This is a genomic window from Citrobacter sp. LJND-P06 (assembly GCF_058188415.1).
Genome location: NZ_CP187317.1, coordinates 3,162,519 through 3,393,204, shown reverse-complemented (window position 1 = coordinate 3,393,204; position 230,686 = coordinate 3,162,519). Strand labels below are relative to the sequence as shown.

Below are 230,686 nucleotides of genomic sequence, written 5' to 3'. Positions count from 1 at the left end.
GCCATACCATAATTTAGGCATGGCGAAACATCGTGAGTTGGGGCAGATCCCGGTGTGCACGATTGCCGTACCGGACGACGCGACTGTGGCGAAAGCGCTGGACGTTCTGAATCAGGGGGGAGGAAAAGCGGTGCGTCGGGGGTAGAGGCAGATTCCGCAAGCAGAATTTACGCAGGATTTAAACGGCGTGATTAAAAATATTTCACGATATCCTACTGTTAACCGTTTCAGCGGAAGGCACCTTTCTTGAGACAATTGCGTGATGGTGGTATCGTTTAGCGCTTTTTAAAAATATCGACAACCTTTAAGGGGATTTTCGTAATGCGTATCATTCTGCTTGGCGCTCCGGGCGCGGGTAAAGGCACTCAGGCTCAGTTCATCATGGAGAAGTATGGTATTCCGCAAATCTCCACCGGTGATATGCTGCGTGCCGCAGTGAAGTCGGGTTCCGAGCTGGGCAAACAAGCAAAAGACATCATGGACGCCGGTAAACTGGTGACCGATGAGCTGGTTATTGCACTGGTGAAAGAACGCATCGCTCAGGAAGACTGCCGCAACGGTTTTCTGCTCGACGGTTTCCCTCGCACGATTCCGCAGGCTGACGCCATGAAAGACGCGGGTATCGTGGTCGATTATGTTCTCGAGTTTGACGTACCGGACGAGCTGATTGTCGATCGCATCGTCGGTCGTCGTGTTCACGCGGCATCTGGCCGTGTATACCACGTCAAATTCAATCCGCCGAAAGTGGAAGGTAAAGACGATGTGACCGGCGACGAGCTGACCACGCGTAAAGACGACCAGGAAGAAACCGTACGTAAGCGTCTGGTCGAATACCATCAGATGACTGCGCCGCTGATCGGTTACTACCAGAAAGAAGCCGAAGCGGGCAACACCCAATACGCGAAAGTTGACGGTACTCAGGCCGTGGCTTCAGTGCGTGCTGACCTGGAAAAAATCCTCGGTTAAGTTTTTCGCGTAGTGAACCTCTTATCAGGCCTGCTATTATCTTGTAGGCCTGATAAGCGCAGCGCCATCAGGCAATCGGTGCCGGATGGCGGCGTAAACGCCTTATCCGGCCTACCGGCATCGTTAGCGCCATCAGGCAAATTCCCGTCTTACCTCTCGCAGCAATTAGTTCTTCTTCCTCACTTTTCCGCTACAATTCTCCGCAATATGAATGGACAAGAGGCGGTAATGCGTCAGACGAAAACCGGTATTCTACTGGCTAACCTTGGCACTCCCGATGCCCCAACGCCTGCAGCGGTCAAACGCTATCTAAAGCAATTTTTAAGCGACACACGCGTGGTCGATACCCCCCGGCTGTTATGGTGGCCGCTCCTGCGCGGTGTGATTTTGCCACTGCGTGCGCCGCGCGTGGCAAAACTCTACCAGTCGGTCTGGCTGGAAGAGGGCTCTCCGCTGATGGTCTACAGCCGCAGGCAACAGCAGGCGCTGGCCGAACGGCTTCCTGACACGCCTGTCGCATTGGGGATGAGTTACGGTTCGCCCTCGCTGGAAAGCGCGGTTGACGAACTGCTGGCCAATAGTGTGGATAACATCGTGGTCTTGCCGCTTTACCCGCAATATTCCTGCTCGACGGCCGCTGCGGTGTGGGATGAACTGGCGCGCATTCTGGCGGGGAAACGGCGTATTCCGGCGATCTCTTTTATTCGCGATTATGCTGACGACCGTGCGTATATTGACGCGCTGGCACATAGCGCGCGCGCCTCCTTTGCCCAGCATGGCGAGCCGGATTTACTGCTGCTCTCTTATCACGGTATTCCCCAGCGTTACGCCGATGAAGGTGACGACTACCCCCAGCGTTGTCGTGATACCACCCGGGAACTGGTTTCTGCGCTCGGCGTCGCACCTGACAAAGTCATGATGACCTTTCAGTCGCGCTTTGGGCGTGAACCGTGGCTGACGCCGTACACCGACGAGACGCTAAAAATGCTGGCTGAAAAGGGCGTGGGGCATATTCAGGTCATGTGCCCGGGATTTTCGGCAGATTGTCTGGAGACGCTGGAAGAAATCGCGGTGCAGAATAAAGAGGTCTTCCTCGACGCAGGCGGTAAAAAATATGAATATATTCCGGCGCTTAACGATGCGCCAGAACATATCGAAATGATGGTAAAACTGACGGCGCCTTATTGCTGAGCGTCACCCAGTTGCTGTGTGAAGTACTGTGCGCCATCGCGCAGAGCATCATCGGCCGCTTTCATCATCCGTGAGTAGTGCAAAAAGGCGTGGAGCGTACCGGGGTACATTTTGTATTCGCAGGGCTGCTGATGCGCCTGTAACGTCTGGTGCAGCAGGCGGCTGTCATCAATTAAGGGATCAAACTCCGCTCCGGCAATAAAGCACGGCGGCACATTGCGCGTCAGGTCGTTGTTAAACAGACAGTAGTACGGCGATTCGCGATCGTCTGCGTCACGCAGATAGGCCTGTTCATAATTCTGGAGATCCTGACGGGTTAACCCGTCCCAGTCGCCGCCAAACAAACGGCGGCTCACCGAATCCTGCAATCCATACAGTCCGTACCAGAGCAGAACCCCGACCACCTCACCGCAGACAATGTGCTTGTCACGTAGCCAAAGTGCGCTGGCGAGCGACAGCATGGCGCCTGCGGAATCTCCGGCAAAACCGATTTTCTGCATGTTGAGCGAGAACGCGTTCGCATGTTGGTGGAAGAACTGACAGACGGCGGCGGTTTCTTCAATCGCCTGCGGATATCGGGCTTCCGGCGACAGGGTGTAATCGATGCCAATAACCGTACACTGGGTGTAATGCGCCAGGAGCCGCATAATCCGGTCGTGGGTGTCCAGATTGCCGAGAATAAATCCGCCGCCATGCAGGTAAAACAGGGTGGCTTTGCTCTCAGGCTGTGGAAAGTAAAGGCGCGTGGCGATCGCCCCAAACGGGGTTGGAACCGCGTATTCTCGGGTGTTCATTTCTGGCGCATCGGCATTCCAGAACTGCCGTTCGCGGGTGTAGTGTTGGCGCTGAGCGTTGATATCGCCATTCACGGGCCAGGGCGGCAGGTTTTCTTGCTGAAAGTTCGCCACGACGTTCATTTCAGGTGAAATGCGCGCAAGGACGGGGATTTTGTTTTCCGGTTTCATAAAACGCTCCTTGTGAAAGGTATCCATTGTAGAAACTGTCGCCCGAGAAACTGCGATCCCGTCGTCCGATATTGAAACTCTGCCTCACGTCGCGCGATAAGGAAGGAATGTGCTACCATTCTTCGCTCCGTTAGCCACCCCGTAAAAACGACCATGAAATTTCCCGGTAAACGCAAATCCAAACACTATTTCCCCGTTAATGCGCGCGATCCGCTGCTGCAGCAAATACAACCCGAAAACGAAACCAGCGCGTCATGGGTCGTGGGCATCGATCAGACCCTGGTGGACATTGAAGCCAAAGTCGATGACGACTTTGTACAACGTTATGGATTGAGCGCCGGACATTCGCTGGTCATTGAAGATGATGTTGCGGAAGCGCTGTATCAGGAACTGGTTCGCGAGGATCTGATCACCCATCAATTTGCGGGCGGCACCATCGGTAATACCATGCACAATTACTCGGTGCTGGCCGATGACCGTTCCGTTCTGCTCGGTGTGATGTGCAGCAATATCGAGATTGGCGGCTATGCCTATCGTTATTTGTGCAATACCTCCAGCCGTACCGACCTGAACTATTTGCAGGGCGTTGATGGCCCGATTGGTCGTTGCTTTACGTTGATTAGCGAGTCTGGCGAACGCACCTTTGCGATAAGCCCTGGATACATGAACCAACTGCATGCGGACAGTATTCCGGAGTCGGTGATTGCTGGCGCCTCTGCGCTGGTGCTGACCTCTTATCTGGTGCGCTGCAAACCGGGTGAGCCGATGCCGGAAGCCACCATGAAGGCGATTGAATACGCCAAAAAATACAATGTCCCGGTGGTGCTGACCCTGGGGACGAAGTTCGTCATTGCTGACAATCCGCAGTGGTGGCAGGCGTTCCTGAAAGAGAATGTCTCCATTCTGGCGATGAACGAAGAAGAAGCGCAGGCGCTGACCGGGGAAAACGATCCGCTGCTGGCCTCTGATAAAGCGTTGGATTGGGTAGATTTAGTGCTCTGCACCGCTGGCCCTGTCGGTCTGTATATGGCCGGTTTTACGGAAGATTCTGTTAAGCGCAAAACGCAGCATCCGCTGCTGCCGGGCGCGATTGCCGAGTTTAACCAGTACGAGTTCAGCCGCGCGATGCGCCATAAAGATTGCATTACCCCGCTGCGTATTTATTCGCATATTGCGCCGTACATGGGCGGGCCGGAAAAAATCATGAACACCAATGGGGCGGGCGATGGTGCGCTGGCGGCGTTGTTGCACGATATCACCGCCAACAGTTATCACCGTGCCAGCGTGCCGAATTCCAGCAAACACCAATTTAGCTGGCTGACCTATTCGTCGTTAGCACAGGTGTGTAAATATGCCAACCGCGTGAGCTATCAGGTACTGAACCAGCATTCGCCACGTTTAACGCGCGGTCTGCCGGAGCGTGAGGATAGTCTCGAAGAGGCATACTGGGAGCGTTAATGTTGTTTGCCCGGTGGCGCTATCGGGCAAGCATGTAGTCACGTAGGCCGGATAAGGCGTTTTCGCCGCCATCCGGCAATATTGCCCGGTGGCGCTATCGCTTACCGGGCCTACAAGCCGAGCCAGGCCAGGGATTATCCCGTCACCACGTTGCCTGCGGGGGGCGTTTCCAGCCACGTAGGCCGGATAAGGCGTTTTCGCCGCCATCCGGCAATATTGCCCGGTGGCGCTATCGCTTACCGGGCCTACAAACCGAGCCAGGCCAGGGATTAACCCGTCACCACGTCGCCTGCGGGTGGCGTTTCCAGCAGTTCCAGCATGGTGCGGGCGATTTCGCGCTCGCCCATGACCACCTGATTCGCACCCCGTTCGGTAATGTATTCCACTTCATCGTCATAATGCGCGCGGGCGATAATTTCGATATCCGGGCATTTTTCACGCGCGGACGCGACAATCTCACCGGCTTCATAACCGTTTGGAATGGTCAGAATCAGCCAGCGGGCGCAGTCCAGATGCGCCAGATTCATGATCTCTTCATTGGCGGCGTTGCCTAACACCGCGCGGATCCCACGTTCACGCAGCTCATCAACACGGGTACGCGAGGTTTCGATAACCACCAGCGGAATACCGGCCGCCATTAACTTCTCGCCCAGCAGGCTACCGACGCGGCCAAAACCGACCAGCAGCGCGTGGTTGCAGATATCCACCGGGATCTGCTTCTCTTCTTCGATGGCTTCTTCCAGCGTTTGCTCTTCGAGAGTTTCAGTTTTCGCGAGATATTTTTCCAGCAGTGCAAACAGTACCGGATTGAGCATAATGGAGAGGATCGCACCCGCCAGAACAAGATTCTGCCCGGCTTGCGGCAGCAGATTCAGCGCCATCCCGAGTCCTGCCAGAATAAACGCAAACTCACCGATTTGCGCCAGGCTGGTGGCGATGGTTAATGCAGTACGCTGGGAGTGGCCAAACAGACGCACGAGGAAAAAGGCGGCGACGGATTTACCGAAAATAATGATCGCCAGCGTCGCCAGTACGGCCAGCGGCTGCTGAATCAGAATCAGTGGGTCAAACAACATGCCGACGGAAACAAAGAACAATACGGCAAACGCATCACGCAGCGGCAGCGTGTCATGCGCCGCACGGTGGCTCAGTTCAGACTCATTCAGCACCATCCCGGCGAAGAAAGCCCCCAGCGCAAAGGAGACGTCAAACAGCTCGACCGCGCCAAACGCGATCCCCAGCGCCAGCGCCAGCACGGAGAGGGTAAACAGCTCTCTTGAACCGGTGGCTGCGCTACGCGCCAAAATCCACGGCACCAGACGACGCCCGACCAACATCATAATCGCGATAAACGCGACCACTTTACCGATGGTAATCCCCATGTCGATTGCCAGTGACGCAAAACCGACGTTGTCTTTTTCCATCATTCCGGCCACGGCAGGCAGCAGAACCAGCGTCAGCACCATCACCAGATCTTCAACAATCAGCCAGCCAATGGCGATTTGCCCGCGCTGGCTGTCGATAAGCTGTCGCTCTTCAAGCGCCCGCAACAGCACCACGGTACTGGCGGTGGAAAGACATAACCCAAAGACGATACCGGTCATCGGTGACCAGCCCAGCACTGCGGAAAGCGCCATACCCAGTAACGTCGCCACGGCTATCTGGGCGATCGCACCGGGAATGGCGATGGCCTTTACCGCCATCAAATCCTTCAAAGAGAAGTGCAACCCCACGCCGAACATCAGCAGGATAACGCCAAGTTCCGCCAGTTCAGGCGCAAGTTTAGTATCAGCCACAAAACCAGGAGTAAAAGGACCGGCCAGAACGCCCGCTAACAGATATCCCACCAGAGGAGAAATACGCAGTTTATTGGCAAGCATGCCGAATATAAAAGCGAGCACAAGGCCACCTACAATGGTGGTGATAAGCGGGGTGGCGTGATGCATTCCGTCTCCTTTCTGGGTTGTGTTGATCCATTTTTGGCGTGGAAACCAAAATTCCAGGTAATAGTTTATGACAATTTCAATGTTTATGTTTATGAATAATTGTTGAAATTTGATGAAAAATGGAATTTAAGCAGAAAAACGCACGGATCGGAAAACGACGGGAGTCGATGAACAGCAAAGGCTTACGGTGACTGGAAGTGAGGGCGGCCAAAGTTTGCCTTTGGCCGCAGGAAAATCAGGCTTTATGTCGGTTATCAGGTAGGAATATGGTCAGTATCCCCAGAAGTGGCAGGAAAGCACAGATTTTGTAGACCAAATCGATACTGGTATGGTCGGCAACCAGTCCTAACACGGCAGCACCAAGGCCGCCCATGCCAAAGGCAAAACCGAAAAACAGGCCAGAAACCATGCCGATACGACCCGGAAGCAGCTCCTGCGCATAGACCAGGATGGCCGAAAACGCAGAGGCGAGGATAAAACCAATGATCACGGTTAAAATGCCCGTCCAGTAGAGAGTTGCATAGGGTAAAACGAGGGTAAAAGGCGCAACACCCAGAATAGAGCCCCAAATAACATATTTTCTGCCGATCTTGTCACCCAAAGGCCCGCCAATTACCGTGCCTGCGGCAACGGCAAACAGGAAGGCGAACAGATGTATTTGCGCGTTTTGTACCGATAATCCGAATTTTTGCATCAGATAAAAGGTGTAATAGCTACTGATGCTCGCCATATAGAAGTATTTGGAGAATATCAGGATTAACAGGATACCAACGGCCAGTACCACTTTGTTGCGCGGGAGTGGATTGATAATCGCCGCTTTAGGTTTGCCTTTACTCATCCGGTGCTGTGCGGCGTACCAGCGGCTGATCTGCGCCAGTACCACAATCGCCAGCAGTGCGGCCAGCACAAACCAGGCCACATTACCTTTGCCATAGGGCGCGATGATAATCGCAGCCAGCAAGGGGCCAAGCGAGCTGCCAAAGTTGCCGCCCACCTGGAAGATAGACTGCGCAAGGCCGTGACGCCCACCAGACGCCATGCGCGCCACGCGGGAGGATTCCGGGTGAAACACCGATGAACCCGTGCCGACCAGCGCCGCTGCTAACAGTACCGCGCCAAAACTGCCGGCCATCGCCAGTAATACCAGACCGCTCAACGTGAAACACATTCCAATCGGCAGCGACCACGGCATGGGATGTTTATCCGTCCAGTAACCGACCACCGGCTGGAAGAGCGATGAGGTTAGCTGGAAGGTGAGGGTGATCATCCCTATCTGCATAAAGGTCAGCGAGAATTCGGACTGCAATAGCGGGTAAATCGCCAGGATCAGCGACTGGATCATATCGTTCAGTAAGTGGGAAAGGCTGATGGCGCCTAAAATGCCAAACGATGTGCGTGCCTGAACAACGGGCGCAGACGCGCTCGTTAACGGCTGGGTTGGTTCACTCATTGCCATAGAACGTCACTTCTGTTGTTTTGGTTGCGATGTTGGAGATAGTCTGCGTTGTAATTATTACCTGACTAACATACCTGTGGATGGTGTTTGAAGGAAGTCTCAATTCTGAAAACATTTTCGGCTATTATTTCATATCATTGTAATTTCAGCGGTTGATTTTGGGTCAGGGAGAGAAGAATGAAATTTTTGAAGCGGGGTGTGGCGCTGGCTGTGTTCGCCGCGTTCGCACTGGCGAGCCAGCCTGTGCAGGCGTATGAGAAAGATAAAACCTATAAAATAACGGTTCTGCACGCTAACGATCATCATGGTCACTTCTGGCGTAGCGAATACGGCGAGTACGGCCTTTCCGCACAAAAAACGCTGGTCGACGGTATTCGTAAAGAGGTTGCACAGGAAGGCGGCAGCGTGCTGTTGCTCTCTGGCGGCGATATTAATACCGGCGTTCCAGAGTCTGACCTGCAGGATGCGGAGCCGGATTTCCGGGGGATGAATCTGATTGGCTATGATGCGATGGCCGTCGGGAACCACGAATTTGATAATCCGCTTACCGTGCTTCGCCAGCAGGAAAAGTGGGCTAAGTTTCCTTTTCTTTCTGCCAATATCTATCAGAAAAGCACCGGTGAACGCCTGTTCAAACCCTGGGCTATTTTTAAGCGACAGGATCTGAAAATCGCCGTCATCGGTTTAACTACCGATGATACGGCAAAAATTGGCAACCCGGAGTTTTTCACCGACATCGAGTTCCGCAAACCCGCTGATGAAGCCAGGCTGGTGATTCAGGAATTACAGATCAACGAAAAGCCGGACGTCATTATCGCCACCACACACATGGGGCACTATGACAACGGGAATCACGGGTCGAACGCGCCGGGCGATGTCGAAATGGCGCGAAGCCTGCCAGCAGGGGCGCTGGCGATGATTGTGGGTGGTCACTCACAAGATCCGGTGTGTATGGCAGCGGAAAATAAAAAGCAGATTGATTATGTACCGGGTACGCCCTGCGCGCCGGACAAACAAAATGGCATCTGGATTGTGCAGGCGCATGAGTGGGGGAAATACGTCGGGCGGGCCGATTTTGAGTTCCGTAATGGCGAGATGAAAATGGTGGGCTACCAGCTCATTCCCGTGAATCTGAAGAAGAAAGTGACCTGGGATAACGGGAAGAGTGAGCGCGTACTTTACACCCCGGAAATCGCTGAGAATCAACAGATGCTCTCTTTGCTGACGCCTTTCCAGAATAAAGGCAAAGCGCAACTGGATGTGAAAATTGGCAGTGTGAACAGTCGCCTGGAAGGCGATCGCAGTAAAGTCCGTTTTGTGCAGACCAACATGGGACATCTGCTGCTCGCAGCGCAAATGGCGCGCACCAGCGCTGACTTTGGCGTGATGAGCGGTGGCGGTATTCGTGATTCCATTGAAGGCGGCAATATCACCTATAAAAGCGTGCTGAAGGTACAACCGTTCGGCAACATCGTGGTATATGCCGACATGAGCGGGAAAGAGGTGATTGATTATCTGACCGCCGTGGCGCAAATGAAGCCGGACTCCGGCGCGTATCCGCAGTTCGCCAACGTCAGTTTTGTGGCGAAGGACGGTAAGCTCAATGAGTTAAAAATCAAGGATGAACCCGTTGATCCGGCAAAAACCTACCGGATGGCGACGCTGAGTTTTAACGCCACGGGCGGTGACGGCTATCCGCGAATCGACAATAAACCCGGTTACGTGAATACCGGATTTATCGATGCGGAAGTGCTTAAACAGTACGTTGAGCAGAACTCACCACTGGATGCGAGTACTTACGAACCTAAAGGGGAAGTGAGCTGGCAATAATGGCCGTTGTGCCGGATGGCGCTGGCGCTTATCCGGCCTACGGGGCGCTGCGTGTAAGTCGCCATTCAGCAAAAAATAACCATGGAGCGGGTATGAATCCGTTGTGCCGGATGGCGCTGACGCTTATCCGGCCTACGGGGCACCGCGTGTAAGCTGTCATTCAGCAAAAAACAACCGCGGAGCGGGTATGAATCCGTTGTGCCGGATGGCGCTGGCGCTTATCCGGCCTACGGGGCGCCGCGTGTAAGTCGCCATTCAGCAAAAAATAACCGCAGGGTGGGTATGAATCCGTTGTGCCGGATGGCGCTGACGCTTATCCGGCCTACGGGGCGCTGCGTGTAAGCTGTCATTCAGCAAAAAACAACTATGTGGTGGGTATGGATCCGTTGTGCCGGATGGCGCTGACGCTTATCCGGCCTACGGGGCGCTGCGTGTAAGCTGTCATTCAGCAAAAAATAACCATGGAGCGGGTATGAATCTGTAGGCCGGATAAGACGCTTGCGTCGCCATCCGGCAAAACACTTAATCCCGGCGGGCGATATCGGCGAATTTGGCATTCAGAATAGAGGCCAGATCGCCTGCCGCGAGTTCAATGTCCAGCCCGCGTTTGCCGCCTGAAACAAAAATAGTGGCGAACGTCTGGGCGGGCGCGTCAATCAACGTCGGCAGCCGCTTTTTTTGCCCCAGCGGACTGATGCCGCCCACCAGATATCCTGTCGTACGTTGCGCCACCATCGGGTCAGCCATATCGACCTTTTTGGCGCCCAGCGCTTTGGCGACCTTTTTCAGATCCAACTGTCCGGCCACCGGCGTGACGGCGACGGCCAGTTGTTTCATGTCGCCATTCACGGCAACCAACAGCGTTTTGTAAACCTGATCGGCATTCAATCCTAATTTACGCACCACTTCGTCACCAAAATTTGTTTCATTTGGGTCGTGATCGTAGGTATGGATGTTAAACGGGATCTTGTTCTTTTCGAGCAACTTAACGGCGGGAGTCATAACGGTCCTTCTTACTACAAACGTGATATGCCTTCAGCATACGTCCGAAGACAGACGAAAAAATAGTATAATCTTGCGCAATAGGTATTGGCAGTTGCATCAACTTTGAGCGACAATCGGCAGATCCGGACATGCGTCCGGCATAATAATAAAGATGAAATTCCTCTTTGACGGGCCAATAGAAATATTGGCCATTTTTTTAGCGCATCAGTTCCGGTAAATTCCCTTCGCCATAAAGATGCAGCGCCCCTACCGCGACGACGTACTTGCCGGGAGGCATGGCGTAGAGTTGATCCCGCCAGGCGAGATTACGCTGATGCATCAGCACATCATATAACGACTGACTGAAGGTATTCGGCAGTGTGAGATCGTTATTTTGCGGCGGCGTTTTCAGCCACCAGCTCATCATCTGTTGCAGTAGCCTGGCGTTGGTGTGCCAGTGCGCCAGCGTATCGTTCAGCAACGCCAGACCGTTATCGGGCAACTGACACAGGAGCGCTATCTGACTGGACGCCCCTTCCAGCTCAATAATCGATTTTTGTGCCTGCTTCGCTGCCTGGAGCAACTGGTAGTCAATACCATATTCAGCGCGCAGCCCCAGTTGTTGCGCCTGGGTTGCCTGTAAAACCATGGCGATTTGCCACAGCGGCTGGGTTGAGAAGAGAGACGCGGAGATCCCCAGTTCATCGGTGACTTTATGCAGATGATGCAACTGCTCTTCGCTGATACGTTCTTCCAGCGCGGCAAACGTGGGGAGATTCACAAACGGGGTATCGTCGCCGGAAACATCGGCTTCAACGATTAACGCATCGGCCTGTCTGAGTTTTTTCAGTAATTTAGCAGGGAGGGGCGCCATATCGCGACTGCCCATATGGATACTGCCGACCAGATGAAAATGACGATTACCGGGTAAGACAACGTCGATGGCAGGCCAGGTATAATGGTTACCGCGCAGTGCGCGCCAGAACGATTTTACCCAGTACATCAGATCCATACGACCTCCCTTAGTAGAACTCCATGCTAGCGCGTGGTTCGGGAAGGCGCAATGCGTGAATTGCCGGATGGAGATGCTTTGGCGTCTCATCCGGCCAACCATTTTGCGCGAGCGTTGTAGGCCGGATAAGCGTTAGCGCCATCCGGCAAAGATTTACTCTTTCGGTTTAAACCGTAACAGACGGTTGGCATTGCTCACCACGGTAATCGAAGAGAGCGCCATTGCCGCGCCGGCGACGACCGGGTTAAGCAATGTACCGGTGAGCGGCCACAGAATACCGGCGGCCACCGGGATACCGATACTGTTATAGATAAACGCCCCCAGCAGGTTTTGCTTCATGTTACGCAGCGTGGCGCGTGAGATGGCAAGCGCATCCGCCACGCCCATCAGACTATGGCGCATCAACGTGATAGCGGCGGTTTCAATCGCCACATCGCTGCCGCCGCCCATCGCGATACCCACATCGGCCTGCGCCAGCGCCGGTGCGTCGTTGATACCATCGCCCACCATGGCGACCTGACGCCCCTGACTTTGCAGGCGTTTGATTGCATCGGCTTTGCCGTCCGGTAAGACGCCCGCAATCACCTCATCAATACCCGCCTCTTTGGCAATCGCGTTGGCGGTTGTCGGGTTATCACCGGTTAACATCACCAGACGGTAGCCCGCACGATGCAGACGCTGAAGCGCCGCCACGCTGTCGCTGCGCAGAGGGTCACGTACCGCCAGCAAGGCCGCCGCTTTGCCGTCAATCGCCAACAGAACCGGGGTTGAACCCTGTGACGCACGGGCTGAAATCTCCGCGTCCATTTCAGTAGTATCCACCTGCTGTTCATTTAACAGCGCCTGGTTACCCAGCAGTAGGGTATGGCCTTCCGCTTCACCACTCACGCCTAAACCGCGCAGCGTCCGAAAGCCATTCACCTGCGGCAGCGTTGCCTCTGCGGCTTTTTCCAGAATGGCGCGGGCCAGTGGGTGGCTGGAGCCCTGTTCAAGGGCCGCCGCCAGACGCAGCGCCTGGGCTTCGTCTGTTGTGCCAAAGGTTTTGATCGCCACCACCTGCGGTTTCCCTTCGGTCAGCGTGCCGGTTTTATCAAAGACCACTGTATCCAGCGTACTGGCGCGTTGTAAGGCATCGGCATCACGAACCAGCACGCCAAATTCAGCGGCGCGACCCACGCCGGAAATTATCGACATTGGCGTTGCCAGCCCCAGCGCACACGGACAGGCAATGATCAGCACCGTCGTGGCAATCACCAGCGTGTAGACAATTTGCGGTGCCGGGCCAAAGAAATACCAGATAGCGGCGCTCACTAGCGCAATCACCACTACGACGGGTACAAAGACGGCAGAAATTTTATCGGCCAACTGACCGATTTCTGGTTTGCTGCTCTGCGCCTGGCGTACCATGCGGATAATTCGTGACAGGGTAGTGTGGCTGCCGACCGCGCTGGCGCGGAACAACACGCTACCGTCCTGAACGACCGTCCCGGCATGTACGCTGTCGCCTTCGCCTTTCTGCTGCGGGATGGGTTCACCGGTGAGCATCGCTTCATCCAGCCAGGCTTCGCCCTGGGTGATTTCACCATCGACCGGCACGCGATCGCCAGTGGTCAGTCGCAGTAACATACCGGCCTGAACGTCGGCCAGCGGTACGCTTTTTTCACCCTCTTCGGTGACGACGCGTGCCGTCGGTGGCGTTAAATCGAGAAGTTTTTCCAGCGCCTTAGACGAGCGCTGACGGGCGCGCGCTTCCAGCATGTGTCCGAGGTTAATCAGACCAATTATCATGGCGCTCGCTTCATAATAGAGATGGCGTGCTTCCATCGGGAACCACTGCGGCCACAGGTTGACGCTCATTGAATAGAGCCAGGCTACCCCGGTACCGAGTGCGACAAGCGTATCCATCGTGGCGGCGCCGTTCATCAGGCTCTTCCACGCGCTGCGATAGAAATGGCCGCCCGCAAAAACCATTACCGCCAGGGTGGCGAGGCCAATTGCCAGCCACAGGCTGCGGTTATCGGCACTGACCATCATGTTGTCGCCGATCATCCCCCAGACCATCACCGGTACGCCGACCAGCAGCGCGACAATCGCCTGCCAGCGAAAGCGCTTCATGGTGGCGACGGCGGTCTCCTGCTGGCGTTCCCGGCGTTTTGCGTCATCTTCAATGGCTTCTGCGCCGTAGCCGGCTTTTTCCACCGCCTGCACTAAATCGGCGGCGGACGCGCTGCCCATCACCAGCGCAGTGCGTTCCGCCAGGTTTACCCGTGCCTGCGTGACGCCCGGAACGTTTTGCAACGCATTTTGTACCCGGGAAACACAACTGGCGCAGCTCATGCCGCTTAACAGCAGTTGTTGGCTGTCATCATCGGTCGTTGCTGCCGGAAGCTCAGGAGGGACCGCTGCCAGCGCTTCCGACGGGGTTGATGACTCCGCCAGCGGTTTAGCCTTTGGGTGGCTTAACTCAGCACCATAACCGGCTTGTTTGATGGTTTCGATCAAGGCTTCGGCGCTGGCGCTACCGGTGACGTGCGCTTCAGTGACGGTAACGTCCGCCTGTTCCACGTCCGGGCGTTGCTCAAGACTCTCTTTTACGCGTTTGACGCAGTGACCACAGGACAGGCCGTCCAGGGTCAGGTCGATGGTTTGAGACATAACAAAACTCCTTTAAAATGGTCAGATAGTGATTGACCTGAGTAATCGTATTGACTAACTGTTATAAAGGTTAAACCTTCCATCAAGGGGAAGGTCAAGGGGGAAATGTGAATATTAGCGATGTGGCGAAAAAAACCGGGCTAACCAGTAAAGCGATTCGATTTTATGAAGAGAAAGGGCTGGTGACACCGCCGCTGCGTAGCGAAAATGGATATCGCACGTACAACCAGCAACATCTGAATGAATTGACGTTATTGCGTCAGGCGCGCCAGGTGGGATTTAACCTCGAAGAGTGCGGCGAACTGGTGAATTTGTTTAACGATCCGGGGCGGCACAGCGCCGATGTGAAAAAACGTACGCTGGAGAAAGTCGCCGAAATTGAACGGCACATCAGCGAGCTACAGGCGATGCGCGGGCAACTGCTGGCGCTGGCGGACTCCTGTCCCGGCGATGACAGCGCAGCGTGTCCGATTATCGACAATCTTTCTGGCTGCTGTCATCACAAAGCGCAGGCTTAGTTGCCAGGCTGTTTGAGCATAAACACCACGGTGCCACGATACCAGGGAGAGGTTCTGAGCTGCGCGTCGTCCTGCGCGTCCCAACGTCCGTGTTGCACCAGCCCGAGCTTAAAGGGAATGCGCAGCCGTTGCAGCGCGGGTAAATAGTGCGCGTAGTTGTCGACCGTATGACGCCCCTGATAGCTTTGCACCACCAGTTCATTCACCGGTAGCGCGTTGAGCGTGTCGATATCGCCCGTTTTCGCCCAGTCCAATAATCCGGTCACGCCAAGGGCAAACTCGGGCGGTAACTGCTGGCGCAACTGACGCAAAAAAACCGCATAGTCCGCCAGTTGATGAGTGGCGGCGTCAAAATCGACCTGCAAGCCAATGACCTGGTTGCCCATTTTTTGCCAGCGCTGCATCAGGTGGACAATCCGCGCCGGGATCGCCTCCGGTACGTCAAGCGTGGTAAAACGCACGGTGAGCCAGAGCGTCGGAAACGTCAGACGACTCACCGGCAATCCCAGACGCTGAAAGACCACCTCGCCTGAGCGTGTCAGTACCTCGCCCTGATGCAGGTAGACCGTTTGCGCATTTTTCAGGTCAGCGCTGGCTTTCACGCCAGACCACAGCCAGAACGCCTGGTGTTGGCGGGCATTGACGGTGTCTGCCGCCTGCGACTGACCTGTCAGCAGTGCGATTACCAGTAGTACTTGAGCTTTTGTGCCCACGGACTACCCGGATATTCTGTTTTCAACTGCGTGAACCAGCCTTTGCGCTGTCCTTTATCGACCTCTTCGCCGCCGCACTCGTTCATCCCGGATGGCGAATAACACATGATGGCGCGGTAAAGGGCGTAGCTTTTATCCTCGGGTTCCGCTTTCGGTGAGGCGATAACCTGCTGATAGTAGCTCTGGCGATCATACTGACCATACGGGTGTTTGCGGTCGATGGCCGCCTCCAGCGCCGCGTTTCCCGCACCGTCTTTCCATAAATCGACATGGGTTTGCGTGGTGCGGAAAAATTCGCCGAGGCAGTTGAGGGCATGCGCGTCGTTGGCTTTTTTGCTCAGAACGCCTACCGTTTCACTCAGGCCGCGGCAGACATATCCGGCATCCGCTGCGCTGCCGTCCCAGTCAAAGACGCTCAGATTCACGTCGTCGAAGGCCTCACCGATGACCGGAGGTGTAATCGCCTTCACCCGTTTGATGTCGGTTAACCAGTCGCTAAAACGGTTTTCGGTGAGATCACGCACCAGCAGCGTGTGCAGGGCGATGGTGCGCTCTTCATTATTCGTTCCCTGGCTTGCCAACTGGCGCAACAGTTCAAGTGGGGCCTGTGTTTTTAGCACCCGGGAGCGGAATCGCAGGTTGGTCACCGGACTTTGCGGGGCAAAAATCGCGTTAATCTCGTTGTTATAAACCAGTGTTGCCGCCAGTTTCGCCTGGAGATACTGCTGCTGCTCGTTATCTTTGCTGAGTTTCAGCAACTGTTGCCAGAAATCGCGCGCCGCCTGCCACTGTTGTTGCCCCATCAGCGCTTCGCCGTACAGCACCTGCTCGCTGAAGGCGAGAATATCCTGGGCCGGAAGCTGTTGGGCTGGGGTGACAGCCTGAACGATAGCGGCATAGTTGTCCGTCGCCATCCACAGATTAAGCTGCAGGTTGCGCCAGAGCGGCGCTTTTCCACCTTTCTCAAATACCGGTTTGCTGTTGTCGAGAAGGGCTTGGGTCAGCGTTGGTTTCTGGTCGCTGTTCAGACGCAGCGCGCGTAACAATTCGATGTAGCTTATCTGGAGCGCATCAGGGAATGCTTCCGTGAACGGGGCGTTGTAGAAGCGCATGCCGTACACATTATCGTATTCGGTCACCAGACGACGCAGCGCGTCAGGATCTTCCGCCTGCTGGAATGTCTGCTCATACAATGTTGCCAGTTGCGGCCACGCTTGCTGATACCAGTTGATTCGGCGCAACATGCCGCGAGCTGAATCGGCATACAGGCCTTGCGGCCAGCGTTGCAGATAATGCTGTGCGGCTTCCTGCGCCTGCTTCGCAAACTGCTGGTCTATCTTGCTGATATCAAAATCGCCGTATTCGCCGGTACTGTGCTGGCTACTTTTGTTCAGCGCCGTACGCATCAGCATGTATTGCGCTGTCTCTTCCAGCCATGGATTTTTGCTGTTCGCCAGGGCGGTGAAATCCTGCTCTGCGGATTTGTAATCTTCAGTGTAGAAATAGGTGGCACCGGTCAGATACGTTTTGTACAGCAGGGCAGAGGAATTCGCCGGAAGCGTTGCAAGTGCTTCAGAAACTTGCCCCGCAGTGGCGCCGCTCCAAATCCCCATGCGCGCCTGCGCCAGCGCATGACGTTGTTCCGGCGTCAGCGTAGCGTCATTGATAAGCGCCGCGAAAAACTGACTCACGCCGTCGCTGCTGTTCGAGACGTAGCGGTTTTCCAGTCCGCTGTCGTTTTCGCTCAGACGCGCTACCTCTGCCGGATCGAGTTGCAACGCCGTCGCTTGCTGAGTCAGCGTCGGGTTCTCGCTGGATGTCGCGGTTGGCGCTGTGGGGGCGCTCACGGCGTCCCATTGCGGATGATAGGCAAAATAGTAATCGCGGGAACGGGTGATATCCGCAGGCATCGACTGCACCGGGAGTGCGAATGATTTTGCTTCGCTGAATAAGCGCAGCAGGTTGTCGCGGGTATCATTTCCGGGAGTCAGTACGGGAACGCCTTTCAGCAGGCAGTTTTTGCTGCTCCACGTACAGTCCTCGATATCGAAAGAGGCAAATGCCTGTGGCGCACCCGCCAGCAGCGCGCAGAGGGCGAGTGTTAGGGGAGTCTTCCTGGCCATAATAGTCTTTATTCCCTGATGATTATTGTTCTGATGACGCCGATTTGATTTTCAACGTAATGCCTTCTACGGCGATGACTTCGACATGCGTACCGGCAGTGAGATCCTGTTCGGCGCTGACGGGCCAGGAGCTGTCGCCGACCCGCATGTGACCACGCCCGTTGACCAGCGTAGTCTCCAGAATAAACCGGCGGCCAACCAGTTGTTGCCCGCGTTGATTGAGATGGCTGTCTGACGGTTTTTGCTCGCTGACGCGCCGCGTCAGCCACTTCCACCAGAACCACGCTGCCAGCAGGGTTAACACGGAAAACAGCGTTCCCTGCCACTCCCAACCGAGTGGCAAGAGCCAGACCGTGAATCCGGTGATCACCGCCGCCACGCCGCTCCAGAGCAGATAGCCGTTACCGCCGAGCATCTCAGCGGCCAGCAACAGACCGCCGAGACTGAGCCAAAAAAGATGCGGATGTAACAGGATCATCTCTATCATGGGTTTTTCCGTTCGCTGGCGCTGTCCTTAATCAGTTCGGTGATCCCGGCGATGGAGCCCATCAGACTGCTGGCATCGAGCGGCATCATCACCACTTTACTGTTGTTAGCCGAACCAATTTTTTGCAGCGCTTCGGTGTATTTCTGCGCCACGAAATAGTTGACCGCCTGAATGTTCCCGGAGGCAATCGCGTCGGAAACCATTTGCGTGGCGCGGGCTTCCGCTTCGGCGGAACGTTCGCGGGCTTCTGCCTGTAAAAATGCCGACTGACGATCACCTTCGGCGATCAAAATTTTGGACTGTTTCTCACCCTCGGCTTTGACGATCTCCGCCTGGCGGATCCCCTCGGCTTCGAGGATATAGGCACGTTTGGTACGTTCCGCTTTCATCTGTGCGTTCATGGCGTCGATCAACTCCGCCGGGGGACGAACATCGCGGATTTCAATGCGGGTAATTTTGATCCCCCACGGGTTGGTGGCTTCATCAACAATGTGCAACAGGCGGGTATTGATGTTGTCGCGCTGGGAAAGCATTTCATCAAGCTCCATCGAGCCCAGCACGGTACGGATGTTCGTCATGGTCAAATTGATGATAGCCAGTTCCAGATTACTGACTTCATACGCGGCTTTCGGCGCATCAATCACCTGAATAAAACAGACCGCATCAATCGAAACGTTGGCGTTATCTTTAGAGATAACCTCCTGCGATGGAATGTCGAGAACCTGTTCCATCATATTGATTTTTCGTCCAATGCGATCCATAAACGGCACCACCAGACTCAGACCCGGCTGCAACGTTTTGGTATAGCGACCAAACCGCTCTACCGTCCACTGGTATCCCTGCGGAACGATTTTGACGCCAGCACCGACAATCACCAGTGCGACGAAAATAAGAATCGGGATAAAGATAAGCATCGATAAACCTCCTGTAGTGTTGTCCATGTTAAATACGATTTTTATTGTCTCTGTTAATCAATTATACCTGATTAATCATAGTGAGTTACCTCCTGGTCATTAGAGGGATACACTACATTTTTGCCAGAAACATGAAAAACGGATGTGTAATGAAAGAAGAAAGCATTTTGCTCCAGCTAAATAGGGTGGGATACCAGGCTGGCGCTACCAACATTCTGAATAACATCAGTTTTAATCTTAGGGCGGGGGAGTTTAAGCTGATTACCGGCCCTTCAGGATGTGGTAAGAGCACGCTGCTGAAAATTGTGGCATCGCTGATAAGCCCAAGCCACGGCGAGATCGTGTTTGCCGGGGAGGAAATAACAACCCTGAATCCCGAACACTACCGTCAACAAGTCTCTTATTGCGCCCAGACGCCCGCGCTGTTTGGTGACACGGTTTACGATAATCTGATTTTCCCGTGGCAGATCCGCCATCAACAGCCGGATCCTGACGCATTTGCCGCCGATCTGGCGCGCGTTGAATTATCGCAAGCGATCCTGACCAAGAGCATTACGGAACTTTCAGGGGGTGAGAAACAGCGGGTCGCCTTAATTCGCAACTTACAGTTTCTGCCCAAAGTGCTGCTGCTGGATGAAATTACCAGCGCGTTGGATGAGCGCAATAAACGCAATGTGAACGATCTCATCCATCATTATGTCCGCGACAAAAATATCGGTGTGTTATGGGTCACTCACGATAAAGATGAAATAAACCATGCGGATAAAGTGATAACGCTCCAGCCTCATGCCGGAGAAATGCAGGAGGCAACCTATGAACGAGCATAATATTACCAATGAATCTCTGGCATTCGCGATGATGCTGGTGGTGGTGGCGATGATGATTAGCCACAAAGAAAAACTGGCGCTGGAGAAAGACATTCTCTGGAGTATCTGCCGGGCGGTGGTTCAGCTTGTCATTGTGGGCTATGTCTTAAAATACATATTCGGCGTTAATCATGCCGTTTTGACCATTTTGATGGTGTTATTCATCTGTTTTAATGCGGCGTATAACGCGCAAAAACGCAGTAAATATATCGACAAAGCCTTTATCTCATCGTTTATCGCGATTACCTCCGGGGCGGGCTTAACGCTGGCGGTATTGGTGCTTTCTGGCTCCATTGAATTTGTTCCCATGCAGGTGATCCCCATTTCCGGCATGATTGCGGGGAACGCGATGGTGGCCGTCGGTCTGTGCTACAACAATCTCGGTCAGCGATTTACGAGCGAACAACAGCAGATTCAGGAAAAGCTCAGCCTGGGCGCCACGCCAAAAATGGCGTCTGCCGGACTTATCCGCGACAGCATTCGCGCGTCGCTTATCCCGACGATAGATTCGGCAAAAACGGTGGGACTGGTGAGTTTACCGGGGATGATGTCAGGGCTTATTTTTGCCGGTATTGATCCGGTGAAAGCGATTAAATATCAGATTATGGTGACCTTTATGCTGCTCTCAACCGCCAGCCTGTCGACCATTATTGCCTGCTATTTAACCTACCGGAAGTTTTACAATGCGCGCCACCAGCTGGTGGTGGCGCAGTTGAAGAAGTCGTGATGTTCACTGTAGGCCGGATAAGCGATAGCGACATCCGGCATCAATCAATAGAGCAGGGCGTACAACTGGCGGCGATACTTTGAGGCCAGCGCGTCGCCGGTGCCCAGCGCCGCAAGAATTTCCTGGAATGTTTTACGCGCCTGACCCTCAGCGGCAGAGAGATCTTTCTTCAGATGGCTGAACAACAGCTCCAGCGCTTCTTCATTACGCCCGACCTGATGCAGTTGTAGTGCCAGTTGCGCGGCCAGTGCGGCATCCTGTGGGTGTTCTGCAACCTGCTGCTGTAATTGCTGAATTTCCGGGGTATCCGCCGCCTGTTTCAGCAGTTCAATTTGTGCGACCAGTCCCTGATAACGGGTGTCCTGATCCTGCAATGGCACGGTCTTCAATACCGCTTCGGCCTCTTCGGTGCGATTGAGGGCAATTTGCGTTTCCGCCAGCAGCAGGCCGATTTCGCTGTTCTGGCTGGAGAGCTGCCAGGCGTCTTTCAGCAGCGGCAGCGCTTCTGCGTAGTTGCCTTCCTGCATCAGTTGCATTGCCTGCTGCGCTTTCAGCTCTTCTTCACGCGGCAGCACTTTGTCGAGCAGCGCGCGGATAACGTCCTCAGGCTGCGGCCCCTGGAAACCGTCCACCGGTTGACCGTTCTGGAACAGATACACGGTTGGGATAGCACGCAGACCAAACTGGGAGGCGATCATCTGCTCCGCGTCACAGTCCAGTTTCGCCAGAATAAACTGACCATTGTATTGTGCAGCCAGGCTTTCCAGCACGGGCGTCAGTTGCAGACAGTGCTGGCTACGCTCAGACCAGAAATAGAACAGAACCGGGGTGGTCATTGACTGTTCAAGGGTCTGCTGCAAATTGGATTCGTTAATGTTAACAATATTCTGTACGGACATGGAGTCGCTCTCTTTTGTCTATATTTCCTTTTACATGGGGGCTGAGATACGTGCTTCAACTCACCCCTGTAAAATTTTGTCCATTATGCGCCCTGGCAGCAGGCGTTTAAGTAGCATGACGGCCCACGTCACCATCGTGACGGGGTAGCGTAATTTGGGTTTATCGCTTTCAAACGCGTGGCGTACTTTGGCGACAACGGCCTCCGGCCCCAGCGTAAACCGTGCGGCGATACCGGGGTTTTCTACCGGTTGGTCATTTTGCGTCTGGTTTACATTTTCTGTGAAGCGGGTGCGAATAGGGCCGGGTTCAATCAGACTGACTTTGATCCCCGTGTGGCGCAGTTCCATACGCAGCGCGTCTGACCAGGCCTCCAGCGCGTATTTGCTGGCCGCGTAAGCGCCGCGACCTGGCGTGGAAATCAGTCCCATCACCGAGGAGGTCATAACTATGCGCCCTTCGCGGTGCGGCAACATGGCGGGCAGCAGACGCATGGTGAGCTGATGTGCGCCGAAGAAATTGGCGGAAAACTGCTGTTCCATCTGCTCGCGGCTGATGGTTGAGAGCGGGCCATAAACGCCATAACCGGCATTATTAAAGATCCCATACAAACAATTATCGGTCAGGGCGAGTACTTCCTGGGCCGCGCAATCCACGCTTTCGGGTGAGTCCAGATCCAGCAGAACGCCGGTGAAGCCCATACTGTTCATACGCGCGACGTCTTCGGGTTTGCGGCAGCCCGCCAGGATTTGGAAACCCTGGCGCTTGAGTTCCAGGGCGCTTTCCAGACCGATTCCGCTGGAACATCCTGTTATTAAGACCGATTTTTGCATAACTTTACCTGTCAGGATCTCCGTTGATTTACGAGTCGTGGTTAACTAATGGCGTCAATTGTTTCGCCATCCAGTCGGCGATAAACGGTTGAGCGTCGCGATTAGGATGAATGCCGTCGTCCTGCATCCATTGGGGTTTCAGATAAACTTCTTCCATAAAAAAGGGCAGAAGCGGAATATCGAACTCTGTGGCAAGTCTCGGATAGATGGCGCTAAAGGTTTCATTATACCGACGACCGTAGTTTGCGGGCAGACGTATTTGCATCAGTAGCGGTTTGGCGTTTGCGGCTTTAACGTCCTGCAATATTTTACGCAGCGTTTGCTCCGTTTGCTGAGGCTGAAATCCGCGTAAACCGTCATTGCCGCCCAGTTCTACCAGCACCCACTGGGGTTGATGTTGTTGCAGTAACCCGGGCAGGCGCGCCAGCGCTTGTTGTGAGGTATCACCACTGATACTGGCGTTGACCACCGTTGTTTTGGTCTGCCATTTATCATGCAGGAGCGCTGGCCAGGCGGCATTGGCCGACATACGGTATCCGGCGCTCAGGCTGTCGCCCAGAATCAGTAACGTATCCGCTGCGGCGGCGCGGAAGGTTAACAGAATCAGGAACAGGAAGGGCAGATGCCAGCGGAAAACATTGTTGAAGTTCATCATCTTAAGAAGTCCGTCGGTCAGGGGGAGCATGAGCTTTCCATCCTTACCGGAGTTGAACTGGTTGTCAAACGCGGCGATACCCTTGCGCTGATTGGTGAGTCGGGATCCGGGAAATCCACCTTGCTGGCGATCCTGGCCGGTCTGGATGACGGCAGTAGCGGCGAGGTGAGTCTGGTGGGCAAACCGTTGCACGCGATGGACGAAGAGGCGCGTGCGCAGCTACGCGCGCAGCATGTCGGCTTTGTTTTTCAGTCCTTTATGCTGATCCCCACGCTGAACGCGCTGGAAAACGTCGAACTGCCTGCGTTGTTGCGCGGTGAGAACAGCGGTCAAAGCCGCGCAGGCGCGAAAGCGTTGCTCGAACAACTGGGGTTGGGAAAACGGCTGGACCATCTTCCGGCGCAGCTTTCCGGCGGTGAACAGCAGCGCGTGGCGCTGGCGCGGGCGTTCAATGGTCGCCCGGATGTGCTGTTTGCCGACGAGCCAACCGGTAATCTCGACCGACACACCGGCGATAAGATTGCCGACCTGTTGTTCTCACTCAACCGCGAACATGGCACGACGCTGATTCTGGTGACGCACGATCCGCAACTGGCGGCACGCTGCGACAGGCGTCTGCGGCTGGTCAATGGGCAGTTGCGGGAGGAGGCATGATTGCACGCTGGTTCTGGCGCGAATGGCGCTCCCCGTCATTACTGATTGTCTGGCTGGCGCTGAGTCTGGCGGTGGCGTGTGTGCTGGCGCTTGGCAAGGTCAGCGATCGTATGGAAAAGGGACTCAGCCAGCAAAGCCGCGAGTTTATGGCGGGAGACAGGGCGCTGCGCAGTTCTCGCGAGGTGCCGCAGGCGTGGATTGAGCAAGCGCGCAAACGCGGGCTGAAAGTGGGAGAGCAACTGACGTTCGCCACCATGACCTTCGCCGGCGATACGCCACAACTGGCGAATGTCAAAGCGGTAGACAGTGTCTATCCGATGTACGGCGAACTGCAAACCCAGCCGCCTGGGTTAAAACCACAACCCGGTTTTGTGCTGCTGGCTCCGCGCCTGATGGCGCTACTCAATCTGAAAACCGGCGACACCCTTGACGTTGGCGACGCAACGCTGCGTATTGCCGGGGAGGTGATTCAGGAGCCGGATTCGGGTTTTAACCCTTTCCAGATGGCGCCGCGCCTGATGATGAATATCGCCGATGTTGAAAAAACAGGGGCGGTGCAGCCGGGGAGTCGCGTCACATGGCGCTATAAATTTGGTGGAACGGCGCAACAGCTCGACGGTTATGAAAAATGGTTGCTGCCGCAGCTTAAACCAGAGCATCGCTGGTACGGACTGGAACAGGACGACGGGGCGCTGGGTAAGTCGCTGGAACGCTCGCAGCAATTTCTCCTGCTTTCGGCGCTGTTAACGCTGTTGCTGGCGGTGGCTGCCGTGGCCGTTGCGATGAGCCATTACTGCCGTAGCCGCTACGATCTGGTCGCCATCCTCAAAACGCTGGGGGCCGGTCGCGCACAATTGCGTAAGCTAATTATCGGTCAGTGGTTAATGGTACTGGCGCTTTCTGCGATAACGGGCGGCGGCGTTGGGCTGCTGTTCGAAAACGTGCTGATGATATTGCTCAGGCCCGTTTTGCCTGCTGAGTTGCCCCCGGCCAGTCCCTGGCCCTGGCTTTGGGCGCTGGGGACGATGACCGTGATCTCTCTGTTGGTCGGGCTACGTCCCTATCGACTGCTATTAGCGACACAGCCGCTGCGGGTGTTACGCCGTGATGTGGTGGCAAACGTCTGGCCGCTGAAAATCTATCTTCCGGTCGTGAGCATGGTGGTGGTTGCTCTGCTAGCCGGGTTAATGGGCGGCAGTATGCTGCTGTGGGCGGTTCTGGCGGGCGCGGTGGTGTTGGCGCTCCTGTGCGGGGTATTAGGCTGGATGCTGCTGAATGTCCTGCGTGGCCTGACATTAACTTCGCTGCCGTTACGCTTAGCGGTGAGCCGACTGCTGCGTCAGCCCTGGTCCACCCTGAGCCAGCTCTCTGCGTTTTCGCTCTCTTTTATGCTGCTGGCGCTACTGCTGGTGCTGCGCGGCGATTTACTCGATCGCTGGCAGCAACAAATGCCGCCGGAAAGCCCAAATTACTTTTTGTTGAACATTGCGACGGAACAAGTGACGCCCCTGAAGGCGTTCCTCTCGGAGCATCAGGTGATCCCCGAAGCGTTCTACCCGATCGTGCGGGCGCGGCTGACGGCCATTAACGGGAAACCCACGGAGGGAAATCAGGATGAAGCGCTTAACCGCGAACTCAATCTGACCTGGCAGGATATTCGCCCAAACCATAATCCGATCACGGCCGGAAACTGGCCGCCAAACGTCGGGGAAGTCTCAATCGAAGAGGGGCTGGCGAAACGCCTGAATATCAGCCTCGGGGATTCCGTGACCTTTATGGGCGATACCCAGGCGTTCAGCGCGAAGGTCACCAGTTTGCGCCGGGTGGACTGGGAAAGTCTGCGCCCCAATTTCTTCTTTATTTTCCCCTCTGGCGCGCTGGATGGGCAACCGCAAAGCTGGCTCACCAGTTTTCGCTGGGAGAACGGCAATGGCATGCTGACGCAGTTGAACCGCGAGTTTCCTACGGTCAGTCTGCTGGATATTGGCGCGATCCTCAAACAGGTGGCTCAGGTACTGGAGCAGGTCAGTCGGGCGCTGGAGGTGATGGTGGTTCTGGTGACCGCTTGCGGCATGTTGCTGTTGCTGGCACAGGTGCAGGTTGGTATGCGCCAGCGTCATCAGGAGCTGGTGGTCTGGCGTACGCTGGGCGCGGGTAAAAAACTGCTGCGTACCACGTTGTGGTGCGAGTTTGCCATGCTGGGGCTGGTTTCCGGGCTGGTGGCGGCCATTGGCGCTGAAACGGCGCTGGCCGTGCTGCAAACCCGCGTTTTTGACTTCCCGTGGGAGCCTGACTGGCGACTGTGGATTGTGCTGCCCTTTTGTGGCGCACTGTTACTCTCCGTTTGCGGCGGATGGCTGGGCGTTCGTCTTTTAAAAGGCAAAGCGCTGTTCCGTCAATTCAATAATTAATTTATATATATGATGATTGCGCGCCAGTTTTTATACTGGCGCGTACCCATTATATGGCACAAATTGATAACTCCTTGATATTTAGTAGCACAAATCATTAAAAACCCGCCAACACAGCAGTGCCAATAAAAGTTAATATTCACATGCTGAATAATTAGCAGGCTATCCCCGTCAGAATTCATGTCGCCTGGCGACGCGTGAATTTTTCAGGGTAAATCTATCAAGGAACAATGATGACTATAAAAACAACAGCGCTGGCGGCATCGATCGGCGCAGCAGTGGCATTGACGTCTTTCGCCTCTCAGGCGGAAATCACGGTTCTGAAACAGGATCCTCAGGCGGGCGATCCTCTGAGCCGTCTCAACTTCACCGTTGGCGGGAGTATCCGTCCGCAGTTCCAGAATATGGCTGGCGATGACGGTGCGAATGGGTATAAGCGTAATGGGTTTGACGGCGGTACACGTTTCCGTTTCGCGGCCGATTACTACCTGTTTGATGACATTAGCTGGGTCAGCTACTACGAGCTGGGCGTGAACTTCCCGGCGATGTTCAACTGGGACAACCACTACGCGGATGGTGCTCACGACACGACCCGTCGTATGCTGTACACCGGTCTGAAAAGTGATACCTGGGGTACGCTGACCTTCGGTCAACAGAACAGCATTTACTATGATGTGGTCGGGGCGAAAACCGATATCTGGGACTACGACATGATCGGTCAGGCACCGGGTAACGGGATTAACGGCGACTATGATGGTTCGTATCGTACCCGTAAATCGCTAAAATATAAGAAAACGGTAGGGGATGTTGATCTCTACGCGTCCTATCTGTTCAGCGACGACTACAACCCGAACAATGGCCTGAAATACAAACGTAAAGGCGGCGGCTCTCTGGGTGTGGATTATCACATCACAGACGATCTGACCTGGGGTACGGCGTGGAACTACACCCGTGCGGAAATGCGTGGCAACGACAGCAAAACCTACGACCAGAACATCGTCGGTACGGCATTTAGCTGGAAACCTGACAACTGGACGTTCTCCATGGGCGGCGGCTGGTATCAGAACTTCATGACCACCAAAAAAGTGTCTGTTAACGATTACTTTGCCGGTGATGCGTGGGGTCTGGAATACTTTGCGGGCTATACATTCCCGATTGGTCAGTATGCGGTTAAATCCATCCAGCCTTACTTTATGGGCGATCGTATTGAATACGTGAATGGTCGTGATTATCTGCGTACCGACAACGGCGTGGGGATTAGCTTCCAACTGGATTATGGTTTCCGTGTTGATTACGAACACGTATTTACCTCCAGCACCGACGACCTGGGTGATATGAACCTGGTGCGTCTGCGTTACGACTTCTAAGTCTGACACTGTGCCCGGTGTTACCGGGCCTACAAAATATATGCCGGATAAGGCCATTGCTGCCATCCGGCATTTTTTTAGTGGCTTAGCCACTCTCCGACGTCATCAAACGTGCCGCGAAAAACAATTTTCTCTGCTTTCTTTTCGAGCTGATAGCGATACATCGGGTCGTAATACTCTTCCAGCAGCGGTACCAGCCAACTGAAATGCGCCTCGGTGCTGCCGGTGCTCTGCTGTTCAGCCAGGGCAATATCGAGCGCAGTGGTCAATTCTTTAAATCGTTGCAGACCCAGCCGACGCTGAATGGCTGACAGCCCGTGGTGCAGATATTCGCTGTATTCCAGCCAGCCGCGCTCTTCGCCATACGCGTGAGTAAAGTCATGATGCATGCGCACGAAATACTCTTCACGCAGCCGTTCCAGACGCAACTCAAAGGGATCGTTGACCACCGCAATGACCGCCTGTGCCATACGCTCACGCAAACATTCCGGCAGATGGTTCGAACCAATCATCCGGCCTTCGTCCTCCAGCACCCAGGAACGCGGCGCCTGGCGCGCATCGACCTTGAGCAACTCACTTGCCAGCAGGTTTTCAAAACTGGCCTGACTGAGTTGCGGCTGCAAAGTGCGGCCAAATGAGGAGCCGCGATGGTGCGCCAGGCCTTCGAGATCGATACCGTTGGGCTGCTGTTGTACCAGTTGCGTCTTGCCGCTGCCGGTACAGCCGCCAATTAAGGTGATGGGCTTTTGCACCAGCTCTTCGGTGAGGCGGATAGCAGACTGGCGTAACGCTTTATAGCCGCCATGGATCAGCGGGTAGTCAATGCCTGACGCGTGCAGCCACTGCTGGACAATGTGCGAGCGTTGACCGCCGCGTGCGCAGCAAAGATAGCCGGTGGGCCGTTGTTGACATGCTTCTCGCCAGCCATCCAGCCGCTGTTGGCGACGTTCGCCGGACACCAGTTCATGACCGAGTTTGAGTGCGGCTTCTGGCCCCTGGCGCTTATAGCAGGTGCCGACGGCGGCGCGCTCTTCATCATTCATCAAGGGCAGGTTAATGGCTGCGGGCATGGCGCCCTGGGTAAATTCGCCTGGGGCGCGTACATCGATTAAAGGCGTGTCGGCGGTGAGGATCGCGCGATAATCCGTTCCATCGTTCATGGGAGATCCTGATAAAACAAAACAGCAATGGGCAGGATTTTACGCGCTGAGGGAGGGGCCGGGAAAGGAGAAGTTCTATTTCCCGGCATTTTTCTGGGTTATATCAGCTTACTTTGCGCCCAAATGATGCCGCTGGCGTAGTCTGGCGGCAGTAATGGCGCCAGTGCTTCCAGCGTGGCGTTAAGGCGTGCGGTGTCGCTGTCGGTCAGATTCAGGTGTCCCACCTTACGTCCCGGGCGAACTTCTTTGTCGTACCAGTGCAGATGCACTAACGGCAGTTTCAGCCAGTCATAATTCAGAGGCGTGCCAATCAAATTCACCATCACCGATGGGCTGTTCACCACCGGCGTCGGTAATGGTAGTCCCGTAATGGCGCGCAGGTGCAGTTCGAACTGACTGATGCTGGCGCCGTTTTGCGTCCAGTGCCCGCTGTTATGCACGCGTGGGGCCAGTTCGTTGATCAACAGCCCTTCTGAGGTGATAAAACACTCCATCGCCATCACGCCAACGTAACCCAACTCCTGCATGATGGCAGAAAGCATGGCTTCCGCCTGTTCCTGCAATCGGGTGTTAGCCTGCGGGAACGCCACGCTGGTACGCAGAATTCCGTCCTGATGCAGGTTGTGGGTCAGCGGATAAAATACGGTGCTGCCGTCGTGCCCGCGTGCGCCAACTAATGACACTTCCCCGGAGAAGTTGATCCCCTGCTCGACAATGCACTCGCCGTAGCAGTCATTCGGGAGTTGGTCGGTTTCATCATGGCGTAAGCGCCACTGTCCGCGACCGTCATAACCTCCGACGCGGCGTTTAACAATCGCCAGTTCGCCAAGCGTGTCGAAAATGTGCGGCCATTCGTCGCTGGCGGCCAGCAATTGCCACGGTGCGGTGGCAAGGGAGAGTTTGTCAAAAAGCTGCTTTTGCGTGAGGCGGTCAGCGATAATTGGGAACACATCGCGGTTGACGAAGGCCGGGTGGCGCGCCAGTTCGCGGGTCAACGCGGTTTCTGGCCAGCGCTCAATTTCTGCGGTAATCACGCTTTGCTGAAAAGGAACGGCGGCAGGTTCGGCGTCCAGTCCCACTGGCCAGACGGCTATCCCTAACGGTTCACCGGCCTGGCGCAGCATCCGCCCTAACTGACCGTTGCCGAGCACGCAGACCTGCTTCATGCCGCACCCCGCGGATCTGGATTCTCCAGCACCTCATCCGTTTGTGCTTTACGCCAGTCATTCAGGCGCTGATGCAACGCGCTGTCATGGATCGCCAGAATTTGTGCTGCCAGCAGTGCTGCGTTCGCCGCGCCCGCTTTGCCAATCGCCAGCGTGCCGACCGGAATACCGCGTGGCATCTGAACAATAGAGTAGAGGCTGTCAACGCCGCTCAGTGCCGCGCTCTGTACCGGAACGCCCAGTACGGGCACCAGCGTCTTCGCCGCAATCATGCCCGGCAAATGTGCGGCACCGCCAGCACCGGCAATAATCACCTGAAAACCGTTCTCTTCGGCGCTTTCGGCGAAGCTGAATAATTTGTCGGGGGTGCGGTGAGCGGAAACAACTTCAACGTGGTGTGGAACGTTCAGGATTTCAAAGATTTCGGCGGCAAACTGCATGGTAGCCCAGTCGCTTTTGGACCCCATCACGATGGCGACACGCGCCGGATTATTGCGGGAAGACATGCGTCTGAAAACTCCTGTGGTGCGGGACACACTGCTTTTGAGGCCACAGAGAATAGCATGATAATCCGGCAAGGAAAACGGTTGCGCGGTTAAAGTTACGGCGAATAGCTGTGAGAATTTAAAACGGGAAGGCGATCAGTTCGACGTTTTCCGGCGTGACTTTTACCATTGAGCCTTCGTGGTGCCAGGCGCCTAAAACGACACGAAACGCGGGTTTTCCGTTGACCGTGAGTTCATGCACCGCCGGGCGATGGGTATGACCGTGAATCAACCACTGAACCTGATGTTTTTCCATCTCGGCTACCACGGCCTGCTGATTAACATCCATGATTTCCAGCGATTTACTGCGGTTGGCGGATTTGCTGCCAGCCCGCATTTTGGCGGCAATACGGCTACGAATAAACAACGGCAGGGCAAGAAACAGCGTTTGCAGCCAGGGTTTATGCACTTTGGCGCGAAACGCCTGATAACCGGCATCGTCGGTACACAAGGTATCGCCATGCATGATCAACACGCGTCTGCCGTACAGGTCAGGTACTTTTTCCTGCGCCAGCAGGGTCATGCCGCTTTCACGGGCAAAACGTTTTCCGAGCAGAAAGTCGCGGTTGCCGTGAATAAAAAAACAGGGCACGCCGGAATCGACCACCGCGTTAATGGCTGCAGCTATCTCGTGGTGCAGGGGATTGGGATCGTCGTCGCCTATCCAGGCTTCGAAAAGATCGCCCAAAATGTACAGTGCGTCTGCCTGACGCGCTTCACCGGCTAAAAAACGCAGAAAACCGGCGGTGATCGCCGGTTCTTCTGTGCAGAGGTGAAGATCTGCAATAAACAGTGTCGCCACGATTACTCGCTGACGGTCACGTTTTCGACGATGACGTCTTCTTTTGGTACGTCCTGATGCATGCCGCTGCGACCGGTGGACACCGCTTTGATTTTGTCTACAACGTCCATGCCTTCAACAACTTCAGCGAATACGCAGTAGCCCCAGCCCTGCATGCTTTCAGCAGAGAAGTTCAGGAAGTCGTTGTCGACTACGTTGATAAAGAACTGGGCAGTTGCGGAGTGCGGAGCCTGAGTACGCGCCATTGCCAGCGTACCACGGGTGTTTTTCAGACCGTTGTTGGCTTCGTTTTTGATAGCGTCTTTGGTGTCTTTTTGCTTCATGCCCGGTTCAAAACCGCCGCCCTGAATCATAAAACCATTAATGACACGGTGGAAAATGGTGTTGTTGTAAAAACCTTCGCGGCAGTAGTCCAGGAAGTTTTTAACTGTTTCAGGTGCTTTGTCATCAAAGGTTTTGATTACGATATCGCCGTGATTAGTGTGGAAAGTAACCATTTTTGCATCCTGTTTCGATATAGTGGTGCTTCGACCCAACGCTGGGTCACAGATAGTGGGGTGTTATAGCATAACCGTAAGACGGGATCATCTTGCAATGTGTGCTGATTCCAGTCTGAATTATGGGTATTATACAGACTTTATTATCCACACACGTCTATACGGAATCTTCGATGTTAAAAATCTTTAATACACTGACGCGCCAGAAAGAGGAATTTAAGCCTATTCATGCCGGGGAAATCGGCATGTACGTGTGTGGTATTACCGTTTACGATCTCTGTCATATTGGTCACGGACGTACATTTGTTGCCTTCGATGTGGTGGCGCGCTACCTGCGTTACCTCGGCTACAAACTGAAATACGTGCGTAACATTACCGATATCGATGACAAAATCATTAAGCGTGCCAACGAAAACGGCGAAAACTTTGTGGCACTGGTCGATCGCATGATTGCCGAGATGCACAACGATTTTGATGCGTTAAACATTTTGCGCCCGGATCTCGAGCCGCGTGCAACGCACCATATCCACGAAATCATTGAAATTACTGAACAGTTGATTGCCAAAGGTCATGCCTATGTGGCTGACAACGGCGACGTGATGTTTGATGTTCCAACAGACCCGAACTATGGCCTGCTGTCACGTCAGGATCTCGACCAGCTCCAGGCAGGGGCGCGTGTGGATGTCGTTGACGTGAAACGCAACCCGATGGACTTCGTGTTGTGGAAGATGTCGAAAGAGGGCGAGCCGAGCTGGCCGTCGCCGTGGGGCGCAGGGCGTCCGGGCTGGCACATTGAATGTTCGGCGATGAACTGCAAACAGTTGGGCAACCATTTTGATATTCACGGCGGTGGTTCTGACCTGATGTTCCCGCATCATGAAAACGAAATCGCTCAGTCGACTTGCGCGCATGATGGCGAGTACGTGAACTACTGGATGCACTCCGGCATGGTGATGATTGACCGCGAGAAAATGTCTAAATCTCTGGGCAATTTCTTCACCGTGCGCGACGTGTTGAAATACTACGACGCCGAAACCATTCGCTACTTCCTGATGTCCGGCCACTATCGTAGCCAGTTGAACTACAGCGAAGAGAACCTGAAACAGGCACGCTCGGCGCTGGAACGTCTTTACACTGCGCTGCGCGGTACGGACAAATCCGTTGCTCCTGCGGGTGGCGACGCGTTTGAAGCGCGCTTTGTTGAGGCGATGAACGACGATTTCAACACGCCGGAAGCCTACTCGGTATTGTTTGATATGGCGCGTGAAGTGAATCGCCTGAAGGGTGAAGATATGGCGGCGGCGAACGCGATGGCCTCGCATCTGCGTAAGCTTTCTGGCGTGCTGGGTCTGCTGGAACAAGATCCCGAAGCGTTCCTGCAAAGCGGCGCGCAGGCAGACGATGGCGAAGTTGCTGAGATTGAAGCGTTGATTCAACAGCGTCTCGATGCCCGTAAAGCGAAAGACTGGGCGGCGGCAGATGCGGCGCGTGACCGTCTGAACGAGATGGGGATCGTGCTGGAAGATGGCCCGCAAGGCACCACCTGGCGTCGTAAATAATGGTCTGGTGCCGGATGCGCTGATGCGTGTCCGGCCGACAAAGTATGATCCGCTTGTAGGCCGGGTAAGACGAAGCCGTCACCCGGCTTTTTAACGTCTACGCCACCACAACATTCCCATCACCACCACACCCGGTAACCACACCCACATCAACTCAGACAACATCACCTGATGCCCGTACGGCGTGGCATAGCGTGAGAGCGCAAACGGCGCGACTTTGATCACCTGCCAGGGGGCGAAGAAGCGTTCGTCAGACCAGGGCCACAGCCAGCCAACACCTTTTCCACCGGTGGTGATTGAATCCAGCAAACTGTGCGACAGCAGTGACACCGTCAGGAACAGCCAGCAGCGAACCAGTCCCGCTCTAAACCATCGTCGCCCGATCAGAACGCATAAAAAGGGCACGACAAAGGCAAATAGCAGCGAGTGGGTAAAACCACGATGGCCAAATACGTTGCCATAGGCAATCCCAAACTTAAACGCCAGTACGTCAGCATCGGGCAGCATCGACAGCACGATCCCGGCAAACAGCAGGCGAGGGGGAATAACCTTGAGGCCGAGGCCGACTCCAAGACAAAGAGGAACGGCAGCGTGGGTAACAATGGTTGGCATGAGGTTCGCTTCGTATGAAAAACAACATGCTAACAGTTTACGGTTTACTGTGAAGGGACGATGAAGTTAATTATCTGAAATAGGGGAAACTGGCCGGATAAGGGGTTAACCGTCATCCGGCACCAGAGATTACGCGACGACGTTAATGCTGTGCCCTTCATAGCTCACGGTGTGTCCCGCGACGATTTTGCAGCGTTTACGGGTTTCTACCGCGCCATCGACCTTGACTAAACCTTCAGCAATGGCAATTTTCGCCTGGGCGCCGCTTTCACACCAGCCTTCCAGTTTGAGCAAATCGCACAGCTCTACGTGCGGGTGCTTGCCTAAAGAAAAATTCGCCATATTAATTACCTTGTGGATCGTGATATTCAACACACGCCTGCAGCGTGTTTTCGATAAGGGTTGCGACGGTCATCGGACCGACGCCGCCGGGCACTGGCGTGATGTATGACGCACGTGCCGCCGCGTCGTCAAAGACGACGTCGCCGACAACTTTACCATTTTCCAGACGGTTAATGCCGACATCAATCACGATGGCGCCTTCTTTAATCCACTCACCGGGAATAAATCCGGGTTTACCGACGGCCACAATCAGCAGATCGGCATTTTCGACGTGATGACGCAGGTTTTTGGTAAAGCGGTGAGTGACGGTGGTGGTGCAGCCTGCCAGCAGCAGTTCCATGCTCATCGGGCGACCGACGATGTTGGATGCGCCAATGACTACGGCATTTAGCCCGTAGGTATCGATATTGTAACGCTCAAGCAGGGTAACAATACCGCGCGGGGTACACGGACGCAGACGCGGTGCGCGCTGGCACAAACGACCTACGTTGTACGGATGAAAGCCATCCACGTCTTTGTCGGGCGCAATGCGCTCAAGCACTTTAACGTTGTCGATGCCCGCCGGTAACGGCAGTTGCACCAGAATACCGTCGATGGTGTTGTCTGCATTAAGCGTATCGATAAGCTCAAGCAGTTCCGCCTCGCTGGTAGTTTCAGGCAGGTCATATGAGCGGGAGACGAACCCCACCTCTTCACAGGCTTTGCGCTTGCTTGCGACATAAATTTGCGAAGCCGGGTTGCTACCTACCAGCACAACAGCCAGTCCTGGGGCGCGAAGTCCGGCCGCTAAACGTGCCTGAACTTTTTGAGCAACCTCAGAGCGCACCTGCTGCGCAATCGTTTTACCGTCAATAATCTTTGCTACCATCAGAGAGAGGATTCCATCTGTTACGTTAAGTCAAAGGGGATGTGACTATTTTGTCAGAAGCGGGGCGCGCTGTCAGTTTTCGTTTGCATCTTTAGATGCGATCGCGGCTGTTCGGCCTTCGGGTTGTGGCTCAGTTTCATGGCAAAGAGCGTCACATTTATGTACCTGGATTAATCAAAATTAACCTGGTCGAAACAATTCATCACCCTGGCATTTTGAGAATGAATTCCCCAAAAACCAGAGTGTTATCTGCATCAGAACCCTTTTCTATATAAAAATTCCCAGGAAATTTCCTATGTCTCAATAGGAAATGGCGCGGGTCAATAAAAGAGTTTGTGGGTATTTTTCATTTGTTGAAAAGTTTAATTTGGCGCTGTGACGAATTGTCATGTTTATAAAGATTAATTAGTGAATCTACTACTCAACAGAGTTAAATGCAAGATTAACTAATATCTTTATGAATATATCTTTACAGGATGTAGAGATAATTTGCCTGACATTTTATGTCGATATTGATTCAACCGGATCCAGCAGGAAGCCGGAACCGAAATGTGTAAATACAAGGGAAACTCATGAAACTTAAATTAATGACCTCTTCAGTTATTGCTGGCCTGATGCTTGTTGCGGGTTCCGCTATTGCTGCTCCGGTAAGCGTTAACGGCGGCACCGTTCACTTTGTCGGTGAGCTGACCAATGCCGGATGTGCTGTTAGCACCGATTCGTCGGATCAGACAGTGACACTGGGCCAGTACCGTACGGCTACCTTTAGCGCAGTGGGTGACACCACAGCACTGATCCCATTCACCATTGTCCTGAATGACTGTGACCCCAAAATAGCGGCGACTGCTTCTGTTGCGTTTTCCGGTCAAAGCGACCTGACTAACGATGCTCTGCTGGCGGTTGTTTCTTCCGATAACAGCACAACGGCAGGCGGTGTGGGTATCGAAATTCTGGACAACAAATCGACTCCGTTGAAGCCAGATGGCGCGACGTTCTCAACGGCTCAGGCACTGATAGACGGCACGAACACCCTCAATTTCTCCGCTCGCTATAAAGCCACCTCAGCAACCACAACGCCGGGTCAGGCTAATGCTGATGCTACCTTCATCATGAAGTACGAATAAGCATTCAGGTTTGAACAAGGATGATAAGTGCCTCAACGGATGAGGCAATATCGGGGATGATAAGGGATGTGGGTGATGATAAGGAAAGGCGTTGCGTTGGCGGGAGTGCTCTGCGCAATGTCTGTCAATGCGCACGCGGAAACACTGGATCACGGGAGTGTCCATTTGCGTGGAAAACTGGTGAACGGTGCCTGCACAGTCGCTTCGGAAAGTGAGGATTTGCGGGTGCAAATGGGGCAATACCGCACGAATATGTTTGCGGGCCCCGGCAGTTTCGCCCCCGTCAGTGTGCCTTTCTCGTTACGCTTAACGTCATGCAGTTCGGATGTTTACGACCACGTCGGCATTGCGTTTTCAGGTGTCACACCTGCAGAAGATCCACAGGTATTCCTTGCCAGCGGCGAGGCCGGTTCTGGAGAAGGTGTCGGTCTTGCATTATTTGATGAGGAACAACGGCAAATTATACCGAATACATTGCCGCTCCATTACGCCCCTATTTTAACGCAAGAGATGACTTTCCATTTCACTGCTCGTTATCGGGCAATCGCGGAAAATATAACGCCGGGAAGTATTCATTCAGATGTGTGGTTTACGCTGGTTTACCCCTGATTTGTTTCCGTGACGCTAATAAAACGCAAAAGGTAATTATTGCCATGCTTACATTTATTAAATCAGGCCTTATTCTATTTCTTGCCTTAATTTCTTCGTTTAGCTCACAGGCTGCGGGAGGCATCGCATTAGGTGCGACGCGTGTTATTTATCCGGCAGAGGCGAAACAAACCTCATTAGCAATTATCAATAGCGATAGCAAAGAACGTTATCTGGTCAATTCCTGGATTGAGAACAACGCGGGTGTCAAAGAAAACGCGTTTATCGTCACGCCGCCCCTTTTTGTCAGCGAATCTAAAAGCGAAAACACGCTGCGTATCATTTATGCCGGACAACCGCTGCCGACTGACCGCGAATCGCTGTTCTGGATGAATGTGAAAGCGATACCGTCAGTCGATAAAAACAATCTCGAAGGGAAGAACGTTCTGCAACTGGCGATTTTGTCGCGCATTAAGCTGTTTGTCCGCCCGGGCAATCTGCCACAGGTTTCAGATGAAGCGCCAGGCCTGCTGAAATTCTCCCGTGTCGGCAACAACATGAAAATCACCAACCCCTCCGCTTATTACCTCACGCTGGTCAACCTGAAAGTGGGAAGCCAAAAAGTGGATAACGTTATGGTGGCGCCGAAAAGCGACAGCCAGATCCAGTTGCCGGGCGGCGCGCAGGGAAGCCTGACCTTCCAGACGGTCAATGATTATGGCGCAGTCACCGCAGCCAAGACGGTTAGCCTGCACTAAACCGTGAGAAAATGATGAAAAAGACAACGTATTTTCCTGGCCTGATTCCGGGGTTTACGCCACATCTGACGGGGGTGGCGCTATCGACGCTGGCTGCACTCTATCCCGCTGTAAGTCAGGGGGAAAGTTACTTTAACCCGGCTTTTTTATCATCAGATGCGGCATCCGTGGCAGATTTGTCACGCTTTGAGAAAGGCAATCACCAGCCTCCTGGCGTTTACCGTGTCGATATCCGGCGCAACGATGAATTTATCGCCATCCAGGATATTCGCTTTGAAACGACCGCGGCGAAGACCGGTGAAAAGTCAGGAGGGTTAATGCCCTGCTTTAACCTGGAGTGGGTTAAGCGTCTGGGAGTTAACACCGCCGCATTTCCTGCGTTGAGTCAGGAAAAGGACAACGAGTGCATCAATTTACCGGAGGTGATACCGGGCACGGAAATCGCCTTCGATTTTGCCTCCCTGCGGCTCAACGTGAGTCTGCCGCAGGTATCACTGCTCAATAGCGCACGTGGGTACATTCCGCCGGAAGAGTGGGATGAAGGTATTCCCGCGGCGTTAATCAACTATAGCTTTACCGGCAGCCGCGGAAGCGACAGCGACAGCTATTTTTTAAGCCTGACAAGCGGCCTTAATTATGGCCCCTGGCGGTTGCGCAATAACGGCGCATGGAATTACAACAAAGGTGACGGATACCACTCACAGAGCTGGAATAACATAGGCACCTGGCTGCAACGCGCCATTATTCCCCTGAAGGGGGAACTGGTGATGGGCGACAGCAATACAGGAAACGACGTGTTCGACAGCATGGGGTTTCGTGGGGGGCGGCTCTACTCTTCCGACAATATGTATCCTGATAGCATGCAAGGTTATGCCCCGACCGTCAGAGGGATCGCCCGTACGCCCGCGAAACTGACGATTCGCCAGAATGGGTACGTTATCTATCAGAGTTACGTTTCACCCGGCGCATTTGCCATTACCGATCTTAACCCGACCTCTTCAAGCGGCGACCTTGAGGTGACGGTAGAAGAGAAAGACGGCAGCCAGCAACGCTATACCGTGCCGTATTCCACCGTGCCGCTTCTGCAGCGTGAAGGGCGAGTCAAATATGATCTGGTGGCTGGGGATTTTCGTAGCGGCAATAGCCAGCAATCTTCGCCGTTCTTTTTTCAGGGAACCGTTATTGCCGGGTTGCCACAAGGCTTCACCGCCTATGGCGGGACGCAACTGGCGTCGCGTTATACCGCGGTCGTGATGGGTACCGGACGAAACCTGGGTGACTGGGGGGCCGTCTCTCTCGACGTCACCCATGCGCACAGCCAACTGGCGGATGACAGCACGCACGAAGGGCAGTCGCTGCGTTTTCTGTACGCCAAATCGATCAATAAGTTCGGCACTAACTTCCAGCTTTTGGGGTATCGCTATTCCACGAAAGGGTTTTACACCCTTGATGATGTGGCGTACCGCAACATGGAAGGCTACGAGTACGATGATGACAGCGAAGGCAATCATCATGAAGAGCCGGAGGTGCAGAGCTATCACAATCTGAACTACAGCAAAAAAGGGCGTTTCCAGGTCAACATTTCGCAGAATCTGGGGGACTACGGCTCGCTGTATGTTTCAGGCAGCCAGCAAACCTACTGGAATACGTCAGAAGTCAACAGTTGGTATCAACTGGGTTATACCAGCGGCTGGCAGGGAATTAGCTATTCCCTCTCATGGTCGTGGAACAAATCCGTCGGTGTTTCTGGCTCTGATCGTATTCTGGCGTTCAGTATGTCTGTTCCGTTTAGCGTCCTGACCGGACGGCGTTACTCGACGGATAACGCGCTGGATCGAGCCTACGCCACCTTCAACAGTAGTCGCAACAGTGATGGGCAGAACAACTGGCAAACCGGGGTCGGCGGTACGTTGCTGGAAGGACGCAACCTGAACTACAGCGTGAACCAGGGAAACAGCAGTACCAACGGCTACAGCGGTAGCGCCAGTGCGAACTGGCAGGCTGCCTATGGCACGCTCGGGATGGGCTACAACTACGACAGAGATCAGCATGATTACAACTGGCAGCTTTCTGGCGGCGTGGTCGGCCATGCCGATGGCATCACCCTCAGTCAGCCATTGGGCGACACCAACGTACTGATTAAAGCGCCTGGGGCCGAAGGGGTACATATCGAAAACCAGACCGGGGTACAGACTGACTGGCGTGGCTACGCAGTGATGCCTTATGCCACGGTGTACCGTTATAACCGGGTAGCGCTTGACACCAACTCCATGAATAACCACACCGACGTGGAAAACAACGTCAGCAGCGTGGTACCGACGCAAGGGGCGCTGGTTCGTGCGGCATTTGAGACGCGCATCGGCGTACGCGCGATGATCACAGTGAAGCTGGGGGACAAACCCGTCCCGTTCGGCGCCGTCGTCCGTGAAACCGCCAGTGGCGTCACCAGTATGGTCGGCGACGACGGGCAAATCTACCTGAGCGGATTACCGCTGAAAGGTGACCTGCTTATTCAATGGGGCGAAGGGGCGAACTCACGCTGCGTGGCGCACTATGCCTTGCCTGATGAAAGTCTGAAACAAGCGGTCACGCTGACCAATGCGAGTTGTCAACGCCCGTCGTCGTGAGAAGGAAAAAGAAGATGAAACTAAAAACAAGATTATTGCTGGGCGGCGTTGCGTTGCTGTTGGCAAATCCGGCACTGGCGGCGATCTGTTATAACGACAACGGTACGCCAACGGATGTTTTTTACGATCTGTCGCATGTCTTTACCAGCAGTAATAACCAGGCGGGAGAAGTCGTGACGTTACCGGATAAGTCAGGCTGGATTGGCGTGAGTGCCTACTGTGTTGGGGCCTCGGAAGACTATACCTACCGCAGCTACGTGAGTACACTTCCCGTGCAAAGTACGGAGGGTGAATTCCAGTATCTGAAACTCAACGACTACTTGCTGGGAGCCCTGAGTATCACGGACGATTATGCGGGCGTATTTTATCCGCCTCGCAACTATGTTCGCATGGGGACGAATCCTAAGGTTGCACAACAGAAAGCTTTCGGTGTGATGGATTCACAGCTTGTTTTTAAACTGAAAGTGATTCGGCCCTTTATCAATATGGTGGCAATTCCCCGCCAGACTATGTTTACGGTTTATGTGACAACCAGCACCAATGATCCGCTGAGTACGCCGGTTTATACCATCAGCTACAGCGGAAAAGTAGAAGTACCGCAAAACTGTACAGTGAATGCCGGACAAGTAGTGGAGTTTGATTTTGGCGATATCGGCGCGGCGTTATTTAGCAACGCGGGCGCGGGGAATCGCCCTGAGGGAGTCACGCCGCAAACGAAAACGATCGCCATCAAATGCACCAATGTGGAGGCGCAAGCTTATTTGTCCATGCGCCTGGAAGCGGAGAAAGTGTCGGGGAAAGCGATGGTCTCTGGTAATCCTGATTTAGGATTTATCGTGTCAGATGACAGCGGCGTACCGCTGACCCCCAACGATATGACGAGCAAAATTCCGTTTCAACTTGATGATAATGCTCAGGCGAATGTCGGGATCCGCGCGTGGCCAGTGAGCGTGACCGGCAATAAACCCACGGACGGTCCCTTCAACGCGCACGGGTATCTGCGCGTAGATTATGACTAAGGAGAACGCATGATTATCCGGGGCTTTTTTGTCATGGTGTGCGGCACGCTGTTCAGTTCGTTTTGTCAGGCAGAGTCACCGCTGGGGGAGATCAACATTGAACTGCGTGGGAATGTGGTGGAAGTTTCCTGCGCAGTCATTGCCGGTGACAGCAATAAAACGGTTGAACTCGGCTCCTGGCCGATAAAACAACTACGCACCACGGGGGATTCGACAAAGCCGGCCCCCTTTAGCCTGAAACTTGAAGGGTGTCCGCCGGGTTCTGCCACGATCACATTTTCAGGAACGTCCGCGCCGGGAACAACGCTTTTGGCTCTGGAGGATGCGGTGATGGCGCAGAAGGTGGCGATTGAGATTCGCGATAGCGATAGCACCCGGTTGCCGCTTGAGCAAGCCAGTCAGCCGGTCACTATTGATGCAAACGGTAATGCGACGCTGAACTTTTTTGCCGACTACATCGCTATAGCCGACGATGCTCAGCCAGGCAGTGCGAATGCGGATGCGACATTTATGATTAACTACAACTGAGGTAACGCGTACTCAGCACTCCCGAACGACGTCTCGTCGGGAGTGTCATTACAAGAGTTCGTGTACTTTCGCGTAATCGATAAGCTCCACTATTGTGTGCAGACCGAGCTTAGAAAAAATGTTGGCTTTATGAGCGCTGATGGTTTTGTTGCTGAGTAAGAGCTGCTCTGCGATTTCTTTATTTGATAATCCGTTCGCCAGATAACGTAAAACCGTGACCTCGCGGTTTGAGAGCGGCATATCATTGAGCTCTCCTTTTCGCATATTTGTATTACTGAGGAAATTAAGCGTATCTGAAGGAAAAAATGAATATCCCGCGAGGATCATATTTACTGCATTATAAATGTCGTTCAGATCCTTCCTTTTGCTGACAAAACCATTCGCGCCAGCCCGGATTGCCCGGCCTGCATAAAATGATTCCGATTTAGACGATAAAAACAGAACCCGCGTATTTTCCTGTATCGATTTAATCCTCTTTAGCAGCGTAAAGCCGTCCGTACCCGGCAGTTCGATGTCCAGAATAACGAGATCCACGGGGTAAGTGCGCAGGTAATCGATCGCTGTGCGATTGTCATCGGTTTTCAGGACAACCTGGATATTGTTATTTTTTTCGAGAAGCACTTCTATCGACATTCTGACAATAGGGTGCTCATCCATAATAATAACGGATGCTGGTTTCATTGTTGTTGCCTCAGACTGTTCGTGCGTCTTTCATTTGTAGGTCATGGAGACGTCGTAGATAGTGTCAAATAGCCAGAAACTCTCCCCATGCAATAAGCTCACGGAAAATGCAATGACATCCCTGTTAGTCGGCTATTTTGCGTAAGAGCAATGAGTGTGTGGAATATCCATTTCCACCAACAAAAGAAATTTAATTTTAGCCAAAGAACCAGACGGATTATACCGGGTCTGTTTTTTCGTAAAAGGTTTATAGAACAACCATTGCGCCAGGCAGTTACAATGTTCTGCACGTTTTAGACAGTTTAACCGTATTTGGAGTTATTATCTCATTATTTTCATTATGGCGTGATAAAGTGCATGGGTAAACACAAAAAACAACACAAAAAACCAATTGTTTAACTGACGTCATGTGTTTCTATGCCGCCTCACCATCAAATAAGATGAAAAAGCTCAATAAATTAGGTATGTATCGAATGCGGCTGGCGTAGTGAGATTCCAGGAATAGTTGTAAATATTGATTTTTTGTAAAAAATTCACAGTAAGGCCGGGCGTAAAATAAGTAATGTCTCATAAATTCTTACGACATAGTGGCTTAGGTGGTTAAATTATGTGAAGAGAAGTAATACTAAGACGATGAATAAGATGCAGTAAACGTTGGCTGTGGGGAAGCCCAAGTCGTGCTGTCAGGCGATTAATTCGATAGATTACCCGATGATATGGCGTATTTTGTAAATGGGCGATTGTCTTTAAGGTGACGCCTTGTGATAAGGCTGAAATTATCGCCCAATCGGCGTGGCTGAAAGTGTCTGTCTGGAGCGCATCTTCGGGTGGCGATAATAATGCCCTGCGCAGCGAGGTGAGATCCTGATGGCGGGACAAGATCTGAAAATTCCCGGCCATTCGCATAAATTGAACCAGGCTGGCGTCTTTACCAGAAACCAGAAGATAGATGTGAATATCATTTCGCTCGCGCATGAAGAGGCGTAAACGTTCGAGCGCTTCGTAACGGGAAATCGCCAGTCCTTCCATATCGATAATCAGTTGGCGTAACTGTGGCCCGTCTGATCCGAGCGTGGTGGGATCAAGCGTGTTGAATACCGCACTGTGTTTACCGGAAAAGAGATAACGGCTTAGCGTATAACCCAGATAGCGATCGGTGGTCACGATAGCTTGTGAGAAGGCGCCGCCCGGCAACGCATAATTGAGTCGTTGATCCAGATATTCAATCTGGTCAACGACCTGTTGCGTTGCCCGGGAAGGATTGCGCGTGCAACTGGCGCTCCTTAAACGACGATGCCGTTCTCTGCGCATCCTGTTTTATCCGTTTTTATTGTCTATCCGGTAAAAGCGCTGGCTCTAAATATCCCTGAACCAGGACTGCGCCAGCGCGATAGGTAAATTCCTTTGCTGATGATTTCAATGCCTTCAATCAGTACAGCCGTTGCAATGTTATACTCCATGAGGACAACACTTATTCAACGCATTAGTATGGCAGCATTAAAAATGCATCTCCAGGCGAGGTTACTTAATTATTGATGGGATATTTCATAATATGCTAAGAAAAACAGTCGGGCATCTATTCCTGCAGAAAATTTAAATTGACCCTGATGTAGTGCAGAAATTGTTGGTCGTTTTTAAGAAGCAGTTTTTTCATAATACGATGGCGAATGGCTTTGGCTTGATGTTCACTCAGCGAGAGGATCTCAGCGCTTTCTGCTAAGGGATAACCTTGAGCGAGAGATTTTAATAACTGGCGTTCTAAAATAGAAAAATGGCGAGTGGTACAGTAATGACAGATTGTCGGAGGAACACGATGACGGAGCGCGCGTTTTTTCAGAATAAGAACCATTTTTTTAGTGATCTCATCCACATCATCTTCACGATAAATATGTGGGAGCATGTAGAGGCAGGGCCTGAACATCAATTTTTCTTTTTCATTTTTGTTGCAGATAATGATCCTTTGTTGATGTCGCGTATGCAGCGGAACCTGATAGCAATCGGCACTGAACCAGTCTTCATCAAGTGATACCAGGGCGATTTCCGCAGTATCCAGAAGGTCGACAGGGAGAAATTGAATGTCCTGCTGCCACTGTTCAGTCAGGCGAGTAATAATAATTTTCAGGCCATGTTTGAAGTGGCTATTCTGTTCCTTGATAGCGATACTCAGCATAGAAAAACATCCAAAACAGAAGTGAGGGTAGGCTAAATATTAATTAAATTTATCAATTTTAAAATACGTAGATCCCTAAATAGCACCCTGTGGAGGCTGGAATCTTACCAGGATATTTCCTGGAGCCCTGAAAATGACCGGAAAGAAGAGGTATTCGTACACTTCATCAGCAACCAGTACGAAAGCCATTGACTCGGCAGGTGCTGACCGTATAATTCACGCGTTTCACCCGCATGAAGACTCATCTTCACAATGCGCCCTTAGCTCAGTCGGATAGAGCAACGGCCTTCTAAGCCGTGGGTCGCAGGTTCGAATCCTGCAGGGCGCACCATTTCGACGTCAACTGACGTCTTTTTTATGCCCAAAATTCAGGATATTGCGCGCCAGGATTCTCTTTGACTCCCTATCGCCAGCAATGTCAGGGAGCGGCAAATCCCGCTCCCTTGCAGTATCAGGATTTCGGGAATATCCAGACATGTTTTTCCGGCAACGCCAGGTGGCAATGCTGCGGATCGCGAACGTCATTGCCATAAGCCCGGATGACAAAATCATCCCCGGAGGTGCGGAAAAGATATTCCCAGCGATCGCCAAGGTACATGCTGGTGAGCAGAGGCAGTTCAAGCTGATTTTCGCCAGGGCCGTCGACTAACGCGACACGCTCTACACGAATCACTGCCGTAGCAGGTTGACCCACTTGCACGCCTTCGCCCGCGTGTCCCCATAATGTCCAGCCGGATCCTTCGATACGCGCTCTGCCATCACGAAGTTCAGTGACTTTGCCGTGCAGGCGGTTATTGCTGCCCATGAATTCCGCCGTAAATAACGTTTTCGGGTTACCGTACATCTCCTGCGGCGTTCCCTGTTGTTCAATCTTGCCGTTATTAAGCAGCAGGATCCGGTCAGAAATGGACATCGCTTCGTTTTGGTCGTGCGTCACCATCAGCGCGGAGAGCCCCAGATTGATGATCAGTTCACGCAGGAATACGCGGGCTTCTTCCCGCAGTTTGGCATCCAGATTCGACAGCGGTTCATCGAGCAGAATGACAGGGGGGTTGTAGACCAGTGCCCGGCCAATGGCGACGCGCTGCTGTTGACCACCGGAAAGCTGATGCGGATGACGTTTACCCAGATGACCAAGGCCCAGTTGATCCAGGACATCCTGAACCCGCTGGGTTATCTCTTTTGCGGCAACTTTGCGAAGTTTCAACGGATACGCCACGTTCTCAAAAACGGTCTTATGAGGCCACAGCGCATAGGACTGGAATACCAGCCCAAGATTACGTTCTTCAGCAGGGATCTCACTGCGAGGCGTACCGTCGTAAACTTTATTTTTACCAATGACAATTGCGCCCTGGGTGGGTTTTTCCAGCCCGGCGACCGCCCGCAGCAACGTCGTTTTACCGCTGCCTGAAGGGCCGAGCAAAGAGACAACCTCACCGCGCTTCAGGTTCATGGACACGCCCTTTAACACCGGATTGTCGCCGTAGGTTAAGTGCAGGTTCTCGACCGATAATTCAATCATGTAATTTGACTCCAAAGCGAAGGGCAATACCCAGACCTACCACCACCAGCAGGATGTTAATAAAGGAGAGCGCCGCCACGATATCAATCGCGCCTGCCGCCCACAGGGAAACCAGCATTGAGCCAATGGTTTCCGTGCCTGGCGAAAGCAGGTATACGCCGGTTGAATATTCACGCTCGAAGATCAGGAACATCAGTAGCCATGAGCCGATAAGACCGTAGCGCGATAATGGGATCGTCACGTGGCGGGTAATTTGCCCGCGTGTGGCGCCGGTGCTGCGGGCGGCCTCTTCAAGTTCTGGCCCTACTTGCAGTAGCGTTGAGGAGATCAGACGCAGGCCGTATGCCATCCACACCACGGTATACGCCAGCCAAACGCTGAAAATGGTACTGCGCAACGATCGCAGCCAGACAATCAGGTTATCGCGCAGCCACTGCGACCACGGCATACCGGAAAGCCAGCCGGATTTCAGGGCGTTATCAAGCCACATTGGCAGGAACAGAAACACCCACAGAAACGCCAGGCCCGCGAGAAGACCGGGTACTGCGCGCGGCACCAGCACGCTGTAATCCAAAAAGCGTGTGGTGCTGTCGGGTTTACGGTGCATGGCGATGCCGACAAACAGATAACAGGCAACCGCCAGCGCGCCGCCAACCACGCCGATGGACATGGAGTTTACAATGGCGCGCAGCAGGTTCGGCTGTGACCAGATAGTACGGAAGGTGCTGAGCGAGAGTTCATCCCACAGAGATACCCCAACGCCCCAGTTGGAGATAAAGGCGCGCAGCACCACCCCCAGCAACGGAACGCCGATGGTCACGGTCAGCCAGAACGCCACGACGCCACCGGCGACCCAGCGCCATTTCCCCAGTGGTAACGCCCGCGCCTGGGAGGCTTTGCCTTTCATGGTGACAAAGCGGTTGGCGGTGCGCATCAGGCGACGCTGTAGCATGACCAGCGGAACCGTAATGCAAATCAACACCACCGCCACTGCGGCCATCAGGTGATAAGAGGGCGTGCCGAGTTTGTTGGTCAGTTGGTACAAATAGGTCGCCAGCACCATATTGCCTTCCGGATCGCCCAGCACCAGCATCAAACCAAACACTTCCAGTCCGAGGAAAAACAGCAGCACGGTCGCATACAGAATCGACGGGCGAACCATCGGCAGACTGACTGACGTCATCACCTGAAGCGGTGATGCACCCGTGATACGCGCGGCTTCCTCAACATCGGAACCCACGCTGCGCAATGCCGACGAGATATAAAGATAGGCGTGGGGAACGTGCGTCAGGCCGGCAATCACCACGATGCTCGACATGTCGTAGATATTCCACGGAACAAAGCCAATCAGCGATTGCGCCCAGAGAGAGAGAAATCCCACCGGCCCGGCCGCTACCACATAACCAAACCCCAGCACCATCGGAGAAACAAAAATCGGTACCAGAATCAGCGGTTCAATCAGCCGTCGGCCAGGTAAATCGGTACGTACCATCAGAAAGGCTAGCACGCCGCCGAGCGGAATGGCGATGGCCACCAGACCGAAAGCGAGAATAAAACCGCTTTTGAGGGCTTTATAGAAATCAGGATCGGTGAAAATGAAGCCAAAGGATTCAAGGCTCCAGGCTTTTGTCGGGGAAAAGAAGGGGGCCGACAAGAAACTCTGTATCATAATGAACGACAGTGGAATATAGATAACCAGTGCTGTTATCAGCACCACCGCGCCACGCGGCAGACTTTGCCACTTTCTGTGTATTGCATTCATAGTGTATCCCTGGTTCCGAAACCCAGAATAACGACATCAGGAAAGCGAAGCGAAGCGCGCCGGATGAGCCGCGCTTCTGTGAAGGTCGGTCTTATTTGGCAGCGGCTTCGCGCCACAATTTGATGTATTCCAGACGTTTTTTCGGTTGCAGGTATTCCAGCAGGCTTTCATCTACCGGGATCGGTTTCAGCGCCTGGCCGAGCATTTTTGTCATCCCGTTGATGTCATTATCCCCTTCGATATCGTTACGAATTGACGGGATATCAGCCTGATTTGCCAGAATACTTTGCCCTTTTTCAGACAACACATAATCCAGCCACAGTTTGGCGGCATTGCTGTTTTGCGCCTGCTGACTGATAAAAGAAACGCGTGACAGAACGAGGGTGTAATCCTTGGGATAAGAGATGCCTAACGAGGGATCGGTTTTAGCCCGCGCTTCAGAGTAAGAACCCAGGATATTGTAACCAATCAGGTTTTCGCCCGAGGAAACCCTTTCCATCATGGTGCCGGTGGACGATTGCACCGCTAAGCCACCTTTGGCAACCTCTGCCAGCGTTTTGAAGTAGTTCGGATCGGCTTTGGAATCCTGGACAGAGAGCATAAAGCCAACTCCGGATTTCTCAACATCGTAGGTGGTCACTTTGCTTTTGAATTTGTCTGTCTGGCTGGCAACAAGTTTCGCCAGCGCAGCGTGGGAGTCAGGGACGTCATTTGCCGGGATCAGGCGTTTGTTATAAATGAAGACCACCGGCTCGTAGGTGGTGCCATACGCCTTATTATTCCAGACAGACCATTTCGGTAATTGGCTTTGCTCAGGCGAGGTGTATTCCTGCGCATAATCGGCGGCGAGCTTCAATGCGGTATCCATCGATGAGCTCCAGACCACGTCGCCGCTACCGCTACCGGAGGCCTGTTCGCTGATAAAACGGTTGTACAGTTCGGTACTGTTCATATCGTTGTATTCAACTTTAATGCCGGGATAAGTGGCTTCGAACCCCTTAATCAGCGGGTCAGCGGATTTGGTATCGGTGGTGGAGTAGACCACCAATTTGCCTTCTTTGGTCGCAGCATCGACAACCTTTTGATAGTCAGTCGGGTAGCCTTGCGGTAATGCAGACATTGCGGAAGTAGAGATCAGCACAGCAGTAGCGATCAGAGAGATGCGGAATGTGTTCGACATTATTATTAACCTTTTAGTTACATTTGAGGAACTAATGGTCAACATGGCGTATGCCGTCAGTCAGACAATAGGGGGGCAAGGGTTCCGTTTCCGAAGTGTGATTATGGGCATTGTTTAGACAATTAACACCATTAAAACCGCGAAGAAGGATCGGCAAACCGACGCGTTGGTCGCCGTTTATTCTGTGCCAGGCGCTTTGCGATACAGTCGTCTCGGATGACCGATGTTGCCATACAGCATCTCGACGCTGATAAAACCCACTTCCACACAATATTCCAGATAACGACGACCGGTGGTTTTGCTGATCCCCACGTTTTCCACCACCTCTTCCACCGACCAGGTGTTTTCCGGGTTGTCGGTAAAAAAGCACTTAATGCGCTCCAGCGTATTGGATTCAATCCCTTTGGTGGAGGGTGTGGGCGGGACGTCGCCGGTGGGCAGATTGAACAACCGATCCAGGGCATGTTGATCGACCACCTTCACCTGACGCATAGCGTTGATAAGCAGCATAAAACGTTCCAGTGATGCGCGCAGACGCTGGAAGAACACCGGTTTAATGAGGTAATCAAACGCGCCGCTGCGCATCGCATGGCTACAGGTTTGCATATCGCTTGCCGCGGTAATGAAAATCACGGAACACTCGAAACTTTTCAGCAATGGGCTGTCGATGAGTTCGACGCCCTGACCATCCGGCAAATAGTTATCCAGCAGGATCAGACGCGGCCGATGCAGGCCGATTAACGTGCGGGCCTCTTCGAGCGTGGTGGCAATACCCACCACACGTAAATGAAAATGCTGTTCGATATACTCGCGATGGAGTTCGGCGAGATGGGGTTCGTCCTCAACAATGACGACATCAAGCGCCCGCGAATTTGTCATGCTTTAGCCCTGTCGAACTGGAATGTGTGTAGGGAATAAACACCGTAAAAATAGTGCCTTGCGGTATGTTGTTGGTGATTTCAATGCTGCCGCCCGCCTTATTAATATAGCCCGCCGCCAGATACAGGCCGATTCCGTGTTCTGATCCTATGATGTCATCGTCGTTTGCGGGTTTACTGCTGAACCCCTGCCTGAAGAGATGGGGTTTGGCCGCATCATCCACGCCGCAGCCTCTGTCGGCGACCTCGATCAGCAGTTCCTGATTTCTGTCCGAAATATATACCTCAACGGGCGCTGTGGGATCGGCGGCTTTGAGCGTCGCATCGACGGCATTGTCCAGCAGGTTACCAATGACAGACATCAGTTCTGTTTCGCTGAGCATGGCCGGAGGGCGGGTTAGCTGGCAGGCGGGGTCAAACTGGAGTTCGATGCCTTTTTCCCGCGCGCTGACGTATTTTCCCAACAGCAGTCCGCACAGCGCCGGAGAAGCGAAATGGGCCGAGACAAAATCCAGCACTTTCTGCGCCCCTTCTGACTGCGCCTGAATATAGCGAATGGCCTCGTCATAATGCTGCATCTGCAACAGGCCTACCAGCGTCGCCGTCCAGTTCAATTGTTCATGGCGCATGATGCGCAAGTTGTCGGCGTAGCGTTTTACCTGGCTTAGCTGACTGCTGAGGGTGTTAATGTCGTTTTTGTCGCGAAAACTGAATACCCAGCCGCTTTCAATGCTGGGTTCCAGTTCAATGGCGACGCGATTGACAATCACCTGGCGCTGATTCAGCACGGCAATATGGTCGTGGCGGTCGCTATTTTTTGAGGCCGGCGGCTGAGAAAAAAAGTCCGGAGACGTCTGTAATACCTTCTCCAGCGGTTTACCGATGAGATCTTTTTCTGACTGATGAATATCCAGTAATTCTCTGGCGGCACGGTTGATTAATATCAGTTGCCGTTCGCCGTTAACCGCAAATACACCTTCATACATTGCTTCAAGCAGCGCTTTTTGTTGGCGAACCAACAGAACGATGTCTTTGGGCTCGAGCCGGAACATCTGTTTTTTGAGATTACGGGTAAACATCCAGGAAAAGAGAAACAACAGAAGCAAAAGGGCGATGCCATATAATCCCGCCTGCCAGAGAATGCGGGCATTTATATTGGCGATATACGACGTGAGATAGCCGACCGAGACGATACCGATGACCTGATGATGGGCATCGAAGACCGGGGATTTGCTGCGCAATGAAACACCTATCCCGCCTTTGCGCACCGAAATAATGGTTTTCCCCTGTAACACTTCCGCATTATCCCCACCAATCATGGGTAAATTAAGACGCTCCGGGGACTCTGAATGGTAGAGATGCTGTTCGTTGACGTCGCCAATGACAATATAACTGGCGTCACTTTGCGCACGCAGTGGCTGAATTAAACGGGCTATTCCGGCGATATCCCTTGCGGCGATTTTTTCCGCAAGACCCGGCATTAACGCAATTTCGCTGGCCTGAACGCGCGCACGTTGCCCGAGATCGTGGTGCAGTTGCCGGTCAATAAAATGAAACAGGATAGCGCCCAGCAGAATTAATAACAGGCAGGAAAATGCCACCAGAGACAAAAAAAGCTTCACCTGAAAAGGGAGTCTGCGTTTCATACGACCTGCGGCAGGAATACAAAAAAGAGACATCCGCGGAGCCTACCACGGAGCAATGCGGGGTGTAATCAGGTAAAAGCAGAGTTGTGAGCTGCGCCACTGCACCACGTATTCTGGGGGCGCTACGACAACGGCCTGACATGCTATGATGCGGATGTTTCAGACCCACAGGAATAAAGTCGGCGACAATGAGCAAGATTACGCGTTACCGAAGTGTATGAAAGTCTTTGATTATTAGACTGTTACAAGGAATGCTATGTTAAACTGGATTTTTAATGATAATAAACGCACGCTTCGGCAAATTTGCGTAGACAGCAAACTATCGACCGCTAAAAAAATACAGAAAATCGATAAGTACCTGGCGAATGGCGGTGATATTAATTTTATTGACCCCGATATTTCTCCATGTAACGTGCTGGTTCCCTTGACGCGTAACCCAGAGTCAGATGTCTCACTGGTGCAATATCTGCTCGATAAAGGGGCGCACATCGAGTGTAATGGTTTCAGTGCTTTTCATTCGGCCATCGAGTTTAATAATACACAGTTAGTGACGCTGTATCTCAATGCTGGCGCCGATCTTTACTATCAGAATAAATTTAATAACTGTTGGCTTAACTACCTTTTTCACCCTGAACCACAGTATGTCTATCAGGACAGTCAACGTAAAAACATGATAGATCTTCTGCTAGAGTCTCACTTAGATATCAATAAAACGGTGAGCTTTTGGACTAATGGCGAGCTAAATCACCCATTAGAAATATTATATTCAGAACAAAGTAAAGCGCTGTTTTTACATATCATAAATAAAGATATCACGCTGAATATTGAAGAGACTACGCTGATCGAAGATATTATTCGGTCGAGCCATTTTTGGGGGCTTGAGGCATTTGCACCGTTGGTGAAACGCTATCCGAATTATAAAAAAGATCGCTATATTATGGCCAATGACAGCAGCTTTTGGGATGACGCCAATCTGCTGGAATTGTGTGTTTACGAAAAAGCAACGGACTATTGTGAGTATTTGCTCGACAATTATCCCGAACTGAAAGCAGACTCTCGTGCCAAAAGCCTGGTCTACGCGGCGCTGACATCAGAGTTTGATCTGCGAATTATCGAAAAACTGCTTAAGGTGACTGTCGATATCAATCGCATCTATAAGATGACGCCACCAGACGGTTATCAGGCACCGTTGATCAGCCAGTATCTGAATAATCCTCATTTTACCGACCCCGATAAGCGCGATTACATCTATCAGGCTCTTGAACTGTTACTCAACTATGGCGCTGATCCCAACAGTGAGTTCGTCAACAACGGTAAACCGTATGAGATGTTGAGCTGGTCAAATCTACGTTTGCTCATCTACCCAATGGTCGAAAAAAGAACGTTTTTACCCCAGTTTCTCGATCTCTTTTTGCGGTATGGTTTGGATATCAATAAGAAATTTGGTTCCGTAGAAGAACCGACCTTGCTGACGATTACTCAACGCGGCTCATGGAAAGAAGACCAGGAAACGATTATTCAGGTGATGGCGTATTTGCAGCCATTGGGACTTGATTTAAGCCTCACCAATATTTACAACACAAACTTTGTCTCAGCCGCGGCGATTTCTTGTCGTACTCAACTGCTGGAATGGTTGATTCAGCAGGGGGGCGATATTCATACGCATTGTGGTCACGATAATTCCCCAATCTTACATAAAGCCATTTCGACCTACTCATTAGATGAAATAACCGGCCCCATACGCCGCCAGACCGTTCAGCTTCTGTTACAACATGGTGCGAAACTCGAAGAGTTTTCAGTCGATGAACGATTTACGCCGTTGATGTGCGCCTGTTATTACGGTGCTCAATCCTGCGTCGACGCGCTGTTAGCGCAGGGGGCAAACCCTAATGCGCTTAATATCGAGGGCACCACGCCAGCGTTGTGTGCCATCATCGGCGGTGATTCAAATGAGTTTCCCCGTTTTGAATCGACGGCCGTGCGGATCCTCAAGCTTTTACAGCAATTCGGGGCTGATTTGACGGTCGAGAATTGCCGTGGCAACAGCCCGCTCGTGGCGGCAATCGAACTGGATTATAAAGAGATATTTGAGGCACTTCTTCAAATGGTGCCTTATAGCCCGCCGCAGCTTGAACACGCGCTCGCTATTCCTGAGCCAGAGAGCTATTTCCACCGCCGTCTACAGCAGCAGATCAAGGGTGAAATTGCGCCCATTCCCACCAAGGCAGAAAACATACCAGAGTTACCTGTCGGCGAAGATAATCCCGTTATTGCGGTATCGCAAAAACCGCAGCGGGTAAAAAAAGCCATTCCAGAGGCCAGCAGTGCGGCTTCGCAGAGAAGCCAGATTCCGACGATTATCGAACTGAAAGCGAAAGTGAAAAGTTTCTTTAAACCGGTAGCCAGCGATCCCGATATTACGGCTATCCAGTTAAACGGCATTGAAGAGCAGATAGACCTGCTCATTGAAAAACTGGATAACTTCAGCTTTTTTCGCCATCAGGCCACCAAAGAGGAGTTTGAAGAAAGCGTTCAGGAATATATCGATGAAGCCGTCGGGCAGATCAACACGTTCATTGAGGATGATTATCCGGCACTGACCGAAGCCCTGGTCGATGCAGTTTGGGTTATTTTGCAGTTCTACCGGGTGGATATTGAGATTGAAACCGCGCTCAGAAAACGCTTCTGGTAAGGTTTATCCTGTGGCCAGAGCCATCTGAGTGAGATGGCTCTGAACTCTCCGGCATCTTGAACAGCGATATTAACTCGCAGCATGTTTTGGCAGCGTCAGAATAAAACGGGTGGCGCGCAAATCAGAGGTGACGGCGACGGTTCCCTGATGGGCGATGACGATTGATTTCACAATGGCCAGCCCGATGCCGCTGCCTTCGCCTTTACGCTGACGAGAGGGATCGACGCGATAAAACCGGTCAAACAGGCGCGGTAAATGCTCAGGGGCAATAGGGGTTCCGGGGTTCTCAACGATAATCTGCACCTGCTCCTTCGCCTCAACGAGCCGCACGGTGACGGATTCTCCTTTCGGGGTGTAGCGCATCGCATTGGAGAGTAAATTACTTAACGCCCGGCGTAACATACTGGGGTCGCCGGATACCCAACATTCGCGGCCTTCAAAGCGTAAACTCACCTCGCGCTCTTCAGCCCAGGCTTCAAAGAAGTCGAAGACTTTGCTCACTTCATCCGCCAGGTTCAGCGCCTTTTTCTCCGGAACGAGCTGATTGTTGTCAGCCTGTGCGAGGAACAGCATATCGCTCACCATCTTCGACATCCGGCCAAACTCTTCAAGATTGGAATACAGCACATCCTCCAGCTCTTTTTGGCTGCGGGGCTGGCTGAGCGCAATCTCGGTTTGCGTCACCAGATTGGTGATCGGGGTTCGGATTTCATGGGCAATATCGGCGGAGAAGTTGGACTGGCGCGTAAAAACATCCTCAATGCGCGCGAGCATGTGATTAAACGAAATAACCAGACGTTCCAGCTCAATCGGCACGGCCTGCGGATCTAAACGGACATCAAGATCTTTTGAGGTCATATTTTGAATACGTCGGCTCACGTTGCGGATCGGTTCGTGGCCTTTATAGACGGCAAGCAGGACGATAAAAATAATCAGTATGCTGACCAACGAGGCTGTCATAATCAGCTTGTTTTTCAGGTCGTTAATATAGTGCAGATGAAAATCTATCGATAACGCCATGTACAACGTCCAGGCGGGTTTACCGTCAGGTAATTGCCCCACCGGTAGACGAATCATTCGCCAGGTAGAGTGAACGCCGTGTCCCTGATTGTGCCCCTGCATGTTCAGGGTTGGGCCGGAAAGTAAAAAGACGTCGCCGTTACCGGCATTTTTATCCGGCGTTGCGCGGCCGATAAACTCGCGCAGGTCAGGCGCGCCAGGCGAATGAAAAATGGCCTTTTTATTGGCATCTTCGAGAGAAATAATGACGTTTGAGTAGCCCGAAACCACATTTCGCAGGGTTTCCAGACGGCGGGATTCCGGCTCCTCAGGAGCGTTGAGAATTCGCTCGAGCGTCGTGCTTATCTCTTTTAAGTCATTAATATCCTGCTCGGCAAAGTGGACTTTTACCGAGTGGATCATCACCCAGGCAAAGGCGAAAAAGGCGGCGATGGTCGCCAGACTGATAAAAAATGTCAGTCGGGTCGCCAGCGAGAAAGGGCGGCGAAACCGCTTAGTGACCATCCGGCACCTCAAGCATATAGCCGACGCCGCGAACGGTCTGGATAAGTTTCGGCTCAAATTCATTGTCTATCTTGGCGCGTAGACGTTTGACCGCCACGTCGATGGCGTTGGTGTCGCTGTCGAAATTCATGTCCCATACCTGAGAAGCAATTAGCGAACGCGGTAACACTTCCCCTTGATGGCGCAGGAAAAATTCCAGCAAGGTGAATTCTTTACTGGTTAAGGTGATCCGCGTTCCGCTGCGGGTGACTTTTCTGCTGACCAAATCCACCGTTAAATCAGCCACCTGAAATTGGCTCTCCACCATCACCGTCGCGCCCCGGCGCAACAGGGTTCTGACGCGGGCCAGCAATTCGGCGAAGGCAAACGGTTTCACCAGATAATCATCCGCGCCCAGTTCCAGTCCTTTAACCCGATGTTCAATGGTGCCCAGCGCCGTGAGAAGGAGGATAGGCATCCCTTTGTTGGCGGCGCGCAGCATACGCACGATATCCCAGCCGTTAACGTCTGGCAGCATGATGTCGAGGATGAGCAGATCGTAATCGCTGGTCATCGCGAGGTGATAACCGTTCAGTCCGTTATCGGTCAGATCCACCACGAATCCGGCTTCTGTCAAACCTTTGGTCAGGTATTCGCCGGTCTTGTTTTCATCTTCGACTATCAAAATCTTCATCACATATTCCTTTACGCATTGGCTGTGCGGGCTCTCAATTCTAGAGAAGCCGGATCGGATAGCAATCGGTTATTGGGAAAATGACAGTTTTGTCATTTTGCTGTCACGGGTTAAACAGAGTCATTTCGGTAAGGTACGGGGTATTCGTTCATTTTCACATTAGGGTTACGCGTCCACGGCGGGCGAAAAGGATTATGTACACATTTAAGCGTCTTACCCTCAGTGCTTTATTTGTCCTGACAGGATGTTCACTGGCGCCGGATTATCAGCGCCCGGAATCCCCCGTGCCGCAACAGTTTTCCCTCTCGCAAAATGCGATGGTCCCCGCGACAACGGGGTATCAGGAAACTGGCTGGCGTACATTTTTCGTCGACCCGCAGGTAAAGGCGCTGATTGGCGAGGCGCTGCGCAACAACCGCGATTTGCGCATGGCAACGCTGAAGGTGCAGGAAGCGCGAGCGCAATATCAGGTGACGGATGCCGACCGATATCCGCAGCTCGACGCAGACTCGAGCGGTAGCTGGAGTCGTAAAGTCGAAGGGGACTCCCGTACCACCCGCGAATATGAAGCCGGGTTGAATTTGAGTTTCGATCTGGACTTCTTTGGCCGACTAAAGAATATGAGCGAAGCTGACCGACAGAATTTTTTCGCCAGTGAAGAAGCCCGCCGCGCGGTGCATATTTTATTAATCTCGAACGTCTCGCAAAGTTATTTCAACCAGCGTCTGGCCTACGCGCAACTGCAGGTTGCGCGGGAAACATTGCAAAACTATCAACGCTCCTACGCATTTGTCGAAAAACAACTGCTGACCGGCAGCACCAACGTGTTGGCACTGGAGCAGGCGCGGGGCGTGATTGAAAGTACGCGGGCTGACATCGCAAAACGGCAGGGAGAGCTGGCGCAGGCCACGCATGCCTTACAACTGCTGTTGGGGAGCTACACAACGTTACCGAATGAGAACGCGGGGAACGCTGGCGATATTAACGGCGTCAAATTACCGCCTTCACTCTCTTCGCAAATCTTATTACAGCGTCCGGATATTATGGAAGCTGAACACACATTAATGGCGGCCAATGCCAATATTGGTGCGGCGCGTGCGGCATTTTTCCCCTCTATTACGCTGACCGGTTCGCTTTCAGGCAGCAGCAGCGATCTTTCCAGTTTATTTAATCCCTCTAACGGGATGTGGAATTTTATCCCGAAAGTGGAGTTGCCGATTTTTAATGCCGGTCGTAACCAGGCCAATCTTGATTTAGCCGAAATTCGCCAGCAGCAGTCGGTGGTGAATTACGAGCAAAAGATCCAGAACGCCTTTAAAGAAGTGGCGGATGCGCTGGCATTACGCCAAAGCCTGGCGGATCAAATGACCGCGCAACAACGCTATCTGGACTCCCTGAACATTACGTTGCAACGTGCCAGAGCGCTCTATCAGAACGGCGCGGTGAGTTACATCAACGTGCTGGATGCAGAACGTTCGCTGTTTACCACACAACAAACCTTACTTGATCTCAATTATGCCCGGCAGGTGAATGAAATTAGGCTGTTCACTGCGCTGGGCGGCGGTTGGGCGGAATAACACCAGGATACACATTCAGGAGACAATATGATGACCACAACATTTAAAGCCGCTGTTTTTAGTCTTTTTGCACTCGTCGCATCGAACGCGCAGGCCAATGAACATCAACACGAAGGGATGATGAACGCCACCCCTGCCGCTGAGCAGACACAAGCGATCGGCGCGACAGGCATCGTAAACGCCATCGATTTGGAAAATAAAAAAATCACGATTAACCACGATCCTATTCCTTCCGTGAACTGGCCGGCAATGACGATGCGCTTTACGCTGACGCCACAAACGCAGCTCGGCGATATTAAGGTCGGTGACAAAGTGGCGTTTAATTTTGTGCAGCAGGGAAACCTGTCGCTGCTGCAGGATATTCGCGTCAGTCAGTAATGCGGATGGCTCGCCGCCTATATTCTTGCCTGCGTTCAGCAGAACGCGGGTAAGCGTAGATGAAGAAATGGAAAACACGATGGCGTCATTTAAACACAATAATCTCGCGCTTATTTTTGCCAGTATGCTTGTCGGCGGCATTATTTCTGTCGGGGGGTATGCATATTATTCTTCAACGCACGGAACTGCTGCGATGACACCCGCGCCGGAAAAAGAGGCGCGAAAAGTTCTGTTCTGGTATGACCCGATGTACCCGAATACCCGTTTTGATAAACCGGGAAAATCTCCGTTTATGGATATGGATCTCGTCGCGAAATATGCCGACGAAGAGACGGGTAATGCCGCAACCACGGGCGTGCGCATTGATCCGAACCAGACTCAGAATCTGGGACTGAAAACCGAAACCGTACGTCGTGGGGCGTTGAATTTTGCGCAGACGTTTCCGGCGAATGTCAGTTTTAACGAATACCAGTTTGTGATTGTGCAGGCGCGTTCAGCCGGATTTATTGACAAGGTCTACCCGCTGACGGTCGGCGATAAAATCAAGAAAGGCACGCCGCTGATAGAACTGACGATCCCCGACTGGGTGGAAGCGCAAAGTGAATACTTGCTCCTGCGGGAGACGGGCGGCACGGCAACCCAGGTCGAGGGGATTCTGGAGCGGTTACGGCTGGCGGGCATGCCGGAAGAGGATATCCGCCGTTTAACATCGACCCGTAAAATTCAGACGCGGTTTACGCTCAAAGCGCCGATTGATGGGGTGATTACCGCCTTTGATTTACGCACCGGCATGAACATTGCCAAAGATAACGTGGTGGCGAAAATCCAGGGGATGGACCCGGTATGGGTTGCCGCGGCCGTCCCGGAATCAGTCGCCTGGCTGATAAAAGATGCCTCACAGTTTGCGCTCACCGTCCCGGCCTGGCCGAATAAATCGTTCACCATTCGCAAGTGGAGCATCCTGCCAAGCCTCGACGCCACCACCCGAACGCTTCAGGTGCGCTTGCTGGTGGATAACCCCGATGAAGCGCTGAAACCGGGCATGAATGCGTATCTGAAATTGAATACCGAAAGCGAGCCAATGCTGCTGATCCCATCAAAAGCGCTGATTGATACCGGCAGAGAGCAGCGAGTGATCACCGTCGATAGCGACGGGCGTTTTGTGCCGAAGCGCGTATCTGTATTTCACGAATCGCAAGGGATGACGGCCATTCGTTCCGGGCTGACCGAAGGTGAAAAGGTCGTTTCCAGCGGTCTGTTCCTGATCGACTCCGAGGCGAATATTTCCGGTGCTCTGGATCGTATGCGGGCGAACACGCCAGCCGATGCCTCCGCTCCGGCGACCCATTCACACTGAGGGATGCGTAAATGATTGAATGGATTATTCGCCGGTCTGTGGCGAACCGTTTCCTGGTGATGATGGGGGCGTTGTTCCTCAGCGTCTGGGGAACCTGGACCATCATCAACACTCCGGTTGACGCACTGCCCGATCTCTCGGACGTGCAGGTCATCGTCAAAACAAGCTATCCCGGTCAGGCGCCGCAAATCGTTGAAAACCAGGTGACCTATCCGCTGACGACCACCATGTTGTCCGTGCCGGGCGCGAAAACCGTGCGCGGTTTCTCGCAGTTTGGCGACTCGTATGTGTACGTGATTTTTGAAGACGGCACCGATCCGTACTGGGCGCGTTCGCGCGTCCTGGAATACCTCAACCAGGTGCAGGGGAAATTACCCCAGGGCGTGAGTGCCGAGATGGGCCCGGATGCCACGGGCGTCGGCTGGATCTTTGAATATGCGCTGGTGGACAGGAGCGGCAAACACGATCTGGCGGAACTGCGCTCCTTGCAGGACTGGTTTTTGAAGTATGAATTGAAAACGATCCCTAACGTGGCGGAAGTCGCCTCGGTGGGGGGCGTAGTGAAAGAGTATCAGGTCGTTATCGACCCGATGAAACTGACGCAGTACGGTATCAGCGTGTCTGAGGTGAAATCGGCGCTGGACTCTTCTAACCAGGAGGCGGGAGGCTCGTCTGTTGAACTCTCTGAAGCGGAGTACATGGTTCGCGCCAGCGGCTATCTGCAAACCCTTGATGACTTCAACAACATCGTATTGAAATCCGCTGAAAACGGTGTCCCTGTCTATTTGCGGGATGTCGCCCGTGTGCAAATCGGGCCGGAAATGCGCCGGGGCATCGCCGAGTTGAATGGCGAAGGCGAAGTCGCGGGCGGGGTGGTTATCCTGCGTTCCGGCAAAAACGCGCGGGAGGTGATTTCGGCGGTAAAAGAGAAACTGGCGACGCTGAAAAGCAGTTTACCCGCAGGCGTCGAAGTGATGACAACCTACGATCGTAGTCAGTTGATTGACCGGGCGATTGACAATCTCAGCTATAAATTGCTCGAAGAGTTTATTGTCGTGGCGCTGGTCTGCGCGCTCTTTTTGTGGCACATCCGCTCTGCGCTGGTGGCGATTATTTCGTTGCCGCTGGGACTGTGTATCGCCTTCATCGTGATGCATTTTCAGGGGATTAACGCCAACATTATGTCGTTAGGGGGCATCGCCATTGCGGTCGGGGCAATGGTGGACGCCGCCATTGTGATGATCGAAAACGCCCATAAACGGCTGGAAGAGTGGGGGCATTTGCACCCTGGCGAAAAACTGGATAACGACACCCGCTGGAACGTGATTACCCATGCAGCGGTGGAAGTGGGGCCGGCGCTGTTTATCAGTCTGCTGATTATCACGCTCTCTTTTATCCCCATTTTTACCCTTGAAGGCCAGGAAGGGCGGTTGTTCGGCCCGCTGGCGTTCACCAAAACCTGGGCGATGGCAGGGGCGGCATTTTTGGCCATTGTGGTGACGCCGGTTCTGATGGGCTTCTGGATCCGCGGGAAGATCCCCGCAGAAAACAGCAACCCGCTCAACCGCTTTTTGATTCGCGTTTACCATCCGTTATTGTTGAAAGTATTACACTGGCCAAAGACCACACTTCTGATTGCTGCCTTCTCTATCCTGACCGTGCTGTGGCCACTCAAAAATATCGGCGGAGAGTTTTTGCCGCAAATTAACGAGGGCGATCTGCTGTACATGCCTTCGACATTGCCGGGGATCTCCGCGGCGCAGGCGGCAGACATGCTGCAAAAAACCGACAAACTGATCATGACCGTCCCGGAAGTGGCGCGGGTGTTTGGTAAAACAGGGAAAGCAGAAACGGCGACGGATTCTGCGCCGCTGGAGATGGTTGAAACGACCATTCAGCTCAAGCCGCAAGACCAGTGGCGTCCGGGAATGACGATGGACAAAATCATCGAGGAACTGGATAAAACGGTGCGTTTGCCGGGGCTGGCCAATTTGTGGGTGCCGCCGATCCGTAATCGCATTGATATGTTGTCTACGGGAATAAAAAGCCCTATCGGGATTAAAGTGTCCGGTACGGTGCTGGCCGATATCGATGCAACCGCAGAGCAAATTGAAGACGTGGCGCGAACCGTGCCGGGGGTTGCCTCCGCGCTGGCTGAACGTCTGGAAGGCGGGCGCTATATCAACATTGATATTCAGCGTGAAAAAGCCGCGCGTTATGGCATGACGGTCGGCGATGTCCAACTGTTCATCACCTCGGCGGTGGGCGGCGCGATGGTCGGTGAAACGGTGGAAGGGATCGCGCGATACCCGATAAACCTGCGTTATCCACAAAGTTATCGCGACAGCCCTGAAACGCTGCGCCAGTTGCCGATTCTGACACCGATGAAACAACAAATTACGCTGGCGGATGTGGCTGAAGTGAACGTGGTTGCGGGGCCGTCGATGCTGAAAACGGAAAATGCCCGCCCGGCCAGTTGGATCTACATTGATGCCCGCGATCGTGACATGGTGTCAGTGGTTAACGATCTCAAAAAAGCGATAGCAGAAAAAGTGCAGTTGAAGCCCGGCACCAGCGTGGCGTTCTCCGGTCAGTTTGAGCTCCTTGAGCGGGCGAACCACAAGCTGAAACTGATGGTGCCGACGACGCTGATGATCATTTTTGTGCTGCTATATCTGGCTTTCCGCCGGGTGGGCGAAGCGCTGTTGATCATTACCAGCGTGCCGTTCGCGTTGGTGGGGGGAATTTGGTTCCTGTACTGGATGGGATTTCATTTATCGGTGGCGACCGGAACCGGGTTTATCGCGCTGGCGGGTGTCGCGGCGGAGTTTGGGGTGGTGATGCTGATGTATCTTCGTCATGCCATTGAAGCCGAACCGACGCTGGAAAACCCGCAGACCTTCACGGCCGAGAAACTGGATGATGCGCTATACCACGGGGCGGTTCTGCGTGTCAGACCGAAGGCCATGACTGTTGCGGTCATTATCGCTGGCTTGTTGCCCATTTTATGGGGCGCAGGCGCCGGGTCAGAAGTCATGAGCCGCATTGCTGCGCCAATGATTGGGGGCATGATTACCGCGCCGCTGCTGTCGCTGTTTATTATTCCTGCGGCGTATAAATTGATGTGGCTGCGCAGGCACCGGAATCAGCAAGCATAATGTCTGAGATGATTTTTTCTCAATAATTATATAATCATCACAGGCAACTATTAAAGGCCAGCATACGTCATGCTGGTCTTTTTTCTGTGTTTCTGCATTAAACCACTCATATAGCATGGTTATTTTTTTAGGCACGGAAAATAGGTGTAATACCCCGATCAAGCGCGTACTGGTTGGAATATTCCCGCCTTAACTAAAATGTGACCCTTAATTCAGGTAGCTTGATTCGCTATTTCAGGTTGCGATTATGTTTGTTGATCTTCTTTGATTTAAACTAAATGCGACATTAAAAAAACGGTTGTGAACGAAAAAAACTGCTGGTGCTCGTTACACTGTTTATATTGCAATCTCCCCATTTTTATTTCAAAATCACGATGGAACAAGCCTTTCTATTCAATTTTGTTATAAAATTTGGGTTAAGTTTAACAGGTGTAAAGCATAAGTTACGCTAAGACCCATCGCATATGAATGTTTTTACAAATCAATAAATCAGTAAAAATAGCTAAAAACTTAATTTTGCTCAAAATAATCGACATGAGATCCATTATGGTTATCCGAAACCAGGGGTGGATGCCTGTCTCGTGTTATCTCAAACGAGAATGAGAAGATTCTCAAATACAAGAATAAGGATTTTAAGATGAGTTTTGGTATGGCGAAGGATGATAGATTTGAAATTATTGCCATCATTCGTGAAGAGCTTCTCAAGAAGACGAAACTTGAAATAGTCTATAAAAACAATAGCATAGTAACGCAACTGGAAAAGGTCGACTTCGAACACTTCGCCATCTCCCACCATGAAGATATCGTCACTGAAAAAATCCAGGGTTTTATTCTGCACAGTGAAGCCGGAATTATTAAATTCAACGCCCGATTCGACCGCGAGTCCTCAGATGATAACGCGGGTGGATTAGTTTATTTTATACCTGACATGATTTTTTTTATTCAACGCAGGCAGCATCAGCGTTTCTCGTTTCTAAAGGGATTTAGTTTTACCTGTTTTGGGCGCTACAAAAACGGCGAAAATTACGTATTTAAAATTAAAAACATTTCGCGTGGCGGTTGTGCGCTTATTGCCGAAGAGGTGAATCCGCGCTTTTTGTATAAAGATGCGGTCATCAAGGGTTCATCGCTGGAGTTCGAACAGTTCGGCAACCTGCAACTGGATATGCAAGTTATCGATGTTGTAGAGATCAATGAGTTTGATGATGATAACCACTTGTATTCCTGCCATCAAATCTCGTGCAAGTTTGATTTTAAAAATCACCGTGAGGAGTCTGAAGTTGAAAAAATCATTATCAACTTTTTGATGAGCAATAAAATTAGAAGTTTATAAGGAAGGTGAACTGGATGTTGATGTGTGGCAATGATAATTTTGTAGGGCATGGCGTCTCAGAGTTCCTGAAAAGTAAAGATGTACCGATTAAAACCTTCAGGTGCGAAGAGATGATCAGTCAGTCATCATTGTATCGGCATCATACGATGCTCTTCAATATCATTGATAACGGGCAGTCTTGTGCTGATTTTGTTGATTTTTTAAATAAAAATCGATTCAAGGTCTATGACAACAACATTGTCATCATCACCGACAGTTTGGTGGCGAAACTGTGTGTTGAGTTGCTCTATGTTGATAAAGCCATCGTATTGACTGAAAAGTCACCCTTACGCGATTTTAATCAAATCGCGTCATTGTCACAGGGGCCAGGTCATCAACGCGTGTTCCGTTCGCAAAAAAAACTGACCGACCGGGAGCAACAAATACTGAGTTTATTGGTCGGCGGCTACAATGCAAAAGAAATCTCCGAGTTAGTTAACCTGAATTATAAAACAATTCAAACTCATAAGATGAAGATCGTCCTCAAGCTCGGATTAACGAACTCTGCAGACCTGAATAAATTGATCGTCAGGTTTAACCATTCTTTGTCTTTTTTACCCTGAATCATATTTGATCAGACGATTTTGAATTATACTCTTCAGACTTCAAGTTGCATGTGCTGTGGTTACGTTCGCTCTCTCCAGTCATTTACTGTAGTAAGCTCCTGGGGCTTGCCTCCTTTCTGCAACTCGAATTATGTAGAGTATATAATACTCACAGGGACTGGGCGTGTAGTCATTTTTATTTGGCGGGAGTCGCCATTTTAGCTGTATTTTTAAGGAGGAGGAGGGTGTTTAATTCCAATGATGTACTCAGAGCGCTACAGGGAGCGTTGAATACCAGTCAACTTTATATGGTCTATCAGCCCATTCTGAATTTACATACTCAAAAGATTTGTGGGTTTGAGGCATTAATGCGCTGGAATAGTCCCGACATGGGAATGATTTCTCCTGATATTTTTATTACGCTGCTGGAAAAAAGCGGCAGTATTGCTTCAGTCGAAGAGATGGTTTCGAATCCTCCCTGGGATGTCGCGACCCGGTGGCCAGAAAATATTTCGCTCTCAATCAATTTTTCCGCGCTGGAACTCAGCGATCCCCAGTTACCTGAACGTGTTCGGCGAAATCTGACGTTCTCAGGTCTTGCCCCCAGCCGCTGCGAAATTGAAGTCACCGAAACCGCACCGATTCGTGACAGCCAGGTCGCCTCAGCGAATATGTCTGCGCTAAAAGCTATGGGGGTAAAATTGTCCCTTGACGATTTTGGTACCGGACACGCCAATCTTGATTATTTGCTGAAATATCCGTTCGATACCTTAAAAATCGACAAAGCGTTTGTCGCAGAGATTGAGCCTGATACAAAATCGGCAAAAATCGTGGAAGGTATTATCGTGTTAGCCCATGATTTTGGTATTGAAGTTCTGGCTGAGGGTGTGGAAAGTAAGGAACAGTTAGATCGGTTGATGCGTATTGGTTGCGATAAAGCGCAGGGCTATTATATTTCTCATCCTGTCCCGGCAGAAAAAATACCCGCACTGTTAACACAATTCAATTATTAGAGCCTATCCCATTAGGCTATTTCACTTGTCATTTTGGCCCTGGGCAGTGCTCAAAATCCTCACGTACTACGTGTACGCTCCGGTTTTTCCGCGCTGTCCGTGTCCAAACTGACTACGCCAATTACGCCTACTGGGATAGGCTCTTAAACGTTCACTTCTGCAACGACCGCTTCCCCCTAAATCCAGACCATAAAAAAGCCTTCTGTTAAAACAGAAGGCTTTTGATTTTCAATGTTCACCATCTCCATTTGAGGTGGTGAACATTTATTTTTAGCGTTAATTAAAACATCTTTTTAAAGCCAATTGAGGCATTAATCGGCGCTTCAACCTGCGATTTACTTCCGCCATTACTGAATTGGGTACCCAATTCACCGTAGACCTGCAGATCTCTGTCAATCGTCCAGGTCATACCGGCTGCCACTTCGGTACTGGAATACTGCTGAGAAGATTCCAGTGTGGTGGTGGTTACGGCGTTGCTGAAGTGCGTTTTGTCTTTTGAACCCAGACCCTGCCACAGGTTTACACGACCGTAAGGCTGGATTTTGCCGTGATTGGTGTCGTAATCCCCCACCAGGCGAACGCCGAGACGGGCTGTGAACGAATCCGCAGTATCCATTTTCACCTTCGTTTTGGTTGAGCCATTCAGCGTGCTGTCGTCAAAGTCACTGTACTGATAGATCAACTGAGCTTGCGGTTCCAGACTCCAGGCGCTGGCGCCTAAGCGGAACGGTTTGCCCACTTCTGTTGACGCCGTCAGCGTGTTGCCTTTCACGGTGTACGAATCGCTATTACCCGATGCTGCCAGGCGGGAATCATGGTTGCCATATTGCAGAACGTTATCAACGTACATGCCGGTTTCAGAGAACCAGGTGGCATAACCGCCAATGTAGAAACCATTGTCGTCGATATTACCGCCTTTACCGGCGCTGCCAACTTTGGTGCCATTCACGCTGCTGTCGATATCCAGGACGCTGGCGTAAACCCCGGCTTTCCAGTTCGCGCCGCCGTAGAGATCGGCACCGACCTGAATCCCGGTGGTATGGCTGCTGGTTTCAGTCCCCGTTGCATCATCCAGTTTGGTTTTTCCGGAGTAACCGATCATCCGTGCCCAGGCGCGGTTGTCTTCATCGATGCCAGGCTTGATATCATCCCCCATACGCTGGTGCATGTTACCCAGCAGGCTGAGATCGCCCTGGCGTACCACACTCGCGAGGCCGTTGATCAGCATCGTTTCTGGACGGTATTCGCTTCTGAGGTACCAGTTTTCTCCCTGACCCTGTGCGTTACCGGCGTGCAGTTGATATTCAAAGGCACCGGCCGCCATACGGTCAGAGGCCAGATGGAAGGCATCCTGCGTGCTTTGCGCGGTGGTGGTGGCGCCATTCAGCGCGGTAACAACTTCGATGCCATCGCCGACGGTCGGCGCGCCCAGTCCGGAACCGTCGACATCAAGCAGTGTACTTCCGCTCGCTTTACCGCCGTCGATGACCAAACGGTCTGCAATACCTTTACCGCTGGCGTCCTGCGACGCCGCGATGTTCAGCGTGCCGCCTTTTGCGTTGTAATCACCTTTAACGGTTAAGGTTGAGCCGACCTGTTGACCGCGGAGTGAAACATCCCCGCTGTTATCCAGTCCTGCAACCGTCTGGTTGTAACCCTGGGTGGTCAGGGTCGTACCTTCCAGAACATAGTGCTGCGATGCCGCGCTCAGGGTGTTTTCGCCACCGGCTTGCAGTTCGCCATTGGCTACCAGCGTGACGCCGCTGTAGCTGTTGGAACCTTCCAGTACCGTCGTACCGCTACCGGTTTGCAGCAACATACCTGTACCGCTGATATTGCCGCTGATGGCATAGGTATTGGCACGGTTGATATTCAACGCGCCGTTATCAACGATGTCGCCCTGGATGCCGCCGATATTGCCGCCGGTGCCCAGTTGCAATGTGCCCTGTGCGATGGTGGTGCCACCGGTGTAGCTGTTGTCCTGGGTTAACGTCAATGTCCCTTTGCCGGTTTTGGTGAGATGGCCGTTACCTTCAACGTCCGTCAGCAGTTCCACATTGTGATTGTTGGTGTCGAAGGTGCCGCCACCGGATTCCAGCGTGACCTGACGCGCCGTGTTGAAGGCTTCGCCATATTTCAGCGTACCGCCGTTAAAGGTGATGCCTGTCTCTGGCGCACCCAGATTCTTATCACCGGAAACTTGCAGCGTACCGGCCGTAATGGTGGTACCGCCGCTGTAGGTGTTGTCGCCATTGAGGATCAGCGTACCCAAATCGCCTTTATTCAGACCGCCGGTGCCGCGAATCTGGCTGTCGATGGTCGCAGTGTATTTTGCGCCATCCACGGTGCCGTCGCCGACGCGAATCAGCGTATCCGCCGTGTTGGTCGTAATCGCTTCGCCGCCGACGTGATAACCGTCAGTAGCAAACTGCGCCCCGCTGATGATGACATCCCCTTTGCTGTTATCGACGGTCACATTGCCTGCTTCACCTTCGAAGACGGCAAATGCGGCGTCGGTAAACGGCGCGTTGAGAATACCTTCCGGTGTGGATTCGTCGGTAGTCCAGTTGTCGTTGCCTTTGCTGGACTGCCAGATGCCGTCGCCGCCGTTAATTACGCCATTGTTTTTCAGCTCGCCGTTTTCACCCCCGGTACCGTCCCAGAAGCGCAGGGTGAGCCCGGCGTGATTGACCAGGTTGACCTGGTTTTTGACCGAGGTCTGCACGTACAGACTGTCTGCCGCTTCTGGCGCATCGGCAATATCCATCACATTGTTGGTCAATGTGCCGGTGTAGTTGATGACGCGGTAAACCCCAACGTCAAAACTTCCGCCCGGTGTGGTTTCAATATTCAGCTTACCGTCGAGGGTGAGATCGCCGTTCACGTTGATCAGATCGTTATAGGTGCCCCCCGGTGTGTTGGCCTGGCCGAACTGATAATCCAACTGTGAATTGTCGCTCAGGTTCAGGGAACCGGTGGTGAGTTTACCGACGCTATTCAGCGCGGCGCCCGCCGTGATGTGGCCGTTGTCTTCCACATTAACGGTACCGCCGATAATTCCGTCGCCGCCGAGCGTAGCGCCGGATTTCACCGTCACCAAGCCCGTTGCCGCAGACTGATTCCCGTTCACCAGCAGGACGCCCTGATCGACATCCGTGGTGCCGGTGTAAGTGTTATCGCCGGTTAAAGTCAGCGTACCGTCGCCGATTTTCGCCAGACTGCCGTCAGTGCCGCTGATGATGCCGCTGATGGTGTCATCAAGGCTCAGATTGCCCAGAGACAAATGCTTATCGCCCAGTTCAACGTTACCGGCACCGGAAAGTGAACCGATAGAGGTCGCGCTATTGACGCCGCGAATATCGACGTTGCCGCCCGCCTGGTTTTTCACCTGAGCCATTTCCGCCATGGCGTTATCGGCAAAGGTCATCAGCCCGTTGTTGGTCACTATCGCGGTGCCGCCGCTGGCGTCATCCTGCAGCGCCAGGGTGCTGTCGCTGGAAACCGCAATGCGTGAATTTCCTGCGGTGGTGTTGTCGGTAAACACCGCGGTTGAACCGCTGTTCAGGTTGATTTTGGCGTTATCCGCCGTCGCCTGTTGCGAGAAGATGGCTTTCGCTTTCTCGGTTAAATTCAGGGTTGAACCTGCGGCGGTGACCGTATCGGCCAGCGTTATCAGACTGTCTGCAATGTTCATGGTGAGCGATTGCAGGCTGGTGTCTGCGCCGCTGACGTTGAGCGTAGCGCCTTTGTTCACATCCACCGTGCTGCTCGCATTGCTGCCGAATGCCCCGGTTTTACTGACGTTTACCGTGACGTTGTTGGCCTTACCTGTCCCGGCAATTTCGGTTGTGCCCTGGTAGCTGTTCGCCCGGTCAAACGTCAGAGTGCTGCCCGCCGTGCTGGAGCTGCTGGTTATTTTCAGTTTACCCGCGCCCGTGATATCGCCGGTTGGGGTGAAGTGATGCGAGTTCAGATCAAAGACCTCAGCATCTTTATTCGCGCCCAGGGTGATGGTTCGATCGGTGCTCAGATCGGCGCCCAGTTGCAGCGTTGAGGCATTGTTAATGGCGAGCCCCGTTCCGGCCTGACCCAGGTTTTTGTCGCTGGAGATTTGCAGCGTGCCGCCGTCAATGCGCGTTCCGCCACGGTATTCGTTCTCGCCGGTTAAGATCAGACGACCCAAATCCGTTTTCACCAGCGTCAGTTTGTCGGCGCTGTCGCCTTCAAGAATACGCGACTCGATGGTTGCGGTAACGTCAGCCCCAGCAGCACCTTCGCCGACGCGCAGCATCAGTTCGTTGCCGCCTGCGGTGGTGGCATAACCGTTCAGCGCATCGCCTTTGACCACGTATCCGTCAGTGCCAAACTGCGCGCCGGAGAACGCAACTTTTCCTGCGGCGTCATCCACCTCAACGGTGCCTGCTTTGCCGGTAAAGATGGCGAAGGCTTTTTGTGCCCACGGCGCGTTGCCATTGCCGTCTTGCTGCGTCCAGTTGTTGTCGCCGTTATCGCCGATAGCCATCCATTTGCCGTCGCCGCCGTCGATAGCGCCATTGCCTTCAATACCGGATTTACCGTGATTGCTGCCTGACGTTTGTCCGTCCCAGAATTGCAGAGTGACACCGTTGGCGTTGACCAGGTTCACCTGATTTTTCAGGATGGTCTGGACAAAAATGTTGCTCTTATCCTGACCGCTCGGCACGCTGCCCAGATCCAGCGTTTGGTTGTCCAGGTTGCCGCCGTAGTTATAAATGCGGTAGACGCCAGGGCCGAACTGCCCGCCTGTGCTTTCGGTGACGTTCAGCGTACCGTCCAGCTTCAGGTCGCCTGCAACATCGATTAAATCGTTACGCGCGCCGCCTGGCACAAAGGCTTGACCAAGCTGGAAATCGGAGGTGGTCTGGTTGCCCAGTTTCAGATTGCCTTTAATGGTCAGCGTACCCGCGCCGCCATCGCCTGCGCTGATGGTCGTGCTGTTATTCATGGCAACGTCGCCGCCAATCACGCCAAACCCGCCCAACGTGGCACTCCCGTTGACGTCCGTCGCGCCGGTCGCTGCACTCTGATCGCCATTGATCAGCAACGTCCCGGTTTTTACCGTGGTTTGCCCTGTATAGGTATTGTCACCCGTCAGACGCGTGGTACCGTCGCCAATCTGCTGCAATGCGCCAGTCCCGGAAATAACCCCATTTAACCGTACGTCGTCAGAACGGTTGATCGCCAACAGGCCGTTATCGAGAATATTGGAAACTTCAGCAATTCCGCCACTGGTGCCGCCAACGCCTAACTGAAGCGTCCCGGTATTATCAATGGTGGTGGAGCCGGTATAGGTGTTATTGGCGGTGAAAATAGTGGTGCCGCCAGCCGCGCGTTCAAAGCGACCGTCACCGCTGATAATCCCGGAATACACTTGCTGTGCGCCGACGCCGTCGCCCTGAGTATCAAAGATCACCCGGCTGCCGGTACCGCTGGTGTTCACCGCGTAATTGTTGATCGTTGCCGCGCTGCTGCTTGCCTCACGGTGATCGCCCGTGCGCAGTGTCGCGCCATCGTTAACGGCAATGGTTTCGCTTTTCAGCTTCAGATCTTCAACGATACGCATGTCTGCCTGCGCGCCGGTGAGGGTCAACGAATCCCAGCCGTCGCCAATATTGGTGCCGGTGCTGAGGTTATCCGCCGTCAGGCTGCCAATTTTGGCCGCATCGCCGTGTGTATTGGTGAAGGTGAGGGCGTTACCGCTTCCCGCCTGGGTGGTGATATGGCGGGTTTCTTTCAGAGAGACGTCGCCGATGTTCGATTTGTTATTCCCGTTCGTGCCATCGAAATTCACTTCACCGGCAAAGGTGCCTTTATTCCAGGTAAAGCTATCGCTGCCGCGACCGGTGTTAATGATCCCGACCGTTTTGCCGCTGATATTGATGGTGTCATTTCCGAGACCTGACTGGATAGCAATCGCCCGATCGCTTGCCGCCTGAACGGTTCCGCTGTTGGTTATCGATTTACCGTTATCACCGCTGGCATCAATAACGGCTTTGCCGCTGGTGCTGTTGGAGATAATGGTTCCGCTGTTGGTCAATGCCGAGACATTTTTGGCAATGATCGCGGAATCGCCGGTCGTATCCTGAACGGTGATGTTGGCCTTAGTGGTGAGATTGCCGTTGGTTTTGGCGAGGATCCCGCTACCCGTGGCGTTGTTGGTGTCGTTATGCACCAGTACGTCGTAGCCCGTGCCGATGTTCAGATTGCCAGTGGCGTCGCTACCATCTTGTTTTTCAAAAGCAAAACCGGTGCCAGCGCCCGTTACGTTCAGTTTATTGTTGGAGCCGTCTTTCACGTTCAGCTCAACGCTGGTACGGATGCCCGGGCCGTCGTTGGCGTTGATGGTGACATTGTTAAGCGTAATGTCTGAGCGTTCCGCATTGTTCTGGATCCCCGCACCGCTGCCCAGTGCGCTGATGGTAACGCCCTGCGCGCTCAACGATCCTGCGCCGGCTTCCAGACGGATGCCGTCGGCGGTGCCGTTGGTGGTGATCTTGTCGGGTTGACCGCCTGTGCCAGAGGAGATGCTCAGGTGCGCGTCTTTGGCTAACAGAACACCGGCCGTGCCGTCATCCACCAAAATGGTGCCCAGCTTTTTAATCTGCGCATCGTCACCGGAGGCGCGAACGCCAATACCATCGGCGACATGCAGCGCAGACATGGAATTGTTGGTAAAGCGCCCGCCCTGTTGTACATCCACCCCGATGCTGTTTTTGCTGGCGAGATTGATACTGCCATTACTGCCGAGAATCAGGTCGCCCAGATTCTTCGCCACATAGGCAATGACGTTCTTACCGCCAGCGGCAGAGGTGATTTTGGCGTTGGACGTGAGCGTTGTGTCCTGAGCATTGCCGTCTTCATCTTTGCCATTCAACTTATGCGGCAGGCCGTCGACAATCCCGGCGGTGGTGTCGGTCCCGGTCAAATTGATGGTCGTTTTATCGCTGATGGTCCCGGTGGCTCCGCCTTCGATGACCAGGGCGGCGGCACCAGTGCCTTCGACGGTGAATTTGGCCTCGCCGGTATCAACCGTACTGCCCACACCGGTCGCCAGAACGCCCGTTGAATTCTCACCCTTTAAGGTCAGTTCAAGATTGGAGGGGATGTGAGTGACCGGGTTTTCAGTGTTCCCATTAAACACCGCGCCGTTGGCGATACGGAAAATGGTCGTCCGCGCCTGGCCGTTGTCATCCATCACCGCTTTGCCGATATTGGCCGTCGCGCCGTTACCATACAAATAGTAACCAATCTGGTCAGTATTATTGAAAGTAGGGCTACTGATGCTGTCGACGTTAGCCACAGCATTGTCGCGCACATGCACACCGATATTACCGGTCTCCTGCAGCGTAATGTGAGAATTCACATTGGCGGTGGCGCGATTCGCATCATTCCCTTCAACCCAAACGGCATAGTTGCGGTCAGTGGTTCCGCCGGTGCCGCCGACGGTAATAGCGCCAGCGGCGCTGGTGGTGGCTTGAGCCGCTTTGTTTGTCGCGCTGATGTGAATACCGATGTTATCGGTGCCGTTGACGTTAATTTGACCATCGTTGCGGATGACCTGGTTGTTCTCAGCACCGCTGTCACGGACAGAGATCCCGTGGTTTGGGCTGACACCGCCTGATGTGTCACCGTTCACCGTGATGGTGCCGGTGTTAATCACATTACCGGTGGCGTTGCCGATCAGAATACCCGAGGCATTACGTACGCCGGTGCCGAGCGTGATAGTACCGTTGTTGGTGACATCGCCCGCGCTTTTGGTCAGGATCCCGGCGCTTTGGCTGGAGCCGCCAGGCATTAACACATCCTGAGTCGTATCGTTGGCATTGCGTCCCAGAGAAATGGAGGCGCCTGTTTCGTTGACGAACGTGGATTTGCCATCCACTTCAACACCGTAAGCGGTACCTTCGCCAAAGGACTTACCATCTTTGCGCCCGTCCACGACATTGATTTGCCCTTTGTTAACCCCGGTCGTTTCGCCGGAAAGTTGCATCCCGATAGCCAGTGTCAGCGAGGTGTCAGGTCTGGAGTTACTCCAGGGATCGGCGGCAGAGGCAGTACCGTAGTCATCCGTGGTAATGGCCTGGTTGATGGTGCCGTTGTTGGTGACGGTACTGGAGCCTTGTCCCTGCATCCCGTACGCGCCATAGCTGTTGACGTTCTGATTGCCGTTCTTGTCGATAAACAGCCCGGAGTTGATGATGCCGTTGTTGGTGGCGGTCGAATTATCGGCCAGCATACCGACAGCCAGACTCAGTCCGCCAGAGGTACGTAACGCGTTAAGTTCACCCTCGTTATTGATGGTGCCGCCGCCCGTCGCTTTCATGACGCCATTAATACTGCCGTCAACCGCCAGAATTGAGCCTTTCTGAATTGTACCGGTGGTTCCCTGGCCGTTGGCATAGACCGCATGTAACTCGCCGCTACCCGCAGTCGCATTGTTGTCATGTGCAAGCCCGTCAGTCCAGACGTCATAATCCCAGTTGACGCTGTCGGCGGCCTTGTCGGACTTCAGCAGGTCGTCGATAAGCGAGGCATATCTTGCCTGTGCGTCAGAGACTTTTGTGACCACGCCCGCGTCCAGCCACAGCTGGATTTGGCTGACTTTTTTGCCATCAGGAGAGGTGGCGGCATCGCTGCTGTTGCCCAGCAACCAGTCATTGAACTGGGCTAACCCTGCGACATCGGTAATCGAAAAGGTCTTTTCGCCGGTATCGACAACATTTCCGTCTTTGTCATAGCCGTAGCTCGTGATGGTGACGTCGTGGCCGAAGGTATCGGTTGTCGTGCCGCTCTGAAATTCTTTACCTGGAACGACCGGCGCGGCGCCAAATTTGACGTAGTTATCCGATTGCCAGTTGACCTGACTACCCGCGTTTTGCGCTTCCAGCAGCGAGGAGTCTTTGGCCATTAACGCAATGGTATTGTCATCCGCGCCGGCATTCTGCGTATCATCGCCGATGTTCAGGTTGGCCGTCGCCCCCTTCTCGGCAAGGGCAAAGCCAAACTGCTTATAAATTTTTGTCTGATTGGCGTCGTAGGTATTTAAAACGAAGGAGCCCAGATCCATCACGCTAAGAAAATTTTCTAGATCTTTGGTGTCGAACACTTTGATCGACGCTGTCTTATCCGGGTCTGCAGGATCGGAAATGCCAAAATCAACGTTTTGCGAAGGCGTGGAGGATTGATAATGGAACAGATAGCCCGCCAGTTGGTCGACGCTGGTGATCTTCGAGGTGGTCTGACCATCGGCGCTGGTGGCCGTCAGGGTGATTTTACCGGCTTCCAGCAGTTCCTTGATGGTGGTGGAATTAACGACGCCGCTCTGACCGTACTCAATGGTTGGGAGTTTACCTGTGATGTTCAGCTCTTTTTGGGAGGCGTTCTGGTCTTCATATAAGAAACCGTAGTCAAAAGTCCCGTTGTGTACGCCTGCGGAGATCGGTTTGCTGAAGTCATTGGAAATAACATGATCGCCGTAGGTGTTCATTGGCGTTGCGGTGGCGACCATGGATACGCCGGTTAATGCGGTCGCTGCGATGATGCTCACAGATTTACGCGTGCTGCTTTTTTTCTTCCCGCGGGATAATTCGGAAACGACGACCCAGAGACCGAGCGCCGCGTTCCAAATAATGCTGTAAACCTTATTCATATATAACCCTCATCTGCATTTCTGTTTTGCATGTGTTAATACGTTGAGTTGTTGGCTGTGTTTGGCTCGCGGAGTGCTGCCTGAGTGTCGATTTTTGAAAAATAGAAAGCCCTTCCGAACGAAGCAGAATTAAAGTGGTGAAGATAAGACGCGTTATTAAAATATCTGGTGGTTAATTCCTTAAGCCAGTGAGCTACAGTTGGCTATACTGAGAAATCATATATTTCAGCCGGGTATTATTGTGTCCCAGTTTTTTGGCAATATTGCTTTTATAGGCGCTGATGGTCTTCTCGCTTTTGTGCGATGCCCCGGCGATTTGGGACAGCGACCAGCCGCGGGCAAACAGCATCATTACGTTGAACTCATTGACCGTCATTGGGTTCGTTAATGGTTTCGGCGCGCAGGGCTTTTTACCCTTGATAATGCTGGTTATTTTTTGCAGGATTGCGTCGAGAGAACCGCGAGCATCCAGAAATTCCAGGCGCATCCCGCAAACGGTCTGGAAGAGTGAGAACGTGTCTTCATCGGCTAAAACGATGATCGTCGCAGAAGGGCGCAATGACATCGTACGGATTATTCCCGCGTATTTTAATGCCTCACTTTCACTCGGGTTAATGATGAGGTAATCAGCATTATGGGATATTTCTTTTCCCGTCGACAGTGTCCGGGAAGAGTGAAATTCCATATCGACAAATAACGTTGTACCGCGCAAGATATCTCGCATGCCTAGCCAGGTGTAAAATGACTCACCTAAAAAAATAGCTTTTGACATAACGATCTCCTTGAATTTGGGTACAGCATACCGCCCCTTTTTTCAACCATTAAAAAAGGGTCTGTCTCACTTTATAAATACGGTTAGATACAGGCGTATATTCGTGCGCGTACTGAACGCTGTTCAGGCATTCTGATTTAGTCGATATTCGCTGTCTTTATTTGAATTTGTAACTATTCTTACGGTGAATATTACTCTTAGCCAAAATGTATGATAAATCGTTTATTTCAGTACACAGGGTATGATTGATAGATTTCACTTATGGATGGTCGGTAACGTCTGGTGACTCATCGGAAAAAGACAGTGAAATCCTAAGTTGTAATGATGAAAATCATTAAGAACCCTTACATTTCAGTGTGATGTCTGTCACGTTTCCTGAAGGGGTGAAGTGGTTAAGAAAATTCCTGGCATGCTGAGGGGGGAAGGACTAAAAAAAGAGGAAAATGGAGGGTGAAAAGCGGGTTTTGGTTTTTAAATCCTAAGATTTAATTTTTAATGGTGTTTTGTTCTTTGTGTTGTCAGATATTTGGTGTTTTGCTTTGAATTTAGCATTTGGTGCTAAATAACAAAATGTAACTTGCTAAGAAACGTTTTGACAGGTAGCGAATTTTCACGATTCAGCCTGCCTGGGTCTCCTGCTCAGCCTGTTTCATTTGAGCTTCCAGCGTGTCGCGGATGCCCGTCAGGGTGCGTTCTTGCTCGGATAACCAGACTTCTTTATCCTGGACGGAGGTCGCAAGACGCCAGGCGTTTTCAGACTCCAGTTCAGTAATCTCTTTTTGCAGGGCGTTAATCTGTGTTCTGAGCTGTTCTATTCTGGCACGCAGGTGTTCGGAATTGTTCAGCCTGTCGCTTGCCATCATGGGTTCCAGACCACGATGAAGCTGGGTGAGTAGCGCGCGAATAGTCGCCAGATCCGCATTCTGGCGGGCCTGGTTAAGCTGAACCATCATCTGATGGGCTTTTTCCTTCAACGCATCGGCGACGACATCCGGGTGACAGAGTCGGCTTGCCTGACGCCACAGGCGCTTAAGCTCATTGCGCTCATCCGCAGAGAGCTGTTGGCCCCGGTCATGACGATGCAGCGCATCCTGCTGCTGTTCGCGGTATTGTTCATATTCGTTATCGGCGTTTTCGCGCGCCTGGCGCGTGGCGCTCTCCTCCTGACGGGTAAAATCATTTTCCAGTTCGCGAATCTCAGCCAGCAGGGCCGTGATAAGTTCAGTCTGTTGCTGCACACGCTTTCGAACCTCCGCCGCTTCCCGGGACGTTGAGCTGAGACTTACCCAGTGCCGTTTGAGCGTCGCCAGTTGATCAATCGCCTGTGAAATGTACTGCTGGCAGGATTGGTAGTCCTTTTCTCTGCGCCTGAGCTCGGCTTCTTGTTTGCGTTGCGCACTGGCGGCCAGTTGCTGGCGTAATTCTAAAATGCGGCTCATTAATGGGCCAAGGCGGAGGTGGTACAGATCATTAAAGTCATCGAGGATCTGAATGCGGGTATTCCGCTTGTCGATCAGCGCGTGTAACTGAGACTCGAGCGCTTTCAGTTCCAGTTTGGCGGCCGCGATAGCCGGATCCTGCCATGTCGACACCGCGCGCTGAGCATCCAGCCAGGCGGTAATCTCAGCCAGGGCGTCGCTGAAACGTCTCTCTTCCAGGGCGCGGGCCATCGACCCAATGGCGGCATCCAGCGCGTCGTCTTTCAGCCAGACGAGCTGCTGCCAGATTATCTCTTCATCTTCGAGTTCGATGGCGCTTTTGACGATCTCTAGCCGTTTAATGATCTTATTCATGAAAACTGTTGCCTGGCATGGCTTAAAAATGAGTGACAGAGAATAGTTCTGAGACACCCGTTTGAAAATACAGAAAAAATATTAAAACGCATTCTGTGGTCTGCGACGCCTTTTCGTCCACCGGAATTCATGAAAATTATCTGTTTCCCGCAATATTAGGGCTTCTGTGGCGCGTTAACCGCCGGTTTTCGCGTTCTCAGCTCCGTCGGATTGTGCCTTGCGACAACGAAGTCGAAATGTTAAAAGGAGCCCCTCAATAAAAACGACACAGGGGTAGGGCGTGAAAAACGCGTCAACTGCATCTGACACCAGTGTGTCAGACGCCGCGTCGAACAGTGAACCGACGCTTCATCGAGGGTTACAAAACCGTCATATTCAATTGATTGCCCTCGGGGGCGCTATTGGCACGGGGCTGTTTCTGGGAATTGGCCCCGCCATTCAGATGGCCGGGCCGGCCGTTTTGCTGGGCTATGGTGTTGCCGGAATCATTGCCTTTTTAATCATGCGCCAGTTGGGCGAAATGGTTGTAGAAGAACCGGTTTCTGGCTCTTTTGCCCACTTTGCTTACAAGTATTGGGGACCGTTCGCGGGCTTCCTTTCCGGCTGGAACTACTGGGTGATGTTTGTGCTGGTGGGCATGGCAGAGCTGACAGCCGCCGGTATTTACATGCAATACTGGTTGCCCGATGTCCCGACCTGGATCTGGGCCGCCGTCTTTTTCATTATTATTAATGCGGTAAACCTGGTGAACGTGCGTCTGTATGGCGAGACGGAGTTTTGGTTTGCGTTAATTAAAGTGCTGGCGATTATCGGCATGATCGGTTTCGGGCTGTGGATGCTCTTTTCCGGCAGCGGTGGCGAGCACGCAAGCATTGAGAACCTGTGGCGTTATAACGGCTTTTTTGCCACCGGCTGGAACGGTTTAATTCTCTCGCTGGCGGTGATCATGTTCTCCTTCGGCGGGCTGGAATTGATTGGTATTACCGCGGCAGAAGCGTGCGATCCGCAAAAAAGCATCCCGAAAGCGGTGAACCAGGTGGTTTACCGTATTTTGCTGTTTTATATCGGTTCTCTGGTGGTGCTGTTAGCGCTTTATCCGTGGGTTGAAGTGAAATCTAACAGCAGCCCGTTTGTGATGATTTTCCACCATCTGGACAGCAATGTGGTGGCCTCTGCGCTGAATTTTGTCATTCTGGTGGCCTCGCTGTCGGTCTATAACAGCGGCGTTTATTCCAATAGCCGGATGCTGTTTGGGCTGTCCGTTCAGGGCAATGCGCCGAAATTCTTAACCCGTGTCAGCCGTCGTGGCGTGCCGGTGAACTCGTTGCTGCTTTCCGGGGCGGTCACTTCGCTGGTGGTCTTGATCAACTACCTGCTGCCGCAAAAGGCGTTCAGCCTGTTAATGGCGTTGGTGGTGGCAACCCTGCTGCTGAACTGGGTCATGATATGTCTTGCGCACCTGCGTTTTCGTGCGGCAATGCGTCGTAAGGGACGAGACACGCAGTTCAAGGCGCTGCTTTATCCTGCCGGGAACTACCTCTGCATCGCGTTTCTGGCGATGATTCTGGTTCTGATGTGTACGATCGACGATATGCGTCTGTCGGCAATGTTACTGCCCGTGTGGGTTCTGTTCCTGTTTGTCACCTTCAAACTGCTGCGCCGTAAAGCCCGCTAACGAATCGCCGATCTCATCCTGTTGATGAGATCGGCATCTTTCCTGGACGTCTAATTAGCGTTGAATCGCGCCTGATAACGACCGAATATCATTGCCGGTTGGCGACTGGTGGATGCGCAAGCCAAACTCTTCGATAACGGCAAAAATATGATCGAAAATATCGGCCTGAATGCTCTCGTATTCCAGCCAGACGACGGTATTGGTGAACGCATAAATTTCGATCGGTAAGCCGTGATCGTCCGGCGCCAGTTGGCGCACCATCATGGTCATATCTTTGCGAATCTTCGGGTGATGACGTAGATATTCATTCAGATAGGCGCGGAAAGTGCCAATGTTGGTCATCTGACGGTGATTGAGTATCGACTCCGGAGCCGATAATTGTTGATTCCATTCATGAATTTCTTGATGGCGCGAGGTTAAATAAGGCGCTAACAGGTGCGCTTTATTCAGCTTTTGCAGCTCCTCTTCACTGAGGAAATGAATGCTGGTTGCGTCAATATTGATACTGCGTTTGATTCGACGTCCACCGGACGCGGACATGCCACTCCAGTTTTTAAACGAGTCGGACACCAGCGACCAGGTCGGGATGGTGGTGATGGTATTATCCCAGTTACTCACTTTCACCGTGGTTAAGCCGATGTCGATCACCGCGCCGTCTGCGCCATATTTCGGCATCTCCAGCCAGTCGCCCAGCTTGAGCATATCGTTGGCAGAGAGTTGGATCCCGGCGACCAGTCCGAGAATGGGGTCTTTGAACACCAACATCAACACGGCAGCCATGGCGCCGAGACCGCTGATGAGAATCGCGGGCGATTGACCAATTAACAGTGAAATCATCAGAATACCGACCAGAATAGCGCCGATAAGCTTAATGCCCTGGAAGATCCCCTTCAGCGGAAGCTGAGACGCAGTGGGGAATTTTTGCGCCAGGTTTAGGATAACGTCCAGCAGGGAGAACATCGACAGCAGGGAATACATCATGATCCACAGCTGCGCACAGGTGGTCAGAATGCCTGCCGCTTCGCTGCCTTTGTGTAACCAAAGCACGGCCTGTATATTGACGATAATACCTTGCAAGGTAAACGCCAGTCGGTGGAAAAGCTTGTTCTGCGTAATAATTTGCAGCCACAGAAGGGAACTGGCCTTCGCACGCCGCTCAAAGGTACGCAGCACAACCCAGTGCAAAATAATATGCACAATAATGGCTGTCAGAAAAATAATGCCAAAAATCATCACCAGCGAGGTGGTGTGATTCATTTCAATGCCTAACTCCTCTACCTGAGATATCAATTCCTGCATAATGTCTCCTTAATAAACAGAGACCTATGATGACGGTTGTAGAGAAAATATGCAAATGCGGGCAGGGGAGGCAACGCACAGATCGTTAACCGGCCGGATCGGAGGCTACGCCTTGATCCGGCACGGAGAGTGCGTTTTAGACTTCCGTCAGGGTGGTTTCCTGAGGCAGACGCGATTTCGGTAGGGCAGCGTTAAAATCTTCGATACTGTGATGCCCGACAGGAACGACGACCAGACTGGTGTAGCCTTTTTCCGTTAAACCAAACTCGGCGTCGAGAATATCGGCAGCAAAACCTTCGATGGGAACCGCGTCAAGCCCCATTGCCGCCACGCCCAACAGGAAGTTACCCACGTTGAGGTAAACCTGTTTTGCCATCCAGTGGTTGTCGTCTTTCAGTTCTTTACGGTGCATATCGGCGAAGAACGTACGGCCTTTGTGGTTAGCGGCTTTGGCTTCCGGCGTGGCGAAACGGCCATCGATCTCTTCCTGATCCACAACGCGCGTAAGCCAGGCGTCATCCATGGCCGTTTTGGCACAGAAGACCACCACGTGGGACGCGTCGAGCATTTTGCGTTCGTTAAACACGAAATTACCGGCGGCAGATTTTGCGACGCGCGCTTTACCTTCATCAGTGCTGGCAACGATGAAATGCCACGGCTGTGAGTTGGTGCTGGATGGGCTGAATTGCAGCAGCGTTTTCAGCTTTTCAGCTTCCTCTGCGGTCAGTTTTTTGCTGGGGTCGAACGCCTTAGTGGAGTAGCGTTTTAAGGCGACAGAAACGATATCCATAAATACTCCTGAGTGTTTGGCACCCTTTGCGGGTGCGTTATCTGCCAGCAGGGTACAGGGTTGGCGCAGAAATGATAAGAGCGAAAAATGCAAAAACACTTATCCGCGCCAACGATAAATCAGGTGGGACGCAGCCGTTTCTGATCTTTTTTCGCCAGGCCATCGACCACCCGGTTCCAGGAATCGTTCACCAGATCGTGAAGCAGCGACTCGCTGATATCGTCGCCCGGATACACCGAGATCCAGTGTTTTTTATTCATGTGATAGCCAGGCTTTATGCTGGGATAAATTTGCTGATTAAGCAGTGATTTTTGTGGATCGGACTTCAGATTAATTAACGGGCGGCTTTGATGCGCTAAGGCAATCATGAAAATTTTGCCTCCCACTTTAAAGACATCGTATTCCGGGCCGAATGGCCAGCAGAGCTCGGTAAACGGCAGTTCAAGCGCGATGCGCTTCGCGCATTCATGCAGAGTTTGCCCGTCCATCATTTTTCCTCACGGGTCAGGGCGCGCCACATCGCTTCAAAACCCAGCGAGATAAATTCGCTGGCGCGGGCGGGATCGCGGGCGGCGAACTCGATGGTCGTTTCCGCCAGTGAAAGAAACAGCGCATCGCCAAACGCGCGGTATTCCTCAGACATGAAAACCGGCAGCACGGAGCGATGGCAGAGATCGCGCAGTTCGGGGAACATGTCATCAGCCTGTTGCTCTGTCTCTTTGGTGATTTTTTCACTGACCGCGAGCTGGCGAATGGTGCGATGCCCGGTGGTGTTATTCAGACCCCAGTTGATATAGCTCTTCCAGATAAAGTGGGTCAGGGTCTTGTCATCGGTAATCGAACGGTCCAGTTCCGCCATCATGGACTGGCAGAGATTCTGTTTCAGATGGAGATAAAGCGCGTTGATTAAGTCATCTTTTGTCGCGAAATAGCGAAACAACGTTCCCTCTGCAACCCCTGCGCCCCGGGCGATGACCGCCGTCGATGCCGCGATGCCGGATTGCGCAATCGCCGTGGTTGCGGCTTCCAGTAATGCCTGTTTTTTGTCTTCACTCTTCGGACGAGCCACTACACTTTACCCTTAAGTCTGTAAGAAAATACGATTGAATCACGGCATGTGCAGCGCCGCAACGGCGAATGTCAAAGATTGAAAATCATCTTGACGGGAAACGTTCGCTTTCTATAATGAGTGCTTACTCACTCATAATCAAGAGTCAGCCGCGCAAACCATCGGAAAGGCGCGCGTTTTCGGGTCAGGATATGAAGCGTCTCACAGTTTATGTGGTTTTTATTATGCTTATTGCCTCAGCAGCCAGTTTGCCGTTTGTCCTTAATCCTGGGTTTGGTCAGGCGCCGCAAGGCAGCCAATTAACCCAGATTGAACAGTCGCCGCACTATCGCGATGGCGCGTTTCGCAACACGCTGCCTACGCCGGGTTATACCGGCGATAAAGGGATGATTGCCGCGTGGTGGGAGTTTCTGGTGGCGAAGCGGGAAAATGCGCGACCGTCTCAGCCCTTGCCGCTGGTGCCTACCGATATTGCCAGTTTGCCGCAGGAGCAGGAGACGCTTATCTGGCTGGGGCACTCTTCCTGGTACCTGCAACTGTCTGGCAAACGCATTCTGATTGACCCCGTATTCAGCAACTATGCCGCGCCGTTTTCATTTTTGAACAAAGCGTTTGCCGGGAATTATCCCTGGACGGCACACACCATGCCGGACATCGATGTGCTGATTATTTCGCACGATCACTATGACCATCTGGATTACGCCACCATCACGGCGTTAATGCCGAAGATTAAACGCGCGGTCGTGCCGTTGGGTGTCGGTTCGCATCTGCGCTACTGGGGAATGAACAGCGACATCATTGAAGAGCGCGACTGGAACCAGACCGTCAGAGTCGACGACGCACTGATGGTGCATGTCCTGCCCGCCCGCCATTTTTCTGGCCGGGGCATTAAACGCAACCAGACCTTGTGGGCGAGTTTCATGTTTGAGACGCCAGAACAGAAAATTTACTACAGCGGCGACTCGGGTTACGGGCCGCATTTTAAAGCGATAGGGGAACAGTTTGGCTCCGTGGATCTGGCAATCATGGAAAACGGTCAGTACGACCAGGACTGGAAGTACATCCATATGATGCCGGAAGAAACGGCGAGGGCCGCGCAGGATCTGCATGCAAAGGCGATTTTACCCGGCCATGCAGGGCGCTTTGTGCTGGCGAAACATACCTGGGACGATCCGTATAAACGTCTGGCGTTTGCGAGTCGCAATAAAGACTACCGGTTGCTGACGCCAAAGTTAGGCGAACAGGTAAATCTGGCTGACCCCACGCAGTCGTTTACGGCCTGGTGGGAATAAGGATTCTTTTTAGAGGGGAGAGCACCATGACGATTTCCGCTCGGGTGATCGACACGATTGTTACGTGGATAGATGACAATTTAAATCAGCCGTTACGCATTGATGATATCGCGCGTCATGCAGGCTATTCAAAGTGGCATCTGCAACGGTTGTTTTTGCAGTACAAGGGAGAGAGTCTGGGACGCTACATTCGACAGCGTAAACTGCGACTGGCCGCGCGTGATTTGCGTGATACAGACCAGAAAGTGTATGACATCTGTCTGAAGTACGGCTTTGATTCGCAGCAGACGTTTACGCGGGTGTTTACCCGCACGTTTAACCAGCCGCCGGGTGCGTACCGCAAAGAAAATCATAGCCGTGCGCACTAAAAAGCCGCGGGAGGCGCAATGACACGGCCTTCGTGACTTACTCTGCCAGTGAGAACCAGCGTCGCCAGATAAAACGAATCACAAGATATTCGATGGCGCCAATCGCCAGGAACCACAGGCAAAACAACAGGGTGTAAAGCTGGTTGAGATCCATTAAATGAAAGGTCGCAACCAGCTTTTGCGCCAGCACCAGACCGAGCGACGGCGCGGGCAGCAGCAAACAAGAGAGAAACGCCATCAGCAGAATACCGGCAGCGGTCATCAACGATTCAAGGGGGTGTTTCATGGCATTGTTAAACTTGAGTTAAAAAGCCATTGTCCGGGATATCGTCAGGTAACGCAAACCCCTCCGTTAAACGCCAATCCATTCACCAAATTGATGATTTCCTGAACGGCGTCTTTTCTTGCCACAAGCAAACTGATATAAAAATTTAACGACCAATCTGCTGGGGTGAACTGTGCCGGAAATTAATCTGTATGGACAAACGGTGGGCGACGCGCTGCCGGACTGGACGGGGGCGTCACTGCTTTCCCGTGTTGCGCTTAACGGGCGTTATTGTCGACTGGAACCCCTCGAACCAGAGCGTCATGCCGCTGACCTTTTCGATGCTTATGCGCAGGCCGCCGATGAGCGTGACTGGACCTGGCTTGCCAGCGAACGCCCGGAAAGTGTGTCGGCGACAATCCGCTGGCTCGACGGCAAAGCCCGTGACGAGACGCTGGTTCCGTTTGCCGTTATTGATACTCGCTCAGCACGCGCGGTTGGGCTGGTCTGTTATATGGCGATTGAGCGGGAGCATGGGTCAGTCGAGATTGGGCATGTGACCTGGTCGCCGCGAATGAAGCAGACGGTGTTGGGTACAGAAGCCATCTGGCTACTGCTGGGCTATGCGTTTGCGCAAGGATACCGTCGCATTGAATGGAAATGCGATTCGCTGAATACGGCGTCGCGTCAGGCGGCAGAGCGTTTAGGCTTTGTCTTTGAAGGTCGGTTTAGGCAAAAAATTGTGCGCAAAGGGCGCAATCGCGACAGCGACTGGCTGTCGATGATTGACGGCGAATGGTCGCAATGCGATCGCGCGCTGCAATGCTGGCTGGCGCCGGAGAATTTTGATGAACACGGCCAGCAGCGAAAAACGCTGGTGGCGTGTCGCGAAGTATAACTGTGTCTCCGCTCTGCACCCGGAGCGGAGTCTGTGTTAGCGTTGCGGCGCAGTTCGTACTGGCGTATCGCCTGCGACATAATAATCGGCGCTACTTTTGGCCAGCGGTGTACGACCGCGAATGGCGTCGGCAATTTTCTCACCGATCATGATGGTGGTGGCGTTCAGATTGCCGGTGATGATTTGCGGCATAATCGAGGCATCCACCACGCGCAGATTCTCCACGCCATGGACTCTTCCTTCGCCATCTACTACCGCCATCTCGTCATACCCCATTTTACAGGTGCCGCAGGGATGGAACGCCGTCTCGGCGTGATCGCGCACAAAGGCGTCCAGTTGTTCATCGGTCTGGCAGTCAATCCCAGGGCTGATTTCCCGGCCACGGTATTTATCCAGCGCGGGCTGGTTGATGATTTCCCGAGTGATGCGAATCGCGTCGCGAAATTCCTGCCAGTCCTGCTCCGCCGACATGTAATTGAACAGTATGGCCGGGTGTTCACGCGGGTCACGTGATGTCAGATGCACATGGCCCCGACTGGGGGAGCGCATCGATCCGACGTGGCACTGAAAACCGTGCTCTTTGACGGCGTTAGAACCGTTGTAATTAATGGCGACCGGCAGGAAGTGGTACTGAAGGTTCGGCCAGGCAACCCCGTCATGGCTACGGATAAACCCTCCCGCTTCAAAATGGTTGCTGGCGCCCGTGCCGGTGCCGGCGAACAACCACTGGGCGCCAATCTTCGGCTGGTTCCACCATTGTAGGGCCGGGTAGAGCGACACCGGTTCTTTGCATTCATATTGCAGGTACATCTCCAGATGATCCTGCAAGTTTTCGCCGACGCCGGGCAAAGGGTGTACCAGCGGAATAGCAAAGGCGGCGAGCAGCGCCGGATCGCCCACGCCGGAACGTTGCAGGATCTGCGGCGAGGCAATCGCTCCGCCGCAGAGCAGCACTTCTTTGCGTGCAATCGCTTTATTCGCAATCGTGCTGTCGCCTTCCAGCCACTCCACGCCCACCGCTTTTTTGCCGTCAAAGAGAATACGGTCGGTCAGGGCATGGGTGATGATGGTCAGATTCGGGCGCTGCCGGGCCTTATCAAGATAGCCCCGCGCGGTGCTGGCGCGACGACCTTGTGGCGTGACGGTTCTGTCCATCGGACCAAATCCTTCCTGCCGGTAGCCGTTGAGATCGTCGGTACGCGGATATCCCGCCTGGACGCCAGCGTCTACCATCGCATGGAACAGCGGATTGTTATTGTGCTTTGGGGTGGTGACGCTCACCGGGCCTTCACCGCCGTGATAGTCGTTGGCACCGGAATCACGGCATTCCGCTTTACGGTAGTAGGGCAGGCAATCGAGGTAGCTCCAGTGTTCGAGGCCCGACTCCTGCGCCCAGTTGTCAAGATCCAGGGCATTGCCGCGGATATAACACATGCCGTTAATCAGAGACGATCCGCCCAACCCCTTTCCTCGCCCGCACTCCATGCGGCGATAGTTCATGTACGGTTCCGGTTCGGTTTCATAGGCCCAGTTATAGCGCCTGCCCTGCAAGGGGAAAGCAAGGGCGGCGGGCATCTGGGTGCGAAAGTCGGCGCGATAGTCCGGGCCGCCTGCTTCCAGCAGCAGTACGGTGGTATCGTGGTCTTCTGTTAAGCGTGTCGCCAGCACGTTGCCAGCAGAGCCGGCACCAATAATGATGTAGTCAAAATGCAAATAAACCTCCTGGTTAGAATTGGGATTGAAACTGACCCATCTCAACCTGGATGGATTTCACCTGGGTGTAGCTTTGCAGCGTCATCACGCCATTTTCGCGACCGATGCCTGAGTGTTTGTAACCGCCGACCGGCATTTCGGCGGGGGATTCACCCCAGGTATTGATCCAGCAGATCCCCGCTTCCAGTTGGTGGATCACGCGGTGCGCGCGGTTAAGATCGTGGGTCACGACGCCTGCCGCCAGTCCGTAGTCCGTATCGTTAGCACGGCGGATGACTTCATCTTCGTCTTCGTAGGTCAGGATTGACATCACCGGGCCGAAAATTTCTTCCCGCACAATGGTCATGTCATCACGACAGTCGGTGAAGACCGTCGGGGCAACCCACGCGCCGTGGTCAAAGCCGTTGCCTGTCAGCGCCTCGCCGCCGCAGAGCAGCGTTGCGCCTTCTGCTTTACCGCTGTCGATATAGCGCAGAACGTTTTCGCGGTGCGAAAAGCTGACCAGCGGGCCAAAGTTGGTGGCCGGGTCGAACAGGTCGCCTGCGCGAATGCGTGCCACGCGGGCGAGGATAGTTTGTTCAAAGGCGCTTTTCATCCGTGTCGGAACAAACACCCGAGTGCCATTGGTGCAAACCTGGCCGCTGCTATAGAAATTCGCCATCATGGCGATGTCTGCGGCAAGATTGAGGCTGGCGTCTTCAAAAATAATCAGCGGTGACTTCCCGCCCAGTTCCATCGTCACCTCTTTGAGCGAAGATGCTGCTGAGTTCGCCATCACTTTTTTGCCGCTGGCAACGCCGCCGGTGAAGGAAACCTTCGCGATGCCCGGATGTTCGGTCAGCCATTGCCCGGTTTCGGCGCCGGTTCCCGGCAGCACGTTAAAGACGCCGTCTGGCAGACCCGCTTCAGTGTAGATTTCCGCCAGCTTTAGGGCGGTAAGTGGGGTGACTTCACTGGGTTTGAAGATCATCGCGTTACCTGCGGCAAGCGCCGGAGCGGATTTCCACAGGGCAATTTGAATCGGATAGTTCCATGCGCCAATGCCCGCGACGACGCCCAGCGGTTCGCGGCGCGTGTAAATAAAAGAAGTTTCACGCAGCGGGATTTGCGTGCCTTCCAGCGCCGGGATCAGCCCGGCGTAATACTCAAGCACATCGGCGCCGGTCACGATATCGACGCTGGCGGTTTCGCTGAACGGTTTCCCGGTGTCGAGTGTTTCCAGTGTTGCCAGTTCGTCATTACGTTCGCGCAGAATATCCACCGCCCGGCGTAAAATCCGCGAGCGTTCCATGGCGGTCATTGCTGCCCAGATTTTCTGCCCGCGTTGGGCACTTCTCACGGCGCGATCGACATCTTCACGGCCCGCTTCCTGCACGGTGGCCAGGATTTCGCCGTTGGCGGGATTGGTAGTCTCGAAGGTGCGACCGCTGACGGCGGCAGTGTATCTGCCGTCAATGTAAAGCTGTTGTTCTGCCATTCGGGACATACGCTCTCCTCGGTTAGTCAGTGGTTTTCGGCAAATGTTGACTGATGAAATGGGTGGTCAGCGCCTGAGCGCGACTCAGATTGAACGGTTCGTTGCTGAGTGCGGCACGTAGCCACAGTCCGTCAATCAGCGCCGCCAGACCGTAGCCCGCCTGTTGCGCCTGTTGATGCGAAAGCTCACGCCTGAACTCGTAAACAATATTGGAGAGCAGACGTTTACCGGCGATCTGCTGCAGCCGAAACAGCATCGGTTGATGCATACTGCTCGCCCAGAAGGCCAGCCAGGCCTTCATTGCCGCCTGACTAATCTGACTGTCATCGAAATTCCCCGCCACAATGGCGCGCAATCGCAACTCGGCGCGGGCGTCTTTCAGCGCATGCAGACGATGTAAAACAGCGTGGCGAAGCTGGCTGGTGATGTCGCGCATCGTCGCCTCCAGCAGCCCATTTTTATCCTTGAAGTAGTGGCTAATGATGCCGGTCGAAACACCGGCGCGACGGGCTATTTGCGCGATGGTGGCATCGTGCATGCCAACTTCATTGATGGCGTCCAGCGTGGCGTCGATCAACTGCCTGCGGCGAAGGGTTTGCATCCCCACTTTGGGCATTTTTTACTGCTCCAATCATCAGTTGTGTTTATGTATTTAACCGTTTTTTGATTGGACGTTCAATATAAAATGTGTATTAATTGTTATATTGATTGGCTGATTTCGTTAAGGAGATATTCAGGGGTGTTTAATTTTTTCATTTAAAAACAAATAATTATTCTTATTTCATTTCTGTGTATAAGGTTATTTTTGGTAAGCGTACAATGACCTTACAGAGTCTCCAGGAGTTTGCTGCTCAACAGAGTAGTCAGCGTTACTTAATCTGAGGTAATCGATGACGAACCTTGTTACCGACGGAGAAAAGGACAAAATCAATCCCGTTGTTTTTTACACGTCAGCCGGACTGATTTTGTTGTTTTCCCTGACCACCATTTTCTTTAGTGATTTTTCCGCCATCTGGATTGGCCGAACCCTCAACTGGGTTTCCAAAACGTTCGGTTGGTATTACCTGCTCGCCGCCACGCTCTATATTGTTTTTGTTATCTTTATTGCCTGTTCACGCTTCGGTTCAGTCAAGCTGGGCCCGGAGCAATCGAAACCAGAATTCAGCCTGCTAAGCTGGGCTGCGATGCTGTTCGCGGCGGGGATTGGTATTGACCTGATGTTCTTCTCGGTGGCTGAGCCTGTTTCTCAATATATGCAGCCGCCGGAAGGGGCGGGGCAGACCATGGAAGCGGCGCGCCAGTCGATGGTGTGGACGCTCTTCCACTATGGGCTGACCGGCTGGTCGATGTATGCGCTGATGGGGATGGCGCTCGGCTACTTTAGCTACCGCTATAATCTGCCGCTGACGATCCGCTCGGCGCTGTATCCGATTTTCGGTAAGCGCATCAACGGGCCTATTGGTCACAGCGTCGATATCGCGGCGGTGATCGGCACCATTTTCGGTATCGCCACTACGCTTGGGATTGGCGTGGTACAGCTCAACTACGGGCTGAGCGTGCTGTTTGATATTCCGGATTCCATGGCGGCGAAAGCGGCGCTGATTGTGCTCTCGGTGGCGATCGCCACCATCTCGGTGACGTCGGGGGTAGATAAAGGGATCCGCGTGCTGTCGGAACTCAACGTGCTGCTGGCGCTGGGGCTGATCCTCTTTGTGCTGTTTATGGGCGAAACGTCGTTCCTGCTCAACGCGCTGGTGTTGAACGTGGGCGACTATGTGAACCGCTTTATGGGTATGACGCTCAACAGCTTTGCCTTTGACCGTCCGGTTGAGTGGATGAATAGTTGGACGCTGTTTTTCTGGGCGTGGTGGGTGGCGTGGTCGCCGTTTGTTGGCCTGTTTTTGGCGCGCATTTCCCGTGGGCGTACGATTCGCCAGTTTGTTTTCGGCACCCTGATTATTCCGTTTACCTTCACCCTGCTGTGGCTGTCGGTGTTTGGTAACAGCGCGCTGTACGAGATAATTCACGGCGATGCGGGTTTTGCCGAAGAGGCGATGACCCATCCTGAACGTGGCTTCTACAGCCTGCTGGCGCAGTATCCGGCGTTTACCTTTAGCGCATCCGTCGCCACGATAACCGGCTTGCTGTTCTATGTGACCTCGGCGGATTCCGGCGCGCTGGTATTAGGGAATTTCACCTCGAAACTGAAGGATATCAATAGCGATGCGCCCGCCTGGCTGCGCGTGTTCTGGTCGGTGGCGATTGGTCTGTTGACGCTGGGAATGCTGATGACCAATGGGATTTCCGCGTTACAGAACACGACGGTGATCATGGGACTGCCCTTCAGCTTTGTGATCTTCTTTATTATGGCGGGGTTGTATAAATCGCTGAAGGTTGAAGATTACCGCCGGGAAAGCGCCAACCGGAACACCGCCCCGCGCCCGATGGGCGTTCAGGATAGATTGAGCTGGAAAAAACGGTTGTCGCGGCTGATGAACTATCCGGGAACCCGTTACACCCGTGAGATGATGGAGACGGTCTGTTTTCCGGCCATGGAAGAGGTGGCGCATGAACTGAAACTGCGCGGCGCGAACGTAGTGTTATCCAGCCTGCCGCCGGAAGAGGGGGACGCGCTCGGTCATCTGGATCTGCGGGTGAATTTGGGCGATGAACGTAACTTCGTTTATCAAATCTGGCCGCAAAAATATGCGATCCCCGGTTTTACTTATCGGGCGCGTAGTGGGAAATCGACCTACTACCGGCTGGAAACCTTTCTGCTTGAGGGCAGTCAGGGGAACGATCTGATGGACTACAGCAAAGAGCAGGTGATCACCGATATTCTCGATCAGTACGAGCGGCATCTGAACTTTATCCATTTGGATCGCGAAGCGCCGGGGAACGGCGTGCTGTTTCCTGGAATGTAGGACGCGTCAGGCATAACGTGATGACGCAGTCACCATAAGTTTGCCATTCGACGTTAACAACACTACCGGCGAGGTGAGGTGAAAAGAGTGCGGTTAAGCGCAGGCTCATGCGGCTTGCGTTTATCGCGCTGATTTTCGCGCTGCCGAATCCCGGCCACGCATTGACCCTTCCACAATACGCTTTATACAGACTCTCTTTGGCGGAAAAAGCCAGCGTTAAGGCGAGCGTAAAAGGCAGCGCGCTGGAGCGTAAAATCTCTCGCTCCTCGATATCAACGATGCTGTCTTTTAGTTCTTCTGCCATCTGCGGTGTAAAAATCACCTCGATATCCACACCCACAGGCTGCCGCGACACAACGGCCAGTGCGGTCGTTGCACAATGACTGATACTGCCCGATAAACCCGCAGGCCATAACGGTTGGCGCTGTTCACCGATGGCGGGAACCGCTTTACTGCCGTACTCGCGCAGCGCGTGGACGGCGGCAATGCGCCCGGCTAAATGCTCGGCTTTACGTTTTCGCCCGGCTGCGTGTAACTGTGCGTGATGCGGGAGCCAGAAGAGATCGTGCTCATGGAAGCTGTCAGGGTCGAACGCAACACAGTGCAGCGTGTGCTCGGCAAAAGAGAAGGTTGAGTGATGAGTTAGCATGGCTTTTCAGAAAATCCCCCTCCCCAAAAGGCGAGGGGGAATCAGCATCAGAAGTGAGTATTTACGCTCATATACCACGTACGACCCGGTTCGTTATAGGTGTACGCGCCAGCGCCAGCCATAAAATCACCGGTTTTCGTGTCGCTGACGGTCTGCGCATTACCTTCACGCCACAGACGTTTGTCAAAGACGTTATCCACGCCGCCGGTCAGACTGACGTTTTTCGTCACATCCCAGGTCGCGCTCAGGCCGACAATGCTGTACGGACTGACGGATTGTTTATCCGTACCCGTGACCGGTTTGCCCTGATAATCGTATTTCTTCGGCTCTTGTTTGCCGTACCAGGTGAGCGTCGATTGCAGAGAAACATCCTGACGTACCTGCCAGCTTAAGGTTGAGTTCAGCGTGTATTCCGGAATAATCGACAGGCGTTCGCCGGTTTCTTTATTCTTACTTTGCAGCATGTAAGTGATGTTGTTGGTCCAGTTTACGGTTTCGCTAACCGGCACGTTCAGCGTCCCTTCCAGCCCTTCGACCACCGCTTTCGGTACGTTTTCCCACTGGTAGATATCGGTGTAGGTCGTTTTCCCTTTGTTGGAGATGGACGTTCTGCTGAGCGGCGTCGTACCGGCTTCAATCTTGTTGCGATAATCGTTACGGAACCAGGTCACGCCCGCCAGCCAACCGTCACGCTTGAATTCCAGACCAATCTCTTTGTTGATGCTGGTTTCGGCTTTCAGGTCATCGTTACCCATCATGTAGCAACCGATGCCGCTGGCCGCCCCCGTGGCATAACAGCCCTGGCCTTTACTGTACAGAATATAGTTCGGGTTAGTCTGGTACAGGCTTGGCGCTTTGTAGGCGCGCGCGATACCCATCTTCAGGGTGAAGTCATCGCCCAGACCTTGCGACAGGTTCAGGGACGGGCTCCAGTTGTCGCCGACAATGCTGTGATGATCGAAACGCAGGCCCGGCGTTAGCATGGTGCTGTCGGTCAGCTCCATGTTGTTTTCGGCAAACAGCGAGAAAATCTCTGCTTTGGAGTACGGACTGCGGTCGGTACTGGATGACCCTGGAATATCGCCGCCCATAAAGGTTTGCGAGTTGGAGAGCATGTCCTTCATGCGCTGTTGGGTCCATTCGGTACCCAGCGTCAGGTTCTGATTCACGAAGAGATCGAACGGAATGCTCACTTCGCTGTGCAGCATGACGTCATTCAGATCGGCATCAACGTATTTTTGCGAGGCTTTTGGATCGAAGATGCCTTCGGTGCCCCCCGCTAGGCCTTCTGGCGTTCGCGAGTTACGGGTATGTTCGTACTGTACCCAGTTGCTGGTGGTGACACCGTTATCCCAGCCGCCATTCCAGGTGAGGGCGTAGTTCTGGCGATACATACGGTTGGTTTCTTCCCCGTAGCTATCTTTCACCAACTGGTTGGTGTTGGTGTTCTGCGTATCACCGGCGTAGAGGTTGCCCTGGCGGTTGTAACCGGCTTCGAATTCCAGAGACTGGAGCGGGGCGAAATCCCAGCGTACAACGCCATTGATATCTTTATTGATAACCCCTTCACGACCCGCAGGCAACGTGTCGGCATAGCTGCCCGTTCGTTCCGATTGATGGCCCTGGTTGATGTCACGCGCATCGGCCTGCGTTTTGTCGAGATTACCAAACAGACGGAAACTGAAATCCCCGCCCAGCGGGCCGTTCAGGCTAAAGTTGGTGCGTTTGGTTGAACCTTCTTCTTTATGTTCTGGCGCGTTGAAATAGGTGTTCCACGAACCGTGCCATTCGCTGCTGCCCTTTTTGGTGATGATGTTCACCACGCCACCGGCGGCGCCATTGCCGTAACGGGCTGCGGCAGGGCCGCGCAGCACTTCGATACGTTCAATCATCTCCGGCGGCACCCATGAAGTATCACCACGGGTATCACGTTCACCGCGCCAGCCAAGGCGCACTGAGTTACGGCTGGTGACCGGTTTGCCGTCAATCAGGATCAGGGTATTTTCCGGGCCCATCCCGCGAATATCAATTTGACGATTGTTCCCGCGCTGACCACTGGTGGAGTTACCCGTCAGGTTGACGCCAGGCATGGTGCGGATGATTTCCGACACATCGCGGGCGGGGGGATTTTTGCGGATTTCATCCGCGGTGATGGTGGAAACGCCCGGCGCCTGTAAGTTCTGCTGGGCGGCGGTCACCACGATAGTGTCTTCATTGGCGACGGCAGGGGTGTCTGCTGTCTCTTCTGCCAGAGCGGGTAGCGCTACCCCATAAATCCCTAAATTGACCAGTAAGGCCAGGGAATGAATCTTCTTGTTCATTGTATGTCCTGCTTTTTTTAGCCACGTGTGCCAACGTCGCCCGGTAAAGGGGCGTTAGCCTGATGTCGCCCGCTTCTGCGCAGACCCTTCATTCCAGAAGAGCACGCAGTGCCAGAGCGTTTATAAGTGGTGGAATACGGTTCGCGCTTCCCACAGCGCGACAATACGCTATTGCAAATGCAAATAGTTATCAATAATATTATCAATATATTTCAGCAATGAATGAAAAATTGCGCAATAAACATGGGGTTATGTTGGTGGCAGCGTTTTCGGTGGGAAGTGAAAGCTGGTGGCAGTCAAAAAATGGACCTGAATGGGTACGTACGGAAAACGGTGATTGCCGGGTCACTTTCTGGTGGCGAGATCCGCAGGGAACAGAAAACCACTCCCCGATACGCCGTGTATGGGTCTACATCACGGGTGTCACCGACCATCATCAAAATGCCATTCCGCAGTCAATGCAGCGCATTGCCGGGACGGATGTCTGGCAGTGGAGCACGGAACTTAGCGCCCACTGGCGGGGCAGTTACTGTTTTATCCCGTCCGCGCGCAACGATATTTTTACCTCATTTGTTGCCGGTGAAACGCCTGAACGCACGACCCTTCGTGAAGGGTGGCGACAACTTTTACCGCAGGCGATTGCCGATCCTCTCAACCCGGTCAGTTGGACGGGAGGAAGAGGGCACGGCGTTTCGGCGCTGGAAATGCCCGATGCTCCGGTGCAGCCTGGATGGAATCACCCTGAAAAGCCGGAGACTCCCCCGCGTTGTTTGCAATGGCGCAGTGAACGTCTGGGCAACACCCGACGCGTGTGGGTGTTTACCACCGGGAAAAATTCTGCGGAGAAACGACCGCTGGCGATTCTGCTGGACGGGCAGTTTTGGGCACAGAGTATGCCGGTCTGGCCCGCTCTTACTTCGCTCACCTCCCGAAAGCAGCTTCCGGCTGCGGTTTATCTGCTTATCGATGCCATCGACACTCCTCACCGTAGCCGGGAATTACCGTGCAACGCCGACTTCTGGCTGGCGGTTCAGCAGGAGTTATTGCCGCAAGTGCAGGCCGTTGCGCCCTTTAGCGATAGCCCTGAGCAGACGATCGTTGCCGGACAAAGTTTTGGTGGACTTTCGTCGCTGTACGCCGCGCTGCACTGGCCCGGGCGATTTGGCTGCGTACTGAGTCAATCGGGGTCTTACTGGTGGCCGCATCGCGGCGCACAGCAGGAAGGGATCATTACCGGGCAACTGAAAGCGGGTGCTGTTTCCGCACAGGGATTGCGCATTGTGCTGGAGGCGGGCATCAGAGAACCGATCATTTTTGAGGCGAATCAGGCGCTTTACCGCCAGTTGCATAACGTGCAGCCGTCGGTGTGCTGGCGTCAGGTTGACGGCGGACATGATGCGCTTTGCTGGCGCGGTGGACTCATGCAGGGGTTGATGACGCTATGGCAACCGCTGACTGACTCCTGCGAGCACCAGAACAATCAGGCCTGAGCCGGGCGAGTTTCCACGACAGGAGTTGAGTATGGAATTCAGTAATCCCTTCGATAATCCGCAGGGACAGTTTTACATTCTGCAAAATGCGCAGCGCCAGTTTAGTCTCTGGCCTCAGCAGTGTTCACTGCCTGCGGGCTGGCAAGTGGTGTGCGAGCCGCAACCACAAGAAACCTGTCAACTCTGGTTGGCGACCCACTGGACGACATTGGCGCCCGCCCATTATGCCGATGTGCAGGAGGCACAATGACCCAACGTTTACCTCTGGTCGCCGCGCAGCCGGGGATCTGGATGGCAGAAACGCTTTCTTCTTTGCCTTCTGCCTGGAGTGTGGCGCATTACGTGGAATTATGCGGCGAACTGGATGCGCCTTTACTGGCGAAAGCGGCCGTGGCGGGAATGAAACACGCTGACACGTTGCGTTTGCGGTTTACGCAAGACAACGGAGAGGTCTGGCAATGGGTTGATCCACAGTTGCCGATTGCCGAGCCGGAGATTATCGACCTGCGCGGTGAATCTGCACCCCACGATGCTGCGCTGGCGGTGATGCATGCCGATCTTGGGCAAAATCTGCGGGCCGATGGTGGAAAACCGCTTACCCTGCACCTGTTGATTCAGGTGGATGACACTCGCTGGTACTGGTATCAACGTTATCATCATTTGCTGGTGGATGGCTTTAGTTTCCCCGCTATTACGCGACAGATCGCCGCCATTTACCGCGCATGGCAACACGGGGAACCGACGCCTGATTCCCCGTTTACCCCCTTTGCCGAAGTCGTGGACGAGTATCAGCGCTACCGTGGCAGCGAAGCGTATCAGCGTGATGGGGCATTTTGGGCGCAACAGCGCACCCAGTTACCGCCTCTTGCGTCGCTGTCTTCTGCCCCTCTGTCTGGCAATGCTGCCAGCGCTGATGTTCTGCGCATGAAATTGAACGCGCCGCAAGGCTTGTTCCGCCAACTGGCCGCCCGTATGCCCGATGTGCAGCGCGCCGATCTCGCACTGGCGTTGGTGACGCTTTGGCTGGGGCGTTTATGTGGACGTCCTGATTACACCGCCGGTTTTATCTTTATGCGGCGGATGGGATCGGCGGCGTTGACCGCGACAGGCCCGGTGCTGAATGTGCTGCCGTTGGGGGTCAACATCAGGGCGGCAGAAAGTCTTGGGGAACTGGCGACGCGTCTTGCCGGACAACTGAAAAAAATGCGCCGCCATCAACGTTATGACGCCGAACAGATTGTCCGTGACAGCGGGCGCACGGCGGGTGGCGAACCGTTATTCGGCCCTGTTCTGAACGTGAAGGTGTTTGACTATCAACTGGATATCCCTGGCGTTCAGGCTATCACCCACACGCTGGCGACGGGGCCGGTTAACGATCTGGAACTGGCGCTCTTCCCGGATGAAGAGGGCGGTCTGAGTATTGAAATCCTCGCCAATAAACAGCGCTATGAAGAAGCAACCTTAACTCAACATGCTTCGCGTCTGATGGCGCTGATTAACCAGTTTGCGGCAAATCCTTCCCTGCGCTGTGGCGATGCCGACATGCTGTTGCCTGCCGAATATGAGCTGCTGGCGAAGGTGAATGCGACGGCGGTGGATATCCCGTCGACCACGCTCAGCGCGCTGGTGGCCCAGCAGGCGAGTAAAACGCCGGATGCCCCTGCGCTGGCGGATGCGCGCTATCAGTTCAGCTATCGCGAAATGCGCGAGCAGGTGGTAGCGCTCGCCAATTTACTGCGTGAACGTGGGGTGAAGCCCGGGGATAGCGTAGCGGTGGCGTTGCCGCGCTCGGTATTCCTGACGTTAGCGTTGCATGGCATTGTCGAAGCCGGTGCCGCCTGGCTACCGCTGGATACGGGATATCCGGACGAACGTCTGCGAATGATGCTGGAAGATGCGCAGCCGAAACTGTTGATTACCACCGATGAACAACGAGCCCGGTTTAGCGACATTCCAGGTCTGGAAAGTCTGTGCTACAGCGAGCCGCTGGCGGCTGGCGACACCGCGCCGTTAGCGCTGTCTCAGCCACACCATACGGCGTATATCATTTTCACCTCAGGTTCGACGGGAAGACCGAAAGGGGTGATGGTGGGGCAAACGGCGATCGTCAACCGTTTGCTGTGGATGCAGGATCACTATTCGCTGACGGCAGACGATGTGGTGGCGCAAAAAACGCCGTGTAGTTTCGACGTTTCGGTGTGGGAGTTTTTCTGGCCGTTTATTGCCGGTGCCAGGCTGGTGATGGCAGAGCCGGAGGCGCATCGCGATCCGCTGGCGATGCAGCATTTCTTTGCACGCTACGGTGTGACCACCACCCATTTTGTACCGTCAATGCTGGCGGCGTTTGTCGCTTCGCTGACGCCAGAAACCGCCCACAAATGTTGCGCCTCATTAAAGCATGTTTTTTGCAGTGGAGAGGCGTTGCCCGGCGACCTGTGCCGGGAGTGGCAACAACTGACCGGCGCACCGTTGCATAATTTGTATGGGCCAACGGAAGCGGCAGTGGATGTCAGTTGGTATCCGGCCTGTGGCGACGAACTTGCCGCGGTGACCGGAAGTAGCGTGCCAATCGGTTATCCGGTCTGGAATACCGGTCTGCGGATCCTCGATGCCATGATGCGCCCGGTGCCTCCGGGAACGGCGGGCGATTTGTATTTGACCGGCATCCAGTTGGCGCAAGGCTATCTGGGAAGAGCGGATTTAACGGCAAGTCGTTTTATCGCCGATCCGTTTGCGCCGGGTGAACGGATGTATCGTACCGGCGACGTGGCGCGCTGGCTCACCTCTGGCGCTGTAGAGTATCTGGGGCGCAGTGACGATCAGCTTAAGATCCGGGGTCAGCGTATTGAACTGGGGGAAATCGACCGCGTGATGCAAATGCTGCCGGATGTTGAGCATGCCGTTGCCCATGCCTGTGTGTTTAATCAGGCGGCGGCGACGGGCGGTGATGCCCGACAACTGGTGGGATATCTGGTGTCACGTTCCGGTTTGCCACTGGACGTCACCGTGTTGCAGGCGCAGTTACGAGAAAAACTCCCGCCGCATATGGTTCCGGTCGTGCTGCTTCAACTGGCGGAACTGCCGCTCAGCGCCAACGGAAAACTGGACCGCAAAGCATTGCCGATGCCGCAGGTGACACAACGTACGCAAGGGCGTGCGCCGCTTCCCGGCACGGAAACGACAATCGCTAACGCCTTTGCTCACATGCTGGGATGCGAGGTCAACGATGTGGAGGCTGATTTCTTTGCGCTGGGGGGACACTCATTGTTGGCAATGAAACTGGCCGCGCAGTTGAGTCAGACATTCGCACGTCAGGTCACACCGGGTCAGATTATGGTGGCGTCCACCGTCGCACAACTGAGTGCGCTGCTGGATACCGTTGAAGACGAGCACTCCCGGCAACTGGGATTCGAAACGCTGTTGCCCCTGCGCGAAAGCGATGGGCCGACGCTGTTTTGTTTCCATCCGGCTTCCGGTTTTGCCTGGCAGTTTAGCGTCCTGGCGCGCTACCTCGCACCACACTGGTCAATTATGGGGATTCAGTCGCCACGACCTCATGGCCCAATGCAGACGGCGGCGAACCTGGATGCGGTTTGTGAGCATCATCTGGCGACGCTGCTAAAACAGCAGCCGCATGGCCCGTACTATTTACTGGGATATTCTCTGGGGGGGACGCTGGCGCAGGGAATCGCTGCGCGCTTACGCGCCCGGGGGGAAAATGTCGCGTTCCTCGGGCTGCTGGATACCTGGCCGCCAGAAACGCAAAACTGGCAGGAGAAAGAGGCCAACGGATTGGACCCGGAGGTGTTGGCCGAGATCGACCGCGAGCGTGAAGCGTTTCTGTCCGCTCAGCGTGGGCATGCCAGCGAGGCGTTGTTCACCGCCATAGAGGGAAATTATGCGGATGCGGTACGCTTGCTCACCACGGCGCGCAGTGTACCGTTTGATGGCCGGGCCACACTCTTTGTGGCCCAACGAACGCTACCGGAAGGGGTTAGTCCTGAGCAGAGTTGGGCTCCGTGGATAGCCGGGTTGGATATCTACCGTCAGGACTGCGCGCATGTCGATATTATTTCGCCGTCCGCGTTTGAGAATATTGGGCCAATAATTTGTGAACTACTTAGCAAATAACGGGCGTTTTCTGGACGTTTTCAGATAATATCTTTATACAAACCCATAATAAGAGCTAATTATTATGGGTTTTTATTTGTATTGAATGTTTTGTAACAAAAAAGAAACATAACCAAAGGGTAAGCAAAATTCCTAATATTGCGTTTGCTTAGGATTATTATACAAAGATCGTTTCGGATAATTCTGAGTTGCTGTTAGAATCTTGTCAAAGAAGGATTCTTTCATCGCGTTTTGTACTCAGGTTATACGGCATGTCATCACTTAATGTTAAACAAGAAAAAGATTCGGAATTTACTGCCTGGCAGCCCGCATCGGCACCCCGTAATAGCAATGAGATTGATTTATTAAACCTCATTGATATTTTATTGCGCGCGAAAAATCGAATTATTACTGTCGTTTTTGCTTTTGCATGTCTCGGGTTACTGATCTCATTTCTGCTACCGCAAAAGTGGACCAGCGAGGCGATTGTCACACCGCCTGAACCTATCCAGTGGCAGGGGCTTGAGAAAACCCTGACGAAACTGCGGGTGCTGGATATGGATGTGAGCGTCGATCGTGACGGCGTATTCAACCTTTTTATCAAGAAGTTTCAATCCCCTTCATTACTGGAAGAGTACCTCCGCTCATCACCTTACGTTATGGATCAGCTGAAAGATGCCGAGATCGATGAGATGGATTTGCACCGGGCAATCGTGGCGCTGAGTGAAAAAATGAAAGCTGTCGACAGTAATGCGGGTAAGAAAAATGATACGTCGTTATATACGTCGTGGACTTTGAGTTTTACCGCTCCGACGCAAGAAGAGGCACAGAAGGTGCTTGCAGGATATATCCAGTATATTTCCAATCTCGTCGTGAAGGAGTCGATTGAGAATATTCGCAATAAGCTGGAAATAAAAACCAGTTTTGAGAAAGCGCGACTGGAGATGGATCGGGCAAGGCTCAAAAACCAGCTTGAGGCCAATATTCAGCGACTCAATTACTCACTGGATATCGCCAATGCAGCCGGGATTAAAAAGCCGGTCTACAGTAACGGTCAGGCAGTAAAAGATGATCCTGACTTTTCTATTTCACTGGGTGCTGACGGGATTGCTCGTAAGCTGAAAATTGAAAAATCTGTGACGGATGTGGCAGAACTAAATGCGGATTTACGAAATCGCCAGTACTACGTTGAGCAGTTGGGCACGATGAATGTCAAGGACGTCAACTTTGTTCCCTTTAAATACCAACTGGCGCCTTCACTGCCTGTGAAGAAAGACGGCCCACGCAAGTCTGTCATCGTGATTCTGGCGGCGTTCCTGGGCGGTATGGTGGCGTGCGGTGGGGTATTACTGCGCCATGCATTGTTTTCCCGCAAGAGGGAAGAATCTCTTTCAATGGAAGAGCAACTGACCTGATGGTTTGCCGGAGAGGAAAACCCTCCGGCTGGCATGAAAGTGGCGTCCGGAACTAGTTTCCGGAACGCCCAAGCGGGACGACTAACGGCGTTCCCGCGATCGGGTCTTCGATTATCATGCAACGCAGCCCATAGATTTCTTCAATCAGTTCCGACGTCACAATCTCCTTCGGCGCGCCCTGTGCCACTATTTTGCCTTCACGTAACGCAATCAGATGCGTGGCATACCGACAGGCCTGATTCAAATCATGCAGGACAGCGGCGAGGGTATATCCTTTCTCACGATTCAGTTCACTCAGCAGCTCCAGCAGATCAATCTGGTGGCTGATATCCAGCCATGTCGTGGGTTCATCCAGTAGCATGATGGATGTCTCTTGCGCCAGCACCATGGCTATCCAGGCACGCTGGCGCTGCCCGCCGGAAAGCGTGTCTACGCTTTGTGTCGCCAGGTTTGTTACCCCCGTGGCGCGCATGGCGCGTATAACCGCCTCTTCATCTTCTTTGCGCCAGCGGGTAAACAAGGGCTGATGCGGATAGCGACCCCGCGCGACCAACTCCTGTACGGTGATGTCGCCGGGTGTGGTGGCATTTTGCGCTAACAGACCGATACGACGAGCCACTTCTTTACTGGCATAGTGCTGAATATGCTCTCCATCCAACCAGACGTGTCCTTTGGCGGGAGTCATCAGGCGACTCAATGTACGCAGCAGCGTCGATTTTCCGCACCCATTCGGTCCGATAATGGCGGTGAAATGGCCGTCGGGAATTGAGACATTCAGATTTTCGGCCACGGTAAATTTACCGTAACCCAGCGTCAACTGGTCGCCACGCAAACGGGCTACTGATTCGGTCATTTTTTGCGGGACTCCTGAATTAACAAGACGATAAGATAAATGCCGCCAAGGCTTACGGTAACAACGCCCACCGGGAGCTGATAAGGCATAAACAGTTGTTGAGCAACCCGATCGGCGAGCAGCAGTAATAGTGCGCCGCACAGCGCTGACAGGGTTAATCCCCAGCGAGCGGTGCCGCTGAGGCGACGTGCAATATGCGGCGCGACAAGCGCGATAAAGGAGATAGGGCCAGCGAGCGCCGTCGCGGCGGCGGTCAGAACCACCGCCACCAGCATCATCAACAAACGGGAGCGCTCCACGCTAACGCCGAGCGCGCAGGCGCTATCATCCCCCATCTCGAGCAGGCGCATACGCCGTACCAGAAGCGCCGCGCAAACCAGCATGGCGATGATCAACGGGGCAGAGGGCCAGGTTTTCACCCATGTCAGGCCGTTGAGTGAACCCGCATTCCATAAACCGGCGGTAAGCGCCGTCTCTAAGGACGCCTCGAGGAGCAACCAGGTATTAAATGCCACCAGCATCGCGCGTACGCCGATGCCAATAATAATCAGCCTGAAGGTTTCAATACCGTTACGCCAGGCAAGCGCCCAGACCACCAGTGACGTGAGTATCCCTCCCAGCATCGCGGCCAGCGCAATCGCCGTCAGATGTTGACCGAACAACACCATGGCAATCAGCACGCCGCTCCAGGCACCGGTGTTGAACCCCATCACATCCGGGCTTCCCAACGGGTTACGCATTAACGACTGGAAAATTGCGCCGCTGACGCCAAGGGCTGCGCCAATAAGCAGCGCCATCAGTACGCGCGGTAAACGCCATTCGGTGACGACCAGCGTGATACTGCGCGGAGCGTCACCCAGTAACGCAGAAATAACCTGCGACGTATCCAGCGTGACGGCGCCACTGCGAAGACTCCATATACTGACGCATACCGCGGCGAATACCAGCCACAGACAGCAGAGGATCAGACGGCGGGAAACGTGTTTCATACGGCGCCCCCGCGTTGTCTGCGTCGGACAAGAAAAATGAGTACCGGTGCACCAATAAACGCACTGACAACTGAAACGCGTAATTCGCCAGGAACGATGACCCGGCCAATGATATCGGCAAACAGCAGCAGGGCAGGGGTAGCCAGAAGTGTGACAGGCAATGACCAGCGGTGATCGGCCCCCACCAGCCAGCGTGCCATGTGCGGCATCATTAAACCAATGAACGCGATAGGGCCGACAATTGCCGTTGCGCTCCCGCATAACACGGTAATCACCAGCAAACCGAGAATCTGGGTACGCGCCACCCTGTTGCCGAGCGCGGTGGCGGTATCGCTGCCCAGACTCAGACTATTGAGCGCCCGACTCAGGCATAACGCGACGACGCCTGCCATCAGTACTGGTGCCAGCACCACCTTCAGCGTGTGCAAACTGCGGATATCCAACGAGCCCGCTTGCCAGAAGCGCAGTTGGTCGTACACATCCGGGTTAAGGAGGGCAATTCCACTGGAAAGCCCTTCCAGCACTGCGCTAAGCGCGACACCGGCCAGCGTCAGCCGTACAGGACTTAACTGACCGCCCCCCTGACTGCCGGTAAACGCCACAATCAGTGACGCCGCAAGGGCACCGGCAAATGCCATCAAGAGTTGTTCCTCTGCGGAGGAATAGCCGAAAAATGCGGCGCCCAGAACAATGGCAAAGCTGGCTCCTGCATTAACACCAAGAATGCCCGGATCGGCAAGCGGGTTGCGGGAGAGCGTTTGCATTAAGGCACCGGCAAGACCCAGCGCGCCCCCGGCCAGTAATCCGGCCAGCGTACGCGGCAGTCGCGCATCCAGCACGATGATGCAGTCAGGGCTTTGACAGTGACCGGTCAGTGCGTCCAGAACGACAGAGGCTGGCAGTGATTTTGCGCCGATAGCCAGACTTAATGCGGTGGCGAGAACAAGTAATAACAACAATCCGGGGACGGCGATAGCGCGCGTCACGGAAACAGAACATGACATATCAAACTTCCCTGATAATGATAGTAATTATCGTTATCGATCTTATTTGGTTATGTTAGCATGTGCAGCCTCTGAATGGATATTTAAAAAAGCTCGTATTAAGGCGTTGTAATGAATCGACAATCCTGGCTATTGAATCTCAGCCTGTTGAAGACGCACCCGGCATTCCGTGCGGTTTTCCTTGCCCGTTTTATCTCCATCGTTTCACTGGGTTTGCTCGGTGTGGCGGTTCCGGTACAGATCCAAATGATGACCCACTCAACGTGGCAGGTCGGTTTGTCGGTGACGCTGACCGGTAGCGCAATGTTTGTGGGTCTGATGGTGGGCGGCGTATTAGCCGATCGCTATGAGCGTAAAAAAGTGATCCTGCTGGCGCGGGGTACCTGTGGTATTGGCTTCATCGGCCTGTGTCTGAACGCGCTGCTGCCGGAACCTTCGCTGCTGGCGATTTATCTGCTTGGCCTGTGGGATGGTTTCTTTGCTTCGCTGGGGGTCACCGCGCTGTTGGCGGCGACGCCAGCGCTGGTTGGCCGCGAAAATCTGATGCAGGCGGGGGCGATTACGATGCTGACGGTTCGCCTGGGATCGGTTATCTCTCCCATGCTGGGTGGACTGCTGTTAGCCACGGGCGGCGTGGCCTGGAACTATGGTCTGGCTGCCGCGGGCACCTTTATCACATTGCTGCCGTTATTGCGGCTTCCGCTATTACCTCCACCGCCTCAGCCCCGTGAGCATCCGCTTAAATCGCTGCTGGCGGCGTTTCGCTTTTTGTTTGCCAGCCCGCTGATTGGCGGTATTGCGCTGCTCGGCGGTTTGCTGACTATGGCGAGCGCGGTGCGGGTGCTCTATCCGGCGCTGGCGCTAAACTGGCACATGTCTGCGGCACAAATTGGTTTTCTCTATGCCGCCATTCCCCTCGGCGCAGCGGTCGGCGCGCTGACCAGCGGACAACTGGCTCACAGCGTACGTCCCGGTCTGATTATGCTGGCTTCCACGGTCGGTTCTTTCCTGGCGATAGGTTTGTTTGGCCTGATGCCCGTCTGGGCGCTGGGCGTTATTTGCCTCGCCCTGTTTGGCTGGCTCAGTGCCATCAGTTCGTTACTGCAATACACGATGCTACAAACGCAAACGCCGGAATCGATGCTCGGCAGGATAAACGGCCTGTGGACGGCGCAGAACGTCACCGGGGATGCTATCGGCGCGGCGCTGTTAGGCGGTCTGGGCGCGATGATGACACCGGTCGCCTCGGCAAGCGTCAGTGGATTTGGACTGGTAATTGTGGGGCTATTACTGCTGCTGTTGCTGAGTGAGTTACGGCGTTTTCGCCAGACGCCTGCAAGTGCCTGATGGCGCTTTGCGTATCAGGCCTACGAGAGATGTAGGCCTGATAAGGCATTCGCCGCCATCCGGCAAAGTAACTTAAAACAGAGCGGCAAGACGGTTCAACAGTAGCGTTGCACTGTAGTAGTCCAGGCGGAACGTTTCGGTACCCAGCGCGTAAACACGTTTATTTTGCACCGCTGGCAGGTGCGCCAGCAATGGGTTGGCATAAATGGCATTGGCGTCGTTGCTGTCACCAGCAAACAAGAATAGTGCCTCACCGTTCAGACCCGCCGCCAGATTTTCACCGCCAAGCTGGACGATGTCGTGGCGTTTCCCCTGACTGGTACTGGTATGCATGTTGGCTGGCAACGCCGCCAGCGTGAAGCCGAGTTGCTCCATCATCTTGCCCTGCGCAGACTCCGGCGTCCATAAGTTGGCGGTGTGCGCGGCGGCAGTGTATACCAGCGCGCTGACCGGTTGCGGCGGCAGTTTAATCTGCTGTTTTACCGCCGCCATTTGTGTATCAAATTCAGCGATGCGTTCCGCCGCCTGTTTTTCCTGTCCGGTTATCCCGCCGAGCTGTGTCAGCAACGACTGCCAGCTTTTATCGTCATAGTTGATGATAAGCGTCGGGGCGATAGAAGAGAGCTGATCGTAAAGCGCCAGCGCAGAGTCGCCGCCGGTGGCGCTTACCAGAATGAGATCGGGCATCTGTGCGGCTACCGCTTCAGCACTGGGTTCGCCGATGTACAGACGGTTCAGTTTGCGCGCTTTCGCCACCTCGCTCCATTGGCGTAAAAAACCGTGATCGTCACCGACGCGGTTGTTCGGCGTGGTGGCCCCGCTGGCAATAACTGGGGCGTCAATGGCCAGCAGCGAACCGGTCAGTGTGACGCTGGTCGAGACAATACGCTCAGGTTTGTGCTCCAGCGTGTGTGTTCCACGGCTGTCGGTTATCTGACGTGGCCAGTCAGCGGCGTGGGCTGAGGAGAATCCGAAAACGAAGAGCCCAATCAGCAGGCCAGGCAGAAAAGATAATCTCACAACGCAGTTCCTGTTATCAGTGAAGTTAATGCTTCTCATTTTCATTGTTAGCGAGAAGGGATGCAAGTCAAAGTCGCACAATGTGTTAGCGCAAGAGTTGACATGCCGTCTGTTTGCTTTTAGGTTAGCGACCGAAAATATAAATGATAATCATTATTAAAACCTTTATCATTTTTGGAGGATGATATGGATACGTCACTGGCCGAGGATGTACAGCAGAAAATGGCAACGCTTGCCCCCGAACATTTTTTCTTTATGTCGCCGTATCGCAGTTTTACGACGTCCGGATGCTTCGCCCGCTTTGATGAACCTGCTGTGGATGGGGATTCCCCTGATAGCCCGTTTCAACAAAAATTACATGCGCTGTTTGCCAGGGCCAAATCGCAGGGGATTAAAAACCCGGTCATGGTCGGCGCGATCCCCTTTGATACACGCCAGCCTTCGTCGCTGTTTATACCGGAGTCCTGGCAGACGTTTTCTCGCCCGGCAAAGCAACAGTCATCGCGCTATTTCACTGAATATCCGTCCCTGAACGTCGTTGCGCGTAACGCCATTCCTGAGCAGGATAATTTTGAGGCGATGGTGGCGAAAGCGGCGGCGCTGACGGCAACGCCGGAAGTCGACAAAGTGGTGTTGTCGCGTCTGATTGATATCACCACCGACGACAATATCGACAGCGGAGCCTTGCTGGAACGCCTGGTGGCGCAAAACCCCGTTAGTTACAACTTCCATGTCCCGCTGGAAGACGGTGGGGTATTGCTCGGCGCCAGCCCGGAATTGCTGCTGCGTAAAGAGGGCGATCATTTCAGTTCTCTGCCGTTGGCCGGGTCGGCTCGCCGTCAGCCTGATGATGTGCTGGACAGAGAGGCGGGTAATCGTCTGCTGGCGTCGGAAAAAGACCGTCATGAACACGACCTGGTCACTCAGGCGATGAAAAAGGTGCTGCGCAATCGCAGCCGTGAATTACAGCTTCCGTCCTCCCCGCAACTGGTCGCCACCCCCACGCTTTGGCATCTTGGCACACCGTTTGAAGGCAAAGCGAACGCACAAGAGAACGCCCTGACGCTGGCGTGTCTGCTGCACCCGACTCCGGCATTGAGCGGTTTCCCGCATCAGGTCGCGAAAAAGTGGATCGCGGAACTTGAACCGTTTGACCGTGAATTGTTTGGCGGCATCGTCGGCTGGTGTGACGCCGAAGGCAACGGTGAATGGGTTGTGACGATCCGCTGCGCGACGTTACGCCAGAATCAGGTGCGCTTTTTTGCCGGTGCGGGAATTGTGCCTGCCTCCTCCCCGATTGCGGAGTGGCGTGAAACGGGCGCGAAACTTTCCACCATGTTGAATGTGTTCGGACTGCATTAAGGAGCAATGATGAGCATTCCTTTCACCCGGTGGCCTGATGAATTTGCCCGTCGCTACCGTGAAAAAGGGTACTGGCAGGATCTGCCCTTAACGGACATTCTGACCCGCCATGCGCTGAGCGATAAAACGGCGGTGATTGAGGGCGAGCGTCACCTGAGCTATCGCCAACTCAATCAAGCCTCGGAGAATCTGGCCTGTAGTTTGCGTCGTAAGGGGATTAACGCGGGCGACACTGCGCTGGTACAACTGGGCAATGTGGCCGAGTTATACATCACCTTTTTCGCCTTGTTGAACATTGGCGTGGCGCCGGTTCTGGCGCTGTTCAGCCATCAGAGAACCGAACTGAATGCGTACGCCAGGCAAATCGAACCAACGCTGCTGATTGCCGATCGCCAACATGCATTGTTCGCCGGGGATGATTTCCTGAATGCGTTTATGGCTGAGCACGCGTCTGTTCGCGTCGTGCAATTGCTTAATGACGAGGGCGAACACAATCTGCGTGCGGCGATGAATCAGCCCGTCGCAGATTTTACTGCGACGCCGTCGCCTGCCGATGAAGTGGCGTATTTTCAGCTTTCCGGTGGCACAACCGGCACGCCGAAACTGATCCCGCGTACCCATAATGACTATTACTACAGCGTGCGTCGTAGTAATGAAATCTGCCATTTCAGCGAAGAGACACGCTATTTGTGCGCTATTCCGGCGGCACATAACTATGCCATGAGTTCTCCGGGAGCGCTGGGCGTGTTCCTCGCGGGGGGAACTGTGGTGCTGGCCGCCGATCCGAGCGCCACGCTGTGCTTCCCGCTCATAGAAAAACATCAGATCAATTCAACGGCGCTGGTGCCTCCGGCAGTTAGCCTGTGGCTTCAGGCCATTGGCGAGTGGGGAAGCAACGCGCAACTGGCGTCTCTGAAACTGTTGCAAGTGGGGGGCGCGCGGCTTTCCGCCACGCTGGCTGCACGTATTCCTGCCGAAATTGGCTGCCAGTTGCAGCAGGTGTTTGGGATGGCCGAAGGGCTGGTGAACTACACCCGTCTGGATGACAGCCCGGAGCGCATTATCCATACCCAGGGGCGCCCGATGTGTCCTGACGATGAGGTCTGGGTGGCGGATGCCGAGGGCAACCCGCTGCCGCAAGGGGAAACGGGGCGTCTGATGACGCGTGGGCCGTACACCTTTCGCGGTTATTTCAAAAGCCCTGAACATAACGCCAATGCATTCGATGCCGACGGTTTTTACTGCTCCGGCGATCTGATCTCGATAGACGAAGCCGGGTACATCACGGTACAGGGGCGAGAAAAAGATCAGATCAACCGTGGCGGAGAAAAGATCGCTGCCGAAGAGGTAGAAAACCTGTTATTGCGCCATCCGTCGGTGATCCACGCGGCGCTGGTCAGCATGGAAGATGAGCTGATGGGGGAGAAAAGCTGCGCGTATCTGGTGGTGACATCACCGCTGCGTGCGGTACAGGTACGACGTTTCCTGCGTGAACAGGGCGTTGCGGAATTCAAATTACCCGACCGTGTGGAATGCGTTGAGGCTCTGCCTCTGACCCCGGTCGGTAAAGTCGATAAAAAACAATTACGTCAGTGGCTGGCGTCACGGGCACCTGCCTGAAGGAGAAAATAACATGGCTATTCCTAAACTGCAGGCTTACGCGCTGCCCACTGCACTTGATATTCCCTCCAGCAAAGTGAACTGGGACGTTGAACCGCAGCGTGCTGCGCTGCTTATCCATGATATGCAGGACTATTTCGTTAGCTTCTGGGGCGATAATTGCCCGATGATGGCGCAGGTGATCGCCAATATCGCCGCGCTGCGTCAGTACTGTAAAGAGAACCATATTCCGGTCTATTACACCGCTCAGCCTAAAGAGCAAAGTGATGAAGACAGGGCGTTGCTCAACGATATGTGGGGGCCGGGGCTAACGCGTTCACCTGAGCAACAAAAAATTGTCGGGCCGCTGGCACCGGATGAGGCCGATAACGTGCTGGTGAAATGGCGTTACAGCGCATTCCACCGTTCTCCACTGGAGCATATGCTGAAAGAAACCGGCCGTAATCAGCTAATCATTACCGGGGTGTATGCGCACATTGGTTGTATGACCACCGCAACGGATGCCTTTATGCGTGATATTAAGCCGTTTATGGTGGCGGATGCGCTGGCTGACTTTAGTCGTGACGAACATCTGATGTCGCTGAATTATGTGGCGGGACGTACCGGTCGCGTAGTCATGACGCAAGAACTGTTGCCCGCGCCGGTTCCTGCCAGCAAAGAGGCGCTGCGTGCGGCTATCCTGCCGTTGCTGGATGAGTCCGATGAGCCGATGGACGATGAAAATCTGATCGACTACGGTCTGGATTCGGTGCGCATGATGGCGCTGGCGGCACGCTGGCGTAAGGTACACAACGACATCGATTTTGTCATGTTAGCGAAGAACCCGACGATTGACGCCTGGTGGACGCTGCTTTCCCGCGAGGTGAAATAATGGCTGGCGTTGATTTTCAGGGCAAAACGGTCTGGGTCACTGGCGCCGGAAAAGGCATTGGCTATGCGACGGCACGGGCGTTTGTCGACGCTGGCGCGTGCGTTACCGGGTTCGATCGTGAATTTACGCGCGACGACTATCCGTTTGCAACTCAGGTGCTGGATATTGCGCAGCGTGAGCAGGTGGCGCAGGTGTGCCAGCGCCTGCTGCAAAAAACCGAACGTCTGGACGTGCTGGTGAATGCCGCGGGAATTTTGCACATGGGCGCGACGGATGAACTCAGCGCCGATGAATGGCAGCAGACCTTTGCCGTCAACGTGGGCGGCGCGTTTAATCTCTTCCAGCAGACGATGGCGCAGTTTCGTCGCCAGCAGGGGGGCGCTATCGTCACCGTGGCTTCCGATGCCGCACATACGCCGCGGATTGGCATGAGTGCTTATGGCGCATCGAAAGCGGCGCTGAAAAGTCTGGCGCTGACCGTCGGGCTGGAACTGGCCGCCAGCGGCGTGCGGTGTAATCTCGTTTCACCGGGTTCAACGGACACCGATATGCAGCGCACGTTGTGGGTCAGTGATGACGCCGAACAGCAGCGAATTCGCGGTTTTGGCGAGCAGTTTAAACTCGGCATTCCGTTGGGGAAAATCGCGCGTCCTCAGGAAATCGCCAATACCATTCTGTTTCTGGCCTCCGATCTGGCAAGCCACATTACGTTGCAGGATATTGTGGTTGATGGCGGCTCAACGCTGGGAGCATAACGATGATCTGGAAACGCCATTTGACGCTTGAAGAACTGAATGCCACCAGCCAGAACACGATGGTGGCGCATCTGGGGATTGTCTACACCCGACTCGCTGACGACGTGCTGGAAGCGGAAATGCCCGTTGATGCCCGGACGCATCAGCCGTTTGGTTTACTGCATGGCGGGGCGTCAGCGGCGCTGGCGGAGACGCTGGGTTCAATGGCGGGTTATCTGATGACCCGCGACGGGCAGTGCGTTGTCGGCACCGAACTGAACGCCACTCACCACCGGGCGGTATCCCAGGGAAAAGTGCGCGGTGTGTGCCAGCCACTGCATCTCGGACGGCAAAATCAGAGTTGGGAAATTGCTGTTTTTGATGAACAAGGACGGCGTTGTTGCACCTGCCGTTTAGGGACTGCCGTTCTGGGGTAATGTCGGCAAAATAAAATGATATTGCAGGGTTAGCAGGTGAATGGAGTGATCCAGTTAACAATGCGATGTAAATGATCAGTGATATATCTGGTTTATGAAGTTGTCATGTTGTTAAAACCAGCAAAGGTGTTATAGAAACAAAATGTAACATCTCTCTGGAACACGCAAACGGACAACAACCATGAATAAATCAGGGAAATACCTCATCTGGACAGTGCTCTCTGTTATGGGAGCATTTGCCCTGGGATATATTGCGTTAAACCGTGGTGAACAGATCAACGCGTTGTGGATTGTGGTGGCGTCGGTCTGTGTCTATCTCATTGCCTACCGTTTTTATGGTCTGTATATCGCCAAAAAAGTGCTGGCGGTTGACCCGACGCGTATGACGCCTGCCGTGCGTCATAACGACGGTCTGGATTACGTCCCTACCGACAAAAAAGTGTTATTCGGTCACCATTTTGCCGCCATTGCGGGCGCAGGCCCGCTGGTGGGGCCGGTGCTGGCGGCGCAGATGGGCTACCTGCCAGGTATGATCTGGCTGCTGGCTGGCGTGGTGCTAGCCGGTGCGGTACAGGATTTCATGGTGCTCTTTGTCTCGACTCGCCGCGACGGTCGCTCGTTGGGAGAGTTGGTCAAAGAGGAAATGGGCCCTACAGCAGGCGTCATTGCGCTGGTGGCCTGTTTTATGATCATGGTGATTATTCTGGCGGTGCTGGCGATGATTGTCGTCAAAGCCCTGACCCACAGCCCGTGGGGAACCTACACCGTGGCGTTTACCATTCCGCTGGCGATCTTCATGGGGGTTTACCTGCGTTATCTGCGCCCCGGACGAATTGGCGAAGTGTCGGTCATCGGTCTGGTATTCCTGGTCTTTGCCATTATTTCCGGTGGTTGGGTGGCCCAAAGTCCCACCTGGGCTCCGTACTTTGATTTCACTGGCGTACAACTGACCTGGATGCTGGTGGGGTACGGTTTTGTGGCGGCAGTACTGCCCGTATGGCTGCTGTTGGCGCCGCGTGACTACCTCTCCACGTTCCTGAAAATTGGCACCATCGTGGGCCTGGCGGTCGGCATTCTGATTATGCGACCCACGCTGACCATGCCCGCGCTGACCAAATTTGTTGACGGTACAGGGCCGGTGTGGACGGGCAACCTGTTCCCGTTCCTGTTTATTACCATTGCCTGTGGGGCGGTGTCCGGATTCCACGCGCTGATCGCGTCCGGCACCACGCCGAAGATGTTGGCGAACGAAGGCCAGGCCTGTTTTATTGGTTACGGCGGTATGCTGATGGAATCCTTCGTTGCCATTATGGCGCTGGTTTCCGCCTGTATTATCGATCCGGGCGTGTACTTTGCCATGAACAGCCCAATGGCCGTGCTGGCGCCAGCCGGAACCACTGATGTGGTGGCTTCTGCGGCGCAGGTGGTGAGCAGTTGGGGCTTTGCGATCACGCCGGACACGCTGCATCAAATCGCCAATGAAGTGGGTGAACAATCCATTATCTCGCGTGCAGGTGGCGCACCGACGCTGGCGGTGGGGATGGCTTACATTCTGCACGGCGCGCTCGGCGGTATGATGGACGTCGCGTTCTGGTATCACTTTGCGATTCTGTTTGAAGCGCTGTTTATTCTGACGGCGGTGGACGCAGGAACCCGCGCAGCGCGCTTTATGCTGCAGGACTTGCTGGGCGTGGTTTCTCCTGGGCTGAAACGCACCGATTCACTGCCTGCCAACCTGCTGGCGACCGCGCTCTGCGTGATGGCCTGGGGTTACTTCCTGCATCAGGGCGTCGTTGACCCACTGGGCGGAATTAACACCCTGTGGCCGCTGTTTGGTATTGCCAACCAGATGCTGGCGGGTATGGCGCTGATGCTTTGCGCTGTGGTTCTGTTCAAGATGAAACGTCAGCGCTACGCATGGGTCGCCCTCGTCCCCACGTCCTGGCTGCTGATTTGTACCCTGACAGCAGGCTGGCAGAAAGCGTTTAGCCCGGACAACAAAGTGGGCTTCCTGGCTATCGCCAATAAATTCCAGGCGATGATCGACAGCGGCAAGATCCCGGCGCAGTACACCGAATCGCAGTTGTCGCAACTGGTGTTTAACAACCGTCTGGATGCCGGTCTGACCGTCTTCTTCATGGTGGTGGTCGTGGTGCTGGCGTTGTTCTCCATCAAGACCGCGCTGGCTGCCCTGAAGGTCGACAAACCGACGGCAAAAGAGACGCCGTATGAGTCGATGCCGGAAAATGTAGAAGAGATTGTGGCGCAGGCGAAAGGCGCGCACTAATCTTCAACTATTAAGCCCTCTCCGGTTGGAGAGGGCGTTTGCATAACAGGTAACCGCTATGTTTGATACGCTCTCAAAAGCCGGGAAATACTTAGGTCAGGCGGCAAGGTTGATGATCGGCGTGCCAGACTACGACAACTATGTTGAGCACATGCGCATTACGCATCCGGATCAAACGCCGATGACCTATGAAGAATTTTTCCGTGAGCGACAAGACGCGCGCTATGGGGGAAAAGGCGGCGCGCGTTGTTGCTAACGGAGGCTCCTCATTTTTTAACGCCGTGAACGGCTGAACGCATAACGCCATTGTCGTTATTTGACCGTCCAGGCTTTCGAAAATTGGCGGCCTGCAAACAATTCCTGCAGGCCGTTGATTTGTTTCAGGCGCAACACTTCATCATCATCCATCCCTAACTCTTTGCCGATTTCTTTCTCGTCCCAGCCGAGTTGTGAGAGTTCACGAACGATCTCCGACATGGCGTGGATCTGGTGTCGACCCCGCGCGCGGTTGTGGCGAATTGTGGACGCAATACGTTCATGGCGGGTGCGCTCCAGACATGCGACGGGCAGATAGCCTTTCAGACGCGCTCTTAGCGCCGCTTTTTTTTTCCCTAATTCATGTCGATGGAAACCATCTATTATCTCGTACTCTTCTGAACCGGATTGTGCGACGACGATCGGTTGTGTGAAACCGTCTGCTTCAATCGATTTTAGCAGCAGCTTTTTCTCCGGCGGCGCGACATTATTTGGGTTGTAATCGTTTGGCGCAATGTGTTCATTTTTAATCCATAATACGCAGTCGACAGGTTCATGACGAAAAGGGCTGACGCTGTGGATGGCCATTCTGAACTCATTAATAGCGCGGATCCGATCTTCTTCCGGCAGTGCCGAGAGAAAGTGGGTTAATTCCTGAGTTAATCGTTGTTGCATAGTATTCCCCATTCCTGACGTTTCGCTTTCATACGTTCGTTATAACGCTGGTAACTTTTCGGTTTTGTTGGGCTAAAAGAGAGCGCCCGGCACCAGTAATCATTATTCAGCAGCACCTTGCAGATACGTCGCCATGATGGGATATCTTTTGTGCCAATATCGCTGTCTTGCGTTTGGGGAATATCGTTCAGACCTTGCTTTTTATACCACTGTAAATAGACGGCGATTTTATTGCAGTAATGTTCGGAGGTTTGTTCCGGCATACTGTTGAGCAACAGCAGGGCGTACTCTTTCCAGCTTAGGTGATCGGGCTTTAAGAGTTTTCGATGACCATAAAAATGGTTGTCGTGACCGGCATAGATACCGCCGCTTTTTACGCCACTCACGCGCGCACACATCGCTGCCCAGCGTTCGGGTTCGAGGACATGGTACAGCCACAGTCCCTGACGCTGCTCCGGGCCGAAAGGTTCGCAAATTCGCATGTAGCGGGTGGGGACGCCAGCCTGGTACATCAGGTTATACAAGGGATTACAGCGTTTTTTTGTTTTTGCGAACCAGGTCCAGATGTCTGCGGTTTTCCAGTCATATATCGGGTAAATGTACCAGGTGTGCCCACCCGGTGCGGAGGTTGTCCAGGGTTTGTCATCCGCAAAACGCTGCTTCTGTGAGGAGGCTATCGCGACAAATCGATTATAAGACTCGTCGGCCCGGATACCGATCAACATGGCGGCAGGCCGGTTATTAGAAAACCAGTCAGCAAAATAACGAACAAATTGCTCAAAGGTCATATCTGGCTGATAAAAAGGAAAATAGCCGGGGTCGGTAATGGCATCCGGCGGTGGTTGGCGCACCCAGTCTGTATTCGGGGCCCAGCATTGCCATTCGGGTTGGTATTGGGATAATGCGTTTTGTGTCGTCAACGGCAAGGCAACCCAATAAAAATCGTCGATGACATCGGCGTAATCATTTCGCAGTGCCTGGACATACTCAATGGTGCATGAGAATTGCGCTTCCCAGTCAATGAATAATATACATATTTTTTTCCGCAGTTGACGGGCAAGGGTCGCGGTCAGGTGCAGCATGAGCCCCGAATCTTTACCGCCCGAAAATGAAACACAGACCCGAGGGAGCGTTTCAAGCGCCCACGTAATGCGCTCTTGCGCGGCCTCCAGGACATTTTGGTCAAGTGGAAATTTGTAGATGGACATTTTGACGCTGGCTCTCAATATTAAATTGATTTTATTCGAGATATTTTATTATAAGATATTCAAATTCTTTAAAAATGCAATGAATTAAAATATTGCGTTCATGAATGTCATTTTGTGATTTATAATAAATGTGAATTAGTTTTCATAAATCCGAGGGCGGTAACGCGTGCAGGTTACTGCTATTGGTTAATTTGTAATATATATAATGAATAATTGGTCGTTGCTTAATTACACGTGGTTATACATATTAAAGCAGTGAGTAAAAATAATGACGATTCTTTTTTGAGCGCGGGCGGATGCATTATGCGGTAAGGGAAGTGAGTGATTTAAGCGGGTGACTGGAATGAGAGCAATCACCCTTGATGGTTGCGTTAACGACTATTCATCATCGCATCCAGTTGTGCTTTTTCTGGCAATCCTACAACCTGCTGTAACGTGTTTTCTTTGTTCATATAGTAGATGGCGGGTGTGACGTTAGCCCCCAAATCGTCCATGATTTTTTGATTGCTGTTAAGCATACGCATCGCCTCAGGAGAAACGGTTGTCGGGATTTCCAGTTTGAGTTTGCCCTTCGAGGCCTCATAGTCGTGCCAGGTTTTTGCCGGGTCTTTCGCGGTCAAAATCGCCGCCGCAGTTGCCGGGCTTTCTGGCTTGATCACGCCAACCAGCAGGGTGCGCAATTGTACTTTGCCGGATTCTACCCAGGGGCGGGCCTGTTGCCAGAATTGCTTGCAGTAAGGGCAGAAAGGATCGGCGAACACATAAAGTACGACGGGCGCATCCTTTTTACCGTCTAACAGCCAGGATGATTTTTCCATGCGCTGCCACAGCTCTCGCCCGGCGGGTGCATAGATCTCTTTTTCTATCAATGCATTGCTGAGGTTTTCACCTTTTTCATCATACATGTACCCGGAGATCGCCTGTTTGCCGTCCGGGGTGAGATAAATGGTGACGCCCATGTCCTGATATTTTCCCAGGTAACCTTTCATCCCGCCCGGCGCATCGAAGGATTTCAGGATTGTAATTCCTTGTTTTTCGATGGCTTTGACCGGCGCTGGCAGTTCTTCCGCCTGAGCGATGAGAGGGAGGAGAGTCAGCAATAGCGTTCGTTTTAGCATTATTTTTCCTTAAAAATCAGTGCGAAAGAAAGGTCGATGATCAAACCTATCGCAGCCATAGAGAAGACCTTAGGCCGGATGATTGCCCTTTCTTCAGTGGGGTGTTGTAATCCCCGTCGCTGTTACAGCCTTTGTTAAGGTAATGTAGAGCGCAACACATAGCCAGTTTCGCTGGCACTGAAGTTACCTACGGGTAGTTCAGGTAATGGGGCCGCCTGAAAAGGGGGCCTTTTTACTTTCTGTCGCCGGTTGGCGGCGTAGGGTTCACAAAGTTGTCTTGCGTCGGTTGTTAGATAACGCTTATTGATTTGATAATGGAAACGCATTAGCCGAATCGGAAAAATTTCGTTAACTTACAACTCAACGAAAACACGGAGGAAGTACAGATGTCCTTGATTAACACTAAAATTAAACCTTTCAAAAACCAGGCGTTCAAAAACGGTGAATTCGTCGAAGTTACCGAAAAAGATACCGAAGGCCGCTGGAGCGTTTTCTTCTTCTACCCGGCTGACTTCACTTTCGTATGCCCGACTGAACTGGGCGACGTTGCTGACCATTACGATGAACTGCAGAAACTGGGCGTAGACGTTTACTCTGTGTCTACCGACACCCACTTCACTCACAAAGCATGGCACAGCAGCTCTGAAACCATCGCGAAAATCAAATATGCGATGATCGGCGACCCGACTGGCGCCCTGACCCGTAACTTCGACAACATGCGTGAAGACGAAGGTCTGGCTGACCGTGCAACCTTCGTTGTTGACCCGCAGGGTATCATCCAGGCAATCGAAGTTACCGCTGAAGGCATTGGCCGCGATGCGTCTGACCTGCTGCGTAAAATCAAAGCAGCTCAGTATGTTGCTTCTCACCCAGGTGAAGTTTGCCCGGCGAAATGGAAAGAAGGCGAAGCGACGCTGGCTCCATCTCTGGATTTAGTAGGCAAGATCTAAGCCTTTAAGGCGCTTCGAAGCCGGATGGCGCTGCGCTTATCCGCCTACACATCGGGCCTACAACATCGTAGGTCGGGTAAACGAAGTGCCACCCGGCAATCAATGGGCGCATCAGCGCCCATTTCATTCCAACACTATGATGCAAGCTGCATTCAGGCTGCTCGAAAGGCCGCTTGCATGATGATGTTTTTAAAGCAGGAGATTAACGATGCTCGACGCTAACATGAAAACCCAGCTCAAGGCGTACCTTGAGAAACTGACGAAACCTGTTGAGCTGATTGCCACGCTGGATGACAGCGCCAAATCGGTGGAAATCAAGGAACTGCTGACTGAAATTGCCGAACTGTCAGAGAAAGTGACCTTTAAAGAAGATAACAGCTTAGCCGTGCGCAAGCCGTCATTCCTGATAACCAACCCGGGTTCAACCCAGGGCCCGCGTTTTGCCGGCTCCCCGTTGGGGCATGAATTTACCTCTCTGGTTCTGGCGCTGTTGTGGACCGGTGGCCATCCGTCGAAAGAAGCGCAGACGCTGCTTGAGCAGATCCGTGAAATCGACGGTGATTTTGAGTTTGAAACCTATTACTCGCTTTCTTGCCACAACTGCCCGGACGTGGTGCAGGCGCTGAACCTGATGGCGGTGCTGAACCCACGTATTAAGCATACGGCCATTGACGGCGGGACATTCCAGAACGAAATCACCGAGCGTAACGTGATGGGCGTTCCGGCGGTTTACGTTAACGGAAAAGAGTTTGGCCAGGGGCGTATGACCCTGACGGAAATCGTCGCGAAAGTCGATACTGGCGCAGAAAAACGCGCAGCGGAAGAGTTGAACAAACGTGATGCGTATGATGTGCTGATTGTCGGTTCTGGCCCGGCGGGCGCGGCTGCGGCCGTTTACTCTGCGCGTAAAGGCATTCGCACGGGGTTGATGGGCGAGCGTTTTGGCGGTCAGGTACTCGACACCGTGGATATCGAAAACTACATCTCAGTGCCGAAAACCGAAGGTCAGAAGCTGGCGGGGGCATTAAAAGCGCACGTCGATGATTACGATGTGGATGTGATTGATAGTCAGAGCGCCAGCAAACTGGTTCCCGCTACGCAAGAAGGCGGCCTGCACCAGATTCAAACGGCATCCGGCGCGGTGCTGAAAGCCCGAAGCATTATCATTGCGACGGGGGCCAAATGGCGCAATATGAACGTGCCGGGTGAAGATCAATATCGTACTAAAGGCGTGACGTACTGCCCGCACTGCGACGGCCCGCTGTTTAAAGGCAAACGCGTGGCGGTGATTGGCGGCGGTAACTCCGGTGTGGAAGCGGCTATCGATCTGGCCGGCATTGTGGAGCACGTGACGTTGCTGGAATTTGCGCCAGAGATGAAGGCCGATCAGGTACTGCAGGATAAAGTACGCAGCCTGAAAAACGTCGATATCATCCTGAACGCGCAGACCACTGAAGTCAAAGGCGATGGCAGCAAAGTTACCGGGCTTGAGTACCGCGACCGTGTCAGCGGCGATGTTCACAACGTGGCACTGTCAGGTATTTTTGTTCAGATTGGCCTGTTACCGAACACCACCTGGCTGGAGGGCGCGGTTGAACGTAACCGTATGGGTGAAATCATCATTGATGCGAAATGTGAAACCAGCGTGAAAGGCGTATTCGCCGCCGGTGACTGCACCACCGTACCGTATAAGCAAATCATCATTGCAACGGGCGAGGGCGCCAAAGCTTCCCTGAGTTCGTTTGATTATCTGATTCGCACCAAAACCGCATAAAAAAAGACAGTAAGACTGTCACCTGCAAGCTCAAACCGCCTGTGAAATTCCGGGCGGTTTTTTTATTGTCTTCAGTAGCAACAAAAAGCCCTGCCGGACTCTCTCCTGGCAGGGCTTTTCAGTATCAGACTCGGGCGAATTAACGCACGACTAACACGGGCAGGTTGGCGTGGCGGACAACGCTTGACGCATTCGAACCGAGAAGATGTGTGCTGATAGATGGGTTTCGCGACCCAATAACCACCACATCGGCCTTCAGCTCTTCCGCTAATTCGTTGACCACGTCGCGCACGTTGCCAAAACGAACATGCGGCTTAATCCGCGAAGGATCAAGACTGAAATGACCGACCATCGTTTGCAGGCGGGTTTCCGCTTCGTGCTGCAGATGCTCCTCAAAACGGCGAACATCGGCGGCAAACCGATGCAAACTCAAACTGGCGGAACCCGGCAGAACATGCAGCAGATGAATGACGCCATCCTGTTGCGCCAGAAATTCAGCGTGGCGTACGGCCTTGTCACTCAGTTCCATTTCGAAAACATCAACCGGCATAATGATTGTTTTGTACATAAGCAGTCTCTCCTTGTTATCGCATGAACATATAACATCATACTAATAAATATGATTCTGTCAGTCACGGCACAGATTTAGGTTTTTAAAGGATCAAAGAGGAGACAATACTGAGAATAAGGGATTACCAGTGCTGTTCGAGAAATAGCACAGCGGCAACGAGAATCGCTGCTATCAGGATATACACTACCGTGATACCGAGAGCCTCAGCCATATGCTTTTCCACCGACAGATACCCCAATCAGGTTAGTTGGTCGTAAAAAAAGCAGGAATGATAAATTTGGTTGATATTTGACCGGAAAGAGGATGCGAATGCATCCTCTGCAAAATAACGCGTTTGGCTTTGATAAGACAGCGTTAGCGCAGGTAATCGCCCGCCGCTTCAGGCTGGTATTCAAGCTCCAGCACTTCAAGGTGCGTAGAGGTGCCACCCGGCAGTTCCCAGTGAATGGTGTCGCCAACGCGCAGACCTAACAGGGCAGCGCCAACCGGAGCCATCACCGACAATTGGGTGCTGCTGTCCGTCATGTTCGCCGGATAGACCAGAGTGCGAACGCGCGTCTCGCCGTCGGCAAGGTTACGGAATTTCACCCGACTGTTCATGGTCACGACGTTATGCGGCATCTCTTCTGGTGAACACATTTGGGCGCGATCCAGCTCTGCGTTTAACGCTTCAGCAATCGGTAAACCGGCAAACGCAGGTTGCTCCAACAGGCGGTCGATGCGTTCGGCGTCGAGGTCGTTGATGATAATAGTTGGTCTGGACATTTATTACTCCATGTCGTCGATACTGCGAGTAGCGCAGGTAAATAATCCCAAAAGAAAACCCTCACCGTCTGGCGGCGAGGGTTTAGCTTTCCTGATGATACTGAGACTTACCCCTTCTTTGAAGTGATTTAGTTCACATTCGGGCAAATCCTTAACATTGATGACGTTTATAGCATTGAGTGAATTTTAGTCGAAAAACGGGATCGTTCTCAAATTTGCATTATGCTTTTTAAGCGCTCGCCGCGGGCGGGTCCACATACTCAGCGTTTCCTTGAAGGAGAGCTCATGAGCCAGTACGACAAACTCACGTTAAAAGATGGCAGTTATCTGTACTTTAAAGATTGGGGCAGCGGGCAGCCTATCGTCTTTAGCCACGGCTGGCCGTTGACGGCAGATGCGTTCGAAGATCAGATGCTTTTTCTGGGATCGAAAGGGTTTCGCGTGATTGCTCACGATCGTCGGGGACATGGCCGTTCGGCACAGCCCTGGGACGGTCATCATATGGATCAGTATGCCGATGATCTGGCCGAGTTGACGTCACACCTGAATTTAAAAGATGCGGTGCATGTCGGACATTCGACAGGCGGCGGTGAGGTTGCACGCTACATTGGTCGTCATGGGACACAGCGGGTCGCGAAAGCCGTACTGATTAGCGCAGTGACGCCCATTATGGTCAAGACCGATTTTAACCCCAACGGCGTACCGAAAGAGGTGTTCGATGGCATCCGGCAAGGTGTCGTCAACGATCGCGCCGCATTTTTCTATGAGCTTACTGCGGCGTTTTATGGCTACAACCGGGCTGGAGAAAAAGAGTCAAAAGCAGTGCGTGAGAGCTTTGTCGAGCAAGGTTTACAAGGGTCAATAAAAGCGCTGTACGACTGTATTAAGGCGTTTTCAGAAACTGATCTGCGGGATGATCTCAAAAGAATGACGATTCCGACGCTGGTTATTCATGGCGATGATGATCAAATCGTCCCGTTTGAAACGTGCGGTAAAGTGGCGGCGGCGATGTTGCCTGACGCGCAGTTGAAAATTTATGAAGGGGGATCGCACGGTATTTGTACCACCCATAAGCACCAGATTAATCAGGATCTGCTGACGTTTATCCAGTCATAGCGGCTGACGGATTGTTCTGCGCTGATCCTCTTTAATCCACAGGGAGATGAGCGAAGCGCAATTGGCGTTAAACCGGCGCGGTTTATGCACCGGTTTCAGAGGCTCAATATCCGACGGCATCCAGAATCATCTGTTTGCCGCAGTTGCCGGGATGCGGTTGCGGTGCAAAAGAGGCGGCAGCCAGCGGCGTGTTGATGGCGTTTGCCTGTAACGAAAACTGCATTTCCGTCAGGTAGGCGGGATTCCCCTGGCAGCTCAACTTCACCGCTTTGACGCTTTCTTTACCCCAGCTTGCCGCCACAGCGGCATCAAAGTCAGCGCGGCTGACGGTTTTGCCGTAATGGTTTCTCAGAAAATCGCCCAGCGCGCTGCGCTTAACCTCGTTGTTCAGGCGCACCATGGTGTTGAAATAGACATTCGGATCAAAGCCAAAACAGGCGCCGTGTTTGGCGTATTCGTAGCGTTCAAGGCACGTGTGTCCTCCGGCACCGGGCATCACCGCGCTCAACTTCGCGGCGCTTTCCAGCGACAGGCCTGTTTGAGGTGCGGCGCATTTACGGCTGGCGCGGGCTTCCGGCAAGTTCGGGATCGGGCGGGTCGCACAGCCGTAGCGCATCCATCGACGTTCATCCACGCCTCTGACGGCAATGGATTTCGGCAGACCTGGCCACAGTCCGTGTACGGTCAGAAAATCGGCTTTGTCCTGGGTTTCTTTTTGCAGGCGGCATTCGTCAGGTTCCTGACGCTGGCGTTCATGCTGGCTTTGGCAAAAACCTGTTTGCCAGGAGAGCGCCAACACATAACGGTCGAAATCACCGTACTGTTTCGCCTGAAGTTCGTCGGCTTTCACCGTGGAGACTGGCAGCAGAAATGCGGCCAGTAAGGGACTGTAATGCCATATTGGTTTCATGATTCATTCTGATATATAGAAATACTGTATATCATCTATTTAACCATAAAAAATGCCAGTCAGGTTTATCTGACTGGCATCATTTTCATACGGCTTTCGGGAAGGGGATTAGTTCCACAGCGCCAGAATCGGCCACCCTACCAGCAGCAGCAACGAGATATAGATGACGCCAAAGATCGCGCCCAGGCGCCAGTAGTCTTTGGATTTCACATAGCCGCAGCCGTAAATGATAACGCCAGGGCCTGTCGCGTAAGGTGTCAGACAGCCCATGATACCGATGGACAGCACCAACAGAGTACACAGGTGTTCCATCGGCACGCCCGGGATACCTTTACCGACCGCCAGAATAACCGGCAGCATGGTTGCGGTATGTGCAGAGAGGCTGGCAAACAGGTAGTGCGCAAAATAGAACACCAGCACCAGCACAATCACCGTTGCGTTAGGCGAGAAGCCTTCCAGGTGAGTACTCATGGTGGAAGCGAACCAGTCGATAAAGCCGGAGCGGGTCAGGCCATTCGCCATCACCACCAGCGTAGCGAGGTTGACCAGGGTGTTCCACGCGCTGTTATAACGGGTAATGTCTTTCCACGGCACAACATGCAGCGCCAGCATCAGAGAGACGGCCAGCAGACCAACGGCGGTGGCGTCGATTATTTCACCGCCAAAGACCCACAGACCTAAGCTGAGCAGTACCAGGCCTATCAGTGTTAACTCTTTACGGGTCAGACTACCCATCGTTTTAAGTTCTTCACCGGCCCATGAGGCGACTTCTGCGCTGTGGGTGATTTCCGGTTTGTAGAGCACGTACGAGAGCCACGGCGCAACGATAAGCAAAATGATACCGACCGGCAGGAAGCCCAGGAACCATTGCAGCCAGCTAATTTGAATACCCGCAATTTTGTTGACGAATTCCAGACCCAGTACGTTCGGCGCAGCGCCGGTGACAAACATGGAAGAACTGATGCTGGTACCGATGACCATCATCCACATCAGATACCCACCGATACGACGAGCGGAAGGATCGTTAGGGAATGATTTAAACAGCGGCGGCAGGTTTTTGATTACCGGGAATACAGTCCCCCCGGTTCGCGCCGTGTTAGAGGGGGTAAACGGTGCCAGCAGGATGTCAATGATGACAATCGCATAGCCCAGCGTCAGGGTACGCTTACCCATGAATTTCACCAGGAACAGCGCGATTCGACGTCCCAGGCCAGTGACTTCGTAACCCAGAGCGAAGATAAAGGCGCCAAATACCAGCCATACCGTGGTACTGGAGAAACCGGCCAGCCCCCATTTCAACGCCTGTTTCCCGGCATCAAAGCTGGGATCCGCCAGCTCTTTGGCATCAAACAGCAGGTAGTCGCTGCCAATCACGCAAATGGTAACGGCAATAAAACTGATGGCTGTCGCCGGAATCGGCTCCAGAATCATCCCGACAATCATCGCCACAAAAACGGCGAAATAGTGCCAGGCCTGAGGGGGCATTCCATCAGGGACAGGGATAAGAAACATGACGCCCATAACCAGCAATGGGGCCAACAACTTCCATATACTATCTTTAGATAAAGACATGAGTGATTCTCCGGAAAGGATCTTTTATGTAATTGTGTTAATGGTTAACTTGCGAAATTTGGGCTAAAAACCAGGTGATAATCAGTAGATCGGCGCAGCCCCCGGGACTGAGGTTGCGTTCAATGCACTGCTGGTCAAACTGGCGTAGAGAATGAAGATCGGCGGGGGTGCGTATTCCCCCATTTTGCAGCAAACTATTTGCCTGCTGCTGTAACCAGTGCAGTCCCTGTTCCCCACCGCGAGACGCGACGTTGGTATCCCCGTTCATCGCCATCAGCAGCAGTAAGGTATCGAGTAACGCCAGTTCAGGATCTCGCCCCTGAGCCAGCAGAACACGGTAGTGCGGCAGCGCATGATGAATCACCAGCGGATAGCCAGCTTCCGCTTCACCTCGCGCACCGGTTAACCCCAATTGTTGATACAGACGCTGACCTGCTGTGAGTTGTTGATTGTTCTGGCGCAGTTCACGTTGTGTCATGCCCGCGCAAAAGGCGGCGGCGGTACGACAGAGCGTCTCGGGCGTGATCGGGGCGTGTTGTTGATGGAGGCGACCCACGGCGGCAAACAGCAATCCCAGCGAAAAAATACTGCCTTTGTGGGTATTGACTCCGGCGGTCGCGCGGAACATGTCTGCTTCGCAAGCCATTCCAATCGGACGCAAACCTTTCAGTACGTCTTCTGGCGACATTGACGCGCTGTAAGCGCCATATTCGATAAAGCGTGGCAGCCAGGCCTGGATTGCCTCAGCGCTACGGTGGAAATCGTCCAGCGCCATATCTTTGTGCGCACCACAGTTGATGCGATCCACCAGACCGGGTTTGGGCGATAAATTCACCTCGGTCATCATGGCGCGCCATCCCAGCGTTGCCCAGTCTTCGAGCAAAGAGGGGGAGAGGACGGTATTTGTGGTCGACGTTGCGTTATTGGGCATCATGCAGCAACGCCTCCATCTGAATGAGAAGATCGGAAAGCGCGTGGGTTTTACCCCGCGCGCATTCAACGGCGCTTTGCTCGCACAGCAGGCAGCGGCGAGGCGCAAGCGCAAAATCGCGGCGGGACATAATGACCCCCTCTGGGGTCAACACATCGATATCCCACAAACGTCCCAGCGGGGACTGATGTTCCAGTTCGATCGTGGCAAGCTTGATGTCGCGGGCCGCACCTTCAAGCGCAAACAGCGCTTCCGGCCCGCTGGCGGAAACCACGATGGACTGCTCCCTGATAAGCCAGCCAGACTTCTGCATCATTGTGCGCAAAGCCTCCACGCCGAGATTAAAGATGCCGCGAGTGACTTCGCTGTCTTTAATCGGCCCCGGCGCGACCACGGTAAAGGAGATCAGTGGTGTCGCGTGGCGCACGAGCCAGGCGTGTTGCTTTGCTTGTCTCTCATCACGGCTGGCGAGCAGCTCGGGAATCGAAACCGGATGATGGGTGGCGTTAACCGGGAGCAGGTGCATGGTTTATTCCTTCACCTGATGAACGACATCAATGACCGAACCATCGCGGTAACGCACCACGGCAATCACACGGTCGGTGTATTCAATCGGGCGAGGCTGACCGGTGAGCAGTTGCGCACGCTCGCGCAGCCATTCGATCGACACCACTTTCATTCCCGCTTCTTTCAGACGTTCGGCCAGTTCCGGGCGCGCCGGGTTGACGGCGATACCGTGGTCTGTCACCAGAATGTCAACGCTGGAGCCTGGGGTCACGCAGGTGGTCACATTATCGACCAGCGTCGGGATACGACCGCGTACCAGCGGAGCGACGATAATAGACAGGGCAGCGGCAACAGCGGTATCGCAGTGACCGCCGGATGCGCCACGCAGTACGCCGTCAGAACCGGTCAGCACATTGACATTGAAGTGAGTGTCCACTTCCAGCGCGCTCAGTACCACGACATCCAGACGGTCAACCGATGCCCCTTTAGAACCCCAGTTGGCGTACTGGTTGGCGCTGATTTCGATGTGATTCGGGTTGCGGGCCAGTGACTCGGCGGCATTACGGTCAAAGCTTTGCACATCCAGCAGCTTGCGGATCAGCCCTTTCTCATGCAGGTCAACGATGGTGGCGGTGATCCCCCCCAGCGCGAAATCGGCACGAATATCGCGGCTGCGCATTTTGTCTTCCAGGAAACGGGTGACGGCAAGAGACGCGCCGCCGGTTCCGGTTTGCAGGGAGAATCCCTCTTTGAAGTAGCCGGAGTTGGCGATCACGTCTGCCGCGCTGCGGGCAATCAGCAGTTCGCGCGGGTTGGTGGTCATACGGGTCGCGTCCGCACCGATTTTATCGGCATCGCCCACCTGGTCTATCTGCACGATGAGATCCACCTGGTCCTGAGCAATGCTGGCCGGGTTATGCGGATAGGGCAGTAACGCTTCGGTCAGCAGCACGACCTGTTTTGCGTTTTCGGCATCGACTTTCGCATAGCCCAGAGAACCGCAACAGGCTTTACCGGTATAGCCATTGGCGTTACCGAAAGGATCGCAGGAAGGAACCCCGAGGAATGCCACGTCAATACTCAATTCACCGCTTTGTACGAGGTGTACACGACCGCCGTGTGAGTGAATTTGCACGGGTTCTTCCAGCAATCCGCGGGAAATCTCTTCCGCCAACGGTCCGCGCAGACCGGAGGTATAGATACGGCTCACCACACCCTTGCGGATATGACCGACCAGCGGCGCGTGGCAGTCGCTGAGCGAACTGGAGGCCAGCGTCAGATTTTTAAAGCCCATTCTGGCGATGGTGTCCATCACCAGGTTGATCGTCAGATCGCCGCCACGGAAAGCGTGGTGGAAAGAAATCGTCATACCGTCCTGCAAACCGGAACGGCGAATGGCCTCTTCGAGATCGGCACACAGTTTTTTGTTGCGTGGTTTTTGCGCCTGCAGGTTCTGTTTTGAGCTGCTCTGGTAGCCGGAAAGTTCACTTTCAGCGCGGCGGCTCCAGGCTGTTACCCGTTCTTTTCGTTGAAGTTGTTCGATTTTCTGCGTCATTTTTTTTGCCTTATTCTTCGCGGATGCCGGAAAGTTCTGCGCGGGAAAGCACCAGACGAGCACGTTCAATGACCGGGCTGTCTACCATCTTGCCGTTCAGCGAAACGACGCCACGACCTTCACGGGCAGCGGCTTCAGCGGCCTCCACCACCAGGCGGGCATGGGTCACTTCTTTCTGCGTCGGGGCATACAGGTTGTGCAGCAGTTCAATCTGACGTGGGTTAATGAGCGACTTGCCATCAAAACCCAACTGCTTGATATGCGAAGCTTCATTAAGGAAACCCGCTTCGTTGTTGGCATCGGAATAGACAGTGTCAAACGCCTGAATACCGGCGGAACGCGCCGCCTGCAAAATGGAGCAGCGGGCAAACAGAAGCTCGGTACCTTCTGGTGAACGCTCGGTACGCAGGTTACGTACGTAGTCTTCTGCACCCAGCGCAATACCGATCAGACGCTCAGACGCATGCGCAATTTCGACCGCGCGAGTGATGCCCAGCGGCGATTCCACGGCGGCTAACAAGCCGGTGCTGCCTGCTTCGCGACCGCAGGTTTTCTCAATGCGCAGGATCTCTTTTTCAATATCGATAACGTCCTGCGCAGTGTCGGTTTTCGGTAAACGCACAATATCGGCGCCACCGCGGACAACGGCTTCCAGGTCGTTGATACCCCATTCAGAATCGAGGGCATTAACGCGCACAATGGTTTCAATATCGTGATAGAGCGGATGTTGCAGGGCGTGGTACACCAGACGACGAGCGGCATCTTTTTCACGCAGGGCGACAGAGTCTTCAAGATCGAACATCAGCGCATCTGCCGGATAGATGAACGAATTGCTGATCATGGCGGCATTGGCGCCAGGCACGAACAACATACTGCGACGGGTGCGGGATTTGCGTTGTTGTAAGGAAGCGGAAATCATTGGCGATCCTCCCAGGGCAGTACCGGGATGCCGCTGGCGCGCGCCAGCAGGGTTTCCAGTCGGGCGCGTAAAATGCAGTCCAGCGCACCTTTATCATCGACATTTAGCTGTACGCCGCGCACATCGTAGCGTGAGAGCACGTCCAGAATGGTCGTGTGGATAGCATCGCCAAACTGTTTTTCAACACTGCTGTTGATTTGCAGGTCGATTTCCTGCGTGTCGAGTGGAGCGATGCGTATCATCACATCTCCAGACTCAAGGGTGCCGGCGACGGCTGCCTGGTTTATTTTCATTTTTCACCTGTTTCTAATGCGGGGGTCTTTTGGCGGACTGTCGCGCTGGATGGGTTGCGCTCAAGCATGTTCTGCAGATAGTGCAGAGTGGCTTCAGGCACCAGTGACGCGATAGCCGTGAGATCTTTTTTAACCAGCAGCTTGCGTACCCAGGAGGCGGAAATCGGCATCTCCTGAAAACACAGCCGCTCAATTTCCACCAGCTCAATGGGTGGGGCGGGAAGCGCGGGCGTCTCCAGCCAGTAACGCATATCGTGGTTGTACTGCGAGGTGACGGTACAAAACGGTTCAGTACCCACGAAACGGTGTGTGACGCCCAGTGCGGGGGCCAGGTACTGGCGGAAAATCTTCAGGTCGATTTCGGTGTAGCAGTGGTTGATAACACTCTGCTCTTTGATGAAATAGCACGGGAAGGTGGCGCGCGAGATGATGTATTCGGAGCCGCGATGGACGGTTAATCGCGGGATATCTGCCGTCCCTTTGAGCACTAAATCAAATCGGTCTTCGTACGGGAAACGGGATGTATCCTCTTTGACTAAGAATACGTGTAGCCAGTCGCATTGTGCGGCCGCTTGTTGGATCAGGTACCGATGACCGTTTGTGAACGGGTTGGCATTCATCACGATACAGCCAATTTTTTTGCCGTCCCGCCGCTGTTTTGCCAGCGATTCCGCGTAGCGTTTTAGTCGTGTGGTGCTGTTTTCCATCAGCACCATCACGCCGGGTACGCTGGTCAGCGTAGCGAAACCACACTGCTTAAACAGCGCTTCGTACTCGGTTTTTGTATAGATGAAGAGGTGCGTGCAGTTTCTTTCATAGGCGAGATTGATAAGCTCAGTCGCCAGCGTTAATGCTAAGCCTTCGCCCCGAACGGATTCGCTGATGGCGACGCATTTTATGATATTTCCAGCAATACCGCCGCAGGCGATCAGGCGATCGTCACGCATAACGGTAATGAATATTTCAACGGTGGTATCCACGCTCAGATCATTCTCTTTCAGGAATCGCGTGATCGCCGCCATTTTTATATTTTCAGAGCGTTTTACTTGTGTGAACACATTATTTTCAAACATAGTGAAAAGGATCCTGAAGATATATATTGTTGCTGGGTTTTTGTGTTTGTTGTGTAATTTTGCTAATTGATAACGTTTTGTTTACGTCAGGGTGTTTTGCTTTTTTTATTCACCATTAGTCCTCTTTCTCCCTGACACATACATCGTAAGGAGTATTAAAGAGGTAAATTTTGATTTATTTCACAAAGAGTTAGATGGTTTTTATGTGTTTTATGGTTTTAAGTTTTTTAATTAACTTAACGATCATTTAAGGCGTGGTTTTAATTTGTTTAATTGATTTAAGGTGGGGAATCTGTGACGATCTTAGATTATTATTATCTTCCGCAAGAAAACATTTTTATTACATCTCTGCGTTAAGTGTACCGGTTGACACACGTAAGGAACAATAATGGCCGTTCATAAAAATAAAAAACAGTTTCTTTTTTTTCGGCGCCTTGCGTTCCCGTTACGCATTTTTCTCCTTATTTTAGTGGTTTCTGTTTTTATCATCGCGGCCCTGGCCCGGTATTTTTCTGCGAGTTTCGAGGACTACCTGGTGACTCATGTCAGGGATATGGCGATGAACCAGGCGAAGATCATTGCCTCGAATGACAGCATTATCTCTGCCGTCGAGCATCGTGATTACCCACGTTTAGCCAGCATTGCAGACAAACTGCAAACCGATACCGATTTTGACTATGTCGTGATCGGCGACCGCAATTCGATTCGCCTCTACCACCCGAACCCGAAAAAAATTGGTCAGCCCATGCAGTTCACTAAACCCGGTGCGCTTGAAAAGGGTGAAAGCTATTTCATTATGGGGGAGGGGTCTATCGGCATGGCGATGCGCGCCAAGACGCCGATATTCAATGAACACGGTGAGGTGATCGGTGTTGTGTCAATTGGCTATCTGGTCAGCAAAATCGACAGTTGGCGGCTGGATTTTGTGTTACCGATGGCAGGCGTATTTGTCCTGTTATTGCTGGTATTAATGCTACTTTCGTGGCTTTTTGCGTCCCATATTCGCCGCCAGATGTTGGGGATGGAGCCAAAGCAAATCGCGCGCGTGGTACGCCAGCAGGAGGCGTTGTTTAGTTCCGTCTATGAAGGGTTAATTGCCGTTGATCCTGACGGGTTTATTACCGCCATTAACCGTAGCGCCAGGAAAATGCTGGGGTTGTCTTCTCCCGGGAGGCAGTGGCTGGGAAAACCGATTGAAGAGGTGGTGACACCCGCAGATTTCTTCACTCAGGAGATAGCAGAGCAACGCCAGAATGTGATGGCTAATTTTAATGGGCTCAGCGTTATTGCCAACCGCGAGGCGATCCGCTCTGGCGACGAGTTACTTGGGGCGATCATCAGCTTTCGAAGTAAGGATGAGATTTATACCCTCAATGCGCAACTGACCCAAATTAAACAATATGTCGAGAGCCTCAGAACTCTGCGCCATGAACATCTAAACTGGATGTCCACGCTCAATGGTTTGCTGCAAATGAAAGAGTATGATCGCGTCCGGGAGATGGTGCAGGGGGAATCACAGGCACAGCAGCAGCTTATCGATAGCTTACGCAGTGCGTTTGCCGATCGTCAGGTCGCTGGTTTACTGTTTGGCAAAGTGCAGCGTGCGCGGGAGTTGGGACTCCAGATGACGATTGTGCCGGGTAGCCAGCTACACCAGCTTCCTGAAGGGCTTGATAGCACAGAATTTGCGGCGATTGTCGGGAATTTGCTCGATAATGCCTTTGAAGCCAGTTTGCGGACCCCGCAAGGAAATAATGTTGTTGAACTCTTTTTGAGTGATGAAGGGGATGAAGTCATCATCGAAGTTGCCGATCAGGGTTGCGGCGTTCCTGAGGCATTGCGCGAAAAAATATTCGAACAGGGGGTCAGTACGCGAACTGACGAGCCTGGAGAACATGGTATTGGGCTGTATTTGATTGCAAGTTATGTGGGGCGCTGTGGGGGGATCATTACGCTGGAAGACAATGATCCTTGCGGCACCTTGTTTTCTCTATTTCTTCCGAAAGTGAAAAAAAACAATGACGGAACCATTAAGCATACTGATCGTTGAGGATGAAACGCTGCTGGCGGAAATGCACGCGGAATATATTCGCCATATTCCGGGTTTTAAACAGATCTGGCTTGCCGGAAATCTGGCGCAGGCCCGGATGATGATTGAGCGTTTTAAACCAGGACTCATTTTACTGGATAACTATCTGCCAGACGGAAAGGGCATCACGTTACTCCATGAATTGACGCAGTCACGCTACCCGGGGGGCGTGGTCTTTACCACGGCGGCCAGCGATATGGATACGGTGTCTGAGGCCGTGCGCAGCGGGGCGTTTGATTATCTGGTCAAACCGATTGCCTATGAACGACTCGGTCAAACGCTCACGCGGTATCAGCAGCGCAGGCGTATGCTGGCGGGTAACGACAGTGCCAGTCAGAGGCAAATTGACGAAATGTTTAATGCATATGCCCGGGGTGAAACTAAAGGCGATCTGCCTACCGGGATCGATGCATTAACGCTTAATGCGGTACTCAAGCTGTTTAGCGATCCGACGGTTCAGCATACCGCAGAAACGGTGGCGCAGGCGCTGACCATTAGCCGGACGACCTCCCGGCGCTATCTGGAATATTGTGCGGGTCGCCATCTGATCATTGCAGAGATTGTTCACGGTAAGATTGGCAGGCCGCAACGAATCTACCATGGGGGATGATTCGGCCATGCCGGATAGCGGTGCAATGAGCGTCGCTACCCGGCATTTAGACGTTAGCCGCCAATGAGCGATGACGCCGGCACCATGACTTCAGTGGCGATGATAACGATCAGCAGTCCCACCATCACCGGGACAGATGTCCGCTTCACCACTTCAAAAGGAGAGATTTTCGCCATACCCGCAACGGCAACGACGACGCCGGATACCGGGGAAATAGTACGGCCCAGATTTGACGCCTGCAGCATGGGAATAGACAGATAAGCCGGGTTAATGCCGGAAGAGTGCGCCAGTTTCGGGATCATCTCCACAAAGGCGTAGAAAGGCGCATTACCGGAGCCTGTTGTCATGGCCGCGAGCATGGTCAAAATCACAAGAACCAGCATCAGAATGATGCTTGCTGAGCCAAAAGAGGTGGCGATAGAGATCAGGCTCTGAATAAAACCGATGGTGCTCAGACCCTGAGCGAACACACCCGCCGCCACTAACAGCATCACCACGCCAGCAAAAGCGTCCGCCATTCCCCGATACGCCACTTCCAGCCCGGAAAAGACTTTTTGCGTATTGAAACCACGAACAAATTCCAGCAAGGCCGCTAATAACATACAGCTCACCAGAATCGTAATAATGTGCAGTTGCGGGCCCCATTTGCCATCAAACACCAGAACACCAATGATCGGGGTAAACGGCAGTATCGCGTAAAAAGAGGGGGCGCTGGTGGTGATTTCATTCACATCGAGCATTTCATGTGAAATGTTTTCTTTTTTATCCAGATAACGCTGCCAGAAAAAGTGGGCGATCGCCATGCCGATAATGGCGGCGATTGAGATCGGCAGCGTCGTTTTAAAGGCAAAATCGATCAACGGCATTTCCGCTGCTTTTGCGGCCAATACGACATCGCCAGAGGTTGGCGAGAGAATAATCGCCGCCGGGGACGCACAAATTGCAGCGGCCGCACCACGACTGATACCGACGTTGACCATCACAGGGAAGAGGGTCGCCATCAGCAGTACGCCAAGCCCCGTTGCGGAGGAGACGGCCAGCGACATCAGGCAGGCAACAAAATACGCGGCGATCATCAGTAAATAGGGCGAGTTGATATACTTCAGGGGCTTAGAGGCTAATTTGACCACCATGTCGTTGGCGCCAATATGCGTCATATAGGCAGCGAAACCACACAGCATCATGATCATCATGCCGAGATCGCCGCCGCGACTCATTAGCAAAATTTTAATATATTCAACGATATCTGTGGCTGTATAGCCTGTGCTGGTTTCACTGGCGGGTAAAACCTGGTGTCCCATGAGCGCACTGATAATTAGCAGTACCAATCCACCCACAAATAATACGCCGGTGGCTGAGTAGCCTTTAATGATGTAGCGCGCTACACCCACAATAACCACAACTCCTATAAGGAGTTCAATAAATGTCAACATTATTTCCCCTGTCGCATGGACACCCAGAAAGTGAAAACGAAGTAAATGACTGCAAAATAGTTTAAAAATGTGCCGAATAAACCGTATTCCCTTGCTGATTGAAATCAATAAAAAGACGGATTCAACGGCGGGCTGACTTTTTTTTAGCCAAAATCTTATTTGTTTTTGATTTGATGTGAGTTTGATGCAAAATTGTTAATTTTCGGGTGGTGACTGAATTTAAATAAGGTTAAGTCTATTTCCATACAATAAAAAAGGGAATTTGTGAGCGTTATTCCCGCGAGGAAATACAGTCGTCGACAATAGAAAACCCGCACTTTGCGATTTTTCTCAGTTCCCTTTTTGTTAAGGTTTTATTTGAGTTGGCTTTGTTACGATCGCCGTCGAACCCCAGAATGGTAATTATGTTGTGATTGTCGCTAAAAAGTATTTTCTTATTTATTCATTGCTGTTTGCTCAGTTGATACTCCTGCCTCAGGTCTTTGCAGAGGACAAAGGGTGGCTTGATACGCTCAAAGATAATGTTGCGCAAACCTGGCAACAGCCTGAACATTATGATCTTTATGTCCCCGCGATTACCTGGCATGCGCGATTTGCCTACGATAAAGAGAAAACGGATCGTTACAATGAACGTCCGTGGGGCGCGGGGTTTGGTCAATCACGCTGGGATGATAAAGGTAACTGGCACGGTCTTTATATTATGGCCTTTAAGGATTCTTACAATAAGTGGGAGCCGATTGGTGGTTATGGTTGGGAGAAAACCTGGCGACCGCTGGCGGATGATAATTTTCATATGGGGTTAGGTTTTACGGCGGGTGCTACCGCGCGTGATAACTGGAATTATATCCCTGTTCCCGTTTTATTACCGTTGGCTTCCATTGGCTATGGACCCGCGACGTTCCAGATGACCTACATCCCTGGAACCTATAACAACGGGAATGTTTACTTTGCCTGGATGCGCTTTCAGTTCTGACGCCTGAGTTCCGGACTTTTCTTAAGTAAAAAACATTAATAAAAACAAAGCGTAATAACGACGAGTTAAAAAATAACGCGACATTTATCACTTTTTGGCAAAGTTCGACTGGACAAAATGCACCACAATTGATGTACTGATACCCGACACAGCATTTGTGTCTATTTTTCATGTAAAGGTAATTTTGATGTCTAAGATTAAAGGTAACGTTAAGTGGTTTAATGAGTCCAAAGGATTCGGTTTCATTACTCCGGAAGATGGCAGCAAAGACGTGTTCGTACACTTCTCTGCAATCCAGACCAATGGTTTTAAAACTCTGGCTGAAGGTCAGCGCGTAGAGTTCGAAATCACTAACGGTGCCAAAGGCCCTTCTGCTGCAAACGTAACCGCTCTGTAAGCATACGACAGCAAGAATTCAAAACCCGCTTAATTGCGGGTTTTTTTTCGCGCCTAGCGCGCAGTCGACGCTGAAAAAAGCCAGAAGGCCATTGCCGTCATCGCAAAAGACCCTAACAGGTTGACCAGCACATTGAGCATCGCCCAGCCAAAACGTCCTTCCTGAAGCAGAAAAACGACCTCGGCTGAGAAGGTAGAGAATGTCGTTAAGCCGCCGCAAAAGCCCGTGGTGATGAGCACCTTCCACATCGGGTCGATATTCGTCATGCGATTGAACCACGCAAGCCCCATCCCAATGATAAAAGCACCCAACAAGTTTGCCACGAGTGTGCCAACAGGGAGCGCCTGATGCAGCGGGTTAAATCGCATACTCAACAGCCAACGTGCAACGCTACCTGTACCGCCACCAATAAAAACTGCTAAAAGAAGTTGTAACACAACACAATCCTGCTATTTGATTGGTATAGGGGTGAGTGTAACGCTGAATAATCCTCTTTGGCGAGTTCAACAAACGTAAGTGGAGGGAATATGTTCGTTGCAGCAGGGCAGTTTGCGGTGAGTCCCTTGTGGGAGAAGAATGCACAAACATGCGTCTCCTTGATGTCTCAGGCGGCAGAAAATGGGGCAGCGTTGCTGGTGTTGCCAGAGGCGTTACTGGCGCGTGACGATCTTGATCCCGACTTGTCGGTAAAATCAGCACAGCTTCTGGAAGGGGAGTTTTTGACCCGCTTGTTACGTGAGAGCGCCGGCAATGCCATGACGACCATTCTGACTCTTCATGTTCCCTCCACGCCGGGACGGGCATTTAACATGCTGGTTGCCCTACGAGCAGGCAGGATTGTGGCGCATTACGCGAAACTTCACCTTTACGATGCCTTCTCGATACAAGAGTCCCGCAATGTGGACGCAGGCGATGCCATTGCGCCACTGCTGGACGTTGATGATATGAAGGTGGGCCTGATGACCTGTTACGATTTGCGCTTCCCTGAGCTGGCATTAGCGCAGGCGCTACAGGGCGCGGAATTGCTGGTGCTTCCTGCGGCGTGGGTCAGAGGGACGCTTAAGGAGCATCATTGGTCAACGTTATTGGCTGCCAGGGCGCTGGACACAACGTGCTATATGATTGCAGCAGGGGAGTGCGGCAACAAAAATATTGGTCAAAGCCGTATTATCGATCCGTTTGGCGTCACGATAGCCGCTGCCGCCGAGACGCCGACATTGATTATGGCGGAGGTTTCCGCGCAGCGGGTTCGCCAGGTCCGGGCGCAACTTCCCGTGTTACATAACCGACGATTTGCGCCACCGCAATTATTATGACGTATTTTTAAACAATGCTTGATTCACCTTGTTACAGATTGCTATTGTGTGCGCGCGCCAAAAGACCGTTACAATTTTCAGGTTAATACGGCGCGTAACGCAGCCTGTTTTAAGTTAAGAAGGTATCTATGGGTGAGATTAGTATTACCAAACTGCTGGTGGTTGCCGCACTGGTTGTTCTGCTGTTTGGTACCAAGAAGTTACGTACGCTGGGTGGAGACCTGGGATCGGCAATTAAAGGCTTCAAGAAAGCGATGAACGATGAAGATGCCGGAGCGAAGAAAGACGCAAGCGGTGACGTTCAGGCTGAGAAACTCTCTCACAAAGAGTAATACCCGGAGCAGGATGTCCGCACGTTATACTCTACAGAGAAAAAAACCGGCGATTTGCCGGTTTTTTTTGTCTGAAATGTAAGTGAGTGTTACGCGATCACTTAACTTCCAGTCCTTTTGCCTGCAAATCTGCATGGTAAGAGGAACGAACAAACGGCCCACATGCGGCATGGGTAAAGCCCATCGCCATTGCTTCCGCTTTCATTTCCTCAAACTCATCAGGGCTGACATAGCGCTGTACCGGCAGGTGGTGACGACTTGGCTGCAGATACTGACCCAGGGTCAGCATGGTCACGCCATGGCGACGTAAATCGCGCATAACCTCAATGATTTCAGCGTTGGTTTCACCCAGACCGACCATCAGACCCGATTTGGTTGGGATCTCCGGATGCGCTTCTTTAAAGCGTTCCAGTAACTTCAGAGACCAATTGTAGTCAGCCCCCGGGCGAACCTGGCGATAGATACGCGGAACGTTCTCCAGGTTATGGTTAAAGACATCCGGTGGTGTTTCTGTGAGGATTTCCAGTGCGCGATCCATACGGCCACGGAAGTCCGGTACCAGCGTCTCAATTTTGATCGTCGGGCTTTTCTCGCGAATGGCCGTAATGCAATCAGCAAAGTGCTGAGCGCCGCCATCACGCAGATCGTCGCGATCGACGGAGGTGATGACAACATAGCGTAACGCCATATCAGCAATCGTCTGCGCCAGTTTTGACGGCTCGTTGGCATCCGGGGCAACCGGACGTCCATGCGCAACGTCACAGAACGGACAGCGGCGGGTACAAATCGCGCCGAGGATCATGAACGTCGCGGTACCGTGATTGAAACATTCAGCCAGGTTAGGGCAGGAGGCTTCCTCGCAGACAGAATGCAGGCCATTCTTACGCATTGCTGCTTTGATGCCCTGAATACGAGTGGAGTCCGCTGGAAGCTTTATTTTCATCCATTCCGGTTTACGCAGCAGGGCTTCACGCTCTGTTGCCACATTTTTTACCGGGATAAGGGCCATCTTATCGGCATCGCGGTATTTAACACCGCGTTCCATCACAATGGGTTTACTCATAGCGTGCGTGTTCCAGTTGCGAATAACGAAGGTAAGCGTTTCAATTCAAGGAAATGTTGTATTTATCAACTATTTTTGAATTAACTATACGCAGTATACCATTGAAACGGGCCATAAAGCAGCCTGAGTGGCCGGCAAAATGTAAAATAGTTGTTGTTTTGTGCTCTTCATCTCCCCCTCCCGGGCGGCTAAGCTGCAACATCTTCACATCGGAAAGCACTGCGTATGATGTCGATAACGTTCTCAAGGATAGGATCGCGCAGACTCACTTTGTTGTAATGCAGTGAAAATGCGATTTTTTCCTCGTTGAGAGCCGCGTAAGGGATATTTTTAAGCGACCAGCAATGGCTAAACAACGTGTAAAAACGTGCAGGCATCATGCCGATCACGTCGCTGTTCGCAATCATCGATGCGATAGTAAAGATGTTGTAGCTACTAAAGCTGACCTGCCGTTCCGGGAACATCTCCTGCACGCGTTGACGTAACGGGTGCAGATTCTGACCTTCCAGCATCAGCAGGGTATGTTCTGCGTTCTTCAGATTGTCTTCGGTGAGTGCTCCCGAAAGCAACGGGTGATCCTGACGACAGACAAGCTCCAGGGTGTCTGTAAACAAGACGTGGCGGTGTATCGCCTGATTGTTATAGGTGTGGTTGTCGATGATCAGGTCTGTCTGAAACTGGGTCAACTGGTTTTCCGCGTTGCTGACGGGAGTGTTGCGCAGCAGAAGTTGCGGGTAACGCTGTCTGATGGCGTTGTAGATTTCTGGCATGACCAGCGCGCCGACGGAAGAGGTTGTGCCGATGGTAATCGTGCGTTGCTTATCGTAACTACCTGTCAGATCCAGTGCCCCAAGAATCGATTCGAAGCCCTGACTAATATACTCGTGCAGGTGTGTGGCATAACGGGTTGGCGTAACGCCCTGACCCTTTCTAATAAATAAGGGATCAGGAAATATCGTCCGTAGTTTTTGAATAGACTGGCTAATAGCCGACGGCGTCAGATTGAGAATTTTGGCGGCATTAACAACACCTTTATGGACATAGACCGCTTCAAAAATAGTCAAAAGGTTGAGGTCGATATTTCTTAGGGTCTTGAATATTTGAGGCTGTTCTTCTCGCTGATGTTCAGGAGGACGTTTTTCAGACACATTACCGTCATTCACTTTTTTGCTCCGAAATCATTCGTGTTTTGAATGATTTAATAAATACAATACCCTGAATTTATATTTAAGATTGAAAATTAACCAACGCAATTATCTGCATTTATTTCAATAAGAGAGTCGAAAAATAGTCTTTATTTTTCATGTGGTTCGTCATTTTATCATGCAGTTGAATTAGGCAAAGCCATAACGACGTTATAGTAGATTGATTGAAAATATAGAAAGCGGGAGGGGAAGTAAAGCATTCAAAGTGTATATAACTAATGACCCAAAAATATATGGGTCATTATATTTCACGGATTACGACTTGATATATTCATGCTCTGGATTGTTAAGCAAAACTAACATGTTCGCCAGTAATCGGGGGCGTACATTATCGGTTGTCGCTTCGCTATCCCATTGAGATATTTTGGCCATCTCCATCCCTGCGTAACCACAAGGATTGATACGTAAGAACGGTGAAAGATCCATATTTACGTTGAGTGCCAGACCATGAAATGAACAGCCACGACGGATGCGTAAGCCCAAAGAACAAATTTTCTTTTCGCCAACATACACACCCGGCGCATCGGCACGCGGATGCGCGTCGATATTCAGCTCGGCAAGGGTATTGACGACAGTTTGTTCCAGCAACGTGACCAGCTCACGGACGCCCAGCTTACGGCGCTTAAGATCCAGCAGCACATACATTACCTGCTGACCCGGGCCGTGATAAGTGACTTGCCCGCCGCGATCGCTCTGGATGACGGGAATATCTCCCGGCATTAATACGTGTTCCGCTTTACCGGCCTGACCTTGCGTGAAGACAGGATGATGCTCAACCAGCCAAATTTCATCATTGCTGTTTTCATCGCGGGTATCGGTGAATTCGTGCATAGCCTGGGAAACGGGCTCGTAAGGCTGAAGACCGAGCTGGCGGACAAGAATTTTATCCTGATACAAAACGGCATCTCCGTAGAGAATGAATAAAAGAGGGGAAAGTATATCACAGAGGGAAACGCTGTTACCCGGACGACGCCGGGTAACCACGGTAATACGACTTACAGCACCATACGAACGATGTCGATGTTGCCTAATTCTTCATACAGGGTTTCTACCTGCTCAATATGAGTCGCAGTGATGGTGATAGAGACCGAGTGGTAATTGCCTTTGCTGCTGGGTTTTACCGTCGGGGAGTAATCACCTGGCGCATGGCGCTGTACCACTTCAACCACCTGATCAACCAGCTCAGGCAACGCCTGCCCCATTACTTTGTAAGTAAATGGTGTAGGGAATTCAAGCAGTTCGTTAAGTTTGGTTTTCATGTCAGCTCCGGCGTAACGTAAATAAATAATAACTCCCGCCAATGAGCGGGAGTTTTACTGATGCTTAGTATATGGGGATGGAAATCACACTTTCAAGTGTTCAATTTTTAACCAAACCAGTGGTGGAACATTAACTTAATGTAATCAACGATTTTACCGAAGAAGTTCCCTTCAGGAATTTCCTGCAACACCACCAGTGGGCGCTGCTCAATGGTTTTACCATCAAGCTGGAAGTTGATTGTGCCGACCACCTGGTTTTTTTGCAGCGGGGCATGCAATTCAGTGGTGTTCAGAACATAGCTGGCTTTCAGGTCTTTCATTCGACCGCGTGGGATCGTCAGGTAGACGTCTTTATCAACGCCTAACGAGGCGCGATCGGTATCACCAAACCAGGCGGGTTCAGATGCAAATTCTTTGCCGACCTTCAGTGGGTTTACGGTTTCAAAGAAACGGAAACCCCAGGTCAGCAGTTTCTTGCTTTCTGTTTCACGCCCTTTGTAAGTACGACCGCCCATCACCGCAGAAATCAAACGCATCTGACCTTCGGTTGCAGAGGCGACAAGGTTATACCCTGCTTTGTCAGTGTGACCCGTTTTGATACCGTCGACCTTCAGGCTGTTATCCCACAGCAGACCGTTACGGTTTAACTGACGAATACCGTTAAAGGTAAATTCTTTTTCGCGGTAGATGGAGTATTCGTTAGGCACGTCGCGGATTAAGGCCTGACCGATCAGCGCCATGTCGCGCGCAGAGCTGTATTGACCGTCAGCATCAAGGCCATGCACCGTCTGGAAATGCGTGTTTTGCAAGCCCAGCGCGCTAACGTAGCTGTTCATCAGGCCGACAAAGGCGTCCTGGCTACCCGCGGCGAAATCCGCCATCGCGACACAGGCGTCGTTGCCGGATTGCAGGTTAATACCACGGATCAACTGTGAAACGGGAACCTGCATACCGGGTTTCAGGAACATCAGGGATGAACCTTTAAATACCGGGTTGCCTGTCGCCCAGGCGTCGTTGCCAACAGTAACCAGATCCGTTTCTTTAAATTTACCGGCTTTCATTGCCTGACCGATGACATAGCTGGTCATCATCTTCGTCAGACTTGCCGGGTCGCGACGCATGTCAGCGTTCTGCTCTGCCAGGACTTTTCCGGAATTGTAATCGATCAGGATGTATGACTCCGCATCGATCTGCGGAACACCCGGGATCATGGTTTTAATATTCAGGTCATCGGCATGCACAGCGGATATGGAGGCTGCGCAAAGCGCCGTGGTGAGCGCCATGCGCTGCAGGAAACGAGCGGAAAAAGTGGTCTTCATGGTCTGAACTACGACATCCGTGATGAAATTAAAAAAGTGCCCTACTATAGCAAATGCTATACCCGCAGGCATCTGACTTTCGGCATGACTTTGTTAGCGTCATTGACAAAACTGACAGTTCAGATGCCTGCTTTACACCGCTACGCGCCGGTAATAAAGGACTGTAATTGAGCTTCGGATTGCAACCGTTGTTGCAAGGTACTGGCTTCGTTTTTACTGGCGAACGGCCCGAGCTGAATACGCCAGACGGCACCGTTTTGCACTACGCGACCCGGTACACCAAACTGCTGGCCTAAGCGCTGTTGATACTGTTTCGCGCGAGCCTGATCGCTCACGGCACCGACCTGAACCACAAAGTGACCGCTGATAGACGTCGATGAGGCTGGCGTTACTGCCGCACTTGATGTGGGGGCGGTGACGGGTGACGTCGTTGCGGCGGGCGCAGGCGTGGGTTCGCTACCTTCCAGTACGCCTGGTGCTAATGTGGTTGGCGCACCCAGGAAACCACTGCTGCTGACTGGCGCACCGGCAGAATCTTCGCTTGTTAGCGTCGAGTTGCTGATCGGGCGAACATCACCTTGTGGCGGTGTTGAGTCTGGTGCAGAAGAGGGACCCCCCGTACCGCCGCTGAGATCAGGGCGAGAAGGCAGGGCGTAGGTTTGTTTCGCAACGGTCGTACACGCCATACCGGGGCCGGAGAGCGAACCATCCTGTGCGACGATAATAGGATCAATCCGCACTTTGGTATTGTTCGACGTGTTCAGTCGGTCGGCAGCGGCACGGGAGAGTGAAATCACCCGATCATTGCCGTAAGGACCGCGATCGTTGATACGAACGACAATCATGCGACCGTTAGCCAGGTTAGTGACTCGCACATAGCTGGGGATCGGCAGCGTCGGGTGCGCGGCGGTAAGCTGCATCGGATCGAACGTTTCGCCTGACGCGGTCAGGTTGCTGCCCGGCTCGGCATCATAAATAGCGGCGAGCCCAGCCTGGCTAAAGCGAGAAGGATCCTGCACGATTTTGTAGCTTTTACCGTCGCGCTGATAATCCTGATTTGCCGTTGGGTTGAGCGGTTCAAAACGCGGATCGGCTCCGCTGATTTCAACAATCGGCCCATTACATACCGCTGGCTGCGGTGCGACGGTCGTTTGTTGCTGACCATCATCACTCGTACATGCCGCGAGCATTCCTGCTGCGATGCAGATTCCAAACCACTGCTTACGCATTGCGTACCCCTTACACGCTTTTCGACAACATTTTTCTGTGGGTGTGGATCGACATAACAATCCCGAACCCGGCCATCAGCACGATCAGTGCGGAGCCACCATAACTGACCAGCGGGAGTGGAACCCCGACAACGGGCAGAATACCGCTCACCATACCAATATTTACGAAAACATAAACGAATAATATCAACATCAAACCACCAGCCATGACCCGGCCGAAGGTCGTTTGTGCCCTGGCGGCAATCCACAGCCCGCGCATGATCAGCAAAATGTAAAGTGCGAGTAGAATTAATATGCCGACCAGACCGAGTTCTTCTGCCAGCACCGCAAAGATAAAGTCAGTATGGCGTTCAGGTAAGAATTCCAGCTGCGACTGCGTGCCGTGTAACCATCCCTTGCCGCGCAGCCCACCCGAGCCAATGGCAATTTTCGACTGGATAATGTGATAACCCGCACCCAGAGGGTCGGTTTCCGGATCAAGAAGCATCATCACGCGTTGGCGCTGATAGTCATGCATCAGGAAGAACCACAAGATGGGGATAAACGCGGCAACCAGCACCACGGCTACGCCAATCAGTCGCCAGCTCAGGCCGGAAAGGAACAGCACGAACAGACCGGAAAGCGCAACCAGAATTGAAGTGCCAAGGTCAGGCTGCGCTGCCACCAGCAGCGTAGGCATGAAGATCAAAACCAGCGCGATCGCCGTGTTCTTTAATGAAGGCGGGCAGACATCACGGTTGATAAAGCGCGCGACCATCAGGGGAACCGCTATTTTTGCAATCTCAGAGGGTTGAAAACGCACGATGCCAAGATCAAGCCAGCGTTGCGCCCCTTTGGATATTGCGCCGAAGGCATCGACCGCCACCAGCAAAATAATACAGAAAATATACAGATAGGGGGCCCAGCCTTCGTAGACACGAGGGGGGATTTGCGCCATCACCACCATGACCACCAGGCCCATGGCGATTTGCCCTACTTTTCGCTCCATCATGCCAATGTCCTGGCCGCTGGCGCTCCAGATAACCAGTGAGCTGTATACCAGCAGCGCAAGCAGAATAAGCATCATGGTGGGATCGATATGAATCTTGTCCCAGAACGTTCGTTTGTTCGGATTATCCGTCATGATTATTGGTCCTCCGCCGCTGTAACCGCTGGGTTTTCCGCAGGCAAATTGGTGTTGTTATCACCCAACATTATGTGGTCGAGGATTTGACGCATGATCGTCCCCACCGCCGGGCCTGCGCCACCGTTTTCAAGGATGATTGCCACGGCAACCCGCGGATCGTTGTACGGCGCGAATGCCGTCATCAGTTTATGGTCACGTAAACGCTCGGCAATTTTGTGCGCATTGTAGGTTTCATTGGCTTTCAGACCAAACACCTGCGCGGTACCGGATTTTGCGGCAATTTTGTAAGGCGCGCTGGCGAAGTATTTATGCGCAGTACCGTTCCCACGGTTTGCCACGCCATACATCCCATCTTTTGCCAGCTCCCAGTAACCCGAATGGATATCACCGACCGGTTTTTCGGGCGGTTGCTCCCAGGGAACCTGTTTACCGTTTTCTGTCGTACTCATCAGGAGATGAGGAACCTTCACCACACCGTCGTTGATCAGGATCATCAGCGCTTTACTCATCTGGATAGGTGTCGCGGTCCAGTATCCCTGGCCGATACCTACCGGAATGGTATCACCCTGATACCACGGTTTCTTAAAGCGCTTTTGTTTCCACTCACGGGTCGGCATGTTGCCGGAACGCTCTTCGGAGAGGTCGATCCCGGTATAATGACCGTAGCCAAACTTACTCATCCACTCGGAGAGGCGGTCTATCCCCATGTCATAGGCGATCTGATAGAAAAACGTATCCGCAGACTCTTCCAGTGATTTCGTGATGTTAAGGTGGCCATGACCCCATTTTTTCCAGTCGCGGTAGCGCTTCTCGGAACCCGGCAACTGCCACCAGCCTGGGTCAAACAGACCGGTATTGCGGTTGATCACCCCGGCACTGAGCGCAGATACCACCACATACGGTTTCACCGTTGAGGCAGGAGGATAAACACCCTGGGTGGCGCGGTTCACCAGCGGCGTATTCGGATCGTTGAGCAAACCTGAATAATCTTTGCTGGAGATGCCATCGACAAAGAGGTTAGGATCGTAACTTGGCATGGAGACCATCGCCAGTACGCCGCCCGTTCGGGGATCGGTCACCACGACAGCGGCACGGCTGCCTGCCAGCAGCGTTTCGATATATTGCTGAAGTTTAAGATCCAACGTCAGGTAGATGTCGCGCCCGGCCTGCGGCGGCACTTCTTTGAGCTGGCGAATAACGCGCCCACGGTTGTTGACTTCAACTTCTTCGTAACCGGTCTGACCGTGCAGAACTTCTTCGTAATAACGCTCAATACCGAGCTTACCGATATCATGCGTTGCAGCATAGTTGGCCAGTTTGCCGTCTTTATCAAGGCGCTCGACATCTTTGTCGTTAATCTTTGAAACGTAGCCAATGACGTGGGTCAGCGCAGAACCATACGGGTAGTAGCGACGTTTATAGCCTTTCACTTCCACGCCGGGAAAACGGTACTGATTGACGGCAAAACGCGCCACCTGAACTTCTGTCAGGTTCGTTTTAACGGGAATAGAGGTAAAGCGGTGGGAGCGCGAGCGCTCTTTTTTGAAGGCCGCGATATCGTCATCGTTTAAATCGACGACACTGCGTAGCGCATCCAGCGTTTCCTGAACGTTATCCACCTTTTCAGGCATCATTTCTATCTGATAAATGGTGCGGTTAAGGGCTAAGGGGATACCGTTACGGTCGTATATGATCCCGCGACTGGGGGCGATAGGCACCAGTTTGATACGGTTTTCATTTGAACGGGTCTGATAATCGGTAAAACGCACGATTTGCAGATTATAAAGGTTGGCGATGAGCACGCCGGTCAGCAGCAATATACCCAAAAAGGCAACCAGCGCCCGGCGCACAAACAGCGCGGACTCAGCCGTATAGTCGCGAAAAGAATTCTGTAGTTTCATCCGCTGCTTAATCTACTCAAGGCTTAAACGATCACTCACGGTGATAAGGGTGATTGGTGGTAATGCTCCACGCCCGGTACAGACTCTCTGCGACCAGCACCCGTACAAGCGGGTGGGGAAGCGTTAGCGCAGAGAGGGACCAGCTTTGTTCTGCCGCTGCTTTACAGGCCGGAGATAATCCCTCCGGGCCGCCAATCAGCAGGCTGACGTCGCGGCCATCCAGCTTCCAGCGTTCCAGTTCTGTCGCCAGTTGCGGCGTATCCCAGGGTTTGCCCGGGATATCCAGGGTGACGATGCGGTTTTTGCCTGCGGCGGCCAGCATCTGTTCACCCTCTTTGTCGAGTATGCGTTTAATATCCGCGTTCTTGCCGCGCTTTCCCGCTGGAATTTCTATCAGCTCAAAAGGCATGTCTTTTGGAAAACGCCGAAGGTACTCCGTAAATCCCGTTTGTACCCAGTCAGGCATTTTCGTGCCAACAGCGACAAGTTGAAGCTTCACGCATTAACTCCAGAGTTTTTCCAGTTCGTACAGACGACGGCTCTCTTCCTGCATGACATGAACGATGACATCGCCCAGGTCAACGACAATCCAGTCTGCCACGTTTTCACCTTCAACGCCGAGCGGCAGCATACCGGCAGCGCGAGATTCCTGTACCACGTGGTCGGCGATGGACATAACATGACGGCTGGATGTACCGGTGCAGATAATCATGCAGTCGGTGATACTGGATTTACCCTGAACGTCTAAGGTGATGATGTCCTGACCTTTCAGGTCATCAATTTTGTCAATAACAAAATCCTGGAGTGCTTTACCCTGCAAGTTTTCCCCCTGGGGTATGAATAGAGATAAAAAGGCCCGTTAGTATACCTGAACCAGAGGCGATGTCGGGACAAAAGTCACCGAACAGGCTTTAGAAAGTGGGCTATCATCCCACCCCACGCAACAGAATGCATCGCCATTTTTGTAAAACAATTTCTGCGAAGCTCTGAACGACGAAAAAAGTCTGGCTGCGGAGGATATCAGCCTGTCAGGGGGTGTCAATGATCGCGACGCCGCTGAAGTGAAAAAAGAGAGTTTTACTCACCCGGCGTCCAGATTGCCCGACTGTTCAACACCTTTAACGTGGCAAAATCTTCACAGAAATCAATGGCGCTCCAGCAGCCCTGATCGACCCGGAAATGCCATATCGAGGTTGCGGGCATCGATAACAGCCGTGCAATCAGCAGGCTCAATACGCCCTGATGGCTGACCACCAGTAAGTTATTATATTCTTTGTAATCAGATAATTGTGCGATGAACCGTTCGATGCGCTGCGAAAAAGCCTGAAAACCTTCGCCATTGGTGGGAATGGCGTTTTGCCAGTCTGCGCACCAGGCGGCGTAGCTTTCGGCGTCTTCACGTGCCAGATCGCGGTGGTGTCGCATTTCCCAGTCGCCAAAAAACATCTCATTAAGCTCCGGTAAAATACGCACCGGAACGTCACGTTCGTGCAGAACCAACCGCGCGGTGTGGCGAGCGCGCTCCAGTTCACTGCAAAACACCTTCTCGAAAGGCACATCACGCAGCAATGTATGCAACGTGCTGGCCTGTGCTATTCCTTTGTCTGTCAGCGGTGTGGGCGCATGGCCACTGTATAGCCCGGCTACGTTAGCTTCGGTTTCCCCATGACGTACTAACCAGAGTCGCATTTTTTCCCTCTTGATACCTATTCACGCAAAACATGATATTCGCCCTGATTGCGCAAGGTTTTTTCAATAAACTAGACGCTTTTAGCCGGAGCGGCACGATGTCTCTACTGAAGAGTGAACATGGCGGTAACACCCGGGAAGCCGCCGCATTGTTGGGCATCTTGCCTGAACAGTTGCTGGATTTTAGCGCAAATATCAATCCCCTGGGTATGCCTGAAAGCCTAAAACGCGCGATCGTCGACAATCTTGCCAGTGCAGAGAAATATCCTGACGTGGAATATTTCAGTTTGCATCAGGCGCTGGCGCGACATCATGGCATTCCTGCTGCGTGGATTCTGGCGGGCAATGGCGAAACGGAGTCTATCTTTACGCTGGTGAAAGGCCTCAAGCCGCGCCATGCGATGATTGTGACCCCAGGATTTGCCGAATACCGGCGGGCGCTACAGTGGGGGGAGTGTCAGATCCGCGAGTTTGCGCTTCGTGAAGCCGATGGCTGGCAGTTGACTGACGCGATCCTCGGTGCGTTGACGCCTGAACTGGATTGCCTCTTTCTTTGTACGCCCAACAACCCGACCGGGCTGCTGCCTGATCCCCATTTGATCCTGACGATCGCCGAACGCTGTAAAGCGCTGGGAATCGCCTTGATCCTCGACGAAGCATTCATTGATTTTATTCCTGATCAGCAGGGATTTATTCCGCTGCTGGAACAACATCCGCACATCTGGGTACTACGCTCGCTCACCAAATTTTACGCCATACCGGGCCTGCGCCTGGGGTATCTGGTCAACAGTGACGAGCGTGCCGTGGCGAAGATGCGTAATCAGCAAATGCCGTGGTCTATCAATGCGTTTGCCGCACTTGCCGGTGAAATTATATTGCAGGATACCGCGTATCAGCAGGCGACGTGGCAGTGGCTGGCACACGAGGGCCAGCGATTTTATGCGCGTTTGCGTGCATTACCGGGGCTGACGGTGTATCCCGGCCAGGCGAATTATCTTCTGTTACGGTGTGACAGGAAGGGCGTTGATTTACAACAGGCTTTGCTGGAACAGCATATTTTGATTCGCAGTTGCGCCAACTACCCAGGCCTTGATACTCGTTTTTACCGGGTAGCAATTCGTAGCCGCGAGGAGAATAACCCGCTGCTCACTGCGCTGAGCGCAGTGTTTACTGATACAGTCCCTGCTGATTGATGTAGTTCAGCACCGACTCAGGCAGCAAATCATCGCAGGGCTCGCCTTTTTCCAGACGCTCGCGAATTAACGTTGCGGAGATATTGAACCATGGGGTTTCTGCCAGATAGATTTTGCCTGCAGGTGACAGGTGTAAATCATCTGGCACCGAGGTCAGATGGCGTTCCAGCCATTGCTGATGTTGCTCATTCGCCATTTGCAGCGGGTATCCCGGACGCCGACAGACGATCAAATGGGTATTGTCCAGAATGGTTTCATAGTCATACCATGAGGGGAAGGTGAGCAGTGAGTCCTGGCCGATGATAAAGGCCAGAGGGCATTCAGGGCCCTGCTCAATCCGCCATTCGTGCAGCGTTTGCGCAGTGTAAGAGGCGGTGGGGCGTTTCAGCTCACGCTCATCCAGAACAAATAACGGTTTGTCGGCGATGGCCAGTTCAAGCATGTGTTTGCGCTGGATTCCCGAGGCTTCTGGTTGCGGGCGATGCGGCGGCACGTTGTTGGGCATGACAATAACCCGGGACAAGCCAATCAAATTGGCCAGCGTTTCTACGGGTTTGAGATGACCATAATGCACCGGATCAAAGGTGCCGCCAAACAGAGCCTGCAATGATTTCATATCAGCCATCAATAAAAACATCGGCCAGTGCTTTATGACAGAGCAGGAGAGAGAGTCCCTCCAGCTCAGCCCACACCGACTGACCGTAATCTTGTTTAAGCGTAATTTCTGTGCGTGTCAGTAACTGTACCGCCTGGCGGAGTTGAGTCTGGCTCAGGCGATTCAGCGCATCGCCAACCATACCCCGGCGATTTTGCCATACCCGATGCTTATCAAATAATGCGCGCAGCGGCGTATGCGCCGATTGTCGTTTCAGGTTAACCAGTAACAGTAACTCACGCTGTATTGTGCGCAGCAGAATCACGGGTTCGCTGCCTTCGAGCCGCAGCTGCTGCAAGATATGCAGCGCGCGTTTGCTTTTGCCCATCAGCAACGCATCCACCCAATGGAAAGGGGTAAAATGGGCGGCATCGTTAACGGCTTGCTCCACGCGTGGCAGCGTGAGTTTCCCGTCGGGCCACAGCAATGACAGCCGTTCCAGCGCCTGCGCCAGCGCCAACAGGTTACCTTCGTAGCAGTAACACAGCAGCTGATTTGCCGCGTCATCGAGATGCAGACCATTTTGCTTTGCCCGGGCGGCAACCCAGCGTGGAAGCTGGGCTTGCTCCGGTGTCTGGCAACTGACCTGCACGCCTGTCGCAGTCAGCGCGGTATACCACGGCGCATTTTCCTGGGCTTTGGTGAGCTTATTGCCCCGAACGATCAGCAGGAGATCGTCATGCAGCAAGGTCGTTAGTGTCGCGAGTTGCTCATTGATGGCGGCGTTGGGGCCATTCTCGGGAAGCAGTAAAAGGAGCGTTTGCCGACTGGCAAACAGACTCATGGCCTGGCATAACGAGAATAGAGAATCCCAGTCGGTACTGGTATCGATCGTGAAGGTGTGGTGTTCTTCAAATCCCTTTTCGGCAGCGACCTGACGGACAGCATCCTGGCTTTCCTGCAACAGAAGCGGGTCATTGCCGAGTAATAAATACGCCGCGCGCAGCCCTTCATTGAGCTGTGCGCGGAGTTGTTCAGGGTACAACTTAAGCATCAGTTACCCAGCGTGGTAGTGACGCGTGACGATGACGTTGCCGGAGCGACGGTTGAGCTCTCAACCGTCGCGTCGTCTTCTTTGGATGACTGAACATCAGCAATATGAACGCTCGTGAGTTTACGAATCAATTGTTCAGCTGCTTTTTCATACATCTCTTTAATGATCATGTCTTGTTCATTGTCTTTTGCCAGCGCCATCTGCGGGTTGTCAAAGAATGAACGATACACTTTTGCACTGATAGGGTAGATGCCATGCCCTGGCATCAGTACGCTGGCGTTAACGGTCATTACCATTTGATACTCCGCCGTTTGACCGTCCCGGAAAACAGAGGCCGTATCTGAGGAAATATTCACCAGGCCCAGGCGCAACGACGGAACATCCTGACGCATCGAATCTTTATCAAGCAATTCGATATCATTCAGACGTAACTGATTACGCACCGCACGGCTTAACGGGCCGTTCGGATCGCCTGAGTCCAGAATCATGGTTTTCATTGTGTCAGGAACCTGCGTGGTATTACGCAGGTGCCAGCCACATCCGGCGGTGGTCAGCACCGCCAGAGATAACACCAATGTTGTCAGAAATCGCACGCTTCCTCCCGCGCTTAGCCAACGACCAGATTGAGAAGTTTACCCGGAACGTAAATCACTTTACGCACGGTCACTCCATCAAGATATTTTGCTACCAGATGTTCCTGGCCAGCACGTTCGCGAACCTGCTCTTCAGTTGCATTCACCGGAACGGTGATTTTGCCACGGACTTTGCCGTTGACCTGAACCACAACCAGCGTGGAGTCTTCAACCATCGCGCTTTCGTCAGCGACAGGCCACGGTGCGTTATCGATATCACCTTCGCCTTTCAGCGCCTGCCACAAGGTAAAGCTTGCATGCGGTGTGAACGGGTTGAGCATACGGACAACCGCCAGCAGCGCTTCCTGCATCAGGGCGCGATCCTGCTCGCTTTCCGTCGGAGCTTTCGCCAGCTTGTTCATCAGCTCCATAATCGCGGCGATCGCGGTGTTGAAGGTCTGACGACGACCAATATCATCGGTCACTTTCGCAATCGTTTTATGGACGTCGCGGCGCAGCGCTTTTTGATCTTCGCTCAGGCTTGCGACATCCAGCGCGACAACATCGCCCTGAGACGTATGTTCGTAAACCAGTTTCCAGACACGTTTCAGGAAGCGGTTTGCCCCTTCAACACCGGATTCCTGCCACTCCAGCGTCATATCAGCCGGGGACGCAAACATCATAAACAGACGCACGGTGTCCGCGCCGTAACGTTCAACCATCACCTGCGGGTCGATACCGTTATTTTTGGACTTGGACATTTTGCTCATGCCGGTATACACCAGCTCATGGCCCGCGGCATCTTTGGCTTTAACAATACGGCCTTTTTCGTCGCGCTCAACGATAGCATCAACCGGAGAAACCCAGTTACGCTCGCCGTTCTCGCCAACGTAGTAGAAGGCGTCTGCCAGCACCATACCCTGACACAGCAACTGCTTAGCCGGTTCGTCAGAGTTGACCATGCCTGCGTCGCGCATCAGCTTGTGGAAGAAGCGGAAATAGAGCAGGTGCATGATGGCGTGTTCAATACCACCGATGTAAATGTCGACCGGCAGCCAGTAGTTTGCCGCTTCCGAATCCAGCATACCGTCATTGTACTGCGGGCAGGTGTAACGCGCGTAATACCAGGAGGACTCCATAAAGGTGTCGAAAGTGTCCGTTTCGCGCAGCGCTGGCTGGCCGTTAACGGTGGTTTTCGCCCACTCTGGATCGGCTTTGATCGGGCTGGAGATACCGTCCATGACCACATCTTCTGGCAGGATCACCGGCAGTTGATCTTCCGGGGTCGGCAGTACCGTACCGTCTTCCAGTGTCACCATCGGGATTGGTGCGCCCCAGTAACGCTGACGGGAAACGCCCCAGTCGCGCAGACGGTAGTTCACTTTACGCTCACCGACGCCCAGCGCTGTTAATTTGTCGGCGATAGCGTTGAAACCTTCTTCAAAGCTCAGACCGCTGAATTCACCAGAGTTAAACAGAACGCCTTTTTCGGTCAGCGCTTGCGCGGACAGATCCGGTTCGGAGCCATCAGCCGCCAGGATAACCGGTTTGATGTTCAGACCGTATTTTGATGCAAACTCGTAATCGCGCTGGTCGTGGCCTGGTACCGCCATTACGGCGCCAGTACCGTATTCCATCAGGACAAAGTTTGCCGCCCACACCGGAATCTCTTCACCCGTTAACGGATGAACCGCTTTAAAGCCAGTATCAACGCCTTTCTTCTCCATGGTCGCCATCTCTGCTTCGGCAACTTTGGTATTACGGCACTCGTCGATAAAGGACGCCAGCTGTGGGTTATTTTCGGCGGCTTTCTGTGCCAGTGGGTGACCCGCAGCAACCGCCAGATACGTCGTGCCCATAAAGGTGTCAGGACGGGTGGTATAGACGGTCAGCGTGTTGTCATAACCGGTCACGTTGAAGGTGATTTCTACGCCTTCAGAGCGGCCAATCCAGTTACGCTGCATAGTCTTAACGGTGTCAGGCCAGTGATCCAGGTTGTCCAGATCGCGCAGCAGTTCGTCAGCGTAAGCGGTGATTTTAATAAACCACTGCGGGATCTCTTTACGCTCAACTTTGGTGTCACAGCGCCAGCAGCAGCCGTCGATCACCTGCTCGTTCGCCAGCACGGTCTGGTCGTTAGGGCACCAGTTCACCGCCGACGTTTTCTTATACACCAACCCTTTTTTATACAGTTCGGTGAAGAATTTTTGTTCCCAACGGTAGTATTCCGGGGTACAGGTCGCCAGCTCGCGGCTCCAGTCATAACCGAAGCCCAGCATTTTGAGCTGGTTTTTCATGTAGGCGATGTTGTCATACGTCCACGGTGCCGGGGCGGTGTTATTTTTTACCGCTGCGCCTTCTGCAGGCAGACCGAATGCATCCCAGCCGATAGGCTGCAGGACGTTTTTGCCCAGCATACGCTGGTAACGAGCGATCACGTCACCAATGGTGTAGTTACGTACGTGGCCCATGTGTAGTCGACCAGAAGGATAGGGAAGCATAGACAGGCAGTAATACTTCTCTTTGCTCTCGTCTTCGGTAACTTCAAATGTGCGCTTCTCATCCCAGTGAAGCTGTACTTTGGATTCTATCTCTTCCGGGCGGTATTGCTCTTGCATGGCAGCCAGTGGTCCTGTTTTCAATACAGCTACAAACGTAGCCTTAGAGGTGGTGTTTCAGATCCGCATAGCATAGCCCAAACGCCCGCGTCAAAACAGCCTTTCGCGCATTCTGCTCTGAATTCCCGTAAGGATAATTCTTGCACGAATTTACATACTCTGTGGGCACTCTTGCAGAGTGGAACGCAAATAACGTCTATTATTATAGACAGTTAACGACCCAGGAGGCGAAGTGATGAACAAGGTTGCTCAATATTACCGTGAACTGGTGGCGTCATTAAGCGAACGCTTGCGAAATGGCGAACGAGATATTGACGCGTTGGTAGCACAGGCGCGTCAACGTGTTTTGCAGGCAGGGGAGTTAACACGAACGGAGGTGGACGAACTGACACGCGCCGTCAGACGTGACCTGGAAGAGTTCGCCATGAGCTACGAGGAGAGCCAGAGCGAGGAAACCGACAGCGTTTTTATGCGGGTGATCAAAGAGAGCATCTGGCAGGAACTGGCCGACATCACCGACAAAACGCAGTTGGAGTGGCGCGAAGTTTTTCAGGATTTGAGCCATCACGGCGTTTATCACAGCGGAGAGGTCGTAGGGCTTGGCAATCTGGTCTGTGAAAAATGCCATTTCCATTTAGCGGTCTACACCCCGGATGTGCTGCCGCTGTGTCCGAAATGTGGTCACGACCAGTTCCAGCGCAGGCCGTTTGAGCCGTGATGCATTGAGCCGTAATGCATTGTGCCGGATAGCGACGCTAGCGCGTCTTATCCGGCCTACAAATGCACTGTTGCCCAGGCCGGATAAGCGTTAGCGCCATCCGGCATCGTTCAGGCGTAAAAAGCGAACCTCTTCGCCTGCAAGATTAATGCAGAATTTTAGCGAGGAAATCTTTGGCGCGTTCTGATTTCGGGTTAGCAAAGAAGGCCTCTTTTTCCGAGTCCTCGACGATTTTTCCTTCATCCATAAAAATGACCCGATTGGCCACTTTTCGGGCAAAGCCCATCTCGTGAGTTACCACCATCATGGTCATGCCTTCGTGCGCCAGTTCCACCATGACATCCAGAACTTCATTGATCATTTCCGGATCGAGCGCGGAAGTCGGTTCATCAAACAACATTGCGATGGGATCCATACACAAGGCGCGGGCGATCGCCACACGCTGCTGCTGGCCCCCGGAAAGCTGCGCCGGAAACTTGTCGGCATGCGCAGAAAGACCCACACGCTCAAGCAGTTTCAGCGCCTTTTTGCGAGCAGGTTCTTTCTCACGCTTGAGGACTTTGACTTGCGCCAGCGTCAGGTTTTCAATGATAGACAGGTGCGGGAACAGTTCAAAGTGTTGGAAAACCATCCCGACACGAGAGCGTAGTTTCGCCAGATCCGTTTTTTTATCGTTAACGACGGTGCCGTCGACGGTAATTTCTCCCTGTTGAACGGGCTCCAGCCCGTTTACCGTTTTGATTAGCGTCGATTTACCGGAGCCCGAAGGGCCGCACACGACCACCACTTCCCCTTTTTGCACTTCTGTGGAGCAGTCGGTCAGCACCTGAAAGTGACCATACCATTTAGAAACATTTTTCAGGGTAATCATTAAACTGTCCTTTTCTTCAGATAGGTGACCAACAACGACGCGCTCAGGCTAATAACAAAATAGACGGCACCCGCGAACAGAATCATTTCGACCTGTGTACCGTCGCGTTCGCCAATGGTGGAGGCGGTACGGAAGAAGTCTGCCAGACTTAATACGTAGACCAGGGAGGTATCCTGGAACAGCACAATGCCCTGGGTGAGCAGCAACGGCACCATCGCGCGAAACGCCTGCGGCAGTATGATCAGTTTCATTGACTGCCAGTGTGTCATTCCTAATGCCAGCGCCGCGCTGGACTGACCGCGTGAAATACTCTGGATACCGGCACGGATAATCTCTGAGTAATATGCCGCTTCAAACATGGAAAACGCGACCATCGCTGAAATCAACCGAATATCGGCTTTCGGTGAGAGTCCAAGTACATCCTGTAAGAGCCCCGGCACAATCAGGTAAAACCACAGCAGCACCATCACCAGCGGGATGGAGCGGAACACGTTGACGTAGGCTTTGGCAAACCAGGCAACAGGTGCAAAGCTGGAAAGTCGCATCACCGCGAGAACGGTTCCCCAGACAATCCCGATGATAACCGCAGTGACGGTAATTTTCAGGGTAATGACCAGTCCCGCCAGCAGATAAGGCAGGGAGGGAACAATAGAACTCCAGTCAAACTCGTACATTATTTGCCTCCCAAATTGCCAGGCAGGCGGATTTTGCGTTCCACCAGACTCATCACCAGCATGATGAAGGCGTTAATCAACACATAGGCCAGCGTAATAGCGGTAAACGATTCCCAGGCGTGAGCGGAGTAATCCAGCAATTTTCCCGCCTGTGCGGCCATGTCCACCAGACCAATCGTGGACGCGATGGCCGAGTTTTTCACCAGGTTCATCATCTCTGAGGTCATTGGCGGCACAATCACGCGATACGCATTCGGCAGCAAAACATAGCGATACGCCTGCGGCAGCGTCAGGCCCATGGCCAGTGCGGCATTTTTTTGTCCACGCGGCAATGACTGGATAGCGGCACGAACCTGTTCGCAAACACGCGCAGCAGTAAACAGCCCCAGACAAAACAGGGAAGAGAGAAAGAATTGAATGTTGGGGTCAAGCTCAGACTTGAACCACATGCCGATATTTTCGGGCAGCAGTTCAGGGATAACCAGATACCAGGTGAAAAATTGAACAATCAGCGGGACGTTACGAAACAGTTCTACATACAGCGTGCCGAGGCTGGAGAGGAAGCGGTTAGGAACGGTGCGCAGGATGCCGAATAAAGAGCCGACCAGGAAAGCAATAATCCAGGCGCTAATAGATAACGCGACGGTGACCTGAAAGCCGCTCCAGAGCCAGCCGAGATAGGTGGTGTTGCCGAACGGGGCTTGTTGTAAAAAAATCCCCCAGTTCCAGTCTATTGACATAAATCTACTCCAGAAAAAAAAGGGTAGCAGGGCTACCCTCGAAGATTGTTGCACAGCGATTTGCGGTTTTCAGGCCAGGTGGGGAACGACCACCTGGCATATAGTCTGTCCGTGCTGAGCAGCAATCGAGAGGGAGGGAAAACCTCCCATTATTTTAGTTAGTTAAGCGCTTTATCATTCGGTTCTTTGAACAGCGTTTTCATCTGCTCAGACAGTTCAAAATTCATATTCAGGTTCTTCGGTGGGATCGGGTTTTTAAACCATTTAGCGAACCATTTCTCCGCTTCACCTGAGGTCTGTGCTGTGGCGATGGTGTCATCCATCAGCTTTTTAAACTCGGGATCGTCTTTACGCAGCATACAGCCGTAGGCTTCCTGAGATTGCGGCTTGCCGACGATTTCCCAGTTGTCCGGTTTCTTCGCTTTCGCACGTTCGCCGGCCAGCAGCGCGTCATCCATCATAAAGGCCACCGCACGACCGCTTTCCAGGGTACGGAAGGAGTCGCCATGGTCTTTCGCGCTGATGATGCGCATGTCCATTTTTTGTTCTTCATTCAGTTTATGCAGCAGCACTTCAGAGGTCGTGCCGGAGGTGACGACGACTGCTTTCCCTTTCAGGTCAGGGAAGTCTTTAATATCACCGCCTTTTTTCGCCAGCAGACGCGTTCCGACGACGAAAATAGTGTCGGAGAAGGCCGCTTGTTTCTGACGCTCAAGGTTGTTGGTGGTGGAGCCGCATTCAAAGTCGAATGTGCCGTTTTGCAGTAGCGGGATACGGTTCTGAGAGGTGATTGGGATAAGCTTCACCTGCAGGTCAGGTTTGTTGAGTTTTTTCTTCACGGCTTCAACGATGGCGTTAGAGTAATCCTGTGAATAACCCACCACTTTCTGCTGGTTGTCGTAATAAGAGAATGGCACTGAGGATTCGCGATGGCCGACAACGATGACGTCGTTTTTCGCGATCTTTTCCAGCGTGCTACCGGCGGCGGGTGCTGCATCTTCTGCATGCGCCAGACCGGCAGACATTCCTATCACCAGCATTGCTGTGGCCAGCTTACGTAATTGCATATCCAACTCCTTTATCGTCTGCGTCAAAAACGCATTGATACCCATTGTGAGTGTCTGTGTTGTTATCACCTGCAACTTTAATGTGCAGTGTTATGACTGTTTGTTAACATTTAGTCTGGCTTAATGTAAAGATATTGCTGCGTTATTGTTTATTTTTGCGAGGTGCGCCGCACCGTTTAGAGGCAAAAATTTGTCATTGCACTATTTTGGCGCTACCCGCGAACGAAACGGGTGCGACCGGGTTGCACAATCGGCAAAAACGCATTTGCTTTGTATAACAAAGCAATAGGCGTGCCAGAGTGAAGTACGGGAGGGAAATTGTTTGCCCGGTAGCGAAGCGCCACCGGGCAAAAGGGGAAGGAGATTACTTACGACGCTGGCGCAGACTCATAATCACGGCACCAAAACCCAACAATGCGGTGATAATCCACAGCGGCCAGTTGCCGGTACGGGCGTATGGCGTCAGGCCCGTCGTTGGCGTGACGCGAGTGGTCAATACCTGACGGGTAAACTGTGGGATCATCGCCTGGATGTCACCCTGCGGCCCAATGACTGCCGTAATACCGTTATTGGTACTGCGCAGCAGCGGACGCGCCAGCTCCAGTGAACGCATCCGCGCCATCTGGAAGTGCTGCCATGGACCAATCGATTTACCAAACCAGGCATCGTTCGAGATGGTCAGCAGGTAATCGGTATCGGGGCGGAAATTGTCGCGTACCTGTTCTCCGAGAATGATCTCGTAGCAAATGGCGGCGGTCAGTTTGAAGCCGTGCGCAAGCAGTTGCGGCTGCACATACGGCCCACGACTGAATGACGACATCGGCAGGTCGAAGAACGGTGCAAGCGGGCGCAGAATAGACTCCAGCGGGACAAACTCGCCAAACGGAACAAGGTGGTTTTTGTTATAGCGATTGGTGGAGTCGTAGCTGTACGGACTGTCTTTACCCAGCGTGATGATGGTGTTGTACGTGTCGTAACGGTTTTTCTTGTTCAGACGCGCATCAACAATGCCGGTAATCAGCGTACTGTTTTTCGATTTCAGCAGGCCATCCATCATGCCAAGAAAACGCTGCTGATTAATTTCCAGATCCGGAATGGCGGACTCCGGCCAGATAATCAACTGTGATTTCCCGAGCTCAGGCTGTGAGGCGTCGAGATAGATTTTCAGCGTGTTGATCAGCTGATTCTCATCCCACTTCAGCGATTGAGGGATATCGCCCTGTACCATGGAAACCTGGATGGTCTTTTCCGGCTCAGGGGTATACCACTGGATATAACGCAGTGGGAAGGGAAGGGCGAAAAGCACCACCGCCACGACAAAGGGACGCCATTGGCGAGTAGCGATGGCGAGGACCAACAGACCGCTGACCATCATCAACAGGAAGTTTATGGCTTCCACACCCATTACCGGCGCCAGCCCTTTCAGTGGGCCGTCAATCTGGCTGTAACCGAACTGCAGCCACGGGAAGCCGGTTAATACCCAGCCGCGCAGGAATTCCGTTATCTGCCAGACAACAGGGGCGGCAATCGCCACGCGAAGCCAGGTAGTCTTTGGCCACAAGCGTGATAATACGCCAGCAAAAAGCCCTGTATAAAGCGAGAGATAGGCGGCCAGCAACACCACCAGAAAGACGTTAACCGGGCCGGGCATGCCGCCAAACTGCGCAATGCTAACGTAAACCCAGTTAATGCCGGAGCCGAAGAGTCCCAGCCCCCAGAAATACCCCACGGCGGCAGACTGAAGCGGACGGCGATTTAAGGTGAGGGCCTGCAAACCCATGAGCGACACAATCGCGGCAGGCCAGAAGTCATACGGAGAAAAGGCCAGCGTCCCGCAGGCGCCGAATAATAACGCCAGCAGCAGGCGAATGCGCTGGCGTTCAATCAATGAGGCAAATGCCATTTTAAGTCCAATCCTGGTTTTATTCGTCCAGTTTCGGCTGAGGTGAGTCATCCGGAATTCTGACATGAACCTGAATAATACGACGGCTATCGGCCATCGCCACTTTGAACTGATAACCATCAATGTCGATGGTTTCACCCCGCGCGGGCAGATGACCAAACGCCTGCATCACCAGTCCACCAATGGTGTCGACCTCTTCATCGCTAAAGTGGGTGCCGAAGGCTTCGTTGAAGTCTTCAATGGGCGCCAGTGCGCGAATAGTCCAGGTGTGGCGACTGAGTTGACGGAAGTCGATATCGTCTTCTTCGTCGTACTCGTCTTCAATTTCACCGACAATCAGTTCAAGAATATCTTCAATGGTCACCAGACCCGAAACACCGCCGAATTCGTCAATGACGATCGCCATATGGTAACGCTGAGAGCGAAACTCCTTCAGCATGCGGTCAACACGCTTACTCTCAGGTACGACAACTGCCTGGCGTAACACTTTTTCCATGCTGAAAGCATCGGCATCGCTGCGCATAAACGGCAGCAAATCCTTCGCCATCAGAATCCCTTCAATGTGATCTTTGTCTTCGCTGATCACCGGAAAACGCGAATGAGCAGACTCGATGATGACATCAAGGCACTCGTCCAGGGTTTGGTTGCGTTTCAGGGTTATCATCTGGGAACGGGGGATCATGATGTCACGAACGCGTTGGTCCGCAATGTCCATCACCCCTTCGAGCATGTCGCGCGTATCTTCATCGATAAGCTCGTTCTGCCCGGAATCACGGATCAGCGCCAGCAGTTCGTCACGGTTTTTCGGTTCACCGTGGAACAGTTGGCTCAGTAACAGGGAGAAAAATCCCTTTTTGCTGTTTAATGTGTCACTACTGTGTGAATTGTCGTCGCTCATGGCGTCGTATGGGTTCTCATGTGAGTTAATGGGTCGCTCGTCACGCGTGTATTCAGCGCACGGCATGGTATCCAGCAGCCGGGCATCAGCCCGGTCGCTTATTCCTTCTCGGCAATGTACGGATCCTCATAGCCCAGAGCAAGCATAATCTCTGTTTCAAGGGATTCCATCTCTTCCGCTTCGTCATCTTCGATATGATCGTAGCCCAATAAATGCAGACTACCGTGCACCACCATATGCGCCCAGTGAGCATCCAGCGGTTTACCCTGTTCTTTCGCTTCTTGCTCAACCACCTGACGGCAGATGACCAAATCGCCCAACAGCGGCATCTCAATGCCCGGTGGCGCTTCAAACGGGAAAGAGAGTACGTTAGTCGACTTATCTTTGCCACGGTACGTCAGGTTAAGCTCGTGACTTTCCGCTTCATCCACCAGACGAATGGTGACTTCTGACTCTTCCTGAAACTGTGGGATCACCGCATTCAGCCATGTCTGAAACTGACTTTCTTCCGGTAAGCCCGTGTTGTTTTCACATGCGAGCTGTAAATCGAGAATAACCTGACTCATTTTTGTCCTTGCTCCTGGGCTTCATGCTTACGAACGGCAGCCAGTTCTGCTTTCCGTTTTTGTTCTGCTTCTTCCCAGGCTTCATAGGCGGTAACGATCCGCGCGACCACCGGGTGGCGTACAACGTCTTCACTGTGGAAGAAATTAAAACTGATCTCATCGACTTCAGAGAGGACTTCAATGGCGTGGCGCAGGCCTGATTTGGTGCTGCGCGGCAGGTCAATCTGCGTGATGTCGCCGGTGATCACCGCTTTAGAATTAAAACCGATACGCGTCAGAAACATTTTCATCTGTTCGATGGTGGTGTTCTGGCTTTCATCGAGAATGATAAAGGCGTCGTTCAGGGTACGACCACGCATATAGGCCAGCGGTGCGACTTCAATCACGTTGCGTTCAATCAGTTTTTCGACCTTTTCAAAACCTAACATTTCGAACAGGGCGTCATACAAGGGACGCAAATACGGATCAACTTTTTGGCTCAGATCGCCTGGCAGGAATCCCAGTTTTTCTCCGGCTTCTACCGCCGGACGGGTCAGCAGAATACGACGAATTTCCTGACGCTCAAGGGCATCGACGGCAGCGGCGACGGCAAGGTACGTTTTGCCTGTACCGGCGGGGCCAACCCCGAAGGTGATATCGTGATCAAGAATATTGGCGATGTATTGCGCCTGGTTCGGCGTACGTGGCTTAATCACGCCGCGTTTGGTTTTGATGTTCACCGCTTTGCCGTATTCCGGCACGCTATCTGCGCTCTGTTCCAGCACCCGCGCTTCTTTGATGGCGAGGTGGATCTGTTCCGGCTCAATATCCTGCGTTTGACCACGCACCGGCGCGGTATCGACATACAGACTGCGCAAAATATCTGCCGCAGCCGTTACGCAAATCGGGCGACCGGTCAGTTTAAAGTGGTTGTCACGGCGGTTAATCTCGATGCCGAGACGGCGCTCCAGCTGTTTAATGTTGTCATCAAACGGGCCGCAAAGGCTCAGCAGGCGGGCATTGTCTGCTGGCTCAAGGGTGATTTCGCGAGTGTCTATGTTCAAACTGTTCCTCTTATGCATAGGATGCCGGAAGATGAATATTCCCGGCCTGTAAGGAAATTATTCACGCCACAGGATAAAGGCGCAAGCATTGCAATGAAGATGGGGACAAAGAGGGGAATTACAAGGCCTGCCCGGTGGCAGGCCTTGAGGATTAAGGCTGGTAGAATCCAACGCCAGAGTCGTTCTCTTTACGGGTACGGGCAATGACCGATTCCGGGGTTTCTGCAATACGCAGGCCCATTTCGTCTTCTGTGCGGATAACTTTACCGCGCAGGGAGTTTGTCCAGACGTCAGTGATTTCCACATCGACAAACTTACCGATCATGTCCGGGGTTCCTTCAAAGTTCACAACCCGGTTGTTTTCGGTACGACCCGACAGCTCCATGATGCTCTTGCGCGATGTCCCTTCCACCAGAATACGCTGAGTGGTGCCGAGCATACGGCGGCTCCAGGCCGTCGCCTGCTGGTTGATACGTTCTTGCAGGATATACAGACGCTGTTTTTTATCTGCTTCCGGAACGTCGTCAACCATATCGGCGGCAGGCGTACCCGGGCGGGCAGAGAAGATAAAGCTGTAGCTCATGTCGAAATTCACGTCGGCAATCAGCTTCATGGTCTGCTCGAAATCTTGCGTCGTTTCGCCAGGGAAGCCGACGATGAAATCGGAGCTTATCTGAATGTCCGGACGCGCTGCGCGCAGTTTACGGATGATCGCTTTGTATTCCAGCGCAGTGTGAGTACGCCCCATCAGATTCAGCACGCGATCTGACCCGCTTTGTACTGGCAGATGCAGGAAACTCACCAGTTCCGGGGTATCACGGTAGACTTCAACGATATCATCGGTGAACTCGATCGGATGGCTGGTGGTGAAACGGATGCGGTCAATACCATCAATTGCAGCGACCAGACGCAGCAAATCGGCGAATGAACCGGTGGTGCCGTCGTAGTTCTCGCCACGCCACGCGTTAACGTTCTGGCCGAGCAGATTCACTTCACGGACGCCCTGAGCAGCAAGCTGGGCGATTTCAAACAGAATGTCATCCGACGGACGGCTGACTTCCTCACCACGGGTGTAGGGCACCACGCAGTAAGTACAATATTTGTTGCAGCCTTCCATGATGGAGACAAATGCCGTTGGGCCGTCGGCACGCGGTTCCGGCAGACGGTCAAACTTCTCGATTTCCGGGAAGCTGATATCGACGACCGGACTCCGGTTGCCGCGCACGGAGTTGATCATTTCAGGCAGGCGATGCAGTGTTTGCGGCCCAAAAATGATGTCGACATAGTGCGCACGCTGACGAATATGGTCACCTTCCTGGGACGCCACACAGCCGCCGACGCCAATAATCAGGTTCGGGTTTTTCTCTTTTAAGAGCTTCCAGCGACCCAATTGATGGAAGACTTTTTCCTGAGCCTTCTCGCGGATTGAGCAGGTATTCAGCAGCAGCACATCCGCTTCTTCCGCCACGTCGGTCAGTTGATACCCGTGGGTGGCGTCCAGCAGATCGGCCATCTTCGATGAATCGTACTCGTTCATCTGACAGCCCCAGGTTTTAATATGGAGTTTTTTGGTCATCGACTTGCTCTTGCGAAATAGTAGCCAGGAATGCAGGGCGCATAGTGTAATGCTTTGACGCGGTTGTGACCAGTATGACCGTTATCAGCCTCAAGGGGTAAAAAATCCTGTAAACTTAAAGCATATTGCTAACAGGATGATTGACCATGACAAATCAACCAACGGAAGTAGCCATTGTCGGCGCTGGGATGGTCGGCGGCGCGCTGGCGCTGGGGCTGGCGCAACAGGGATTTTCGGTGACGGTGATAGAACATGCCGCCCCTGCGCCATTTGTTACCGACAGCCAGCCCGATGTGCGTATCTCGGCGATAAGCGCGGCGTCAGTGTCGTTACTCAAAGGGTTGGGCGTCTGGGATACGGTACAAGGGATGCGCAGCCATCCTTACCGTCGCCTGGAAACCTGGGAGTGGGAAAACGCCCATGTGATGTTCGATGCCGCCGAGCTTAAATTACCGCTGCTGGGATATATGGTGGAGAACAACGTCCTGCAACGTGCACTCTGGCAGGCGCTGGAGGCGCATCCGAAAGTCACGCTGCGTGTTCCCGCTTCCCTCATTGCCTTGCATCGTAATAATGACCGTCACGAACTGGAACTGGCCGATGGCGAGATTATCACGGCAAGGCTGGTGGTGGGCGCCGATGGCGCGAACTCGCGGATTCGGCAAATGGCGGGCATTGGTATCCATGCCTGGCAGTACGATCAATCCTGCATGCTGATAAGCGTGCAATGTGACCGCGATCCCGGCGACAGCACCTGGCAACAATTTACGCCAGACGGCCCGCGCGCATTTCTGCCCTTATTCGACAATTGGGCGTCGCTGGTGTGGTATGACACGCCAGCCCGAATTCGCCAGTTGCAGAGCCTGAGTATGCCGCAGTTGCAGGTCGAGATTGAAAAACATTTTCCTTCGCGTTTGGGGCGCGTCACCGCCATAGCGGCAGGGGCGTTTCCACTCACCCGCCGACATGCATTGCAGTACGTTCAGCCAGGACTGGCGCTGGTCGGGGATGCGGCGCACACCATTCATCCGCTTGCAGGGCAGGGGGTGAATTTAGGCTATCGGGACGTTGATGCGTTGATCGACGTCCTGGCGAATGCGCGCAGCTACGGTGAATCCTGGTCCAGCCATCAGGTACTGAAACGTTATCAGACGCGCCGCATGACCGATAACTTCATCATGCAGAGCGGGATGGATCTCTTCTACGCCGGGTTCAGCAATAATCTGCAACCGCTGAGGATCATGCGCAATATTGGGCTGATGGCGGCAGAGCGCGCCGGGGTACTTAAGCGCCAGGCGCTGAAATATGCGTTAGGGCTGTAATTTTAATCCAGGCCTACGATCGTAGGCCTGATAAGCGTAGCGCCATCAGGCAATAAACGCAGAAAAGCAAAAAGCTCGCCGAAGCGAGCTTTTCTTATGTGGCTGGGGTACGAGGATTCGAACCTCGGAATGCTGGTATCAGAAACCAGAGCCTTACCGCTTGGCGATACCCCAACAGGTGCGTCTACAGTGTAAACGTCTTTTGAAATTGGCTGGGGTACGAGGATTCGAACCTCGGAATGCTGGTATCAGAAACCAGAGCCTTACCGCTTGGCGATACCCCAACAATTTTTTTGGATTTATCGAACTGAATCGATACGTCCTTAATATGGTGGCTACGACGGGATTCGAACCTGTGACCCCATCATTATGAGTGATGTGCTCTAACCAACTGAGCTACGTAGCCAGATTTCTTTCTTCGATGGCTGGGGTACCTGGATTCGAACCAGGGAATGCCGGTATCAAAAACCGGTGCCTTACCGCTTGGCGATACCCCAATGACCGTTGCGGTGAACCGCTATATCGAAGAAAAAATGGCTGGGGTACCTGGATTCGAACCAGGGAATGCCGGTATCAAAAACCGGTGCCTTACCGCTTGGCGATACCCCATCCGTGCAACGCTTACTGGTGAATGGTGCGGGAGGCGAGACTTGAACTCGCACACCTTGCGGCGCCAGAACCTAAATCTGGTGCGTCTACCAATTTCGCCACTCCCGCAAAAAAGATGGTGGCTACGACGGGATTCGAACCTGTGACCCCATCATTATGAGTGATGTGCTCTAACCAACTGAGCTACGTAGCCATCTTTTTTTCGCGTTACCTTATCGGCGTTGCGGGGCGCATTATGCGTATTGAGCCTTGAAGCGTCAACCCCTTTTTCATTGAAAATGGCCGGAATGTGACTGTTTGGTTAGGTTGCGAACAGCGTGGCGCAATATTCGGCAATTATTGGTTATTAATCGTTTTTGTAAGGTTTATTACAATATAAAAAAGAGCCCCTGAGGGCTCTTTTTACACTTTTCGCTTACTTATAGGCAGACTGGTGCACGCCCACCGCACGACCGGAGGGATCGTTCATGGTTTTGAACGCTTCATCCCACTCAATCGCTTTCGCAGAGGAACAGGCGACGGACGGGCCGCCAGGCACACATTCTGCGGCGCTTGGCAGTGGGAACAGCTCTTCAAAAATCTCGCGGTACAAGTACGCTTCTTTAGAGGACGGCGTGTTGTACGGGAAGCGGAAGCTGGCGGTTTCCAGTTGTTGGTCAGACACCTGTTCTGCGGCCACTTCCTTCAGCGTGTCGATCCAGCTATAACCCACGCCATCCGAGAATTGCTCTTTCTGACGCCACGCGACGCTTGCCGGCAGGTAAGACTCAAAACATTCGCGCAGGACATGTTTTTCCATTTTACCGTTGCCGCACATTTTGTCCTGTGGGTTGATGCGCATTGCCACATCAAGGAATTTTTTATCCAGGAACGGGACGCGTGCTTCTACGCCCCAGGCTGACATCGCTTTGTTGGCGCGCGCGCAGTCAAACATATGCAATGCTTGCAGTTTACGTACCGTCTCTTCATGCAATTCTTTGGCATTCGGCGCTTTGTGGAAATAGAGATAGCCGCCGAATACTTCGTCAGAACCTTCACCGGACAGTACCATTTTAATGCCCATCGCTTTGATTTTACGCGACATTAAATACATCGGCGTTGAGGCGCGAATGGTGGTGACATCGTAAGTTTCGATGTGATAAATCACATCACGGATCGCATCCAGACCTTCCTGTACCGTGAAATGGATTTCGTGGTGAACCGTGCCCAGATGGTTTGCCACGTCCTGCGCGGCTTTCAGATCCGGCGCACCTTCGAGTCCGACGGCAAAGGAGTGCAACTGTGGCCACCAGGCTTCAGAACGTTCGTCATCTTCCACACGGCGCGCGGCATATTTCTTGGTGATAGCGGAAATGACCGATGAATCCAGACCACCGGAGAGCAGTACGCCATAAGGTACGTCTGACATCAGGTGGCTTTTGACCGCGTCTTCCAGGGCCTGGCGCAGTTCATTCTTGTCGGTAACGTTCTCTTTTACCGCATCAAAATCGAACCAGTCGCGCTGATAGTACTGGCAGATTTCCCCGTCTTTGCTCCACAGATAACTGCCCGCCGGGAACTCTTTGATGGTGCGGCATACCGGAACCAGTGCTTTCATTTCGGAGGCGACGTACAGGTTGCCGTGTTCGTCGTGTCCCATATAAAGAGGGATGATGCCAAGATGGTCACGACCAATCAGGTAAGCATCTTTCTCGCTGTCGTACAGCGCAAAGGCAAACATGCCTTGCAGATCGTCAAGGAATTGCGCCCCTTTCTCCTGATACAGCGCAAGGATCACTTCACAGTCGGAACCGGTCTGGAAGGTATAGCGATCGCCATATTCTGCACGCAGCGCCTGATGGTTATAAATTTCACCGTTTACGGCCAGAATGTGCGTTTTCTTCTCGTTATACAGTGGCTGGGCACCGGCGTTCACGTCAACAATTGACAGACGTTCATGCGCCAGGATCGCGTTGTCGCAGGCATAAATGCCAGACCAGTCCGGCCCGCGATGACGCATCAGACGTGACAGTTCGAGGGCTTTTTTACGCAGTTCAACTGCGTCTGTTTTGATATCGAATACGCCGAAAATAGAACACATAACCTTCTCCGTTACTCTGTTGCGTGGTGCTTTTTGTGTTTGCTTGATAAAGAAAATGCCGCAAAGCAGGGGAGGGTGCAAGTGAATTGCCGGTCAGATAAGAAAAAATGCAATAGGCATTGTGGATTAGTGAAAAAAGATTACGTGATGAGCGTGTTTATTGATGAATCGGCAATTTTATGGCGATTTTATTAAACGGAGCTTTGCCGGATAGCGGCGTAAATGCCTTATCCGGCGAACAGCGAAGTGCGAATCGTTGGCCTGATAAGCAACGTGTTATCAGGCATGGCGTCGTTTTCAGATAACGTCGATCTCGGCCACGGACGGGTAGATCCAGCTTGGTCTGAACGGCATGCTGTCGATATCGTCAAGCGTGGAGACGCCAGACAACACCAGAATTGTTTCGAGCCCCGCCTGGAAACCAGCAAGGATGTCGGTACGCAGATTATCGCCAACAATCACCGTTTCTTCGGAATGTGCCTGCATCTTGTTTAACGCGGCACGGATGATCCACGGACTCGGTTTGCCCACATAAAACGGCTTGCGACCGGAGATTTTCTCAATACCTGCGCACAGTGCGCCACAGGCCGGATAAAAACCGCGACCGTGGGTGTCCGGGTTGGTGGCGATAAAGCGGGCGCCATTGGCAACAAAGAAGGCCGCTTTATGCATCATTTCCCAGTTATAGGAACGGGTTTCACCGACGATCACGAAGTCCGGGTTAACGTCGGTAATGGTAAAGCCTGCTTTATACAATTCGTGAATCAGCGCGCCTTCACCCACAACGTAGGCTTTCTTGCCTTCCTGACGACGCAGGAAATCGGCCGTCGCCATTGCGGAAGTATAAAAGACGCTGTCAGGCACATTCACACCTGCGGTGGCAAAGCGATTCGCCAGGTCTTGTCCGGTTTGGGAGGGGTAATTGGTCAGCAGCACTAACGGCAGGCCTTTTTCCAGAATACCCGTCAAAAATTCTGCCGCACCGGGTACGGCAATGTTGTCGTGCATTAGCACGCCGTCGATATCACAAATGACATTTTTGATGGTCATGAACTACCCAGGGAAATTGTTATGAATCCGATACTATAAAAGCGCATTAATTTTCCAGCAAATGTTGAAGCAAAATGCCGTTAAGCATGGCGCGTTTTACCAGCGCAAATGCGCCAATGGCGGAGCGGTGATCCAGCGTCGAACGCACAACGGGCAGATTTTTACGAAATGCTTTCAATGCCTGAGTGTTAATGCAGCTTTCAATCGCCGGCAGCAGGACTTTGTCGGCTTCTGTTATCTCACCAGCAATGACAATTTTTTGCGGATTAAACAAGTTTATCGCAATAGCGATAGTTTTTCCCAGATGGCGGCCAACGTGCTCAATAACCTCGGCGGCCAGGCTATCGCCTTTATTGGCCGCCTTGCAGATGGTTTTGATGGTGCAGTCGTCCAGCGGAACGCGGCTCTGATAGCCTTGCTTCAACAAATTATGTACGCGATGTTCAATGGCGGCGTTGGCGGCGATGGTTTCCAGACAGCCAAAGTTACCGCAGTGGCAGCGTTCACCGAGCGGTTCAACCTGGATGTGGCCGATTTCGCCGACATTACCATTACGACCAATAAAAATTCGGCCATTGGAGATGATCCCCGCCCCGGTGCCGCGGTGTACGCGCACCAGAATAGAGTCTTCACAATCCTGGCTTGCGCCAAAATAGTGCTCAGCCAGCGCCAGGCTACGGATATCATGGCCGACGAAGCAGGTAACATGAAAACGTTTTTCCAGCGCTTCAACCAGTCCCCAGTTTTCGACCTGAATATGGGGCATATAGCGGATGACACCGCTTTCGGGGTCGACAAGCCCCGGCAGGATCACCGAAATGGCGATCAGTTCGCGGATTTTACGCTGGCAGCTTTCAATAAAAGTCTCAATGGTATTGAGCAGGGCAAATTCCAGCGTTTCCTGCGTACGTTCTGGGAGCGGGTAATGCTCTTCTGCCAGGACTTTACTGCTCAGGTCGTAGAGGGTCAGCGTGGTGTCGTGACGACCCAGACGCACGCCAATCGCATGGAAGTTACGGGTTTCTGTGATGATAGAGATGGCGCGGCGGCCCCCGGTAGAGGCCTGCTGATCAACTTCTTTGATCAGCCCGCGTTCAATAAGTTGCCGCGTAATTTTCGTTACGCTGGCGGGGGCAAGCTGGCTTTGCTCGGCAATCTGAATTCGCGAGATGGGCCCATGCTGATCAATCAGGCGGTAAACGGCCGCGCTGTTAAGCTGTTTTACGAGATCAACATTACCTATTTGAGCTTGTCCGCCAGGTGTCATACGTTTTCTTACTCAGTAACGACCTCGTTGCCATTAACGATGGTCTTGATGATTTTAAAGTCGTGTGTGAATGCGGTCAGGTTGGCCACTTTACCCGGTGCAATGCTGCCGAGCTGTTGGTCTACACCAATCGCACGGGCAGGGTAGAGGGTCGCCATGCGCAGAACTTCATCGAGTGCGATACCACAATGTTCGACCAGATTACGGACACCTTCAATCATGGTTAAAGATGAACCGCTCAGCGTTCCGTTCTCATCCACACAGAGTCCATTGCGGTAGTATATTGTTTTACCAGCAAAAATGAACTGTTCAATGTTTGCGCCTGCCGGTGCTGTTGCATCTGTCACCAGACACAGTTTGTCGCCTTTCAGGCGTTTGGCGTTACGGATGTTGGCATAATCGACATGCAAGCCATCGGCGATCACGCCACAATAAATGTCAGCTTCATCCAGGATTGCACCCGCCAGACCTGGCTCACGACCCGTAATGTACGGCATGGCGTTATACAGATGAGTGGCGAAGGTAATCCCCGCGCGGAAACCGGCTTTCGCTTCTTTCAACGTTGCGTTGGAATGTCCGGCAGAAACCACAATCCCTGCGTCTGCCAGTTTTGTGATCACGTCAGCGGGAACCATTTCTGGCGCCAGGGTGACTTTGGTGATGACGTCGGCATTATCGCACAGGAAATCAACCAGCGCAGCGTCAGGCTTGCGGACAAAACCCGGGTTATGCGTCCCTTTTTTGACCAGATTCAACCATGGGCCTTCAAGATGCAGACCTAAGGCCTGATGCGGATATTTCGCCAGGTATTCACGCATGACGCGAACGCCCTGTTTCATCAGGTCATCACTGGTGGTGATAAGCGTTGGCAGATAGCTGGTGCAGCCAGAACGTTCATTGGCTTTTTGCATAATTTCCAGCGTTTCAACGCTCACCGCTTCTGCGGTATCGTTAAACTGCACGCCGCCACAACCATTTAACTGTACGTCGATAAAACCGGGGGAGAGGATGGCCCCATTCAGCGAGCGTTGCTCGATTTCCGGCGGCAGTTCAGCCACTGGACAGACTCTTTCAATCAGGCCATTGGCGACAACAATCGCATGGTCATCAAGAATTTCGTGACCGGTAAAAATCCGGCCCTGGGTTAAAGCATACATTCCGACCCCCGATTTCAAAAAATACCGCCCTGCAACACGCTCATCAGGGCGGGGATACAATTACAGACCTTTAATATTTTCGGCTTCTAACTCGTTGAAGTATTTCAGCGTCTTAACTTTCAGCTCCATGGTGGAAGGCTCATCGCACACCACAACAGCTTTCGGGTGCAGTTGCAGACAGCTAATGGTCCACATGTGGTTGACGTTGCCTTCTACCGCCGCCTGGAGCGCCTGCGCTTTCTGATGGCCCAGCACCAGAATCATCACTTCTTCTGCGTCGAGCAGCGTACCCACACCCACCGTCAGCGCATATTTAGGCACCTGGCTGACATCGCCATCAAAGAAGCGCGAGTTTGCCACGCGAGTGTCATGGGTCAATGTTTTGATACGCGTGCGGGAAGCCAGAGAAGAGGCCGGTTCGTTAAACGCGATATGACCGTCGTTGCCTACGCCGCCCATAAACAGGTGGATTTTACCGTAAGCGCGGATTTTTTCTTCATACTGACGACATTCAGCATCAATATCCGCCGCGTTACCATTGAGAAGGTTGATGTTTTCTGCTGGAATATCAACGTGATCAAAGAAGTTACGGTGCATGAAGCTATGATAGCTTTCCGGGTGCTCTTTCGGAAGGCCAACATATTCGTCCATATTGAACGTCACAACATGCTTGAAGCTGACCTGGCCCGCTTTGTGCATTTCAACTAATGCTTTATAGGCGGTCAATGGCGTGCCACCGGTAGGCAGACCCAAAACAAACGGACGATCCGCCGTCGGCTTGAATGCATTAATACGGTTAACGATATGGCGAGCAGCCCATTTGCCGACTTGTTCAGCGGTATTCAGGGGGATCAGTCTCATTCTTCACCTCAAATGTATATGTAGACGTTGGCGGATTGAGTATGGGTACATAGTCAAGCGTAACCTGGTTTTGTATCAGCAAGAGTCAATCCGTCTTGATTTTTTGAATGATAAAATAAGTTTTCGCAGTTAGCCAGTATAAGGGAGTGGTTTTAACGATATTTGGTGACTGGACTCACAAAAAACATGCTTTTAATTTGCGATACGAATTAAATTTTCACACACTCAGAATGCCAGTGAACCACTAAGATAGTGACACAATAAAAACACAGCTGAGAACGCGCCTTAAACGGGGTCTCATAGGGGGAATAAAGTGAGTATTCTAGGTTATTTACAAAAGGTTGGCCGCGCGCTTATGGTGCCGGTGGCCACGCTGCCTGCGGCAGCAATATTGATGGGTGTAGGGTACTGGATTGATCCCGTGGGTTGGGGTGGAGACAACGCGGTAGCGGCGTTCTTCATTAAATCAGGTTCCGCAATCATCGATAACATGTCCGTACTGTTTGCGATTGGTGTCGCTTACGGTATGTCCAAAGATAAAGACGGTGCTGCGGCGCTGACCGGTTTTGTGGGTTTCCTTGTGTTGACCACGCTGTGTTCTCCGGCGGCGGTTGCGATGATTCAGAAGATCCCGGCGGACCAGGTTCCAGCCGCGTTCGGTAAAATCAGCAACCAGTTCGTGGGGATTCTGGTGGGTATCATCTCTGCTGAGCTGTACAACCGCTTCAGCGGCGTTGAGTTACCGAAAGCGCTCTCCTTCTTCAGCGGCCGTCGTCTGGTGCCGATTCTGACCTCCTTTGTGATGATCATTGTTGCCTTCATCATGATGTTTATCTGGCCGATTATCTTCGACGGTCTGGTGAACTTCGGTGAACACATCCAGAAACTGGGTTCCGTTGGCGCGGGCGTCTACGCCTTCTTCAACCGCTTGCTGATTCCGGTGGGTCTGCACCACGCGCTGAACTCCGTATTCTGGTTCGACGTGGCGGGCATTAACGACATTCCTAACTTCCTCGGCGGCGCGCAGTCTATTGACGCGGGCAAAGCGGTTGTGGGTATTACCGGTCGTTACCAGGCGGGCTTCTTCCCAATCATGATGTTCGGCCTGCCGGGTGCAGCGCTGGCTATCTACCACTGCGCGCGTCCTGAGAACAAGGCGAAAGTGCTGGGTATCATGATGGCGGGCGCATTCGCTGCGTTTTTCACCGGGATCACCGAGCCGCTGGAATTCTCCTTCATGTTCGTTGCGCCGGTTCTGTATGTTATTCACGCCGCTCTGACCGGGATTTCTGTCTTCATCGCGGCCTCTATGCACTGGATTGCCGGTTTCGGTTTCAGTGCGGGTCTGGTGGATATGGTGCTTTCTTCCCGTAACCCGCTGGCGACGCACTGGTGGATGCTGATCCCGCAGGGTCTGGTGTTCTTCGCAATCTACTATGTGGTGTTCCGCTTCACTATCACCAAATTCAACCTGATGACTCCGGGTCGTGAGCTGGCGGTTGCCGGTAGCGAAGCCGATGGTCAGGACGTGAATGTCAGCGCCGACAAAGACCAGGATGTTGCCGGTCTGGCGCGTCAGTATATCGCTGCGGTGGGTGGCTCTGACAACCTGACTGGTATCGATGCGTGTATCACTCGTCTGCGTCTGAATGTGAAAGACTCTTCGCTGGTGAACGAAGCGATGGCAAAACGCCTGGGGGCTTCTGGTGTGATTCGCCTGAACAAAACCAGCGTACAGATTATCGTGGGCTTTGTGGCTGAGAAAATCGCTAACGCCATGAAAACTACGGGGCCGGTCGCAGCAGCCTCTGTTGACGCAGCGCCAGCCGCAGCGGCTCCGGTCGCGAAACCGCAGGCCGTTTTGAATACCGTGACTATCGCTGAGCTGGTGTCTCCGGTTACCGGTGATGTTGTGGCACTGGATCAGGTTCCTGATGAAGCGTTCGCCAGTAAAGCCGTCGGCGATGGCGTCGCGGTAAAACCAACGGATAAAACCGTGGTTTCCCCGGCTGCGGGCACCATCGTGAAAATCTTCAACACCAACCACGCATTCTGCCTGGAAACAGAAAAAGGTGCGGAAATCGTTGTCCATATGGGTATCGATACTGTTGCGTTGGGTGGCCAGGGCTTCAAGCGTCTGGTGGAAGAGGGTGCTGAAGTCGTTGCCGGACAGCCGATTCTGGAAATGGATCTGGCGTACCTGAATGCGAATGCGCGCTCAATGATAAGCCCCGTCGTTTGCAGCAACATCGATGATTTTGGTGGGCTGGTTGTGAAAGCGGAAGGACACGTCGTTGCAGGTCAAACGGCGCTGTATGAGATTAAAGGCAAGTAATCGCTCGTAAGGCCGGATAAGGCGCAAGCGTCGGCGTCCGGCAAAATACAACGAAGCAAACAGCCTGAGCGGCGGGGGGAAACCTCCGCCGCTTTTTTTTGCAGCAATTGATCCCATAATGTCAGTCTGTTACGTATTTTAAGTAACTAAAGGTTGTCAGTCTGTCCGGCTTATAAGATCATATGCCGTTATACGTTGTTTACGCTTTGAGGAATCCACGATGAGTGAGGCTGAAGCCCGCCCGACTAACTTTATTCGTCAGATCATCGATGAAGATCTGGCCAGTGGTAAGCACACCACAGTTCATACCCGTTTTCCGCCGGAACCCAATGGTTACCTGCACATTGGTCACGCTAAGTCTATCTGCCTGAACTTTGGTATCGCGCAAGATTACCAGGGTCAATGCAACCTGCGTTTCGATGATACCAACCCGGTAAAAGAAGATATCGAATACGTAGAGTCTATTAAGAACGATGTGCAATGGTTGGGCTTCAACTGGTCTGGCGACATCTGCTACTCCTCAGATTACTTTGATCAGCTGTATGCGTATGCCATTGAGCTTATCAACAAAGGCCTGGCCTATGTTGACGAATTGTCGGCTGATGAGATCCGCGAATACCGCGGCACGCTGACAGCGCCTGGCAAAAACAGCCCGTTCCGCGATCGCAGCGTAGAAGAGAACCTCGCGCTGTTTGAGAAAATGCGGGCTGGCGGTTTTGAAGAAGGTAAAGCGTGTCTGCGCGCCAAAATTGATATGGCTTCACCGTTTATCGTCATGCGCGATCCGGTGTTGTATCGCATTAAATTTGCCGATCATCATCAGACGGGCAGCAAGTGGTGCATCTACCCGATGTACGACTTCACCCACTGCATCAGCGATGCGCTGGAAGGCATTACGCACTCCTTGTGTACGCTGGAATTCCAGGACAACCGTCGCCTGTACGACTGGGTACTGGACAACATCACGATCCCGGTTCACCCGCGCCAGTACGAATTCTCGCGCCTGAACCTGGAATACACCGTGATGTCCAAACGTAAGCTGAATCAGCTGGTGATGGAAAAGCACGTAGAAAGCTGGGATGACCCGCGCATGCCGACGATTTCTGGTCTGCGTCGCCGTGGTTACACTGCTGCCGCTATTCGTGAGTTTTGCAAACGTATCGGCATCACCAAGCAGGACAACACCATTGAGATAGCATCGCTGGAATCCTGCATTCGTGAAGATCTCAACGAAAACGCCCCGCGCGCAATGGCGGTTATCGACCCGGTAAAACTGGTTATCGAAAACTACCAGGGCGAAAGCGAAATGGTCACCATGCCTAACCATCCGAACAAACCGGAAATGGGCAGCCGTGAAGTTCCGTTCAGCGGCGAGATCTGGATCGATCGTGCTGACTTCCGCGAAGAAGCCAACAAGCAGTACAAACGTCTGGTGATGGGAAAAGAAGTCCGTTTGCGTAACGCTTACGTGATCAAAGCAGAGCGTGTAGAGAAAGATGCACAAGGTAATATCACCACCATCTTCTGTACCTACGATGCAGACACCCTGAGCAAAGATCCGGCTGACGGTCGTAAAGTAAAAGGCGTTATTCACTGGGTGAGTGCCGCGCACGCATTGCCGGTTGAAATTCGTCTGTACGATCGCCTTTTCAGCGTACCGAACCCGGGCGCGGTAGAAGATTTCCTGTCGGCGATGAACCCTGATTCGCTGGTTATTAAACAGGGCTTTGCAGAACCGTCGCTGAAGGCTGCGGTTGCGGGTAAAGCCTTCCAGTTCGAGCGTGAAGGATACTTCTGCCTCGACAGCCGCCATGCAACGGCTGACAAACTGGTATTTAACCGTACTGTCGGTTTACGTGATACATGGGCTAAAGTCGGCGAATAAGCCACTCGACACCATCCCACCCGACTAACGCCGCGCTTCGCGGCGTTTTTTTTCGCCTAATTTCCGTTAGATCCTCTGTTTGCGGAGCGAATTAATTACGTTTAAAAAATAATTAATCTAATAAACGATTTTTTGATGAAAGTGCTAAGAAATTTTGGCGTGGCTAAATTGAAGGCGGTAAACGTTTTCATCTTCATGGAAAACAATGGTATTTTTCATTTTGATGATAATTTTTCGCATTTGGTGAATATGTAACAAAAAGCAATGAAATATGTGCGGTCGCTCATATTATTACATACTGGTTACAGAAAGAGATTGATAATTCGCGTCGCGAAAAATAGTCTGTTCACTGTAGTCAATGAGGTTTTCTCAGCGCTATTTTTAATTTTTGTTTTTAGCTGTTCGCCTTTGGCGGCAGCATTTTATACGTCAAAGAGGATTAACATATGCGTACGTTTAGTGGCAAACGTAGTACGCTGGCGCTGGCTATCGCCGGTATCACAGCAATGTCGGGTTGGATGGTTGCGCCGCAGGCAAGCGCCGCGGGCTTTATCGACGATTCGACCTTAACTGGCGGTATCTATTACTGGCAGCGTGAGCGTGACCGTAAAGACGTCACGGATGAAGACAAATACAAAACCAACCTTTCACACGCGACCTGGAACGCCAACCTGGATTTCCAGTCGGGTTATGCAGCGGATATGTTCGGTCTGGATATTGCGGCGTTTACCGCAATTGAAATGGCAGAAAGCGACGACAGCGGGCACCCTAACGAAATTGCATTCTCGAAAAAAAATAAAGGCTATGACGAAGATTACTCTGGCGATAAGAGTGGGGTCAGCCTGTATAAAGCCGCTGCAAAATTTAAATATGGCCCGACCTGGGCACGTGCCGGTTATATTCAGCCAACCGGACAGACGCTGTTAGCGCCGCACTGGAGCTTTATGCCGGGCACCTATCAAGGGGCAGAAGCCGGAGCCAACTTTGACTATGGCGATGCGGGCGCGTTGAGCTTCTCCTACATGTGGGCCAACGAATATAAAGCGCCGTGGCACATTGAAGTCGATAAATTCTATCAGGCGGATAAAAAGACCAAAGTCGATTATCTCCACTCCGTTGGCGCAAAATACGATTTCAAAAATGACCTTATTCTTGAGGCTGCCTTTGGCCAGTCTGAGGGCTATGTCGATCAGTACTTTGCCAAAGCCAGTTACAAATTCGATCTGGGCGGGAATCCATTTACCACCAGTTACCAGTTCTACGGCGCACGCGATAAAGTTGATGACCGCAGTGTGAACGACATCTATGACGGCACCGCATGGTTGCAGGCACTGACTTTCGGTTACAAAGTGGCGGAAGTGGTCGATCTGCGTCTGGAAGGAACCTGGGTTAAAGCGGACGGGCAGCAGGGTTACTTCTTACAGCGTATGACGCCGACCTACGCTTCCTCTAACGGTCGTCTGGATGTCTGGTGGGATAACCGTTCCGACTTTAACGCCAACGGCGAAAAAGCGGTCTTCTTCGGCGCGATGTATGACCTGAAGAACTGGAATCTGCCAGGCATGGCACTGGGTGCGTCGTACGTCTACGCCTGGGATGCAAAACCGGCTACCTGGCAGAGCAACCCGGATGCGTTCTACGACAAAAACCAAACCATCGAAGAATCTTCCTACAGTCTTGATGCGGTTTATACCATGCAGGAAGGACGTGCCAAAGGCACCATGTTTAAACTGCACTTCACCGAGTATGACAACCACTCCAATATCCCAAGCTGGAGCGGCGGTTATGGCAACATCTTCCAGGATGAGCGTGACGTGAAGTTCATGGTTATCGCCCCATTCACTATTTTCTGATGCCAGTCGCGGCAGGGTATATCTCTGCCGCGTCGTTGAGGACTGTTGTATGAAAAAAATGTTACTCATCGCCATTATGACGTCAGGGCTGGTGGCCTGCGCGCAATCTCCTGCACCCAAGGAAGACAGCCGCCTTAAAGAGGCATACAGCGCATGTATTAACACCGCGCAAGGTTCACCGGAAAAAATCGAAGCCTGCCAAAGCGTATTAAATGTGCTGAAAAAAGAAGACCAGCATAAGCAGTTTGCTAACGAAGAGAGCGTGCGGGTACTGGATTACCAGCAATGCATTCAGGCAACACGTACAGGCAATGGTCAGGCGGTACAAGCCGATTGCGATAAAATCTGGAAAGAAATTCGCAGTAAGAACACAGTACAGTAAATGGACTTAGCGGAAGCGAAAAGACCTGCTTTGATAGCAGGTCTTTTTTATGGGCATAAAAAAGCCAACCGGGTGGTTGGCTCTTTAGGCGGGAGCATTACTTTGCGTCGTGCGCATGCTCGTCTTCGCGGCAATCGCCTTCAGCGCAGTGACCGTAAAGATAGAGGCTATGGTTAGTTAAACGAATACCGTGTTTAGTCGCAATCTCACGCTGACGCGCTTCGATAGAATCATCGCTGAACTCGATCACTTTGCCACAATCGAGGCAAATAAGATGATCATGATGATGCTGTTGGGTCAGCTCAAAAACGGATTTGCCGCCTTCAAAATTGTGGCGAGTCACGATACCGGCGTCATCGAACTGGTTCAGCACGCGATACACGGTCGCCAGACCAATTTCTTCACCCATGTCGATCAGACGCTTATACAAATCTTCCGCACTGACGTGATGGTTTTCCGGTTCCTGAAGAACTTCCAGAATTTTTAAACGAGGAAGCGTTACTTTCAGGCCAGCCTTCTTTAATGCGGTATTGTTGTCAGTCATGCGGAATCTGTCCTGTTGCTAAACGATTCACTTCATTAAAGAAGTGACAGAAATTGCACTTGAGAGAATGCGTATCATTATAGAACTGCCATGTCTAAATGAAAACTGCAAGCCTCGGGCAAATAATATTAATCAAAACGTGGTACTGCCGACAATCACACTGTGCAATACCAGAATAACACCCGAACATTGTACAGGGATGGGCAGGAAAGTTACAAATTTGTAGCAATTATTTTGATTGGTTTTATCTATTGATGCGGCGCAGATGATTTCTGCGCCGCACGAAATCAGGCGTTGATGATTTCGTCGAGATGCAGTTCGGCGGAAATCTGTTTAACCCATTTTTCAACGCGCTCAGCGGTCAATTCCGGCTGACGGTCTTCGTCGATAGCCAGACCGACAAAATGATCGTCATCAGCAAGACCTTTGGAGGCTTCGAAGTGATAGCCTGCTGTCGGCCAGTGGCCTACGATGGTTGCGCCGCGTGGTTCGATAATGTCGCGGATGGTGCCCAGCGCATCGCAGAAGTACTCTGCGTAGTCTTCCTGATCGCCACAACCAAACAGAGCCACCAGTTTACCATTGAAATCAATGTCTTCGAGGGTAGGGAAGAAGTCATCCCAGTCGCACTGTGCTTCACCGTAGTACCAGGTCGGAATACCTAACAGCAGAATGTCATACCCTTCCAGGTCTTCTTTACTGCTTTTCGCAATGTCATGAACATCGGCAACGTCTTTACCAAGCTGTTTTTGAATCATTTTTGCGATATTTTCGGTATTACCGGTGTCGCTGCCGAAAAAGATGCCAGTGATTGCCATGAGTAAAATAACCTCTTGAAACTTATTGAAATGGTGGTGGCGTATTGCCCACGGATAAGGGCAATGATAGCAGATCAGTCAGGCATGCGGAAACAGCAAACACGCAGGACTGCACTCTGTGCTACACGATTTATGATTTAGAGCAGAAATTCAGACAGACCCCTGGCCACGCAGCGAGATAAGCTGGTTTGTCAGCATCTCTTCAATGAGCTCACTGCGGCTCATATTGCGTGCTTCCGCCAGTTCATTCAGCGCATCCACGGCATCAGCATTAAGCTTCAGTTCGACACGCTTAAGCCCACGAACCTTGTCGCGTTTAAGCTGATTACGCTTATTAATGCGTAGCTGTTCATCACGCGAAAGCGGATTGGTTTTGGGTCGTCCCGGGCGACGCTCGTGCGCGAACAGATCTAATGTCGTACGGTCCGTTTGTTCTTTGGCCATGATTTTGGTGACTTCGGGGAAACAATCAGCCAGGCGTCTGCCCGGATGGATAGCGCGCCATCATACATCAGCGAGTGAGGCACGCCAACGTCCACGCACGTAATCGCGCGCGGACGCTGAGTTTTTAATCAGTTAGCCTTTTCCGCCAGATACCGGCGTATCGCGCGGAGCACGGCATCTGGTTTTTCTGCATGCACCCAATGGCCGGCACCCGCAATCACATGCGCCCGGGCCTGAGGAAATTGCGTCAGTAAATCGTGACGATAGGCTTCGGTGACGTAAGGCGAATTCCCGCCAGGAATAAACAGCGCCGGATGATTCCAAGCGGGAATGGTTTCCCATCCCACGATATGCGGGTACTGCTCCCACAATACGGGCACGTTAAAGCGCCACTCGCCATCGACATACGACTTTAACAAAAACTGGATAACGCCTTCTTCCTGGAGGTGCTGGCGCATGACGGCCGCCGCCTGCTGGCGCGTTTGCGCGTCCGATTCGGTCACGGCGTTGATCGCAGCAAAGATCTCATCGTGACGGCGCACCTGATAATCAACCGGCGCAATATCAATCGCCACCAGTTGGTGGATACGATCCGGCGCCAGTGCGGTCAGCGCCATCACGGCTTTCCCGCCCATTGAGTGACCAATAAAGGTGGCCTTTTCGATACCCGCGGCGTCCAGAGTATCCAGCAGATCCTGCGCCATCGCCGGGTAATTCATCTCTGCTGAACGGGGAGAAAGACCGTGGTTTCGCATATCAACCTGGATGATGTCGTGATCCTGTACCAGATCGCGCGCCAGGATGCCGAGGTTATCAAGGCTACCAAACAAGCCGTGAACAAGGACGATGGGAGAATTATTGTGCAGCTTTTGTGCAGATTGCGCTCGGATGTTCAATTTCATGGCAAAGTTCTTTTTTTCGCTCTGTCGGGTTAGGGTATTATGTTGACCATTCTGCCACGGGGCTGCAACAACTACGGTAACTCCGAGTTTTTCAGACAGCCTGGCTTGACGCTATCCGCTGTTGGGATTTGCCCCTATAATCCCAACGACTTGTATTCAGATAAGACACCGCACTGGATTAAGATGAAAACGATTGAAGTTGATGATGAACTCTATAGCTATATTGCCAGCCACACCAAGCATATCGGCGAGAGCGCATCCGACATTTTACGGCGTATGTTGAAATTTTCCGCCGCATCACAGCCTGTCACTCCGGCGGCGAAAGAGGTGCGCATCGCGCAACCCGCTATCGTTGAAGCGAAGCCGGTCAACCCCGTAAAAGATAAAGTGCGCGCCATGCGTGAACTTCTGCTTTCCGATGAATATGCGGAGCAGAAGAAAGCGGTAAATCGCTTTATGCTGGTACTGTCTACACTTTACTCACTGGATCACAACGCGTTTGCTGAGGCGACGGAATCGTTGCACGGTCGTACGCGCGTATACTTTGCGCCCGACGAGCAGACCCTGCTGAAAAATGGTAATCAAACCAAGCCGAAACACGTGCCAGGCACGCCGTATTGGGTGATCACCAACACCAACACCGGCCGTAAATGCAGCATGATTGAACACATCATGCAATCAATGCAATTCCCTGCGGAATTGATTGAAAAGGTTTGCGGAACAATCTAATCGTTGCATTAAAAGGACCAGGCTAATGGCAATCCACAAGCGTGCAGGTCAGCCTGCGCAACAGAGTGATTTAATTAATGTCGCCCAACTGACGGCGCAATACTATGTATTGAAACCGGAAGCAGGGAATGCGGAGCACGCGGTGAAGTTCGGAACGTCCGGGCATCGCGGCAGCGCCGGTCGTCATAGTTTTAATGAACTGCACATTCTGGCCATTGCCCAGGCGATTGCGGAAGAGCGTGCGAAAAACGGCATTACTGGCCCTTGCTATGTGGGTAAAGATACTCACGCGCTGTCTGAACCTGCCTTTATTTCCGTTCTGGAAGTGCTGGCGGCAAACGGCGTCGATGTCATTGTTCAGGAAAACAACGGCTTTACGCCGACGCCTGCGGTTTCGAATGCTATCCTGGTCCACAACAAAAAAGGCGGCCCGCTGGCTGACGGCATCGTGATTACGCCGTCCCACAACCCACCGGAAGATGGCGGCATTAAATACAATCCGCCCAATGGCGGCCCGGCAGATACCAACGTCACCAAAGTGGTGGAAGACCGGGCTAACGCGCTGCTCGCGGATGGCCTGAAAGGCGTGAAGCGCATTTCACTGGATGCAGCAATGCGCTCCGGTCATGTAACAGAGCAGGATCTGGTGCAGCCGTTCGTTGAAGGGCTGGCGGATATCGTCGATATGGCGGCGATTCAAAAAGCGGGCCTGACGCTGGGCGTCGATCCGCTGGGCGGTTCTGGTATCGAATACTGGAAACGTATTGCCGCGCATTACAAACTCAACCTGACCATCGTCAACGATCAGGTTGATCAGACTTTCCGCTTTATGCACCTGGATAAAGACGGCGCGATCCGTATGGACTGCTCCTCCGAGTGTGCGATGGCGGGTCTGCTGGCGCTGCGTGATAAGTTCGATTTGGCGTTTGCCAACGATCCGGACTATGACCGTCACGGTATCGTCACGCCAGCAGGGCTGATGAACCCGAACCATTACCTGGCGGTTGCCATCAACTACCTGTTCCAGCATCGTCCGCAGTGGGGCAACGATGTCGCCGTCGGTAAAACGCTGGTGTCTTCTGCGATGATTGACCGTGTGGTGAATGATTTGGGCCGTAAACTGGTGGAAGTGCCGGTCGGTTTCAAATGGTTTGTTGACGGTCTGTTTGACGGCAGCTTCGGTTTTGGTGGCGAAGAGAGCGCGGGCGCTTCTTTCCTGCGCTTTGACGGTACGCCGTGGTCTACTGACAAAGACGGCATCATCATGTGTCTGCTGGCGGCAGAAATCACCGCGGTCACGGGTAAAAATCCGCAGGAGCACTACAACGAACTGGCGGCTCGCTTTGGCGCGCCGAGCTATAACCGTTTGCAGGCAGGTGCAACGTCCGCTCAGAAAGCGGCATTGTCCAAACTGTCCCCGGAAATGGTCAGCGCCAGTATGCTGGCGGGCGATCCGATCACCGCACGTCTGACGGCGGCACCGGGTAATGGCGCCTCCATTGGCGGTCTGAAAGTGATGACCGACAACGGCTGGTTTGCCGCGCGTCCGTCCGGTACGGAAGACGCTTACAAGATCTACTGTGAAAGTTTCCTCGGTGAAGAACATCGCAAACAGATCGAGAAAGAAGCCGTTGAAATCGTCAGTGAAGTGCTGAAAAACGCGTAACGCATTGACGTGTTTTTTTGTAAGCCCGGTAAGCGCTCGCGCTACCGGGCTTTTTTATGCCTTTCTTAACTGTGATTGTTTTTCAGCTCAAAGCGTGGGGACACCAGGCCATATAGCGTCCAGCCAAGGAACGTCACAATGGAACCGTACAGCATGGCTTCCTCTCCTGAAGAATAGAGCGCATAGAAACTGTATAGCGCGCCAATGAATGCCACGACATTTGCCGCTTTTGCTTTGGCGGGGTTCACATTGGCCATTCGCTGAATGATAACCAGCGCGGCCATCGACAGAATGTACGGAATAATGTTAGTCACCACCGCCAGGTTAACCAGAACGTTGAACTGACCGTTGAGCGACGGACTGATGGTCATCAGCGACAAACCACTCTGAATGATAACAATCGTCAGCATCCCTTGCACCGGCGCGTCCACTTTGGTCACGCGGGAGAAGATTTTCGGAAAGTAACCTTCGTCAGCAGAGGATTTAAAGACCTGAGCGATGGTAAATTGCCAGCCCAACAGTGAACCGCAGCAGGACATCACCATCAGCGCCATGATCACTTTACCCACCGCTGGAGTGAACATCTGCGCAAACGCCAGACCGAACGGGGCGGTCGAGTTCGCCAACGCCATATTCGGCACAATCCCGGCAATCACATTGGTGGAGACAATGTAAATCACGGCGGCGCCCAGCGTACCGCCCAGAACCGCGATGGGGACGTTGCGCTCCGGGTTTTCCACCACGTCTGCGTTGGCGCAGGCGGATTCCAGACCCAAAAATGCCCACAATGTCATAGCGATGGAAGACCCCACCGCGGTGAAAAAGGGCACATGATGCGGGTTCCAGGAGTTTGCGTACAGCGTTGGGCTAAACCAGAACCAGCCAATGATACACAGACCGACCACCGGGATAATCACCCCCCAGACCGTGACGCTACTGATTTGCCCGGTAATGCGAGCGCCGCCAAAGTTAGCGAGGGTACAGAGCCATAACACACCGACAGTGGCAAGACCGATTTGCACAGGGGAAAGGGTCGCGCCGAGTAACTCGGTGCCGTAGCCGACAGCAGAAATGGCGATGGCTACGTTGGCTATCAGCAATGAGACGCCATAGGTGTAGTTCGCCATAAAGTTGCCCGATTTGCCGAACGCATACTCCGCATAACCGCCCATGCCTCCGGATTTGCGGCTGAACATGCCGCATTTCGCGAACGCCCACGCCAGCGCCATCGAACCGACTGCGGTGACTAACCAGGAAATAATGGAGAGGGTGCCGACTTCCGCCAGTTTAGTGGGCAGCATGATAATCCCTGAGCCCATCATATTGACCATGGTCAGGATAGTGAGCTGGACAACGCCCATTTTGTTGGATTTAGACTGACCCATTATTTATCCCCCTTTCGCAAGGCACGTTGAGTTTCGCGCGGCGTAATGACGTAGCACCACACGTGCTTACGGCCATCAATTTCTTCGATGTACACGCCCTGCAGTTCCGGCGCGAAGCCCGGCAGCAGGTTGATCCCTTCTTCCAGTGCGGTGAAATAGCGCAATACCGCGCCTCCCCAGACTTCTCCTGGGACTACGCACAGCACGCCCGGCGGGTAGGGGAGCGCGCCTTCGGCCGCAATACGACCTTCAGCCTCGGACAAGCGCACGAACTCAACTTCGCCACGCAGCCAGGCGTAGTTGGCGTCCTGCGGATTCATACTTACGCGTGGGAAATGCGATTTACGGAACATCTCTTTTTGAAGCTGCTTAACGTTGTGGCGCGCGTAGAGATCGTGCATTTCCTGGCACAACTGACGCAGGGTGTAACCCGCATAGCGTTCCTGATGTTGCTTACAGATTGACGGTAGAACTTCGGCGAGGGGCGCATCGGACGCCAGCAGTTTTTCGAAACGAACCAGCAGAGCGACAAGCTGCTGCAACTTCGCCATATCTTCTGCGGGGGTTAACAGGAACAGGATCGAGTTGAGATCGCATTTTTCAGGAACAACGCCATTTTCGCGCAGGAAGTTAGCGAGAATGGTGGCCGGAACGCCAAAAGCGTCGTATTCGCCGTTCTCTGCATTGATGCCAGGGGTGGTGAGCAGAAGTTTGCACGGGTCAACAAAATACTGATGCCTGGCGTAACCTTCAAACGCGTGCCAGCGTTCCCCCGGCACAAAGTGGAAGAAACGTAGGTCATTGGCTATCTGCTCTGTGGTATAAGACTGCCACGGTTTTCCATCGACCAGTCCCGGTATAAACGGACGAATATGGTCACAGTTATCCAGAATCAATTTGCGGGCATCGATGCCGTTCGCCACACAATTCATCCACATATTGCGACCGCTGACGCCTTCATGCATTTTCGCATTGACGTCCAGGGCGGCGAACAGCGGGTAGAACGGGCTGGTGGAGGCATGCATCATAAAGGCATTGTTCATACGCTTATGCGGTACATAACGAGGCTGCCCTTTGATATGACTGTCTTTTTTGTGGATCTGCGACGTCTGGGAGAAACCGGCCTGCTGTTTGTGTACAGACTGAGTGACCAGAATACCCGGAGAGTTTTCGTTCAGATCCAGCAATAACGGAGAGCAGTCGGCCATCATCGGAATGAACTGCTCATAACCGACCCATGCCGAGTCAAACAGGATGTAGTCGCACAGGTGACCTATCTTATCCACCACCTGACGGGCGTTATAAATGGTTCCGTCGTATGTCCCTAACTGAATCACCGCAAGGCGGAACGGGCGCGCCTCCTTTGCGCGTTGTGGCGCCACTTCGTTGATCCGCTCGCGCAGATAGCGTTCTTCAAAACAGTGCGCGTCAATCCCGCCGATAAGGCCATACGGATTACGTGCGGTTTCCAGATAGACCGGTGTTGCGCCAGCCTGCAATAACGCGCCGTGATGGTTAGATTTGTGGTTGTTACGGTCAAAAAGAACCAAATCGCCAGGCGTCAAAAGGGCATTCAGCACGACCTTATTGGAGGAAGATGTCCCGTTCAGAACAAAGTAGGTTTTATCAGCGTTAAACACGTTTGCCGCATGTTGCTGGGCGATGCAGGGCGCGCCTTCGTGGATCAGCAGGTCGCCCATTGCGACGTCGGCATTGCACAGGTCAGCGCGGAAAAGCGTTTCGCCAAAGTACTCAACGAACTGATTCCCTGCCGGATGGCGGCGAAAGAACTCTCCTCCCTGATGGCCTGGACAGTCAAATGCGCTGTTGCCTTGATTTACGTAGTCGACCAGTGCGCGAAAGAACGGCGGGCGTAGTTGAGTTTCATAATGGCTGGCAGCGGCTTCTAACTGACAGCCATAGAAGGCGGTACGGGCTTCATTATGTTCGAATACGCCCGAGATCCGCGGCAAATATTCTGCCGGGACACGCGCTTCATTTTCGGTCGCGATAAAAACAGGAATGCCATAGCCAGTAGCGTCAATTTCATCGAGTTTTCCTCGTTTAATATCTTCGATGGATAACACGACGGCGGCTATATCAATAAACTCACTCTCATTGATATTAATGATGCTGCGCTGTGTGGCGAAATAGTCAGTACAGGAACAACTTACAGCAATCTTTAATTCAGACATGGTTATCTCTTTATTTTAGGTAATAGTAGGCCCTCAATTTCTCGAATGAGAAACTGATATCTCCGGAAAAAAGCAATAGTGACCCGCTGATAAATAAATCAGTGAATTGCTTTTCTTATGATGCAATAAACCCTAACCCGTCCGGTCGCAGGATAAACAGGGTTTAGCAGAGAGAGCACAGGGGTATACCGGCGTAAGCCCGTATAGCAGGGGTCAGGAAGACCTGTATGCGGATGTGCCCGACGTTGAAAAACTACCTATCGGGCGTTAAAGAAATGAAAGTCGAAGCTGTTACGGTGGGCGAACTTCATAATATGAGTTGTTCGCCTTATATGGGGCATTATCCGATTATTATTTTCCATTTTACTTACCATCCATTTGAAATTTTAAAGCCTGGGTATTTTATCCAATAAATTCCTGCGATCCGTGAAGGGGATCAATAAAAAACGATCAATTCGAAAATGTTAAGGCGCCTGGCGTGATTATTTTGGGGTTGGCGGTTATTTCATTTTTGGAAGTGTTTGTTTTTTGTTTTTGTTATTATTAAAACAAATGGATGGGGTTCGTAAATAATCTTTTTTGCGAAAATACTTTCTGAAATTAAATAATGAGTTCATTAAAAAAAATGAAGAACTAATTATGGCATAAACCGATAGCCGATTCCCGTCTCGGTAATAAAGTGGCGAGGGCGGGCGGGATCCTGCTCCAGCTTCTGACGTAAATGCCCCATATAAATACGCAGATAGTGGCTATGTTCGACGGCATTCGGCCCCCAAACCTGATTCAATAACTGGCGTTGAGTTAATACTTTGCCCGCGTTATTTAACATCACCGCCAGCAGGCGAAATTCAATGGGGGTCAGGTGGATCTCTTCTTCACCGCGATGCACAAGTCTTGCGGTCAGATCCACCTTCACGTCAGAAAAACAGACCACCGGATCGGGAGACGGGCTGGCGGAATGACGACGTAAAGCGACACGTAAACGCGCCTGCAGCTCGCCAATACCAAAGGGTTTACTCAGATAATCATCGGCGCCGGCATCCAGCGCGGCGATTTTGTCGCTCTCTTCACTGCGGGCAGAAAGCACGATGACGGGAATAACGCTCCATTGGCGCAGATCGCGAATAAAATCAATGCCGTCGCCATCCGGTAAACCCAGATCGAGAATGATAAGGTCGGGTTTTCGCGTGGCGGCTTCCAGTAAACCACGCTGCAGCGTATCGGCTTCATAGACACGCAGTCCGTCGCCTTCCAGCGCGGTACGCAGAAAACGACGAATGGCCTGCTCATCTTCAACAATCAGAACGTTTGTCACATATCCTCATGAAAATCTTCAAGTTCAGGGGGCGATTCTTGTGGCAGTGTAACACGGAAACAGGCGCCGCCCTGCGGTCGATTATGCGCAGCGATAGTGCCGCCGTGTACCTCGACAATCGCCTGGCAAATCGCCAGACCCAGCCCAACGCCCGGGACTGAAGACTCTTTGTTTCCGCGGGCGAACTTATCAAAAATACGGTGCTCTTGCCCTTGCGGGATGCCAGCGCCATTGTCCCACACATCCAGAGTCAGGTGATCCTCCTCAATATGGGCATCAATGCCGATGGTTGCCTGTGCGCCCGCGTATTTAACCGCATTTTCCAGTAAATTGATCAGCACGCGTTCAAACAGCGGGCCGTCTACGTGAATAAGCGTTAGCGGTTCCGGTAGCGAAAGATTGATCGGATGCGCTAACCCCGGCTCCAGCATTTGCAGGGCGCTGCCCACCACCTCTTCCAGTGTCAGCCACTCCTTCTTAAGATTAAACCCACCAGACTGAATGCGCGCCATATCCAGCAGATTATTGACCAGCCGCGTGGTGTTGAGCACATGCTGGCGGATCTCATTGGCCTGGCGGGCATGGGATGATCCTTCGCTCGCCAGATCGAGCGTCAGGATTTCCGCCTGACCAAACAGCACGGTCAGCGGCGTGCGTAAATCGTGAGAAAGCGCGGCGAGCAGAGCATTACGCAGGCTTTCGCGTTCGCTGGCGAGCCGGGCCAGTTCTTCACTGGTCGTGAGCATCAGACGTTCAAGGGCGCTGGCGACCAGCAGAGTAAATGTTTCCAACAGACGCTGCTGCTCGGGGATCATCAACTGACGAAGGTTGTCCGGCTCGACAACCACCAGACCGTGCGTTTTATCCGCACTTTTTAAGGGCAGGATCTGATACGGAACGCCGGGCAGGGTGTCAGTTCCCGCACCGGCACGTTGACCCTTATCAAAGCTCCACTGGGCGATCGCGTCATCCCAGGGCGTGAGGCCCTGCTGCTGCGTCAGGGGCCTCAGCTTGCCGTTTTCATCGGGCAGTAAAAGCTGGCTGCGCGCCTGAAATGTGGAGGCGATAAACTGCTCGCTGGTGGTCGCGATATCCAGCCTGCTACGCCCGACCGCCAGCGCTTTCGACATTTCGTAAAGATGGCGGGTGCGTTGTTCCCGGTAGCGGGCGACGCGCGCCTGATAACGCACCCCGGCCGTCAGATTCCCAATCACCAAACCGACCGTTAACATCACGGCAAAGGTCAGCAGATACTGTACGTCCGAAACGGCGAGGGTGCCGCGGGGCGCAATAAAAAAGAGGTCGAAACTGACCACGTTAATCACGGTCGCCACTACCGACGGCCAGCGACCGTAAAAGAGGGCGATCACGACCACACCCAGCAGATACAGCATCACCAGATTCGCGGCGTCGAAGGCCACCAGCCACTGCATGGCAATAAGGGTGGTGAAGGCACAGAGTGCGGCGGCAACGATGCAACCCTGAATTTGTACCCGCCACTTGTCTTTAAAGGCGCGGGTGTCGGGGGCGTGCGTCAGCGTGCGGGCGGGCGGTTCATCCAGCGCAACAATGACCTGATCAAGATCCGGTGCGCGTTTTGCCAGCCGCTCGGCAAAGGAATCGCTGCGCCACCAGCGGCGTGTGGTGGGGCGTCCCATGACGATTTTGCCGAGATTATGTTCTCTGGCATAACGCACGACGGCTTTCTCTTCAGCAGGGTCGGAAAGGGTGGCGGTTTCAGCGCCCAGCTCCTGGGCCAGTCGCAGCGCGCTGAGGATCGCCCGGCGTTGTTTTTCCGGTAACTGGTGCAGCGCGGGCGTTTCCACATACACCGCGTGCCAGATGCTGCCAAGTCGCGAGGCCAGTCGGGCCGCCGCGCGTACCAGTTTTTCGCTGCCGGTATTATGTCCGATGCACAGCAGTATGGCGTCGCGGGTATGCCAGACTTTTTCTTCCCCCTGACGGTCGCGCCATGCTCGCATCTGGTCGTCTACCCGATCGGCGGTACGGCGCAGCGCCAGTTCACGCAGGGCAATCAGATTCCCTTTGCGAAAGAAATGCTCGATAGCCCGTTCTGCCTGACCGGCGATATAGACTTTCCCTTCGTTGAGGCGCTGGCGAAGATCGTCAGGAGGGAGGTCGACCAGCACCACTTCGTCGGCCGCATCAAAGAATGGATCGGGGACGGTTTCACGCACGTGAATCCCCGTCACGCCGCTGACGACGTCGTTCAGGCTTTCCAGATGCTGCACGTTCACGGTGGTAAAAACGTCGATCCCCGCTTCGAGCAGCTCTTCAATATCCTGCCAGCGACGGGGATGACGTGAGCCTGGCGCGTTGCTGTGGGCCAGTTCATCCATCAGGATCAGCGCCGGACGGCGGGCAAGGGCGGCATCGAGATCAAATTCGTTGATATGCCGTCCACGATGCGCATGGCGTTTGAGCGGGAGGATGGCGAGCCCCTCCAGCAGCGCGGCGGTTTCTTTGCGTCCGTGGGTTTCCACCACGCCGATTAAAATATCCAGCCCTTGCGCCCGTAGCCGCTGCGCTTCTGCCAGCATCGCCCATGTTTTGCCGACGCCCGCACAGGCACCGAAAAATATTTTCAGCTTTCCCCGATGGGGGGCGCTGGTCTGCTCCAGCAGGCGATCCGGGTCAGGACGCAAGGGTTCGTCGTTCATGTCGCTTAGTGCCCCTGTGACGCATCCAGCGCCAGGTTGAGTTCAACAATGTTTACCACCGGTTGCCCAATAAAGCTGACCCGCGGTTTTTGCGTATATTTTGCAACCTGTTGCGCCACCTCTTCAACGGAGAGCTGACGCGCTTTCGCGACGCGCGGGATCTGCCAGGCCACCGCGGCGGGCGTCAGATTGTTGTCGAGGCCGCTGGCGGAGGCGGTCACCAGTTCCACCGGCACCGTTGGGCTGGCCTCTGGATTGGCGGCGCGCAACGCGGCAATACGGCTCTGCAGTTGTTTATCCAGCTCAGGATTACTGACAGCCAGATTGCTGCCACCCGAAGCCATTGGATTATAGGGCATTTCAGCCGTGGCGGACGGACGACCCTGAAAATAACCGTCGCGGGTAAATGCCTGGCCTATCAGCGCGGAACCGCGCACGCTGTTACCTTCGCGAATGAGCGAACCGTTGGCCTGGTCAGGGAACCACCACTGGCTCAGGGTGGTCGTCAGCAACGGATAAACGCCGCCGGTGATAACCGTCAGAAACAGAAACGTAGATAATGCAGGACGAAAACCAGTCATCAGAAACCTCACACCAGACCCAGCAGGGTCAGCAGTAAATCAATCACCTTGATGCCGATAAACGGCACAACAAGACCGCCCAGACCATAAATCCACAAGTTGCGGCGCAGCATGGCTGACGCGGATAACGGTTTGTAGCTCACGCCTTTCAGCGCCAGCGGGATCAGAAACACAATGACCAGCGCGTTAAAAATGACCGCACTGAGGATCGCGGAATCCGGCGAATGCAGGTGCATCACGTTCAGGGCATTCAACTGCGGATAGGTCGTTGCAAAGGCCGCCGGAATAATCGCGAAATACTTCGCCACGTCATTGGCGATACTGAACGTGGTCAGCGAACCGCGCGTCATCAGCATCTGTTTACCGATGTGAACCACTTCAATCAGCTTGGTGGGGTTCGAGTCCAGATCCACCATGTTGCCCGCTTCTTTCGCTGCCTGGGTGCCCGAGTTCATCGCCACCGCCACGTCGGCCTGGGCCAGCGCGGGGGCATCGTTGGTGCCATCTCCGGTCATCGCCACCAGACGCCCTTCCGCCTGGTACTGGCGGATCAGCGCCAGTTTCGCTTCCGGCGTGGCTTCCGCGAGAAAGTCATCAACACCGGCTTCTGCCGCAATCGCCGCCGCCGTCAGCCGGTTGTCACCGGTGATCATCACCGTTTTGATACCCATTTTACGCAACTGGGCGAAGCGTTCTTTGATTCCCCCTTTGACGATATCTTTCAGCGCAATCACGCCGAGCACGCGGGCGCCTTCGACGACCACCAGCGGCGTGGCGCCCTGGCGGGCGACGTTATCCACTTTTTGTTCGACATCAGCAGGGAACTGACCGCCGTTGGCTTCAACGTGGCGACGAATCGCATCCACCGAGCCTTTACGAATCATCCGGTTATCAATATTGATCCCGCTCATGCGGCTTTGGGCGGTAAACGGCACAAAGGTGGCATGCAATGACTGAACGTCACGCACGCGCAGATTAAAACGCTGTTTGGCGAGGATGACGATACTGCGACCTTCCGGGGTTTCGTCTGCCAGCGAAGAAAGCTGTGCGGCGTCGGCCAGCGTTTTTTCGTCGACCCCCTGGGCGGGCAGAAAATCGGAGGCCTGACGGTTGCCGAGGGTAATGGTGCCGGTTTTATCCAACAGCAAGACATCCACGTCACCGGCGGCTTCCACCGCACGACCGCTGGTGGCTATCACATTCGCCCCCAGCATTCGGCTCATCCCCGCCACCCCGATTGCCGAAAGGAGCCCACCGATGGTGGTGGGGATCAGGCACACCAGCAGGGCGACCAGTACCGTCACGCTGACCGCGTTTCCGCCCCAGACGGTAAAGGGCCACAGGGTCGCCGTCGCCAGTAAAAAGACGATGGTCAGCGCAATCAGCAGGATGGTGAGCGCAATTTCGTTGGGCGTTTTGCGCCGCTGTGCGCCTTCAACCATCGCGATCATCCGGTCAAGGAACGTCTCGCCGGGGTTGACGCTGCATTCAATAACCAGCCAGTCGGAAAGAATACGCGTCCCGCCGGTCACCGAGGCGAAATCGCCGCCAGACTCACGGATAACCGGCGCGGACTCCCCGGTGATGGCGCTTTCGTCCACCGACGCGCCGCCTTCGATAACCTCACCGTCGCAGGGGATAATGTCGCCTGCTTCTACCAGCACAATGTCGCCTTTACGCAGTTCATCCGCCGGGACGTGATCCATTTTTGCGCCATATTTCGGTTCGCGCAGTTTGCGGGCAAACGCCGTTTTTTTAACGCCTTTCAGGCTATTGGCCTGGGCTTTGCTGCGTCCTTCTGCCAGCGCTTCGGCGAAATTGGCGAACAGCACCGTCACCCACAGCCACAGGCTGATAGCGCCCGTAAACAGCGGATTGCCCGGCATATGTCCGGTGGCGATGGCCACCGTAATCAGAGTGGTCAACAGACTGCCAATCCAGACGATGAACATCACCGGGTTGCGCCATTGTGCGTGAGGATTTAACTTTTTCACGGCATCGAGAAGCGCCTGAGCGACCAGGGAGGGTTCGAACAGCGCCAGTTGTTTGCGACTCATAACAATGTGCTCCACATCGCTCAACGTAAAGAGAGGTGTTCTGCCACCGGGCCAAGCGCCAGGGCAGGAATAAAGGTCAACGCGCCGACCAGCAGCACCGTACCTATCAGCAACCCGACAAATAACGCGCCGTGCGTGGGTAATGTGCCGGGGCTGGCGGGCTGGATTTTTTTACTCACCAGCGACCCGGCAATCGCCATCACCGGAATAATGACGCCGAACCGACCAACAAACATGCAGAACGCCAGCAGGCAGTTCCAGAAAGGGGAGTTGGCGCTCAGGCCAGCGAAAGCGCTACCGTTATTGTTTGCGGCGGACGAGACGGCATACAGCACTTCGCTGAAACCGTGCGGGCCCGGGTTTAGCATGGCGCTGCGTCCGGCGTCCGTCATCATGGCGAGTGCAGTGCCGAGCAGAACCAGCGTGGGCGTGACCAGAATCGCCAGTGCGGTCATTTTCATTTCGCGCACGTCGATTTTCTTACCCAAATACTCCGGCGTACGGCCAATCATCAGCCCGGCGATAAACACCGCCAGCAGAACAAACAGCAACATGCCGTAGAGACCCGAGCCAACACCGCCGAAGACCACTTCGCCAATCTGCATCAGCCACATCGGCACCATACCGCCCAGTGCGGTGAAGGAGTCGTGCATGGCAACGACCGCGCCGCAGGATGCCGCTGTCGTCACCACCGCATACAGGCTGCTGACCAGGATCCCAAAGCGACTCTCTTTGCCTTCCATGTTGATGCTGCTGTCCGCGCCCAGCGCCAACAAATGGGGATTGCCCTGGACTTCTGCCCACATCACTACCGCGACGCAGACCACAAAAATCAGCGACATCGCCCACAGCAGAGTGCGCCCCTGTCGGCGATCGCCCACGGCATCACCAAACGCAAAACACAACGCGGTGGGGATCAAAAAGATCGCCAGCATCTGTACCATATTGGTCAGCGCCGTGGGGTTCTCAAACGGGTGTGATGAGTTGGCATTGAAGAACCCGCCTCCGTTAGTGCCGAGCACTTTTATCGCCTCCTGCGAGGCCACCGGGCCCATCGGCAGGATCTGTTGTACCCCTTCGAGGGTGACGAACGGCTGATAAGCGGAGAGGGTTTGCAGTGTGCCTTGCTGAACAAAAAACAGCGCAATGAGCAGCGAAACAGGCAGCAGTATCCACAACGTAATGCGAACCAGATCCATCCAGGCATTGCCCAGCGTACTGATGTTCTGGCGCATAAAGGCGCGGATCAGCGCGAAGACAACCGCAATACCGGTCGCCGCGGAGAGGAAGTTCTGTACCGTAAGCCCGACCATCTGACTGAAGTAGCTCAGGGTCGTCTCCCCACTGTAAGACTGCCAGTTGGTATTGGTGACAAAACTGACCGCCGTATTAAGCGCCAGATGCCAGGAGAGGCCCGGCAGTTGCTGTGGGTTAAACGGCAGCAGGTTTTGCCCAAGCAGCATCAAAAACAACACTGCCAGACCCAGTAAATTCAGCATGAGGAGAGCCAGCAAATAGCGCTGCCAGTTCATCTCTTCGGTCTGGATTCCCAGGCCACGCCAGAGCAGGCGTTCGACGCCGCCCACACCCGGTAGCGGCGTATTATTGATAAGCCTGGCCAGTCCAGACCCTAAAGGCCTGGCGACCACAAACAGCACCAGTAAAAAGCTGGCAATGAGTAAAAATCCTGAAGCGGCCATCAGAATGCCTCCGCATTAATCAAGGCATACACCAGATAAACCAATAACAAGAAAACCAGCCCGATGCCGATTATCACGCCTGTACTCACAGAGCACCTCCCGTGGCATTTTGTTTTGATATCCAGAGGGTAGGTTTTTGGTTGCAAAGATTTCGCAAAAATCCGGGGGGCGGGTATAAAAAAAGTATAAAAATGAAAAAGACCATTATTTAACTAATGGTTAGTTTTAATTTAACTTTCTTGTAACTTAATTACGGTAGTGAAGGTAAATAAAGCGCAAATAGCTAAAAATAAGTGGTCGGATGAGTAGTAAAATTACACGAAAGGCGATACTATTTTCATCAGTTAACCAAGTTCATTTTTCCGGTGCGTTTCACCGGCCAGATAAAGGGGAGAAAAGTATGGAACTCTATAAAGAATATCCTGCACACATTGTCTTGTTACGCCGTACTTTTGCCGTTGTGGCTGGTGTACTGGCGCTGCCGGTGATGTTGTTCTGGAAAGACCGTGCCCGTTTTTATAGCTATCTGCATCGCGTCTGGTCGAAAACCAGCGATAAGCCGGTGTGGATGGATCAGGCTGAAAAAGCCACCTGCGATTTCTATTAATTGATCGTCGCTCGATAATAGCCATCACATGCTCTGGTAATGCCAATCGAAACTGATTGGCATTTACCCTGAAAAAGCAACATGCTGATTTTGAGAAGTGTTCCGTTCACTTCATGTTCTTCGCTTCTCTGGCATTTCATGTCCCGTGAACGGGTAAAGGGTGCTATCGCCGCACCCTTTACAATCCCGGCTCCCGGCAGGAAAATTGCCGCTTCGCGGTGTACCTCCGTTTATTCCTCCAGGCTACCGGGTCGGGCGCGAGGTAACGTCCCTGTAAAACGCGCCCTGAACCCGCATCCCTGCGGGTTCCCCCGGCCTTACGGAAACACGTCGGCAATTTTCGGCCGGACTCTCCCCATACCTGACCACCTGCGTTGTTGTTTAAACAGCCAAACGGAAATTACTGAAAGTCGGAAGGCTGAAGCGACACCACGGTCCGGCTCGAAAATCGATGAGACGTTGACGGCTGACCGGGGCCGCCCGCAGGGACGCGGGCGGAGGGGACGGCCTGCAGGGACGCAGGCTCGACCCCGACCCGACAGGCAGACGGAATAAGGCGAATATATCGCGAAGCGACGATTTTCCCGCCGGGAGCCAGGGTTGCAAGGGAGGCGGCGGCGAGCCTCCCTTGCACGTTCACAGGGAGTGTGGCTTCAGAGAAGCAGTGGTCATAAGGTGAACGTCACCCTTCACCAGAGTGACAAGTGCTCCCTCATTCCTTAGTTAACCCGCGTTACCCCCGCAATGTGGCGGCGCTTATGTCTACACTTATTACAGGCACGAAAAAGGAGCTGTGATGAGTGAGAAAATCCCTGTCGGCATCAGCGCCTGTTTATTAGGCGACGCGGTTCGCTTTGATGGCGGGCATAAACGACTGGCATTTGCCGTTGAAACGTTATCCCCCTGGGTTCATTTTGAAGCGGTTTGCCCGGAAATGGCTGTCGGCCTGCCTGTACCCAGACCCGCATTGCGACTGGTAAAAAATGAAGGCGGTGCCTTCGCGCTACGCTTTAGCGATAAGCGGGAAGGGGATCTGACCGATGCCATGACCACGTTCAGCCATGCGCGTATTGCCGGATTCGAACATTTGTGCGGATATATCGTTTGCGCCAAATCGCCCAGTTGCGGGATGGAGCGCGTACGTGTCTACGATGCTGACGGCAAAAACAACCGTAAAGCCGGGCGCGGGATCTACACCTCGATTTTAATGGAAACCTTTCCGTGGCTGCCGGTGGAAGAAGACGGGCGGCTGCACGATCCGCAACTTCGTGAAAACTTTGTCGAGCGCATTTATGCGCTGCATGAACTGAATGACATTCGCCAGCAAGGACTGACCCGCGCGGCGCTGTTGGGCTATCACAGCCGCTACAAACTGCTGCTGCTGGCGCATTCACAGCCGGAGTATCGGGAGTTGGGGCGTTTTGTGGCGGCCATCCATGCGTGGCCGGATCTGGACGTGTATTTTGCTGAGTATCGCCTGCGGCTGATGACGCTACTCTCGCACCCCGCCACCCGGCGTAATCACACCAATGTCCTGATGCATGTTCAGGGATATTTCCGTAAGCAATTGAACCCCCGTCAACGTCAGGAACTGACTGCGCTTATCGAGGGGTATCGCCGCGCGACGCAACCGCTGCTTGCACCGATCACGTTACTCAAACACTATATGGCGGAGTATCCGGATGCCTACCTCTCCGGACAACGTTACTTTGATCCCTGGCCAGAGGCCCTGCGTTTGCGCTACGGAAGCTAAACGTATTACTGATTCAGGAGTGTTATGACCACCCATCTGGTCTGGTTTCGTCGCGATTTACGTCTGCATGATAATCTTGCTTTAGCTGCCGCCTGCCGGGATCGTTCGGCGCAGGTGCTGGCACTGTTCATCTCTACCCCGACCCAGTGGGCGGCGCACGACATGTCCCCGCGTCAGGCGGCGTTGGTAAATGCCCAACTCAACGCGTTGCAAATCGCGCTGGCGGAGAAAGGCATCCCGCTGCTGTTTCGTGAAGTGGATGATTTCGCGGCCAGCGTCGGCGTGGTTTCTGAGGTATGCCAGCAACATGGCGTCAGCCATCTGTTTTACAACTATCAATATGAAGTGAATGAACGCCAGCGTGATGCTGCGCTAGAGCGCGCGCTAAGCCAGGTGGTTTGTGAAGGATTTGATGACAGCGTGATATTGCCGCCCGGCGCGGTGATGACCGGCAATCACGAGATGTACAAAGTGTTTACCCCCTTTAAAAACGCCTGGCTAAAGCGACTCAAAGAGGAGATGCCCGCGTGTGTTGCGGCACCTGAGCGCCGTAACGGCGGGGCGATGTCGTGCGACGTCACGCCGTTGACATTGACCATGCCACAGCGGGATTTTGACCCGACGTGGTTCCCTGCCGGGGAAAAGGCGGCGATTGTGCAGTTGCGTCAGTTTTGCCAGCAAACGGCGGAACGCTATGAGCAGTTACGGGACTTTCCCGCCCTTGACGGAACCAGCCGTTTATCCGCGAGCCTGGCGACCGGTGGGCTCTCGCCGCGTCAGTGTCTGCATCGCTTACTGGCGGAACAACCGCAGGCCATTGACGGCGGCGCGGGAAGCGTCTGGCTGAATGAGCTTATCTGGCGGGAATTTTATCGGCATTTGATCACCTTTTATCCGCGGCTGTGCCAACACCGCCCGTTTATTCACTGGACCGATCGCGTGCAGTGGAAACGTAACGCCGCGCATTTTCAGGCGTGGCAGGACGGGAAAACGGGTTATCCCATCGTGGATGCCGCGATGCGCCAGCTCAATGCCACAGGATGGATGCACAATCGGTTACGGATGATTACCGCCAGCTTTTTAGTAAAAGACCTGCTGATTGACTGGCGGGAAGGGGAGCGCTATTTCATGTCACAGCTTATCGATGGCGATCTTGCCGCCAACAATGGCGGCTGGCAGTGGGCCGCCTCGACCGGCACCGATGCCGCGCCGTACTTTCGCATTTTTAACCCCACCACGCAGGGCGAAAAGTTTGACCGTGACGGTGACTTTATTCGCCGCTGGCTGCCGGAATTGCGCAACGTGCCCGGAAAAGCCATCCACACGCCCTGGACGTGGGCGCAGAAAGACGGTGTTACGCTGGATTACCCGCACCCGATTGTGGATCACAAACAGGCGCGATTAGAAACGCTGGCGGCGTATGACGCGGCGCGAAAAGGCGGCGCGTAGCAGAGTGCGATGCCCGACAGGCGTAACCCATCGGGCATCCTGTTCTCAGGATTCCAGCGCCACAGGGCGATTTTTGAATTTAAGCGCCTGATACAGCCAAATCAGCATCACCAGGCCGACACAGGCGAATGCGCCCCAGGTTATCTCACTGAAAACATCAATATAGGTATTGATGGAATAGTTGATAGCCCCCGTTGCGTCGAACGCACCTTGTGAAGTCTGGTCGGCAATCACGCCGGCCAGATAGTTGGCGATGGCCCCGGAAAGCAGCATATAAATGCCGGTCAATACGCCGGTCACGCCAGGGATTTCAATCCGCGTAATCTGCGACATCGCCACCGGGTCAATAAACAGTTCAGCAAACCCCATCACCGCCAGACCGAAGACCATCAGCGGCATAGAAGAGTAACCGTAAGTGGCAGACCAGCGCGCGCTGAGCGTCAGAATGCAGAAACCGGCGCTCATCAAACCCAGACCCAGCGCGAACTTACCCCAGATTCGTACCGTACGGTTGCCGGTGATACTCTCTTTGACCAGCCAGGCCAGCACCACGCCGCACAGCATGACGGCGAACGCGTTCACCGACTGGAACATGGCCGTCGGTACCGAATAACCGAAAATATCCCGATTCACAAAGCGGTCGATGTACAGACTGATAGAACTGCCGCCCTGCTGAGCAAATGCCCAGAACAGGAGACTGAAAAAGGTCAGGGTTACAATCAGCTTCAGCTCTTTGCGCTGTTTCTGATTTTGCGCCTGGCGGTAAATTCTCGCCAGAACACTCAGACCTATCACGGTTGCCACAATCAGCGCGTAAACGGCCCATTCCTTCCAGAATAATACGGCGATCAGCAGCGGCGTTGTCACCAGTAATACCAGCAGCCAGGCCCAGTTTGGCAGCCCGGCGTTTTTGGCGCACAGAACCGCTTTATTCACCCCGGTGGTCTGCGAGAAATGACGATTGCCGCACATGAAAATAACCAGCCCCGCCAGCATACCGATAGCCGCCAGCGCAAAACCCATGGCCCAACTGTACTCTTGCTGCACATAGCCACAGGCGATGGGCGCGACGATCGAACCGACATTGCCAGCGGCGTAGAGTAAAGAAAAACCGCCGTCACGGCGCGGATCGTCTGACGTGTATAACTCGCCCAACAGACAACTGATATTGGATTTAAACAGGCCATAACCGCAGACGATAATCGCCAGCGACAGATAGAGGAACGTCGGGGCCATTTCGCTGGCGCCGAGAACCAGATGTCCAATGGCCATTAATAGTGCGCCCAGCATCACCGCCATCCGGTTGCCGAGGACGTTATCTGCCAGATATCCCCCCAGAATAGGGGTGACATACACCAGAGAGCAGTAGGCGCTGAACAACGCGTAGGCGTGATTATCGTCGTACTTAAGCTGATTGGTGAGATACAGGATCAGCAGGGCACGCATACCGTAAAAACTGAAGTATTCCCAAATTTGCAGCGCGACAACGTAGTAAATGGCGCGTGGTTGATATGATTTTTTATTCATTATATTTCCGGCGTGGATGCCACATCGCATGATACATGCGCGACGTGATTGGGTTTCCTTAACATCATAAAGTCGATACAGATCTGATTATTTTTGCAATATGCTGTCTGATTGCATAAATATACATGAAGTGGAGCGGGTGGGGGTAAGCAAATTTTGTCTTAAAATGGCGCGGTTGTTTATCAATATGTCAAAGAAATGGCTATCGACGAACAGGCGGGAGAACGCTATTTTAACGTAATGAATACATTAAGAAGGGAACAATGATGAAAAACACTGAACTGGAACATCTGATCAACGAAAAACTAAACAGTGCGGCCATCAGTGATTACGCGCCGAATGGATTGCAGGTTGAAGGAAAAGCAACGGTACAAAAAATCGTGACCGGTGTAACGGCAAGCCAGGCGTTGCTTGACGAAGCCGTCCGCCTGCAGGCTGATGCGGTTATCGTTCATCATGGTTACTTCTGGAAAGGGGAATCGCCGGTTATTCGTGGAATGAAGCGTAACCGACTGAAAACCCTGCTGACCCATGATATCAACCTCTATGGCTGGCACCTGCCGCTGGATGCCCATCCTGAACTGGGCAACAACGCACAACTCGCGGCGTTGCTCGGGATCACCGTGATGGGTGAGATTGAGCCGTTAGTCCCGTGGGGCGAACTGACGATGCCGGTTCCGGGCCTGGAGCTGGCGTCATGGATTGAAGCGCGTCTGGGGCGTAAACCGTTATGGTGCGGGGATACCGGGCCGGATACGGTTCAGCGTGTGGCGTGGTGTACCGGTGGCGGTCAAAGCTTTATCGACAGCGCCGCCCGTTTTGGCGTCGATGCATTTATTACTGGCGAAGTGTCTGAACAGACGATTCATTCAGCGCGTGAACAAGGACTGCATTTTTATGCCGCCGGACATCATGCGACCGAGCGTGGCGGTATTCGTGCGTTAAGCGAATGGTTGACTGAAAACACCGAGCTGGACGTCACCTTTATTGATATTCCCAATCCGGCCTAAACAACTCTAAGAGGGACGAAAGTGCAACGAGCGCGTTGTTATCTGTTGGGTGAAACGGCGGTGGTACTCGAACTTGAGCCGCCGGTCACCCTCGCCACGCAAAAACGCATCTGGCGGCTGACACAGCGTCTGGCCGAGATGCCGAATGTGGCGGAAGCCATTCCGGGAATGAACAATATCACGGTTATCCTGCGTGAGCCGCAAACCCTGGCGCTGGATGCCATAGAGCGGCTGCAGCGCTGGTGGGAAGAGAGTGTGGCGCTGGAGCCTGACTCACGTTTTATTGAGATTCCGGTCACTTACGGCGGAGCAGGGGGGCCGGATCTGAGCGAGGTGGCCCGACACAGTGGCCTGAGTGAAAAACAGGTGGTTGAACTGCACTCTTCCGTCGAGTACGTGGTCTGGTTTTTAGGTTTTCAGCCTGGGTTTCCCTATCTTGGGAATTTACCGGAACAATTACATACCCCGCGACGTGCGGAACCACGCCTGCTTGTTCCGGCAGGTTCCGTGGGTATCGGCGGCGCGCAAACGGGAATTTACCCCTTGTCGACACCGGGCGGTTGGCAGTTGATCGGTCATACCTCGCTAAAACTGTTCGACCCTATGCGGGATGAACCGATTCTGCTGCGTCCCGGAGACAGTGTGCGATTTGTGCCGCAGAAGGAGGGCGTATGCTGAATATTATTCGTGCGGGTCTGTACACCTCCGTACAGGATGGCGGACGGCAGGGTTTTCGCCAGTCCGGGATTAGCCATTGTGGTGCGCTGGATAAACCGGCGTTGCACATCGCCAATCTGCTGGTGGGCAATGATGCCAATGCCGCGGCGCTGGAAGTGACGCTGGGTCAACTGGTGGTGGAGTTTATGGCCGACGGCTGGTTTGCCCTGACCGGCGCAAGCTGTGAGGCGCGACTGGACGACAAACCCGTCTGGACAGGCTGGCGGTTGCCGATGAAGGCAGGACAGCGGCTGACGTTAAAACGACCGCAACACGGGATGCGCAGCTATTTGGCTATCGCGGGCGGGATTGATGTTCCACCGGTGATGGGGTCATACAGTACCGACCTGAAAGTGGGGATCGGCGGCCTGGAGGGGCGTCTGTTAAAAGACGGCGACCGCCTGGCAACCGGGAAACCTGCACGGCAATTCAGCGGCCCGCAGGGGGTTAAGCAACTGCTGTGGGGGAACTGGATCCGCGCGCTGCCTGGCCCGGAATATCATGAATTTGATACGGCCTCGCAGGAGGCATTCTGGCGCTCACCCTGGCAACTCAGTCCGCAAAGTAACCGGATGGGCTATCGTTTGCAGGGGCAGCCGTTAACACGCACCACGGATCGCGAAATGATGTCCCACGGTTTACTGCCAGGCGTCGTGCAGGTGCCGCACAATGGTCAGCCGATAGTCCTGATGAATGATGCCCAGACAACGGGCGGCTATCCGCGGATTGCCTGCATTATCGAAGCCGATATGTACCATCTGGCGCAAATTCCCCTCGGACAGCCGATTCATTTCGTTCAGTGTTCGCTGGAAGAGGCGCTAAAAGCGCGCCGGGATCAGCAACGTTACCTGCAACAGCTCACATGGCGGCTCAGTGATGAAAATTGACCTCAATGCAGACTTAGGTGAAGGCTGCGCCAGCGACAGCGAACTGCTCACGCTGGTCTCCTCTGCCAATATCGCCTGCGGATTTCACGCGGGTGATGCGCAAACCATGCTGTTAAGCGTGCGCGAAGCACTAAAAAATGGCGTAGCGATTGGCGCACACCCCAGTTTTCCGGATCGGGAAAACTTTGGTCGCACCGCCATGACGCTACCGCCGGAAACGGTGTATGCCCAAACGCTGTATCAAATTGGCGCGCTGGCGGCAATTGCGAAGGCGGAAGGCGGCGTGATGCGCCACGTTAAACCGCACGGCATGTTGTATAACCAGGCGGCCAAAGACGCGCAACTGGCAGATGCTATCGCCAGGGCAGTGCATGCCTGCGATCCGGCATTGATTCTGGTGGGACTGGCCGGCAGTGAACTGATCCGCGCAGGCGCTCACTATGGCCTGACGACGCGCCAGGAAGTGTTTGCCGATCGGGGATATCTGGCGGATGGCAGTCTGGTGCCGCGCACCCAGCCAGGCGCGCTTATCGAAGACGAAGAACAGTCTCTGGCGCAAACGCTGGAGATGGTGCAGTCCGGGCGAGTCAAAAGCATTACCGGCGAGTGGGCGAACGTGGTGGCGCAAACGGTGTGTCTTCACGGGGATGGCGAGCACGCACTCGCTTTTGCCCGTCGCTTGCGCGCCGCGTTCAACGCATACGATATTCAGATTGGCGCATAACGCATTAATATTTATATAAAACAATAAAATAACACGCAACATAACTTACAGGAATGGATTATGGAAGATGCAGTCGCACTCTGGCCACTGATGGGGATCGCCGTCATTGTGGTTGGCTTTCTCTTACGCTTTAACCCGGTATTGGTGGTCATCGTTGCCGGGATCGTCACCGGACTGGCGGCGCATATGCCGATCGCCAGGATCCTTGAAAAATTGGGGGAAGGTTTCCTCAACACCCGTAATCTGCCGTTTACCCTGCTGATCCCGCTGGCCGTTATCGGTCTGCTGGAGCGCCACGGGTTGAAAGAGCGCGCCCAGGCGTGGATTGCCAAAATCCACAGCGCCACGGCGGGACGCCTGCTGATTGTGTATCTGTTTGTGCGTGAAGCCACCGCTGCGCTGGGATTAACCAGCCTCGGCGGCCATCCGCAAATGGTGCGCCCGTTGCTGGCACCCATGGCGGAAGGGGCGGCAGAAAAAAATCACGGCGCGCTTCCCGGCGCGGTGCGTTACCGCCTGCGGGCGATGTCGGCGGCGACCGACAACGTTGGGCTGTTCTTTGGCGAAGACATTTTCGTGGCCTTTGGTGCCATTATTTTCATGCACAATTTTATGCTGGAGTCGGGAGGGATCCAGACTGAGCCGTTGCACATTGCCCTGTGGGGGATCCCGACGGCGATCTGCGCCTTCCTGATCCACGCAACAAGGCTATGGCGTCTGGATAACTATCTGCAGCGAGAAATGGCGAAAGTGAATACCGTTGCGGCCAGCAAAGGAGAAGCGAAATGAATTTTCAACAAAGCTATCTCTACTGGCTGGCCGGTGTGGTGTTATTGCTGGTCGCCGTGATGTCCTGGCGGGATAAAGCCAATCCGCGCCGTTTAACGACCGGATTGTTCTGGGGCGTTTATGGCCTGCTGTTTTTAGTGGGCGACTGGACATATTCTCTGGTTGGCGACAAACGTACGGTGCAAATTGCGGTCGGCGTGGCGGTGGTGCTGATGGCGTTGATTGCCGGTTTCGGCGGCGTGAAGCTGGGCAGCTATCACCAGCGTACCCGCGAGCAGCGTCAGGAGAGCGCCACCCGGCTGGGCAACCGTCTGTTTTACCCGGCGCTGGCGATCCCAGTGGTGACGGTGATCGGCGTACTGATGTTCAACCACATCCCCGGATTACAGAATACGCTGTTTGGCCCTGGCAACCATTCCACGCTGGTCACGCTGTTTTCGATGACCGCAGGGACGGTGATCGGTCTGGGGATGGCGATAAAAATGACCCGCGAGAGCGTCCATCAGCCGATTCAGGAGGCGCGACGTCTTCTGGATTCTATTGGCTGGGCCTTCATCCTGCCGCAAATTCTTGCCACGCTGGGATTACTGTTTACAGCGGCGGGCGTTGGCAGCGGGATTTCGTATCTCACCCAGCACTACCTTGCCGTTGACAGCCGCTTTGTGGCCGTTGCGGTTTACACCCTTGGTATGGCGCTGCTGACCATGGTGATGGGCAATGCGTTTGCCGCTTTCCCAATTGTGACGGCGGGAATTGGTATTCCGATTCTGGTGTTGCAGCACGGAGGTAATCCGGCGGTGATGGCGGCCATCGGCATGTTCTCTGGCTATTGTGGAACGCTGATGACGCCGATGGCGGCCAACTTCAACATCGTACCGGCAGCGCTGCTGGAACTGCCGGATAAAAACGCGGTCATTAAAGCGCAGGTGCCGACCGGCGCGCTGCTGCTGTTGGTCAACGTGTTCCTGATGTATTTTCTGATGTTCCCGTAAGGAGGGCGCAATCCATGAAAACCGTCTTAATCACCGGATTTGAGCCCTTTGGCGGCGAGCAGGTTAACCCTTCCTGGGAAGTCGTCTCCCGACTCGACAATGCGATTATCGCAGGATGTCGCGTGGTGGCGCGCCAACTGCCGTGCGTGTTTGGCGAATCGCTCACGGTACTGAGCGACGCCATTGATGCGTTGTCGCCTTCGCTGGTGCTGGCCGTCGGTCAGGCGGGAGGGCGTGCGGATATTACGCTGGAGCGGGTGGCTATCAACGTTGATGATGCCCGTATCCCGGATAACCGTGGCAAGCAGCCGGTTGATGAGCCGATAGTGGCGCAGGGGCCGGCGGCCTGGTTTAGTACGCTGCCGATCAAAGCGATGGTGGCGGCAATGCGTGAAGCGGGCGTTCCGGCCTCGGTGTCGCAAACCGCAGGGACGTTTGTCTGTAACCACGTGATGTACGGACTGCTACATAAACTCAACGCCAGGCCGGAGGTGAAGGGGGGATTCATCCATATCCCTTATTTGCCAGAACAGGCGGCGGCGCACCCTGGCGCGCCAAGCATGGCGGCGACAACGGTGCGTCAGGCGCTGGAAATCGCCATTACCACGGCGCTACAGGTAGAAAATGATATCGCCGTAACGGGCGGTGCAACCCATTAAGTAAGGACAGAACATGCCAGAAGGCCCGGAGATTCGCCGCGCGGCGGATAACCTGGAGGCGGCTATCAAAGGCAAACCGCTGACGGATGTCTGGTTTGCCTTTGATAGGTTAAAACCGTATCAATCATCGCTGATTGGGCAAACCGTCACTCAGATGGAGACGCGGGGGAAAGCGTTGCTGACCCACTTCTCCTCAGGACTCACGCTTTACAGCCACAATCAGCTTTATGGCGTGTGGAGGGTGGTCGATAGCGGTGAAACGCCGGAAACCACACGCGTTTTGCGCGTCCGGTTGCAAACCGCCGATAAAACCATCCTGCTTTATAGCGCGTCCGATATCGACATGCTGACGCCAGAACAACTGACCACGCATCCGTTTTTGCAACGGGTTGGGCCGGATGTTCTGGACTCCAATTTAACGCCACAGGCCGTTGAAGCCCGACTGCTTTCACCGCGTTTTCGTAATCGCCAGTTTTCCGGGCTTCTGCTGGATCAGGCGTTTCTCGCCGGACTGGGAAACTATCTGCGGGTGGAGATCCTCTGGCAGGTGGGATTGTCCGGGCAGCACAAGGCGAAAGATCTCAGCGATTCGCAGCGCGTGGCGTTATCGCACGCGTTGCTCGATATCCCTCGTCTGTCTTATACCACCCGGGGTCAGGTGGATGACAATAAACATCACGGTGCGCTGTTTCGCTTTAAGGTCTTTCATCGCGACGGTGAAGCCTGCGAGCGCTGCGGCGGTATTATCGAAAAAACGATGCTTTCATCACGACCGTATTACTGGTGTCCGCATTGTCAACGGTAGGGCGACACGTTACCCTTGCAGTCCGCATGTCAGGTATTGAACAGGAGAGAAAATGGATTTTCGGCGTTTTTATGGTGTTGCATTACTTTTCATCTTGACCGGCAGTTCCGCCGTTTTTGCCAGCGACAGCCCGTTACCCATCAACTCATCGGTTGAGGAACTGACCCAAAGACTTGATGGCACGCAGTGGCACTATGCGTCGGTCAGTCGGGAATCGCTGATGGGGGATAAAAACCACCCTGACGCTTTTTACCAACAGACATTCACCGACAAGCCAATCGCCTTCAAAGGCCATGAGATGATGTTCGGTACGGCGTGTCGCTTGTCCTGGAACGCCTACGCTCAGACGCCTGTGAAGTATTATCACAGCAATAGCACCGTTGAAATCTATACCTCCCTGTTTGCCAGTGTCGGTCTGAAACTGCCTGAAAAACTCACCATTCTGGAGACAACATCGCCGGTGGGAGAGTGCCCGTTTGCGGGCGTTGAGTTACTCGATTTTGGCAGCAAACTGGCTTTTTTATATGAAGATAAAATCGTCACTTACACTCGCGGCGGCAATAAACAGGCCACAAAACCGGATACCCGCAAGTGTGAATCGGGGCCACGGGATATGGAATATGTGTATGAAAATGGGGCAATGACGCGCTGTTTTTATCCCAATATGTCGATGAACGACGCCTACGAGGCGCACCGGAAAGCGCGGTCAGATAGCAAAAATCTGCTGCCGACATTGACGCCGGGTAAAAACCTCACCATTGAAAAACTGGGCGATACCGAACGTGTGGAATATCAATGGCAAGGGGATAACGTTTTGCATATTACGCAGAGTTTTCCGGGAGGGACGACGGAATTTTTACTGGAGTCGGCAACGGCGGGAACCACCGTTACAGAAACCGAATTTCCGGATTAATACGTCTCGTCATGACAGAGGCTGTTTCGGCGCATGGGCTGAAATAAACCGGGCCACGGCGGGGCCGGTTAGCAAAATGCTAAACAGCCTCAGGGTCTGCATTGCCATGATCAGCGCCATGTTGGCATTGCTGCCAGCGGCGATCACCGCCACCGTATCCAGCCCTCCGGGGCTGGTGGCAAGGTAAGCGGTCATAAAATCAATCTGCATGTAGTGGGCGAGTCCCCATGCCATTGCTGCGCAAATTGCCAACAGGGCAAAGATCGAAGCCAGAATTTGCGGCAGCGGGCGCAGCGCCAGAAAGAACACCTGTTTGTCGAAACCCAGGCCAATACGCCAGCCGATCGCCATATAAGCCGCCGCCAGCAGCCATTCCGGCAATTCAATTTCAACGATTCCACCTGAATGCAGCACCGCGCCCGCCAGCATCGGCAACAGCATGGTGCCGGAAGGAATGCGTAATACGCGCCCGGCAATTCCCGCGACCGCAGCAAGCAGCAGGGTGGTTAACAGGTTCAGACTGAGCGGCGGGAACCATTCAATCTGCTGGCTGACCGCTTCGGCACCGTTGCCCAGTGCAATACGCGTGACTAACACCGCGGCGCCGGCAACGAACAGTACCCGCAGGTATTGCATGAACGCCACCAGTCGAATATCTGCGCCGTAGTCCTGCGCCATGGAGACCATTGCCGCTGCCCCGCCGGGAGACGAGCCCCACGCGCCGGTGTTGCCGGGTAATCCGCTGTAACGCACCAACAGCCAGCCCACCGCCGCGCTGGAAAGCAGCGTGACGAACAGGATAGCCAGCACAACCGGCCAGTTTACCGCCAGGGTGGTCAATATCGAACTGGTCATGTTTTGCGCAATCATGCAGCCAAGAATCGCCTGTGCGGCAAGAAAAGCGGAACGGGGAAGGCGCAGAGTGACGCCTTTCATACTGAATACAATGCCTGCGATCATCGGGCCGAGCAGCAGTGCCGCCGGGAGATGCAAGAAGAGAAAAATCAGCGAGAGCAGGAGAGAGAGCAGAAACAACAAGCTCCACTGCAAAACGGGCATTTCATGCTCCCTGGTATTTTTGTGAGATGTATCGATACAGCATAGAGAAAGCGGGCGGAGAAAAAAATACCAGTAATCAATAAAAAGGCGGGGGAAGGGCGGTGAAGGCATAAAAAAACGCGCCCGCAGGCGCGTTTTGCTGAGCGCGAAAATTAACGCTTGATCGCGGATTTAAAATCGCGCTGCTCGTAGCCGGTGTAGAGCTGACGAGGACGTGCGATTTTCATGCCGTCGGTGTGCATTTCGTTCCAGTGTGCAATCCAGCCCACGGTACGCGCCATCGCGAAGATAACGGTAAACATGGAGGACGGAATGCCCATCGCTTTCAGAATGATACCGGAGTAGAAGTCTACGTTCGGGTAGAGTTTCTTCTCGATGAAGTACGGGTCGTTCAGCGCGATGTGTTCCAGCTCCATCGCCACTTCCAGCAGGTCATCTTTGGTGCCCAGCTCTTTCAGTACTTCGTGGCAGGTTTCGCGCATCACGGTCGCACGCGGATCGTAGTTTTTGTAAACACGGTGACCGAAGCCCATCAGGCGGAAAGAGTCGTTCTTGTCTTTCGCGCGGCGAACAAATTCCGGTATGTGCTGAACAGAGCTGATTTCTTCCAGCATTTTCAGCGCGGCTTCGTTCGCGCCGCCGTGCGCCGGTCCCCACAGGGAGGCGATACCGGCTGCGATGCAGGCAAATGGGTTAGCGCCAGAAGAACCGGCGGTACGCACGGTAGAGGTTGACGCGTTCTGTTCGTGATCGGCGTGCAGGATCAGGATACGGTCCATCGCACGTTCCAGCACCGGGTTCACTTCATAGTTTTCACACGGTGTAGAGAACATCATGTTCAGGAAATTACCGGCATAGGAGAGGTCGTTGCGCGGGTAAACGAACGGCTGGCCGATAGAATACTTGTAACACATTGCCGCCATGGTGGGCATTTTGGACAGCAGACGGAAGGCAGCAATTTCACGGTGGCGCGGGTTATTCACGTCCAGGGAGTCGTGATAAAACGCCGCCAGCGCACCGGTGATCCCACACATAACGGCCATCGGATGAGAATCGCGACGGAAGGCGTGGAACAGGCGAGTAATTTGCTCGTGGATCATCGTATGGCGGGTAACAGTAGTTCTGAACTCGTCGTACTCTTCCTGGCTCGGCTTCTCGCCGTACAGCAGGATATAACACACTTCCAGATAGTTGGACTCGGTCGCCAACTGATCGATCGGGAAGCCGCGATGCAGCAAAATACCTTCATCGCCGTCGATGAACGTAATTTTGGATTCGCAGGATGCGGTAGAGGTAAAACCTGGGTCAAAAGTGAACATACCTTTTGAACCAAGGCTACGAATATCAATAACGTCTTGACCTAGCGTGCCCTTCAGCACATCCAGTTCAATAGCTGCATCACCATTTAGGGTGAGCTTTGCTTTTGTATCAGCCATTTACGGTCTCCTTAGCGCCTTATTGCTTAAGACTGCCGGAACTCACATTTGCCTTCGTACATCAATGAACCGTTACCAGTTTGTTATTTGGCTCGCCGCTCTGGAAAGAGGGGGGAAGACCTGGGTACAGAGCTATGGGCGCTTGCAGGTAAAACGGTTAATTCATGGCGAATAAGCAGCAAATCAAGTACTTAGCAATCCGAATTATTAAACCTGTTTATCACTAATAACTGTCCTGAAGGAATCGGTCAATACCTATACACTGTTACATAACTTAATGTCAGGTGAAAGAGTGACCCCATAACTTTTACGCATTATATGCTTTTTCTGGTGTCGTTTGTAACAACTTTGTTTAATGGTTGTCAAATCAGATGATTAAAAATTAAATAAATGTTGTTATCGTGACCTATGTCACTGTTCGGGATAAAACCCGACAAACTATATGTAGGTTAATTGTAATGATTTTGTGAACGTCCTATACTGCCGCCAGGTCTCCGGAATACCCTGCAATCCCGAGCCACCCAGCGTTGTAACGTGTCGATTTAGCATCTGGAAGCAGTGTTTTACATGACGCACAGTTATAGATAAGGACGCTGTCTGACCCGCACGCAGACCGGAGTAAGGAAATCCCGCCGTCTTCCAGGCTACAGGATCCTCTCTGTACCCGAAGTCCAAAGGGAATAATAAGAACAGCATGTGGGCGTTATTCATGATAAGAAATGTGAAAAAACAAAGACCTGTCAATTTGGATCTGCAAACGATCCGCTTCCCAATCACGGCGATAGCGTCCATTCTCCATCGCGTTTCTGGAGTGATCACCTTTGTGGCGGTCGGGATCCTGTTGTGGTTATTGGGTACCAGCCTCTCTTCCCCTGAAGGATTCCAGCAGGCGTCCGCCATCATGGGAAGCTTCTTCGTTAAATTAATTATGTGGGGCATTCTCACGGCGCTGGCGTATCACGTCGTGGTCGGTGTTCGTCACATGATGATGGATTTTGGCTATCTGGAAGAAACATTCGAAGCGGGTAAACGCTCGGCCAAAATCTCTTTTGTTATCACTGTCGTGCTTTCACTTCTCGCAGGAGTCCTCGTATGGTAAGCAACGCCTCCGCATTGGGACGCAACGGCGTACATGACTTCATTCTGGTCCGTGCTACCGCTATCGTTCTGACGTTATACATCATCTACATGGTGGGTTTCTTCGCCACAAGCGGCGAGTTGACCTGGGAAGCCTGGACGGGTTTCTTCTCATCGGCATTCACCAAAGTCTTCACCCTGCTGGCTCTGTTTTCCATCTTAATCCATGCCTGGATCGGCATGTGGCAGGTGTTGACCGACTACGTTAAACCGCTGGCTGTGCGCCTTGGGCTGCAACTGGTTATTGTTGTTGCGCTGGTGGTTTACGTCATTTATGGATTTGTTGTGGTGTGGGGTGTGTAATGAAACTGCCAGTAAGAGAATTTGATGCTGTAGTGATTGGCGCAGGCGGCGCAGGTATGCGTGCGGCGCTGCAAATTTCCCAAAGCGGCCAAACCTGTGCGCTGCTGTCTAAAGTCTTCCCAACCCGTTCCCATACCGTGTCTGCGCAGGGTGGCATTACCGTTGCGCTCGGGAATACCCATGAAGATAACTGGGAATGGCACATGTACGACACCGTAAAAGGGTCGGACTATATTGGTGACCAGGACGCGATTGAATACATGTGTAAGACCGGCCCGGAAGCGATTCTGGAGCTGGACCACATGGGGCTTCCGTTCTCTCGCCTCGATAATGGCACTATTTATCAACGTCCGTTTGGCGGCCAGTCGAAAAACTTCGGCGGCGAGCAGGCGGCACGTACCGCAGCCGCGGCAGACCGTACCGGTCACGCACTGCTGCACACGCTGTATCAACAGAACCTGAAGAACCACACCACTATTTTCTCTGAGTGGTATGCGCTGGATCTGGTGAAAAACGCCGATGGCGCAGTGGTTGGTTGTACCGCGCTGTGTATCGAAACCGGTGAAGTGGTTTACTTCAAAGCTAACGCCACCGTGCTGGCGACCGGCGGTGCAGGCCGTATCTATCAGTCCACCACTAACGCGCATATCAACACCGGTGACGGCGTCGGTATGGCTATCCGTGCCGGTGTCCCGGTGCAGGATATGGAAATGTGGCAGTTCCACCCAACCGGTATCGCCGGTGCGGGCGTTCTGGTGACAGAAGGCTGCCGTGGTGAAGGTGGCTATCTGCTGAACAAACACGGCGAGCGCTTCATGGAGCGTTATGCCCCGAATGCGAAAGACCTGGCGGGTCGTGACGTGGTGGCGCGTTCCATCATGATCGAAATCCGTGAAGGGCGCGGCTGCGACGGCCCGTGGGGCCCGCATGCTAAATTGAAACTCGACCATCTGGGTAAAGATGTTCTCGAATCCCGTCTGCCGGGCATTCTTGAGCTGTCCCGTACCTTCGCACACGTTGACCCGGTGAAAGAGCCGATTCCGGTCATTCCAACCTGCCACTACATGATGGGCGGTATTCCGACCAAAGTGACCGGCCAGGCGCTGACCGTGAACGCGCAGGGCGAAGACGTGGTGATTCCTGGGCTGTTTGCGGTGGGCGAAATCGCCTGCGTATCGGTTCACGGCGCCAACCGTCTGGGCGGCAACTCGCTGCTCGACCTGGTGGTGTTTGGCCGTGCGGTGGGCCTGCATCTGCAAGAATCCATCGCCGAGCAGGGCGCCCTGCTGGATGCGACCGATGAGGAAATCGATGCCTCTCTGGAACGTCTGAACCGCTGGAACGGCAACCGTGACGGCGAAGATCCGGTGGTTATCCGTAAAGCCTTGCAGGAATGTATGCAGCATAACTTCTCGGTATTCCGCGAAGGTGATGCGATGGCGAAAGGGCTTGAGCAGTTGAAAGCGATCCGCGAGCGTCTGAAAAATGCGCGCCTGGATGACACCTCCAGCGAGTTCAATACCCAGCGTGTTGAATGCCTGGAGCTGGATAACCTGATGGAAACCGCTTACGCAACCGCAGTATCCGCCAACTTCCGTACTGAAAGCCGTGGCGCGCATAGCCGCTTCGACTTCCCGGAACGTGATGATGAAAACTGGCTGTGCCACTCCCTGTATCTGCCAGAGACGGAATCCATGACGCGACGTCAGGTCAACATGGAACCGAAACTGCGCCCGGCATTCCCGCCGAAGATTCGTACTTATTAATGCGGAGACAGGACAATGAAACTCGAGTTTTCGATTTATCGCTATAACCCGGATGTTGATGACGCTCCGCGCATGCAGGATTACAGCCTGGAAGGCGAAGAAGGGCGTGACATGATGCTGCTGGATGCCTTAATCCAGTTGAAAGAAAAAGACCCAAGTTTGTCGTTCCGTCGTTCCTGCCGTGAAGGGGTGTGTGGCTCCGATGGTTTGAACATGAACGGTAAAAATGGTCTGGCCTGTATCACCCCGATTTCGGCGTTACACCAGCCGGGTAAGAAAATTGTGATCCGTCCCCTGCCTGGCTTACCGGTTGTTCGCGATTTGGTGGTAGACATGGGGCAATTCTATGCCCAATATGAGAAGATTAAACCTTACCTATTGAATAATGGGCAAAATCCACCCGCTCGCGAGCATTTACAAATGCCTGAGCAGCGTGAAAAACTGGATGGATTGTACGAGTGCATTCTGTGTGCCTGCTGCTCAACATCCTGCCCGTCATTCTGGTGGAATCCGGACAAATTTATCGGCCCGGCGGGTCTGCTTGCCGCGTATCGCTTCCTGATTGACAGCCGCGATACTGAAACCGATAGCCGTCTGGAAGGGTTGAGTGATGCTTTCAGCGTATTCCGCTGTCACAGCATTATGAACTGCGTCAGTGTTTGTCCTAAGGGGCTGAACCCGACGCGCGCGATTGGTCATATTAAGTCGATGTTGCTGAATCGCAGTGCGTAAGTAGACATTGCCCGCGGTGGCAATCCTGTAGGCCGGATAAGACGTTTACGTCGCCATCCGGCACATTTTGCCTGATGGCGCTTCGCTTATCAGGCCTACGGGGTCGCCATCCGGCAAATTAGTGCAGGAAACCTCTAAAAACTGCCCATTCAGTCAGACAGTTTTTAAAGGTTCCTTAGCGGACGCAGATCACACGACAGTCCGCAACAAGTGAACCCCGGCACGCACACCGGTTGTGCGTGGTTAGTATCCACGGCGAAATAAGCATACAGAATGCTTAAGGGATCACGATGCAGAACGGCGCAATGAAAGCCTGGTTGGACTCTTCTTACCTCTCTGGCGCAAACCAGAGCTGGATAGAACAGCTCTATGAAGACTTCTTAACCGATCCTGACTCAGTAGACGCCAACTGGCGTTCTATGTTCCAGCAGTTACCTGGCACCGGAGTCAAACCGGATCAATTCCATTCAACAACGCGTGATTATTTCCGTCGTCTGGCGAAGGATGCCTCACGTTACTCTTCTACGATTTCCGACCCTGACACCAATGCTAAGCAGGTTAAAGTCCTGCAGCTTATCAACGCTTATCGTTTCCGCGGTCACCAGCATGCCAACCTCGACCCGCTGGGACTGTGGAAGCAAGAAAACGTGGCAGATCTGGATCCTTCTTTCCACGATCTGACTGAGGCCGATTTCCAGGAAAGCTTTAACGTAGGTTCTTTTGCTGGCGGCAAAGAGACAATGAAGCTGGGCGAGCTGCTTTCCGCGCTCAAACAGACCTATTGCGGCCCGATTGGCGCCGAGTACATGCACATCACCAGCACCGAAGAGAAGCGCTGGTTACAACAGCGTATCGAATCGGGTCGTGCGGCATTTAGCACTGAAGAGAAGAAACGCTTCCTGAGCGAACTGACCGCAGCGGAAGGTCTTGAGCGTTATCTGGGCGCGAAATTCCCGGGCGCAAAACGTTTCTCTCTGGAAGGCGGCGATGCGTTAATTCCGATGCTCAAAGAGATGATCCGCCATGCGGGCAACAGCGGTACCCGTGAAGTGGTGCTGGGTATGGCGCACCGCGGTCGTCTGAACGTGCTGGTTAACGTTCTGGGTAAAAAACCGCAGGATCTGTTCGACGAATTTGCGGGCAAACATAAAGAACATCTCGGCACCGGTGACGTGAAGTACCACATGGGCTTCTCGTCTGACATCGAAACCGAAGGCGGTCTGGTTCACCTGGCGCTGGCGTTTAACCCGTCGCACCTGGAAATCGTCAGCCCGGTGGTTATCGGTTCCGTGCGTGCGCGTCTGGACAGACTCGACGAGCCGAGCAGCAATAAAGTCCTGCCAATCACCATTCACGGTGACGCGGCAGTGACAGGGCAGGGCGTGGTTCAGGAAACGCTGAACATGTCGAAAGCGCGGGGTTACGAAGTGGGCGGTACCGTTCGCATCGTTATCAACAACCAGGTGGGCTTCACCACCTCTAACCCGCTGGATGCGCGTTCTACCCCGTACTGCACCGACATCGGTAAAATGGTACAGGCGCCGATCTTCCACGTTAACGCGGATGACCCGGAAGCGGTCGCGTTTGTGACCCGTCTGGCGCTGGACTTCCGTAACACCTTTAAACGCGATGTCTTCATCGACCTGTTCTGCTACCGTCGTCACGGCCATAACGAAGCCGATGAGCCGAGCGCAACTCAGCCGTTGATGTATCAGAAAATCAAAAAACATCCGACGCCGCGTAAAATCTACGCCGACAAACTCGAGCAGGATAAAGTCGCTTCGCTGGAAGACTCCACCGAAATGGTCAATCTGTACCGTGACGCGCTGGATGCGGGCGAGTGTGTGGTGAAAGAGTGGCGTCCGATGAATATGCACTCCTTTACCTGGTCGCCGTACCTCAACCATGAATGGGATGAAAAATACCCGGATACGGTTGAAATGAAGCGCCTGCAGGAACTGGCCAAACGTATCAGCACCGTGCCGGAAGCGGTCGAGATGCAGTCTCGCGTAGCCAAAATTTACGGTGACCGTCAGGCGATGGCGTCAGGCGAGAAACTGTTCGACTGGGGCGGCGCAGAAACACTGGCGTACGCTACGTTGGTCGATGAAGGGATCCCGGTGCGTCTGTCAGGTGAAGATGCGGGCCGTGGTACGTTCTTCCACCGTCACGCGGTGATTCATAACCAGTCCAATGGTTCCACCTATACCCCGTTGCAGCACGTACATAACGGCCAGGGCACCTTCCGTGTCTGGGACTCCGTGCTCTCTGAAGAAGCGGTACTGGCATTCGAATACGGTTATGCCACGGCGGAACCCCGCACGCTGACTATCTGGGAAGCGCAATTCGGCGACTTCGCCAACGGCGCGCAGGTGGTTATCGACCAGTTCATCTCCTCCGGTGAGCAGAAGTGGGGACGTATGTGTGGTCTGGTTATGTTACTGCCGCACGGTTACGAAGGTCAGGGCCCGGAGCACTCCTCTGCGCGTCTGGAACGTTATCTGCAACTCTGCGCTGAGCAGAACATGCAAGTTTGCGTCCCGTCGACCCCGGCTCAGGTGTACCACATGTTGCGTCGTCAGGCGCTGCGCGGTATGCGCCGTCCACTGGTGGTCATGTCGCCGAAGTCGCTGCTGCGTCACCCGCTGGCCGTCTCTTCTCTTGACGAACTGGCAAATGGCACCTTCCTGCCGGCCATTGGCGAGATTGATGAACTCGATCCGCAAGCCGTGAAGCGTGTGGTGATGTGTTCTGGTAAGGTTTACTACGACCTGCTGGAACAGCGCCGTAAGAACAATCAAAAAGATGTGGCCATTGTGCGCATCGAACAGCTCTATCCGTTCCCGCACAAAGCGGTTCAGGAAGCGCTGAAACCGTACGCTCACGTACATGATTTTGTCTGGTGCCAGGAAGAGCCGCTCAACCAGGGCGCATGGTATTGCAGCCAGCATCATTTCCGTGAAGTGATTCCATTTGGGTCTGCTCTGCGTTATGCAGGTCGCCCGGCCTCCGCCTCTCCGGCGGTAGGGTATATGTCCGTTCACCAGAAGCAGCAACAAGATCTGGTCAATGACGCGCTGAACGTCGATTAATTAAAGGATACAAAATGAGTAGCGTAGATATTCTTGTTCCCGACCTGCCTGAGTCTGTAGCAGACGCGACCGTTGCAACCTGGCATAAAAAACCAGGCGACGCGGTTGTTCGCGACGAAGTGCTGGTAGAAATCGAAACTGACAAAGTGGTACTGGAAGTACCGGCATCGGCGGACGGCATTCTGGATGCAGTGCTGGAAGATGAAGGCACCACCGTGACTTCTCGCCAGATCCTGGGTCGCCTGCGTGAAGGCAACAGCGCTGGCAAAGAAACCAACGCCAAGTCTGATGAGCAAGCGTCTACCCCGGCGCAGCGTCAGCAGGCTTCTCTGTCTGAGCAAAACAATGATGCCCTGAGCCCGGCGATCCGTCGCCTGCTTGGTGAGCACAACCTCGAAGCCAGCGCTATTAAAGGCACCGGCGTCGGCGGTCGTATCACCCGTGAAGATGTTGAAAAGCATCTGGCGAAAGCGCCGGCAAAAGCCGAGGCTAAAGCGCCTGTTGCGGAGCCTGTCGCACAGCCAGCTCTCGGCGCGCGCAGCGAAAAACGTGTTCCGATGACCCGTCTGCGTAAGCGCGTGGCCGAGCGTCTGCTGGAAGCGAAAAACTCGACCGCCATGCTGACGACCTTCAACGAAGTCAACATGAAGCCGATTATGGATCTGCGTAAGCAGTACGGCGACGCGTTCGAAAAACGTCACGGTATCCGTCTGGGCTTTATGTCTTTCTACGTGAAAGCGGTGGTTGAAGCGCTGAAACGTTATCCGGAAGTCAACGCCTCTATTGATGGCGATGACGTGGTGTACCACAACTACTTTGATGTCAGCATGGCGGTTTCTACCCCGCGCGGTCTGGTAACACCGGTGCTGCGTGATGTCGATGCCCTCGGTATGGCTGACGTTGAGAAGAAAATTAAAGAACTGGCAGTGAAAGGTCGCGACGGCAAACTGACCGTTGAAGATCTGACCGGTGGTAACTTCACCATCACCAACGGTGGTGTGTTCGGTTCCCTGATGTCTACGCCGATCATCAACCCGCCCCAGAGCGCAATCCTGGGCATGCACGCTATCAAAGACAGACCGATGGCTGTCGATGGTAAGGTTGAGATCCTGCCGATGATGTACCTTGCGCTGTCTTACGACCACCGTCTGATTGATGGTCGCGAGTCAGTAGGCTTCCTGGTGGCCATTAAAGAGCTGCTGGAAGATCCGACACGTCTGCTGCTGGACGTGTAGTAAACAAGAGTATCACCTGCCCCGTAGGCCGGATAAGCGTAGCGCCATCCGGCAAAGATACCGCTCTGGTCTACGGGTTTAAAGATAACGATTACTGAAGGATGGACAGAACACATGAACTTACATGAATATCAGGCAAAACAACTTTTTGCCCGCTATGGCTTACCGGCGCCGGTGGGTTATGCCTGTACTACTCCGCGTGAAGCAGAAGAAGCCGCGTCTAAAATTGGTGCGGGTCCGTGGGTAGTCAAATGTCAGGTTCACGCTGGCGGCCGCGGTAAAGCGGGCGGTGTGAAAGTGGTTAAGAGCAAAGAAGAAATTCGCGCTTTTGCTGAGCACTGGTTGGGTAAACGTCTGGTGACCTACCAAACGGATGCGCACGGTCAGCCGGTTAACCAGATTCTGGTTGAAGCGGCCACGGATATTGATAAAGAACTCTATCTGGGCGCGGTTGTTGACCGTAGCTCCCGTCGCGTGGTCTTCATGGCCTCTACCGAAGGCGGCGTGGAAATCGAAAAAGTGGCGGAAGAAACCCCGCACCTGATCCACAAAGTCGCACTGGATCCGCTGGCCGGCCCAATGCCGTACCAGGGTCGTGAACTGGCGTTCAAACTGGGTCTGGAAGGTAAACAGGTTCAGCAGTTCACCAAGATTTTCATGGGTCTGGCGACCATCTTCCTGGAGCGCGATCTGGCGCTGATCGAAATCAACCCATTGGTTATCACTAAGCAGGGCGATCTTATCTGCCTCGATGGCAAACTGGGCGCTGACGGTAACGCACTGTTCCGCCAGGCTGACCTGCGCGAAATGCGCGACCAGTCTCAGGAAGATCCGCGTGAAGCGCAGGCGGCACAGTGGGAACTGAACTACGTCGCTCTGGATGGCAACATCGGTTGTATGGTGAACGGTGCGGGCCTGGCAATGGGCACCATGGACATCGTTAAACTGCACGGCGGCGAACCGGCTAACTTCCTGGATGTTGGCGGCGGCGCAACCAAAGAGCGCGTGACCGAAGCGTTCAAAATCATCCTTTCCGACGACAATGTAAAAGCCGTTCTGGTTAACATCTTCGGCGGTATCGTGCGCTGCGACCTGATCGCTGACGGTATCATCGGCGCAGTGGCGGAAGTGGGTGTCAACGTTCCGGTGGTGGTACGTCTGGAAGGTAACAACGCCGAACTCGGCGCGAAGAAACTGGCTGACAGCGGCCTGAATATTATTGCAGCGAAAAGTCTGACGGATGCAGCTCAGCAAGTTGTTGCCGCAGTGGAGGGGAAATAATGTCTGTTTTAATCGATAAAAACACCAAGGTTATCTGTCAGGGCTTTACCGGTAGCCAGGGGACTTTCCACTCTGAGCAGGCAATTGCTTACGGTACGCAGATGGTTGGCGGTGTTACGCCAGGTAAAGGCGGTACTGAACATCTGGGTCTGCCGGTGTTTAACACCGTGCGTGAAGCCGTAGAAGCGACTGGTGCGACCGCATCGGTTATCTACGTTCCGGCACCGTTCTGCAAAGACTCCATTCTGGAAGCGATCGACGCGGGTATCAAACTTATCATCACCATCACTGAAGGCATCCCGACGCTGGATATGCTGACGGTGAAAGTGGCGCTTGATGAAGCTGGCGTGCGTATGATTGGCCCGAACTGCCCGGGCGTTATCACGCCGGGCGAATGCAAAATCGGCATCATGCCGGGTCACATTCACAAGCCGGGCAAAGTGGGTATCGTTTCCCGTTCTGGTACGCTGACCTATGAAGCCGTTAAGCAGACCACTGACTACGGTTTCGGTCAGTCCACCTGTGTGGGCATTGGCGGCGACCCGATCCCAGGCTCTAACTTTATCGACATCCTGAAACTGTTCCAGGAAGATCCGCAGACAGAAGCGATCGTGATGATCGGTGAAATCGGCGGTAGCGCGGAAGAAGAAGCCGCAGCGTACATTAAAGAACATGTGACCAAACCGGTTGTCGGCTACATTGCCGGTGTGACCGCGCCGAAAGGCAAACGTATGGGTCACGCAGGCGCGATCATCGCGGGCGGCAAAGGAACGGCGGACGAGAAGTTCGCGGCTCTGGAAGCAGCAGGCGTGAAAACCGTTCGTAGCCTGGCCGATATCGGCGAAGCACTGAAAAGCGTTATTAAGTAAAGTATTAAAAGAGTAAAACAACCCAAGCCATTCATTTCCCGTAGGTGGATGGCGAAGGGTTGGTTCGTTTCGACATGGTTGGCCATCTGATGATGGCCTTTTTTGTTCTTTTTCTTTATTTAACTTCTTGCGTTTTAATCATAATTTCCTGAGTAAACGAGATAATTTTTTGCGGTTAGCATCATTTTTTCATTACGCCAAATTCTGCATATTACCCACTAACAGAGAATAACCATCGGGGAAATGCATGACTGCGCATAATCAGGATGAATACTTAGATCGTTTTTACTCACTCGCTGATGTCTTCTCCAGTGCGACTGGGCTGGCTGCCGTGGTCGTTGATATACACGGCAATGCGCTTTCAAGTTGTCATCATTTTAATTCCTTTTGTTCGTTGATGCGCGGCCATGAGCAATACCGCTCAGGCTGCCAGCAGTGCGAAAAATATTGCGCCTATGAAGGGCTTAAGGAATCAAAGCCAAAAATACTCAGTTGCCATGCGGGATTGAGCTTATTTTCAATGCCAATCATTCGTGAAGGAAGCCTGCTCGGATTTATCATTTGTGGACAGGTACGGGCGAAATATCAGGAATATAAAACAATTGTCATTCAGGATGAAAGACTGTGGGCTCAAAATGCTGAAATAAGTGAGGCCTGGCGGCAGGTTGCTATTATGGATAATAATCACCTGGTTGCATCAGCAAATTTACTTAATTTCATCGTTAATAATATCACATTAACAGAAAGTAAATATTCATCGACTCTTGATGCGCTCTGTAGCGAATCTCCTTTTTCTTACTCTGAGCTTTCTCGTCATGAAAGGAAACTGGCGGCGGCGTTGCGTTATATTGAGGAAAATCTCTATGGCGAGCTAACGTTAGAGTCTGTGGCTTCTCAGGTCTGCTTAAGCGCAAATTATTTTAGTCGCTTTTTTAAAAAGCAGCAGGGGGTTAATTTCAAAACCTGGGTTAATCAGAAGAAAATGCAGCGTGCCGGTGAACTGCTTCGCGACCCTGGTCATTCAATTGAGAGCATTGCCCGGAAACTTCAATACGCGCAAACCAGTTACTTTTGTCGTGTTTTCCGGGCGGTACATCAACGTTCTCCGCAATCTTTTCGTTACGAGCAGCTTTCTCAGTAAAGGTTTTTCGGCAGTTTAATGTTGTCAGGAATGAACGATAATCGGTCGCTTAGCGTGACGACATCGCCAATCACGATCAGCGCAGGGGGAACAATGTTGGCCTCCTGCGCTTTGTTAAGCAACGTACCCAGCGTGCAGGTTAACCGACGCTGATTCTCTCTTGTTGCCGACATGACAATGGCGGCTGGCGTCTCCGGGGATTTGCCACCCATAAGTAATTCTTCACAAATAAACGGCAAATTGGCAATGCCCATCACGATGACTAATGTCCCGTGGAGTTTGGCAAGTTGCCGCCAGTCTTGCTGTTGATTACCTTCACGGGTGTGACCGGTCACAACATGAAAACCGGAAGCCATGTCACGATGTGTGACGGGAATACCTGCACAGGCAAGGCCTCCAATCGCCGAGCTGATACCGGGAACGACTTCAAAAGGAATGCCAGCATCGACCAGACATTCAACCTCTTCGGCGCCGCGACCAAAGACATAAGGATCGCCACCTTTCAGGCGGACAATGTTTTCATGTGTTTCAGCGTGCTGGACAAGCAGCGCATTGATTTCATGCTGTGGAACGCAATGAAAGCCTGGATTTTTGCCAACATTGATGAGCAGGCAGTCAGGAGAGACCCATTCCAGGATTTTGGGGTTAACCAGTCGATCGTAGATAACCACATCGGCGTGTTGAATGCACTGCATCGCTTTGATGGTCAGCAACGATATATCACCAGGGCCTGCCCCAACGAGCCAAACTTTTCCGGAAATTTTCACACTGTGTCCTTTATCACGTCAAACGTAGAAAATGGCGGAGACTACAATGGCAGAATGATAAAAACGTCGCCGTTTGCCTGTAAGTCATAGCGCTCAATTCTGCTGAAATAATGCGGAGATAATATTGATTGAACTCGCAAACTTTTTTCTTCAATAAACAAGTGTTCATGAAAAATTATTAAGAAGTTATTGACGCTATTTGCCTGAAATTAACCGTATTTAAATTGTGTTTATGACTGTGCTTGAGTATTATTGGTGAATATTTATTCGCTATTTGTGTGAGTAAATCATGGAATGGATCAAAGACAACAATGATGGAAATAAAATATAACTCTCGGGATTATTCTGGAGCATTTACATTGTTTTAATAATTTAAACTTTTTTTGCACGCTGCATATGGAAGACGTTATGAGAGGCAAAATACCGAAAACTGAGCTACTGGTGACTTTCGAAGTGGTGGCACGTCATGAAAGTTATACCCGGGCAGCAGAAGAGTTGGCATTAACCCAGAGCGCCGTGTTTCGACAAGTGAACGCACTGGAGGATTTTCTCAACACCTCACTTTTTAATCATGCTAAAAAGCGTATTTTTTTAAATGCAGCGGGTAAACACTATTTAAGTATCGTTAAAGAAACGCTGAACAAACTGGAACGCGATACAACAACAATAATGACCTGGCAGCCGACCGTACAAGTTATCGAGTTAGCGGTAAACCCGACCTTTAGCACGCATTGGCTGATCCCGAATCTGCGTGAGTTCAATAAACTTAATCCTGATATCATCGTAAATATCCACTCTTTGGCGAATATTGGTGATTTTCTCAACCGCGAGTATGACGCCGCTATCATGCGGGAAGACTTTTGCTCGCCGTGGTCTTCGGTGGAGTATCTTTTTGAAGAGGAAATTTTGCCGGTGTGTAGCCGACATTTGCTCATGGAGCCAGGCCAAAAAGTGTCGGTGGATGACCTGCTCAATGCGTTTCCCTTATTGCACCAAAGTACGCGCATCAAAGGCTGGCAGGAGTGGTTTGCACTGTCTGATGTCAGCAACGCGCAGGTGAACAAAGGGCCACGTTTTGATTTATTGTCGATGCTGATCGCCGCAGTGCGCTCTAATCTTGGTGTTGCGCTACTTCCGCGATTTGCCATTCAGCGCGACCTCGATAATGGCGAGATGGTTATTCCTTGTGATGTGCCGATGCGCACGGGGAACCGTTTCATCATGACCTGGCGAGAAGAAAAAGCGGAATCCCGGCATTTGCAGGTCTTTCGCAACTGGTTGTTAGAAAAATCGGTGGTTTCGCGGGGAATTTGACGTCGTTGTAGCGATACGGGAAGGGCGGCGCACTGGCACCGCCCCTGTATTTACCAGTCGATTCCGGCTTGCGCCTGAATGCCGCTGTCGAAGGCATGTTTTACCGGGCGAACTTCACTGACCGTATCGGCAAGCTCCAGTAACTGGCTATGACAGCCGCGTCCGGTAACAATGACGGTCTGGTGAACAGGACGATTCACAATCGCGGCGATCACTTCCTGCGTGTCCAGGTAATGATAAGCCAGCATATACGTCAACTCATCCAGCACCACCAGATCGTAATGCGCATCGGCCAACATGCGTTTACTCTCCTGCCAGACACCCTGCGCCGCCTGAATATCAGATTCCCGGTTTTGTGTTTCCCAGGTGAATCCGGTACCCATAATATGGAATTCAACGCCGAGAGGTTGCAGGGTGTTGTATTCGCCATTATCCCACTGGCCCTTAATAAATTGCGCGATGCCAACCGTTTTTCCATGGCCGACAGCGCGTGTTGCCGTCCCAAAAGCCGCCGTCGATTTGCCTTTGCCGTTGCCGGTGAAGACAATCAGGATGCCTTTCTTTTCGGTTGCAGCCGCCACGCGGGTATCAACGTGTTCTTTCAGTTTCTGCTGCCGCTGACAGTGCCTTTCGGTATTGGATCGCGCTTCCATTATTGCTCCTTAATGTCCTGCAGGGCAGGTTGTGCAGCGATGCTGCTGCTCAAACTGGCTGAAGAAGTTATTGCCTTTGTCGTCTACCAGGACAAACGCAGGCAGATTTTCGACTTCCATCATCCAGACGGCTTCCATTCCCAGTTCAGGATACTCGAGGCAACGTAAGCTCTTCACATATTGCTGCGCCAGCAGGGCTGCCGCGCCGCCGATGCTGCCGAGGTTAAATCCGCCATGCTTATGACAGGCATCAGTCACCTGTTTGCTGCGGTTGCCTTTGGACAACATAATCAAACTGCCGCCCGCGGCCTGGAACGCGTCCACGTAGCCATCCATACGACCGCCGGTCGTCGGGCCGAGTGAGCCACAAGCCTTGTTCTCGGGGGTTTTCGCCGGGCCTGCATAGTAGACGATATGGTGTTTCATGTACTCCGGCATGGGTTCGCCGTTGTCCAGACGTTCTTTAATTTTGGCGTGTGCGATATCGCGGGCCACAACGATTGGGCCATTCAGGGTGACTCGCGTACCAATCGGCAACGCAGAGAGGTCATGCAGGATCTCACGCAGCGGGCGATTAAGATCAAGGCGAACGGTCTGAGCGCTATTTTCTACACGCTGAGAGTCAGGAATGTATTTGCCCGGATTGTGCTCGAGTTTTTCCAGCCAGATGCCGTGTTTGTTAATTTTCGCTTTAATGTTGCGATCGGCCGAGCAGGAGAGCGCCATTGCGATAGGGCAGGAGCCGCCGTGACGTGGAAGACGAATGACGCGGATGTCATGCGCGAAATATTTGCCGCCAAACTGTGCGCCGATGCCAAATTCGCGGCTGGCGTTGAGCAGTGTGGTTTCCAGCGCGGTGTCGCGGAATGCCTGACCCAGCTCGTTTCCGCTGGTGGGCAGGTTATCGTAGTATTTCGTCGAGGCCAGTTTCGCGACCTTCAGCGCTTGGTCGGCAGATAATCCACCCACCACAAACGCGATGTGGTACGGCGGGCAAGCAGCCGTTCCCAGCGACTTCATTTTTTCGATCAGGAAGTCCTTCAGTTTTTCAGGCTGCAGAATAGATTTGGTTTCCTGGTACAGCGCCGCTTTGTTGGCTGAGCCACCGCCTTTGTTGACGAAAAGGAAACGGTATTCGCTGCCCGGCGTCGCGCTAATATCGATTTGTGCTGGCAGGTTGGTCTGGGTATTTACCTCGGTGTACATGTCCAGTGGGGCATTTTGCGAGTAGCGCAAATTATTCTCTGTGAACGTGGTATAGACCCCTTTGCTCAACTCTTCGGCGTCATTGCAGCCCGTCCAGACATTTTGTCCTTTGCTCGCCACAACGGTGGCCGTGCCGGTGTCCTGACAGTTCGGCAGTACGCCTTTGGCAGAAACCTCAGCATTACGCAGCAGTTGCAGAGCCACGTATTTATCATTACTGCTGGCCTGTGGGTCATGCAGAATACTGGCGATTTGTTTCAGATGTCCGGCGCGCAGGAAAAAAGAGGCTTCATAAAACGCCTGCTGAGCCAGCAGAGTTAGTGCCTCTGGTGCGACTTTGATGACCTCTTCACCGTCTAACTCCGTCACTGAAACGTATTTATTACTCAGCAATTCGTATTCTGTATTATCTTTTTGTTGAAGAAACGGTTCTTGCCAGACAAATGGTTTAGACATGTTAACTTCTCACCTTGTGGTTATTTTGCCGGATGGCGGTGCATGCACCTTATCCGGCCTACGTGTTCACTATCCGTTGTAGGCCGGATAAGACGCCTAAGCGTCGCCATCCGGCATTTTCTTACTGGCCTAAAAAGACGTTAGCTTTCGTCGCGTGAGCGACATCTTCGATTGTTTTCTGTGCGCGAACGCTGTTACCGGCTTGATCCAGCGGCGGAGAGTAAACGGCAATCGCGTACTCACCAGGGACAACGGCGACCATACCGCCGCCGACGCCGCTTTTCGCCGGAATACCGACGGTGTACAGCCACTTGCCGCTGCCATCATAGAGACCGGCAATGGCCATTTCTGCCAGCACCTGCGGAACATACTTCTCGTTCAGCAACTGTTTGCCGTTGAACGGTGATTTACCGTTGTTGGCCAGTACGGCACCCATTTTGGCGAGCTGCTCAACGTTGAGATCGACTGAACACTGACGGGTATAAATCTCAACCGCTTCATCGGTGTTACCGTAGAAGCTGTTGTACGATTCCATCAATTTTGCCAGCGCCTGGTTATGCTGGTTGGTGTCCATTTCCGATTTGAATACCGGTTGGTTGACGACCAGCTTCGCATCTGCCCAGTCATTCATGTAATTGAGAATTTTGTTCCAGCGTTCCGTTTTGTCTTTCGCTTCAATCAGACTCACGGTACTCATGGCACCCGCGTTCACCAGTGGGTTTTCCGGCGCGCCCTGCGTCAGTTCGACCGCCAGACCGGAGTTGAACGGTAAACCAGTGGCATTGGCGCCGAGTTTATCCAGTACCACCTGCGTTCCATGCTGTTCCATCGCCAGCGCCATTGTGAAAACCTTACTCAGCGACTCCATTGGAAACGCTTTGCTGGAATCACCGACTTTGTAGATTTTTCCATCAACGGTCGCGATCGCGATACCGTAGAATTTCGGACTGTAGGTGGCCAGCGCCGGGATGTAGTCGGCGACTTTTCCGTCGTTATTGTTTTTATATTTTTGATGCGCTTGCTCTATGATTTGGGCGTAATCCGGAGCGGGTTGAGCCCAAACGGCAGCACTGCAGAGTAAGCTTGCCGAAAACACACTGACGCTAAGAAGTTTTAGATTCATATAGGATCCTGGTGAAGTTAGTGTTGGTGTTGTTGTTGGAAAAAAGGCCGACCGGAGTCGGCCCAGTGCATCGGGTTTTTATATAATCAGGAAAGAGCAGGTTCAGTAACCGGACGCTGTTCAGGGGCTTTGCCACGGCAACCTTCACCGAAGTGTTCACCTTCCCAGCGGCTGATGATTGCAGCACCCATGGCGTTACTCATGACGTTGGTCGCAGAACGGCCCATGTCGAGGAACGGATCGACACCCATCAGCAAGATCAAACCTGCTTCAGGAATGTTGAACTGGTTGAGGGTTGCGGCAATAACTACCATTGACGCACGCGGTACGCCGGCCATGCCTTTTGATGTCAGCATCAGGATTAACAGCATGGTGATCTGCTCACCCATGCTCAGATCGATGTTACAGGCCTGCGCGATAAATACGGTTGCAAACGAGCAGTAGGCCATGGAGCCGACCAGGTTAAAGGAGTAACCGATAGGCAGAACGAAACTGGCAATCTTGGAAGAGACGCCGAATCTTTCCAGTTTATCCAGCGTGCCTGGGAAGGCCGCTTCAGAGCTGGAAGTGGTGAAGGCCAGCAGGGCAGGTTCGATAATTGATTTGGTCAGACGGCCAATGCACGGACCCACAATCAGCGTCGACGCGCCAATCAGAATCGCCCACAGCATACTCAACGTCAGGTAGAACTCACCCATAAAGATACCGGCGCTGACCATCACGCCCAGACCGCGCTCAGCGATCAGTCCGGAGATGGCGGCAAACACAGTCAGTGGCGCAAACAGCATCACGTAACCGGTCAGTTTCAGCATCACGTGTACCAGAGAATCGAGCACTTTGACGATCGGCTCACCTTTTTCTCCGATCGCTGCCAGGCTGCAACCGAGGAAGATAGAGAACACGACAATCTGCAGGATTTCGTTACGCGCCATCGCATCCACAATACTGGTAGGTACTGCGTGTGAGATGAAGACTTTCAGCGTGAACGGCTCAGACTTAACGGCAGACACTGCGCCGACGTCATGAGGAACAAAGTTAATGCCAGCACCCGGTTGGAAGATGTTAACAATGACCAGACCCAGGGCAATAGAGATCAGGGACGCGAGAATGAAGAGGAAAAACGTTTTTGAGAATATACGTCCCAGGGTTTTCGCATCGCCCATTTTGGCAATACCTACCACGAGGGTAGAAATAACCAGAGGAGCGATAATCATTTTCACCATTCGTAAAAAAATAGTAGTGAAAATGGAAATGTGTTGTGAATATGACTTTGCTGTGTCAACAGATGCCATATTATTTATAGCCACCCCGGCAATCATCCCGAGTATCAGGCCTAATATGATCATCTTTGTTAAACTAATTTTCTTCATGTTTACTCCATCGGAAAATGGCTGGTAATTAATGTGTAGGGTTAGCAAACACCCGAGCGTAGAAAAACGCTCAGGTGCTCGCCTGTTATGACCAACCGCATGAATTATGCGAAGTACCGTGATACAGCAGAATCCAGTACTTCAATGGTTGTTGTTGTGTTAGTTATTAAAAATCAAAATGGATACTGAGTAATGGCGCATGCTGCTGGGCACCATAAACATCATTGTCCCCCACATTCCCGGAGATAATATCGCGCGGCATGACGATTTTTACCGCGTTAGCTGGATCAAACCAGACAATGCGATGAATAAAGTCAGGCTCAACGTGATATAACTCAGCGATAAGCTGTGGTGTTAATTGCCCCGATTCTTTTACGCGCTGATAATCTTCA

The 230,686-nt window shown here is 53.2% G+C and carries 199 protein-coding genes, 8 tRNA genes and 1 pseudogene (2 of these 208 only partly in view); 84 read left to right on the top strand and 124 right to left on the bottom strand.

Annotated elements, in window-relative coordinates; all coding sequences use genetic code 11:
• The 3 genes from ACO7SM_RS16160 to hemH form a co-directional block, all read left to right on the top strand.
• Positions 1-145, top strand: the final stretch of a protein-coding gene (locus ACO7SM_RS16160; protein ID WP_490468374.1) for a glycyl-radical enzyme activating protein. Its footprint begins 761 nt before the window's first position; 145 of the gene's 906 nt are visible here — the last part of the coding sequence; its start codon lies off the left edge, out of view; its stop codon occupies positions 143-145.
• A 176-nt stretch (positions 146-321) separates the two neighbouring features.
• A complete protein-coding gene (adk, locus tag ACO7SM_RS16155) occupies positions 322-966 on the top strand; it encodes an adenylate kinase (RefSeq protein ID WP_192611422.1) in 645 nt (214 codons plus the stop codon).
• 228 nt (positions 967-1,194) lie between these two features.
• A complete protein-coding gene (hemH, locus tag ACO7SM_RS16150) occupies positions 1,195-2,157 on the top strand; it encodes a ferrochelatase (RefSeq protein ID WP_490468373.1) in 963 nt (320 codons plus the stop codon).
• Here hemH and aes read toward each other — a convergent pair.
• Positions 2,148-3,122 (bottom strand): acetyl esterase, encoded by a 975-nt coding sequence (gene aes, locus ACO7SM_RS16145; protein ID WP_490468372.1) that lies wholly within the window; start codon positions 3,120-3,122, stop codon positions 2,148-2,150. The genes hemH and aes overlap by 10 nt on opposite strands.
• 153 nt (positions 3,123-3,275) lie before the next feature.
• On the opposite strand from aes, the gene ACO7SM_RS16140 reads away from it, so the two are divergent.
• Positions 3,276-4,580: an inosine/guanosine kinase gene (locus ACO7SM_RS16140; RefSeq protein ID WP_490468371.1), complete on the top strand. Its 1,305-nt coding sequence runs from the start codon at positions 3,276-3,278 to the stop codon at positions 4,578-4,580.
• 269 nt (positions 4,581-4,849) lie between these two features.
• Here the strand turns inward: ACO7SM_RS16140 and ybaL are convergent, their stop codons facing one another.
• Positions 4,850-6,526: a YbaL family putative K(+) efflux transporter gene (gene ybaL / locus ACO7SM_RS16135; RefSeq protein ID WP_490468370.1), complete on the bottom strand. Its 1,677-nt coding sequence runs from the start codon at positions 6,524-6,526 to the stop codon at positions 4,850-4,852.
• A gap of 235 nt (positions 6,527-6,761) precedes the next feature.
• On the bottom strand, positions 6,762-7,982 hold the full coding sequence (locus tag ACO7SM_RS16130) for an MFS transporter (RefSeq protein WP_490468369.1): 1,221 nt from the start codon (positions 7,980-7,982) through the stop codon (positions 6,762-6,764).
• Positions 7,983-8,159: 177 nt separating this feature from the next.
• On the opposite strand from ACO7SM_RS16130, the gene ushA reads away from it, so the two are divergent.
• Positions 8,160-9,812, top strand: coding sequence for a bifunctional UDP-sugar hydrolase/5'-nucleotidase UshA (ushA, locus tag ACO7SM_RS16125; protein ID WP_490468368.1), 1,653 nt, complete (start codon positions 8,160-8,162; stop codon positions 9,810-9,812).
• Between the two features lie 522 nt (positions 9,813-10,334).
• Here the strand turns inward: ushA and ybaK are convergent.
• The 3 genes from ybaK to copA form a co-directional block, all read right to left on the bottom strand.
• Positions 10,335-10,814 (bottom strand): Cys-tRNA(Pro)/Cys-tRNA(Cys) deacylase YbaK, encoded by a 480-nt coding sequence (gene ybaK, locus ACO7SM_RS16120; RefSeq protein ID WP_490468367.1) that lies wholly within the window; start codon positions 10,812-10,814, stop codon positions 10,335-10,337.
• A 199-nt stretch (positions 10,815-11,013) separates the two neighbouring features.
• Positions 11,014-11,808, bottom strand: a complete 795-nt coding sequence (locus tag ACO7SM_RS16115; RefSeq protein ID WP_490468366.1) for a TraB/GumN family protein — start codon at positions 11,806-11,808, stop codon at positions 11,014-11,016.
• 153 nt (positions 11,809-11,961) lie between these two features.
• Entirely contained in the window at positions 11,962-14,463 is a 2,502-nt protein-coding gene (gene copA, locus ACO7SM_RS16110; RefSeq protein WP_490468365.1) for a copper-exporting P-type ATPase CopA, read from the bottom strand.
• 107 nt (positions 14,464-14,570) lie between these two features.
• Between copA and cueR the strand changes: the two genes are divergently transcribed.
• Positions 14,571-14,981, top strand: a complete 411-nt coding sequence (gene cueR, locus ACO7SM_RS16105; RefSeq protein WP_490468364.1) for a Cu(I)-responsive transcriptional regulator — start codon at positions 14,571-14,573, stop codon at positions 14,979-14,981.
• Here cueR and ACO7SM_RS16100 read toward each other — a convergent pair.
• The 4 genes from ACO7SM_RS16100 to ACO7SM_RS16085 are packed head-to-tail and all read right to left on the bottom strand — an operon-like array spanning position 14,978 to position 19,218.
• Positions 14,978-15,694 carry a DUF3142 domain-containing protein gene (locus ACO7SM_RS16100; protein WP_490468363.1) on the bottom strand — a complete coding sequence of 239 codons (717 nt, stop codon included), beginning with the start codon at positions 15,692-15,694 and terminating at the stop codon, positions 14,978-14,980. The genes cueR and ACO7SM_RS16100 overlap by 4 nt on opposite strands.
• Entirely contained in the window at positions 15,664-17,817 is a 2,154-nt protein-coding gene (locus tag ACO7SM_RS16095) for a PA5441 family protein (RefSeq protein ID WP_490468362.1), read from the bottom strand. Before ACO7SM_RS16095 ends, ACO7SM_RS16100 begins: the two co-directional genes overlap by 31 nt.
• A gap of 22 nt (positions 17,818-17,839) precedes the next feature.
• A complete protein-coding gene (locus tag ACO7SM_RS16090) occupies positions 17,840-18,304 on the bottom strand; it encodes an NfeD family protein (RefSeq protein WP_490468361.1) in 465 nt (154 codons plus the stop codon).
• The gene (locus ACO7SM_RS16085) at positions 18,301-19,218 is read right to left on the bottom strand and encodes an SPFH domain-containing protein (protein ID WP_192611436.1); all 918 of its coding nucleotides are present in this window, start codon (positions 19,216-19,218) and stop codon (positions 18,301-18,303) included. The genes ACO7SM_RS16090 and ACO7SM_RS16085 overlap by 4 nt, the downstream gene beginning before the upstream one ends.
• Before the next feature lie 149 nt (positions 19,219-19,367).
• On the opposite strand from ACO7SM_RS16085, the gene fetA reads away from it, so the two are divergent.
• Positions 19,368-20,045 (top strand): iron efflux ABC transporter ATP-binding subunit FetA, encoded by a 678-nt coding sequence (fetA, locus tag ACO7SM_RS16080; RefSeq protein WP_490468360.1) that lies wholly within the window; start codon positions 19,368-19,370, stop codon positions 20,043-20,045.
• The gene (gene fetB, locus ACO7SM_RS16075; protein ID WP_490468359.1) at positions 20,032-20,811 is read left to right on the top strand and encodes an iron efflux ABC transporter permease subunit FetB; all 780 of its coding nucleotides are present in this window, start codon (positions 20,032-20,034) and stop codon (positions 20,809-20,811) included. Before fetA ends, fetB begins: the two co-directional genes overlap by 14 nt.
• Positions 20,812-20,855: 44 nt before the next feature.
• On the opposite strand, the gene ACO7SM_RS16070 is transcribed toward fetB, so the two are convergent.
• The 3 genes from ACO7SM_RS16070 to tesA are packed head-to-tail and all read right to left on the bottom strand — an operon-like array spanning position 20,856 to position 23,196.
• A complete protein-coding gene (locus ACO7SM_RS16070) occupies positions 20,856-21,710 on the bottom strand; it encodes a co-chaperone YbbN (protein WP_490468358.1) in 855 nt (284 codons plus the stop codon).
• A 60-nt stretch (positions 21,711-21,770) separates the two neighbouring features.
• Positions 21,771-22,541 carry an SDR family oxidoreductase gene (locus ACO7SM_RS16065; protein WP_192611440.1) on the bottom strand — a complete coding sequence of 257 codons (771 nt, stop codon included), beginning with the start codon at positions 22,539-22,541 and terminating at the stop codon, positions 21,771-21,773.
• 28 nt (positions 22,542-22,569) lie between these two features.
• Entirely contained in the window at positions 22,570-23,196 is a 627-nt protein-coding gene (gene tesA / locus ACO7SM_RS16060; RefSeq protein WP_490468357.1) for a multifunctional acyl-CoA thioesterase I/protease I/lysophospholipase L1, read from the bottom strand.
• Between tesA and ybbA the strand changes: the two genes are divergently transcribed.
• The 3 genes from ybbA to ACO7SM_RS16045 all read left to right on the top strand — a co-directional run bounded on the left by ybbA (position 23,164) and on the right by ACO7SM_RS16045 (position 27,628).
• Positions 23,164-23,850: a putative ABC transporter ATP-binding protein YbbA gene (ybbA, locus tag ACO7SM_RS16055; RefSeq protein WP_490468356.1), complete on the top strand. Its 687-nt coding sequence runs from the start codon at positions 23,164-23,166 to the stop codon at positions 23,848-23,850. The genes tesA and ybbA overlap by 33 nt on opposite strands.
• Positions 23,847-26,261 (top strand): putative ABC transporter permease subunit YbbP, encoded by a 2,415-nt coding sequence (ybbP, locus tag ACO7SM_RS16050; protein ID WP_490468355.1) that lies wholly within the window; start codon positions 23,847-23,849, stop codon positions 26,259-26,261. Before ybbA ends, ybbP begins: the two co-directional genes overlap by 4 nt.
• Positions 26,262-26,494: 233 nt before the next feature.
• Positions 26,495-27,628, top strand: coding sequence for a porin (locus ACO7SM_RS16045; protein ID WP_490470968.1), 1,134 nt, complete (start codon positions 26,495-26,497; stop codon positions 27,626-27,628).
• Between the two features lie 77 nt (positions 27,629-27,705).
• On the opposite strand, the gene mnmH is transcribed toward ACO7SM_RS16045, so the two are convergent.
• The 5 genes from mnmH to ppiB form a co-directional block, all read right to left on the bottom strand.
• Positions 27,706-28,788, bottom strand: coding sequence for a tRNA 2-selenouridine(34) synthase MnmH (gene mnmH, locus ACO7SM_RS16040; protein WP_490468354.1), 1,083 nt, complete (start codon positions 28,786-28,788; stop codon positions 27,706-27,708).
• 98 nt (positions 28,789-28,886) lie between these two features.
• Positions 28,887-29,954, bottom strand: coding sequence for a 5-(carboxyamino)imidazole ribonucleotide synthase (purK, locus tag ACO7SM_RS16035; protein WP_490468353.1), 1,068 nt, complete (start codon positions 29,952-29,954; stop codon positions 28,887-28,889).
• Complete coding sequence (gene purE, locus ACO7SM_RS16030; RefSeq protein WP_490468352.1) at positions 29,951-30,460, bottom strand: 5-(carboxyamino)imidazole ribonucleotide mutase; 510 nt, start codon at positions 30,458-30,460, stop codon at positions 29,951-29,953. The genes purK and purE overlap by 4 nt, the downstream gene beginning before the upstream one ends.
• Before the next feature lie 118 nt (positions 30,461-30,578).
• Entirely contained in the window at positions 30,579-31,301 is a 723-nt protein-coding gene (gene lpxH, locus ACO7SM_RS16025) for a UDP-2,3-diacylglucosamine diphosphatase (protein ID WP_490468351.1), read from the bottom strand.
• Positions 31,302-31,303: 2 nt separating this feature from the next.
• On the bottom strand, positions 31,304-31,798 hold the full coding sequence (gene ppiB / locus ACO7SM_RS16020) for a peptidylprolyl isomerase B (protein WP_490468350.1): 495 nt from the start codon (positions 31,796-31,798) through the stop codon (positions 31,304-31,306).
• 173 nt (positions 31,799-31,971) lie between these two features.
• Between ppiB and cysS the strand changes: the two genes are divergently transcribed.
• Entirely contained in the window at positions 31,972-33,357 is a 1,386-nt protein-coding gene (gene cysS / locus ACO7SM_RS16015; protein ID WP_490468349.1) for a cysteine--tRNA ligase, read from the top strand.
• Between the two features lie 90 nt (positions 33,358-33,447).
• Here cysS and ACO7SM_RS16010 read toward each other — a convergent pair whose 3' ends face one another.
• From ACO7SM_RS16010 to folD, 3 genes are all read right to left on the bottom strand, one after another.
• On the bottom strand, positions 33,448-33,969 hold the full coding sequence (locus ACO7SM_RS16010; RefSeq protein ID WP_490468348.1) for a metal-dependent hydrolase: 522 nt from the start codon (positions 33,967-33,969) through the stop codon (positions 33,448-33,450).
• A gap of 129 nt (positions 33,970-34,098) precedes the next feature.
• The gene (gene ybcJ, locus ACO7SM_RS16005) at positions 34,099-34,311 is read right to left on the bottom strand and encodes a ribosome-associated protein YbcJ (RefSeq protein WP_192611451.1); all 213 of its coding nucleotides are present in this window, start codon (positions 34,309-34,311) and stop codon (positions 34,099-34,101) included.
• 1 nt (position 34,312) lies between these two features.
• Complete coding sequence (gene folD / locus ACO7SM_RS16000; protein WP_490468347.1) at positions 34,313-35,179, bottom strand: bifunctional methylenetetrahydrofolate dehydrogenase/methenyltetrahydrofolate cyclohydrolase FolD; 867 nt, start codon at positions 35,177-35,179, stop codon at positions 34,313-34,315.
• A gap of 572 nt (positions 35,180-35,751) precedes the next feature.
• On the opposite strand from folD, the gene fimA reads away from it, so the two are divergent.
• From fimA to sfmF, 6 genes are all read left to right on the top strand, one after another.
• Positions 35,752-36,303, top strand: coding sequence for a type 1 fimbrial major subunit FimA (gene fimA / locus ACO7SM_RS15995; RefSeq protein WP_490468346.1), 552 nt, complete (start codon positions 35,752-35,754; stop codon positions 36,301-36,303).
• Positions 36,304-36,378: 75 nt separating this feature from the next.
• Positions 36,379-36,912: a type 1 fimbrial protein subunit FimI gene (fimI, locus tag ACO7SM_RS15990; protein ID WP_490470967.1), complete on the top strand. Its 534-nt coding sequence runs from the start codon at positions 36,379-36,381 to the stop codon at positions 36,910-36,912.
• A gap of 44 nt (positions 36,913-36,956) precedes the next feature.
• Positions 36,957-37,649: a type 1 fimbria chaperone FimC gene (gene fimC, locus ACO7SM_RS15985; RefSeq protein ID WP_490468345.1), complete on the top strand. Its 693-nt coding sequence runs from the start codon at positions 36,957-36,959 to the stop codon at positions 37,647-37,649.
• 14 nt (positions 37,650-37,663) lie between these two features.
• Positions 37,664-40,276 (top strand): fimbrial biogenesis usher protein, encoded by a 2,613-nt coding sequence (locus ACO7SM_RS15980; protein WP_490468344.1) that lies wholly within the window; start codon positions 37,664-37,666, stop codon positions 40,274-40,276.
• A gap of 14 nt (positions 40,277-40,290) precedes the next feature.
• Positions 40,291-41,295, top strand: coding sequence for a type 1 fimbria D-mannose specific adhesin FimH (fimH, locus tag ACO7SM_RS15975; RefSeq protein WP_490468343.1), 1,005 nt, complete (start codon positions 40,291-40,293; stop codon positions 41,293-41,295).
• A 9-nt stretch (positions 41,296-41,304) separates the two neighbouring features.
• Positions 41,305-41,823, top strand: coding sequence for a fimbria assembly protein (sfmF, locus tag ACO7SM_RS15970; RefSeq protein ID WP_490468342.1), 519 nt, complete (start codon positions 41,305-41,307; stop codon positions 41,821-41,823).
• A 48-nt stretch (positions 41,824-41,871) separates the two neighbouring features.
• On the opposite strand, the gene fimZ is transcribed toward sfmF, so the two are convergent.
• The 3 genes from fimZ to fimW form a co-directional block, all read right to left on the bottom strand.
• Positions 41,872-42,504, bottom strand: coding sequence for a fimbria biosynthesis transcriptional regulator FimZ (fimZ, locus tag ACO7SM_RS15965; protein WP_490468341.1), 633 nt, complete (start codon positions 42,502-42,504; stop codon positions 41,872-41,874).
• A 600-nt stretch (positions 42,505-43,104) separates the two neighbouring features.
• On the bottom strand, positions 43,105-43,815 hold the full coding sequence (fimY, locus tag ACO7SM_RS15960) for a fimbria biosynthesis regulator FimY (protein WP_490468340.1): 711 nt from the start codon (positions 43,813-43,815) through the stop codon (positions 43,105-43,107).
• Positions 43,816-44,080: 265 nt separating this feature from the next.
• Positions 44,081-44,674 carry a fimbria biosynthesis transcriptional regulator FimW gene (fimW, locus tag ACO7SM_RS15955; RefSeq protein WP_490468339.1) on the bottom strand — a complete coding sequence of 198 codons (594 nt, stop codon included), beginning with the start codon at positions 44,672-44,674 and terminating at the stop codon, positions 44,081-44,083.
• A gap of 254 nt (positions 44,675-44,928) precedes the next feature.
• Here fimW and ACO7SM_RS15950 point away from each other — a divergent pair.
• Positions 44,929-45,005 (top strand) — tRNA-Arg (locus ACO7SM_RS15950).
• Positions 45,006-45,125: 120 nt separating this feature from the next.
• Here ACO7SM_RS15950 and ACO7SM_RS15945 read toward each other — a convergent pair.
• The 5 genes from ACO7SM_RS15945 to ACO7SM_RS15925 form a co-directional block, all read right to left on the bottom strand.
• Positions 45,126-46,196, bottom strand: a complete 1,071-nt coding sequence (locus ACO7SM_RS15945; protein ID WP_490468338.1) for an ABC transporter ATP-binding protein — start codon at positions 46,194-46,196, stop codon at positions 45,126-45,128.
• Positions 46,189-47,958 (bottom strand): ABC transporter permease, encoded by a 1,770-nt coding sequence (locus ACO7SM_RS15940; protein WP_192611463.1) that lies wholly within the window; start codon positions 47,956-47,958, stop codon positions 46,189-46,191. The genes ACO7SM_RS15945 and ACO7SM_RS15940 overlap by 8 nt, the downstream gene beginning before the upstream one ends.
• 91 nt (positions 47,959-48,049) lie before the next feature.
• Positions 48,050-49,138, bottom strand: coding sequence for an ABC transporter substrate-binding protein (locus tag ACO7SM_RS15935; protein WP_490468337.1), 1,089 nt, complete (start codon positions 49,136-49,138; stop codon positions 48,050-48,052).
• 177 nt (positions 49,139-49,315) lie between these two features.
• Positions 49,316-50,017, bottom strand: a complete 702-nt coding sequence (locus ACO7SM_RS15930; RefSeq protein WP_490468336.1) for a response regulator — start codon at positions 50,015-50,017, stop codon at positions 49,316-49,318.
• Positions 49,995-51,662 carry an ATP-binding protein gene (locus ACO7SM_RS15925; RefSeq protein ID WP_490468335.1) on the bottom strand — a complete coding sequence of 556 codons (1,668 nt, stop codon included), beginning with the start codon at positions 51,660-51,662 and terminating at the stop codon, positions 49,995-49,997. Before ACO7SM_RS15925 ends, ACO7SM_RS15930 begins: the two co-directional genes overlap by 23 nt.
• Positions 51,663-51,918: 256 nt before the next feature.
• On the opposite strand from ACO7SM_RS15925, the gene ACO7SM_RS15920 reads away from it, so the two are divergent.
• Positions 51,919-54,354, top strand: coding sequence for an ankyrin repeat domain-containing protein (locus ACO7SM_RS15920; protein ID WP_490468334.1), 2,436 nt, complete (start codon positions 51,919-51,921; stop codon positions 54,352-54,354).
• A gap of 69 nt (positions 54,355-54,423) precedes the next feature.
• On the opposite strand, the gene ACO7SM_RS15915 is transcribed toward ACO7SM_RS15920, so the two are convergent.
• Positions 54,424-55,878, bottom strand: coding sequence for a Cu(+)/Ag(+) sensor histidine kinase (locus ACO7SM_RS15915; protein ID WP_490468333.1), 1,455 nt, complete (start codon positions 55,876-55,878; stop codon positions 54,424-54,426).
• On the bottom strand, positions 55,868-56,551 hold the full coding sequence (gene cusR, locus ACO7SM_RS15910) for a copper response regulator transcription factor CusR (RefSeq protein WP_490468332.1): 684 nt from the start codon (positions 56,549-56,551) through the stop codon (positions 55,868-55,870). Before cusR ends, ACO7SM_RS15915 begins: the two co-directional genes overlap by 11 nt.
• Before the next feature lie 194 nt (positions 56,552-56,745).
• Between cusR and ACO7SM_RS15905 the strand changes: the two genes are divergently transcribed.
• From ACO7SM_RS15905 to ACO7SM_RS15875, 7 genes are all read left to right on the top strand, one after another.
• Positions 56,746-58,128, top strand: coding sequence for an efflux transporter outer membrane subunit (locus ACO7SM_RS15905; RefSeq protein ID WP_490468331.1), 1,383 nt, complete (start codon positions 56,746-56,748; stop codon positions 58,126-58,128).
• 30 nt (positions 58,129-58,158) lie between these two features.
• Positions 58,159-58,506, top strand: coding sequence for a cation efflux system protein CusF (gene cusF / locus ACO7SM_RS15900; RefSeq protein WP_490470966.1), 348 nt, complete (start codon positions 58,159-58,161; stop codon positions 58,504-58,506).
• Positions 58,507-58,585: 79 nt separating this feature from the next.
• Positions 58,586-59,863 (top strand): efflux RND transporter periplasmic adaptor subunit, encoded by a 1,278-nt coding sequence (locus ACO7SM_RS15895; RefSeq protein ID WP_490468330.1) that lies wholly within the window; start codon positions 58,586-58,588, stop codon positions 59,861-59,863.
• Positions 59,864-59,874: 11 nt separating this feature from the next.
• Positions 59,875-63,021 carry a CusA/CzcA family heavy metal efflux RND transporter gene (locus tag ACO7SM_RS15890; protein ID WP_490468329.1) on the top strand — a complete coding sequence of 1,049 codons (3,147 nt, stop codon included), beginning with the start codon at positions 59,875-59,877 and terminating at the stop codon, positions 63,019-63,021.
• Between the two features lie 637 nt (positions 63,022-63,658).
• Positions 63,659-64,354 carry a flagellar brake protein gene (locus tag ACO7SM_RS15885; RefSeq protein WP_490468328.1) on the top strand — a complete coding sequence of 232 codons (696 nt, stop codon included), beginning with the start codon at positions 63,659-63,661 and terminating at the stop codon, positions 64,352-64,354.
• 14 nt (positions 64,355-64,368) lie between these two features.
• Positions 64,369-64,956, top strand: a complete 588-nt coding sequence (locus ACO7SM_RS15880) for a helix-turn-helix transcriptional regulator (RefSeq protein ID WP_490470965.1) — start codon at positions 64,369-64,371, stop codon at positions 64,954-64,956.
• Between the two features lie 227 nt (positions 64,957-65,183).
• Positions 65,184-65,951, top strand: coding sequence for a putative bifunctional diguanylate cyclase/phosphodiesterase (locus tag ACO7SM_RS15875; protein ID WP_490468327.1), 768 nt, complete (start codon positions 65,184-65,186; stop codon positions 65,949-65,951).
• Positions 65,952-66,231: 280 nt separating this feature from the next.
• Here ACO7SM_RS15875 and ACO7SM_RS15870 read toward each other — a convergent pair whose 3' ends face one another.
• The 3 genes from ACO7SM_RS15870 to ACO7SM_RS15860 all read right to left on the bottom strand — a co-directional run bounded on the left by ACO7SM_RS15870 (position 66,232) and on the right by ACO7SM_RS15860 (position 78,204).
• Positions 66,232-75,639, bottom strand: a complete 9,408-nt coding sequence (locus tag ACO7SM_RS15870; RefSeq protein WP_490468326.1) for an autotransporter outer membrane beta-barrel domain-containing protein — start codon at positions 75,637-75,639, stop codon at positions 66,232-66,234.
• Positions 75,640-75,832: 193 nt separating this feature from the next.
• Positions 75,833-76,411: a helix-turn-helix transcriptional regulator gene (locus ACO7SM_RS15865; protein WP_490468325.1), complete on the bottom strand. Its 579-nt coding sequence runs from the start codon at positions 76,409-76,411 to the stop codon at positions 75,833-75,835.
• A gap of 617 nt (positions 76,412-77,028) precedes the next feature.
• Positions 77,029-78,204: a DNA repair protein gene (locus tag ACO7SM_RS15860; protein WP_490468324.1), complete on the bottom strand. Its 1,176-nt coding sequence runs from the start codon at positions 78,202-78,204 to the stop codon at positions 77,029-77,031.
• A 280-nt stretch (positions 78,205-78,484) separates the two neighbouring features.
• On the opposite strand from ACO7SM_RS15860, the gene pheP reads away from it, so the two are divergent.
• The gene (gene pheP, locus ACO7SM_RS15855; RefSeq protein WP_490468323.1) at positions 78,485-79,879 is read left to right on the top strand and encodes a phenylalanine transporter; all 1,395 of its coding nucleotides are present in this window, start codon (positions 78,485-78,487) and stop codon (positions 79,877-79,879) included.
• Positions 79,880-79,933: 54 nt separating this feature from the next.
• Here pheP and ACO7SM_RS15850 read toward each other — a convergent pair whose 3' ends face one another.
• The 4 genes from ACO7SM_RS15850 to ACO7SM_RS15835 all read right to left on the bottom strand — a co-directional run bounded on the left by ACO7SM_RS15850 (position 79,934) and on the right by ACO7SM_RS15835 (position 83,037).
• Positions 79,934-81,178 carry a mechanosensitive ion channel family protein gene (locus ACO7SM_RS15850; protein WP_490468322.1) on the bottom strand — a complete coding sequence of 415 codons (1,245 nt, stop codon included), beginning with the start codon at positions 81,176-81,178 and terminating at the stop codon, positions 79,934-79,936.
• 136 nt (positions 81,179-81,314) lie between these two features.
• Complete coding sequence (gene nfsB, locus ACO7SM_RS15845; RefSeq protein ID WP_490468321.1) at positions 81,315-81,968, bottom strand: oxygen-insensitive NAD(P)H nitroreductase; 654 nt, start codon at positions 81,966-81,968, stop codon at positions 81,315-81,317.
• Positions 81,969-82,087: 119 nt separating this feature from the next.
• On the bottom strand, positions 82,088-82,456 hold the full coding sequence (locus tag ACO7SM_RS15840; protein ID WP_490470964.1) for an MmcQ/YjbR family DNA-binding protein: 369 nt from the start codon (positions 82,454-82,456) through the stop codon (positions 82,088-82,090).
• Complete coding sequence (locus ACO7SM_RS15835) at positions 82,456-83,037, bottom strand: TetR/AcrR family transcriptional regulator (protein ID WP_490468320.1); 582 nt, start codon at positions 83,035-83,037, stop codon at positions 82,456-82,458. The genes ACO7SM_RS15840 and ACO7SM_RS15835 overlap by 1 nt, the downstream gene beginning before the upstream one ends.
• 191 nt (positions 83,038-83,228) lie before the next feature.
• On the opposite strand from ACO7SM_RS15835, the gene ACO7SM_RS15830 reads away from it, so the two are divergent.
• Positions 83,229-84,329, top strand: a complete 1,101-nt coding sequence (locus ACO7SM_RS15830) for an MBL fold metallo-hydrolase (RefSeq protein WP_490468319.1) — start codon at positions 83,229-83,231, stop codon at positions 84,327-84,329.
• Positions 84,330-84,355: 26 nt separating this feature from the next.
• Positions 84,356-84,697 (top strand): RamA family antibiotic efflux transcriptional regulator, encoded by a 342-nt coding sequence (locus tag ACO7SM_RS15825; RefSeq protein WP_192611489.1) that lies wholly within the window; start codon positions 84,356-84,358, stop codon positions 84,695-84,697.
• Between the two features lie 37 nt (positions 84,698-84,734).
• Here the strand turns inward: ACO7SM_RS15825 and ACO7SM_RS15820 are convergent, their stop codons facing one another.
• On the bottom strand, positions 84,735-84,983 hold the full coding sequence (locus ACO7SM_RS15820) for a DUF1158 domain-containing protein (protein ID WP_490468318.1): 249 nt from the start codon (positions 84,981-84,983) through the stop codon (positions 84,735-84,737).
• Between the two features lie 172 nt (positions 84,984-85,155).
• Here ACO7SM_RS15820 and ACO7SM_RS15815 point away from each other — a divergent pair, with 172 nt between their 5' ends.
• Complete coding sequence (locus tag ACO7SM_RS15815; RefSeq protein WP_490468317.1) at positions 85,156-85,860, top strand: GNAT family N-acetyltransferase; 705 nt, start codon at positions 85,156-85,158, stop codon at positions 85,858-85,860.
• Between the two features lie 36 nt (positions 85,861-85,896).
• Here ACO7SM_RS15815 and betA read toward each other — a convergent pair whose 3' ends face one another.
• The 3 genes from betA to betI are packed head-to-tail and all read right to left on the bottom strand — an operon-like array spanning position 85,897 to position 89,666.
• Positions 85,897-87,573, bottom strand: a complete 1,677-nt coding sequence (betA, locus tag ACO7SM_RS15810) for a choline dehydrogenase (protein ID WP_490468316.1) — start codon at positions 87,571-87,573, stop codon at positions 85,897-85,899.
• Between the two features lie 13 nt (positions 87,574-87,586).
• The gene (betB, locus tag ACO7SM_RS15805) at positions 87,587-89,059 is read right to left on the bottom strand and encodes a betaine-aldehyde dehydrogenase (protein WP_490468315.1); all 1,473 of its coding nucleotides are present in this window, start codon (positions 89,057-89,059) and stop codon (positions 87,587-87,589) included.
• Between the two features lie 13 nt (positions 89,060-89,072).
• Entirely contained in the window at positions 89,073-89,666 is a 594-nt protein-coding gene (betI, locus tag ACO7SM_RS15800) for a transcriptional regulator BetI (protein WP_490468314.1), read from the bottom strand.
• Between the two features lie 274 nt (positions 89,667-89,940).
• Here betI and ACO7SM_RS15795 point away from each other — a divergent pair, with 274 nt between their 5' ends.
• Entirely contained in the window at positions 89,941-91,974 is a 2,034-nt protein-coding gene (locus ACO7SM_RS15795) for a choline transporter (RefSeq protein ID WP_490468313.1), read from the top strand.
• On the opposite strand, the gene entD is transcribed toward ACO7SM_RS15795, so the two are convergent.
• Entirely contained in the window at positions 91,919-92,623 is a 705-nt protein-coding gene (gene entD / locus ACO7SM_RS15790) for an enterobactin synthase subunit EntD (protein ID WP_490468312.1), read from the bottom strand. The genes ACO7SM_RS15795 and entD overlap by 56 nt on opposite strands.
• 47 nt (positions 92,624-92,670) lie before the next feature.
• A complete protein-coding gene (locus tag ACO7SM_RS15785; RefSeq protein ID WP_490468311.1) occupies positions 92,671-94,944 on the bottom strand; it encodes a TonB-dependent siderophore receptor in 2,274 nt (757 codons plus the stop codon).
• A 257-nt stretch (positions 94,945-95,201) separates the two neighbouring features.
• On the opposite strand from ACO7SM_RS15785, the gene fes reads away from it, so the two are divergent.
• The 4 genes from fes (at position 95,202) to wzz(fepE) (ending at position 101,959) form a co-directional block, all read left to right on the top strand.
• The gene (gene fes / locus ACO7SM_RS15780; RefSeq protein ID WP_490468310.1) at positions 95,202-96,434 is read left to right on the top strand and encodes an enterochelin esterase; all 1,233 of its coding nucleotides are present in this window, start codon (positions 95,202-95,204) and stop codon (positions 96,432-96,434) included.
• Positions 96,435-96,465: 31 nt separating this feature from the next.
• Positions 96,466-96,684: an MbtH family protein gene (locus ACO7SM_RS15775; protein WP_490468309.1), complete on the top strand. Its 219-nt coding sequence runs from the start codon at positions 96,466-96,468 to the stop codon at positions 96,682-96,684.
• The gene (entF, locus tag ACO7SM_RS15770; protein WP_490468308.1) at positions 96,681-100,565 is read left to right on the top strand and encodes an enterobactin non-ribosomal peptide synthetase EntF; all 3,885 of its coding nucleotides are present in this window, start codon (positions 96,681-96,683) and stop codon (positions 100,563-100,565) included. Before ACO7SM_RS15775 ends, entF begins: the two co-directional genes overlap by 4 nt.
• A 251-nt stretch (positions 100,566-100,816) precedes the next feature.
• Positions 100,817-101,959: an LPS O-antigen length regulator Wzz(fepE) gene (gene wzz(fepE), locus ACO7SM_RS15765; protein WP_490470963.1), complete on the top strand. Its 1,143-nt coding sequence runs from the start codon at positions 100,817-100,819 to the stop codon at positions 101,957-101,959.
• A gap of 52 nt (positions 101,960-102,011) precedes the next feature.
• Here the strand turns inward: wzz(fepE) and fepC are convergent, their stop codons facing one another.
• From fepC to fepD, 3 genes are read right to left on the bottom strand one after another with little or no spacing between them, the layout of a single operon-like run.
• Positions 102,012-102,812 carry an iron-enterobactin ABC transporter ATP-binding protein gene (gene fepC, locus ACO7SM_RS15760; RefSeq protein WP_490468307.1) on the bottom strand — a complete coding sequence of 267 codons (801 nt, stop codon included), beginning with the start codon at positions 102,810-102,812 and terminating at the stop codon, positions 102,012-102,014.
• Complete coding sequence (gene fepG, locus ACO7SM_RS15755; RefSeq protein ID WP_490468306.1) at positions 102,809-103,801, bottom strand: iron-enterobactin ABC transporter permease; 993 nt, start codon at positions 103,799-103,801, stop codon at positions 102,809-102,811. Before fepG ends, fepC begins: the two co-directional genes overlap by 4 nt.
• Positions 103,798-104,805 carry a Fe(3+)-siderophore ABC transporter permease gene (fepD, locus tag ACO7SM_RS15750; protein WP_490468305.1) on the bottom strand — a complete coding sequence of 336 codons (1,008 nt, stop codon included), beginning with the start codon at positions 104,803-104,805 and terminating at the stop codon, positions 103,798-103,800. Before fepD ends, fepG begins: the two co-directional genes overlap by 4 nt.
• A gap of 111 nt (positions 104,806-104,916) precedes the next feature.
• Here fepD and entS point away from each other — a divergent pair, with 111 nt between their 5' ends.
• Positions 104,917-106,152 (top strand): enterobactin transporter EntS, encoded by a 1,236-nt coding sequence (gene entS, locus ACO7SM_RS15745; protein ID WP_192611503.1) that lies wholly within the window; start codon positions 104,917-104,919, stop codon positions 106,150-106,152.
• 72 nt (positions 106,153-106,224) lie between these two features.
• Here the strand turns inward: entS and fepB are convergent, their stop codons facing one another.
• The gene (fepB, locus tag ACO7SM_RS15740; protein WP_490468304.1) at positions 106,225-107,172 is read right to left on the bottom strand and encodes a Fe2+-enterobactin ABC transporter substrate-binding protein; all 948 of its coding nucleotides are present in this window, start codon (positions 107,170-107,172) and stop codon (positions 106,225-106,227) included.
• A gap of 186 nt (positions 107,173-107,358) precedes the next feature.
• On the opposite strand from fepB, the gene entC reads away from it, so the two are divergent.
• From entC to ACO7SM_RS15705, 7 genes are all read left to right on the top strand, one after another.
• Entirely contained in the window at positions 107,359-108,534 is a 1,176-nt protein-coding gene (gene entC, locus ACO7SM_RS15735; protein ID WP_490468303.1) for an isochorismate synthase EntC, read from the top strand.
• Between the two features lie 9 nt (positions 108,535-108,543).
• Positions 108,544-110,154, top strand: coding sequence for a (2,3-dihydroxybenzoyl)adenylate synthase EntE (gene entE / locus ACO7SM_RS15730; RefSeq protein ID WP_490470962.1), 1,611 nt, complete (start codon positions 108,544-108,546; stop codon positions 110,152-110,154).
• Between the two features lie 13 nt (positions 110,155-110,167).
• Positions 110,168-111,025 carry an isochorismatase gene (locus ACO7SM_RS15725; RefSeq protein ID WP_490468302.1) on the top strand — a complete coding sequence of 286 codons (858 nt, stop codon included), beginning with the start codon at positions 110,168-110,170 and terminating at the stop codon, positions 111,023-111,025.
• Positions 111,025-111,780: a 2,3-dihydro-2,3-dihydroxybenzoate dehydrogenase EntA gene (entA, locus tag ACO7SM_RS15720; RefSeq protein WP_490468301.1), complete on the top strand. Its 756-nt coding sequence runs from the start codon at positions 111,025-111,027 to the stop codon at positions 111,778-111,780. Before ACO7SM_RS15725 ends, entA begins: the two co-directional genes overlap by 1 nt.
• Before the next feature lie 2 nt (positions 111,781-111,782).
• The gene (gene entH, locus ACO7SM_RS15715; protein ID WP_490468300.1) at positions 111,783-112,196 is read left to right on the top strand and encodes a proofreading thioesterase EntH; all 414 of its coding nucleotides are present in this window, start codon (positions 111,783-111,785) and stop codon (positions 112,194-112,196) included.
• 181 nt (positions 112,197-112,377) lie between these two features.
• The gene (gene cstA, locus ACO7SM_RS15710; RefSeq protein WP_490468299.1) at positions 112,378-114,483 is read left to right on the top strand and encodes a pyruvate/proton symporter CstA; all 2,106 of its coding nucleotides are present in this window, start codon (positions 112,378-112,380) and stop codon (positions 114,481-114,483) included.
• A 58-nt stretch (positions 114,484-114,541) separates the two neighbouring features.
• Positions 114,542-114,739, top strand: a complete 198-nt coding sequence (locus tag ACO7SM_RS15705; protein WP_271443690.1) for a YbdD/YjiX family protein — start codon at positions 114,542-114,544, stop codon at positions 114,737-114,739.
• A 56-nt stretch (positions 114,740-114,795) separates the two neighbouring features.
• Here the strand turns inward: ACO7SM_RS15705 and ACO7SM_RS15700 are convergent, their stop codons facing one another.
• The 3 genes from ACO7SM_RS15700 to dsbG all read right to left on the bottom strand — a co-directional run bounded on the left by ACO7SM_RS15700 (position 114,796) and on the right by dsbG (position 117,739).
• Positions 114,796-115,413 carry an IbrB-like domain-containing protein gene (locus ACO7SM_RS15700; RefSeq protein ID WP_490468298.1) on the bottom strand — a complete coding sequence of 206 codons (618 nt, stop codon included), beginning with the start codon at positions 115,411-115,413 and terminating at the stop codon, positions 114,796-114,798.
• Entirely contained in the window at positions 115,398-116,621 is a 1,224-nt protein-coding gene (locus tag ACO7SM_RS15695) for a phosphoadenosine phosphosulfate reductase (protein WP_490468297.1), read from the bottom strand. The genes ACO7SM_RS15700 and ACO7SM_RS15695 overlap by 16 nt, the downstream gene beginning before the upstream one ends.
• A 371-nt stretch (positions 116,622-116,992) precedes the next feature.
• On the bottom strand, positions 116,993-117,739 hold the full coding sequence (dsbG, locus tag ACO7SM_RS15690; RefSeq protein ID WP_490468296.1) for a thiol:disulfide interchange protein DsbG: 747 nt from the start codon (positions 117,737-117,739) through the stop codon (positions 116,993-116,995).
• Positions 117,740-118,125: 386 nt separating this feature from the next.
• On the opposite strand from dsbG, the gene ahpC reads away from it, so the two are divergent.
• Positions 118,126-118,689 carry an alkyl hydroperoxide reductase subunit C gene (gene ahpC / locus ACO7SM_RS15685; protein WP_181622636.1) on the top strand — a complete coding sequence of 188 codons (564 nt, stop codon included), beginning with the start codon at positions 118,126-118,128 and terminating at the stop codon, positions 118,687-118,689.
• A 208-nt stretch (positions 118,690-118,897) separates the two neighbouring features.
• Positions 118,898-120,463: an alkyl hydroperoxide reductase subunit F gene (gene ahpF, locus ACO7SM_RS15680; protein WP_490468295.1), complete on the top strand. Its 1,566-nt coding sequence runs from the start codon at positions 118,898-118,900 to the stop codon at positions 120,461-120,463.
• A 139-nt stretch (positions 120,464-120,602) separates the two neighbouring features.
• Here ahpF and uspG read toward each other — a convergent pair whose 3' ends face one another.
• From uspG to rnk, 3 genes are all read right to left on the bottom strand, one after another.
• Positions 120,603-121,031: a universal stress protein UspG gene (gene uspG / locus ACO7SM_RS15675; protein ID WP_192611515.1), complete on the bottom strand. Its 429-nt coding sequence runs from the start codon at positions 121,029-121,031 to the stop codon at positions 120,603-120,605.
• Between the two features lie 124 nt (positions 121,032-121,155).
• Complete coding sequence (gene yldA, locus ACO7SM_RS15670) at positions 121,156-121,245, bottom strand: small membrane protein YldA (RefSeq protein WP_304521075.1); 90 nt, start codon at positions 121,243-121,245, stop codon at positions 121,156-121,158.
• A gap of 143 nt (positions 121,246-121,388) precedes the next feature.
• Positions 121,389-121,799 carry a nucleoside diphosphate kinase regulator gene (gene rnk / locus ACO7SM_RS15665; RefSeq protein ID WP_490468294.1) on the bottom strand — a complete coding sequence of 137 codons (411 nt, stop codon included), beginning with the start codon at positions 121,797-121,799 and terminating at the stop codon, positions 121,389-121,391.
• A gap of 285 nt (positions 121,800-122,084) precedes the next feature.
• Between rnk and ACO7SM_RS15660 the strand changes: the two genes are divergently transcribed.
• The gene (locus ACO7SM_RS15660; protein WP_490468293.1) at positions 122,085-122,915 is read left to right on the top strand and encodes an alpha/beta fold hydrolase; all 831 of its coding nucleotides are present in this window, start codon (positions 122,085-122,087) and stop codon (positions 122,913-122,915) included.
• Between the two features lie 103 nt (positions 122,916-123,018).
• Here the strand turns inward: ACO7SM_RS15660 and rna are convergent, their stop codons facing one another.
• From rna to citC, 8 genes are all read right to left on the bottom strand, one after another.
• On the bottom strand, positions 123,019-123,825 hold the full coding sequence (gene rna, locus ACO7SM_RS15655) for a ribonuclease I (RefSeq protein ID WP_490468292.1): 807 nt from the start codon (positions 123,823-123,825) through the stop codon (positions 123,019-123,021).
• 108 nt (positions 123,826-123,933) lie between these two features.
• Positions 123,934-125,397: a citrate/succinate antiporter CitT gene (gene citT, locus ACO7SM_RS15650; RefSeq protein ID WP_490468291.1), complete on the bottom strand. Its 1,464-nt coding sequence runs from the start codon at positions 125,395-125,397 to the stop codon at positions 123,934-123,936.
• Between the two features lie 37 nt (positions 125,398-125,434).
• Positions 125,435-126,328: a triphosphoribosyl-dephospho-CoA synthase CitG gene (gene citG, locus ACO7SM_RS15645; protein WP_490470961.1), complete on the bottom strand. Its 894-nt coding sequence runs from the start codon at positions 126,326-126,328 to the stop codon at positions 125,435-125,437.
• Positions 126,318-126,854, bottom strand: coding sequence for a citrate lyase holo-[acyl-carrier protein] synthase (gene citX / locus ACO7SM_RS15640; protein WP_490468290.1), 537 nt, complete (start codon positions 126,852-126,854; stop codon positions 126,318-126,320). The genes citG and citX overlap by 11 nt, the downstream gene beginning before the upstream one ends.
• Positions 126,855-126,857: 3 nt before the next feature.
• Positions 126,858-128,390: a citrate lyase subunit alpha gene (gene citF / locus ACO7SM_RS15635; RefSeq protein ID WP_490468289.1), complete on the bottom strand. Its 1,533-nt coding sequence runs from the start codon at positions 128,388-128,390 to the stop codon at positions 126,858-126,860.
• 10 nt (positions 128,391-128,400) lie between these two features.
• A complete protein-coding gene (citE, locus tag ACO7SM_RS15630) occupies positions 128,401-129,309 on the bottom strand; it encodes a citrate (pro-3S)-lyase subunit beta (RefSeq protein ID WP_490468288.1) in 909 nt (302 codons plus the stop codon).
• Positions 129,306-129,602: a citrate lyase acyl carrier protein gene (gene citD, locus ACO7SM_RS15625; protein ID WP_490468287.1), complete on the bottom strand. Its 297-nt coding sequence runs from the start codon at positions 129,600-129,602 to the stop codon at positions 129,306-129,308. Before citD ends, citE begins: the two co-directional genes overlap by 4 nt.
• Positions 129,599-130,675, bottom strand: a complete 1,077-nt coding sequence (citC, locus tag ACO7SM_RS15620; protein ID WP_490468286.1) for a [citrate (pro-3S)-lyase] ligase — start codon at positions 130,673-130,675, stop codon at positions 129,599-129,601. The genes citD and citC overlap by 4 nt, the downstream gene beginning before the upstream one ends.
• 388 nt (positions 130,676-131,063) lie before the next feature.
• Between citC and dpiB the strand changes: the two genes are divergently transcribed.
• Both dpiB and dpiA read left to right on the top strand, forming a co-directional pair.
• Complete coding sequence (dpiB, locus tag ACO7SM_RS15615) at positions 131,064-132,725, top strand: sensor histidine kinase DpiB (protein ID WP_490468285.1); 1,662 nt, start codon at positions 131,064-131,066, stop codon at positions 132,723-132,725.
• The gene (dpiA, locus tag ACO7SM_RS15610; protein ID WP_490468284.1) at positions 132,694-133,374 is read left to right on the top strand and encodes a two-component response regulator DpiA; all 681 of its coding nucleotides are present in this window, start codon (positions 132,694-132,696) and stop codon (positions 133,372-133,374) included. The genes dpiB and dpiA overlap by 32 nt, the downstream gene beginning before the upstream one ends.
• A 53-nt stretch (positions 133,375-133,427) precedes the next feature.
• Here the strand turns inward: dpiA and dcuC are convergent, their stop codons facing one another.
• The gene (gene dcuC / locus ACO7SM_RS15605; protein ID WP_490468283.1) at positions 133,428-134,807 is read right to left on the bottom strand and encodes an anaerobic C4-dicarboxylate transporter DcuC; all 1,380 of its coding nucleotides are present in this window, start codon (positions 134,805-134,807) and stop codon (positions 133,428-133,430) included.
• 409 nt (positions 134,808-135,216) lie between these two features.
• On the opposite strand from dcuC, the gene pagP reads away from it, so the two are divergent.
• Positions 135,217-135,780 (top strand): lipid IV(A) palmitoyltransferase PagP, encoded by a 564-nt coding sequence (pagP, locus tag ACO7SM_RS15600; RefSeq protein WP_490468282.1) that lies wholly within the window; start codon positions 135,217-135,219, stop codon positions 135,778-135,780.
• A gap of 187 nt (positions 135,781-135,967) precedes the next feature.
• Positions 135,968-136,177 carry a transcription antiterminator/RNA stability regulator CspE gene (cspE, locus tag ACO7SM_RS15595; RefSeq protein WP_000034826.1) on the top strand — a complete coding sequence of 70 codons (210 nt, stop codon included), beginning with the start codon at positions 135,968-135,970 and terminating at the stop codon, positions 136,175-136,177.
• A 53-nt stretch (positions 136,178-136,230) separates the two neighbouring features.
• Here the strand turns inward: cspE and crcB are convergent, their stop codons facing one another.
• On the bottom strand, positions 136,231-136,614 hold the full coding sequence (gene crcB, locus ACO7SM_RS15590) for a fluoride efflux transporter CrcB (RefSeq protein WP_490468281.1): 384 nt from the start codon (positions 136,612-136,614) through the stop codon (positions 136,231-136,233).
• A gap of 90 nt (positions 136,615-136,704) precedes the next feature.
• Between crcB and ACO7SM_RS15585 the strand changes: the two genes are divergently transcribed.
• Both ACO7SM_RS15585 and tatE read left to right on the top strand, forming a co-directional pair.
• Positions 136,705-137,493 carry a deaminated glutathione amidase gene (locus tag ACO7SM_RS15585; RefSeq protein WP_490468280.1) on the top strand — a complete coding sequence of 263 codons (789 nt, stop codon included), beginning with the start codon at positions 136,705-136,707 and terminating at the stop codon, positions 137,491-137,493.
• Positions 137,494-137,621: 128 nt separating this feature from the next.
• Positions 137,622-137,825: a twin-arginine translocase subunit TatE gene (gene tatE, locus ACO7SM_RS15580; RefSeq protein ID WP_192611531.1), complete on the top strand. Its 204-nt coding sequence runs from the start codon at positions 137,622-137,624 to the stop codon at positions 137,823-137,825.
• Positions 137,826-137,922: 97 nt separating this feature from the next.
• Here tatE and lipA read toward each other — a convergent pair whose 3' ends face one another.
• The 11 genes from lipA to ACO7SM_RS15525 all read right to left on the bottom strand — a co-directional run bounded on the left by lipA (position 137,923) and on the right by ACO7SM_RS15525 (position 148,616).
• Positions 137,923-138,888: a lipoyl synthase gene (gene lipA, locus ACO7SM_RS15575; RefSeq protein WP_490468279.1), complete on the bottom strand. Its 966-nt coding sequence runs from the start codon at positions 138,886-138,888 to the stop codon at positions 137,923-137,925.
• Positions 138,889-139,076: 188 nt separating this feature from the next.
• Positions 139,077-140,051 (bottom strand): YbeF family transcriptional regulator, encoded by a 975-nt coding sequence (locus ACO7SM_RS15570; RefSeq protein ID WP_490468278.1) that lies wholly within the window; start codon positions 140,049-140,051, stop codon positions 139,077-139,079.
• Between the two features lie 297 nt (positions 140,052-140,348).
• The gene (gene lipB / locus ACO7SM_RS15565; RefSeq protein WP_490468277.1) at positions 140,349-140,990 is read right to left on the bottom strand and encodes a lipoyl(octanoyl) transferase LipB; all 642 of its coding nucleotides are present in this window, start codon (positions 140,988-140,990) and stop codon (positions 140,349-140,351) included.
• 98 nt (positions 140,991-141,088) lie between these two features.
• Positions 141,089-141,352 (bottom strand): DUF493 family protein YbeD, encoded by a 264-nt coding sequence (ybeD, locus tag ACO7SM_RS15560; RefSeq protein ID WP_003022706.1) that lies wholly within the window; start codon positions 141,350-141,352, stop codon positions 141,089-141,091.
• Between the two features lie 107 nt (positions 141,353-141,459).
• The gene (dacA, locus tag ACO7SM_RS15555; protein ID WP_192611535.1) at positions 141,460-142,671 is read right to left on the bottom strand and encodes a D-alanyl-D-alanine carboxypeptidase DacA; all 1,212 of its coding nucleotides are present in this window, start codon (positions 142,669-142,671) and stop codon (positions 141,460-141,462) included.
• Positions 142,672-142,811: 140 nt separating this feature from the next.
• Positions 142,812-143,900, bottom strand: coding sequence for an endolytic peptidoglycan transglycosylase RlpA (rlpA, locus tag ACO7SM_RS15550; protein WP_490468276.1), 1,089 nt, complete (start codon positions 143,898-143,900; stop codon positions 142,812-142,814).
• A gap of 10 nt (positions 143,901-143,910) precedes the next feature.
• The gene (gene mrdB / locus ACO7SM_RS15545; RefSeq protein ID WP_192611537.1) at positions 143,911-145,023 is read right to left on the bottom strand and encodes a peptidoglycan glycosyltransferase MrdB; all 1,113 of its coding nucleotides are present in this window, start codon (positions 145,021-145,023) and stop codon (positions 143,911-143,913) included.
• Between the two features lie 2 nt (positions 145,024-145,025).
• Positions 145,026-146,927, bottom strand: a complete 1,902-nt coding sequence (gene mrdA, locus ACO7SM_RS15540) for a peptidoglycan DD-transpeptidase MrdA (RefSeq protein WP_490468275.1) — start codon at positions 146,925-146,927, stop codon at positions 145,026-145,028.
• A 31-nt stretch (positions 146,928-146,958) separates the two neighbouring features.
• Positions 146,959-147,426, bottom strand: a complete 468-nt coding sequence (gene rlmH, locus ACO7SM_RS15535) for a 23S rRNA (pseudouridine(1915)-N(3))-methyltransferase RlmH (protein WP_003022725.1) — start codon at positions 147,424-147,426, stop codon at positions 146,959-146,961.
• Between the two features lie 3 nt (positions 147,427-147,429).
• Entirely contained in the window at positions 147,430-147,747 is a 318-nt protein-coding gene (gene rsfS / locus ACO7SM_RS15530; protein ID WP_490468274.1) for a ribosome silencing factor, read from the bottom strand.
• Between the two features lie 257 nt (positions 147,748-148,004).
• Entirely contained in the window at positions 148,005-148,616 is a 612-nt protein-coding gene (locus tag ACO7SM_RS15525; RefSeq protein ID WP_490468273.1) for an adenosylcobalamin/alpha-ribazole phosphatase, read from the bottom strand.
• 98 nt (positions 148,617-148,714) lie between these two features.
• Here ACO7SM_RS15525 and cobD point away from each other — a divergent pair, with 98 nt between their 5' ends.
• Positions 148,715-149,809 (top strand): threonine-phosphate decarboxylase CobD, encoded by a 1,095-nt coding sequence (gene cobD, locus ACO7SM_RS15520; protein WP_490468272.1) that lies wholly within the window; start codon positions 148,715-148,717, stop codon positions 149,807-149,809.
• Here the strand turns inward: cobD and nadD are convergent.
• The 4 genes from nadD to leuS are packed head-to-tail and all read right to left on the bottom strand — an operon-like array spanning position 149,784 to position 154,648.
• The gene (gene nadD, locus ACO7SM_RS15515) at positions 149,784-150,425 is read right to left on the bottom strand and encodes a nicotinate-nucleotide adenylyltransferase (RefSeq protein WP_490470960.1); all 642 of its coding nucleotides are present in this window, start codon (positions 150,423-150,425) and stop codon (positions 149,784-149,786) included. The genes cobD and nadD overlap by 26 nt on opposite strands.
• Position 150,426: 1 nt before the next feature.
• Positions 150,427-151,458 (bottom strand): DNA polymerase III subunit delta, encoded by a 1,032-nt coding sequence (holA, locus tag ACO7SM_RS15510; protein WP_490468271.1) that lies wholly within the window; start codon positions 151,456-151,458, stop codon positions 150,427-150,429.
• The gene (gene lptE / locus ACO7SM_RS15505; protein ID WP_490468270.1) at positions 151,458-152,051 is read right to left on the bottom strand and encodes an LPS assembly lipoprotein LptE; all 594 of its coding nucleotides are present in this window, start codon (positions 152,049-152,051) and stop codon (positions 151,458-151,460) included. Before lptE ends, holA begins: the two co-directional genes overlap by 1 nt.
• 14 nt (positions 152,052-152,065) lie before the next feature.
• The gene (gene leuS / locus ACO7SM_RS15500; protein WP_490468269.1) at positions 152,066-154,648 is read right to left on the bottom strand and encodes a leucine--tRNA ligase; all 2,583 of its coding nucleotides are present in this window, start codon (positions 154,646-154,648) and stop codon (positions 152,066-152,068) included.
• 235 nt (positions 154,649-154,883) lie between these two features.
• Here leuS and ACO7SM_RS15495 point away from each other — a divergent pair, with 235 nt between their 5' ends.
• Positions 154,884-155,366 (top strand): zinc ribbon-containing protein, encoded by a 483-nt coding sequence (locus ACO7SM_RS15495; protein WP_162382569.1) that lies wholly within the window; start codon positions 154,884-154,886, stop codon positions 155,364-155,366.
• Positions 155,367-155,511: 145 nt separating this feature from the next.
• On the opposite strand, the gene gltL is transcribed toward ACO7SM_RS15495, so the two are convergent.
• From gltL to miaB, 9 genes are all read right to left on the bottom strand, one after another.
• Positions 155,512-156,237, bottom strand: coding sequence for a glutamate/aspartate ABC transporter ATP-binding protein GltL (gltL, locus tag ACO7SM_RS15490; protein ID WP_162382568.1), 726 nt, complete (start codon positions 156,235-156,237; stop codon positions 155,512-155,514).
• Complete coding sequence (gene gltK / locus ACO7SM_RS15485) at positions 156,237-156,911, bottom strand: glutamate/aspartate ABC transporter permease GltK (protein WP_490468268.1); 675 nt, start codon at positions 156,909-156,911, stop codon at positions 156,237-156,239. The genes gltL and gltK overlap by 1 nt, the downstream gene beginning before the upstream one ends.
• Positions 156,911-157,651: a glutamate/aspartate ABC transporter permease GltJ gene (gltJ, locus tag ACO7SM_RS15480; protein WP_192611547.1), complete on the bottom strand. Its 741-nt coding sequence runs from the start codon at positions 157,649-157,651 to the stop codon at positions 156,911-156,913. Before gltJ ends, gltK begins: the two co-directional genes overlap by 1 nt.
• A gap of 158 nt (positions 157,652-157,809) precedes the next feature.
• Positions 157,810-158,718 (bottom strand): amino acid ABC transporter substrate-binding protein, encoded by a 909-nt coding sequence (locus ACO7SM_RS15475; RefSeq protein ID WP_490468267.1) that lies wholly within the window; start codon positions 158,716-158,718, stop codon positions 157,810-157,812.
• 364 nt (positions 158,719-159,082) lie between these two features.
• Positions 159,083-160,621, bottom strand: coding sequence for an apolipoprotein N-acyltransferase (lnt, locus tag ACO7SM_RS15470; RefSeq protein WP_490468266.1), 1,539 nt, complete (start codon positions 160,619-160,621; stop codon positions 159,083-159,085).
• Between the two features lie 19 nt (positions 160,622-160,640).
• Positions 160,641-161,519, bottom strand: coding sequence for a CNNM family magnesium/cobalt transport protein CorC (gene corC, locus ACO7SM_RS15465; RefSeq protein ID WP_162382563.1), 879 nt, complete (start codon positions 161,517-161,519; stop codon positions 160,641-160,643).
• Positions 161,520-161,617: 98 nt separating this feature from the next.
• The gene (gene ybeY / locus ACO7SM_RS15460) at positions 161,618-162,085 is read right to left on the bottom strand and encodes an rRNA maturation RNase YbeY (protein WP_490468265.1); all 468 of its coding nucleotides are present in this window, start codon (positions 162,083-162,085) and stop codon (positions 161,618-161,620) included.
• Positions 162,082-163,128: a PhoH family protein gene (locus ACO7SM_RS15455; RefSeq protein ID WP_490468264.1), complete on the bottom strand. Its 1,047-nt coding sequence runs from the start codon at positions 163,126-163,128 to the stop codon at positions 162,082-162,084. The genes ybeY and ACO7SM_RS15455 overlap by 4 nt, the downstream gene beginning before the upstream one ends.
• A gap of 151 nt (positions 163,129-163,279) precedes the next feature.
• The gene (gene miaB / locus ACO7SM_RS15450) at positions 163,280-164,704 is read right to left on the bottom strand and encodes a tRNA (N6-isopentenyl adenosine(37)-C2)-methylthiotransferase MiaB (protein WP_192611552.1); all 1,425 of its coding nucleotides are present in this window, start codon (positions 164,702-164,704) and stop codon (positions 163,280-163,282) included.
• Positions 164,705-164,850: 146 nt separating this feature from the next.
• Between miaB and ubiF the strand changes: the two genes are divergently transcribed.
• On the top strand, positions 164,851-166,026 hold the full coding sequence (gene ubiF / locus ACO7SM_RS15445; RefSeq protein WP_490468263.1) for a 3-demethoxyubiquinol 3-hydroxylase: 1,176 nt from the start codon (positions 164,851-164,853) through the stop codon (positions 166,024-166,026).
• Positions 166,027-166,125: 99 nt separating this feature from the next.
• On the opposite strand, the gene ACO7SM_RS15440 is transcribed toward ubiF, so the two are convergent.
• The 12 genes from ACO7SM_RS15440 to nagB all read right to left on the bottom strand — a co-directional run bounded on the left by ACO7SM_RS15440 (position 166,126) and on the right by nagB (position 173,050).
• A tRNA-Gln gene (locus ACO7SM_RS15440) sits at positions 166,126-166,200 on the bottom strand.
• 35 nt (positions 166,201-166,235) lie between these two features.
• A tRNA-Gln gene (locus ACO7SM_RS15435) sits at positions 166,236-166,310 on the bottom strand.
• Between the two features lie 45 nt (positions 166,311-166,355).
• Positions 166,356-166,432: transfer RNA gene (locus ACO7SM_RS15430), tRNA-Met, on the bottom strand.
• A 16-nt stretch (positions 166,433-166,448) separates the two neighbouring features.
• Positions 166,449-166,523: transfer RNA gene (locus tag ACO7SM_RS15425), tRNA-Gln, on the bottom strand.
• Positions 166,524-166,560: 37 nt separating this feature from the next.
• Positions 166,561-166,635, bottom strand: a tRNA-Gln gene (locus ACO7SM_RS15420).
• A 23-nt stretch (positions 166,636-166,658) separates the two neighbouring features.
• A tRNA-Leu gene (locus ACO7SM_RS15415) sits at positions 166,659-166,743 on the bottom strand.
• An 8-nt stretch (positions 166,744-166,751) separates the two neighbouring features.
• A tRNA-Met gene (locus tag ACO7SM_RS15410) sits at positions 166,752-166,828 on the bottom strand.
• Between the two features lie 222 nt (positions 166,829-167,050).
• A complete protein-coding gene (asnB, locus tag ACO7SM_RS15405) occupies positions 167,051-168,715 on the bottom strand; it encodes an asparagine synthase B (RefSeq protein WP_490468262.1) in 1,665 nt (554 codons plus the stop codon).
• 297 nt (positions 168,716-169,012) lie between these two features.
• Complete coding sequence (gene nagD / locus ACO7SM_RS15400) at positions 169,013-169,765, bottom strand: ribonucleotide monophosphatase NagD (RefSeq protein WP_192611555.1); 753 nt, start codon at positions 169,763-169,765, stop codon at positions 169,013-169,015.
• 46 nt (positions 169,766-169,811) lie between these two features.
• The gene (gene nagC, locus ACO7SM_RS15395; RefSeq protein WP_490468261.1) at positions 169,812-171,032 is read right to left on the bottom strand and encodes a DNA-binding transcriptional regulator NagC; all 1,221 of its coding nucleotides are present in this window, start codon (positions 171,030-171,032) and stop codon (positions 169,812-169,814) included.
• Positions 171,033-171,040: 8 nt separating this feature from the next.
• On the bottom strand, positions 171,041-172,189 hold the full coding sequence (gene nagA, locus ACO7SM_RS15390; RefSeq protein ID WP_490468260.1) for an N-acetylglucosamine-6-phosphate deacetylase: 1,149 nt from the start codon (positions 172,187-172,189) through the stop codon (positions 171,041-171,043).
• Positions 172,190-172,249: 60 nt separating this feature from the next.
• On the bottom strand, positions 172,250-173,050 hold the full coding sequence (gene nagB, locus ACO7SM_RS15385; RefSeq protein WP_192611558.1) for a glucosamine-6-phosphate deaminase: 801 nt from the start codon (positions 173,048-173,050) through the stop codon (positions 172,250-172,252).
• A gap of 313 nt (positions 173,051-173,363) precedes the next feature.
• Between nagB and nagE the strand changes: the two genes are divergently transcribed.
• The 4 genes from nagE (at position 173,364) to ACO7SM_RS15365 (ending at position 179,505) form a co-directional block, all read left to right on the top strand.
• On the top strand, positions 173,364-175,385 hold the full coding sequence (gene nagE, locus ACO7SM_RS15380; protein WP_490468259.1) for an N-acetylglucosamine-specific PTS transporter subunit IIBC: 2,022 nt from the start codon (positions 173,364-173,366) through the stop codon (positions 175,383-175,385).
• A 220-nt stretch (positions 175,386-175,605) separates the two neighbouring features.
• A complete protein-coding gene (glnS, locus tag ACO7SM_RS15375) occupies positions 175,606-177,270 on the top strand; it encodes a glutamine--tRNA ligase (RefSeq protein WP_490468258.1) in 1,665 nt (554 codons plus the stop codon).
• 446 nt (positions 177,271-177,716) lie between these two features.
• On the top strand, positions 177,717-179,123 hold the full coding sequence (chiP, locus tag ACO7SM_RS15370; protein WP_490468257.1) for a chitoporin ChiP: 1,407 nt from the start codon (positions 177,717-177,719) through the stop codon (positions 179,121-179,123).
• Positions 179,124-179,172: 49 nt separating this feature from the next.
• A complete protein-coding gene (locus tag ACO7SM_RS15365) occupies positions 179,173-179,505 on the top strand; it encodes a ChiQ/YbfN family lipoprotein (protein ID WP_490468256.1) in 333 nt (110 codons plus the stop codon).
• Positions 179,506-179,602: 97 nt separating this feature from the next.
• Here ACO7SM_RS15365 and fur read toward each other — a convergent pair whose 3' ends face one another.
• The 5 genes and pseudogenes from fur to ybfF all read right to left on the bottom strand — a co-directional run bounded on the left by fur (position 179,603) and on the right by ybfF (position 182,213).
• On the bottom strand, positions 179,603-180,049 hold the full coding sequence (gene fur, locus ACO7SM_RS15360) for a ferric iron uptake transcriptional regulator (protein WP_490468255.1): 447 nt from the start codon (positions 180,047-180,049) through the stop codon (positions 179,603-179,605).
• Positions 180,042-180,127: pseudogene (locus ACO7SM_RS15355) on the bottom strand (fur leader peptide). The gene fur and the pseudogene ACO7SM_RS15355 overlap by 8 nt, the downstream one beginning before the upstream one ends.
• 209 nt (positions 180,128-180,336) lie before the next feature.
• Complete coding sequence (fldA, locus tag ACO7SM_RS15350) at positions 180,337-180,867, bottom strand: flavodoxin FldA (protein WP_167456047.1); 531 nt, start codon at positions 180,865-180,867, stop codon at positions 180,337-180,339.
• Between the two features lie 150 nt (positions 180,868-181,017).
• Entirely contained in the window at positions 181,018-181,311 is a 294-nt protein-coding gene (ybfE, locus tag ACO7SM_RS15345; RefSeq protein WP_203358484.1) for a LexA regulated protein, read from the bottom strand.
• 128 nt (positions 181,312-181,439) lie between these two features.
• Entirely contained in the window at positions 181,440-182,213 is a 774-nt protein-coding gene (gene ybfF / locus ACO7SM_RS15340; protein WP_490468254.1) for an esterase, read from the bottom strand.
• A 183-nt stretch (positions 182,214-182,396) separates the two neighbouring features.
• On the opposite strand from ybfF, the gene seqA reads away from it, so the two are divergent.
• Both seqA and pgm read left to right on the top strand, forming a co-directional pair.
• A complete protein-coding gene (gene seqA / locus ACO7SM_RS15335; RefSeq protein WP_490468253.1) occupies positions 182,397-182,942 on the top strand; it encodes a replication initiation negative regulator SeqA in 546 nt (181 codons plus the stop codon).
• Positions 182,943-182,967: 25 nt separating this feature from the next.
• Entirely contained in the window at positions 182,968-184,608 is a 1,641-nt protein-coding gene (gene pgm / locus ACO7SM_RS15330) for a phosphoglucomutase (alpha-D-glucose-1,6-bisphosphate-dependent) (protein ID WP_490468252.1), read from the top strand.
• A gap of 65 nt (positions 184,609-184,673) precedes the next feature.
• Here pgm and potE read toward each other — a convergent pair whose 3' ends face one another.
• The 9 genes from potE to kdpF all read right to left on the bottom strand — a co-directional run bounded on the left by potE (position 184,674) and on the right by kdpF (position 196,611).
• Positions 184,674-185,993 (bottom strand): putrescine-ornithine antiporter, encoded by a 1,320-nt coding sequence (gene potE / locus ACO7SM_RS15325; protein ID WP_490468251.1) that lies wholly within the window; start codon positions 185,991-185,993, stop codon positions 184,674-184,676.
• Positions 185,993-188,188, bottom strand: a complete 2,196-nt coding sequence (speF, locus tag ACO7SM_RS15320; RefSeq protein ID WP_490468250.1) for an ornithine decarboxylase SpeF — start codon at positions 188,186-188,188, stop codon at positions 185,993-185,995. The genes potE and speF overlap by 1 nt, the downstream gene beginning before the upstream one ends.
• A 257-nt stretch (positions 188,189-188,445) precedes the next feature.
• The gene (gene speFL, locus ACO7SM_RS15315) at positions 188,446-188,550 is read right to left on the bottom strand and encodes a leader peptide SpeFL (protein ID WP_490468249.1); all 105 of its coding nucleotides are present in this window, start codon (positions 188,548-188,550) and stop codon (positions 188,446-188,448) included.
• A gap of 275 nt (positions 188,551-188,825) precedes the next feature.
• Entirely contained in the window at positions 188,826-189,503 is a 678-nt protein-coding gene (gene kdpE, locus ACO7SM_RS15310; RefSeq protein WP_490468248.1) for a two-component system response regulator KdpE, read from the bottom strand.
• The gene (gene kdpD, locus ACO7SM_RS15305; RefSeq protein WP_490468247.1) at positions 189,500-192,184 is read right to left on the bottom strand and encodes a two-component system sensor histidine kinase KdpD; all 2,685 of its coding nucleotides are present in this window, start codon (positions 192,182-192,184) and stop codon (positions 189,500-189,502) included. The genes kdpE and kdpD overlap by 4 nt, the downstream gene beginning before the upstream one ends.
• A 5-nt stretch (positions 192,185-192,189) precedes the next feature.
• A complete protein-coding gene (gene kdpC, locus ACO7SM_RS15300; RefSeq protein ID WP_490468246.1) occupies positions 192,190-192,765 on the bottom strand; it encodes a potassium-transporting ATPase subunit KdpC in 576 nt (191 codons plus the stop codon).
• An 8-nt stretch (positions 192,766-192,773) separates the two neighbouring features.
• A complete protein-coding gene (gene kdpB, locus ACO7SM_RS15295) occupies positions 192,774-194,822 on the bottom strand; it encodes a potassium-transporting ATPase subunit KdpB (protein WP_490468245.1) in 2,049 nt (682 codons plus the stop codon).
• Positions 194,823-194,842: 20 nt separating this feature from the next.
• Positions 194,843-196,522 carry a potassium-transporting ATPase subunit KdpA gene (gene kdpA, locus ACO7SM_RS15290; protein WP_490468244.1) on the bottom strand — a complete coding sequence of 560 codons (1,680 nt, stop codon included), beginning with the start codon at positions 196,520-196,522 and terminating at the stop codon, positions 194,843-194,845.
• On the bottom strand, positions 196,522-196,611 hold the full coding sequence (gene kdpF / locus ACO7SM_RS15285; RefSeq protein WP_162382540.1) for a K(+)-transporting ATPase subunit F: 90 nt from the start codon (positions 196,609-196,611) through the stop codon (positions 196,522-196,524). Before kdpF ends, kdpA begins: the two co-directional genes overlap by 1 nt.
• Positions 196,612-196,922: 311 nt before the next feature.
• Between kdpF and ACO7SM_RS15280 the strand changes: the two genes are divergently transcribed.
• The 3 genes from ACO7SM_RS15280 to phrB all read left to right on the top strand — a co-directional run bounded on the left by ACO7SM_RS15280 (position 196,923) and on the right by phrB (position 200,331).
• Positions 196,923-197,129, top strand: a complete 207-nt coding sequence (locus ACO7SM_RS15280) for a YbfA family protein (RefSeq protein ID WP_162382539.1) — start codon at positions 196,923-196,925, stop codon at positions 197,127-197,129.
• A gap of 796 nt (positions 197,130-197,925) precedes the next feature.
• Positions 197,926-198,882 (top strand): YbgA family protein, encoded by a 957-nt coding sequence (locus ACO7SM_RS15275; protein WP_490468243.1) that lies wholly within the window; start codon positions 197,926-197,928, stop codon positions 198,880-198,882.
• Between the two features lie 24 nt (positions 198,883-198,906).
• A complete protein-coding gene (gene phrB / locus ACO7SM_RS15270) occupies positions 198,907-200,331 on the top strand; it encodes a deoxyribodipyrimidine photo-lyase (RefSeq protein WP_490468242.1) in 1,425 nt (474 codons plus the stop codon).
• A 45-nt stretch (positions 200,332-200,376) separates the two neighbouring features.
• Here the strand turns inward: phrB and dtpD are convergent, their stop codons facing one another.
• Complete coding sequence (gene dtpD, locus ACO7SM_RS15265) at positions 200,377-201,858, bottom strand: dipeptide permease DtpD (protein ID WP_490468241.1); 1,482 nt, start codon at positions 201,856-201,858, stop codon at positions 200,377-200,379.
• 266 nt (positions 201,859-202,124) lie between these two features.
• Here dtpD and ybgI point away from each other — a divergent pair, with 266 nt between their 5' ends.
• Genes ybgI through ACO7SM_RS15220 form a run of 9 tightly spaced genes read left to right on the top strand, consistent with a single transcriptional unit; the run spans position 202,125 to position 209,354 of the window.
• A complete protein-coding gene (gene ybgI / locus ACO7SM_RS15260) occupies positions 202,125-202,868 on the top strand; it encodes a radiation resistance protein YbgI (RefSeq protein WP_490470959.1) in 744 nt (247 codons plus the stop codon).
• Positions 202,869-202,889: 21 nt separating this feature from the next.
• The gene (gene pxpB / locus ACO7SM_RS15255) at positions 202,890-203,546 is read left to right on the top strand and encodes a 5-oxoprolinase subunit PxpB (protein ID WP_490468240.1); all 657 of its coding nucleotides are present in this window, start codon (positions 202,890-202,892) and stop codon (positions 203,544-203,546) included.
• On the top strand, positions 203,540-204,472 hold the full coding sequence (gene pxpC / locus ACO7SM_RS15250; protein ID WP_490468239.1) for a 5-oxoprolinase subunit PxpC: 933 nt from the start codon (positions 203,540-203,542) through the stop codon (positions 204,470-204,472). The genes pxpB and pxpC overlap by 7 nt, the downstream gene beginning before the upstream one ends.
• Positions 204,462-205,196, top strand: a complete 735-nt coding sequence (gene pxpA, locus ACO7SM_RS15245) for a 5-oxoprolinase subunit PxpA (protein WP_490470958.1) — start codon at positions 204,462-204,464, stop codon at positions 205,194-205,196. Before pxpC ends, pxpA begins: the two co-directional genes overlap by 11 nt.
• A 60-nt stretch (positions 205,197-205,256) precedes the next feature.
• Positions 205,257-205,985: a DUF969 domain-containing protein gene (locus tag ACO7SM_RS15240; RefSeq protein WP_490468238.1), complete on the top strand. Its 729-nt coding sequence runs from the start codon at positions 205,257-205,259 to the stop codon at positions 205,983-205,985.
• Positions 205,982-206,977, top strand: coding sequence for a DUF979 domain-containing protein (locus ACO7SM_RS15235; RefSeq protein WP_490468237.1), 996 nt, complete (start codon positions 205,982-205,984; stop codon positions 206,975-206,977). Before ACO7SM_RS15240 ends, ACO7SM_RS15235 begins: the two co-directional genes overlap by 4 nt.
• A gap of 14 nt (positions 206,978-206,991) precedes the next feature.
• On the top strand, positions 206,992-207,636 hold the full coding sequence (pcp, locus tag ACO7SM_RS15230) for a pyroglutamyl-peptidase I (protein ID WP_490468236.1): 645 nt from the start codon (positions 206,992-206,994) through the stop codon (positions 207,634-207,636).
• Between the two features lie 13 nt (positions 207,637-207,649).
• A complete protein-coding gene (gene nei / locus ACO7SM_RS15225) occupies positions 207,650-208,441 on the top strand; it encodes an endonuclease VIII (protein WP_490468235.1) in 792 nt (263 codons plus the stop codon).
• Positions 208,442-208,493: 52 nt separating this feature from the next.
• On the top strand, positions 208,494-209,354 hold the full coding sequence (locus ACO7SM_RS15220) for a hypothetical protein (protein ID WP_490468234.1): 861 nt from the start codon (positions 208,494-208,496) through the stop codon (positions 209,352-209,354).
• 9 nt (positions 209,355-209,363) lie between these two features.
• Here the strand turns inward: ACO7SM_RS15220 and ACO7SM_RS15215 are convergent, their stop codons facing one another.
• The 3 genes from ACO7SM_RS15215 to ACO7SM_RS15205 all read right to left on the bottom strand — a co-directional run bounded on the left by ACO7SM_RS15215 (position 209,364) and on the right by ACO7SM_RS15205 (position 212,164).
• Entirely contained in the window at positions 209,364-210,413 is a 1,050-nt protein-coding gene (locus ACO7SM_RS15215; protein WP_490468233.1) for an AbrB family transcriptional regulator, read from the bottom strand.
• Between the two features lie 152 nt (positions 210,414-210,565).
• The gene (locus tag ACO7SM_RS15210; protein WP_203358465.1) at positions 210,566-211,849 is read right to left on the bottom strand and encodes a citrate synthase; all 1,284 of its coding nucleotides are present in this window, start codon (positions 211,847-211,849) and stop codon (positions 210,566-210,568) included.
• Positions 211,850-212,104: 255 nt separating this feature from the next.
• Positions 212,105-212,164, bottom strand: coding sequence for a hypothetical protein (locus ACO7SM_RS15205; RefSeq protein ID WP_442870729.1), 60 nt, complete (start codon positions 212,162-212,164; stop codon positions 212,105-212,107).
• A 379-nt stretch (positions 212,165-212,543) separates the two neighbouring features.
• Here ACO7SM_RS15205 and sdhC point away from each other — a divergent pair, with 379 nt between their 5' ends.
• The 9 genes from sdhC (at position 212,544) to ACO7SM_RS15160 (ending at position 223,405) form a co-directional block, all read left to right on the top strand.
• On the top strand, positions 212,544-212,948 hold the full coding sequence (gene sdhC, locus ACO7SM_RS15200; RefSeq protein ID WP_162382505.1) for a succinate dehydrogenase cytochrome b556 subunit: 405 nt from the start codon (positions 212,544-212,546) through the stop codon (positions 212,946-212,948).
• Positions 212,942-213,289 (top strand): succinate dehydrogenase membrane anchor subunit, encoded by a 348-nt coding sequence (gene sdhD / locus ACO7SM_RS15195; protein WP_490468232.1) that lies wholly within the window; start codon positions 212,942-212,944, stop codon positions 213,287-213,289. Before sdhC ends, sdhD begins: the two co-directional genes overlap by 7 nt.
• A complete protein-coding gene (sdhA, locus tag ACO7SM_RS15190; RefSeq protein ID WP_490468231.1) occupies positions 213,289-215,055 on the top strand; it encodes a succinate dehydrogenase flavoprotein subunit in 1,767 nt (588 codons plus the stop codon). Before sdhD ends, sdhA begins: the two co-directional genes overlap by 1 nt.
• A 15-nt stretch (positions 215,056-215,070) precedes the next feature.
• A complete protein-coding gene (gene sdhB, locus ACO7SM_RS15185) occupies positions 215,071-215,787 on the top strand; it encodes a succinate dehydrogenase iron-sulfur subunit SdhB (protein WP_192611586.1) in 717 nt (238 codons plus the stop codon).
• A gap of 290 nt (positions 215,788-216,077) precedes the next feature.
• Positions 216,078-218,879 carry a 2-oxoglutarate dehydrogenase E1 component gene (gene sucA / locus ACO7SM_RS15180; protein ID WP_490468230.1) on the top strand — a complete coding sequence of 934 codons (2,802 nt, stop codon included), beginning with the start codon at positions 216,078-216,080 and terminating at the stop codon, positions 218,877-218,879.
• 14 nt (positions 218,880-218,893) lie between these two features.
• Complete coding sequence (gene odhB / locus ACO7SM_RS15175; RefSeq protein WP_490468229.1) at positions 218,894-220,114, top strand: 2-oxoglutarate dehydrogenase complex dihydrolipoyllysine-residue succinyltransferase; 1,221 nt, start codon at positions 218,894-218,896, stop codon at positions 220,112-220,114.
• Positions 220,115-220,228: 114 nt separating this feature from the next.
• Positions 220,229-221,395 carry an ADP-forming succinate--CoA ligase subunit beta gene (gene sucC, locus ACO7SM_RS15170; protein WP_162382511.1) on the top strand — a complete coding sequence of 389 codons (1,167 nt, stop codon included), beginning with the start codon at positions 220,229-220,231 and terminating at the stop codon, positions 221,393-221,395.
• Positions 221,395-222,264, top strand: a complete 870-nt coding sequence (sucD, locus tag ACO7SM_RS15165) for a succinate--CoA ligase subunit alpha (protein WP_490468228.1) — start codon at positions 221,395-221,397, stop codon at positions 222,262-222,264. Before sucC ends, sucD begins: the two co-directional genes overlap by 1 nt.
• 247 nt (positions 222,265-222,511) lie before the next feature.
• Complete coding sequence (locus ACO7SM_RS15160) at positions 222,512-223,405, top strand: PocR ligand-binding domain-containing protein (RefSeq protein ID WP_490468227.1); 894 nt, start codon at positions 222,512-222,514, stop codon at positions 223,403-223,405.
• On the opposite strand, the gene cobA is transcribed toward ACO7SM_RS15160, so the two are convergent.
• Positions 223,399-224,172: a uroporphyrinogen-III C-methyltransferase gene (gene cobA, locus ACO7SM_RS15155; RefSeq protein ID WP_490468226.1), complete on the bottom strand. Its 774-nt coding sequence runs from the start codon at positions 224,170-224,172 to the stop codon at positions 223,399-223,401. The two genes, ACO7SM_RS15160 and cobA, sit on opposite strands and share 7 nt — an antisense overlap.
• 408 nt (positions 224,173-224,580) lie before the next feature.
• Here cobA and ACO7SM_RS15150 point away from each other — a divergent pair, with 408 nt between their 5' ends.
• Positions 224,581-225,486, top strand: a complete 906-nt coding sequence (locus ACO7SM_RS15150) for a LysR substrate-binding domain-containing protein (protein ID WP_490468225.1) — start codon at positions 224,581-224,583, stop codon at positions 225,484-225,486.
• 50 nt (positions 225,487-225,536) lie between these two features.
• On the opposite strand, the gene cobO is transcribed toward ACO7SM_RS15150, so the two are convergent.
• The 5 genes from cobO to ACO7SM_RS15125 form a co-directional block, all read right to left on the bottom strand.
• Positions 225,537-226,139, bottom strand: coding sequence for a cob(I)yrinic acid a,c-diamide adenosyltransferase (cobO, locus tag ACO7SM_RS15145; protein ID WP_490468224.1), 603 nt, complete (start codon positions 226,137-226,139; stop codon positions 225,537-225,539).
• Between the two features lie 9 nt (positions 226,140-226,148).
• Positions 226,149-227,801, bottom strand: coding sequence for a class I fumarate hydratase (locus ACO7SM_RS15140; protein WP_490468223.1), 1,653 nt, complete (start codon positions 227,799-227,801; stop codon positions 226,149-226,151).
• Between the two features lie 121 nt (positions 227,802-227,922).
• Positions 227,923-228,924 carry a glutaminase A gene (gene glsA, locus ACO7SM_RS15135; protein WP_490468222.1) on the bottom strand — a complete coding sequence of 334 codons (1,002 nt, stop codon included), beginning with the start codon at positions 228,922-228,924 and terminating at the stop codon, positions 227,923-227,925.
• Positions 228,925-229,010: 86 nt separating this feature from the next.
• Positions 229,011-230,294, bottom strand: coding sequence for a dicarboxylate/amino acid:cation symporter (locus ACO7SM_RS15130; protein WP_490468221.1), 1,284 nt, complete (start codon positions 230,292-230,294; stop codon positions 229,011-229,013).
• A 166-nt stretch (positions 230,295-230,460) separates the two neighbouring features.
• Positions 230,461-230,686: the 3' portion of a DUF4387 domain-containing protein gene (locus ACO7SM_RS15125; RefSeq protein ID WP_162382520.1), read on the bottom strand. The gene runs 92 nt beyond the window's last position; the window shows 226 of its 318 coding nt (coding positions 93-318); its start codon lies off the right edge, out of view — the gene reads right to left on this strand; it ends in the stop codon at positions 230,461-230,463.

Excerpts from the sequence above, each read along its gene's own strand:
- adk (WP_192611422.1), top strand. The coding sequence starts at position 322 with ATGCGTATCATTCTGCTTGGCGCTCCGGGCGCGGGTAAAGGCACTCAG.
- hemH (WP_490468373.1), top strand. The coding sequence starts at position 1,195 with ATGCGTCAGACGAAAACCGGTATTCTACTGGCTAACCTTGGCACTCCC.
- aes (WP_490468372.1), bottom strand. The coding sequence starts at position 3,122 with ATGAAACCGGAAAACAAAATCCCCGTCCTTGCGCGCATTTCACCTGAA.
- ACO7SM_RS16140 (WP_490468371.1), top strand. The coding sequence starts at position 3,276 with ATGAAATTTCCCGGTAAACGCAAATCCAAACACTATTTCCCCGTTAAT.
- ybaL (WP_490468370.1), bottom strand. The coding sequence starts at position 6,526 with ATGCATCACGCCACCCCGCTTATCACCACCATTGTAGGTGGCCTTGTG.
- ACO7SM_RS16130 (WP_490468369.1), bottom strand. The coding sequence starts at position 7,982 with ATGGCAATGAGTGAACCAACCCAGCCGTTAACGAGCGCGTCTGCGCCC.
- ushA (WP_490468368.1), top strand. The coding sequence starts at position 8,160 with ATGAAATTTTTGAAGCGGGGTGTGGCGCTGGCTGTGTTCGCCGCGTTC.
- ybaK (WP_490468367.1), bottom strand. The coding sequence starts at position 10,814 with ATGACTCCCGCCGTTAAGTTGCTCGAAAAGAACAAGATCCCGTTTAAC.
- ACO7SM_RS16115 (WP_490468366.1), bottom strand. The coding sequence starts at position 11,808 with ATGGATCTGATGTACTGGGTAAAATCGTTCTGGCGCGCACTGCGCGGT.
- copA (WP_490468365.1), bottom strand. The coding sequence starts at position 14,463 with ATGTCTCAAACCATCGACCTGACCCTGGACGGCCTGTCCTGTGGTCAC.
- ACO7SM_RS16095 (WP_490468362.1), bottom strand. The coding sequence starts at position 17,817 with ATGGCCAGGAAGACTCCCCTAACACTCGCCCTCTGCGCGCTGCTGGCG.
- ACO7SM_RS16090 (WP_490468361.1), bottom strand. The coding sequence starts at position 18,304 with ATGATAGAGATGATCCTGTTACATCCGCATCTTTTTTGGCTCAGTCTC.
- ACO7SM_RS16085 (WP_192611436.1), bottom strand. The coding sequence starts at position 19,218 with ATGCTTATCTTTATCCCGATTCTTATTTTCGTCGCACTGGTGATTGTC.
- fetA (WP_490468360.1), top strand. The coding sequence starts at position 19,368 with ATGAAAGAAGAAAGCATTTTGCTCCAGCTAAATAGGGTGGGATACCAG.
- fetB (WP_490468359.1), top strand. The coding sequence starts at position 20,032 with ATGAACGAGCATAATATTACCAATGAATCTCTGGCATTCGCGATGATG.
- ACO7SM_RS16070 (WP_490468358.1), bottom strand. The coding sequence starts at position 21,710 with ATGTCCGTACAGAATATTGTTAACATTAACGAATCCAATTTGCAGCAG.
- ACO7SM_RS16065 (WP_192611440.1), bottom strand. The coding sequence starts at position 22,541 with ATGCAAAAATCGGTCTTAATAACAGGATGTTCCAGCGGAATCGGTCTG.
- ybbA (WP_490468356.1), top strand. The coding sequence starts at position 23,164 with ATGCCAGCGGAAAACATTGTTGAAGTTCATCATCTTAAGAAGTCCGTC.
- tesA (WP_490468357.1), bottom strand. The coding sequence starts at position 23,196 with ATGATGAACTTCAACAATGTTTTCCGCTGGCATCTGCCCTTCCTGTTC.
- ybbP (WP_490468355.1), top strand. The coding sequence starts at position 23,847 with ATGATTGCACGCTGGTTCTGGCGCGAATGGCGCTCCCCGTCATTACTG.
- ACO7SM_RS16045 (WP_490470968.1), top strand. The coding sequence starts at position 26,495 with ATGACTATAAAAACAACAGCGCTGGCGGCATCGATCGGCGCAGCAGTG.
- mnmH (WP_490468354.1), bottom strand. The coding sequence starts at position 28,788 with ATGAACGATGGAACGGATTATCGCGCGATCCTCACCGCCGACACGCCT.
- purK (WP_490468353.1), bottom strand. The coding sequence starts at position 29,954 with ATGAAGCAGGTCTGCGTGCTCGGCAACGGTCAGTTAGGGCGGATGCTG.
- purE (WP_490468352.1), bottom strand. The coding sequence starts at position 30,460 with ATGTCTTCCCGCAATAATCCGGCGCGTGTCGCCATCGTGATGGGGTCC.
- ppiB (WP_490468350.1), bottom strand. The coding sequence starts at position 31,798 with ATGGTTACTTTCCACACTAATCACGGCGATATCGTAATCAAAACCTTT.
- cysS (WP_490468349.1), top strand. The coding sequence starts at position 31,972 with ATGTTAAAAATCTTTAATACACTGACGCGCCAGAAAGAGGAATTTAAG.
- ACO7SM_RS16010 (WP_490468348.1), bottom strand. The coding sequence starts at position 33,969 with ATGCCAACCATTGTTACCCACGCTGCCGTTCCTCTTTGTCTTGGAGTC.
- ybcJ (WP_192611451.1), bottom strand. The coding sequence starts at position 34,311 with ATGGCGAATTTTTCTTTAGGCAAGCACCCGCACGTAGAGCTGTGCGAT.
- folD (WP_490468347.1), bottom strand. The coding sequence starts at position 35,179 with ATGGTAGCAAAGATTATTGACGGTAAAACGATTGCGCAGCAGGTGCGC.
- fimA (WP_490468346.1), top strand. The coding sequence starts at position 35,752 with ATGAAACTTAAATTAATGACCTCTTCAGTTATTGCTGGCCTGATGCTT.
- fimI (WP_490470967.1), top strand. The coding sequence starts at position 36,379 with ATGATAAGGAAAGGCGTTGCGTTGGCGGGAGTGCTCTGCGCAATGTCT.
- fimC (WP_490468345.1), top strand. The coding sequence starts at position 36,957 with ATGCTTACATTTATTAAATCAGGCCTTATTCTATTTCTTGCCTTAATT.
- ACO7SM_RS15980 (WP_490468344.1), top strand. The coding sequence starts at position 37,664 with ATGAAAAAGACAACGTATTTTCCTGGCCTGATTCCGGGGTTTACGCCA.
- fimH (WP_490468343.1), top strand. The coding sequence starts at position 40,291 with ATGAAACTAAAAACAAGATTATTGCTGGGCGGCGTTGCGTTGCTGTTG.
- sfmF (WP_490468342.1), top strand. The coding sequence starts at position 41,305 with ATGATTATCCGGGGCTTTTTTGTCATGGTGTGCGGCACGCTGTTCAGT.
- fimZ (WP_490468341.1), bottom strand. The coding sequence starts at position 42,504 with ATGAAACCAGCATCCGTTATTATTATGGATGAGCACCCTATTGTCAGA.
- fimY (WP_490468340.1), bottom strand. The coding sequence starts at position 43,815 with ATGCGCAGAGAACGGCATCGTCGTTTAAGGAGCGCCAGTTGCACGCGC.
- fimW (WP_490468339.1), bottom strand. The coding sequence starts at position 44,674 with ATGCTGAGTATCGCTATCAAGGAACAGAATAGCCACTTCAAACATGGC.
- ACO7SM_RS15945 (WP_490468338.1), bottom strand. The coding sequence starts at position 46,196 with ATGATTGAATTATCGGTCGAGAACCTGCACTTAACCTACGGCGACAAT.
- ACO7SM_RS15940 (WP_192611463.1), bottom strand. The coding sequence starts at position 47,958 with ATGAATGCAATACACAGAAAGTGGCAAAGTCTGCCGCGTGGCGCGGTG.
- ACO7SM_RS15935 (WP_490468337.1), bottom strand. The coding sequence starts at position 49,138 with ATGTCGAACACATTCCGCATCTCTCTGATCGCTACTGCTGTGCTGATC.
- ACO7SM_RS15930 (WP_490468336.1), bottom strand. The coding sequence starts at position 50,017 with ATGACAAATTCGCGGGCGCTTGATGTCGTCATTGTTGAGGACGAACCC.
- ACO7SM_RS15925 (WP_490468335.1), bottom strand. The coding sequence starts at position 51,662 with ATGAAACGCAGACTCCCTTTTCAGGTGAAGCTTTTTTTGTCTCTGGTG.
- ACO7SM_RS15920 (WP_490468334.1), top strand. The coding sequence starts at position 51,919 with ATGTTAAACTGGATTTTTAATGATAATAAACGCACGCTTCGGCAAATT.
- ACO7SM_RS15915 (WP_490468333.1), bottom strand. The coding sequence starts at position 55,878 with ATGGTCACTAAGCGGTTTCGCCGCCCTTTCTCGCTGGCGACCCGACTG.
- cusR (WP_490468332.1), bottom strand. The coding sequence starts at position 56,551 with ATGAAGATTTTGATAGTCGAAGATGAAAACAAGACCGGCGAATACCTG.
- ACO7SM_RS15905 (WP_490468331.1), top strand. The coding sequence starts at position 56,746 with ATGTACACATTTAAGCGTCTTACCCTCAGTGCTTTATTTGTCCTGACA.
- cusF (WP_490470966.1), top strand. The coding sequence starts at position 58,159 with ATGACCACAACATTTAAAGCCGCTGTTTTTAGTCTTTTTGCACTCGTC.
- ACO7SM_RS15895 (WP_490468330.1), top strand. The coding sequence starts at position 58,586 with ATGGCGTCATTTAAACACAATAATCTCGCGCTTATTTTTGCCAGTATG.
- ACO7SM_RS15890 (WP_490468329.1), top strand. The coding sequence starts at position 59,875 with ATGATTGAATGGATTATTCGCCGGTCTGTGGCGAACCGTTTCCTGGTG.
- ACO7SM_RS15885 (WP_490468328.1), top strand. The coding sequence starts at position 63,659 with ATGAGTTTTGGTATGGCGAAGGATGATAGATTTGAAATTATTGCCATC.
- ACO7SM_RS15880 (WP_490470965.1), top strand. The coding sequence starts at position 64,369 with ATGTTGATGTGTGGCAATGATAATTTTGTAGGGCATGGCGTCTCAGAG.
- ACO7SM_RS15870 (WP_490468326.1), bottom strand. The coding sequence starts at position 75,639 with ATGAATAAGGTTTACAGCATTATTTGGAACGCGGCGCTCGGTCTCTGG.
- ACO7SM_RS15865 (WP_490468325.1), bottom strand. The coding sequence starts at position 76,411 with ATGTCAAAAGCTATTTTTTTAGGTGAGTCATTTTACACCTGGCTAGGC.
- ACO7SM_RS15860 (WP_490468324.1), bottom strand. The coding sequence starts at position 78,204 with ATGAATAAGATCATTAAACGGCTAGAGATCGTCAAAAGCGCCATCGAA.
- ACO7SM_RS15850 (WP_490468322.1), bottom strand. The coding sequence starts at position 81,178 with ATGCAGGAATTGATATCTCAGGTAGAGGAGTTAGGCATTGAAATGAAT.
- nfsB (WP_490468321.1), bottom strand. The coding sequence starts at position 81,968 with ATGGATATCGTTTCTGTCGCCTTAAAACGCTACTCCACTAAGGCGTTC.
- ACO7SM_RS15840 (WP_490470964.1), bottom strand. The coding sequence starts at position 82,456 with ATGGACGGGCAAACTCTGCATGAATGCGCGAAGCGCATCGCGCTTGAA.
- ACO7SM_RS15830 (WP_490468319.1), top strand. The coding sequence starts at position 83,229 with ATGAAGCGTCTCACAGTTTATGTGGTTTTTATTATGCTTATTGCCTCA.
- ACO7SM_RS15825 (WP_192611489.1), top strand. The coding sequence starts at position 84,356 with ATGACGATTTCCGCTCGGGTGATCGACACGATTGTTACGTGGATAGAT.
- ACO7SM_RS15820 (WP_490468318.1), bottom strand. The coding sequence starts at position 84,983 with ATGAAACACCCCCTTGAATCGTTGATGACCGCTGCCGGTATTCTGCTG.
- betB (WP_490468315.1), bottom strand. The coding sequence starts at position 89,059 with ATGTCCCGAATGGCAGAACAACAGCTTTACATTGACGGCAGATACACT.
- betI (WP_490468314.1), bottom strand. The coding sequence starts at position 89,666 with ATGCCCAAAGTGGGGATGCAAACCCTTCGCCGCAGGCAGTTGATCGAC.
- ACO7SM_RS15795 (WP_490468313.1), top strand. The coding sequence starts at position 89,941 with ATGACGAACCTTGTTACCGACGGAGAAAAGGACAAAATCAATCCCGTT.
- entD (WP_490468312.1), bottom strand. The coding sequence starts at position 92,623 with ATGCTAACTCATCACTCAACCTTCTCTTTTGCCGAGCACACGCTGCAC.
- ACO7SM_RS15785 (WP_490468311.1), bottom strand. The coding sequence starts at position 94,944 with ATGAACAAGAAGATTCATTCCCTGGCCTTACTGGTCAATTTAGGGATT.
- ACO7SM_RS15775 (WP_490468309.1), top strand. The coding sequence starts at position 96,466 with ATGGAATTCAGTAATCCCTTCGATAATCCGCAGGGACAGTTTTACATT.
- entF (WP_490468308.1), top strand. The coding sequence starts at position 96,681 with ATGACCCAACGTTTACCTCTGGTCGCCGCGCAGCCGGGGATCTGGATG.
- fepC (WP_490468307.1), bottom strand. The coding sequence starts at position 102,812 with ATGACCGAATCAGTAGCCCGTTTGCGTGGCGACCAGTTGACGCTGGGT.
- fepG (WP_490468306.1), bottom strand. The coding sequence starts at position 103,801 with ATGAAACACGTTTCCCGCCGTCTGATCCTCTGCTGTCTGTGGCTGGTA.
- fepD (WP_490468305.1), bottom strand. The coding sequence starts at position 104,805 with ATGTCATGTTCTGTTTCCGTGACGCGCGCTATCGCCGTCCCCGGATTG.
- entS (WP_192611503.1), top strand. The coding sequence starts at position 104,917 with ATGAATCGACAATCCTGGCTATTGAATCTCAGCCTGTTGAAGACGCAC.
- entC (WP_490468303.1), top strand. The coding sequence starts at position 107,359 with ATGGATACGTCACTGGCCGAGGATGTACAGCAGAAAATGGCAACGCTT.
- entE (WP_490470962.1), top strand. The coding sequence starts at position 108,544 with ATGAGCATTCCTTTCACCCGGTGGCCTGATGAATTTGCCCGTCGCTAC.
- ACO7SM_RS15725 (WP_490468302.1), top strand. The coding sequence starts at position 110,168 with ATGGCTATTCCTAAACTGCAGGCTTACGCGCTGCCCACTGCACTTGAT.
- entA (WP_490468301.1), top strand. The coding sequence starts at position 111,025 with ATGGCTGGCGTTGATTTTCAGGGCAAAACGGTCTGGGTCACTGGCGCC.
- entH (WP_490468300.1), top strand. The coding sequence starts at position 111,783 with ATGATCTGGAAACGCCATTTGACGCTTGAAGAACTGAATGCCACCAGC.
- cstA (WP_490468299.1), top strand. The coding sequence starts at position 112,378 with ATGAATAAATCAGGGAAATACCTCATCTGGACAGTGCTCTCTGTTATG.
- ACO7SM_RS15705 (WP_271443690.1), top strand. The coding sequence starts at position 114,542 with ATGTTTGATACGCTCTCAAAAGCCGGGAAATACTTAGGTCAGGCGGCA.
- ACO7SM_RS15700 (WP_490468298.1), bottom strand. The coding sequence starts at position 115,413 with ATGCAACAACGATTAACTCAGGAATTAACCCACTTTCTCTCGGCACTG.
- ACO7SM_RS15695 (WP_490468297.1), bottom strand. The coding sequence starts at position 116,621 with ATGTCCATCTACAAATTTCCACTTGACCAAAATGTCCTGGAGGCCGCG.
- dsbG (WP_490468296.1), bottom strand. The coding sequence starts at position 117,739 with ATGCTAAAACGAACGCTATTGCTGACTCTCCTCCCTCTCATCGCTCAG.
- ahpC (WP_181622636.1), top strand. The coding sequence starts at position 118,126 with ATGTCCTTGATTAACACTAAAATTAAACCTTTCAAAAACCAGGCGTTC.
- ahpF (WP_490468295.1), top strand. The coding sequence starts at position 118,898 with ATGCTCGACGCTAACATGAAAACCCAGCTCAAGGCGTACCTTGAGAAA.
- uspG (WP_192611515.1), bottom strand. The coding sequence starts at position 121,031 with ATGTACAAAACAATCATTATGCCGGTTGATGTTTTCGAAATGGAACTG.
- yldA (WP_304521075.1), bottom strand. The coding sequence starts at position 121,245 with ATGGCTGAGGCTCTCGGTATCACGGTAGTGTATATCCTGATAGCAGCG.
- rnk (WP_490468294.1), bottom strand. The coding sequence starts at position 121,799 with ATGTCCAGACCAACTATTATCATCAACGACCTCGACGCCGAACGCATC.
- ACO7SM_RS15660 (WP_490468293.1), top strand. The coding sequence starts at position 122,085 with ATGAGCCAGTACGACAAACTCACGTTAAAAGATGGCAGTTATCTGTAC.
- rna (WP_490468292.1), bottom strand. The coding sequence starts at position 123,825 with ATGAAACCAATATGGCATTACAGTCCCTTACTGGCCGCATTTCTGCTG.
- citT (WP_490468291.1), bottom strand. The coding sequence starts at position 125,397 with ATGTCTTTATCTAAAGATAGTATATGGAAGTTGTTGGCCCCATTGCTG.
- citG (WP_490470961.1), bottom strand. The coding sequence starts at position 126,328 with ATGCCCAATAACGCAACGTCGACCACAAATACCGTCCTCTCCCCCTCT.
- citX (WP_490468290.1), bottom strand. The coding sequence starts at position 126,854 with ATGCACCTGCTCCCGGTTAACGCCACCCATCATCCGGTTTCGATTCCC.
- citF (WP_490468289.1), bottom strand. The coding sequence starts at position 128,390 with ATGACGCAGAAAATCGAACAACTTCAACGAAAAGAACGGGTAACAGCC.
- citE (WP_490468288.1), bottom strand. The coding sequence starts at position 129,309 with ATGATTTCCGCTTCCTTACAACAACGCAAATCCCGCACCCGTCGCAGT.
- citD (WP_490468287.1), bottom strand. The coding sequence starts at position 129,602 with ATGAAAATAAACCAGGCAGCCGTCGCCGGCACCCTTGAGTCTGGAGAT.
- citC (WP_490468286.1), bottom strand. The coding sequence starts at position 130,675 with ATGTTTGAAAATAATGTGTTCACACAAGTAAAACGCTCTGAAAATATA.
- dpiB (WP_490468285.1), top strand. The coding sequence starts at position 131,064 with ATGGCCGTTCATAAAAATAAAAAACAGTTTCTTTTTTTTCGGCGCCTT.
- dpiA (WP_490468284.1), top strand. The coding sequence starts at position 132,694 with ATGACGGAACCATTAAGCATACTGATCGTTGAGGATGAAACGCTGCTG.
- dcuC (WP_490468283.1), bottom strand. The coding sequence starts at position 134,807 with ATGTTGACATTTATTGAACTCCTTATAGGAGTTGTGGTTATTGTGGGT.
- cspE (WP_000034826.1), top strand. The coding sequence starts at position 135,968 with ATGTCTAAGATTAAAGGTAACGTTAAGTGGTTTAATGAGTCCAAAGGA.
- ACO7SM_RS15585 (WP_490468280.1), top strand. The coding sequence starts at position 136,705 with ATGTTCGTTGCAGCAGGGCAGTTTGCGGTGAGTCCCTTGTGGGAGAAG.
- tatE (WP_192611531.1), top strand. The coding sequence starts at position 137,622 with ATGGGTGAGATTAGTATTACCAAACTGCTGGTGGTTGCCGCACTGGTT.
- lipA (WP_490468279.1), bottom strand. The coding sequence starts at position 138,888 with ATGAGTAAACCCATTGTGATGGAACGCGGTGTTAAATACCGCGATGCC.
- ybeD (WP_003022706.1), bottom strand. The coding sequence starts at position 141,352 with ATGAAAACCAAACTTAACGAACTGCTTGAATTCCCTACACCATTTACT.
- dacA (WP_192611535.1), bottom strand. The coding sequence starts at position 142,671 with ATGAAGACCACTTTTTCCGCTCGTTTCCTGCAGCGCATGGCGCTCACC.
- rlpA (WP_490468276.1), bottom strand. The coding sequence starts at position 143,900 with ATGCGTAAGCAGTGGTTTGGAATCTGCATCGCAGCAGGAATGCTCGCG.
- mrdB (WP_192611537.1), bottom strand. The coding sequence starts at position 145,023 with ATGACGGATAATCCGAACAAACGAACGTTCTGGGACAAGATTCATATC.
- mrdA (WP_490468275.1), bottom strand. The coding sequence starts at position 146,927 with ATGAAACTACAGAATTCTTTTCGCGACTATACGGCTGAGTCCGCGCTG.
- ACO7SM_RS15525 (WP_490468273.1), bottom strand. The coding sequence starts at position 148,616 with ATGCGACTCTGGTTAGTACGTCATGGGGAAACCGAAGCTAACGTAGCC.
- cobD (WP_490468272.1), top strand. The coding sequence starts at position 148,715 with ATGTCTCTACTGAAGAGTGAACATGGCGGTAACACCCGGGAAGCCGCC.
- nadD (WP_490470960.1), bottom strand. The coding sequence starts at position 150,425 with ATGAAATCATTGCAGGCTCTGTTTGGCGGCACCTTTGATCCGGTGCAT.
- holA (WP_490468271.1), bottom strand. The coding sequence starts at position 151,458 with ATGCTTAAGTTGTACCCTGAACAACTCCGCGCACAGCTCAATGAAGGG.
- leuS (WP_490468269.1), bottom strand. The coding sequence starts at position 154,648 with ATGCAAGAGCAATACCGCCCGGAAGAGATAGAATCCAAAGTACAGCTT.
- ACO7SM_RS15495 (WP_162382569.1), top strand. The coding sequence starts at position 154,884 with ATGAACAAGGTTGCTCAATATTACCGTGAACTGGTGGCGTCATTAAGC.
- gltL (WP_162382568.1), bottom strand. The coding sequence starts at position 156,237 with ATGATTACCCTGAAAAATGTTTCTAAATGGTATGGTCACTTTCAGGTG.
- gltK (WP_490468268.1), bottom strand. The coding sequence starts at position 156,911 with ATGTACGAGTTTGACTGGAGTTCTATTGTTCCCTCCCTGCCTTATCTG.
- gltJ (WP_192611547.1), bottom strand. The coding sequence starts at position 157,651 with ATGTCAATAGACTGGAACTGGGGGATTTTTTTACAACAAGCCCCGTTC.
- ACO7SM_RS15475 (WP_490468267.1), bottom strand. The coding sequence starts at position 158,718 with ATGCAATTACGTAAGCTGGCCACAGCAATGCTGGTGATAGGAATGTCT.
- lnt (WP_490468266.1), bottom strand. The coding sequence starts at position 160,621 with ATGGCATTTGCCTCATTGATTGAACGCCAGCGCATTCGCCTGCTGCTG.
- corC (WP_162382563.1), bottom strand. The coding sequence starts at position 161,519 with ATGAGCGACGACAATTCACACAGTAGTGACACATTAAACAGCAAAAAG.
- ybeY (WP_490468265.1), bottom strand. The coding sequence starts at position 162,085 with ATGAGTCAGGTTATTCTCGATTTACAGCTCGCATGTGAAAACAACACG.
- miaB (WP_192611552.1), bottom strand. The coding sequence starts at position 164,704 with ATGACCAAAAAACTCCATATTAAAACCTGGGGCTGTCAGATGAACGAG.
- ubiF (WP_490468263.1), top strand. The coding sequence starts at position 164,851 with ATGACAAATCAACCAACGGAAGTAGCCATTGTCGGCGCTGGGATGGTC.
- asnB (WP_490468262.1), bottom strand. The coding sequence starts at position 168,715 with ATGTGTTCTATTTTCGGCGTATTCGATATCAAAACAGACGCAGTTGAA.
- nagD (WP_192611555.1), bottom strand. The coding sequence starts at position 169,765 with ATGACCATCAAAAATGTCATTTGTGATATCGACGGCGTGCTAATGCAC.
- nagC (WP_490468261.1), bottom strand. The coding sequence starts at position 171,032 with ATGACACCTGGCGGACAAGCTCAAATAGGTAATGTTGATCTCGTAAAA.
- nagA (WP_490468260.1), bottom strand. The coding sequence starts at position 172,189 with ATGTATGCTTTAACCCAGGGCCGGATTTTTACCGGTCACGAAATTCTT.
- nagB (WP_192611558.1), bottom strand. The coding sequence starts at position 173,050 with ATGAGACTGATCCCCCTGAATACCGCTGAACAAGTCGGCAAATGGGCT.
- glnS (WP_490468258.1), top strand. The coding sequence starts at position 175,606 with ATGAGTGAGGCTGAAGCCCGCCCGACTAACTTTATTCGTCAGATCATC.
- chiP (WP_490468257.1), top strand. The coding sequence starts at position 177,717 with ATGCGTACGTTTAGTGGCAAACGTAGTACGCTGGCGCTGGCTATCGCC.
- ACO7SM_RS15365 (WP_490468256.1), top strand. The coding sequence starts at position 179,173 with ATGAAAAAAATGTTACTCATCGCCATTATGACGTCAGGGCTGGTGGCC.
- fur (WP_490468255.1), bottom strand. The coding sequence starts at position 180,049 with ATGACTGACAACAATACCGCATTAAAGAAGGCTGGCCTGAAAGTAACG.
- fldA (WP_167456047.1), bottom strand. The coding sequence starts at position 180,867 with ATGGCAATCACTGGCATCTTTTTCGGCAGCGACACCGGTAATACCGAA.
- ybfE (WP_203358484.1), bottom strand. The coding sequence starts at position 181,311 with ATGGCCAAAGAACAAACGGACCGTACGACATTAGATCTGTTCGCGCAC.
- ybfF (WP_490468254.1), bottom strand. The coding sequence starts at position 182,213 with ATGAAATTGAACATCCGAGCGCAATCTGCACAAAAGCTGCACAATAAT.
- seqA (WP_490468253.1), top strand. The coding sequence starts at position 182,397 with ATGAAAACGATTGAAGTTGATGATGAACTCTATAGCTATATTGCCAGC.
- pgm (WP_490468252.1), top strand. The coding sequence starts at position 182,968 with ATGGCAATCCACAAGCGTGCAGGTCAGCCTGCGCAACAGAGTGATTTA.
- potE (WP_490468251.1), bottom strand. The coding sequence starts at position 185,993 with ATGGGTCAGTCTAAATCCAACAAAATGGGCGTTGTCCAGCTCACTATC.
- speF (WP_490468250.1), bottom strand. The coding sequence starts at position 188,188 with ATGTCTGAATTAAAGATTGCTGTAAGTTGTTCCTGTACTGACTATTTC.
- speFL (WP_490468249.1), bottom strand. The coding sequence starts at position 188,550 with ATGGAAAATAATAATCGGATAATGCCCCATATAAGGCGAACAACTCAT.
- kdpD (WP_490468247.1), bottom strand. The coding sequence starts at position 192,184 with ATGAACGACGAACCCTTGCGTCCTGACCCGGATCGCCTGCTGGAGCAG.
- kdpC (WP_490468246.1), bottom strand. The coding sequence starts at position 192,765 with ATGACTGGTTTTCGTCCTGCATTATCTACGTTTCTGTTTCTGACGGTT.
- kdpB (WP_490468245.1), bottom strand. The coding sequence starts at position 194,822 with ATGAGTCGCAAACAACTGGCGCTGTTCGAACCCTCCCTGGTCGCTCAG.
- kdpA (WP_490468244.1), bottom strand. The coding sequence starts at position 196,522 with ATGGCCGCTTCAGGATTTTTACTCATTGCCAGCTTTTTACTGGTGCTG.
- ACO7SM_RS15280 (WP_162382539.1), top strand. The coding sequence starts at position 196,923 with ATGGAACTCTATAAAGAATATCCTGCACACATTGTCTTGTTACGCCGT.
- ACO7SM_RS15275 (WP_490468243.1), top strand. The coding sequence starts at position 197,926 with ATGAGTGAGAAAATCCCTGTCGGCATCAGCGCCTGTTTATTAGGCGAC.
- phrB (WP_490468242.1), top strand. The coding sequence starts at position 198,907 with ATGACCACCCATCTGGTCTGGTTTCGTCGCGATTTACGTCTGCATGAT.
- dtpD (WP_490468241.1), bottom strand. The coding sequence starts at position 201,858 with ATGAATAAAAAATCATATCAACCACGCGCCATTTACTACGTTGTCGCG.
- ybgI (WP_490470959.1), top strand. The coding sequence starts at position 202,125 with ATGAAAAACACTGAACTGGAACATCTGATCAACGAAAAACTAAACAGT.
- pxpC (WP_490468239.1), top strand. The coding sequence starts at position 203,540 with ATGCTGAATATTATTCGTGCGGGTCTGTACACCTCCGTACAGGATGGC.
- pxpA (WP_490470958.1), top strand. The coding sequence starts at position 204,462 with ATGAAAATTGACCTCAATGCAGACTTAGGTGAAGGCTGCGCCAGCGAC.
- ACO7SM_RS15240 (WP_490468238.1), top strand. The coding sequence starts at position 205,257 with ATGGAAGATGCAGTCGCACTCTGGCCACTGATGGGGATCGCCGTCATT.
- ACO7SM_RS15235 (WP_490468237.1), top strand. The coding sequence starts at position 205,982 with ATGAATTTTCAACAAAGCTATCTCTACTGGCTGGCCGGTGTGGTGTTA.
- pcp (WP_490468236.1), top strand. The coding sequence starts at position 206,992 with ATGAAAACCGTCTTAATCACCGGATTTGAGCCCTTTGGCGGCGAGCAG.
- nei (WP_490468235.1), top strand. The coding sequence starts at position 207,650 with ATGCCAGAAGGCCCGGAGATTCGCCGCGCGGCGGATAACCTGGAGGCG.
- ACO7SM_RS15220 (WP_490468234.1), top strand. The coding sequence starts at position 208,494 with ATGGATTTTCGGCGTTTTTATGGTGTTGCATTACTTTTCATCTTGACC.
- ACO7SM_RS15215 (WP_490468233.1), bottom strand. The coding sequence starts at position 210,413 with ATGCCCGTTTTGCAGTGGAGCTTGTTGTTTCTGCTCTCTCTCCTGCTC.
- ACO7SM_RS15210 (WP_203358465.1), bottom strand. The coding sequence starts at position 211,849 with ATGGCTGATACAAAAGCAAAGCTCACCCTAAATGGTGATGCAGCTATT.
- sdhC (WP_162382505.1), top strand. The coding sequence starts at position 212,544 with ATGTGGGCGTTATTCATGATAAGAAATGTGAAAAAACAAAGACCTGTC.
- sdhD (WP_490468232.1), top strand. The coding sequence starts at position 212,942 with ATGGTAAGCAACGCCTCCGCATTGGGACGCAACGGCGTACATGACTTC.
- sdhA (WP_490468231.1), top strand. The coding sequence starts at position 213,289 with ATGAAACTGCCAGTAAGAGAATTTGATGCTGTAGTGATTGGCGCAGGC.
- sdhB (WP_192611586.1), top strand. The coding sequence starts at position 215,071 with ATGAAACTCGAGTTTTCGATTTATCGCTATAACCCGGATGTTGATGAC.
- sucA (WP_490468230.1), top strand. The coding sequence starts at position 216,078 with ATGCAGAACGGCGCAATGAAAGCCTGGTTGGACTCTTCTTACCTCTCT.
- odhB (WP_490468229.1), top strand. The coding sequence starts at position 218,894 with ATGAGTAGCGTAGATATTCTTGTTCCCGACCTGCCTGAGTCTGTAGCA.
- sucC (WP_162382511.1), top strand. The coding sequence starts at position 220,229 with ATGAACTTACATGAATATCAGGCAAAACAACTTTTTGCCCGCTATGGC.
- sucD (WP_490468228.1), top strand. The coding sequence starts at position 221,395 with ATGTCTGTTTTAATCGATAAAAACACCAAGGTTATCTGTCAGGGCTTT.
- ACO7SM_RS15160 (WP_490468227.1), top strand. The coding sequence starts at position 222,512 with ATGACTGCGCATAATCAGGATGAATACTTAGATCGTTTTTACTCACTC.
- ACO7SM_RS15150 (WP_490468225.1), top strand. The coding sequence starts at position 224,581 with ATGAGAGGCAAAATACCGAAAACTGAGCTACTGGTGACTTTCGAAGTG.
- cobO (WP_490468224.1), bottom strand. The coding sequence starts at position 226,139 with ATGGAAGCGCGATCCAATACCGAAAGGCACTGTCAGCGGCAGCAGAAA.
- ACO7SM_RS15140 (WP_490468223.1), bottom strand. The coding sequence starts at position 227,801 with ATGTCTAAACCATTTGTCTGGCAAGAACCGTTTCTTCAACAAAAAGAT.
- glsA (WP_490468222.1), bottom strand. The coding sequence starts at position 228,924 with ATGAATCTAAAACTTCTTAGCGTCAGTGTGTTTTCGGCAAGCTTACTC.
- ACO7SM_RS15130 (WP_490468221.1), bottom strand. The coding sequence starts at position 230,294 with ATGAAGAAAATTAGTTTAACAAAGATGATCATATTAGGCCTGATACTC.